At 37.7% G+C, this 230,686-nt stretch carries 214 protein-coding genes, 4 pseudogenes and 5 riboswitches (2 of these 223 only partly in view); of the genes and pseudogenes, 60 read left to right on the forward strand and 158 right to left on the reverse strand.

What is annotated here, in order from left to right:
- Window positions 1–187 carry the 3' portion of a PH domain-containing protein gene (locus RGU12_RS08980; RefSeq protein WP_309535765.1) on the forward strand. 428 nt of this gene lie to the left of the window's left edge, so 187 of the gene's 615 nt are visible here — the last part of the coding sequence; its start codon lies beyond the left edge, outside the window; it ends in the stop codon at window positions 185–187.
- Between the two features lie 438 nt (window positions 188–625).
- Here RGU12_RS08980 and RGU12_RS08985 read toward each other — a convergent pair whose 3' ends face one another.
- The gene (locus RGU12_RS08985; RefSeq protein ID WP_309535766.1) at window positions 626–1,162 is read right to left on the reverse strand and encodes a ribonuclease H-like YkuK family protein; all 537 of its coding nucleotides are present in this window, start codon (window positions 1,160–1,162) and stop codon (window positions 626–628) included.
- 220 nt (window positions 1,163–1,382) lie between these two features.
- On the opposite strand from RGU12_RS08985, the gene RGU12_RS08990 reads away from it, so the two are divergent.
- The 6 genes from RGU12_RS08990 (at window position 1,383) to RGU12_RS09015 (ending at window position 5,406) form a co-directional block, all read left to right on the forward strand.
- Complete coding sequence (locus RGU12_RS08990) at window positions 1,383–2,153, forward strand: enhanced serine sensitivity protein SseB C-terminal domain-containing protein (protein WP_309535767.1); 771 nt, start codon at window positions 1,383–1,385, stop codon at window positions 2,151–2,153.
- Window positions 2,154–2,177: 24 nt separating this feature from the next.
- Entirely contained in the window at window positions 2,178–3,404 is a 1,227-nt protein-coding gene (locus tag RGU12_RS08995) for a glycohydrolase toxin TNT-related protein (RefSeq protein ID WP_309535768.1), read from the forward strand.
- A 17-nt stretch (window positions 3,405–3,421) separates the two neighbouring features.
- Window positions 3,422–4,027 (forward strand): hypothetical protein, encoded by a 606-nt coding sequence (locus RGU12_RS09000; protein WP_309535769.1) that lies wholly within the window; start codon window positions 3,422–3,424, stop codon window positions 4,025–4,027.
- A gap of 62 nt (window positions 4,028–4,089) precedes the next feature.
- Window positions 4,090–4,338: a hypothetical protein gene (locus RGU12_RS09005; protein ID WP_309535770.1), complete on the forward strand. Its 249-nt coding sequence runs from the start codon at window positions 4,090–4,092 to the stop codon at window positions 4,336–4,338.
- 233 nt (window positions 4,339–4,571) lie between these two features.
- A complete protein-coding gene (locus tag RGU12_RS09010) occupies window positions 4,572–4,814 on the forward strand; it encodes an Imm59 family immunity protein (protein WP_309535771.1) in 243 nt (80 codons plus the stop codon).
- Between the two features lie 94 nt (window positions 4,815–4,908).
- On the forward strand, window positions 4,909–5,406 hold the full coding sequence (locus RGU12_RS09015; RefSeq protein ID WP_309535772.1) for a UCP033725 family protein: 498 nt from the start codon (window positions 4,909–4,911) through the stop codon (window positions 5,404–5,406).
- 244 nt (window positions 5,407–5,650) lie between these two features.
- Here the strand turns inward: RGU12_RS09015 and mnhG are convergent, their stop codons facing one another.
- From mnhG to RGU12_RS09050, 7 genes are all read right to left on the reverse strand, one after another.
- Complete coding sequence (gene mnhG, locus RGU12_RS09020) at window positions 5,651–6,034, reverse strand: monovalent cation/H(+) antiporter subunit G (RefSeq protein ID WP_309535773.1); 384 nt, start codon at window positions 6,032–6,034, stop codon at window positions 5,651–5,653.
- Complete coding sequence (locus RGU12_RS09025; protein ID WP_116352755.1) at window positions 6,009–6,296, reverse strand: Na(+)/H(+) antiporter subunit F1; 288 nt, start codon at window positions 6,294–6,296, stop codon at window positions 6,009–6,011. The genes mnhG and RGU12_RS09025 overlap by 26 nt, the downstream gene beginning before the upstream one ends.
- Window positions 6,296–6,772: a Na+/H+ antiporter subunit E gene (locus RGU12_RS09030; RefSeq protein ID WP_116352754.1), complete on the reverse strand. Its 477-nt coding sequence runs from the start codon at window positions 6,770–6,772 to the stop codon at window positions 6,296–6,298. Before RGU12_RS09030 ends, RGU12_RS09025 begins: the two co-directional genes overlap by 1 nt.
- A gap of 68 nt (window positions 6,773–6,840) precedes the next feature.
- Complete coding sequence (locus RGU12_RS09035; RefSeq protein ID WP_309535774.1) at window positions 6,841–8,331, reverse strand: Na+/H+ antiporter subunit D; 1,491 nt, start codon at window positions 8,329–8,331, stop codon at window positions 6,841–6,843.
- Window positions 8,324–8,662: a Na(+)/H(+) antiporter subunit C gene (locus tag RGU12_RS09040; RefSeq protein ID WP_116352752.1), complete on the reverse strand. Its 339-nt coding sequence runs from the start codon at window positions 8,660–8,662 to the stop codon at window positions 8,324–8,326. Before RGU12_RS09040 ends, RGU12_RS09035 begins: the two co-directional genes overlap by 8 nt.
- Window positions 8,662–9,087 carry a Na(+)/H(+) antiporter subunit B gene (locus tag RGU12_RS09045; RefSeq protein WP_116352751.1) on the reverse strand — a complete coding sequence of 142 codons (426 nt, stop codon included), beginning with the start codon at window positions 9,085–9,087 and terminating at the stop codon, window positions 8,662–8,664. The genes RGU12_RS09040 and RGU12_RS09045 overlap by 1 nt, the downstream gene beginning before the upstream one ends.
- Entirely contained in the window at window positions 9,071–11,488 is a 2,418-nt protein-coding gene (locus RGU12_RS09050) for a Na+/H+ antiporter subunit A (RefSeq protein ID WP_309535775.1), read from the reverse strand. Before RGU12_RS09050 ends, RGU12_RS09045 begins: the two co-directional genes overlap by 17 nt.
- A 254-nt stretch (window positions 11,489–11,742) precedes the next feature.
- On the opposite strand from RGU12_RS09050, the gene RGU12_RS09055 reads away from it, so the two are divergent.
- The gene (locus RGU12_RS09055; protein ID WP_309535776.1) at window positions 11,743–12,432 is read left to right on the forward strand and encodes a universal stress protein; all 690 of its coding nucleotides are present in this window, start codon (window positions 11,743–11,745) and stop codon (window positions 12,430–12,432) included.
- Between the two features lie 115 nt (window positions 12,433–12,547).
- On the opposite strand, the gene RGU12_RS09060 is transcribed toward RGU12_RS09055, so the two are convergent.
- Window positions 12,548–13,105, reverse strand: coding sequence for a tyrosine-type recombinase/integrase (locus tag RGU12_RS09060; protein WP_309535777.1), 558 nt, complete (start codon window positions 13,103–13,105; stop codon window positions 12,548–12,550).
- A 246-nt stretch (window positions 13,106–13,351) separates the two neighbouring features.
- Here RGU12_RS09060 and RGU12_RS09065 point away from each other — a divergent pair, with 246 nt between their 5' ends.
- From RGU12_RS09065 to menC, 6 genes are all read left to right on the forward strand, one after another.
- Window positions 13,352–15,568 carry an outer membrane protein assembly factor BamB family protein gene (locus tag RGU12_RS09065; protein ID WP_309535778.1) on the forward strand — a complete coding sequence of 739 codons (2,217 nt, stop codon included), beginning with the start codon at window positions 13,352–13,354 and terminating at the stop codon, window positions 15,566–15,568.
- Window positions 15,569–15,798: 230 nt separating this feature from the next.
- A complete protein-coding gene (locus RGU12_RS09070) occupies window positions 15,799–16,839 on the forward strand; it encodes a TRAP transporter substrate-binding protein (protein ID WP_309535779.1) in 1,041 nt (346 codons plus the stop codon).
- 261 nt (window positions 16,840–17,100) lie between these two features.
- Window positions 17,101–17,577 (forward strand): TRAP transporter small permease, encoded by a 477-nt coding sequence (locus RGU12_RS09075; protein WP_223254445.1) that lies wholly within the window; start codon window positions 17,101–17,103, stop codon window positions 17,575–17,577.
- Window positions 17,577–18,845 carry a TRAP transporter large permease gene (locus RGU12_RS09080; protein WP_309535780.1) on the forward strand — a complete coding sequence of 423 codons (1,269 nt, stop codon included), beginning with the start codon at window positions 17,577–17,579 and terminating at the stop codon, window positions 18,843–18,845. Before RGU12_RS09075 ends, RGU12_RS09080 begins: the two co-directional genes overlap by 1 nt.
- A 178-nt stretch (window positions 18,846–19,023) precedes the next feature.
- Entirely contained in the window at window positions 19,024–19,830 is an 807-nt protein-coding gene (locus RGU12_RS09085; protein WP_309535781.1) for a GNAT family N-acetyltransferase, read from the forward strand.
- Between the two features lie 21 nt (window positions 19,831–19,851).
- Window positions 19,852–20,967, forward strand: a complete 1,116-nt coding sequence (gene menC, locus RGU12_RS09090) for an o-succinylbenzoate synthase (RefSeq protein ID WP_309535782.1) — start codon at window positions 19,852–19,854, stop codon at window positions 20,965–20,967.
- Between the two features lie 83 nt (window positions 20,968–21,050).
- Here the strand turns inward: menC and RGU12_RS09095 are convergent, their stop codons facing one another.
- The 6 genes from RGU12_RS09095 to RGU12_RS09120 all read right to left on the reverse strand — a co-directional run bounded on the left by RGU12_RS09095 (window position 21,051) and on the right by RGU12_RS09120 (window position 26,004).
- On the reverse strand, window positions 21,051–21,578 hold the full coding sequence (locus RGU12_RS09095) for a cupin domain-containing protein (RefSeq protein ID WP_309535783.1): 528 nt from the start codon (window positions 21,576–21,578) through the stop codon (window positions 21,051–21,053).
- A gap of 99 nt (window positions 21,579–21,677) precedes the next feature.
- Window positions 21,678–22,061: a hypothetical protein gene (locus tag RGU12_RS09100; RefSeq protein ID WP_116352741.1), complete on the reverse strand. Its 384-nt coding sequence runs from the start codon at window positions 22,059–22,061 to the stop codon at window positions 21,678–21,680.
- Window positions 22,062–22,141: 80 nt separating this feature from the next.
- Window positions 22,142–23,521, reverse strand: a complete 1,380-nt coding sequence (locus tag RGU12_RS09105; protein WP_309535784.1) for a HAMP domain-containing sensor histidine kinase — start codon at window positions 23,519–23,521, stop codon at window positions 22,142–22,144.
- Window positions 23,518–24,198 carry a response regulator transcription factor gene (locus tag RGU12_RS09110; protein WP_309535785.1) on the reverse strand — a complete coding sequence of 227 codons (681 nt, stop codon included), beginning with the start codon at window positions 24,196–24,198 and terminating at the stop codon, window positions 23,518–23,520. Before RGU12_RS09110 ends, RGU12_RS09105 begins: the two co-directional genes overlap by 4 nt.
- Before the next feature lie 83 nt (window positions 24,199–24,281).
- Window positions 24,282–24,968, reverse strand: a complete 687-nt coding sequence (locus RGU12_RS09115) for an ABC transporter ATP-binding protein (RefSeq protein WP_309535786.1) — start codon at window positions 24,966–24,968, stop codon at window positions 24,282–24,284.
- Window position 24,969: 1 nt separating this feature from the next.
- Entirely contained in the window at window positions 24,970–26,004 is a 1,035-nt protein-coding gene (locus RGU12_RS09120; protein ID WP_309535787.1) for an ABC transporter permease, read from the reverse strand.
- 202 nt (window positions 26,005–26,206) lie between these two features.
- On the opposite strand from RGU12_RS09120, the gene RGU12_RS09125 reads away from it, so the two are divergent.
- The gene (locus RGU12_RS09125) at window positions 26,207–27,403 is read left to right on the forward strand and encodes a DUF4085 family protein (RefSeq protein WP_309535788.1); all 1,197 of its coding nucleotides are present in this window, start codon (window positions 26,207–26,209) and stop codon (window positions 27,401–27,403) included.
- Window positions 27,404–27,465: 62 nt separating this feature from the next.
- On the opposite strand, the gene RGU12_RS09130 is transcribed toward RGU12_RS09125, so the two are convergent.
- The 6 genes from RGU12_RS09130 to speE form a co-directional block, all read right to left on the reverse strand.
- A complete protein-coding gene (locus RGU12_RS09130) occupies window positions 27,466–28,731 on the reverse strand; it encodes a hypothetical protein (RefSeq protein WP_309535789.1) in 1,266 nt (421 codons plus the stop codon).
- Window positions 28,732–28,768: 37 nt separating this feature from the next.
- The gene (locus RGU12_RS09135; RefSeq protein ID WP_309535790.1) at window positions 28,769–29,344 is read right to left on the reverse strand and encodes a hypothetical protein; all 576 of its coding nucleotides are present in this window, start codon (window positions 29,342–29,344) and stop codon (window positions 28,769–28,771) included.
- Window positions 29,345–29,490: 146 nt separating this feature from the next.
- On the reverse strand, window positions 29,491–29,868 hold the full coding sequence (locus tag RGU12_RS09140) for a permease (RefSeq protein WP_309535791.1): 378 nt from the start codon (window positions 29,866–29,868) through the stop codon (window positions 29,491–29,493).
- A gap of 13 nt (window positions 29,869–29,881) precedes the next feature.
- Window positions 29,882–30,088: a helix-turn-helix transcriptional regulator gene (locus RGU12_RS09145; protein WP_309535792.1), complete on the reverse strand. Its 207-nt coding sequence runs from the start codon at window positions 30,086–30,088 to the stop codon at window positions 29,882–29,884.
- 132 nt (window positions 30,089–30,220) lie between these two features.
- A complete protein-coding gene (nagZ, locus tag RGU12_RS09150; protein WP_309535793.1) occupies window positions 30,221–31,933 on the reverse strand; it encodes a beta-N-acetylhexosaminidase in 1,713 nt (570 codons plus the stop codon).
- Window positions 31,934–32,078: 145 nt separating this feature from the next.
- Window positions 32,079–32,936 (reverse strand): polyamine aminopropyltransferase, encoded by an 858-nt coding sequence (gene speE / locus RGU12_RS09155; RefSeq protein WP_396232318.1) that lies wholly within the window; start codon window positions 32,934–32,936, stop codon window positions 32,079–32,081.
- 217 nt (window positions 32,937–33,153) lie between these two features.
- Here speE and RGU12_RS09160 point away from each other — a divergent pair, with 217 nt between their 5' ends.
- On the forward strand, window positions 33,154–33,342 hold the full coding sequence (locus RGU12_RS09160) for a DUF4177 domain-containing protein (RefSeq protein ID WP_309535795.1): 189 nt from the start codon (window positions 33,154–33,156) through the stop codon (window positions 33,340–33,342).
- A gap of 196 nt (window positions 33,343–33,538) precedes the next feature.
- Here the strand turns inward: RGU12_RS09160 and coaA are convergent, their stop codons facing one another.
- The 15 genes from coaA to RGU12_RS09235 all read right to left on the reverse strand — a co-directional run bounded on the left by coaA (window position 33,539) and on the right by RGU12_RS09235 (window position 53,336).
- On the reverse strand, window positions 33,539–34,462 hold the full coding sequence (gene coaA / locus RGU12_RS09165) for a type I pantothenate kinase (RefSeq protein ID WP_309535796.1): 924 nt from the start codon (window positions 34,460–34,462) through the stop codon (window positions 33,539–33,541).
- A gap of 60 nt (window positions 34,463–34,522) precedes the next feature.
- Window positions 34,523–35,140, reverse strand: coding sequence for a YczE/YyaS/YitT family protein (locus tag RGU12_RS09170; protein WP_309535797.1), 618 nt, complete (start codon window positions 35,138–35,140; stop codon window positions 34,523–34,525).
- Between the two features lie 149 nt (window positions 35,141–35,289).
- Window positions 35,290–36,447, reverse strand: coding sequence for an acetyl-CoA C-acyltransferase (locus RGU12_RS09175; protein WP_309535798.1), 1,158 nt, complete (start codon window positions 36,445–36,447; stop codon window positions 35,290–35,292).
- A 36-nt stretch (window positions 36,448–36,483) separates the two neighbouring features.
- Window positions 36,484–37,812, reverse strand: coding sequence for an MFS transporter (locus RGU12_RS09180; protein ID WP_309535799.1), 1,329 nt, complete (start codon window positions 37,810–37,812; stop codon window positions 36,484–36,486).
- A gap of 49 nt (window positions 37,813–37,861) precedes the next feature.
- Window positions 37,862–38,281, reverse strand: a complete 420-nt coding sequence (locus tag RGU12_RS09185) for a Zn-ribbon domain-containing OB-fold protein (RefSeq protein ID WP_309535800.1) — start codon at window positions 38,279–38,281, stop codon at window positions 37,862–37,864.
- Complete coding sequence (locus RGU12_RS09190; RefSeq protein ID WP_309535801.1) at window positions 38,278–39,444, reverse strand: thiolase family protein; 1,167 nt, start codon at window positions 39,442–39,444, stop codon at window positions 38,278–38,280. The genes RGU12_RS09185 and RGU12_RS09190 overlap by 4 nt, the downstream gene beginning before the upstream one ends.
- Window positions 39,445–41,409, reverse strand: a complete 1,965-nt coding sequence (locus RGU12_RS09195) for an acetoacetate--CoA ligase (RefSeq protein ID WP_309535802.1) — start codon at window positions 41,407–41,409, stop codon at window positions 39,445–39,447. It abuts the gene before it with no gap.
- A gap of 123 nt (window positions 41,410–41,532) precedes the next feature.
- On the reverse strand, window positions 41,533–43,332 hold the full coding sequence (locus tag RGU12_RS09200) for a PLP-dependent aspartate aminotransferase family protein (protein WP_309535803.1): 1,800 nt from the start codon (window positions 43,330–43,332) through the stop codon (window positions 41,533–41,535).
- A gap of 104 nt (window positions 43,333–43,436) precedes the next feature.
- Window positions 43,437–43,548: riboswitch (SAM riboswitch) on the reverse strand.
- A gap of 199 nt (window positions 43,549–43,747) precedes the next feature.
- A riboswitch (SAM riboswitch) is annotated at window positions 43,748–43,855 on the reverse strand.
- Window positions 43,856–43,991: 136 nt separating this feature from the next.
- A complete protein-coding gene (locus RGU12_RS09205; protein WP_309535804.1) occupies window positions 43,992–44,975 on the reverse strand; it encodes an aldo/keto reductase in 984 nt (327 codons plus the stop codon).
- A gap of 46 nt (window positions 44,976–45,021) precedes the next feature.
- On the reverse strand, window positions 45,022–46,521 hold the full coding sequence (gene xylB, locus RGU12_RS09210; RefSeq protein WP_309535805.1) for a xylulokinase: 1,500 nt from the start codon (window positions 46,519–46,521) through the stop codon (window positions 45,022–45,024).
- A gap of 68 nt (window positions 46,522–46,589) precedes the next feature.
- Window positions 46,590–47,906, reverse strand: coding sequence for a xylose isomerase (xylA, locus tag RGU12_RS09215; RefSeq protein WP_309535806.1), 1,317 nt, complete (start codon window positions 47,904–47,906; stop codon window positions 46,590–46,592).
- Between the two features lie 59 nt (window positions 47,907–47,965).
- Entirely contained in the window at window positions 47,966–50,287 is a 2,322-nt protein-coding gene (gene yicI / locus RGU12_RS09220; protein ID WP_309535807.1) for an alpha-xylosidase, read from the reverse strand.
- Between the two features lie 20 nt (window positions 50,288–50,307).
- Complete coding sequence (locus RGU12_RS09225; protein ID WP_309535808.1) at window positions 50,308–51,126, reverse strand: carbohydrate ABC transporter permease; 819 nt, start codon at window positions 51,124–51,126, stop codon at window positions 50,308–50,310.
- Window positions 51,126–52,010, reverse strand: coding sequence for a carbohydrate ABC transporter permease (locus RGU12_RS09230; protein WP_309535809.1), 885 nt, complete (start codon window positions 52,008–52,010; stop codon window positions 51,126–51,128). Before RGU12_RS09230 ends, RGU12_RS09225 begins: the two co-directional genes overlap by 1 nt.
- Before the next feature lie 63 nt (window positions 52,011–52,073).
- Window positions 52,074–53,336, reverse strand: coding sequence for an ABC transporter substrate-binding protein (locus RGU12_RS09235; RefSeq protein ID WP_309535810.1), 1,263 nt, complete (start codon window positions 53,334–53,336; stop codon window positions 52,074–52,076).
- Window positions 53,337–53,718: 382 nt separating this feature from the next.
- Between RGU12_RS09235 and RGU12_RS09240 the strand changes: the two genes are divergently transcribed.
- From RGU12_RS09240 to RGU12_RS09265, 6 genes and pseudogenes are all read left to right on the forward strand, one after another.
- Window positions 53,719–54,906, forward strand: a complete 1,188-nt coding sequence (locus RGU12_RS09240) for an ROK family transcriptional regulator (protein WP_309535811.1) — start codon at window positions 53,719–53,721, stop codon at window positions 54,904–54,906.
- Window positions 54,907–55,170: 264 nt separating this feature from the next.
- Window positions 55,171–55,251, forward strand: a pseudogene (locus RGU12_RS09245) (NAD(P)-binding protein); the annotation flags it as partial.
- 75 nt (window positions 55,252–55,326) lie between these two features.
- Window positions 55,327–55,782, forward strand: coding sequence for a DUF3231 family protein (locus RGU12_RS09250; protein ID WP_309536291.1), 456 nt, complete (start codon window positions 55,327–55,329; stop codon window positions 55,780–55,782).
- A 246-nt stretch (window positions 55,783–56,028) separates the two neighbouring features.
- Window positions 56,029–56,721, forward strand: a complete 693-nt coding sequence (locus tag RGU12_RS09255) for a response regulator transcription factor (RefSeq protein WP_309535812.1) — start codon at window positions 56,029–56,031, stop codon at window positions 56,719–56,721.
- A complete protein-coding gene (locus tag RGU12_RS09260; RefSeq protein WP_309535813.1) occupies window positions 56,699–58,939 on the forward strand; it encodes a sensor histidine kinase in 2,241 nt (746 codons plus the stop codon). The genes RGU12_RS09255 and RGU12_RS09260 overlap by 23 nt, the downstream gene beginning before the upstream one ends.
- An 81-nt stretch (window positions 58,940–59,020) precedes the next feature.
- Window positions 59,021–59,554 carry an RNA polymerase sigma factor gene (locus tag RGU12_RS09265; protein WP_309535814.1) on the forward strand — a complete coding sequence of 178 codons (534 nt, stop codon included), beginning with the start codon at window positions 59,021–59,023 and terminating at the stop codon, window positions 59,552–59,554.
- A gap of 53 nt (window positions 59,555–59,607) precedes the next feature.
- Here the strand turns inward: RGU12_RS09265 and RGU12_RS09270 are convergent, their stop codons facing one another.
- Window positions 59,608–60,780 (reverse strand): diflavin oxidoreductase, encoded by a 1,173-nt coding sequence (locus RGU12_RS09270; protein WP_309535815.1) that lies wholly within the window; start codon window positions 60,778–60,780, stop codon window positions 59,608–59,610.
- A 324-nt stretch (window positions 60,781–61,104) separates the two neighbouring features.
- Here RGU12_RS09270 and RGU12_RS09275 point away from each other — a divergent pair, with 324 nt between their 5' ends.
- Entirely contained in the window at window positions 61,105–61,884 is a 780-nt protein-coding gene (locus tag RGU12_RS09275) for an ABC transporter ATP-binding protein (protein ID WP_309535816.1), read from the forward strand.
- A gap of 1 nt (window position 61,885) precedes the next feature.
- Entirely contained in the window at window positions 61,886–63,532 is a 1,647-nt protein-coding gene (locus RGU12_RS09280) for a hypothetical protein (protein WP_309535817.1), read from the forward strand.
- A gap of 154 nt (window positions 63,533–63,686) precedes the next feature.
- Here RGU12_RS09280 and RGU12_RS09285 read toward each other — a convergent pair whose 3' ends face one another.
- Window positions 63,687–64,298 (reverse strand): Ltp family lipoprotein, encoded by a 612-nt coding sequence (locus RGU12_RS09285; RefSeq protein ID WP_309536292.1) that lies wholly within the window; start codon window positions 64,296–64,298, stop codon window positions 63,687–63,689.
- A 350-nt stretch (window positions 64,299–64,648) separates the two neighbouring features.
- Complete coding sequence (locus tag RGU12_RS09290) at window positions 64,649–65,227, reverse strand: hypothetical protein (RefSeq protein WP_309535818.1); 579 nt, start codon at window positions 65,225–65,227, stop codon at window positions 64,649–64,651.
- A 199-nt stretch (window positions 65,228–65,426) separates the two neighbouring features.
- Here RGU12_RS09290 and RGU12_RS09295 point away from each other — a divergent pair, with 199 nt between their 5' ends.
- Both RGU12_RS09295 and RGU12_RS09300 read left to right on the forward strand, forming a co-directional pair.
- Complete coding sequence (locus tag RGU12_RS09295) at window positions 65,427–66,476, forward strand: 2,3-butanediol dehydrogenase (protein ID WP_309535819.1); 1,050 nt, start codon at window positions 65,427–65,429, stop codon at window positions 66,474–66,476.
- Between the two features lie 207 nt (window positions 66,477–66,683).
- The gene (locus tag RGU12_RS09300; RefSeq protein ID WP_309535820.1) at window positions 66,684–67,277 is read left to right on the forward strand and encodes a DedA family protein; all 594 of its coding nucleotides are present in this window, start codon (window positions 66,684–66,686) and stop codon (window positions 67,275–67,277) included.
- A gap of 52 nt (window positions 67,278–67,329) precedes the next feature.
- On the opposite strand, the gene RGU12_RS09305 is transcribed toward RGU12_RS09300, so the two are convergent.
- The 12 genes from RGU12_RS09305 to RGU12_RS09360 form a co-directional block, all read right to left on the reverse strand.
- Window positions 67,330–68,148 (reverse strand): alpha/beta fold hydrolase, encoded by an 819-nt coding sequence (locus tag RGU12_RS09305; protein WP_309535821.1) that lies wholly within the window; start codon window positions 68,146–68,148, stop codon window positions 67,330–67,332.
- A gap of 119 nt (window positions 68,149–68,267) precedes the next feature.
- Window positions 68,268–69,653, reverse strand: a complete 1,386-nt coding sequence (locus tag RGU12_RS09310; protein WP_309535822.1) for an LLM class flavin-dependent oxidoreductase — start codon at window positions 69,651–69,653, stop codon at window positions 68,268–68,270.
- Window positions 69,654–69,673: 20 nt separating this feature from the next.
- Entirely contained in the window at window positions 69,674–70,225 is a 552-nt protein-coding gene (gene ssuE / locus RGU12_RS09315) for an NADPH-dependent FMN reductase (protein ID WP_309535823.1), read from the reverse strand.
- 165 nt (window positions 70,226–70,390) lie between these two features.
- Window positions 70,391–70,570, reverse strand: coding sequence for a YezD family protein (locus tag RGU12_RS09320; RefSeq protein WP_309535824.1), 180 nt, complete (start codon window positions 70,568–70,570; stop codon window positions 70,391–70,393).
- Window positions 70,571–70,703: 133 nt separating this feature from the next.
- Window positions 70,704–70,804: riboswitch (SAM riboswitch) on the reverse strand.
- A gap of 418 nt (window positions 70,805–71,222) precedes the next feature.
- Window positions 71,223–72,389, reverse strand: coding sequence for an SH3 domain-containing protein (locus RGU12_RS09325; RefSeq protein ID WP_309535825.1), 1,167 nt, complete (start codon window positions 72,387–72,389; stop codon window positions 71,223–71,225).
- A 163-nt stretch (window positions 72,390–72,552) separates the two neighbouring features.
- A complete protein-coding gene (gene wrbA, locus RGU12_RS09330) occupies window positions 72,553–73,164 on the reverse strand; it encodes an NAD(P)H:quinone oxidoreductase (protein ID WP_309535826.1) in 612 nt (203 codons plus the stop codon).
- Between the two features lie 172 nt (window positions 73,165–73,336).
- On the reverse strand, window positions 73,337–74,191 hold the full coding sequence (locus RGU12_RS09335; protein WP_309535827.1) for a glycerophosphodiester phosphodiesterase: 855 nt from the start codon (window positions 74,189–74,191) through the stop codon (window positions 73,337–73,339).
- Between the two features lie 61 nt (window positions 74,192–74,252).
- A complete protein-coding gene (locus RGU12_RS09340) occupies window positions 74,253–75,620 on the reverse strand; it encodes an ABC transporter substrate-binding protein (RefSeq protein WP_309535828.1) in 1,368 nt (455 codons plus the stop codon).
- Window positions 75,621–75,658: 38 nt separating this feature from the next.
- Window positions 75,659–76,474: a carbohydrate ABC transporter permease gene (locus RGU12_RS09345; protein ID WP_309535829.1), complete on the reverse strand. Its 816-nt coding sequence runs from the start codon at window positions 76,472–76,474 to the stop codon at window positions 75,659–75,661.
- Window positions 76,471–77,409, reverse strand: a complete 939-nt coding sequence (locus RGU12_RS09350; RefSeq protein WP_309536293.1) for a carbohydrate ABC transporter permease — start codon at window positions 77,407–77,409, stop codon at window positions 76,471–76,473. The genes RGU12_RS09345 and RGU12_RS09350 overlap by 4 nt, the downstream gene beginning before the upstream one ends.
- 2 nt (window positions 77,410–77,411) lie before the next feature.
- Window positions 77,412–78,533 carry an ABC transporter ATP-binding protein gene (locus RGU12_RS09355; RefSeq protein WP_309535830.1) on the reverse strand — a complete coding sequence of 374 codons (1,122 nt, stop codon included), beginning with the start codon at window positions 78,531–78,533 and terminating at the stop codon, window positions 77,412–77,414.
- A gap of 320 nt (window positions 78,534–78,853) precedes the next feature.
- Entirely contained in the window at window positions 78,854–79,051 is a 198-nt protein-coding gene (locus RGU12_RS09360; RefSeq protein WP_309535831.1) for a hypothetical protein, read from the reverse strand.
- A gap of 338 nt (window positions 79,052–79,389) precedes the next feature.
- On the opposite strand from RGU12_RS09360, the gene RGU12_RS09365 reads away from it, so the two are divergent.
- Both RGU12_RS09365 and RGU12_RS09370 read left to right on the forward strand, forming a co-directional pair.
- On the forward strand, window positions 79,390–80,145 hold the full coding sequence (locus tag RGU12_RS09365; protein ID WP_309535832.1) for a DUF2087 domain-containing protein: 756 nt from the start codon (window positions 79,390–79,392) through the stop codon (window positions 80,143–80,145).
- A 57-nt stretch (window positions 80,146–80,202) separates the two neighbouring features.
- Window positions 80,203–80,565, forward strand: a complete 363-nt coding sequence (locus tag RGU12_RS09370) for a GIY-YIG nuclease family protein (RefSeq protein WP_309535833.1) — start codon at window positions 80,203–80,205, stop codon at window positions 80,563–80,565.
- Window positions 80,566–80,663: 98 nt separating this feature from the next.
- Here RGU12_RS09370 and opuFB read toward each other — a convergent pair.
- A pseudogene (gene opuFB / locus RGU12_RS09375) lies at window positions 80,664–82,177 on the reverse strand (osmoprotectant update ABC transporter permease/substrate-binding subunit OpuFB).
- A gap of 3 nt (window positions 82,178–82,180) precedes the next feature.
- On the reverse strand, window positions 82,181–83,137 hold the full coding sequence (locus RGU12_RS09380) for an ABC transporter ATP-binding protein (protein WP_309535834.1): 957 nt from the start codon (window positions 83,135–83,137) through the stop codon (window positions 82,181–82,183).
- A 550-nt stretch (window positions 83,138–83,687) separates the two neighbouring features.
- Here RGU12_RS09380 and RGU12_RS09385 point away from each other — a divergent pair.
- A complete protein-coding gene (locus RGU12_RS09385) occupies window positions 83,688–85,622 on the forward strand; it encodes an endonuclease MutS2 (protein ID WP_309535835.1) in 1,935 nt (644 codons plus the stop codon).
- 98 nt (window positions 85,623–85,720) lie between these two features.
- Here the strand turns inward: RGU12_RS09385 and RGU12_RS09390 are convergent, their stop codons facing one another.
- Together RGU12_RS09390 and nhaC are read right to left on the reverse strand one after the other, a co-directional pair.
- Window positions 85,721–86,584, reverse strand: a complete 864-nt coding sequence (locus RGU12_RS09390; RefSeq protein WP_309535836.1) for an MBL fold metallo-hydrolase — start codon at window positions 86,582–86,584, stop codon at window positions 85,721–85,723.
- On the reverse strand, window positions 86,584–88,002 hold the full coding sequence (gene nhaC, locus RGU12_RS09395) for a Na+/H+ antiporter NhaC (RefSeq protein ID WP_309535837.1): 1,419 nt from the start codon (window positions 88,000–88,002) through the stop codon (window positions 86,584–86,586). The genes RGU12_RS09390 and nhaC overlap by 1 nt, the downstream gene beginning before the upstream one ends.
- A 541-nt stretch (window positions 88,003–88,543) precedes the next feature.
- Here nhaC and RGU12_RS09400 point away from each other — a divergent pair.
- Entirely contained in the window at window positions 88,544–89,287 is a 744-nt protein-coding gene (locus RGU12_RS09400) for an SGNH/GDSL hydrolase family protein (protein WP_309535838.1), read from the forward strand.
- 22 nt (window positions 89,288–89,309) lie between these two features.
- Here the strand turns inward: RGU12_RS09400 and RGU12_RS09405 are convergent, their stop codons facing one another.
- Window positions 89,310–90,287, reverse strand: coding sequence for a phosphotransferase (locus tag RGU12_RS09405; RefSeq protein WP_309535839.1), 978 nt, complete (start codon window positions 90,285–90,287; stop codon window positions 89,310–89,312).
- 13 nt (window positions 90,288–90,300) lie between these two features.
- A complete protein-coding gene (locus tag RGU12_RS09410) occupies window positions 90,301–90,711 on the reverse strand; it encodes a GNAT family N-acetyltransferase (RefSeq protein WP_309535840.1) in 411 nt (136 codons plus the stop codon).
- A gap of 150 nt (window positions 90,712–90,861) precedes the next feature.
- On the opposite strand from RGU12_RS09410, the gene RGU12_RS09415 reads away from it, so the two are divergent.
- On the forward strand, window positions 90,862–91,182 hold the full coding sequence (locus RGU12_RS09415) for a hypothetical protein (RefSeq protein WP_309535841.1): 321 nt from the start codon (window positions 90,862–90,864) through the stop codon (window positions 91,180–91,182).
- Window positions 91,183–91,567: 385 nt separating this feature from the next.
- Complete coding sequence (locus RGU12_RS09420) at window positions 91,568–92,296, forward strand: CAP domain-containing protein (RefSeq protein ID WP_309535842.1); 729 nt, start codon at window positions 91,568–91,570, stop codon at window positions 92,294–92,296.
- 95 nt (window positions 92,297–92,391) lie between these two features.
- On the opposite strand, the gene aroQ is transcribed toward RGU12_RS09420, so the two are convergent.
- Window positions 92,392–92,835: a type II 3-dehydroquinate dehydratase gene (gene aroQ / locus RGU12_RS09425; RefSeq protein ID WP_309535843.1), complete on the reverse strand. Its 444-nt coding sequence runs from the start codon at window positions 92,833–92,835 to the stop codon at window positions 92,392–92,394.
- 274 nt (window positions 92,836–93,109) lie between these two features.
- Between aroQ and RGU12_RS09430 the strand changes: the two genes are divergently transcribed.
- Window positions 93,110–93,604 (forward strand): shikimate kinase, encoded by a 495-nt coding sequence (locus RGU12_RS09430; RefSeq protein WP_396232338.1) that lies wholly within the window; start codon window positions 93,110–93,112, stop codon window positions 93,602–93,604.
- A 96-nt stretch (window positions 93,605–93,700) separates the two neighbouring features.
- Here RGU12_RS09430 and RGU12_RS09435 read toward each other — a convergent pair whose 3' ends face one another.
- From RGU12_RS09435 to RGU12_RS09450, 4 genes are read right to left on the reverse strand one after another with little or no spacing between them, the layout of a single operon-like run.
- Complete coding sequence (locus RGU12_RS09435; protein WP_309535845.1) at window positions 93,701–94,804, reverse strand: D-TA family PLP-dependent enzyme; 1,104 nt, start codon at window positions 94,802–94,804, stop codon at window positions 93,701–93,703.
- 42 nt (window positions 94,805–94,846) lie between these two features.
- Window positions 94,847–95,953 (reverse strand): threonine synthase, encoded by a 1,107-nt coding sequence (locus RGU12_RS09440; RefSeq protein WP_309535846.1) that lies wholly within the window; start codon window positions 95,951–95,953, stop codon window positions 94,847–94,849.
- A 17-nt stretch (window positions 95,954–95,970) separates the two neighbouring features.
- Window positions 95,971–96,348 (reverse strand): RidA family protein, encoded by a 378-nt coding sequence (locus tag RGU12_RS09445; protein ID WP_309535847.1) that lies wholly within the window; start codon window positions 96,346–96,348, stop codon window positions 95,971–95,973.
- Between the two features lie 55 nt (window positions 96,349–96,403).
- On the reverse strand, window positions 96,404–97,060 hold the full coding sequence (locus RGU12_RS09450) for a helix-turn-helix transcriptional regulator (RefSeq protein WP_309535848.1): 657 nt from the start codon (window positions 97,058–97,060) through the stop codon (window positions 96,404–96,406).
- Between the two features lie 269 nt (window positions 97,061–97,329).
- On the opposite strand from RGU12_RS09450, the gene RGU12_RS09455 reads away from it, so the two are divergent.
- The gene (locus RGU12_RS09455) at window positions 97,330–98,550 is read left to right on the forward strand and encodes a dicarboxylate/amino acid:cation symporter (RefSeq protein ID WP_309535849.1); all 1,221 of its coding nucleotides are present in this window, start codon (window positions 97,330–97,332) and stop codon (window positions 98,548–98,550) included.
- An 85-nt stretch (window positions 98,551–98,635) separates the two neighbouring features.
- Window positions 98,636–99,316 carry a cysteate racemase gene (cuyB, locus tag RGU12_RS09460; protein WP_309535850.1) on the forward strand — a complete coding sequence of 227 codons (681 nt, stop codon included), beginning with the start codon at window positions 98,636–98,638 and terminating at the stop codon, window positions 99,314–99,316.
- A gap of 90 nt (window positions 99,317–99,406) precedes the next feature.
- Here the strand turns inward: cuyB and RGU12_RS09465 are convergent, their stop codons facing one another.
- On the reverse strand, window positions 99,407–100,891 hold the full coding sequence (locus RGU12_RS09465) for a PAS domain-containing sensor histidine kinase (protein ID WP_309535851.1): 1,485 nt from the start codon (window positions 100,889–100,891) through the stop codon (window positions 99,407–99,409).
- A gap of 325 nt (window positions 100,892–101,216) precedes the next feature.
- On the opposite strand from RGU12_RS09465, the gene RGU12_RS09470 reads away from it, so the two are divergent.
- A complete protein-coding gene (locus RGU12_RS09470; RefSeq protein ID WP_309535852.1) occupies window positions 101,217–101,576 on the forward strand; it encodes a Lin0512 family protein in 360 nt (119 codons plus the stop codon).
- Between the two features lie 76 nt (window positions 101,577–101,652).
- Here the strand turns inward: RGU12_RS09470 and RGU12_RS09475 are convergent, their stop codons facing one another.
- From RGU12_RS09475 to RGU12_RS09510, 8 genes and pseudogenes are all read right to left on the reverse strand, one after another.
- Window positions 101,653–102,711, reverse strand: coding sequence for an LLM class flavin-dependent oxidoreductase (locus RGU12_RS09475; RefSeq protein WP_309535853.1), 1,059 nt, complete (start codon window positions 102,709–102,711; stop codon window positions 101,653–101,655).
- 241 nt (window positions 102,712–102,952) lie between these two features.
- Complete coding sequence (locus tag RGU12_RS09480) at window positions 102,953–103,483, reverse strand: CueP family metal-binding protein (protein WP_309535854.1); 531 nt, start codon at window positions 103,481–103,483, stop codon at window positions 102,953–102,955.
- A gap of 159 nt (window positions 103,484–103,642) precedes the next feature.
- Window positions 103,643–104,203, reverse strand: a complete 561-nt coding sequence (locus RGU12_RS09485; RefSeq protein WP_309535855.1) for a TVP38/TMEM64 family protein — start codon at window positions 104,201–104,203, stop codon at window positions 103,643–103,645.
- Between the two features lie 31 nt (window positions 104,204–104,234).
- A complete protein-coding gene (locus RGU12_RS09490; RefSeq protein ID WP_396232319.1) occupies window positions 104,235–104,867 on the reverse strand; it encodes a nitrite reductase in 633 nt (210 codons plus the stop codon).
- A 73-nt stretch (window positions 104,868–104,940) separates the two neighbouring features.
- Window positions 104,941–107,376 (reverse strand): heavy metal translocating P-type ATPase, encoded by a 2,436-nt coding sequence (locus tag RGU12_RS09495; protein WP_309535856.1) that lies wholly within the window; start codon window positions 107,374–107,376, stop codon window positions 104,941–104,943.
- A gap of 73 nt (window positions 107,377–107,449) precedes the next feature.
- Complete coding sequence (copZ, locus tag RGU12_RS09500) at window positions 107,450–107,656, reverse strand: copper chaperone CopZ (RefSeq protein ID WP_309535857.1); 207 nt, start codon at window positions 107,654–107,656, stop codon at window positions 107,450–107,452.
- 72 nt (window positions 107,657–107,728) lie between these two features.
- Entirely contained in the window at window positions 107,729–108,061 is a 333-nt protein-coding gene (locus RGU12_RS09505; RefSeq protein WP_116352653.1) for a metal-sensitive transcriptional regulator, read from the reverse strand.
- A 111-nt stretch (window positions 108,062–108,172) separates the two neighbouring features.
- Window positions 108,173–108,285, reverse strand: a pseudogene (locus tag RGU12_RS09510) (response regulator transcription factor); the annotation flags it as partial.
- Between the two features lie 158 nt (window positions 108,286–108,443).
- On the opposite strand from RGU12_RS09510, the gene RGU12_RS09515 reads away from it, so the two are divergent.
- Window positions 108,444–109,409 (forward strand): arsenic resistance protein, encoded by a 966-nt coding sequence (locus RGU12_RS09515; RefSeq protein WP_309535858.1) that lies wholly within the window; start codon window positions 108,444–108,446, stop codon window positions 109,407–109,409.
- Window positions 109,410–109,582: 173 nt separating this feature from the next.
- Here the strand turns inward: RGU12_RS09515 and RGU12_RS09520 are convergent, their stop codons facing one another.
- Entirely contained in the window at window positions 109,583–110,200 is a 618-nt protein-coding gene (locus RGU12_RS09520) for a YdhK family protein (RefSeq protein WP_309535859.1), read from the reverse strand.
- Between the two features lie 117 nt (window positions 110,201–110,317).
- The gene (locus RGU12_RS09525) at window positions 110,318–111,613 is read right to left on the reverse strand and encodes a bifunctional DedA family/phosphatase PAP2 family protein (protein WP_309535860.1); all 1,296 of its coding nucleotides are present in this window, start codon (window positions 111,611–111,613) and stop codon (window positions 110,318–110,320) included.
- Between the two features lie 169 nt (window positions 111,614–111,782).
- Between RGU12_RS09525 and RGU12_RS09530 the strand changes: the two genes are divergently transcribed.
- Both RGU12_RS09530 and RGU12_RS09535 read left to right on the forward strand, forming a co-directional pair.
- Window positions 111,783–112,463, forward strand: coding sequence for a response regulator transcription factor (locus RGU12_RS09530; RefSeq protein WP_309535861.1), 681 nt, complete (start codon window positions 111,783–111,785; stop codon window positions 112,461–112,463).
- Window positions 112,453–113,724, forward strand: a complete 1,272-nt coding sequence (locus RGU12_RS09535; protein ID WP_309535862.1) for a sensor histidine kinase — start codon at window positions 112,453–112,455, stop codon at window positions 113,722–113,724. The genes RGU12_RS09530 and RGU12_RS09535 overlap by 11 nt, the downstream gene beginning before the upstream one ends.
- 13 nt (window positions 113,725–113,737) lie before the next feature.
- Here the strand turns inward: RGU12_RS09535 and RGU12_RS09540 are convergent, their stop codons facing one another.
- The 4 genes from RGU12_RS09540 to RGU12_RS09555 are packed head-to-tail and all read right to left on the reverse strand — an operon-like array spanning window position 113,738 to window position 116,107.
- Window positions 113,738–114,313 (reverse strand): ferric reductase-like transmembrane domain-containing protein, encoded by a 576-nt coding sequence (locus RGU12_RS09540; RefSeq protein ID WP_309535863.1) that lies wholly within the window; start codon window positions 114,311–114,313, stop codon window positions 113,738–113,740.
- Window positions 114,303–115,238 carry an FAD:protein FMN transferase gene (locus tag RGU12_RS09545; protein ID WP_309535864.1) on the reverse strand — a complete coding sequence of 312 codons (936 nt, stop codon included), beginning with the start codon at window positions 115,236–115,238 and terminating at the stop codon, window positions 114,303–114,305. The genes RGU12_RS09540 and RGU12_RS09545 overlap by 11 nt, the downstream gene beginning before the upstream one ends.
- Window positions 115,213–115,461, reverse strand: a complete 249-nt coding sequence (locus tag RGU12_RS09550) for a hypothetical protein (protein WP_309535865.1) — start codon at window positions 115,459–115,461, stop codon at window positions 115,213–115,215. The genes RGU12_RS09545 and RGU12_RS09550 overlap by 26 nt, the downstream gene beginning before the upstream one ends.
- 13 nt (window positions 115,462–115,474) lie before the next feature.
- The gene (locus tag RGU12_RS09555; RefSeq protein ID WP_309535866.1) at window positions 115,475–116,107 is read right to left on the reverse strand and encodes a stalk domain-containing protein; all 633 of its coding nucleotides are present in this window, start codon (window positions 116,105–116,107) and stop codon (window positions 115,475–115,477) included.
- A gap of 161 nt (window positions 116,108–116,268) precedes the next feature.
- Here RGU12_RS09555 and RGU12_RS09560 point away from each other — a divergent pair, with 161 nt between their 5' ends.
- Window positions 116,269–116,808 (forward strand): hypothetical protein, encoded by a 540-nt coding sequence (locus tag RGU12_RS09560; RefSeq protein WP_309535867.1) that lies wholly within the window; start codon window positions 116,269–116,271, stop codon window positions 116,806–116,808.
- A gap of 217 nt (window positions 116,809–117,025) precedes the next feature.
- On the opposite strand, the gene RGU12_RS09565 is transcribed toward RGU12_RS09560, so the two are convergent.
- Window positions 117,026–117,664, reverse strand: a complete 639-nt coding sequence (locus tag RGU12_RS09565) for a pyridoxamine 5'-phosphate oxidase family protein (protein WP_309535868.1) — start codon at window positions 117,662–117,664, stop codon at window positions 117,026–117,028.
- Window positions 117,665–117,830: 166 nt separating this feature from the next.
- Here RGU12_RS09565 and RGU12_RS09570 point away from each other — a divergent pair, with 166 nt between their 5' ends.
- The 4 genes from RGU12_RS09570 to RGU12_RS09585 are packed head-to-tail and all read left to right on the forward strand — an operon-like array spanning window position 117,831 to window position 122,078.
- Complete coding sequence (locus RGU12_RS09570; protein ID WP_309535869.1) at window positions 117,831–118,967, forward strand: ABC transporter ATP-binding protein; 1,137 nt, start codon at window positions 117,831–117,833, stop codon at window positions 118,965–118,967.
- Window positions 118,964–119,890 carry a carbohydrate ABC transporter permease gene (locus tag RGU12_RS09575; protein WP_309535870.1) on the forward strand — a complete coding sequence of 309 codons (927 nt, stop codon included), beginning with the start codon at window positions 118,964–118,966 and terminating at the stop codon, window positions 119,888–119,890. Before RGU12_RS09570 ends, RGU12_RS09575 begins: the two co-directional genes overlap by 4 nt.
- A complete protein-coding gene (locus RGU12_RS09580; protein ID WP_309535871.1) occupies window positions 119,887–120,699 on the forward strand; it encodes a carbohydrate ABC transporter permease in 813 nt (270 codons plus the stop codon). The genes RGU12_RS09575 and RGU12_RS09580 overlap by 4 nt, the downstream gene beginning before the upstream one ends.
- 17 nt (window positions 120,700–120,716) lie before the next feature.
- On the forward strand, window positions 120,717–122,078 hold the full coding sequence (locus RGU12_RS09585; protein WP_396232320.1) for an ABC transporter substrate-binding protein: 1,362 nt from the start codon (window positions 120,717–120,719) through the stop codon (window positions 122,076–122,078).
- Between the two features lie 92 nt (window positions 122,079–122,170).
- On the opposite strand, the gene RGU12_RS09590 is transcribed toward RGU12_RS09585, so the two are convergent.
- The 4 genes from RGU12_RS09590 to RGU12_RS09605 form a co-directional block, all read right to left on the reverse strand.
- Window positions 122,171–122,803: an FMN-dependent NADH-azoreductase gene (locus RGU12_RS09590; protein WP_309535872.1), complete on the reverse strand. Its 633-nt coding sequence runs from the start codon at window positions 122,801–122,803 to the stop codon at window positions 122,171–122,173.
- 220 nt (window positions 122,804–123,023) lie between these two features.
- Window positions 123,024–123,320, reverse strand: a complete 297-nt coding sequence (locus RGU12_RS09595; protein ID WP_309535873.1) for a rhodanese-like domain-containing protein — start codon at window positions 123,318–123,320, stop codon at window positions 123,024–123,026.
- 55 nt (window positions 123,321–123,375) lie between these two features.
- Window positions 123,376–125,070, reverse strand: coding sequence for an FAD-dependent oxidoreductase (locus RGU12_RS09600; RefSeq protein ID WP_309535874.1), 1,695 nt, complete (start codon window positions 125,068–125,070; stop codon window positions 123,376–123,378).
- 150 nt (window positions 125,071–125,220) lie between these two features.
- Window positions 125,221–125,616 carry a DsrE/DsrF/DrsH-like family protein gene (locus RGU12_RS09605; RefSeq protein WP_309535875.1) on the reverse strand — a complete coding sequence of 132 codons (396 nt, stop codon included), beginning with the start codon at window positions 125,614–125,616 and terminating at the stop codon, window positions 125,221–125,223.
- A 359-nt stretch (window positions 125,617–125,975) separates the two neighbouring features.
- Window positions 125,976–126,077, forward strand: a riboswitch (purine riboswitch).
- 117 nt (window positions 126,078–126,194) lie between these two features.
- Between RGU12_RS09605 and RGU12_RS09610 the strand changes: the two genes are divergently transcribed.
- On the forward strand, window positions 126,195–127,388 hold the full coding sequence (locus RGU12_RS09610) for a NupC/NupG family nucleoside CNT transporter (protein WP_309535876.1): 1,194 nt from the start codon (window positions 126,195–126,197) through the stop codon (window positions 127,386–127,388).
- A 62-nt stretch (window positions 127,389–127,450) separates the two neighbouring features.
- Here the strand turns inward: RGU12_RS09610 and RGU12_RS09615 are convergent, their stop codons facing one another.
- The 10 genes from RGU12_RS09615 to RGU12_RS09660 all read right to left on the reverse strand — a co-directional run bounded on the left by RGU12_RS09615 (window position 127,451) and on the right by RGU12_RS09660 (window position 141,166).
- Window positions 127,451–127,912, reverse strand: a complete 462-nt coding sequence (locus RGU12_RS09615; RefSeq protein ID WP_309535877.1) for a DUF1259 domain-containing protein — start codon at window positions 127,910–127,912, stop codon at window positions 127,451–127,453.
- A gap of 176 nt (window positions 127,913–128,088) precedes the next feature.
- Window positions 128,089–130,422: an ABC transporter permease gene (locus tag RGU12_RS09620; protein ID WP_309536296.1), complete on the reverse strand. Its 2,334-nt coding sequence runs from the start codon at window positions 130,420–130,422 to the stop codon at window positions 128,089–128,091.
- A 10-nt stretch (window positions 130,423–130,432) separates the two neighbouring features.
- The gene (locus RGU12_RS09625; protein ID WP_309535878.1) at window positions 130,433–131,194 is read right to left on the reverse strand and encodes an ABC transporter ATP-binding protein; all 762 of its coding nucleotides are present in this window, start codon (window positions 131,192–131,194) and stop codon (window positions 130,433–130,435) included.
- A 133-nt stretch (window positions 131,195–131,327) separates the two neighbouring features.
- The gene (locus RGU12_RS09630; RefSeq protein WP_309535879.1) at window positions 131,328–132,593 is read right to left on the reverse strand and encodes a HAMP domain-containing sensor histidine kinase; all 1,266 of its coding nucleotides are present in this window, start codon (window positions 132,591–132,593) and stop codon (window positions 131,328–131,330) included.
- Window positions 132,590–133,279, reverse strand: a complete 690-nt coding sequence (locus RGU12_RS09635; protein WP_309535880.1) for a response regulator transcription factor — start codon at window positions 133,277–133,279, stop codon at window positions 132,590–132,592. Before RGU12_RS09635 ends, RGU12_RS09630 begins: the two co-directional genes overlap by 4 nt.
- A 220-nt stretch (window positions 133,280–133,499) precedes the next feature.
- The gene (locus RGU12_RS09640; protein ID WP_309535881.1) at window positions 133,500–134,270 is read right to left on the reverse strand and encodes an SDR family NAD(P)-dependent oxidoreductase; all 771 of its coding nucleotides are present in this window, start codon (window positions 134,268–134,270) and stop codon (window positions 133,500–133,502) included.
- A 218-nt stretch (window positions 134,271–134,488) separates the two neighbouring features.
- The gene (locus RGU12_RS09645; protein ID WP_309535882.1) at window positions 134,489–135,676 is read right to left on the reverse strand and encodes an amidohydrolase; all 1,188 of its coding nucleotides are present in this window, start codon (window positions 135,674–135,676) and stop codon (window positions 134,489–134,491) included.
- An 86-nt stretch (window positions 135,677–135,762) separates the two neighbouring features.
- Window positions 135,763–137,166, reverse strand: coding sequence for an MFS transporter (locus RGU12_RS09650; RefSeq protein ID WP_309535883.1), 1,404 nt, complete (start codon window positions 137,164–137,166; stop codon window positions 135,763–135,765).
- Between the two features lie 239 nt (window positions 137,167–137,405).
- Window positions 137,406–139,742, reverse strand: a complete 2,337-nt coding sequence (locus RGU12_RS09655; RefSeq protein ID WP_309535884.1) for a helix-turn-helix domain-containing protein — start codon at window positions 139,740–139,742, stop codon at window positions 137,406–137,408.
- Window positions 139,743–139,954: 212 nt separating this feature from the next.
- Window positions 139,955–141,166 (reverse strand): MFS transporter, encoded by a 1,212-nt coding sequence (locus RGU12_RS09660; protein WP_309535885.1) that lies wholly within the window; start codon window positions 141,164–141,166, stop codon window positions 139,955–139,957.
- Between the two features lie 155 nt (window positions 141,167–141,321).
- Between RGU12_RS09660 and RGU12_RS09665 the strand changes: the two genes are divergently transcribed.
- Window positions 141,322–142,194, forward strand: coding sequence for a LysR family transcriptional regulator (locus RGU12_RS09665; RefSeq protein WP_309535886.1), 873 nt, complete (start codon window positions 141,322–141,324; stop codon window positions 142,192–142,194).
- Window positions 142,195–142,361: 167 nt separating this feature from the next.
- On the opposite strand, the gene RGU12_RS09670 is transcribed toward RGU12_RS09665, so the two are convergent.
- The 12 genes from RGU12_RS09670 to RGU12_RS09725 all read right to left on the reverse strand — a co-directional run bounded on the left by RGU12_RS09670 (window position 142,362) and on the right by RGU12_RS09725 (window position 150,712).
- Complete coding sequence (locus RGU12_RS09670) at window positions 142,362–142,679, reverse strand: hypothetical protein (protein WP_309535887.1); 318 nt, start codon at window positions 142,677–142,679, stop codon at window positions 142,362–142,364.
- On the reverse strand, window positions 142,670–143,689 hold the full coding sequence (locus RGU12_RS09675; RefSeq protein WP_309535888.1) for an anti-sigma factor: 1,020 nt from the start codon (window positions 143,687–143,689) through the stop codon (window positions 142,670–142,672). The genes RGU12_RS09670 and RGU12_RS09675 overlap by 10 nt, the downstream gene beginning before the upstream one ends.
- On the reverse strand, window positions 143,682–144,173 hold the full coding sequence (locus RGU12_RS09680) for a sigma-70 family RNA polymerase sigma factor (RefSeq protein WP_309535889.1): 492 nt from the start codon (window positions 144,171–144,173) through the stop codon (window positions 143,682–143,684). The genes RGU12_RS09675 and RGU12_RS09680 overlap by 8 nt, the downstream gene beginning before the upstream one ends.
- A gap of 186 nt (window positions 144,174–144,359) precedes the next feature.
- Window positions 144,360–144,872, reverse strand: coding sequence for a DinB family protein (locus tag RGU12_RS09685; protein ID WP_309535890.1), 513 nt, complete (start codon window positions 144,870–144,872; stop codon window positions 144,360–144,362).
- 104 nt (window positions 144,873–144,976) lie between these two features.
- Entirely contained in the window at window positions 144,977–145,669 is a 693-nt protein-coding gene (locus RGU12_RS09690) for a HoxN/HupN/NixA family nickel/cobalt transporter (protein WP_309535891.1), read from the reverse strand.
- 69 nt (window positions 145,670–145,738) lie between these two features.
- Entirely contained in the window at window positions 145,739–146,563 is an 825-nt protein-coding gene (locus RGU12_RS09695; protein WP_309535892.1) for an urease accessory protein UreD, read from the reverse strand.
- 2 nt (window positions 146,564–146,565) lie between these two features.
- A complete protein-coding gene (ureG, locus tag RGU12_RS09700; protein ID WP_309535893.1) occupies window positions 146,566–147,177 on the reverse strand; it encodes an urease accessory protein UreG in 612 nt (203 codons plus the stop codon).
- A 32-nt stretch (window positions 147,178–147,209) separates the two neighbouring features.
- Entirely contained in the window at window positions 147,210–147,896 is a 687-nt protein-coding gene (locus RGU12_RS09705; RefSeq protein WP_309535894.1) for an urease accessory protein UreF, read from the reverse strand.
- Window positions 147,889–148,344 carry an urease accessory protein UreE gene (gene ureE / locus RGU12_RS09710; RefSeq protein WP_309535895.1) on the reverse strand — a complete coding sequence of 152 codons (456 nt, stop codon included), beginning with the start codon at window positions 148,342–148,344 and terminating at the stop codon, window positions 147,889–147,891. The genes RGU12_RS09705 and ureE overlap by 8 nt, the downstream gene beginning before the upstream one ends.
- A gap of 10 nt (window positions 148,345–148,354) precedes the next feature.
- Window positions 148,355–150,067 (reverse strand): urease subunit alpha, encoded by a 1,713-nt coding sequence (gene ureC / locus RGU12_RS09715; protein ID WP_309535896.1) that lies wholly within the window; start codon window positions 150,065–150,067, stop codon window positions 148,355–148,357.
- Window positions 150,064–150,387 carry an urease subunit beta gene (locus RGU12_RS09720; protein ID WP_309535897.1) on the reverse strand — a complete coding sequence of 108 codons (324 nt, stop codon included), beginning with the start codon at window positions 150,385–150,387 and terminating at the stop codon, window positions 150,064–150,066. The genes ureC and RGU12_RS09720 overlap by 4 nt, the downstream gene beginning before the upstream one ends.
- 22 nt (window positions 150,388–150,409) lie before the next feature.
- Complete coding sequence (locus tag RGU12_RS09725) at window positions 150,410–150,712, reverse strand: urease subunit gamma (RefSeq protein WP_010677712.1); 303 nt, start codon at window positions 150,710–150,712, stop codon at window positions 150,410–150,412.
- A gap of 282 nt (window positions 150,713–150,994) precedes the next feature.
- Between RGU12_RS09725 and RGU12_RS09730 the strand changes: the two genes are divergently transcribed.
- Window positions 150,995–151,939, forward strand: a complete 945-nt coding sequence (locus tag RGU12_RS09730) for an urea transporter (RefSeq protein WP_309535898.1) — start codon at window positions 150,995–150,997, stop codon at window positions 151,937–151,939.
- A gap of 127 nt (window positions 151,940–152,066) precedes the next feature.
- Complete coding sequence (locus tag RGU12_RS09735; RefSeq protein ID WP_309535899.1) at window positions 152,067–152,294, forward strand: hypothetical protein; 228 nt, start codon at window positions 152,067–152,069, stop codon at window positions 152,292–152,294.
- A 273-nt stretch (window positions 152,295–152,567) separates the two neighbouring features.
- On the opposite strand, the gene RGU12_RS09740 is transcribed toward RGU12_RS09735, so the two are convergent.
- The 4 genes from RGU12_RS09740 to RGU12_RS09755 all read right to left on the reverse strand — a co-directional run bounded on the left by RGU12_RS09740 (window position 152,568) and on the right by RGU12_RS09755 (window position 156,581).
- Complete coding sequence (locus tag RGU12_RS09740; protein WP_309535900.1) at window positions 152,568–153,308, reverse strand: amino acid ABC transporter ATP-binding protein; 741 nt, start codon at window positions 153,306–153,308, stop codon at window positions 152,568–152,570.
- A gap of 18 nt (window positions 153,309–153,326) precedes the next feature.
- Window positions 153,327–154,073, reverse strand: a complete 747-nt coding sequence (locus tag RGU12_RS09745; RefSeq protein WP_309535901.1) for an amino acid ABC transporter permease — start codon at window positions 154,071–154,073, stop codon at window positions 153,327–153,329.
- A gap of 64 nt (window positions 154,074–154,137) precedes the next feature.
- Window positions 154,138–154,977 (reverse strand): transporter substrate-binding domain-containing protein, encoded by an 840-nt coding sequence (locus RGU12_RS09750; protein ID WP_309535902.1) that lies wholly within the window; start codon window positions 154,975–154,977, stop codon window positions 154,138–154,140.
- Between the two features lie 101 nt (window positions 154,978–155,078).
- Window positions 155,079–155,260: riboswitch (Lysine riboswitch) on the reverse strand.
- Between the two features lie 121 nt (window positions 155,261–155,381).
- On the reverse strand, window positions 155,382–156,581 hold the full coding sequence (locus RGU12_RS09755) for an MFS transporter (RefSeq protein ID WP_309535903.1): 1,200 nt from the start codon (window positions 156,579–156,581) through the stop codon (window positions 155,382–155,384).
- Between the two features lie 302 nt (window positions 156,582–156,883).
- Here RGU12_RS09755 and RGU12_RS09760 point away from each other — a divergent pair, with 302 nt between their 5' ends.
- From RGU12_RS09760 to yidC, 3 genes are all read left to right on the forward strand, one after another.
- Complete coding sequence (locus RGU12_RS09760) at window positions 156,884–157,477, forward strand: DUF421 domain-containing protein (protein ID WP_309535904.1); 594 nt, start codon at window positions 156,884–156,886, stop codon at window positions 157,475–157,477.
- A 173-nt stretch (window positions 157,478–157,650) separates the two neighbouring features.
- Window positions 157,651–157,947, forward strand: a complete 297-nt coding sequence (locus tag RGU12_RS09765) for a hypothetical protein (RefSeq protein WP_309535905.1) — start codon at window positions 157,651–157,653, stop codon at window positions 157,945–157,947.
- Between the two features lie 22 nt (window positions 157,948–157,969).
- Window positions 157,970–158,761 carry a membrane protein insertase YidC gene (gene yidC, locus RGU12_RS09770; protein WP_309535906.1) on the forward strand — a complete coding sequence of 264 codons (792 nt, stop codon included), beginning with the start codon at window positions 157,970–157,972 and terminating at the stop codon, window positions 158,759–158,761.
- Window positions 158,762–158,834: 73 nt separating this feature from the next.
- Here the strand turns inward: yidC and RGU12_RS09775 are convergent, their stop codons facing one another.
- From RGU12_RS09775 to RGU12_RS09795, 5 genes and pseudogenes are all read right to left on the reverse strand, one after another.
- On the reverse strand, window positions 158,835–159,332 hold the full coding sequence (locus RGU12_RS09775; protein WP_309535907.1) for a hypothetical protein: 498 nt from the start codon (window positions 159,330–159,332) through the stop codon (window positions 158,835–158,837).
- A gap of 1,165 nt (window positions 159,333–160,497) precedes the next feature.
- Window positions 160,498–161,397, reverse strand: a pseudogene (locus tag RGU12_RS09780) (sensor histidine kinase); the annotation flags it as partial.
- Window positions 161,398–161,573: 176 nt separating this feature from the next.
- On the reverse strand, window positions 161,574–162,260 hold the full coding sequence (locus RGU12_RS09785; RefSeq protein ID WP_309535909.1) for a response regulator transcription factor: 687 nt from the start codon (window positions 162,258–162,260) through the stop codon (window positions 161,574–161,576).
- The gene (locus tag RGU12_RS09790; protein WP_309535910.1) at window positions 162,235–162,840 is read right to left on the reverse strand and encodes a class I SAM-dependent methyltransferase; all 606 of its coding nucleotides are present in this window, start codon (window positions 162,838–162,840) and stop codon (window positions 162,235–162,237) included. The genes RGU12_RS09785 and RGU12_RS09790 overlap by 26 nt, the downstream gene beginning before the upstream one ends.
- A gap of 263 nt (window positions 162,841–163,103) precedes the next feature.
- On the reverse strand, window positions 163,104–163,442 hold the full coding sequence (locus RGU12_RS09795; protein WP_309536297.1) for a YmaF family protein: 339 nt from the start codon (window positions 163,440–163,442) through the stop codon (window positions 163,104–163,106).
- Window positions 163,443–163,784: 342 nt separating this feature from the next.
- Here RGU12_RS09795 and RGU12_RS09800 point away from each other — a divergent pair, with 342 nt between their 5' ends.
- Complete coding sequence (locus tag RGU12_RS09800; RefSeq protein WP_309535911.1) at window positions 163,785–164,669, forward strand: cation diffusion facilitator family transporter; 885 nt, start codon at window positions 163,785–163,787, stop codon at window positions 164,667–164,669.
- Between the two features lie 286 nt (window positions 164,670–164,955).
- On the opposite strand, the gene RGU12_RS09805 is transcribed toward RGU12_RS09800, so the two are convergent.
- From RGU12_RS09805 to RGU12_RS09830, 6 genes are all read right to left on the reverse strand, one after another.
- Complete coding sequence (locus RGU12_RS09805) at window positions 164,956–166,716, reverse strand: putative bifunctional diguanylate cyclase/phosphodiesterase (protein ID WP_309535912.1); 1,761 nt, start codon at window positions 166,714–166,716, stop codon at window positions 164,956–164,958.
- Window positions 166,717–166,936: 220 nt separating this feature from the next.
- Window positions 166,937–167,764 (reverse strand): methyl-accepting chemotaxis protein, encoded by an 828-nt coding sequence (locus tag RGU12_RS09810; RefSeq protein WP_309535913.1) that lies wholly within the window; start codon window positions 167,762–167,764, stop codon window positions 166,937–166,939.
- Entirely contained in the window at window positions 167,754–168,770 is a 1,017-nt protein-coding gene (locus RGU12_RS09815) for an EAL domain-containing protein (RefSeq protein WP_309535914.1), read from the reverse strand. The genes RGU12_RS09810 and RGU12_RS09815 overlap by 11 nt, the downstream gene beginning before the upstream one ends.
- Window positions 168,771–169,418: 648 nt before the next feature.
- Window positions 169,419–169,649 (reverse strand): glutaredoxin family protein, encoded by a 231-nt coding sequence (locus RGU12_RS09820; RefSeq protein ID WP_309535915.1) that lies wholly within the window; start codon window positions 169,647–169,649, stop codon window positions 169,419–169,421.
- 474 nt (window positions 169,650–170,123) lie between these two features.
- Entirely contained in the window at window positions 170,124–170,585 is a 462-nt protein-coding gene (locus tag RGU12_RS09825; RefSeq protein ID WP_309535916.1) for a YhfM domain-containing protein, read from the reverse strand.
- 211 nt (window positions 170,586–170,796) lie between these two features.
- Window positions 170,797–171,780, reverse strand: a complete 984-nt coding sequence (locus RGU12_RS09830; RefSeq protein WP_309535917.1) for a tRNA dihydrouridine synthase — start codon at window positions 171,778–171,780, stop codon at window positions 170,797–170,799.
- A 339-nt stretch (window positions 171,781–172,119) separates the two neighbouring features.
- Between RGU12_RS09830 and RGU12_RS09835 the strand changes: the two genes are divergently transcribed.
- Genes RGU12_RS09835 through RGU12_RS09850 form a run of 4 tightly spaced genes read left to right on the forward strand, consistent with a single transcriptional unit; the run spans window position 172,120 to window position 176,244 of the window.
- A complete protein-coding gene (locus RGU12_RS09835) occupies window positions 172,120–173,697 on the forward strand; it encodes a spore germination protein (RefSeq protein ID WP_309535918.1) in 1,578 nt (525 codons plus the stop codon).
- Window positions 173,694–174,893: a Ger(x)C family spore germination protein gene (locus RGU12_RS09840; protein WP_309535919.1), complete on the forward strand. Its 1,200-nt coding sequence runs from the start codon at window positions 173,694–173,696 to the stop codon at window positions 174,891–174,893. Before RGU12_RS09835 ends, RGU12_RS09840 begins: the two co-directional genes overlap by 4 nt.
- The gene (locus RGU12_RS09845) at window positions 174,890–175,111 is read left to right on the forward strand and encodes a M48 family metalloprotease (RefSeq protein ID WP_309535920.1); all 222 of its coding nucleotides are present in this window, start codon (window positions 174,890–174,892) and stop codon (window positions 175,109–175,111) included. The genes RGU12_RS09840 and RGU12_RS09845 overlap by 4 nt, the downstream gene beginning before the upstream one ends.
- A 32-nt stretch (window positions 175,112–175,143) precedes the next feature.
- A complete protein-coding gene (locus RGU12_RS09850; protein ID WP_309535921.1) occupies window positions 175,144–176,244 on the forward strand; it encodes a GerAB/ArcD/ProY family transporter in 1,101 nt (366 codons plus the stop codon).
- 206 nt (window positions 176,245–176,450) lie between these two features.
- On the opposite strand, the gene nadX is transcribed toward RGU12_RS09850, so the two are convergent.
- From nadX to RGU12_RS09980, 26 genes are all read right to left on the reverse strand, one after another.
- Window positions 176,451–177,230 (reverse strand): aspartate dehydrogenase, encoded by a 780-nt coding sequence (gene nadX, locus RGU12_RS09855; RefSeq protein ID WP_309535922.1) that lies wholly within the window; start codon window positions 177,228–177,230, stop codon window positions 176,451–176,453.
- A gap of 15 nt (window positions 177,231–177,245) precedes the next feature.
- Window positions 177,246–179,519: an ATP-binding cassette domain-containing protein gene (locus RGU12_RS09860; protein ID WP_309535923.1), complete on the reverse strand. Its 2,274-nt coding sequence runs from the start codon at window positions 179,517–179,519 to the stop codon at window positions 177,246–177,248.
- A 274-nt stretch (window positions 179,520–179,793) separates the two neighbouring features.
- Window positions 179,794–182,022: an FIMAH domain-containing protein gene (locus RGU12_RS09865; RefSeq protein ID WP_309535924.1), complete on the reverse strand. Its 2,229-nt coding sequence runs from the start codon at window positions 182,020–182,022 to the stop codon at window positions 179,794–179,796.
- A 509-nt stretch (window positions 182,023–182,531) separates the two neighbouring features.
- A complete protein-coding gene (locus RGU12_RS09870; RefSeq protein ID WP_309535925.1) occupies window positions 182,532–183,497 on the reverse strand; it encodes a sensor domain-containing diguanylate cyclase in 966 nt (321 codons plus the stop codon).
- Window positions 183,498–183,754: 257 nt separating this feature from the next.
- A complete protein-coding gene (locus tag RGU12_RS09875) occupies window positions 183,755–185,455 on the reverse strand; it encodes a methyl-accepting chemotaxis protein (protein WP_309535926.1) in 1,701 nt (566 codons plus the stop codon).
- 315 nt (window positions 185,456–185,770) lie between these two features.
- Entirely contained in the window at window positions 185,771–186,682 is a 912-nt protein-coding gene (locus RGU12_RS09880; protein ID WP_309535927.1) for a Gfo/Idh/MocA family protein, read from the reverse strand.
- Between the two features lie 35 nt (window positions 186,683–186,717).
- Window positions 186,718–187,287 (reverse strand): HAD-IA family hydrolase, encoded by a 570-nt coding sequence (locus tag RGU12_RS09885; protein ID WP_309535928.1) that lies wholly within the window; start codon window positions 187,285–187,287, stop codon window positions 186,718–186,720.
- Between the two features lie 207 nt (window positions 187,288–187,494).
- Entirely contained in the window at window positions 187,495–189,909 is a 2,415-nt protein-coding gene (locus RGU12_RS09890) for a beta-glucosidase (protein ID WP_309535929.1), read from the reverse strand.
- 720 nt (window positions 189,910–190,629) lie between these two features.
- On the reverse strand, window positions 190,630–191,475 hold the full coding sequence (locus RGU12_RS09895; RefSeq protein WP_309535930.1) for a creatininase family protein: 846 nt from the start codon (window positions 191,473–191,475) through the stop codon (window positions 190,630–190,632).
- A gap of 72 nt (window positions 191,476–191,547) precedes the next feature.
- Window positions 191,548–192,930: an MFS transporter gene (locus RGU12_RS09900; RefSeq protein WP_309535931.1), complete on the reverse strand. Its 1,383-nt coding sequence runs from the start codon at window positions 192,928–192,930 to the stop codon at window positions 191,548–191,550.
- 322 nt (window positions 192,931–193,252) lie between these two features.
- Window positions 193,253–194,005 carry an AraC family transcriptional regulator gene (locus RGU12_RS09905; protein WP_309535932.1) on the reverse strand — a complete coding sequence of 251 codons (753 nt, stop codon included), beginning with the start codon at window positions 194,003–194,005 and terminating at the stop codon, window positions 193,253–193,255.
- Window positions 194,006–194,062: 57 nt separating this feature from the next.
- A complete protein-coding gene (gene speG, locus RGU12_RS09910) occupies window positions 194,063–194,578 on the reverse strand; it encodes a spermidine N1-acetyltransferase (RefSeq protein ID WP_309535933.1) in 516 nt (171 codons plus the stop codon).
- Window positions 194,579–194,902: 324 nt separating this feature from the next.
- On the reverse strand, window positions 194,903–195,757 hold the full coding sequence (locus RGU12_RS09915; RefSeq protein WP_309535934.1) for a malate synthase: 855 nt from the start codon (window positions 195,755–195,757) through the stop codon (window positions 194,903–194,905).
- A gap of 274 nt (window positions 195,758–196,031) precedes the next feature.
- Entirely contained in the window at window positions 196,032–196,397 is a 366-nt protein-coding gene (locus tag RGU12_RS09920; protein WP_309535935.1) for a hypothetical protein, read from the reverse strand.
- Window positions 196,398–196,599: 202 nt separating this feature from the next.
- A complete protein-coding gene (locus RGU12_RS09925) occupies window positions 196,600–198,225 on the reverse strand; it encodes an amidohydrolase (protein WP_309535936.1) in 1,626 nt (541 codons plus the stop codon).
- Between the two features lie 108 nt (window positions 198,226–198,333).
- A complete protein-coding gene (locus RGU12_RS09930) occupies window positions 198,334–199,800 on the reverse strand; it encodes a sodium:solute symporter family protein (protein WP_309535937.1) in 1,467 nt (488 codons plus the stop codon).
- Window positions 199,800–200,018, reverse strand: coding sequence for a DUF3311 domain-containing protein (locus RGU12_RS09935; protein WP_136378974.1), 219 nt, complete (start codon window positions 200,016–200,018; stop codon window positions 199,800–199,802). The genes RGU12_RS09930 and RGU12_RS09935 overlap by 1 nt, the downstream gene beginning before the upstream one ends.
- A 1,026-nt stretch (window positions 200,019–201,044) precedes the next feature.
- A complete protein-coding gene (locus tag RGU12_RS09940; protein WP_309535938.1) occupies window positions 201,045–201,749 on the reverse strand; it encodes a nucleotidyltransferase domain-containing protein in 705 nt (234 codons plus the stop codon).
- 241 nt (window positions 201,750–201,990) lie between these two features.
- Entirely contained in the window at window positions 201,991–202,686 is a 696-nt protein-coding gene (locus RGU12_RS09945; protein WP_309535939.1) for an ABC transporter ATP-binding protein, read from the reverse strand.
- A complete protein-coding gene (locus tag RGU12_RS09950; protein WP_309535940.1) occupies window positions 202,686–203,807 on the reverse strand; it encodes an ABC transporter permease in 1,122 nt (373 codons plus the stop codon). Before RGU12_RS09950 ends, RGU12_RS09945 begins: the two co-directional genes overlap by 1 nt.
- Before the next feature lie 137 nt (window positions 203,808–203,944).
- Window positions 203,945–204,520, reverse strand: coding sequence for a TetR/AcrR family transcriptional regulator (locus RGU12_RS09955; RefSeq protein ID WP_309535941.1), 576 nt, complete (start codon window positions 204,518–204,520; stop codon window positions 203,945–203,947).
- 258 nt (window positions 204,521–204,778) lie between these two features.
- On the reverse strand, window positions 204,779–205,279 hold the full coding sequence (locus RGU12_RS09960) for a YehS family protein (protein WP_309535942.1): 501 nt from the start codon (window positions 205,277–205,279) through the stop codon (window positions 204,779–204,781).
- A gap of 56 nt (window positions 205,280–205,335) precedes the next feature.
- Complete coding sequence (locus tag RGU12_RS09965) at window positions 205,336–206,199, reverse strand: DMT family transporter (protein WP_396232339.1); 864 nt, start codon at window positions 206,197–206,199, stop codon at window positions 205,336–205,338.
- Window positions 206,200–206,626: 427 nt separating this feature from the next.
- On the reverse strand, window positions 206,627–207,934 hold the full coding sequence (brnQ, locus tag RGU12_RS09970) for a branched-chain amino acid transport system II carrier protein (protein ID WP_309535944.1): 1,308 nt from the start codon (window positions 207,932–207,934) through the stop codon (window positions 206,627–206,629).
- 411 nt (window positions 207,935–208,345) lie between these two features.
- The gene (gene truA, locus RGU12_RS09975; protein WP_309535945.1) at window positions 208,346–209,083 is read right to left on the reverse strand and encodes a tRNA pseudouridine(38-40) synthase TruA; all 738 of its coding nucleotides are present in this window, start codon (window positions 209,081–209,083) and stop codon (window positions 208,346–208,348) included.
- 42 nt (window positions 209,084–209,125) lie between these two features.
- Window positions 209,126–209,887, reverse strand: a complete 762-nt coding sequence (locus RGU12_RS09980; protein WP_309535946.1) for a Nif3-like dinuclear metal center hexameric protein — start codon at window positions 209,885–209,887, stop codon at window positions 209,126–209,128.
- A 682-nt stretch (window positions 209,888–210,569) separates the two neighbouring features.
- Between RGU12_RS09980 and RGU12_RS09985 the strand changes: the two genes are divergently transcribed.
- Entirely contained in the window at window positions 210,570–214,091 is a 3,522-nt protein-coding gene (locus tag RGU12_RS09985; RefSeq protein ID WP_309535947.1) for a bifunctional 2',3'-cyclic-nucleotide 2'-phosphodiesterase/3'-nucleotidase, read from the forward strand.
- 398 nt (window positions 214,092–214,489) lie between these two features.
- On the opposite strand, the gene RGU12_RS09990 is transcribed toward RGU12_RS09985, so the two are convergent.
- Window positions 214,490–215,185 (reverse strand): DUF4386 domain-containing protein, encoded by a 696-nt coding sequence (locus RGU12_RS09990; protein WP_309535948.1) that lies wholly within the window; start codon window positions 215,183–215,185, stop codon window positions 214,490–214,492.
- Between the two features lie 102 nt (window positions 215,186–215,287).
- On the opposite strand from RGU12_RS09990, the gene RGU12_RS09995 reads away from it, so the two are divergent.
- Window positions 215,288–216,157 (forward strand): helix-turn-helix transcriptional regulator, encoded by an 870-nt coding sequence (locus tag RGU12_RS09995; RefSeq protein WP_309535949.1) that lies wholly within the window; start codon window positions 215,288–215,290, stop codon window positions 216,155–216,157.
- 252 nt (window positions 216,158–216,409) lie between these two features.
- Here RGU12_RS09995 and RGU12_RS10000 read toward each other — a convergent pair whose 3' ends face one another.
- The gene (locus RGU12_RS10000; protein WP_309535950.1) at window positions 216,410–217,363 is read right to left on the reverse strand and encodes a zinc-binding dehydrogenase; all 954 of its coding nucleotides are present in this window, start codon (window positions 217,361–217,363) and stop codon (window positions 216,410–216,412) included.
- A 158-nt stretch (window positions 217,364–217,521) separates the two neighbouring features.
- Between RGU12_RS10000 and RGU12_RS10005 the strand changes: the two genes are divergently transcribed.
- Window positions 217,522–218,115 carry a TetR/AcrR family transcriptional regulator gene (locus RGU12_RS10005; protein WP_309535951.1) on the forward strand — a complete coding sequence of 198 codons (594 nt, stop codon included), beginning with the start codon at window positions 217,522–217,524 and terminating at the stop codon, window positions 218,113–218,115.
- A gap of 548 nt (window positions 218,116–218,663) precedes the next feature.
- Here RGU12_RS10005 and RGU12_RS10010 read toward each other — a convergent pair.
- The 5 genes from RGU12_RS10010 to RGU12_RS10030 all read right to left on the reverse strand — a co-directional run bounded on the left by RGU12_RS10010 (window position 218,664) and on the right by RGU12_RS10030 (window position 223,613).
- Window positions 218,664–219,068: a DUF6223 family protein gene (locus RGU12_RS10010; RefSeq protein ID WP_309535952.1), complete on the reverse strand. Its 405-nt coding sequence runs from the start codon at window positions 219,066–219,068 to the stop codon at window positions 218,664–218,666.
- A 125-nt stretch (window positions 219,069–219,193) separates the two neighbouring features.
- Entirely contained in the window at window positions 219,194–219,595 is a 402-nt protein-coding gene (locus RGU12_RS10015; protein WP_309535953.1) for a DUF4064 domain-containing protein, read from the reverse strand.
- A 290-nt stretch (window positions 219,596–219,885) separates the two neighbouring features.
- On the reverse strand, window positions 219,886–220,470 hold the full coding sequence (locus RGU12_RS10020; protein ID WP_309535954.1) for a TetR/AcrR family transcriptional regulator: 585 nt from the start codon (window positions 220,468–220,470) through the stop codon (window positions 219,886–219,888).
- A gap of 689 nt (window positions 220,471–221,159) precedes the next feature.
- Window positions 221,160–222,425: an amidohydrolase gene (locus RGU12_RS10025; RefSeq protein ID WP_309535955.1), complete on the reverse strand. Its 1,266-nt coding sequence runs from the start codon at window positions 222,423–222,425 to the stop codon at window positions 221,160–221,162.
- A gap of 24 nt (window positions 222,426–222,449) precedes the next feature.
- Window positions 222,450–223,613 carry an ankyrin repeat domain-containing protein gene (locus tag RGU12_RS10030; protein ID WP_309535956.1) on the reverse strand — a complete coding sequence of 388 codons (1,164 nt, stop codon included), beginning with the start codon at window positions 223,611–223,613 and terminating at the stop codon, window positions 222,450–222,452.
- A 958-nt stretch (window positions 223,614–224,571) separates the two neighbouring features.
- On the opposite strand from RGU12_RS10030, the gene RGU12_RS10035 reads away from it, so the two are divergent.
- Complete coding sequence (locus RGU12_RS10035; protein ID WP_309535957.1) at window positions 224,572–225,129, forward strand: DoxX family membrane protein; 558 nt, start codon at window positions 224,572–224,574, stop codon at window positions 225,127–225,129.
- Between the two features lie 268 nt (window positions 225,130–225,397).
- On the opposite strand, the gene RGU12_RS10040 is transcribed toward RGU12_RS10035, so the two are convergent.
- The 6 genes from RGU12_RS10040 to RGU12_RS10065 all read right to left on the reverse strand — a co-directional run.
- Window positions 225,398–226,264: a hypothetical protein gene (locus RGU12_RS10040; protein ID WP_309535958.1), complete on the reverse strand. Its 867-nt coding sequence runs from the start codon at window positions 226,262–226,264 to the stop codon at window positions 225,398–225,400.
- Between the two features lie 169 nt (window positions 226,265–226,433).
- Window positions 226,434–226,862, reverse strand: coding sequence for a cupin domain-containing protein (locus RGU12_RS10045; protein WP_309535959.1), 429 nt, complete (start codon window positions 226,860–226,862; stop codon window positions 226,434–226,436).
- A 130-nt stretch (window positions 226,863–226,992) separates the two neighbouring features.
- The gene (locus RGU12_RS10050) at window positions 226,993–227,823 is read right to left on the reverse strand and encodes a phosphoenolpyruvate hydrolase family protein (protein WP_309535960.1); all 831 of its coding nucleotides are present in this window, start codon (window positions 227,821–227,823) and stop codon (window positions 226,993–226,995) included.
- 15 nt (window positions 227,824–227,838) lie between these two features.
- On the reverse strand, window positions 227,839–229,053 hold the full coding sequence (locus RGU12_RS10055; protein WP_309535961.1) for a Tm-1-like ATP-binding domain-containing protein: 1,215 nt from the start codon (window positions 229,051–229,053) through the stop codon (window positions 227,839–227,841).
- A 194-nt stretch (window positions 229,054–229,247) separates the two neighbouring features.
- A complete protein-coding gene (locus RGU12_RS10060; protein ID WP_309535962.1) occupies window positions 229,248–230,444 on the reverse strand; it encodes a phosphoenolpyruvate hydrolase family protein in 1,197 nt (398 codons plus the stop codon).
- 161 nt (window positions 230,445–230,605) lie between these two features.
- Window positions 230,606–230,686, reverse strand: the end of a protein-coding gene (locus RGU12_RS10065) for a hypothetical protein (protein WP_309535963.1). Its footprint extends 918 nt past the window's final position; the window shows 81 of its 999 coding nt (coding positions 919–999); its start codon lies off the right edge, out of view; it ends in the stop codon at window positions 230,606–230,608.

Raw genomic sequence — 230,686 nt, forward strand, 5'->3', positions numbered from 1 at the left:
CGATATGGCGATCAATAGCTTGGATAAAGCCGTTTCGGTACTGCATAATTCAAGAACTACAGATGTCGGTCTGGCTGAGGAATATAAGCAATTGACAGAATACGGCTTCTCCTGGATGTCCTCAGCACGTGATCAATACCACAGAAAAGACTTTGGCGAAGTATTCGAAAAGTATATTAATAACTAATAAGTTGTATGTTTTGACGGCGTTCGAAAAGTTGATTTAAGTTGGCTTTTGAATGCCGTTTTGTCATTTTTATTGGGTGTGGGGCTAGAGGGAGTTTGAAGGAAATTCTGGTTTGGATTTAGATTAGTTTTGTGGATCGGTTAGTGTATGAAAGGGATTTTGCTCACGATTCGGTTTGCTTTTCCCCTTCATCTCACGTATGAAGGGGATTCTCCTCTAGGTTTCGATTTCTTTTCCTTTTCATCCCACGTATGAAGGAGATTCCGCTCCAGTTTTCGATTCCTTTTCCTCTTCATCCACCTATCCCCCAGCAGGTTAAATCCAAAGCAAAAAATCAGTGCCTGATGCCCAGCGAAGGTGCAAGATTTCAAATTCGCTGGGTGCCAGGCACTGATTCCGTTTTAGCGTGCAAGGTGTGAATCCACCCCAATTTCAGCCCTATTTAGTGTAACGGTTTGCGTAGCTAGAAGCCACAAATGCATTTGGTTTTATTTTAGGTTCCACGCCAATCGCTTCCATTCGTGTAACCATCTCCTTTACAAATTCACGAGTTTTGTTCCTCTTTCCTGCCCCAATATCGATATGCCCTTCCATTGTAAATGAAGCGCCATCGTATACATGTGGCAGTACAATATCGATTAGTTGATTTTTCTTTTCCTCAGTAAATAATGAAACAATTTCCTCCGATAAGGATAATTCATAGGAAATTCGCTCATGCAGATGATCCATTTTTCTTGGAACAACCACTTTTCGAATACATGCCCACACACCTTTTCCTTCATTAAGTATCACAACACCGGTTATAAAGGTGGTTTGCCTTGGATGCACTTGGGAATCTGTACCAATGATGAGTCTATATTTCCCACCAGGTTCAGATCGCATGAACTCTTTTATATGCTCAAAAACTCGCTCAAATGACATTCGTTTTTCCTTTAGATTTTTAAATAAGAAGTGATCGTTTGAATTGTTTTTCATAAATTCATATCACAACTTTCCAGTCTTTTGTCGACCTGCTTTTATACATTTTATGACCGGAAACAGGTTAATGTGTGTTAATTGATGCTATGGTACAAAAATTGGATGTCCACGACGCAAAAATATGTCATTTTACCTAGTACTTTATTACCTATTTTTACCTTTAATCAAATTGTATAATATTACCATAAACCTAAATTGGAGCGTGTATGTTTAAAAAATGAAAAAACAATCCATTGACCAATTTGATACCCTTCTGTCAGAAGCCATAACGAATCCGATGAAGCGTTATTATTTCTATAAAGCCTTTATGGATTTAGAAATTGTTGTGATTGGCACAGTGTCCTCAGATAAAAAAACTTCAGAGCCTATTCTCCAGTTGAAACATATCGAAATGAATAATGAACTTGTCCTACCTGTTTACTCCAGTATCGAGAAGTTCAACCAGATTTATAGAGGAAAATATAAGTATATAAAAATTACAACACGTCATCTCTTACAGTTGATTGAACCTGAGATACCCTGGGTACTCAATCCTGGATTTGATATCAGTAAAAAGATTATCCAAGAGGAACTAGATACGTTACGTGACGGAAGAATTCTTCATTACTTTTTTGAGGAGTTAGACCTTGAAGAAAAACAGAATTTCCTAACTAACCAGATGACAGAAATCCCACAACAATTCCTTGAGGTTATTTCCAGCAAACTTAAAAATTTCCCAACTATCAAAAATGCTTATTTTACACATATTTATAATCCCTCTAGATCAAGTAATCCAATCCCTTTGATTGGACTTACCCTAGAACAAGAAGAGGAAGGTGCCGAGGAACTATTATTACAAGTATATAAAGTTGCTAATGAAAATTCTCAGCAACGAATTGAAATTCTTATCCTGGTTGAGGATCTTCCACTAACAAAATCTATCATTAACGGGACCGAGCCCTTTTATATTCGAACAACCATAGATGATTTAAACTCCATGTTCCGATAAAAATTCACGAAAGGAGGTAAAGAAATGGCTCAAATAGACATTAAAGTGAATAGTGTCCGTTCCTCAAACAGTCGGCTAAAAGGAATCACTTCCGATTTGACTGATACACAGAGTCGTCTTTCTAGTCTACGCCATGCGATTGACAGTCAAATCACAAGTAGGCAAGGGATTGGTGCAAATTTAAGTTCTATGGCATCCTCCATCCATGCTCTAGAAAAACGTCTCAACCAACTACATAGTTTCGTGGATACTAGTGTAGCTCGTTATGAACAAGCGGATAAACAAGTAAACTCTAATTCACAAAAATTAACCGCGCCCCCTAAAAAATCATTTTGGGAATCGGTTGGGGATTTCTTTGGGGTCGTGGGCAACTCCGTAAAAGGATTTGCAACTGGTCTTTGGGACGTCGGTGTAGACACAGTTAAAGGCATTTGGAACATTATCACCCACCCTGTTGAAACCTTTAAAGGGCTCGTACATGTCATCCAACACCCGGTCGAAACCGCAAAAGGAATATGGGATGCAATCAAAACATCATGGAACGAAGATGTGATCAACGGTGATGCCGAAAGCCGAGGAAATTGGTTTGGGCGTGCTTTTGGAGAAATTGCCCTCGCAATTGTGGGTACAAAAGGTGTAGATAAAGCGGTAAAATTGACTAAAGGTGCAAAAGTTGTTGATGAGGTCGGTGGGGTTAGGGTGGTAGATGATTTTGGGGGCTCTTCAAAACCTGATTATCACGAAAAACCACGTACTCCAGATACAATTAATCCAGCAGAACGTGCAAAATTAGATGGCTGGACACATCGCCCTGATGATGATTTATATTTAAAGTATAAAGACGTTTATGATAACCCTAAATATTATAATCAGGAAACCGGTGCAATAAACTGGCCAGGTACAAAGGGAGACCCAAATATTGATGGATTTAAAAATGGTGAATATCAGATTGAGACGTTAAAACCTGGGACAGAAATTGACCGATATGGTAGTAATGGCAGTGGTCAATACTTCTCCCCTGCAGGATCTAGCTATGAAAGCAGAGCCTTACCACCGCATATGACGCAACAGCCTTATCAACAATACACGATTATCAGGGAATTTGACGTGCGTGCAGGAGAAATAGCTCCTTGGTTTGATGAAGTTGGTGGAGGCACTCAATACTATTCAAAAATCGAAATCTTTGATGACTTCGGAAACAAAGTACCTGCAACAGTAGAAAACCTAATCAAATATGGATATATCAAATAATAAAAGGAATGAAGCAAATGAACAAAAACCAATTGATCCAAATATGCAAATATGTAGGTATTGAAGTAAGCTTTGATAATCATATTTTAAAAGAAGTAAAATCACCTTACGTAAATTACGCTCAGCTTGAATTCGGAAATACGATTGAGTATTCTGAGATGAACTTTGAAAGACGGCCCGGTCCTGAAAAAGAGGGTATTGTTACATTTAATAATGAAGCAAAAGCGACCAAATATTTCTTACTCAACTTATTAAAAAAGTTCTATTTCAATGATATTTTTCCATGGGATAATCCTGTTCATGATTTTAGCAATATAAATGAGCTTATTTCCTATTTTCAAAAACTTGGAGTACCAAACAGTCTTTATACATTCAACACCAAAAATCCACAGACTATATATAGTGAAATGGATACTAATAATACTATGCTAATCAGTTATATGAATCGCAATAATCAAAAAAGCTTCACCACTATGCCGTTGAGTATCGATCGAGGCATTTTTGTCATGTATCGTTTGACTTACTCTTTGCATCTAATTAAGGAACTTGAACAAAAACTAATCCAGCAGGGTCTTCTTCATGAAAAATTTGACGATGAAGATATCGGGTTATTTATAAAATAGTTGAACCTATTATTCTAGCCCTGAACTCCTTATTAGTCATTCTTAGAGGAGATGTGTTCATAATGACGAAAGAAGAGGCAATGCAAATAATTAAAAACGAGAATCTACAATTCTTTAACTGGTTTAACGATCATGATATTAGTCCGAACGAAGTGCTAATCAGTCAACAAGGAAATATCTGGAGGGTTTCAACAACAGACGAACGCACCAATGCCATTTCTGAAAAAGAGTTCGATTCCGAGGAAAAAGCACTAGAAAATTTTATTAAAAGAGTAAGAGGATTAAACAAGTTTCAAAATCTATCTATATAGAGAAAATTTCATTGAAGTTGCACTCGATGATATCCAGCGGGATTAGTTGAAATTAAAAAGCAGATTTTAAAATGGGAGAACCAGCCGGAATCAAGGGAAATCATTCCCAGTAACATGATTCGAGAGTATTTAAGTCAGATATAAAAAAATTGCCTAACCCCTAAATTGTGTTGGGCAATTTTTTATAACCCTACTTTCAATTGAATGACTAAATGACAAATAAAGGTGAAAAAATGACTAGAGAAGAAGCCTTGAAAATGATTAAATCCGAAAATCTTCAGAATTTTAATTGGTTTTCCATGCGAAATTCTTACCCGAATGAAGTTGGAATTATTATAAAAGATAATACATGGATAGTTTACTCAACGGACGAACGTGCCAGCATAAGAAATCAAGTCAAATTTCAAAGCGAAAGTGATGCTCTGACCGAATTTATTGAACGTTTAAGGGCTGATAAGATTTTAAGGAGTCTATAAAAACCTCTTTCATTAATCATTTTGTTAAATAGCCCGTTCACCAATAAAACCTTACTTTTTATTCTTTTCTAACAACATATAGGGGACAATTTGGATGATTGAATATTGTATTTACAAAGGCATAGTTTACGAGGTTACAATAAACGGTGATCTGTTAAACTTAACTAGTTATGATGTAAACGACAAACAAACGAATGGATTTAAGGAATACGTGGACGTCTTAGGAAGACCACATAAAGATATTTTTGAAAAAGATATAGCAATCTCAGATGTTGATTTAGTTTACCTAAAAAAAATAAACGCAATTTACAAAGGCAAGGAATTTGAAACTTATGGAATTAACTCTAGTACATTAGAAAACAATTACATTCTACTTTTTAGTAAAAATTACGAAGATGTAAATAACTACGGTTTCATTAAACACGAGCAATTTGTATACCAAAAAGAGGTTACACTGGAGGACATCGATGCATTGGTTGAAATAAAAAAGCCAATCTTAAAGTGGGAGGATCAGCTCGAGTCAAGGAAATTAATTCCCAACAACATGATTCGAGAATATTTAAGTTATTATCAAAAGTTGCCTACCCCTTAATCTATTGGTTGGGCAATTTTTAAATACTGGGAATTTCATCCGTGACCCTCTAACATTTTTTTAATGATCGGGTTATGAAAGACATTTCGGCAGTGATTTCGATTCGTTTAGTCCTTCATCAAACCCAGCCCCGAAACATTATCACTGAAACCACAAGAACCGTCCCTCCGGTCCCGATACAACCCACCGGGACCACAAGAACCGTCCCCTTGGCCCCGTGTTCCACTTAACCACCACTAATCTCCTACTGTTCCCTCTCCCTCTCCCCTTCGATTTCGATGACTCCTTTGAGGTCGTCCTGGACGCTTTGTGGAGCGAGGGGGACTTTAGAGCGGTAGGCGGAGCGGACGATGACATGTGCAGCGACGGGAGCGGTAAGGAATACAAAGAAGATTCCTAGAAATAAGCGAATGCTGAATGTCCCTTCCATGATAAAAAACAGAAACGTCCCGACTAAGGTAAATAGAACCCCCATCGTCGAGCTCTTTGAGGCTGCATGGGCACGTGAGTATAAATCTGGTAACCGAATCAGCCCAACTGCACTAAAAAAACTAAAGATTGTCCCAACTAAAATAGATATTGCCGCTATGACTTCTAATACCTCAATCGGATTGTTTACGTCGCTCAATGACAACACCTCTTTCAATAAATCTCGCAAAGGCAATTGTTCCAATGAAAGAAAGGATCCCGATTAATAAAATCACTTCAAAAAATCCGGTATTCCTTAAAAACACTGAAAAAATGGCAACTCCTGAAATGATATTTATTCCTAACACATCAAGAGCCTGAATTCGGTCAGAGGCAGACGGCCCTTTTACTAAGCGGTAAATCGTAACAAAAATAGCAAATGTCAAAAATGCCATTGAAATAATTAAAATTGTTTTGATCATTAGCGCGTCACCCTCTTTATTGCCTCTTCGAATTTTGCTGTTGAACGTATCACAGCATCACTTGATTCCGGGATATCCATTGCATGAATATAAAACTTTTTCTCATCGTGTGAAACTTCCACAACGACTGAACCTGGAGTTAAGGTTAATAACATTGCGAGCAAGGTTATTTCCAAGTCCCCTTCCAATTCTGTCTCTAGGGTAAAAATGCCCGGAGTAATATTTATCTTTGGCCGCATAACCTGCTTTATCACTAACACGCTTGAAGTGAATAACTCATGAATAAAGACGAGAAATAACTTAACAATGGCAAGTAAAGTCACCAAATAAAATTGATGAGGAAAATATCTCCTTAAGATAAAAAGTACGATTAAACCAAACAAATAACCACTAAAAAAGGTGAGAATGGTCCAACTATCCTGGAGAAACATCCAAATAAAACCGATAAGCAAATTGATTAGTACTTGCATGGGCATTGATACCACCCCTTCCTATAAAGAAATACCGCATGATTTTTAAAAAACACATCTGCTGCTTCCATGCTCTATTCCACAAAAGCTCCACCCAATACCGCGTCAATATAGATGTTTGGATTCATAATGACTTTCACCGCAAGATCAACATACTCACTAATCCCTTCCGCCCCTACGCCAAGCGCAATCGTTAAAGCTGTAAGAATGCCCATTGGTAGTAGCATACCTTTTAAGGATTTAGTTTCACTTTCTTCAGGTACGTCCGTATATCCCCAAAATCCAACCATAAAAATTTTCATAATGGAGTATAGAACCATTAAACTACTGAGCAATCCAATTCCACCTAGCCAAAAATAACCGGACGCAAATGTTCCCTCTGTGATAAAGATTTTTCCTAAAAAACCACTAAGGGGTGGTATACCTGAAAGAGATAATGCTGCGATAAAAAACATCCAGCCGAATTTCGGTTGTAGCCGCATGATTCCGCTAAATTCTTTTAAATTACTAGTCCCAGTGAAATAAATAATCGTTCCGCCTAATAAAAAGATTAGTGCCTTCACAATCATATCGTGGATTAAATAATAAATTGAACCCGTAATTCCTTCTGCTGTAAGCGAAGCGACCCCAGCTAAAATAAAGCCAACACCCACGACTACATTGTAGGTAATAATCCTTTTCACATCCCAATAGGCGACTGCCCCAAATGCTCCGAGTAGCATCGTAATGGCCGCTAAAATTCCAATTAATAAATGAGTCACCTCTGGCTCATGGTAGAACACAAGGGTGAACACCCTCATGATCGAATAAATTCCTACCTTTGTTAATAGTGCTGCAAAGATAGCTGCAATCGCCGTTGGTGGGGCACTGTATGAACCTGGTAGCCAAAAGAATAAAAACAGACCTGCTTTTAGACTAAATACGATTAAAAATAATATCGCTACCGTGGTCATGACGCCATCCTGACCAACCTCAGCAATGCGAACAGATAAATGAGCCATATTCAATGTCCCTGTCATCGCATATAAATAGGCAACTGCCACTAGAAATAAAAATGACGATATCAAGTTCACTAAAATATACTTGATGGATTCGCGTAGCTGAATTTTCGTGCCACCTAAGGAAATCAAGACATATGAAGAAACAAGCATGACTTCAAAGCAAACGAATAAGTTAAAAATATCCCCCGTCAAAAAGGATCCATTTACACCAGTAATCAAAAACAAAAAGAGTGGATAAAAATAAAATAACTCCCTTTTCTCCCCGATTGTTTTAAACGCATAGATTAGACAACAGAACGCCACAATACTTGTGACCATGACAAGGATTACAGCTAACATGTCGGCAACCATACTTACCCCAAACGGGGCTTCCCAACCGCCTAATTGGAGAACCTGAATTCCGTCTATTTTAATCCGATTCATGAGCACCAGAGAAATGATGAAAATACTGATTACTGAAACAAGACTCAGCACCCTGTGCAGCCTTATATTTTTTCGAAATATAACCATGATCATCCCAACAATTATTGGAATGATGATTGGAAAAATAACTAAATTACCCATCGTTTTTACCTCTCAATTGCTCGGTATCGTCCGTGCCTAAGACTCTGTACGCACGGTAACTTAGCACTAAAAATAATGCTGTTGTTGCAAAGTTGATAACTATTGCTGTTAAAAGAAGTGCCTGCGGCAATGAATCAACATAGGATAATCCCTTTATTCCCAGCAAAGGAGGTCCACCTTTTTCTAGCCCTCCCATTGTAATAATGAGTAAATTCACACTATGACCGAGTATAGAGGTTCCTAAAATGATTCGTAATAGAGTTTTCGTTAAGATAAGATAAATCCCGATTGCAAATAAGATTCCTACTAGAATTGACATTAAAGTTTCCATTACCTGTCATCACCTATACTCATAATAATTGTGAGCGATGTTCCTATAACTGCCAAGGCGACACCTACATCAAATAAAACGGCTGAAGCGATTTCCGTCTTTCCGAAAACAGGAAGTTCAAAATATCCAAAGGTTTGTGTTAAAAATGGAGCATCAAACAGGATACTGCCAACTCCTGTACCAACCGCGATTAAGACCCCAATCGCTGCAACCACTTTAAAATCGAGAGGCAGATTTTTTCGAACCGTTTCAATATCATAGGTGAGGAACAGAAGAACCAATCCCGCCGAAAATGTTAAACCTCCAATGAATCCACCGCCAGGATGGTGGTGGCCCGAAATAAACAAGTTGATGGCAAATGTAAAAATGATAATTACCGCAACCTTCGTTACACTGCGTATAATGACATCATTCGGCTCTTTCATCTGATCCCTCCTTCGCTAAACGTAGTTTAATTAATGAATAAACACCAAGACCTGCAATACTCAAAACAAGAATCTCTAACATCGTATCAATCCCACGGAAATCAACAAGGATTGCATTGACAATATTCTTTGCACCTGCAAGCTCGTATGCATTTTCATAGTAGCTTGAAATAGAATCAAAAAGTCGATTTCCGTTCACAGATAAAGCCACGATTGTCACAACCGCTCCAGCTCCAATAGAAATAATGGCATTTGTTAACTTAAATGGAATTCGACTAATTTCCTTACGTAATTGCGGTAAGTGATAAAAACATAATAGAAACAGTGCTGTTGTCACGGTTTCCACAACTAGTTGAGTCAACGCCAGATCAGGTGCACGGAATAATACAAAGAATAACGATACAAAAAATCCAAGTGCTCCTACCGCAACAATTGACGTAATTCTTGATTTTGAGAATAACACTGTACCTGCTGAAACAACCGCAACAATCATGACTGCTATTTCGAAAAACGTAGCCGGTGCGTCATTTGAGGAATCAAAGGATACTCCATCTAATAACCAAATAGATCCCCCGACGACTAAAATCAAAAAGCCAATGATATAAACCAGATAGTCCCGAATATAACCTGTCATATAAAAGTTTGTGATTGAACCAGAAATCTGCTCCATTTTTTCTAAAACAAGATTATAAAGATTATTGAACGTTAGGGACTGTGGATAAGAGTTATAAACTTTGTACCACTTTCTAAGGTTGAGATAGAGAATCGCCCCCAATACAACAACCCCGATTGTCATCCATAACTCTGGGCTCAAAAAACCATGCCAAGCTTTTATTTTATGCTCCACTACTTCTGCCTCTGAAAGCACAGGTAATACGGAAGTTAATGCTGGCTTTAATAAATATTTTGAAAGTAGATTCGGGAAAAAGAAGCCAACAATCACAAGCGAACCTAAAATAATCGGTGAAATCAACATGCCCAGTGGTGCTTCATGAACAACACGATCATTGTCGAGTTTATATTTCCCTCTAAATGTTTTAAATACCAGGATCATACAATAGATGAACGTAAAGACACTTGCTATCCATGCGATAATCGGAATAAGTACCCCAATTGTCCCCATATGGAAAAAATCCATTTTTGCTGCATTATTAACCGCTGCAAAGAACATTTCCTTACTTAAAAAACCATTAAATGGAGGTAATCCTGCCATTGAAAAGCCACCTATTACGGTGAGTGTAAACGAAATTGGCATAAGATGGATGAGCCCACCAAGTCTTCGAATGTCACGAGTCCCCGTTTCATGGTCAATAATCCCCACTACCATAAAGAGACTACCCTTAAAGGTTGAGTGATTTACTAAATGGAAAATGGCTGCAAAGATCGCCGTACCATAAATGACTGTCTCGTCTCCTAATCCGAAATACATGGCAGCTGAACCAAGTCCTAAAAGGCTCATAATTAAACCTAATTGACTGATGGTCGAATAGGCTAATAGTGCTTTTAAATCTGTCTGCCTCACCGCATTGACAGATCCATAAAGCAACGTGACTAACCCGACACCTGTAACCAGCCAAAACCAAACAGTAGAGCCACCAAAAATAGGTGTTAGTCGTGCGACTAAATAGATCCCTGCCTTTACCATTGTGGCTGAGTGCAAATACGCACTGATAGGTGTTGGAGCTTCCATCGCATCTGGTAGCCAAATACTAAACGGAAACTGAGCTGATTTTGTAAACGCACCGAGAAGGATTAACACCATTGCCGGAATGAATAAATTACTTGTTGTAATAGCATCAACATTTTGTAGCATTTCGCGGATACTGTATGTTCCAGAGCTTCTCGCAATCATAACAAGACCAGCAAGCATGGCTAAACCGCCAAAAATCGTAATCAACATTGATTTTTGTGCACCATAGCGTGACTTTTCACGCTCATACCAGTATGCAATTAATAAGAAGGAAGACACACTTGTCATTTCCCAAAAAACATATAACACAAAAACATTATCGGAGAATACTAAACCGAGCATCGCCCCCATAAACATCAGTAAATATACATAAAAGTTATGGAGTTCTTCACGTTCCTTCGATAAATAAAAAATGGAATATAAAATGACCAATGCCCCTATACCGGTTATTAACAAACCAAAAATCAAACCTAAACCATCGATATAGGTTGTAAAATTGATGTCATAGGACGGCATCCAAGGAATGCTTGAGATGATGGTATTCCCGTTTGCAATAGTGGGAATAAATGTTATAAGATAAGAAAATATCAAAAGTGGCACGAGGAGAACGAACCAGCCTGTATGAATCCTTGGGGTAAATGTTTTATATAATATAGGAACAAACACGGCAAAAATAAATGGTAACATGATTAAAAACTGGAACCAATGCAATGGAATCCCCTCCTTAAATACGGATATTTTTTACAAATCACGTTAATGGATTGACTCATTTTGTAGCATGCGATATAGTCATACATAGTTTATAAATATAAAGACATTTTTTTATTTTTTTTAGGTGGTGTGTTAAATGTAAGCCCAGCTAAATTAAGGGGCTGTTCTCTTTAAGGGTTCCTTATTTTCTAGGTATTTATGAAACGGAAATTGGCTAGGCCAATGATTTCACATCAACTCTGAGGTGAGTACAAATGAAATTGATAAAAGAAAGAATGGACGAGAGTATTCTTGTCTGTGTATATTATGGACCTAATGGTGAACGTCTCATCCAACGTGGTTGCAAGATTGCAAATATGCTAGATTGTCCACTCTATATCCTAACCGTAGATCCAAAGCCTTTTGATGACCTCGATCCTGAAAAAGTAAGCTACATTGAAAGATGGAAAGAACTAGCTGACCAACATAGTGCGGATGCGTTTATTATTAAAGACAATGAAAAAAGACCCATTTCAAAAGTGATTGCAGATGTTGCTAGAGAAAAAAATGTTACTCAAATCATACTTGGCCAAACTGCGCAAAGTCGCTGGGAGCAAATCGCAAAAGGGTCTATTATTAACTCGCTATTAAAAGAAATTCCTTTTGTTGACCTCCATATTATTTCAGTTGCACGTTATCTAAAAAATACGGAAGGTCAATTTGAAAAAGGAGTTCGTGCATATTTAGTCAAAGAAGATGAGCAATATCGTCTTATCTTTAAACATACAAAAGATGTAATCTATGAAGGAATCTTCTTCAAGGAATCTGGCACTGACTTTAATAATGGAATTTTTAAATTTATGAAGGATCAGAAGACTTTACAGGTCCAAGTTAACGATGATATCGTAACCGATTTTACAAATGTTGATATGAATACAAATATAGATGACGATAACTTTTTATAAATTTAATAAAACCTTCACCTCTTTGGTGGAGGTTTTTTTAGGCCCAAACGATGTGGGTCACATAGACGAAGACATCAGGCCGCGGCGCCCTTAGTCTTTGATCCTCCGAATAAGTTTATAGATTTACATCCACTTTCACTAAATTCTTCTCTTCCTTATTGATTCCGATATACTTGAATGTCTCTGATGGGGAATGATGATTATAAATATCCATTAAGATGGATATCGCAATGCCTTTTAGGTAGGCATGATAACCAAATGTTTTCCGAAGTGTATGTGTTCCAATCTTTCCAGGTATCCCAACCTCTCTAGCAGCATGGTTTATGATCCGATAAGCCTGTTGCCTAGAAATTGGCTGATTGTCCTTCTTTGATTTAAATAAAAAATCACTGCCTTTACACTCAATCGTGCGTAAATACTCACTCAGATCATTCTTTATCATATTGTTTAAATAGTAGGCTTTAACTTCCTCACTATCTTTCACATATAGAAATTCCTTCATTCCTGAATCATCCCATACGTCCTCGATACGTAAAAAGAGCAAATCACTTATCTTAATTCCTGTATTTATCCCGAATACAAAAAGCAAAAGGTCTCTTTGCGACTGCTTTTTTAATACAGCTTTGATTTCATTAATTTTGTTTACATCCCGAATTGGATCGACAAACTCCATCCGTTTATCCTCCCGCTAATGTTACATAACTTAAAATTAACATAGCTTAAGTAACATGACAAGATAATTGCTTACAAATTCGTTCAAGAAAGTTTTCCCTGTTTGGTTTGAAATATTAATAAAGCAGTAAAAATCCCCCGTCAAAATCTATCTCAAAAAAGGATTATTTTATTTAAAGCCGGGCAAATTATTAAAAGTTATTTTAGCAATTATCACCATTATCACAATGGAAAGGAGTTTTTAAGCATGAAAAAGTTTGGATGGATCATCATCGCCATACTTCTTGTTATTGCCATTGGAGCCGGTGTGATTATTTCAAATAATATTGGCGACGAAGAGCAAGCGGAACAAGGTGTTGAAAACCAAGAGAAAGAAAATCAAAAGGTAGACAAGAGCAAACATTTTTCAGTACAGCATAAGGATTATCCAGGGAAATTAGCTCCTAAATTTTCGGCTGATGATTTAACAGCTGCACCAGCAGGTGACTGGATCACTAACGGTGGAAGTATCTTTAATGGAAGGTACTCTCCACTAGATAAAATCAATAAATCAAATGTAAAAGGGTTAAAAGCTGAATGGGTGACAAGTTTAGGTTCCGGTTATGAATTTAAGTACTCTGGTGAAGCTACGCCAATCGTTTATGATGGAGTCATGTTCACCATTACCGGAGCAGATGACGTTCAAGCAATTGACGCAAAAACGGGTGAATTAATTTGGGAATACCGTCCAGAATTAGCAGCAAATCTAGATACTGTCTGCTGTGGTTGGACAAGTAGAGGTGTTGGTTTAGGAGATGGAAAGGTTTATGTTAGCCTGTTAGATGCTAGGTTAATTGCCTTGGATCAAAAAACAGGTGAAATTATCTGGGAAACAAAAGTAGAGGATTGGGAAAAAGGATATAACATTACAAGTGCTCCACTTTATTATAACGGAATGGTATATACGGGAGTTGCTGGTGGTGAATATGGGATTCGCGGATTTGTTGCTGCCTTCGATGCCGAGAAGGGAAAACAAGTTTGGAAGACCCATACCGTCCCAGGACCTGATGAAGTTGGACATGACACTTGGCCACAGGATAATGATTCCTGGAAAAGAGGTGGAGCAGCTGTATGGCAAACACCTGCTATCGATCCGGAGCTAGGTCTTCTCTATCTCTCTACTGGTAATCCATCCCCAGACCTTGATGGAACCCAACGTGAAGGAGACAATTTATTTGCTGATTCTGTGCTCGCATTAGATGCAAAAACCGGTGAATACAAATGGCACTTCCAGGAAGTTCACCATGATATATGGGATATGGATGCGCCAAACCCAGTTGTTCTATTTGATGTAGAAATGGATGGAAAGAAGAGAAAAGGAATTGCACAAGCTGGGAAAACGGGCTGGCTTTACATATTAGACCGAACAAATGGAAAGCCGCTTGTCGGAATAGAAGAAAAGCCCGTTCCACAGGATGAAAGACAAAAAACAGCTGCAACTCAGCCGTTCCCTGTCGGGGATGCTTTTATTCCTCAGGGAGTAACAGAGGAAGATGTCAAAAAGGATTTTCCTAGCGATTGGAAAGGAAAAATTGGAAACATCTTCACACCTTTCTGGGACGAATTCGTCACCCTAAAACCGTCTCCACAAGGTGGAGCAAACTGGCCACCGTCAGCATATAATCCTAATACTGAGCTTTTCTATTTATTAGCAAACGATACGTATTTCTCATTCTCACATCGTGAAGAGGATGAGGCGAACAATTACAAAGAAGGCGAAGTATGGCTTGGAAGTGTATGGCAGCCAGTAAATGGTGCCCCAGGCCGTGGTGTCGTAACAGCCATGGATATTAAAACAAATAAAATTGTATGGCAAAAACATTGGGATCAAATTGCCTATAGTGGACTATTGACTACAAAAGGGGATCTTCTTTTTGCAGGACACAACGACGGAAGAATCATTGCATTCGATGCCACTAATGGGGATGAATTATGGGAATTTAAAATGGATGCAGGAGCAAACGCCCCTCCTATCACCTATGAAATTGATGGAAAGCAATATATCTCGATCTTTGCCGCAGGTAACTCACTTGCAGGAACTACACATGGTGACAAGATTTACACCTTCTCACTAGAAGGCGCTTATGCATCCCTAGAAGATATACCTGAAGATAAAATCAACATTTCACCAACCGCCAACGACCCTGCTGCTACCGATAAGAAGCAGGATGCAGAAGAAGGAGACAAATCATCTGTACATGAGGGCGCGGATGTGTATAAAAACAACTGTTTAGCATGTCACGGTGACAATGGTGAAGGCGGTCATAATGGACCAAATTTACAGAAGAGCGATATGTTGAAAGATAGGGATCAACTGATCAATCAAATTAAAAATGGTAGCGGGGGGATGCCTCCATTTAAGGATCAACTCGATGATAATCAAATTAATGTGTTAGTTGAGTATCTACAAAGCCTTGGTAAATAATAGGAAAAGGGAATCGTCATTGAACGATTCCCTTTTTCCTTTTTATTAAGACCCTACGTCCAAAATATTATATAAATATAATAAATTAACACTCCGATAAAAAATTCTCCTACTTTAACGCTTTCACGAAAAAAATTATCAAAAAACATAAAATATTGTAGAAAAATGAAAAAAAGGTGTTATAATGTTCAATATCATATAAAATTTTCTGACAATAAGGGGGCTTTATCGTGAAAGGTAGAAAACTTTCATGGATGGTACTTTTTCTAGTGTTTGCTTTAGTTTTAGCAGCATGTGGAGGTACTGAATCCAGCAAAGAAAGCGACTCATCAGCATCTGAGGGCGCTAAAGACGATGGAAAAACATACACATTTAAGGCGGGGCATTCTCAAACAGAAGAACACCCTTATCACCTTGCATTACTTGATCTAGCGAAAAACGTGAAAGAACGTACAGATGGAAAAGTGAACATCGAAATTTTCCCACTCAACCAATTAGGTGCAGAGAGAGAATTAACAGAAGCACTTACACTTGGAACTGCTGATATGTCCATTTCTTCAACAGCACCAATCGCAAACTTCTATCCTCAAATCGGAATTGTTGATTTACCATTCTTATTTGAATCAAGAGAGCATGCATACAAAGTTCTTGATGGACAAGTTGGTCAAGATCTTTTAACTGGTATGGAAGATGTAGGACTTGTAGGTCTTGCTTGGGCTGAAAATGGTTTCCGTCATATCACAAACAGCAAGCATCCTATTACAAAACCTGAAGATTTAAAAGGTTTAAAAATCCGTACTCAAGAAAACCAAATTCACCTTGATGCATTTAATGCACTTGGCGCACAACCAACTCCAATGGCTTGGAACGAAGCATTAACTGCCCTTCAACAAGGCGTAGTTGACGCACAAGAAAATCCATTAATCATTGCTGATACGTATAAGCTTTATGATTCAAACCAAAAATACATGACGTTAACAGGACATATTTATTCACCTGCCGTTGTGATGTTTAGTAAATCTGTTTGGGATACACTTCCTGCTGAATACCAAGACATTCTTAAAGAAGAAGCAAAAATTGCTGGTGACAAAGTTCGTGAACTAAGTACACAAGCCGATACAGATTCTTTACAGGTTGTTAAAGACGCGGGCATGGAAGTAATCGAAGATGTTGATGTACAACCATTCCGTGATGCCATTCAGTCAGTATATGAAAAATACGAAAAAGACTTTGGTAAAGAAAACATCGAAGCTATTTTAAACGGAAATTAATCTAAATAAAAAAACTTGGTGAGTGCCTCGCACAATCCAAGTTTTTAACTTTATTCAGGCGGGGTTTGAACCCCGGCTGAATAAAGTTAAAAGCCTCCGGCGGATGCCACAGATTTTTAAAGGAAGTTTTTAGCAGAAGATCAAAGACTAAGTACGCCACTTCCTGTGGCAACGTCTTTGTGACCCACTTCGTGTGGGCCTAAAAAATCTGGGCGCAAATACGCCAAGGCGCATTTGATTAGAATATAAGGGGAAATACAGGTGATTAAAAAGATAGTAGATTTTATAAATGGAATTTTCAAGTGGATACTAATCGTTCTCTTTTTTGTTTTAGTCGTAGTTGTTTTTTTACAGGTTATCTTCCGATTCGTCCTAGAGCAACCACTTGCATGGACAGAGGAATTAGGACGTTATTTACTCGTGTGGACTACGTTCCTCGGGGCTGGCTATGGAATGAGTGTAAAGGCACACCCCGGAGTCGAAATTCTTTATGAAGCATTTGGGCCAACTGTAAAGAAAGTTCTAAATGTGGTTATTTCTATTCTTGTTATCTTTTTCTTTTGGCAGGTTATCGTTCACAGCTTTGACTTTATCGGACGTAGCATGATTCAGAAGTCTCCTGTCCTCCAGATACCAATGGGATATATCTATACAGTCATTCCGATATCTAGCATCTTGTTCATTATCAATCTGCTTTATGTCGTCATTTCTGAATGGAATAAGGAGGCGAAGAACTAATGGCTTGGTTACTTTTTGGGATCTTAATCGTTCTTTTCTTTATTAATATACCAATCGCAGTTGCTCTTGGTCTCGCTTCTATGATTGTATTGATGATTCAAGATAACGTACCATTAATGGTTATCGTCCAAAAAATGTTCACAGCAACAGACTCTTTTACATTAATGGCCGTCCCTTTCTTCATCCTAGCTGGTAAGCTTATGGAGGTTGGCGGAATTTCAAAAAGGCTAGTTGATTTTGCGATGACGATTGTGGGTAGAATGCATGGTGGTCTAGCAATTGTTTCCGTTGTAACATGTATGTTCTTTGCTGCTATTTCTGGATCTGGTGCGGCAACAACAGCAGCCGTTGGGGCAATCATGATTCCAGCCATGGTTCAAAAAGGCTATGATAAGAGCTTCTCCACTGCTATACAAGCAGCTGGTGGTACAATCGGTGTTATGATTCCACCAAGTGTTCCCATGATTTTATTTGGTGTAATCGCTGGTGCATCGATTAGTGATTTATTTATCGCTGGTATTCTACCTGGTATTTTTGTTGGGCTCTCATTAATTTTGGTTGCTTATTTTATTTCTCGAAAACGTGGTTATGGGAAAGAAGAAAAAAGTTCTACGGGCGATATCATCACATCTTTTTATCGAGCAATCCTTGCGATCCTAATGCCTGTTATCATTCTTGGAGGAATCTACGGCGGGGTCTTTACTCCGACCGAGGCTTCTGTTGTAGCTGTCGTTTATGGTTTAATTGTTGGTCTATTTATCTATCGTGAGATTAAGTGGAAGGATTTACCTGAGATTTTCATCCAATCAGCCGTTACATCGGCAGTTATTATGTTTATTATTGCCTGTGCATCGATTTTTGGATTTATATTAACAAGGGAACAAATTCCACTCCAAATTACCAATACACTACTTGAAATTTCATCAAACCCAATTATCGTACTGATTATTATTAACATCATTCTATTAATTGTAGGTACCTTTTTAGAAACATCCGCTGCGATTATCATTATGGCACCAATCTTGCTTCCAGTAACAACAGCCGTTGGTATTGACCCTGTTCACTTTGGGGTTATCATGGTTGTAAACCTTGCAATTGGTTTCATCACACCACCAGTTGGGATTAACTTATTCGTAGCATCCAATATCGCCAACCTACGATTGGAAAAAGTGGTTCGGGCGATCATTCCGTTCCTTCTTATGTTAATTGTAGACATCATCATTATTAGTTTTGTGCCGGAAATTAGTTTGTTTTTCTTAGATAAATAAAGGATGTAACAAATGAAAAGTGCTTCTTCCATAAGATCTATGGAATAGAAGCACTTTTTTACGCCTATTTTTCATATCTATCCCCTCCCACTTCCAAAAAATTCGATAATTGATATTTATCCTTTATAATAATATGTATGAATTTAAGACTTCGAATCCGAACACTAGGAGGAAAACGATGCAACAAGATATTTTATCAACCATGATCATTAAAAATGTAAAATCCATTGCAGAATTGCAGCAGGTTCACAAATTAGAATCGATGGTTTGGAGCCCTGAGGACACGGTTCCAATCAGTCATACAGCCGCTACCATAAAAAACGGTGGTTTTATTTTAGGTGCTTTCTACAAGGATCAATTGATTGGCTTTCAATATAGTTTCCCAGGTTTTGATGGGGTAAGGCCTTACCTAGTTTCTCATAGTCTAGGGATTCACCCTGATTATCGAAAGCAAGGAATCGGTGAAAAATTAAAACATGAACAAAGGAAATTGGCTGCCGAAAAAGGTTATGATTTAATTTCGTGGACCTATGACCCTCTTGAAACGGTGAACGGTAATTTGAACCTACATAAATTAGGCGCAGTCTGTACCGCTTATATAGAAAATGCCTATGGAGAAATGACAGATGGCATGAACGAAGGGATTTCCACAGATCGTTTCGTAGTAGAATGGTCTGTTAATGAAAAGAAACGCGAGAACAGAAATCGTGATATAAGTAAGGCTGCAGTCTTAATCCAAACAGGATTTGCAGATGGATGTTTAACGCCTGGTGAAATAAATTTGGAAAAATCCAGTGAGGCTTTGTTCGTTCCGGTGCCAGGTAATTTTCAAGAAATAAAGAAAACGAACTTTGATATTGCCTTAAAGTGGAGAGAGAAGACAAAAAAAGTGTTTACTCATTATCTACAACAGGGATGGGTAGTCACAGATTTAGTGAAGAACCCTGAAATGAATGGGCAATACCTGTATCTTCTAGAAAAATAATATGTACGAGGAGATTCAAGAATGGAAATTAAAAGTATTATTTTGCGATATATGAGAATGCGATTGCTTCATCCTTTTAAAACAAGTGTTGGAACATTAACAGATAAAGATTTTATTCTAGTAGAAGTGAAATCGAAAAGTGGCCTCTCTGGTTGGGCGGAAACCGTCTCTGACGCAATCCCGATTTTTCATGAAGAAACGGTCAAAACCAATTGGCATATGCTAAAGGATATTCTAATACCAAAGCTAATGGAAACAGAAATTCAACATCCTAACGATGTGTCGACAGCCTTCCAGGATTTACGCGGAAACTATAATGCGAAGGCTGCTCTAGATGGCGCTTTTTGGGACCTCTACGCAAAGGAACAGGGAATCTCATTGGCTAAAGCGATTGGCGGTGTAAAAGATAAAATTGAAGTTGGTGTAAGTGTTGGCATCCAAAAGTCTGAAAAAGAGCTCCTACAAAAAATTGATGGGTTTGTATCTAATGGCTACAAGCGCATTAAAGTCAAAATTATGCCTGGTTGGGATATGAATATTTTGAAAGCCATTCGCCAGAAGTTTCCTGCTATTCCGCTTATGGCGGATGCAAATTGCGCGTATACCATAGATGATATTCCCTACCTTAAACAATTGGACGAGTTCAATCTGATGATGGTCGAGCAACCATTTGGCTTTGATGACTTGATTGATCATGCAAGACTGCAAAAAGAATTGACTACCCCTATCTGCCTAGATGAATCGATCCATACGGCAGAGGATGTTCGAAAAGCGATTGAAATTGGAAGTGGAAAAATCATTAATCTTAAAATCGGCCGAGTTGGCGGCATCACTGAATCCTTAAAGATTCATGAACTATGTTCGAAAAACAATATTCCGATGTGGTGTGGTGGAATGCTTGAAGCAGGAATCGGGCGAGCACATAATATCGCCATTACGAGTCTAGCAAACTTCACTTTACCTGGAGATACTGCCCCTTCTGCCCATTATTGGAAAGAAGATATTATTACCCCAGAAGTCACGATGGAGAATGGGTATATTGAGGTTCCAAACGGCCCTGGTATTGGCTTTGAACCGAACATGGATAGAATTGAGGATTTTATGTTGTATAGTGAGACGTTTCATAATCACAGTTGATGGTAACAGAAAAGGGAAGGTTCACTTCTGAAATATGAAGGTACCTTCCCTTTCGTTTTTGAGCATGTCGCAAAACATCATTATTAATGGTGCTCTTGTTGTTCAGCTTCCATTTTCGTTCTATGAACTGTGCCGAATGGATGATTTGGTGGTGCATAGATGGAATACAATTTTAATGGAATGTTTCCGGTATTGGTTACATTATGCCACGTACCTGCTGGAACGAAGATGGCTGAGTCCTCATTGACTTCACGTACAAAGTTCAAATGATCTTTTCGATTCCCCATTTGAACAATGCCATGCCCTTGTTCAAGACGCAAGAATTGGTCAACATGTGGATGCACCTCCAGACCAATATCCTCGCCAACTTGAAGACTCATTAAAGTCACCTGCAAGTGTTTCCCTGTCCAAATCGCAGTACGATACGTATTGTTTTGTTTTGAAGCTTCATTTATATTGACTACATATGGCTTTTTCCCATGATCCTTGAAATCAATTGGTTCCCTATACATCGGTGTTTGATGATATCCCCAATGGTGCCAGTAATGCATCGGTACATTCATATAGTACGGATGATAATGGTGATGATACATATTAGGTACATAATACATTTTTTATCCCCCTACAGATTGATAAAATATCCTATGCATATACAATCGTGAAGGTAACCTATTTTTTAGTTGGTATGGATGCTCGTCCCACTATCCTCTCTACTTTTTTGTAAATAAAGTAATTAAGAAGAACGCAATAAAGCTTACGAGAAGGGCAACACCACCACCAATGTAAACAATGAGGGTTACACCTTCTGGTAGCGGAAATGGTTTTACCATGTATAACCACATACCTACTGTTAATCCAGTTGAACCAATGATGGCAGTCCAGACGTGAATTTTTGTTAAAATCGATTGCTCGACCTGGAATACTTTGTAGAAAACGGCCCAAGCAAACAAGCTCAACCAACCTACGACTAAAATATGTGCATGCACGGGACGAAACGCATATGAACCAGCCCCTGCCATATGTGCTCCGAGTATTGCGCCAATCAGTCCAAATATACTTGCGAATCTTACCAATACTAAACTATTGTTATTCATTCTCCATTCCCTCCGTTAATCTCATTTTTTAAAACTTTACTAAATGAATATGAACGGACGATGAATAGAAGATTAGATTTCTACTTGACCGGCAATTCTACGATAAAGGTCGTGCCTATCCCTTCTTTACTAGAAATGGAAATTCTGCCACCATGCAGGTCAACAATCATTTTAACAATCGATAAACCGAGTCCTGTCCCTTCAATCGAACGCGTACGTGATTGATCCGCACGATAAAAGCGATCAAAGGCTCTCTCCACCTCTGAATCTTTCATCCCGATTCCTGAATCCTCAAATCTGATTAATACAGATTCTCCTTTTTCCTCAGCTGAAATTTCAATAGTGCCATCGGGCTTATTGTATTTAATGGCATTGGATAAAAGATTATCCCACACCGTATTTAGTAATGACGGGTCACCGACCATCTCAATATCCGGTAATGTATAGCTCAGCATTATCCCTTTTTCGCCAATCAACCATTGATAATTTTGGATTAACTCCTTGATTTGCTGCCCAAGATTAAATGATTTTTTCTTCACAATATCCTCATTTCGATCAAGTGAGGCGAGCAGTAACAGTTGTTTCGTTAAGCTTGAAAGCCTCTCAATCTCACCATTGATAATCGAAACATATTGTTTCTTTTCCTCCGTTGTAATGGATTCCTTCTCAAGCAAGCTTGTGTATCCTTTTATATTGGAAAGGGGTGATTGAATATCATGTGAAATATTGGAGATGAATTCCTTCCTGATTTCATCCGTCTGCTCTAATTTCCGAGCCATTTGTAAAAAGCTTTTCGAGAGCAAGCCTAGTTCATCATGACGATTTGTATCCACCTTTACATTAAAATCACCGGATTCCAAGGATTTCGTAGCCTTTGTTAAATCAGAAATCGGCTTTACCAAATATCTTGTATTGATCAAAACCATCACAACACTAAGTAAAATCGTTAATCCAACAATCCAGCCAAATAACACATGCATTTCGTTAAAAAGAAACTTAATATCTGGCCTCATAAAAAGAGCAAAACGGCTCCCATTGTGGTTCAACGGAACACCAATTGTATTTTTTAATTCATTCGCAAAAAAACCGGTCACAAAGGTTTCCTGTGGGAACTGAAGAATGCCGTGAAAAACTTCCCCATTTAGAACCTTTTGTTCTATAGTGGGAGCAAGTGTTTGATCCCGAAATGGCTCCCCATAAAACGTTTTGTTTCCAGCTTCGTCAATCAGATAAAATTGATAACCTGTGGCAGCAAGGCTCTCCAAATACTCCTTTAGTGCAATCTCAGGATGTGCTTCGGTAAAACGAGCAATATCGAGTGCAACTTGAGTATTTTTTTGATCATTAATTGGCTTCAGCTTTTGTTGATAATAACTATTCGAAACGATGAAAGCTAAAATAAAGCTTATGAACATCATGCCAATCGTGATGACAATGAATTTTAAATAGAGTGTTTTCATGATTGCTGAACCTCTATCATATAACCAATCCCACGCACTGTTTTGATTTGGAAGTCATCCGTTACTTTTGAAAAACGTTCCCTCAGTCTTTTGATATGTACATCAACGGTTCGCTCGTCCCCTTGGAAATCGAGCCCCCAAATTTGCTCAATTAAGTAGTCTCTCGAAAATACCTGTCTTGGATTGGAAGCGAGATAAGATAGAAGCTCAAATTCTTTTAATGGTAATAGGAAAGTCCTACTGCCAATTTGGACTTCGTAACTTTTTTTATTGATAATGGTCTCTCCAAAGCGGAGAATCTCCTCATCACTTTGAGAATCGTATCGTCTTAGCAGAGCCTTAATTCGAAAGCTCAATTCTTTTGGCTCAAACGGCTTCACAAGGTAATCGTCCGTTCCCGCTTGAAACCCCTGTTCCTTATCTTCGATTTGACTCTTCGCCGTTAAAAGGATAATGGGAATATCATAATGCTCACGAATCTCCTTCGTCAGTGTGTAGCCATCCATGTAGGGCATCATCACATCGACAACTGCTAAATCACATGGTTCCTTTTTTAAAATATCCAGGGCTGCCATTCCATCTTTCGCCTGGAGAACGCGGTAGCCTTGTTCCGCTAAATGAATTCGAACAAGCTGTAAAATATTCGGATCATCATCTACAAGTAAAATCGTCGCCATAATTATTCCCCCTATACGGGACACAGGGACAGGTACTTCGTCCTAGTTGGGCCAATGAACCTGTCCCCTTGTCCCCGAACAAATTAAATCGCATTTTGAATGATCTGACCATCGCTCATTTTGATAATTAGATCGGCAAATGATAGCATTTCCTCATCATGCGTCACCATTAAGGTTGTGATGTTCAAGGTTTTCGTAATGTTTCGGATGAGCATCATTACATCCTTCGACCGTTTGGAATCAAGACTTGCGGTTGGCTCATCTGCAAAAAGAATCTTTGGTTTATGAATAATAGCGCGTGCAATCGCTACCCGCTGCTTTTCCCCGCCCGATAATGAAGATGGATAGGCCTTCCTACGATGGTCCATCCCCACTACTTTTAGTATGGCATCTATTTCCTTTTTTTGCTCATGTTTCGGTAATCCCGTTTCAGATACTTCGAGCATCAGCTCTAATTGTTCCTCCACTGTAAGAAAAGGCACCAGATGGGCAAATTGAAAGACAAAGCCAAATTTTGTTGCCCGAATTTTTCGGACTTCCTCCGCGCGTAAATTTGCAATATTTTTACCATCAAATACGACCTGTCCATTTGAGGCAGGTTGGAGTCCCGCTGCAATTGTCAACAGTGTACTTTTCCCAGATCCCGATGCCCCAACTAATGCGGTAACTTCCCCTTCTTTAAGGGTTAGGTTAACCCCTTTTAGAATTTCTTCCTTGACCTCACCATTTGTAAACGTTTTTCGGACATCATCAATTGTAAATATGGTCATCCTACATCTCTCCTTGTTGGATTGCTTGTAATGGTTCAATTTTTTTGATTTGGACTCCTGAAAGTGTTGCCCCAGCAAAGCCAATGAGTATAAAAATGAACGACAATTGGACAGTTGTTGCTGTTGGTAAATGAAACGGCATGCTAGTTGGTGCAAGGAGATTAAAGGTTTGACTGAGCACCACTGATAGTATTAAGGCAATGAATGTGATGACAGCCATTTGAGTCCACATCATTTTAAATAACGAACTTGTTTTTACACCAATCGCCTTTAGAATTCCGTACAGTCCCATTTTTTGAATGTTCATCATGTAGAAAAAAATCGCAAACAACATACCACTAATGACGACTAAAAACCAAACAATCATATTTAAGGACATTTGCTCTGCTTTATAGCTTGAAATTGTATTTAGGAATTCCTTTTTAGAAAAGGCCTTTAGATTACTAAAGTGTTGCGTTGTATCGGAACCCGGTATAAAAATCAATTGCATTTCTTCGATACGATAGATTTCTTTAAAATCCTCGGGGTTGATATACACAACAGGTGCATGACTGTATTTACTTTGTTCAACAAAGCCTTTTACAGTGAACTCACCGTTATGTTGATTGTTTGTTAAGATGTCGCCCGTCTTTATTCCAGCATCCTTCAGTGATTGATCAAGAATGATTTCACCGGGATTCACCTTTTCAAACAATGGGGAATCTGTGGATGTAACAAACGCTACACTTCGTTGCTTTCCATTTTCCTCATTTAGAAACCCCATTTGAATCGAAAAGGCAACCGCCTCCTGATGTTTGTCTAATATTTCATTTTGAGTGTTGAGATCAATTTTTGATAGATTATACGTTTGGTCTGCATCATTTGCCATGTAAAATTGACCATCCGGCAAGTTTTTAATTAAGGCAGCATTATCCTGAGACAATCCGTTCGCTAAGCCAGAAATGATAAAAGTTAGGAAACTCACAAGAAACACAATCGAACCTAAAATTAGAAACCGCACTCTATTCTTCTTCATTTCCTTCAATGCCATCTTCATCTTTATTCCTCCTATCATACTGGGACAAGGGGAAAGTTAATCGTCCTAGATGGAGATTGAATGTACCCTGTGTCCTCTCTAGATATCCTAAGTTTATATTGGGTATGTGAATAGAAGATGAACAGGCGATTACAATTCTGTCGTATCTCTGAATGGATAAATCCTGTTATACTAATCTCATAAACTACATTGGGGTGAAGCTATGTGGAATCTAACCAAACAAGCGAAAGAGAAGTTTTCAACATGTAATACTCTACCGATTCACGAATCTGAAGAAGAATGGGAATTCTCATTAAGAGATGCCAAAGAAGAAGGCGAAGACCTTATTTCTCGTCTAAAAGAAGAACTTGAGGAAGTTAAAGGGGTACTCCTACAGACTTTGCCAGACCGCTTCCTTCCATATGTAAAAAATGGAACTTTAAATCAGCCAACATTGCCGAAATCTGTTCGCGATGATTACCTACAATGGATGCATGAAGCAGACAAAGAATTTGAACATATTTTGGATGCTGCCCATGAGCAAACAGCAAATGCTGTTACATTTTTATCAAAGGAAGTCCAGGATGTCTTTGAGGAAAGTTTGCATGATTCGACCATTGAGCGAATCGAACGTGAAGGCGATACACTTCACCTGTACATCAATACGGATGGTGGTTTTTCATCAAAAGCACTTATTCAGTTTACTTTTGAAAATGTGATGGCCGAAGAATTTGAGGTACCATTAGAGGTTGGGCATTGGATTGTCTATTACGAGTTACAGAAAACAAATGATGGATTTGCCTTTCGTGTGTTATTCGAATGTCCAGATAGCGAATGGACGATTTCCATGAGGAATTTGGAAGCTTGCTATTATTATCGTCCGGCCCTTTATACTTTATTACATCATGAAGAAAAACTAGAAGAGACACCTTTTGAGGAGTATATAGCACAATTAAATCCGGATGATCACCATTGGCTACATACTCCACATGTGACATGCGCCTTCCAATCCATCGCTGAACCTATCACATTAGAAAACGGAAAGCTTGAGGTTACACAAAATGAAATGATTGTGACAGTCGAGAATAAGTCCTTTACTTACGATTTAGAAGAGGTCAATCCAATTCAGTTTATTTATACGGATGTATATGAGGATCCCTATGCACATTTGGATGAACCATTACCAATGGATGAAATCGAAGAAGCTGCACTATGCGATAATTTAGAGCTGCAAGTACGAGCATGGAATACGATGTATGCTAACCCACTTGAATTGGCGGAAATAATCAATCGTGTTTTGACTAAAATGACGATTACCGAAGAAAATGAAATGATGGCAAGTGTTTATGCAAATCATTTTTATAACGAAGGAATCTTAACAAAAGATGTGATTGAAAAATATCGTTCATTGATTGATTAGTTCGGAGGGGAGATCTGGTCCCAGATGAATGATTCTGGGACACAGACAACCTCGTCTTCTATTTATATATCTTCCAATCCAACAACATCACCTGTTGCTGCGTTTACTCCAAACTGGCAATCTATTTTTCCGCAAAGCACATATTGCTTTTGGTCAAAATCATAAACATAACAAGGAGTTAGCTCGTACTTTCCTTTTAGTTTTTCAAAGGCTTCATCCTTACTAATTACGACTTTCTCAGGTATTTCAAATTCTTCGAACATCTTTAACATCATCAAGTTATCCATATAATTGATAACTTGATGGTTCTTGGAATCAATCATTATATTCACTTTCCGTTGAAATACGCGACTATCCTGCTCGGTTGCTCTTAATATGGCATGAATATAGCCATTTTCACGATGAAGGGTTCTTATAATCCAGATTCCTGAATCGTTGGGATATTCCTGACGAAGGAAATCTCGAACCACCCTAACACATTTCTCTTGCTCAGCCTCCGTGATTGGCAGGGAATCTGGAGAAGGCTCATTTGAAGAGGCCTGCTCAGCCGTAACCTCCTCATGCCACTTCATTTCTTTTCGTTCAAACATAGTCCTAAGAGGCTCATCCCAAGACAAAGGTTTATCTACTTTCAAATATCCCTTCACATCCACAATTGGCTCAAAAGGGATTGTAGAAATTTGATCATTTCGAACATAGATTTCTTCGACAGCATATGCGGCCACTAATCGTTGTTGATCAAATAATGGAAATTCAAGTAACTTCAATTGCTCCTTTGCTATGTCCTCAATTTTTTCGAAGGGTAATGTATAGGATTCTAACTCAACCCTTTCTTTAGATGGAAAATGACCATGAACTGAAAACAACGTAAGATTTCCCTCTTGATTATAGTTGACCTCAATCATTCCTGAAGGAGAAACATCAACACCGCCAATGCATTCAGTAAAGTGCAACTCCCCCTCCTCTTCCTTGCGAAGCTGAAATTGCTGTTCATATCTTAATCCTGTTTCCTGCTCAATCCAATTGATGATGTCATTTTTACTAGCAAAGGTTACCCCATTCTTTGCGAATGTCTGACCCATTACGAAAATAGCACTCTGAAACTTCCGGCTGTGAATATCAATTTCAATTACTGCTGTACCGTCTGGATTCTCGTCTTCATCAACTGGTTCCAGAACATGGTTAGGAAACCATTCCATTGATAATGTGTAAACAGTCTCATTGAAGATATTTACACTACGATTATAACTAGACCTTTTTAGGGAATAATCCCACAGGCCAAATTTGTTCTTTGTTAATTCAATTAATTCCTGAGTTCTTTCATCCATCCTTGTCACCCCATTCTTATTTCCTATTAATGGTCTATCAAATTCTTGAAATAACATAATAAATGATAATAATAAACATCGCCAAACCGAATGCAACACCACCAACAGCAGCGCCAATGTTCGATTTCAAAGTATACCCCTTCATATCCGATTCAGATGTTGAACGATCAACCTTTCTAAAGTGCATTAACATTCCTATGTTAAGTAAAACTAAAATCGATACGGTCATAATGAGCATAATAATCGAATCGAATTGAAAACGATAATCCCCAAAATCCAGACTCATATATAGTTGGAGAAACATGATGGCACTCAGCACAAGACTCCATCCATTGCCTACTTTTCGAGATTTTGTCCACTCTTCACCCATTTTTTGTTTTTCATAAATTGCTACTTTTTCAAGAATAGGAATGAATGATTTCGTAGAATCTCCTTTAATAAATCCATAGATAGCTTGAATGAGAATCAAAACGCCGATTGTAAAGAAAAAATGGGTTGATTTAATGGAAAAAATGCTAATGAGAGTGTAAAAGATGACGATTGCTATCAATATCGTTCCATTGGCCAACATAATCTGATTCATCCGCATTTTACGAATCCCATGTGGTTCCACTTGCACCCCTCCTTCCTTGTACGTATTCTAAACACCTTCTTAATACTACGAGTGGTGTTATCGTTTGGTTTCAAAAGTTACCAAATTGCACGTATTCTGAGTAAAAAACTGCACCAAAACAAGTGCAGTTTTTTACTATTTATGTTTTAGTAGATTTTTGAATAGATAACGAAGGAAATAAATACGGTACAGATTAATAGGGCTGTTAGGATATTGATAAGCTGAGCTGTGGAAACTACGAAGAGTTCGAATTGAAGTCCTATATTAAATACAATTAGATAGAAAATCATCGCAACGAATGAAGCGAACATTCCTTTTTCCCGAATGAGTTTCATGCGCTCATCCTTTTGCTTAAACTGAGGATACAAATAAGCCAAGCAAAAGCTCATCACCGCCATCGCTAGTGTCATATAAGCCATTGGCGCAGGTGTCGATTTCGCCATGATTCCAACAATCACCACAAATCCAGTCATCACAGAAAACAAAATTCCTAATACAAGATATGAAATTCTTAAATTGCCCATAATTTTTTCCTCCTTATTTATAATCCTCTTCCTCTAAAATGAAAATGTTCTCCACCTTGGTCTCAAAAACTTCAGCCATTATCAATGCCAAAGGAAGAGAAGGGTTGTATTTACCCTTTTCAATCGAAATAATCGTTTGTCTTGAAACACCCAATTTTTCAGCTAAGCGATCCTGGGAGTAACCATGTTTCTTTCTAAACTCTGCAACTTTATTTTGCAACCCATTCACCACCTCTTCTATTTTCAGAGTAATGTAAAGTTTCCTTTACGTCAAGTTCCCTTTACATTTTTACATAAAAATAGAGTTAGCTCCATTCTAAAATAGAACTAACTCCACATCATCACACACCCACTACCTTGATAGCACCCGTTCAATTTCTTGGTTCAAGATATCAATTTTCACTGGTCCTACTGGTGAGTCATTCAATTTATATTTCTCTTTTAGTTGTAGAATTCTGCCTACGCTCTCGTCAATCCTCTGCTCAGAAATCTGTCCGTTAATAACTGCCTGTTTGATTGCATTTCGTACAGCGACTACATGCTGGTAATTATGTGCCACCATGACAATGTCACTGCCGGCTTTTATAGACTGAACAGCCGCAACACCAATATCATATTCATTGGTGATTGCTTTCATCGTCAAATCATCAGTAATAATAACCCCCTTAAAGCCAAGGTCATTTCGTAAAAGATCCGTCATAATCTTTTTAGACATTGTGGATGGGAAGGTTTGATCGAGACTCGGTACTAAAATATGAGCAATCATCACCATGTCCGCTCCTTCTTTTATTGCCTGACGAAATGGAATAAGCTCAAGACTCTCAAGCTCAGCACGCGTTTTATTCACCGTAGGTAACTCAAGATGGGAATCAGCACGCGTATCCCCGTGCCCAGGAAAATGCTTGACTGCAGACACAATCGACTGTGATTGCAGCCCTTTCATCGTTTGAATGCCAAGACTGCTCACTATCTCTGGATTGCTGCTAAAAGAACGGTTCCCAATTACCGGGTTATCCGGATTACTATTCACATCAAGCACCGGGGCAAAATCCACATTAAAACCAAATGCCTGTAGCTCTTTACCTAGTAGTGTGCCAATTTCATAAGACAGCGACGGATTATTTCTTTTTCCAATTTCTAAATTGGTTGGAAAATCAAGTAATCCTCCTGGTAGCTTCGAAATTCGTCCACCTTCCTGGTCAACACCAAAAAACAATGGGATGTCGCCTTCATTCGCCTTCTTGATTTGATTTACATAGGTAACGGTTTGATTTGGACTTACCAAATTGTCACCATTAAAAATGATACCCCCGACATGGTATTTCGAAATTAATTCGTTCATATCCGAATTCATTTTTGTTCCGGTAATTCCTGCAAAAATCATTTGCCCAATTTTTTCATCTAAACTGAGGCTCACATCCTCATTATCAACTGTTTGAACTTCTGTTACGACAGAAATATGATGAACAGGCGGATTAGGTTCCCGTTCAGTCGGTTTGGGTAAAATCCACTTCAACTGAAATGTGGAGTTCACGTGATAAATTAAAATAATTTGGTTCACATTCTCATCCTGAAAATACTTCATTTCATCAGGTTCACCAAATGCATTTTTTATATCTTCAAAATGAATATCGCTCAAACCAGGTTCGTAAGAGCGTATATCAAATGCAAGTTGATCCTTAATCCCGATTGTCACATCATGGTCCTGATAAGCCGCAAAATTTCCGATTGCCGTTTCATCTATTGTTTGTGGTTCACCCCATTGTTCCTGAATATCCTTAAATTTCGTCTGACCCGCTATAAAAGGTGTATGTGGAACTTTCCCTGTTTCCGATAAAGAAAAAACCTGATTAACCTGCTCAAGGATATCCTGATCTTCCTCGGGTTTCTCTTCTGGTTCCTTCTCAATTTGATCACTGCCTTCTGGATGAGTTAACTCCTCTTCTGGAACAGTCTGTTCATTTTTTTCACTTTGATCTTTATAAAAAATGAAATATCCTAACCCGATTACTAAGACAACGGAAAGTAAACCAATCAACCCTAATTGTAATCTCTTATTGTACATAGGCTACCTCCCTAGTTTTTTTCTATATAAAAATAGACTTCGTTTTTCCTTAAAATGTTACATCAGTAAGTTCTTATTGGAATAGTTTGCGATCTTGTAAGGAATAAAAACATCTCCATTATTCCCTTGGAGATGTTTTTTAAAATTAAATTATTTCTACTAAAAATTGCGGCAATGAAAAACAGCTATCTACAATTTGCTCGTTCACATATTTCGTATTTTTATCGCTAACCTTGCTTGGGTTTGGCTGAATATGCTGCTTGGACCCAATGGTGAAGCTCCAAAGTCCGCCAGGATAAGTAGGTACTACGGCCGTATACATTTTAACCTCATCGAAAAGCTCAGAAATACGCGTATACGACTGTTTCATAGCATCCGCATGAAAAATGGGAGATTGGCTTTGGCAAACCATGATTCCATCCTCTTTCAGTGCATCATGCAAACTTTGATAAAAGTCTTTCTCAAATAATACCTTTGCAGGTCCAATTGGATCAGATGAGTCTACGATGATTAGGTCATACTCATTTTTCTTGCCAGCAGCAAATTTTACTCCATCATCAAAAACAAAGTGAACACGCGGATCTGCCAGGCGACCTGATACATCAGGTAAATGCTCGATACTTGCTTTTACAACGAGTTCATCAATTTCGACCATATCAATGTGCTCGACTCCATCGTACTTGCATATTTCCTTCGCGACTCCACAGTCCCCGCCACCAATGATTAACACTTTTTTTGGATCCGGGTGAATCGACATGGGCACATGCGAGATCATTTCATTATAAATATGTCCATCAACCGAAGTCGTTTGGACAATACCATCTAACACAAGCATTCTACCAAAATGATAGGAATCCAGAATCATTACATCCTGGAAAGATGATTGTTGTTCAAAAATAACATCTTTAATCCGGTAGCTGACTTTTAGGTTATCGTATTCATCTTCGGTGAGCCATAAATCACCATTTTTTCTTGATAAATAAGGTTTATTAATTTCCATCATCATCCCCCATTCTGTTTTCTATCTTCCATTATAAGAATAAAAAAGAACGGGGTGCCTGTCCAGTGAAGAGGGTCAGAGGGACAGGTCCGTCGTCCCACTAGTGGTACGTTGAGGAGGGGTATCAATTCGTGATTTATTCTATCAGCCTAAAGAAGTGAATCTTTTTGTATATTAAATCGTAATAGTAGTATAGTTTCTTTTTTGGGAGGCGCTTCATATGTATGAGTACAAATTTATAAAGATAGAATTAAAGGGGATCATAGAATTGAAGCCTGAGCAAGATTATCATGAGATTGTTCACGAACATGCAAGGGATGGATGGAGACTTGTACAAGTGTTAACCCCACCTACTGGCCCTTCTGGTGCGGCAACATATTTTGAATTGATATTTGAAAAACTAGTTTAAAAGCATGGTGATACCATGCTTTTTTGCTAATAGCCATAAACGTATTTTATTAGCCGTATTTTTCTATTATTGACCATAAAATTTCTGGAATAGCCGTATTTCCAATTTAATAGCCCTAAAACAAAAAAAGCCGCAAGTCTAATGATTGCGGCGGTAATATAGAAGCAAAGTCTTGGAACAGAGAACCTGTCCCATCCTAAAATTTCTTCAGATAGACTTTCTCCATTAAGTGATCCTCACCTTTTTTCAAGACGATTTTGGCACGGCGGCGAGTTGGTAGGATATTTTCCCGTAAGTTTTTTGCGTTGATTTCTTCCCAAATGTCGGTCGCTTTTTGGACAGCTTCTTCCTTCGATAAGGTCGTGTAACGATGGAAATACGACATTGGATTCTGAAATGCTGTTTTTTGTAGCATCAAAAATCGTTCAATGTACCATTTTTTGATATTCTTTACATCCGCATCAATATAAATAGAGAAATCAAAAAAGTCACTAACGAACACAGAATGGGATTTGCTCACTTGCAGTACATTAATCCCTTCTACGATTAAAATATCTGGTCGATCAATCACTTCAACCTTATCTTTCAGCACATCATACGTTAAATGGGAGTACAGTGGTGCTTCTACGTTCGGTTTGCCAGATTTCACTTTCATCATAAACTGAATTAATTTTTGAGTATCATAGCTTTCTGGAAACCCCTTACGACTCATAAGTCCCTTTCTTTCTAGAGTCGCGTTTGGGTATAGGAATCCATCCGTTGTAACTAACCCTACTTTTTTATGGCTATCCCAACGTGATAATAGCGTTTGAAGTACTCTCGCTGCGGTACTTTTACCTACCGCAACGCTTCCCGCAATCCCAATAATATATGGAATTTTTTTAGCTTTATAGTCTAAAAAGGAGTTGGTTACCCCTTCTAGCTTTTGCGAAGCTTCCACTTTTAAATTGATTAAACGTGTCAATGGTAGGTAGATTTCTTCTACTTCTCGAAGTGAAATTTCTTCGTTTATCCCTTTAATACTTTCAAGCTCTTCTTCTGATAGTAACAAAGGAGTTTTATTGCGCAGTGTCGCCCACTTTTCTCTATTAAATTCAATATAGTTTGTTAACGGATACATAACATTACCTCAAATTTAGATTCTTGTTCATTTTATCATTTTGTAGCTAGTTTGAGTACACTAAAAAGAAACAGTTGTGTTCGATACCTTCATGATTCTCTTCATTCTATTATTGACAACCTGAATGATTTTACCTAATAATAATGCGATAACTAACGTTCCGAGCCCTACCGGTCCTCCTAAAATAAATCCGATGACAGCACCTGTGCCTTCAATACCCATTCTAACAATGTTAAAGCTCCAACCAAACCTATTGGATATCGCTACCATCATCCCATCAATTGGTGTTTTTGGTAAATTTGCCTCCATATAAATTCCGATTCCTACGCCTGCAAAAATCAGCCCTGCAACAAAACTCCCCCACTGCAACTCCCATGAGGAAGAAAAGTCGACATTCCTTAGGACAAAATAAAACCAAATATCAAGAAAAACACTTCGAATAAGAATGGGAATGACTGACTCAATACGTAATCTCGTTTTTTCAATTATCCAGGTAATCACGGTAAAAATCACCTGCGTGATAATTGACCACGTTCCTATGGTTAATCCTGCATGCATGTTTAATCCAACCGCTACTGTATCCCAAGGCCCTGCCCCAATAAGTGATAGAATAATAATCGCAATTCCTAAAGCGGTGAGAGCTAGTCCTCCTAGATAAATGCCTATACGTTTTGACATGATGCACCTCTATATGTAAAATTCAAAATAATTATTCAATTATAACACTTTTGTGAATAAAAATATGAAAAAAATAAGCATCTGCCCCTCAAGGGCAGACGCCTACAATTCGAAAGTCAACTCTAGACTTTTTAATTACATAACTATTTTTAGTCTACTTCTATCAATATGGCTGCTCCTTGACCTCCACCGCCGCACATGGATGCAATCCCTCTTCCTCCACCACGTCGTTTAAGTTCACGAGCAAGTGTTAACACAAGCCGGAATCCGCTAGCACCTAGAGGATGACCAAGAGGGATTGCTCCTCCGTTCACGTTAACGACATCTGAAGGAAGACCGAGCTCTTGCTGACTTGCAATCACAACACTTGCAAAAGCTTCGTTAATTTCAAACAAATCAATATCTGAAAGGCGTAAATTTCTACGATCCAGTAAAGCACGTATAGCATTTGCTGGCTGGAGATGCAATGATGGGTCTGGCCCTGCCACAAATGACCAATCAACAATCGTTGCTAGCGGTGACTTCCCTATCTTTTCACATGTATCTAAACTAGAAATTAGACCCGCACTCGCACCATCCGACATCGGACTAGCGTTCCCAGGAGTAATCGTTCCCCCTTCTTCAAATGCTGGGGAAAGCTTTTGTAACTTGTCAATAGAGGTTTGAGGTCGAATACATTCATCCTCGGTTATATGCTGACCGGAAACATGAACTCCTACTATTTCATCCTTAAAAAGTCCATTACTTTGTGCCCTAGCTGCCCGTAGTTGTGAGTGTAGAGCAAATTCGTCTTGTTCTTCTCGGCTAATATGTAATTCACGATTTGTACGTTCAGATAACCCGCCCATTGATTGATCAGAAAGTGCACACCACAAACCGTCATTCAACGTATCATAGAATTCGACAGCACCCATCTTAACTTCTCTTCTAAGGTTAGATACATGAGGTGCATTTGTCATGGATTCAAATCCTCCAACAACAAACAGATCCCCTTCTCCTCTTTCTACACGGCGAGCAGCATCAGATACTGCTGCTAAACTAGCAATACAGACGCTGTTTAATGTTAAGGCAGGGGTGTGAATTCCAACACCAGCTTGATAAGCAACTTGACGCGCAGGGTTTTGACCTTGCCCAGCCTGTATGACTTGACCTAGTATAACGCCATCTGCATTAGCCGTTTCAGGAACACGGCGAACGAGCTCCGAAACTGCCGCAACACCTAGCTCAGTTGCTGTATTCTTGCTTAAACTTCCCTTGAACCGACCAATAGGAGTACGAACTCCATCAATTAATACAGTTTTTTTCAACGAAATCACTCATCCTTTTAGTAGATTAATTGAAAATTACTGGGTTAGTGAATCACGGTACGTTTCCCGTGCGAATAATGTAGCAACAATGCTTATTACACCTAGTGCGACTAAATATATAATGATTGGTAAGCTATGCCCATCATATTTTGCTAATAACCAAGTCGCAATTAGAGGGGAAAATCCACCTGCTAGGATAGCTCCTATTTGGTAACCAATGGATGCACCACTTAAACGAACCTTCGAGCCAAAAAGCTCAGAGTAGTATACTGCTTGAGGGCCATAGACAGAGTCATGTATGACATTCAATCCAAGCACGATTCCTATTGTGATCCAAAGTACCGATCCTGTGTCCATCAGCGCGAAAAACGGAAAAATGAACAACGTCGTCGCTATTGTTCCACCCAAATAGACTGGTTTACGGCCAATCTTATCAGACAAGTAGGACCATAATGGCATGGTTACTAAACCAACTACTGAGGAGATCATGACTGCATTTAGACCAATGGAGCGATCGACATTAACTGTACCTACCAGATACGTTAGTACAAATACAGAATAGATATAAAATGTTGCGTTTTGAACTAATTTCATTCCAATCGTTAAGAATAATGGTTTTTTTTGGCTGCGTAGAACGGTGAGTACAGGCTTTTCCTCTATCTGCTTTTTTTCAGCCAGTTCCTCAAATACAGGAGATTCACTTACTCTTAAACGAATCCAAAGTCCAATGATGACAAGTATAGCACTTAGTAAAAACGGAATACGCCAACCCCAAGCAAGGAAAGCTTCATTTGACATATTGTTATTTACCATTGAGAACACGAAGGTGGATAATAAAAGTCCTGCCGGAACTCCCATCTGTGGAAAGCTGCCGTATAACCCCCGTTTTCCTTTCGGTGCATGTTCAACCGCCATTACTACCGCTGAACCCCACTCACCACCAACAGCAAATCCCTGTACAATGCGTAGAAGACTTATTAATAGTGGAGCCATCAAACCGATTGTTTGATAGGACGGAATCAGACCCATTAAGAATGTTGCGATTCCCATTAATAATAATGAAAGTGTAAGCATTTTTTTTCGACCAATTTTATCACCAAAATGTCCAAATACCGCGCTTCCTAACGGACGAGCAATAAATCCTGCCGCATATGACCCAAAGGCTGCTAGTGTACCATATAGAGGGTCGAAAGTTGGAAAAAATAATGCTGGAAATACTAAAGCAGCAGCTGTACCGTATAAGTAGAAATCATACCATTCAATTGTTGTACCTATAAAGCTAGCCAAACCGACCTTGCGATGTTCTTTAGAAAAACCTTTTTTCTCGGTATTTATATCCTCCTGAATTACTGGAGCTGTAGACATCGACTTTCCTCCCTTTTTACGATGGTGTAATATGTCTTAAGGTCATTTTTCATTCCTTACTTTCGAAAAATGGCAACCATACCTCATTGCATTTTATATATTTGACTTTCAGTGGCTGCCCAATTTTTAATTCTTGATCAGAATCAACTAATAGATGTGTCAGCATTGATGGGCCTTCTTCTAATTCAACAACCCCTAATACATAAGGTGTAACTGCTGCCCACCCTGGATGACCAGGTCTATGTACAATGCTCCACGTCTTTAACGTTCCTTCTCCTGAAGCTGGTTTCCATTCTAACTGGTTACTCCAGCAGTGCGGGCAATGGGAACGAGGATAAAATACCCATTCACCACAATCACAGCATTTCTGTAAAATAAATTCCTTACGAGCCACTGCATCCCAGAACGGCTTAGTGATCGGTGTTATCGTCGGACCTGGGACCGATACATTTTCAAATTTCTCTATCATGATTCCACCCCCAAGATCAGAGCAGCAGCTTCACTCAATGTAGCTCCATTCCCTGTTATTAAAGCATGACGTGCATTTGGAATTTGTCGCAAATCTGCTTCATGACGCAATTGATGAACCGCTTCAATAATATGTGACATTCCTCCAGCAAGATCGGCCTGACCAAATCCTAATTGTCCTCCGTGCGTGTTAAGTGGCCAATCACCATCATGACTGAAAGAATGCTCCTTCATCCAGGAACCAAATCTTCCTGGTGCACAAAGACCTGCATTTTCCAAAGTTTGTGCAACTACACTTGTATAGCAATCATATAGAGATAGTAAATCCATATCTTGCACGGAAAGTCCTGCCTGCTCCAACGCTCTTCGGATCGCATAGCTTAGCGGTGCGTTTTCCAATGAAGGAGCTTGGCTAACAGCTCGATGAGTGACCTTCTCACCTGCCCCGAGTAAATAAACAGGCGGATGTCCTCCCCTTGAGGCATTTTTAACGGAGGTAACAATGACCGCTGCCCCACCTGCTACAGGCATCACAATTTCAAACAAATGCAAGGGATCCACAATTAGCGGAGAATTCAACACGTCCTCAACTGAGGCTGGTTTTCCGTATGTAATGGCTTTTGGGTTTAACTGCGCATTTTTTCGTGCCCAGTGAGCAATAAGTGCAAATTCTTCTTGAGTCGATCCATACTCTGCCATGTGCCGACGCTTTAATAGCGCATAAGAGGTGTTTGCACCAGAAGCACCAAATGGAACGTCAAATTCACGAATTGGGTTACGGTTTGGTGAACGTAAGGTTTTACCTTTTTCATTGATATTTGCAAGTACACATACAACTGTTTCACACATTCCCGCTTCGATCGCAGCTACAGCTCTCCATATCATCCCCGCACCAGTTGCGCCTCCTAGATCGACTACATTTGACATTGTCGGTTGAAGACCCAGGTATTCTGCGACAGTAGCTGGAACATGCTGAGGAGTCTCGCCTACTTGGGGACCAATTAATAAACCATCGATCTCGTCTTTTTCAATTCCGGCATCCTGCATGGCCAACCTTACTGACTCGGCAATTAATCCAAGTGTCGTCGCACCCTCGCTATAGCGGACTGGAGTAAGCTCTCCAATCCCTATAATTGCACCTTTTGGAACTCGACGTTTAACCATTTATAAGAAACTCCTTTCAGACAAGCTGCTAAATTCTTCTAGGCATTCTGGATTGGCAAGTGAGCCCTTGTTCTTAATTGGCTGTCCAAGTACCGTTGAACGAACTGCCCCCTCTACCTTTTTTCCGTTAATTGTATATGGAATTTCCTTCACACAGTAAATACGTCTTGGCACATGTCGTGGTGAAGCCTTTTTCCTTACTTCCTTACGAATATGATCTACTAACGTACGATCAAGCTGCCCATCCTCAGTAACGACACATAGCACGATTTCCTCATCATTATCAACGGGAAAGCCAAAAACGATTGAGTCCTGTACTTGTGGAAGTTGCTCAACAACACGATAAATCTCCGCAGTTCCAATCCGTACACCTCCAGGATTAAGCGTGGTATCAGCTCTTCCGTAAATGATCAACGATTGCTCTATTGTCTGTTCAGCAAAGTCACCATGTGACCATATTCCAGGACGTTGTGCAAAATAGGCGGAATAGTAGCGCTTATCTCCGTCTTCTCCCCAAAATGTAATTGGCATACTTGGAAAAGCTTTCGTACACACTAGCTCCCCTTTTTCCTGGATGACTGATACACCTCGTTCATCGAGGACATCCACTGCCATTCCAAGTGCTTTACAGGTAATTTCCCCGCGCCTTACTGGATGTACAGGGGAACCCATCACAAAGCATCCGATGATCTCTGTACCACCTGAAATCGAAGCCAACATGATATCCTGCTTGATTTCGTTATATATCCAGTCATATTGTTCTGCTGCTAACGGTGCTCCACAAGAAAGGACACTGCGCAAACGGGACAGATTATGGCTCTGCCCTACCTGATACCCCGACTTCATTAAGGTATCTAAATACTTAGGACTTGTTCCAAAATGCGTGAGCCCGATTTCTTCAGCAATCTCCCAAAGTATCCCCACATTCGCTTTAGGTATGGGTGACCCATCATAGAGAAGAATCGCGGCACCACTGGCTAATCCAGAAAGTAGCCAAGGGTACATCATCCATGCAGTATTTGTGTACCAGAACATGATATCTCCCGCTTTTACATCACAATGCAGCTGATGTTCCTTCACGTGTTGAATTAATGTACCACCAACTGAATGAACAATCGCCTTTGGTAGTCCAGTAGTCCCCGACGTATAAAGGATGTAGAGAGGATGATTGAAGGGAACTCGGGTAAACTCTAAATCAGAGGATCCATTTTGACATAGCTCCTGCCAGCTTATTACGTTCCTTGTTTGATTTATGGATAAATTTGAGTCTTCAGATAGGGTTACGATAGTGGAAACATCATTCAGCACCTTACTTACAGAAGAGATGTTCTTTCGAATATCATAAAACTTTCCATTATATTGATAATCCAAAGTTGCAATTAATACTTTTGGATGAACTTGCCCAATCCGATCAATAATCCCCTTTGGACCAAAATCAGGGGAGCAAGATGTCCAAACAGCACCTAACGAGGTGGTTGCCAATAAGGCTACGAAACTTTCAATTCCATTTGTTACAACTCCAGCAACACGGTCTCCAGCACCTATTCCTAAACTCTTCAACCCGTACTGGGCCCTTGCCACCATATTTCGCATCTCTCCCATTGTAATCGTTTGAGAGACACCGTTTTCGTTGGCTTCAATAACTGCTGTCTGCCCGTCATCACCACGTAAAATATTTTCCGCAAAGTTTAATCTAGAATCAGGAAACCATTGTGTGCCAAGCATTCCACCATCACTTGGAGGAACTACGACTCTTTCTCCTTTATCTCCAATTAGATTCGCAAAGTCCCATACTGCTGACCAGAATGATTCGGGTTGAACGACCGACCAGTGGTGAAAGCGTTCATAGGGCAGGAGCGGAATACCCACCTTTTGTGAAAATTTCATCAAATTTGACTGTGAAATCCATGTTTCACTTGGCTCCCATAGAACCTTGGATTCTAGTATATTATGTTGAGTTGTCATTTCTCTTCCTCCCTCATACTAAGAGAAGCTTTATTCTCACTGCACCTATCCCTTAGTCATCATTCAATAGACACCTTTACATTCATCCCCTACCCATAGAGGTAGGGGATTTGCAAATTAAAGTTAAATTTCACAGGCATACGTTACAATTGCACCTCTAAGACGTTGTGCTTCCTTATAGGTACATCTGTTTTGAACAACCTCAAGACCCGCTTCCTTCGCAACCTCAACTGCCCTTGGAGAAATGACTCCTTCTTGGAGCCAGAAGACCTTAGGCTGTATTTTTGCTGCTTCTACCGCAACGCCAATTGCCGCTTCAGGGCTGCGGAATACTTGAACGATATCAACCTTAACCGGAATAGATGTTAAATCTGGATAGGCCTGTTCACCGAGTACTTCTGTTTCCCTTGGATTAACCGGGATAATTTTATAACCTAAACGCTGCATTTTCCTTGCAAGTCTGTAGCTTGGGCGAGCTGGATTACCACTTAGACCAACAACCGCAATCGTTTTTGCACGCTGAACTTCCTTTCCATCAACTTCTTCACGGATAAATGTTGATTGAAGTGCCCAGCGAATGACTCCCTCATCGTTAACTGCTGTTTCACCTTTTTGTTCACCTTTTGATGAAATGCCTGTCGCTTCATAAAATGCCTGATCCAAGTCATTAACTAAATCACGGTATGATTCAATACCAACCGATAAACGGATTAATTCTTCACTTACTCCTGTTTTTACTAACTCTTCCGCACTTAACTGCTGATGAGTTGTTGATGCTGGGTGAATAATAAGAGACTTGGCATCTCCAACATTGGCCACATGTGACCATAACGCAATGTTATTAATTACTTTCTTACCAGTTTCTCTACCACCCTTAATGCCAAAGTTCACGATAGAACCATATCCAGAACGCAAATATTTAGTAGCTAGTTCATGTGCTGAATGCTCTTCTAGACCAGGGTATGAAACCCATTCAACCGCAGGATGGTCTTTTAAGAATTTTGCAACTTTCAATGCATTTTCATTATGCTTTTCGATTCTTAAGTGTAATGTTTCAAGCCCCTGTATCAATAGGAATGCACTATGCGGACTTAAAGATGAACCAAAGTCCCTTAATAGCTGCACTCTAAGCTTTGTACTAAATGCTAACGTTCCAAATTCATTCGCATACTTAATTCCGTTATAGCTTTGATCTGGCTCAGTAAATCCTGGGAACTTTTCACTGTTCCAATTAAAACGACCTCCATCAACGACTAACCCACCAATTGTCGTTCCATGACCACCTATCCACTTTGTTGCGGAGTGAACCACTATATCAGCACCAAATTGGATTGGTTTACAAACATATGGAGAAGCAAATGTATTATCAATAATGAGCGGTACTCCATTTTCATGTGCAATAGCTGATACTGCTTCAATATCTAAAACATGCAAGCTTGGATTTCCAATCGTTTCAGCAAATACGGCCTTTGTTTTCGGCGTAATCGCTTTTCTAAAATTCTCAGGATCTGTTGGATCAACAAAATGAGTCTTAATTCCATATTTTGGAAGGGTAACGGCGAAAAGATTATAAGTTCCGCCATATAAATTTGAAGCTGCTACAATTTCGTCTCCTGCTTGTGCGACGTTCATAATGGATAGAGCAATTGCAGCCATTCCTGAAGATGTGGCTACAGCTGCGACACCATCTTCCAACAATGCAATCCGTTTCTCAAGCACATCAACAGTCGGGTTACCAATTCGAGAATAAATATTACCTGACTCATCAAGACTAAATAGACTTTGAGCATGATCTGTATTATGAAATACGAAAGAACTAGTTTGATAAATAGGCACTGCACGTGAACCAGTTGTCGGATCTGGAGATTGACCTCCATGTAAAAGTATCGTTTCATCATCATAAGTTTCATATTGTTTTGTCATTGTTTAAACCTCCAAGTTCAATTTTTACGAGTTTTTTTGATTAGTTGATACCCTTTTACTTTATGTAAATAAAAAACCCCCTCAACATAAGAAGAGGGGGCCTCATCTTATCTTTCAGATGCTTTTGCATCTGCAGGAATTAGCACCTTTTCAAGCTTTCACTTGAAGGTTGCTGGACTTCTACGGGCCTGTTCCCTCAGTCACTCTGGATAAGAATTCTTTATTAATTTGACGTGATAACACGTTAACACTTCAACCATACAAAGTATTATAGAATACATCATTTTTACAGTCAATGTATTTTTTGAAAAATTCATGTTTTCTTATAATTACCTCTAGTCTTTGTTAAAAATAAAAACCCCTTCTATAAAAGAAGGGGTACAAGAACATACATCAACATATTCGTTCGTCCACCTTCTCATCTTGGGAATAGAAATACTTTCTCTGAACTTGGCACCGGGCATTCATTATGCTGGTCGCCGAGGTTTCGCAGGGTCAGTCCCTCCACCTCTCTTGATAAGAAGAATCGCATTATTAAAGTATTTAATAAGAATGTTAAAACAATTTATACTACTTAGTCAATACCTTTTTTAATAACGATAACTGGAGTTTCGTTTTTACTTCAATTAATTACAAGAGAAATAGAATATACCATTCTCTTAATAAGCACCTCTGATATAATCTTTTACATTTTCATGGTAAAAGCGCTGAACCTTTTCCTTTTCTTCAAATGAAAAAGGTTTTGTTTCCAAAGTAGTTAAATTATCTTGAACCTGTTTAACATTTTTGAATCCAGGAATAATACATGTAATCTCTTCGTGATCTAAAATCCAACGAAGTGCTGCACTTGCCATTGATTTCCTTCCTTCTGCAATCCATTTTAATTGCCCAGCAAGTTCCACACCCTTTTTAAAACCAAGACCGGCAAACGTTTCACCTACATTGAATGCCTCGCCATTTTCGTTGAAGCGACGGTGATCATCTTCTTCAAAAACATGATTTGCTGTAAATTTACCAGTAAGTAAACCGCTCGCAAGTGGCAATCTGACAAGTAGGCCAACACCTTTTTTATAGGCCTCTGGAATCAGAGCTTCCAACGGCTTTTGGCGGAACATATTAAAAATAATCTGCAGGCTTTTCACGTTTGGATTTTCCAAGCAAATTAACCCTTCCTCAACAGTCTCGACACTTACCCCATAGTGACGGATTTTCCCTTCACTTTGCAAGCGATCAAGAACTTCAAACACACTGCCATCCCTTAAAATTTCGGTAGCCGGACAATGAATTTGATACAAATCGATTGCCTCTCGGTTCAATCTACGAAGGCTATCTTCGCAGTAACGACTTACTTGTTCGTAGCTATAATTTTTCGGGTCAAAAATATCTCCTTGACGACAGAACTTTGTCGCGATATGTATTCGATTTTCCTTGCCCTTTGTTGCTTTGGCTAACAGTTCTTCACTATGACCATCGCCATATACGTCTGCCGTATCAAAAAAGTTAACCCCTTGGTCAATTGCATATTCCAAAGATTTCAGCGCTTCTTCATCATTTGTCTTTCCCCACGCACCGCCAATTGCCCATGTTCCAAAGCTAACTTCACTAATCTCTAACCCAGTATTCCCTAGTTTACGATAGTTCACAGTTATCTCTCCTTCAAAGAAACCCCACAGTGCTGTGAGGTTCATTTTATTTTCGAAACTCTCTCAATTGCTCATTCATCACCTTGGTTTGTGCATAGACCTGTTGATAGATTGCAAATACCTTCTGATACGTCTCCACATTATTCGGATTTGGTTCATATGTTTTGGAGGTTTGTAGGAATGCATCGGCACACTCTTTTAATGTAGCGAACCAGCCACAGCCATATGCAGCAAGCATCGCAGCCCCCATTCCAGGACCTTGTTCAGATGTTAGTTTTTGAATTCTTGCGTTAAAAATATCAGCCTGCATTTGTAACCAAGTTTCATTTTTTGCACCGCCACCGATTGAAATAATCGTATCAATCGTTTTGCCACTGTTTCTAAATATCTCGATCGACTCATTTAACGAAAATGTGATACCTTCAAGGACTGCCCGTGCAAAATGCTTGCGTTCATGGGCTGCATCAATGCCTATGAAACTGCCACGAATAGTTGAATCTGCATGTGGAGTCCGCTCGCCAACAATGTAAGGAGTGAATATTAATCCGTTACTACCGGCTGGCACTTCATCGATACCTTCTAAAAATTGATCAAAGGCTTCTTCTTTTGCAAAAGTATCCTTGAACCAGCTTAAGCTATAACCCGCGGCAAGTGTCACACCCATCGTATAATACGTATTTTCTTCCCCATGGTTAAAATAGTGAACCTTTCCTTTAAAATCAAGGTCATTACGTTCTTCATAAGATAGCACAACACCAGATGTTCCAATGCTGCAAAGCGTTTTTCCTTCTGATAAAATCCCTGAACCAATCGCACCACAAGCATTATCCGCTCCGCCAGCAAAGACCTTTGTTTCACTAGAAAGACCAGTTGCCTCGGCAAATTCAGTTGTAATCGTACCTACAAATGCATGTGATTCAACTAATGGAGGACAGAATTCAGGTGAAAGACCAAAAGTCTCTAACACTTCCTGACTCCATTTGCGTTTTGCAACGTTCAACATCAATGTTCCAGCTGCATCAGAATACTCCATATTTACGGCACCCGTAGTCCGGTAGCGTAAATAATCCTTAGGTAGCATGAACACGCTAGAGCGTTCAAAAATTCCAGGTTCATTCTCTTTTACCCACAGAATTTTCGGTAGCGTAAACCCTTCTAGGGCTGGATTCTTTGTTACCTCTAATAACCTTTCTTTTCCAAAAGTTTCATAGATTTCGTTACATTGCTTTGTTGTTCTTGTATCATTCCAAAGAATAGCATTTCGCAATACTTGGTTTTCTTCGTCTAGTAGAACAAGTCCGTGCATCTGTCCGGAAAAACTAATACCTTCAATATCCTTGATATCTCCATCAAATTGCTCAACAAGTTCCTTAAGACCCGCTGTTGTTTTTTCAACCCACTCTTCTGGATTTTGTTCACTATAACCAGATTTTTCAATAATGAGTGGATATGATTTCGATACCTCGCCTGCCACGTCTCCAGCTTGATTCACAAGTAATATCTTAACCGCACTTGTTCCAAGGTCCACACCGATTACATATTTCATCCGAATCATCCTTTTCTATGAAAATGTGCTGGAGCAACATACATCCAGCACATTTTTAAGTCTATGAATTAAAGAGTCTCTAATAGATATTGATTTATTAATGCTTTTAAGCGTTCTGTTCTACCTGATGTATTTTTGATTTTTGTTAATCCAAGTGCATATGCCTCAAGTTCACGGAAGTTTGTTTTTCCTTCAACGATATCTAAGCCGATACCCTTAGTATAACTGCTATAGCGCTCATCAACAAAGCTATCAAGAACTTTATCCTCAATTAATTTATTAGCCACTTTTAATCCGATTGCAAATGCATCCATACCTGCGATATGCGCATGGAATAGGTCGTCAGTATCAAATGAACCTCTTCTTACCTTCGCATCGAAGTTTAAACCACCCTTACCAAGTCCACCATTTTTCAAAATTTCATACATGGCTAATGTGTTCGTGTAAAGGTCTGTTGGGAATTCATCCGTATCCCATCCAAGTAATGTATCCCCTTGGTTTGCGTCAACTGAACCAAGCATACCGTTGATGCGTGCTGTTCTTAACTCATGTTCAAATGTATGGCCAGCAAGTGTTGCGTGGTTTGCTTCAATATTAAACTTGAAGTAGTCTGTTAGGTGATATTTTTGCAAGAATGCTAGACCAGTTGCTACGTCAAAATCATATTGATGTTTTGTTGGCTCTTTTGGTTTAGGCTCGATTAAGAAAGGTACATTTAAGCCGATTTCCTTCGCATAGTCAACTGCCATGTGGAAGAAACGAGCTAAGTTGTCCATCTCAAGCTTCATATCTGTATTTAATAATGTTTCGTAGCCTTCACGTCCACCCCAGAACACATAGTTTTCTGCGCCAAGTTCTTTTGCTACTTCTAAACCTTTTTTCACTTTCGCTGCAGAGTAGGCAAACACATCTGCATTAGGAGAAGTTGCAGCACCGTGTGTATAACGTGGATTTGTGAACATGTTTGCTGTATTCCAAAGTAATTTAACCTTGCTAGTTTTCATGTAATCTTTAATCATCGCTACAATGACATCAAGATTTTCATTTGTTTCCTTCAATGTGCTTCCTTCTGGCGAAATATCTACGTCATGGAACGCAAAGAATGGAACATCTAATTTCTCAAAAAGTTCAAAAGATGCTTCAACGCGGGCCTTTGCTAAGTCTAATCCTTTTAAGTGATCCCATGGACGGATTGCAGTTCCGACTCCAAATGGATCAGAGCCGTTTGCAGTAAATGTGTGCCAATACGCTACTGAGAAACGAAGAAGTTCCTCCATTGTCTGACCATTGATTTTTTCTTCTGGATTGTAATATTTAAATGCAAAAGGATTTGTTGATTTTGGTCCCTCGTATTGTATTTTGTTAACTGATTCGAAATAAGCCATCTGGGTGTTCCTCCTAGTATTAGTTTCATAAAAAATAGATGAATAAATTAAATCCTTGATTACAAACCGATTACTACTTTTTGAACTGGTTCACTTAGACGGATACGAATGCCATCCTCTTCTTTTTCCCACTCACCTGCAGAAACAGAAGTAATGGAGTTATAGCCATTAAGTAGAATAGAGTATGGTTTAGCTTCTTTCATATTTGTTGTAAATGTAATGGTATTGTTGTTTTTCACAACGGAAACAGCAGCTTCGATATTACCATCTATGTCCCGTACTGTTGTCTTTACTTCTTTTCCTTCTTGCAACTCATATAAAGCGAATGTCACGTTATTTACATAGTCATAATCAGGGCGAATGTCATTTTCACCAAGGGCAAGAATTGTATTTTCTCTTACAAACAATGGTAGGCTCATGTAATCATATGTTTCGTTTCTCCATTCGCCGCCCTCTACAACTTCTCCTGTTAATAAATGTGTCCATTTTCCTTGTGGAAGGTAATAGGAACTAATACCCTCTTCGTTAAATATTGGTGCTACTAAGATTGATTCTCCTAACATGTATTGAGTATCAAGTACATGAGAAGTTAAATCATTTGGAAACTCCATTACCATTGGGCGCATTACCGGAATGCCTGTCTCATGATTATCGTTTGCAGCATTAAACAAGTATGGCATTAATTTATTTTTAAGCTTTGTAAAATGTCTTGTTACATCTACGGATTCTTCATCATATCCCCAAGGCACTCGGTATGTGTTACTGCCATGGAATCTGCTGTGACTTGACAGTAGTCCGAATGCTACCCAGCGCTTGAATAGATCCGGAGTTGCAAGTGTTTCAAATCCACCAATATCATGACTCCAATATCCAAATCCTGACATCATCAAGGACAATCCACCACGTAAGCTTTCAGCCATGGATTCATAGGTTCCTTCACAGTCACCACCCCAGTGTACTGGAAATTGCTGACCACCCGCTGTTGCAGAACGTGCAAAGACGATCGCTTCTTTTTCTCCTTTTTCCTGCTTCAATAGATTAAACACGATTTCGTTATATTTGAAAGTATAATAGTTACGCATACGTTTTGGATCAGATCCATCCGCAAATACAACATCTCTTGTAGGGATTCTTTCGCCGAAATCCGTTTTGAACGTATCTACTCCCATATCTATCAATCTTTTTAATTTTGATGCATACCATTCACATGCATCTGGATTTGTAAAGTCAACAATTCCCATTCCAGATTGCCAGAAGTCCCATTGCCATACATCGCCATTGGTTCGCTGAATGAGATAGCCTTTTTCCATTGCTTCGTCAAATAATGGAGATTTCTGTGCGATATATGGATTTATCCACACGCATATCTTGAGGCCCTTTTCCTTCAATCTTCTTAACATGCCTTCCGGGTCTGGGAAAACCTTTTTATCCCATTCAAAATTAGACCATTCGAACTCTTCCATCCAGAAGCAGTCAAAATGGAAGACACTTAATGGAATTCCTCTGTTTGCCATTTCATCGACAAAATGAGTTACTGTCTCTTCATTGTAATTGGTTGTAAATGATGTAGATAACCAAAGACCGAATGACCATGCAGGTGGAAGCGCAGGCTTTCCTGTTAACTCCGTATAATTTCGAATAATTTCTTTAGGGGTTGGTCCGTTAATAAGATAGTAATCTAGCATCTCACCTTCAACACTAAATTGTGTTTTTGAAACAGCTTCAGATGCGACCTCAAAGCTTACCCCTTCAGGATGATTTACAAATACACCATAGCCTTTGTTTGTCACGTAAAACGGAATATTTTTATATGCTTGCTCTGAGCTTGTTCCACCATCACGATTCCAAATATCAACAGTTTGTCCATTTTTAACAAATGGAGTAAAACGTTCTCCAAGACCATATACATACTCGCCGACGTTAAGGTTCAACTGTGCTCTCATAAATGTATCTTTATTTGGTCCAGTAATCCAAGCAAGTCCTTTGTTCTCAGTATGAGTTAACTTTTGGTTACCGTTGTAATACACCATGCCAAAATCATCTTTGGTAATTTTTACTTTTAACGATCCGCTTGTAAAATAAATCTCGTTCTCGTTTTCTTCAACAGTAAAAGGTGCTTTATCACGTTTGATTTCAAAATTAGGTGTTTTTGGTTTTACACCACGATGGTGCCATGTTTGAACACGAATTACATTCTCCATTGGAGATGAAAGTTTAATAGTAAGAAGAGCTATATTTAATGTATCTCCACGGTGTCTGATATCCTTACACGGTGCATATAAAATTAATCCGTCCTCTACCTCTTGAACATCACGGACACTGCGAGGATAGTGAACCTCATAGCCCTCTTTTGTTAGCCAATAACCATTTGAAAATTTCATTTTATACAACATCCTTTCTTTTATTTTACTGAGCCGCTTACTAAGCCTTTTACAATTTGTTTTTGTAAAATTACAAAGATCGCAATAACCGGTAAAATTGATACAGTCGCAAACGCCATTAAGTTATTCCACTCGATACCGTAACGTCCGATTGAATTGTAAATACCTGCTGTTAATGGCCATAAACCTTGGTCACGGTTAAATGTCATACTGAAAATCAAGTCTCCCCAAGCGAAGAAGAAAGATACCGCACCACAAACAACGATACTCGGAAGCGCGACTGGTACGATGATTTTTAGGAAGGAACCAATACGGCTACACCCGTCGATTTTTGCCGCTTCCTCTAGCTCTTTTGGAAGCCCCATAAAGAATGTTCGTAGTATTAGAATTGAGAACGGAATTCCAAGTGTCGCACAAGAAAATACAGGTCCCCAATACGTATTCAATAAACTAAAATTATTAAACATAATAAATAATGGTGTTAAAACAACTGTTGCTGGAAGCATTTGAGTTGTTAAAAAAAATAAGATGATCGGTCCTTTTCCCTTAATTTCAAATCTTGCCAAACCATACGCAGATGGAACTGCTAATAAAAGCACAATAATTGTTGCTAGTCCTGAGATTGCAACACTATTTAGGAAGTATTGACCAACATTGTCCTTAAAGATTTCTACAAAACTATCAAGCTGGAAATCATGTGGCCAAAATGTCGGTGGTGATTGGAAGATTTCAGCCTGCGATTTAAACGCTGTTACAATCATCCAAAATACAGGAAATAAGAAGGCAAGAACGATAAGTACTCCTACTATGTTATATGTCATTTCTCTACTTTTACTCATCATGCCACCTCATCATCTTTAATGAATTTTAGGTATATTAAACTGACTACGAATAGAATCAGGAACAAAATATTCGCTGCAGCCGCACCCAAACTAAATTTGAATTCATCAAATGAGAATCTATATGCAACCGTTGATAGAACCTCCGTAGAGTTGATTGGACCTCCGCCAGTCATAACATATACTAAATCAAAAACTTTGAATGTGTAGATGAAACCTAGCATTAGCACAACTAGAATAACTGGTTTTAAAAGTGGAAGTGTAATATGGATAAGTCTTTGGAACCAGTTTGCTCCGTCAAGGCTTGCAGCTTCATAGACATCATCTGGCAAACTACTTAAGCCAGTTGATAGTAATAACATATTAAATGGAATACCTACCCAAATATTCGCAATTATGACACTCCATAATGCAATTTTGGGATCTGATAACCACTGAACAGGGTTATTTGTAATGCCCCATGTGATGAGTAATTCGTTAAAGATTCCACCACTTTCACCCATCATAAATTTAAATAATAGAGCCGTAATTGTAAGTGGAATGAGCCAAGCAACCATCATCACGCCACGTAAGAATGGAGCTAAGCGGAATTTCATACTGAAGAATAAAGCAAGAAAGAATCCGAGAGCAACCTGGAAGACAACACTACCTAATGTATAGACGATTGTATTTTTGACAGAGATTCCGAATACTTCCATGCTGAATAATTGTTTATAATTATCAAAGCCTACGAAGGACTTGTTACCTGAAGTTAATGCTGCTAAATCTACATTTTGAAAACTCAAGATAATATTGTAGATTAGTGGATATCCAATGAAGATCACCATAAAGATGACTGCTGGGAGAACGAATAGATAGCCTCCGTTACGTTTGCTTTTAATCATGGAGTTTCCCTCCTTAGTTGGTTGAATAAGAAAGACCCCCCTGAAACCAGAGGGATCTTATTTTTACTTGTTGATAATCCCTTCAACTGTTTCTGCTGCATTTTTCAGAGCGTCTTCAGCTGATTTAGTATTTGTTAATGTTTCTTGTACTGCAATTTGAATTGCTTCAGAAATGGCTGGCCATTCTGGATGTGGACCACGTGGTTCAGCACCATCCATAATTGGAACAAATCCATTTAGGTGCTTATCATTTTTCCAGAAATCAGATGTTTCAAGAACTTCTTGGATGACTGGAAATACACCTGTTTCAGCAGAGAACGTCTCAAGGCGCTCAGGCTCTAGTAACCAAGTGATGAAGTCAAATGCACCATCTACATTTTTGTCCTTGATAATGGCAATATTTTCTCCTCCAAGTACAGAAGCAAACTCACCGTTTGGAGCCATTGGGATTTGAGTAGTGCCAAAGTTCAAGTCTGGATTTTCACCTTTAATTCTTTCAATATTCCATGGACCGTTTACCATCATTGCCAGTTGCCCATTCGAAAATTGTCTTGCTAAATCGTCTTGCGTTGCATTTACTACTTCTGATCCCATAGAACCATTGTCAACTAATGTTTTGTATAATTCCAATGCTGCAATTGCTTCTTCAGAATCTAAGCTATCATAATCAGCTCCTGCAGAGCGTAAGAATGGATAGAATTGGAATGCTGCTTCTTCCGTTTTAACAGCTGATACTGCAAAACCTTTCACACCGTCTTTTGTTAACTTTTGCGCAACCTCAACTAGCTCTTCCCATGTAGCTGGAGGTGCTTCAATGCCAGCTTTTTTCAATAGATCTTCGTTATAAAATAGACCTAGCGCGTTACTTCCTACAGGTAAACCGTAATATTTATCTTCGTACATTGCAGATTTAAGTGGACCTTCATATAAAGTATCCGCTTTCCCCCACTCGTTTACCTTATCGGTTATGTCAGCTAAAACACCTTGTGCTGCAAAAGCCGCATTATCAACAACGTCCATGATGACTAAGTCAGGTAAAGTACCACCCGCAGCTCCTATTGATAGTTGTTTCTTCGTATCTGCAAACGGAACATATTCACCTTCAAGAACATATTGATCTTGTGATTCGTTGTATTGTTTAATTAAATCAGCAAAAAGTTCCTGTTGTTTCCCAGAATAATAATACCAAATATTTACTGTTTCTTTACCAGAAGCGTCTGTTTTTTCTCCACCTTGTGCTGATTTGTCGGTAATAGAATTCCCGCCTCCACAAGCTGCTAAAAGGAACATTAGCATCGCAATTACTAAAACGCTTACTTTTTTCATATTAAATCAGCTCCTATTTTATATTTATTACTTTCAGTAGTTCATCGCATGGATTGTTTGTCCATTTATTAAACGTATAAATTGAAACATGATTTCCCTTCATCAACTCCCTATAGTTTGTTTCTAGTTGAATGTTTGGTTGAACTTTGTTTAACCTTTAAACTTAGTATAATTCGGCAATAAAGCGTTGTCAACTATTTAAAATAAACGATTGAAAACGTCAACATATGGTGATATCCTTAGTTTGTTACTAAATCTTTTGGGTAGTGTGTTCTTCAGGTCCCCCATGTAAATTTGTATAATTTATGAAAGTTTTATATAATGGTTAAACAAAGTATACCTATTTTTGGAAAAATAATCTAGTGGTGTAGGAGGGGTTAATATGGAACGGCCACTGACCGGGGATCAATCACTGGTTAAACAAATAAACAAATCAATCGTCTTTACAACAATTGTAGGCAAAGGACCGATTTCTCGTGCCCAAATATCGAAAAATACTGGTCTTAATAAAGCAACAGTTTCAACTATGGTCGCGGAACTAATTGATGAACAGATGATTTATGAAATTGGATCGAGTCAATCAAGTGGTGGTCGAAAGCCAGTCATGCTTTATTTTAATAGTCATGCAGGTTATGCGGTTGGTGTTGATTTAGGGGTTAATTATATATTAGGTGTTTTGACAGATTTAAGTGGGAATAAGATGGAGGAAGTTCACATCCCAATTGAAAAGCGTGAATTTAATGAAGTAGTAGAAAGTCTTAAATCCGTCATTCAAACACTTCTTATAAAAGCACCCGAAAGTGTATACGGAGTTGTCGGCATCGGGATTGGTGTACCTGGGATTGTTGACAAGGAAAAGAAGATACTTTTTGCACCAAACCTGAATTGGAACAACATCAACCTTAAAGAAATTATTGAGAAGGAATATAACATTCCAACGATTATTGAAAATGAGGCAAATTCAGGGGCTCACGGTGAGCAATTATACGGGGCTGGAAAGCATATATCCAATTTGATATATGTAAGTATTGGTATCGGCATAGGAACAGGCATCATCATCGACAATAAACTTTATACTGGTGTAAGTGGTATCTCAGGTGAGATGGGGCATATAACGATAGAAGCAAATGGTCGAAAATGTTCTTGTGGAAACCGCGGTTGCTGGGAATTATACGCATCTGAACAAGTAATCCTTAATGATGCAAAAAACTCAATTCATGAAAATTCAGTACTAGATTTTAACGGATTGGTTAATGAAGCTTTTAAAGGCAATCCTTTAATTCTCCAATTATTAAATACACTCGGTGAAAATATCGGAATTGGACTCACAAATATTATTAATACATTTAACCCAGAAGTGATTATTATCGGTAATCGCATTTCACAATTTAAAAATTGGATTTCAAATCCAATTGAACATATCCTTTCAGAACGGTTGTTACCCTATCATAAGGACAAAACAGAAATCCGCTTCTCCGAACTAGGCAAACACTCTTGCGCCCTAGGTGCCGCTTCCTTTGCTATCTCAGGATTTCTAGCAGAAAAAAAAGTTTCTGAGCAGTATAAATAACTGAGATAAACCGGGGTTTATCCTGTCTTTTCGCTAACCATTATGACAATTCCCTATTATCCCCCTGCTTTTTAAAACGAGCAGGGGGCTCTATTTTTTGATTTTTTTCCATTGTTTTGTCCACTTAAATTCAATATAACATAAAGGTTTACTCCCCTAAAAAATTTCCAGTTATTTGGAAATTATGGACGCATTTATCATGTATGGGAATGCTCGTACTGTAGCCATTTTGGGAGGAAGTTTTTTTAAATAGAAATTGCTATTATGGGGGCTGGACTTTCGGGTTTGGCGTGTGCCATCACCCTTGAAAAGAACGGGATAACTCCAACCATTTTTGAGAAAAGAAGCAAAGTGGGAGACAGATTTATTAATGGAGAAGTCTTATTAGACATCTTTACCCGACCCGTCCAGGATTGCATAATGAATAGTATGGAAATTGCCAATTTATATTCAACCATTGACTTACTCAACATCACGGAATCTCTCTGTACAGGTTTTGCTCAAACCACGGATTCAGAAGAAACGTTTGAACTTCTTTCGAATGGAGTCACGGTTGTTAAAAAACAAAGTCATGCATTAACTGACTTATTGCAGGAAGATCACTTACCAAACCCACCTGTTTATTCTGCAGAAGTAACGGGTTCTAAGAAAAGAGTTTTCTCTGACCAAATCATTGTTTCCCATATGGCTGGGTTATTTGGAAGTCTATTATCCCTTTACGGATATTCACTTGGATCGGTCATGAAGCATGATTTACTTGCAGCCTATATAGCACATATCGCCAAAGCTGGCGCATTTTCAGAAAAGGTTACGAAATTCCTCATTAAAAAGGAATGGTTGGAAAAAGTACATGGAGCCATTCAGCGAGAACTATAATATAACCTTCTATCAAAGAGCCCAATTCAATTTGGGCCTATTTTTTTACATTTGATCTTATTGAACCTCTACTATTAAAATACTTTTCAACCCCCCCTCGTTTTGTAGTATAAAATGATGAATAAACATAGAGTTCATGTAGGTTTAAATAATGTTAAGAAATTCTTAAGATTTTTTGATATGGAATGTTAAGATTTACCGGTTATGATAGAAACAATGAAAGCGGATTAGAAGGTTGGGTGAACAATGGATTATTATTTTGTACTAGTTGTTGATGATGAAAAAGAGATTCGGGATGCGATTGAAATTTACTTAAAAAATGAAGGAATCACGGTGTTGAAAGCAAAAGATGGAATCGAGGCATTGGAGATATTACATGAAAACCAGGTTCATCTGATTATTTTAGACGTGATGATGCCTAAACTGGATGGAATTTCGGCAACTTTTAAAATCCGGGAGACACAAAATATTCCCATTATCATTTTAAGTGCAAAAAGTGAAGATACGGATAAAATTTTAGGACTACAGGTTGGCGCTGATGATTATGTCACAAAGCCGTTCAACCCTATGGAACTAGTCGCACGTGTAAAATCACAGCTGAGAAGATATGTCACGTTTGGTACTTATGAAGGTGCCAACAAAGTGATTGACCTTCATGGTTTGACACTCGACAAGAATGCGAAAGAAGTAGCGGTTCACGGCGAGCCTGTAAAACTCACCCCAATCGAATATAAAATCGTTGAATTGCTTATGACCAACGCTGGTCGAGTGTTCTCAATCACTGAAATCTATGAACGGGTATGGAAAGAACCAAGCTATAATGCGGAAAATACGGTAGCCGTTCACATTCGGAAAATCCGTGAAAAAATTGAAATTGACGCAAAAAATCCTAGATATTTAAAGGTGGTATGGGGCATTGGCTACAAAATGGAAAGGTAAAATTACAATTGGTTTGATAGCTCTATTGTATACATTTGGTCTATGTGGTCTCTTGTCCGTAATCGCAAATGGCAATGATTATATCTATCAAGATTACTTCCACACTCCATACTTTCAAGATGAACTAGGTCAGTTCGCCGGTTATGTTAGCATGTATGAGCTTTATGATATGACCGTAGAGGAAGCCAAAGAATCAATAATCGTGACGGAAGAAGAGATTAACGAGCATCGCTACCGCTATGGCGACCTTCCCGAACAAATTGAGAACATTAACTTACAATACGAAGGGCGAATTCAAGATGCCTTGAACGCGAACTACCAAGACATAGCTGATACATACATAGCTGAACGAGATCAAAAGATTGAAGACATTACAAAGAATTTCAAAAGCGATGACTATGTAAAAAACAAGATTATAAAGGAAAAAGAAAAAAGCATCGAGGAATTTTACAAAGCAAGGGAAGGTTACAAATCGCAATATGAAACATATAAAAAGAAGTTCATCTATTATTTTACTAATCCTACAACAGGAAAAATTTATACCAATATTAAACGAACAAATGATGATTCCATCGAAACCGCTATGAGTGAGGAAAATACCTATTTTCTTAAGGATTACCCCATTACGAGGGAGCATTTTATTCATTTTAATCCCTATCATGATTTCGAATTGCTCGAGTCGATTATTCCTTCTGATATTGGAATCCTTGAAGGTAATATAGCAGTACCAGTAACGCTTTCTGCCTCAAACCCATTGATGATTCAATATGACACCTATAAACAAAGTCAATTGATTATACTCGTGACTGCAATAGCAAGCATCCTATCGTTCCTTATTTGCTATGTCCTTGGTAAAAAGGTACAAGCTGTTCGAGTTGAAATCGAAAAATGGAGACCCTATTACAATAAGCTCCCCATTGATTCACGTGTAATCTTTTTTACTCTTACGGGCCTAATCTCGATTTTCTGTGTATTTTTTGCTTTTACCGACTTCTATTATGTACTAGAGAATCTTTACAATGCAATCGAGCCCGGTGTCGTTCTCTTAATAGGTTCGCTTTTTGTTGGCCTGACTTACCTTCAAGGAAAATACCTTTTTACAGAATTAAAGGATTGGCAAAACGTAAAGTCTGAATGGGAAAATGGCCTTGTCAGCAAAGCAAAAAAAGGGATTGTCGTCCTTTTTAAAAAAGGAAAACAAAGCCTTAAGGACGCATTTTTAAATCAAAGTACTGGGACACAGTTTTTTGTCGTACTCGTCATTGTCTTTAGTTTAGGTTTTGGAGTTGTTTTCATTTTTTTAAACCCCGTTTTTATCCTTTTTTATATGCTGTTTCTTGGGGTTGTAGGAATTCCACTTCTCATAACCTTAGTAAAAAAGGTGGGATATTTTAATAAAATTGTCGAGAAGACTAATGAACTAGCCGCAGGAAAATTAGGCGAGGACCTACCTGTCAATGGGAAATCCGTGTTTGAAACGCTAGCAGGTAATATTAATCTGTTAAAACATGGTGTCAAAACGTCTCAAAATGAACAAGCAAAGAGTGAACGGTTAAAGACGGAACTCATTACGAATGTAAGTCATGACCTCCGAACCCCGTTGACATCGATTATTACGTATACGGAGTTAATGAAAACTCAAAATCTATCGGATGATGACCGCGCCGCCTATCTTGAAATCATTGACCGTAAGTCAAAACGCTTAAAGGTGCTCATTGATGATTTATTCGAAGTATCAAAAATGGCTAGTGGAAATATTGAATTAAACTTGGAAAAGGTTGATCTCGTTCAGCTTTTACAACAAGCACTAGCTGAACATGATGATACGATAAACACATCCAACCTACAATTCCGTGTGACAAACAGTGAGAAACCACTCTACGCACTTGTGGATGGACAAAAAATGTGGCGTGTATTTGATAACTTACTAGGAAACATCTTTAAATATTCACTTGAACATTCACGTGTCTATATTTCGGCAGACAGAATTGCAGAACAAGCTATCATTACGTTTAAAAATGTATCAAAATACGAACTCAGTGAAAATAGCGACGAGCTTTTCGAACGTTTTAAACGTGGTGACACCTCACGACACACGGACGGTTCTGGTCTGGGGCTCGCCATCGCCCAATCCATCGTCCACCTTCACCACGGAAATCTCGAAATCGAAACAGACGGCGACCTTTTCAAAGTCAAAATCACATTGGCGCTCATGTAATGGGACAGAGGGACAGGTTCATTGATCCACACCAATCAGTGAATCTCCCCCTCTATCCCGTACCAAAGGGGGTGTATTTCTATGGAATTTTCAAAGATTTATCACGAATACAATTCTAGGCTGTTTCGAATTAGTTATTCGATCACGAGGGATATCCATACAGCAGAAGATGTCGTTCACGAGACATTCATTAAAGCGATCAATAAAATGGATACACTCGAAGACGAAAATAAAATGGGAGCCTGGTTGTCCTCCATTGCAACAAGAACAGCAATTGATTTTGTTAGGATGGAGAGAAATAAGAAAGGGACCCCAATGGACCACGAATTAATCGAATGCCTAGGGAAAACAATGAAGCAAAATGTGGAGGAAGAAGTTGAAACGAACATGGTTATGGAGCAAATCTATCAAGCTACCCGTAAGCTGAAACAAGAATACCAGGACGTTCTCACTCTTAAAATATGGCATGGTTTACAAGAAAACCAAATTGCCCATATCCTCAACCTTAAGCCATGCACCGTTAAAACAAGAATCTACCGGGCTCGGAAGGAATTGAGGGGATTTCTGGTTAAGTGGGAATTGTCTAATGACCCTGCCCGCCTTATAAACGTATAGCAGAAAAGAAAATGCCCCTCACACATGGTGAAGGGCTTTTTTCAAACTATATATTAATATACGTCACGTAGGTAACGTCCTTGTGTTTTCATGTCTTTTAAATAAGCTTCTGCCGCTTCTCTGTCCATGCCGCCTTCTTGTTCAATGATGGTAAGAAGAGCTTCGTTTACGTCTTTTGCCATATGGTCTTTATCTCCACATACATAGAAATAAGCACCATTGTCAATCCATTCGAATAATTCTTTGCTGTGCTTAAGCATCTTATGCTGCACATATACTTTTTGATCTGAATCACGAGAGAATGCAACATCAAGTTTGGTTAAAATGCCATCTAGTTGGTATTTTTCCAATTCATTTTGATATAAGAAGTCAGTCGCCTCATGCTGATCTCCGAAGAATAACCATGAACGTCCTGTTGCTTTATTGATAGCAAGTTCTTCGATAAACGAACGGAATGGCGCAATACCTGTACCAGGCCCAACCATTATCACATCTTTATCAAGAGTCTCAGGTAAATGGAAGTGTTTATTCACTTGAACAAATACTGGAAGAGTATCACCTTCTTGAACACGTTCCGCACATTGAACGGAGCAAACTCCTTTGCGTTCACGTCCATGCGCTGTATAACGAACAGCACCGATTGTTAAATGGACCTCATTTGGATGTGCAGCTAAACTACTTGCAATGGAATAAAGTCTTGGTATCATTTTTCGTGATAAAGCTACGATTTCTTGAGCAGGAACCTTCCATGGACCAAAATCACGTAACATATCAAGTAGGTCACGACCATCGCAATATTCTTTAACCGCTACTGCGTCTTCCACAAGCTTTTGGAGTTTCTCGTTGTCTGTGAAGTCTGCTGCGGTTTGTAAAATCTTTCTAGAAAGTAACGTAATATCAAGGTACGTTTCCAGCGCTTCTTTCAATGGCATGGACTCTCCTTGACGACCAACGGTTACAATCTCTTCTGCATCCCACTTCATTTCTTCAAGTATGGCTGCAACTAATTCTGGATCATTGGTAGGCGCAATTCCAAGGGTATCGCCAGGAATGTATGAAAATCCTGATCCTTCTAATGATAATTCAATATGTCTGGTTTCTTTATTTGAACCTTCTCCATTTAAGTTTATGTTCTTAAGAACCTTTGCAGGAAATGGATTTGTTCTTGAATATGTTGCAGGAACAGGCTTTTTCGGATTTTTTTCATCATCTATAGTTCGTTGCATTTTTAAAAAACCTCCAACAATGATATATATATTAAGAATAACACATGTACAAGTTATCTAGCGTGTATTTTAGCACACTATTGGCATTTATTTATATTTAAAAATTACATCGCACGACTTTTTTCATTACCCAATATATGTTACAACAAAAAAAGAACGAAATCCATTTGTAGGGCCACAGGAACCATCCCTCTGGTTCCATACAGTACCTGCTTTTTTCCTTAACTACCTTAATCAGGATGATAGGGTAGTTTTTTAATATCTAAATCTAATTCTCTAAATATGGTAAAATAGGAAAAAACTAATAGTTATGGAGCTGATGGAATGACTGAAGCCATTGTGGAGATTGATAATTTACAAAAAAGGTATGGCAGCAAGTCTGTTCTTCAAGGGGTTTCCTTTACAGTAAATAAGGGCGAAATCATCGGATATATCGGACCAAACGGGGCTGGAAAAAGCACGACAGTAAAAATCATATTAGGAATTGAAGAAGACTTTCAGGGTGAAGTAAAGATTTTCGGCCAAAGTATTTTAGACGGCAATATGGAATACAAACAGAAGATTGGGTATGTGCCAGAAATTGCCGATGTCTATGACAGTCTAACCGGGCAAGAGTACCTCACTTTTATTGGTGAATTATATGGTCTTGACTATGATCTAGCTGACTATAAAGCCAAAAACCTAATGGAGTTGTTTGGAATTGGGGAGGTATATCATTCGAGAATCGCTTCCTATTCAAAAGGAATGCGACAAAAGCTCCTGATTATTTCAAGCTTATTACATAATCCCGAACTCCTCTTTTTTGATGAACCGATAAACGGACTTGATGCAAACAGTGTCATGGTTTTTAAAGAAATTATGGCGCAGCTGGCACAGCAGGGAAAAACCATTTTTTATTCTTCACATATCATGGATGTCGTTGAAAAAATAAGCAGTCGGATCATTCTTCTCCATGACGGAAAAATTGCGGCTGACGGAACATTTGAGGAATTAAAGGTGCAAAATAAGGAAGGTTCTTTAGAAGGGATTTTCAACCAATTGACGGGATTCAACGAGCATACTGAACTTGCTTCACGTTTTGTATCCATTGTTGGTGAGGTGTGATATGCAGGACTTTCCTTCTTTAAAGCTACTGGATCGTTTTGAAAAAGCCTTCACCCGTTTTGGTATTGATTACCGAGTGATGCGGAAAATTCTGCAGGCGAAACTCGTGATGGACCGACGTCGTGTGCCAACCATTTTCTCACAAAATAATAAAAAGGATAAAAAAGATAAAAATCATTATATGTTATCCTTATGGATCTATGTTTTGTTCGGGCTCTTTTTAATTCCTTTTACCATTATGGGAGACAATTATCTTTTTCAAATGAGCCTTGTTTTTGGAATGATTATCTTTTTCTTAATGACCTCCATGATTTCTGATTTTTCGTCAGTGCTCCTTGATATTCGTGACAGAAATATTCTTTACCCTAAGCCAATTGATCGAAAGACTATCAGTGCTGCAAAACTCACTCATATCGTGATTTATCTATCTTTGATGACGATTGCCTTGGCGGGTCCTTCGATTATTGCAGGACTTTTTAGACATGGTATTGTGTTTTTTCTTATTGCGCTTTTAAATGTCATTTTAATAGATTTATTGATTATTGCATTGACGGCGTTGATTTATTTAATTATCCTTCATTTTTTTGATGGAGAAAAACTAAAGGATCTTATCAATTATGTCCAAATTGGCTTGTCCTTTTCGATAATGATTGGCTACCAGCTTCTCATCAGGTCCTTTGAAATTGTCGACCTATCGATTAGCCTTGAACCAGCATGGTGGCATATCCTTGTTTTCCCTATTTGGTACGGTGTTATTATGGAGCTTGCCTTGAACGGAGGCTCTCAACCTTTTTATTTTTTACTAGCAGGGTTAGGTATCGTAGTTCCATTTGTTTCGATTTGGATTTATGCAAAGTTTACTCCTACATTTGAGAGAAATCTTCAAAAGCTTTCTCAACATAATAAAGGGAGAATAAAAAAACGTCTTAAGTTGGGAGAATCTTTTAGAAAATTTATTTGTCCAACAAAAGAGGAAAGGGTTTTCTATCAGTTTTCTAGTCTCATGCTTAAAAATGAAAGAGAGTTTAAATTAAGGGTCTATCCTTCTTTAGGATTTTCTATCGTAATCCCTTTTATTTTTTTATTCACATTTATGGATGATTTCAGTTGGCAGTCTTTTAACCTGATCAGAGAAGGCAAATCTTATTTGAATATCTATTTTAGCTTGTTGATGATGCCAACCGTCATCATCACGCTTAAGTACTCAGGAACTCATAAAGGAGCTTGGGTTTATAAGCTCACACCTTTAAAAAACCTAAAACCTATTTTTAGTGGAACGATGAAGGCTTTTATTGTAAATCTATATGTGCCTATTTATTTCATACTCTGTATTGTGTTTATTCCTATTTACGGAGTAAGGATTATTCCTGACCTGATACTTGTCTTTGTTAGTGCGATGATCTATGCAGTGATTTGCTTTGCCATTTTGGAAAAATCCCTTCCTTTTTCCAGGTCGTTTGAAACCTATAGTTCAGGAAATGGAGCCATTATCTTTATGCTAATGCTAGTAGCTGGTCTCTTTGCTGGACTGCATATAATTAGCAAGCTTTTTCCATATGGACTCTATATTTATTTCGCCCTAGCCGTGCTGACTTTGTTTTTATTATGGAGAAAAGTTTTCAACGTTTCGTGGGAAAAGGTAGAGTAAAGGTCTAAAGCGACTTTTATGTGATAAAAAGAATACGATAAAGCAGAGGCAATGTTCCTCTGCTTTACTATTTATTACATCATTTTTAAAACCAAAGAGCGAACTACTCAGAATAGTTATATCGCTTTTTAAAATATCCCATTTCCTTCACTTTTTATAGCCCTATTTGTTCAACTGCATATGTCGAATCCTCTTTGCTGTGCCCTTCATACATTAATTGGTCAATTAAACCTTGCCTAGACATTGGCATTGTGTCATTGTAATTTTTGGCATGTCTCACCGCTTGTTCTCTCCAATCTACTTCAATATGATCAACTGCAAAAGTGGCATCCTCTGTGGAATATCCTTCATATTCTAATTGTTCAATAAGACCAGTCTTTGAGAATGGCATTGTTGAAATATAGTTTTCAGCATGGCGAATAGCATTTTGTTGTGAAACCGTTAATTGAGGTTCTTCTTTCACTTCTTCTTTAGGTTGTTCCGGTTCTTCTTTTACTGGTTCTTCTTTCTTTTCAACTTCAGGTACTACTTCCTCTTCCGTTGGTTCTTCTTGCTCAACTTCGTCTTTTTCTTCTGTTATTGGGGATTCTGCTTGATCAGTTTCAGATGGCTCACCACTAAATGATAGGGCTGCGATTAACAATACAAAAAATACACCTGTTATAATAAAGTTCCTCTTAGTTTTCTTAGACTTCCTAATCGCTCCAACAATACCTAAGATAAGAAATACAATCATTCCTACAAAACTGATTAAGCCGATAAACATAGCCAAAACAATCATCTCCATTTGTATAGTTTATTTAAAAAGTGGAACACTTATGGATTCCTGTAACTAATTACAGTGGGTATCCCTCCTGCATTAGAATGTTCCTTTTTAATTTGAAATACTCACTTTTCACAATCAGGAGAACTCAATACCATTATTATTTGGAACTTTTTCGTAATTAACCACTCCAATAAATGAATTGTTTCCAAACAAAAAACGCTTAGAAAAAATCTAAACGTTTGTTTGCTAATTACTAAGGTATTTCATCCACTAAAGGATGGTAAAAATATGTACTTTGATTTGTTATTTTCCATTAACCAAACCCGTTACTTTTCAATATGAGGGGATGATTATTGGATAGATTTTCTCTTGTTCAGGTATAGTAGAATGAATAGAATGCCAAAAGCGGCTACAATTAAAAATAAGGGAAAGTATAGCTTATCATTATGTTTGACATTTGTTATTTCAAATGTCTTTGAAGGGGTTTCTTTAAGAAATTCTTCGAAAAAAGCATTTCTTTCATCATCCCGCTCCTCAACCTTCCCGTCCAACACTTGAATCATGCCATTCGGTCCACCTACTGGAAGAAGTAATTTACCATTCTCACTTTCTTCTAAAAATAAAAGAAACATGCCACCCCTATCTTGGAATTCCTCTGCCCAACCTACATCATAAGGATCAATACCTACCGTTAACGGGCTCGTAACATCCCCTTTATACAAACTGCCAACCTTGAATACTCTCCCTCGAAAAACGGACTCACCGCGTTTCGGCTTACTGGAAAAGTCATATTGCCCCATCACAATAACTTCTGCACGATCGAGTACCTCTTGTAGCTCTAATTCCGCCCAACTTGTGGCCGAAACGCTAGTTACTACTAAAAATAAAAATGAACAGGTTAACAAAACGCCGCGAGCTAAATTACGCATGAAGCACCCCTTTTTCTTTTTTAGACGTGTTTTCATCATAAGAAGTTTCATTCATAACGGAACCACAAGAACCGTCCCTTTGGTCACTTTGTGAAAATGTTCACAAAGATTTAATACTCTTTTTATTTTTTTCGTAAAATGAATGTTACACTGAAATTGTATTGAGAATCTACTATTCTATCTTGAAAGGTTGAGGATCATGAAAGCACTTAGATGGTACAAGGCAAAAGATTTACGTTTAGAAGACATCGAAGAACCGATTGTAAAACAAGGTGAGGTAAAACTCAAAGTAGAGTGGTGTGGAATCTGTGGAAGTGATTTACACGAATATACAGTAGGACCTATCTTTATTCCAGCTGAAACTCCGCATCCGCTAACCAGTGATAAAGCGCCAATTGTAATGGGACACGAGTTCTCAGGTCAAGTTGTTGAAATTGGTGAAGGTGTTACAAGGGTACAGGTTGGTGACCGTGTTGCAGTTGAGCCAATCTATTCTTGCGGTGAATGTGAGGCTTGTAAACAAGGGAAATATAACCTTTGCGATAAAATGGGATTCTATGGCCTTTCTGGGGGCGGTGGAGGATTTTCTGAATTTGCTTCTGTTCCTGAACATATGTTACATAAGCTTCCTGAAACAGTATCCTATGAACAAGGAGCACTTGTTGAACCAGCTGCTGTTGCACTTCATGCGGTGAAACAAAGCAAGCTTCAAGTAGGTGATAAAGCTGCCGTATTCGGAACAGGTCCAATCGGTTTATTAGTAATCGAGGCTCTCAAGGCTGCTGGGGCAACCGAAATCTACGCGGTAGAGCTTTCTGAGCAACGAAGACAAAAGGCAGAAGAACTAGGGGCAATTGGAATTAATCCTAATAACGGTGATGTGGTAGAGCAAATTCAACAGCTTTCAAACGGTGGAGTTGACGTTGCTTATGAAGTTACCGGGGTACCGGCTGTCTTGGTACAAGCTATAAACTCAACAAAATACAATGGTGAGACCATGATTGTCAGCATTTTTGAAACAGAGGCCACTATCCACCCACAAAATATCGTAATGAAAGAACGTACAATAACAGGTATTATCGGATATCGAGATGTATTCCCTGCCGTTATTAGTTTAATGGCTAAAGGATATTTTCCAGCAGAAAAACTGGTAACAAAACGCATTACACTTGATGACGTCGTTACTCAAGGATTCGAAGGTCTTCTTAAAGAAAGAAATCACATTAAAATCCTAGTAAAAGCTGAATAACGTTATGAATGGGCCAATAGATCATGAACCACTGACTATTGGCTCATTCTTTTAGTCCTTATGAAGAATAAAACTTGTTACGTTTACATCCCTCTTTTTAATAGGGTATGATAGGCTTAGGAATTATGATACGATGTTGTCATTCAATAGTACTAGCGGCACCAGTTAACTGCCCGTGTACAACGCATTTGGAAAGGGATTTTTAATATGGGAGAGCAATTTTATTATTTATTGGAGCATTATGGGTATTTTGGCTTAATTATTGTGTTGGCGGCAGGGATCATTGGATTGCCACTCCCTGATGAAATTCTACTTACATATGTGGGATACACTGTTTATCAAGGTAAAATGTCATATTCCCTCTCTTTAGTAAGCGCTTCGATTGGATCAATTATTGGTATCACTATCAGCTATTTTTTAGGAATCAAGTTAGGCATTCCGTTTCTGCGGAAATTTGGGCCTAAACTTCATCTAACCGAAAAAAGAATTCAAACAACGAGCATGCTTTTTAATAAATTCGGACCGTATTTATTATTTATCGGTTATTTTATACCTGGTGTTCGTCATATAACAGCTTACCTTGCAGGATTAAATTATTTAAACTTTAAAAGGTTTGCCATATTCGCCTACTCCGGGGCTATCTTTTGGGGCTTTACATTTATTACATTAGGACATGAGTTAGGTAAGAATTGGATGAAGGTTGAAATGATGATGAATCACTACATCATTTACGTAATCGGGTTTGCACTCATTATTGTTCTTGGTGTTGTCTTTTTAAACCGAAGGAAATTGGTAAGATAAAAAGGGACAGATTCCTTGGTCAAAGGGACCACAGGAACCGTCCCTGTGGTCCCTAATTTTCATCCAAAAAGTCTTGGACAATCTCATTAAATTTTTCTTCATGCTCCCAAAACATCATATGGCCTCCCAGTACTTTTACTTGAGATTCAGGCGTTAGTTGGTTTGTGTACTTTTCTGCAATATCCGCCCAGTGCTCAGCGACAATCGTTAAAGTAGGGACAGCTTTACTAGCCTTTTTTGCTTCCTCTCGATAATCAGAAAACATACCTGATGCAAATAAATTACCCGCGATGTAGTATGGCGTTTTCAATGATTGCTCTACTAGCCAGGTTAACTCTTCTTTCTCAAGTTCTCTTTGCACCATAACTTGAGTGATATAGCTTGTTATGAACTCACGATGCCCCGCTGAATTACGTAAATAAGGATTGTAAATGGCTGCAATATCATCTAGCTTTCCTTCCACCCAATCATCATTGACAGATAAGGATTTAGGCGGCATATCTACAAATACTAAAGATTTAATATGATCAAAGCCATTTTTCTTTACATACTCCCAAACCGTAAAACAACCAAACGACCAGCCCACAAGTGTTGCAGTTTTCACATTTAATGCTTGGAGAACCGCAGTTAAATCAGCTCCGTGTGTGACATAATCATTTCCATGAAGAGAGATAGTCGATCTTCCGTGACTTCTTGGATCAATCACAATTACTCGGTTCGTTTTTGAAAAATATTCAATTTGCTTTGAAAAAACCTCCGTTGTGAATGTGAAGCCAGGGATGAAAACAAGGGGTTCTCCTTCCCCTACATCTTGAACGAATAGTTCGACCCCTGAATCGACTTCAATATATATCCCATCAATAAAACCCATCAATATCCCCCCCTATATTAAACTGTTAAACACTATATTCACCAATTTATTTATTAATTCCTCATAAAAGAGACATTTAGAAAAGCCTTCGGTGATGGTGAAGGCTTTTCTAGTTTGTATTACTTTACTGCTAAGGCTGTAGTTTTTGAGTATTGTTTTCCAGGATGATGCGGTGGCAACTGGCTTCCTTTACCAAATAGGCTATCCCTTAAGGTGTCACCTTCATATTCTTTTCGCACCAGACCCCTTTCTTGTAATACTGGCACAACGAATTCTATGAAATCTTTAAATGTACCAGGAGTAATCGCGTACGCAATGTTAAATCCATCTACTCCAGTATCTTTTACCCAACTTTCCAAATCATCTGCAACCTGTTCTGGACTTCCAACCGTGACCGGACCTAATCCACCAATTCCCGTGTATTTTTTTATTTCATCGATCGTCCAATTTTTACCCGAATCAATTCTAGTAAAGTTTTCAACTGTCGATTGAATCGCATCATTTTTGACAAACTTAAGATTTTCATGGGGACCATACTCTGAAAAATCAATTCCAGTCCATCCCCCAAGTAGTGCGAGTGCCCCTTCATAGCTCACATGTTTTTGATATTCATTGAACTTATTATGTGCTTCCTCTTCAGTTCGACCCACGATCGGAGTAATACAAGTAAGAATTTTTATTTCCTCTGGTGTCCTACCTGCCTTTATTGCCTCTTCACGGAGTTTTTTTACAGAATGCCTAGCAGCGTTTTTAGTCGGTGCCCCAATAAAGATAAGCTCAGCATTTTGACCAGCAAAAGCGCGGCCTTTTGTGGAAGTTCCTGCCTGATAGAGTACCGGCGTTCTTTGTGGAGAAGGCTCACATAGGTGTGCTCCTGGGACTTTAAAATATTTGCCTTCATGGTTGATATCATGGACCTTACTTGGGTCTGCAAAAATTTGATTCTGTTTGTCTACTAAAACTGCATTATCCTCCCAGCTACCTTCCCATAACTTATAGCAAACTTGTAAATATTCTTCAGCAATATCGTACCGCTCATCATGTTTAATTTGGTCTTCCAATCCCATATTCACAGCGGCGCTTTTTAAGTAAGAAGTGACAATATTCCAGCCGACACGCCCCTTTGTAATATGATCCAGCGTCGACATCCTGCGAGCAAATGTATAAGGATGCTCATGCGTGACAGATGCCGTAACTCCGAATCCTAAATGCTTTGTCACCGCTGACATTAATGGCACAACAAGGGATGGGTCATTTACAGGTGTTTGGGTACCCTGACGGATAGCGGCATCTCTAGAGCCTTGATACACATCATAAGGCCCCAGTACATCTGCTAGAAATATTGCATCGAATCGACCCTTCTCTAAAAGCTTTGCTAGTTCAATCCAATATTCACTATCTTTATAGCGGTGTGATTGATCCTCTGGATGTGTCCACAGACCTGGAGATTGATGCCCCACACAGTTCATATCAAATGCATTTAAATAAATTCTTTTCTTTGTCATTGTTATTAGCTCCTTTTTTATTAATGTTTTAAAGCAAAAGCTTTATTCTGTTTGACTGCTTCAACAAAGTAATAAAGCTCTTTTTTCAGTCTTTCTAACACATTTACATCGGTAATAGGGGTAATCACTTGTGTTTTATCGATTTGGCAATCTTGGAAGTAAACTCCTTGCATGCTTTGCCCCTTTAATGCGGCCAATAATGGTTTGAGGCTGAAGTCAATTGCTAGTAAATGTGCTGGGCTTCCGCCTGTCATAATTGGCAAAACGGTTTTTCTTGCTAACACATCTTGTGGCAGCAAATCTAGTACAGCTTTCAGCACTCCTGTGTACGCTGCCTTGTAAACGGGCGATCCTACAATCACACCTTCTGCCCCTTGGATTAATGAAGTTAGATCCTTAATGGCTGGACTATCAAACTTCAGATTAAATATGTCATCAGAAGGAATATCTCTCACGGATACATGTGTGATTGTAAAACCTTCCTGTTTAAGCTTTTTCCCTACAAACTGTAGAACCAAATCCGTTCTAGAACTTTCTGAAGGACTTCCCGATAAAATAACGATTTCGCTCATTTTGATCATCCTTTCTCCTTTTTATTGAAATCTTTTCTTATGAGTTATTGAACCATCAACCTCCCCCTTCCAAAGAAAAAAGGAAATAAAAAAGACATCTTTATTCAAAACGTCAATCGTGGACGCTTTGAAAATAAAGATGCCTTTAGTGGTCTAATCGGCAAATTATTTTTTCGTGGTTTGTTTTTGGGATGATGTGGATTTTTGTAATGAAAAACGCTTCTTTTCCGTCGCATCAATTTGGGTGATTTCCCCATTATGGACAGTAATTACAATTGATCCAAATTCTAGATTCTCCAAGGTTGATAAAATATGTTTCACCTTTTGTTCCTCAAGTTTTGCCATGTCACTCCTCCTTGTACAAGATGTATATCATTTCATTGCCCTGGTTGACCAGTATGGCAGATGTTCATTTTGGCCAAAATAAAAACCCTCTTCTAACAAGAAGAGGGCATACATGCATAGTTCGAATACGCTCTTCTTATCTTTCAAGCAAAATGCTTGCTGGAATTGGCACAGTACATAATGTCTGTTGCCGAGGCTTCGTCGGGCCAGTCCCTCCGCCTCTCTGGATAAGAATCAATAGGTAATTAAGTTGTTGTTTGTTGATATAAAATTACATGGAATTTTACATTCTGTCAATCACTTTATCCAAAAATTTTTAAAAGAGGGAACTTTTAGTTATTTAGTCATAGTTGCGTTCATGAGTTTGGGTATGATGATAGAACTCTTGGGACATAAACACTTTTTTGGGTTTGGAGATTATTGATAAAACTAACAGCTTATACACTATTTATATGCGGACTATTGGAGATTACTGGTAATATCCATAACTTAAACACTTTTTATGCTAAGACTTCTGGAGATTACTGGCGATACTTATAACTTAAATACTCTTTATGCTTAGGCTTCTGGAAATAACCGGTAATACTTATAGCTTAAATACACTTTATGCCAAGACTTCTGGATATTACTGGTAATACTTATCTTTAGAAGTTTAGTATTTGTTCAGCTCTTGTACAGGCGTCTGAAGAATAACAGGATTTTTTGCGGGATCTAACCACTTCAAAAGTTTAATTACATTTGCTTCCGATGTTGCAGTACACCCCAATGTATAACCACTGCCAACATGGAAGAATATCGCACTTCCTTTATAGGGAGTTCGCTCTGTATTGTAGTTGATCACAAATCCATAGGTATATAGACGATGCATCATATTCTCTGCGCTTTTCCACTGACCTTGGGTTTCATTTCTTGACTGCCATGAGTTGTAAAGTGGGGACTCTGGATCATCTACCCATACATCATCATTTGTAATGTTTCGGAAAGGTAATTTTGTACCCGGATTTCCTTTTTGTCCAAAAGCTGTTCCGATTGTATATTTTCCTACAGGTGATTTACCATCTCCTTCTTTTTTGTTGGATGCAAAGCCATTTTTTCCGATATAGCCAGTAGTGTTCAAAATCGGATTCCATTTTCCATTTGCATCCTTCTCAAACGCTTGAATCGTTGCGTGATTGGTGTTGTATCCATCTGTAGTTACAAGAATAAGCTGGTGGTTTCCATTAACCGTTTTTAATGTATCAGCGATATTCCCACTTTTTTCAGGTTTCGTTCCAGTAGTTGTAGATGGGGCCGGTGTAGCACCCACAACGCTTTTTTCAACAATAGGTTTTGTATCGGATAAGTATTCACTATACACCCAGCCTGTTTTATCATTCATTTTTACTTTGCTCCAAGAATCGGTAACCTCACTAACAATAAGGGCTTGTCCTTGCGTAACAGCTATAACAACTGGATAATTCGTACCTGCCCCGCTACGCATGTTTAAAGAACCAACATTAACATATTGGGTGACAGGCTTTTCTAAAATAGAAGAAGTGACAATAGTCTCATCCTCTGTATTTTGAGTATCAACTTTTACCTCATTTTCTTTTTGAATTTCCTCGTTTACCGATTCCTCACTTTTTTTGGTAACCGTTTTGTCGTCTTTCAAATCCATATCTGCATCGATTGTCATTGTAGCAGTTGTTGCTGTTTCTTCTTTTACCTTCTTAGTGGTTGCAACTGTATCGTTGCTCCCTATCTCAAATGTAATTGCAATTATTATTCCAGCAATTATCAATGCTGTTATAATTCCGATTAGCTGTTTTTTCTTTATCATGCTGTTTCTATCCCCCTATTGAAAAACCACACAAATAATTATATTACGATAATAGCACCTAGAGGAATTGTCAATATTTTTCCAACTAAACATAATAAACCCCACAAAAAAAGAGACCCGAATAAACTGCAATTCAAGGTCTCAAATTCATGTTTTTAGATGTTTATTGATTTGCTTTTTTTACCCATTCCGCTACAGTAACAGTACGTTTTGCTTGATGTTTCACTGCCGCTTGTACGTCATCAATCATTTTTCCATCTTCACCGACAGTAACACTTGTTCCGTACGGATTTCCACCCGCTCCAAATAATACTGGATCAGTATAACCAGGAGCAGCAATAATCGCTCCCCAGTGCATCATACTTGTGTATAACGAAAGGATTGTCGCTTCTTGTCCACCATGCGGGTTTTGAGCAGACGTCATCGCACTTACAACTTTATTAACCGTTTTTCCAGTAGCCCAAAGTCCACCTTGAGTATCAAGAAATTGTTTCATTTGTGAAGGCATATTTCCAAAGCGCGTTGGAACACTGAAGATAATTGCGTCTGCCCATTCAATATCATCCGATGTGACCACTGGAACGTCCTTTGTTGCTTCAACGGTTGCTTTCCATACTTCATTTCCCTGGATGACAGACTCAGGAGCTAATTCCTGAACCTTTAATACTTTAACTTCAGCCCCAGCTTCTTTAGCTCCTTCTTCAGCCCATTTAGATAACTGATAATTTGTTCCACCCATACTATAAAAAATGACTGCTAATTTTACATTTGACAATTTTACATTCTCCTTTTTCGATGATTTTTAGTGGTAAAGGAACATCGCATAACTTACCCATCCTATTATTTCTTATAATTCGCTTTAATATGCGGGATAGTGGGACAGGTTCGTTGTCCCAAAAGGCATAAAACGGGACGCAGTACCTGTCCCTGCGCCCCCTCTATCTTCTTTATACATACTTCATTTGTTGATTTCTTATCCGAATTGCCCTTTCAGGATAATCGGTAATGATTGCTTCGACTTGCAATCTTAGTAATTTTTCTATTTCATTTGGATCATTGACAGTCCAAACTCTTACTTTATCGTAAAGCCCTTGCAAGCATGATCCGTAGTCCTCATTTGCCCGATTGTTAAGATAATGAATGACTTCAATTGGTAGATGTACTGGAAATTGTTTGCTTAATTGTAGTAGCTGTTGGAAAATTTCAGTCTTAGGTAAAAGAATGGACTTGTTTAAATGCAGTGCTTCCAGTTCTAACGTATTGATATAATCGTACGGAAGGGAAATACTATTATTGAGTAACCATGCTATTTTGGAACTTGGATTAAGCTGCTTCATTCTTAAAATGGTCGGCAAATGGAACGAAGAATAAATCACCTTCCGATTTTTTGCATATTGTTCAACGACATTTTGAACTTTTTCTTCAATTCCTTCATAAGACACTGAACTTGTTTTTAATTCGATATTAAGCTCAGTATCATAAGGTACCAATAGTTCTAGAACCTCTTTTAATGTCGGAACCCGCTCTTTGTCCCAAGCTTCTTCATATTCACCAAAGTGAGTAAACGGTCTACCAGCACTATATTTTTTGATTTCAGCTAAGGTTAAATCTTTAATCCAACCTACTCCACTTGTTGTCCGGTCCAGTGTTTCATCATGGATCACTACAACTTCCCCGTCTTGTGTCAAATGGACATCTAATTCCAACCCATCAACACCTTGCTCAATCGCTTTTTTAAAACTTAGTAACGTATTTTCTGGATAAATCCCCTTTGCTCCACGGTGGCCATAAATTTTCGTCATGATAAACCTCCTCTTTCATAAAAATAGTGGGACACGGTACCTGTCACCGTGTCCCATTTAATTACTTTGCTCTTGCTTTATTTGCTTGTTCGATTGCTTTATTAAATTGGTCTACCGCTGTTTTATAGGCTTCATCGACAGATCCGCCATTATATACGGATTCAAGTGCAGTTTCCATTACTTTTCTGCCTTGTGGAAGCATATCCATTAATGCACCTTGCGTCGCAAATGATGATTTCGTTGCTTGTAATTGTTCGACTGTTACACGTAATTGTGGCTTTTCCTCATGTGCATCCTTTACGAGTTGTTCCTCGTATGCATCTGGATTGATGGCAAAATAGCCTGTACCAACATGCCATTTAGCCTGAACTTCAGGAGTTTGTAAATATTTCATAAATTCCCATGCTGCGTTTGTTTCTGCTTCTGGTTTTCCATCGATCATCCAAAGACTAGCTCCACCAATAACGACCCCTTCACGGTCCTTATTTTCAGGGTGTGGAAGGAAGGCAATCCCTACTTCAAAAGGAGCATTATCGATAACATCTCTTGCACTTGCTGAAGATTGTAAGAACATAGCAACATCTCCGGCTAAAAATCCAGCAACCATGTTATCTCCATTTGTTCCATAATTCGCAAATGTACCGTCATCTACCATTCGTTTAACCCATTCAAAAATGGACTTTCCTTCTTCTTCTGTCCATCCAATTTCAGTCGGTGTGTCAGAACGGCCATTGTCATTGTTCAGTAGTAATGCACCTTGGTTTGCTAATAATTGCTCCCATAACCACCCATAAGCTTGTAAAGCGAAACCTTTCATTTCAGGATTCGATTTAACAATTGCTTTACCTGCTGCTTCTACTTCTTCATAAGTTGCTGGAGGTGTTTCAGGGTCTAAACCAGCCGCAGTAAATGCATCCTTGTTGTAATACATAACGGGTGTAGACGAGTTAAACGGCATTGAATAAAACTTTCCATCTAATGAATAGTAATTAATAATGTTTTCTTCTAAACCGCTCATATCGTACCCATCAGCATCTACCAATTCCTGAATCGGTTTGATATTTCCACTATTAATCATAGACATTGTTCCAATTTCGAACGTTTGAATCATAGTCGGTGCACTATCAGTACCCGCAACAGCATTGAACTTTGTTAATGATTCATCGTAGGTACCTTGGTATTCCGCATTTACTTGAATCTCGTCCTGTGAGCTATTGAAGTCCTCTACAATACTATTTAATGCTTCTTGACCTGCTCCACCCATGGAATGCCAGAATGTAACGGTCTGTTTTCCACCTTTTTCTTCAGATTTCGAGCCATTACCTGAGCCAGTGTTTGAGTCACCCTCTCCTGCTGTGGATTCACCGCCTGCACAAGCTGCTAATAGTAAAACGAAACCTAATGCAAGGATCATCATGAATTTTTTCATTTTTCTTCATCTCCTTAATTATATGTTCGAGGAATCTGCTATTTTACAGCGCCCTCTGTTAAACCTGTTTGAAGCTTTTTTTGTCCTAGGAAAAGCAAAATTAATGTCGGGATGATCACGATAACGGCACCTGCCATGATGACGCCCCAATCATTTAATTGTTCCTGCGTCTGCAATTGCTTCAAGCCAATTTGTACCGTACGAACCGTATCATTGGTGGTCGCCAATAGTGGCCATAGATACATATTCCATGAAGTTAAAAATCCATAAATCCCTAATGTAACTAAGCTTGTCTTTGTTACAGGCAATACAACTGTTAAGTAAAATTTGAAATCACCAATTCCAGCAATTTGACTTGCTTCCCTTAATTCTTTAGGAATTTGTTTAAAGTTCTGCCTAAGCAAAAAAGTTCCAAAGGTTGTTGCAAAAAATGGCACAGTTAGTCCTGCATAATGATCAAGCCAACCTAAATCACGGATGATATGAAAGTTTGGGATAATCGATGCCTCAAAAGGAACCATCATCGTCGCAATAAAAAGATAAAATAAAACATCTCTTCCCTTAAACTCTAAAAATACAAAGGCATAGGCAGCTAGACTGGATAATGCCAATTGTCCTAGCATAATCACAATCGACACTACAAAACTATTAATCAAGTATTGAACTAAAGGAAATCGTTCAAAAGCTGCAACATAATTATCAACTGTTAGTGTGGTCGGCAAACTTGCCGTTAAGATATCTTGGTTCGTCATAAAACTCATAATAATCGCCATTACAGCTGGACCAGCAATTAGAATCGCTGAAACAATCAATAATAGATAGAAGATTACTTTTCTTCCGATTGGCATCATCATTGATAGTGAACCCTCCTCTCCCCCAGCTTAAATTGCAGTGCCGTCATCAATAAAATAAGAATGAATAACACGATTGCCTGCGCACTAGCTGAGCCGAACTGATAATTCACAAATGCCTCACGGTAAATGGAATACACAATCAAATTCGTTTCATTTGCTGGTCCACCTTGGGTTAAAATATCAATTTGCCCAAATGTTTGGAACGAATTAATAATCGATACGGTAATCACAAAAAATAAGGTCGGTGAAAGCATTGGAACTGTTATTCTTCTAAACTTATAAAAATAACCAGACCCTTCAATATCAGCACTTTCATATAAAGAGGTGTCGATGGATTGTAATCCACCTAACAAAATTAAAAATGTAAACCCAATATTCATCCAAATCGTAGTAATCGCAATTGCAATCATTGCCCATTTCGGGTCCGTCAGCCAGCCAATTGATTCGGCTCCAAAAACGGTAAGGATTTGATTTAATAACCCCATTGTCGGGTTGAATAAGTACAGCCAGAATACAGATGCTGCCGCAACCGATACACCCATTGTTGAGGTAAAAATGGTTCTAAAAAAGCCAATCCCTTTTAATTTCTCATTGGAAATGACGGCTAAAAACAAACTAATCACAACCGTTACAGGTACCGTATAGAGCACAAACAAAAACGTATTTTTAAAGCTTTTTAGAAAAATTGGATCTGAAAACATATACAAATAGTTTTCCAAACCAACAAATACCGTTGTCGCACCCTTCGCATCTGTCAAAAAGAAACTTAAATACATGGTCTTAAACAAGGGGTAAAACACAAAAACACTAAATAAAACAATCGATGGTAATAAGAATAAAATTCCTTTAAGCAAACTAGAAATCCGTTTTTGCTTTTTTGCTTTCTCAATTTGAACAGTAAAGGATTCTTTATTTTCAATGATTGGACTGATCATACTCATATCGCTACAACCTCTTGTTTCTTCCCAAGTTCAGCAGATTTAAGTAACGTGCCTGAATCTCCATCAAAGAATAGTAGGTATTGGGGCATAATTTGCACAGGAACCATTTGTCCAAAATGGATGTTCCACTGTCCTGGCCATTTTGCCGTCCATAATTCCGAACCAACATCAAAAGAAACCGATGTTTCATTCCCTAATTGTTCAACATTTACTGCTTCCAAGTATGTAAGACAATCTTCTTTTTCAAGACCTGAAAATAAATGCTCTGCTCGGATTCCGACCACTAGATCTTGATTTTTCGGTATATCCTTTACCATCATTGGATCTATAGGTATATGTAATTGATTTTCAATGATGAGTTTTGTACGGTCCTCTGAAAGAACAGCTTTTCCTAGATTCATTTTTGGGGAGCCGATAAAAGATGCAACAAATAAATTTTCTGGTTCATTATATAAGGTAATTGGTTTGCCCAATTGTTGAATCTTCCCCTCATTTAAGACCATAATTCTGTCACCCATCGTCATTGCTTCGACTTGGTCATGAGTAACATAAATCATCGTTAGCCCCAAACGTTTTTGCAACCTTCGAATTTGAACCCGCATATTCGCACGAAGCTTTGCATCCAAATTAGATAGTGGCTCGTCCATTAAACATAAAGGAGCATGGCTTACAACTGAACGTCCAAGTGCGACCCGTTGTCTTTGGCCTCCGGAAAGCTCCCTTGGTTTCCGCTTTAATAATTCGCTTAAGCCTAACATTTCCGCTGCTTCGGTAAGCCTTCTTTGCTGCTCGTGTTTATCCACTTTTCTTGCTTTTAAACCGAACAAAATATTTTGCTCAACTGTTAAATGTGGATATAAGGCGTAATTTTGAAAAACCATTGATAAATCCCGGTCTTTTGGTGGGAGATGGTTCACGACTTCATTGTTAATCTTTAGGATCCCCCCAGAAATATCTTCAAGTCCTGCTATCATCCGGAGCAATGTACTCTTTCCAGAACCAGAAGGACCAACAAGAACGAAGAATTCACCTTTCTCAATCGAGACATTGATTCCATTCAAGACATCCTTTTGTTTATCGTATGATTTCGAGATGTCATTCAACTCAACCTGACTCATGCCCAGCCTCCTTTCCAATTTACAAGACCATTTAACCACAATTTCTTCTTAAAAAAAGCGCATTTACTGTTTTTTGACAAACCTTAACATTGGATTGAATAATCAAAATCTATCTTCACAAACTAAACAAATTTTTCACAATAAATAAGGACAATGCACTATTTACTTTGGGACAGAGGGACAGGTTCATTGTCCGGAATGTTATTAATAAAAAAAGGCTGGGACGTAGTACCTGTCCCCGCGTTCTCCTACATCTAAGGCTTATAATAGAAAAGACTCCCATTTGGGAGCCTTTTTGCAAATTAAGTATAGTGAAACTTCTATTTTTCCTCTTGGTCCGCAGCATCATTGGCACCCTCGCCAGCCTTGTTGCCCAGTGCACCGCCAGCAATAGCACCCGCAACTGTTCCAAGTGGCCCTAACACTGATCCAACGACAGCACCCGCAGTGGCACCAGCACCAGTTCCTACTGCTTCAGCAGTATTGATATCATCGCGATTTCGTTTGTTATCAGCCAATTATTCCACCTCCTCGTTTAGGAAATGCTTTTGATTATCACACTTCCCTCAAACATAGTTTGCTCAAAGTAGTTACATATTTATCGTGTGTTTATTTCCTCATTTGCCCAATTCATCATTAACGTTTACGTTTACTCTTACTCTATTCCTGTATCAACAAAGTAGGTATAGTTGGTGTGTTTCATTGCCTTTTTATACTTCATTCTATTTCATGAAGTATTTTAGTAACTCATCCACATTTCAAAAATTTAAACTTCGGATAGGTATGTTTGTTGATTAACAAACAAAAATATTATATATTTGTTTTATAATAAACTTTCAATGGATGTGTTTAGACTATGGATATTTCAGATATTTTTTGGAGTGCGACGTTGGAAGAACTTAAACAGGGATATATGGAAGAGTCAGATTCTTTTTATTGTCTTTTGTGTGGTGAGAAAATTGAAAAAGGGATCATTTACCCTCATGAAGGAATTTTTTATGAAGCGGAAAGGTATATGCGTGTTCATATCGAAAATTCTCACCAATCCGTATTTGATTATTTAATTGGGCTTGATAAAAAACTGACAGGGCTAACCGATCATCAAAATCAGTTGATTCGTCTTTTTTATCAGGGCAAAAGTGATAAAGATGTTCAGTCTGAGATGGGGATAGGCAGCACTTCTACTATTAGGCACCATCGGTTTGCATTGAAAGAGAAAGAACGTCAAGCAAAGACCTTTTTAGCCATAATGGAACTTTTAAAAGAGAAAGATCAGCATGCACCTGCATTTGTTCCACCTCATAAAACAGCGACAATGGTTGATGATCGCTATGCCGTTACGGATGAGGAACAAAAAGAAATCACCAAAAAGTTTCTACCTGAAGGGAAAAATGGGCGGTTAAAGAAATTTCCACCAAAAGAGAAACAAAGACTGATTATCCTTCGGGAAATCTCAGGGCGATTTGAAAAAGATATGATCTATACAGAAAAAGAAATCAATCAGATTTTAGAAGACATTTATGATGAATATGTCCTAATTCGAAGATACTTAATTAGTTATGGATTTTTAGAAAGAAAGACGGATGGAAGTCAATACTGGCTGAAAAAATAGTGGAATACAGCAATAGACGCATACTCGTAAAATACCCATTGAAAGGGAGAATTTAAAATGGATCGAAAGAAAGAATTGAAACAACAATACAAAGAAACACCCATTGAGGCCGGTGTTTATCAGATAAAAAACACTCAAACTGGAAAAGTGTTTATCGGTAGCACCAGAAATTTTAAAACGTTAAACGGATTAAAATTCAGTTTAGAGGCAGGCACAGCTTCACCTATGAACAGGGAGCTACAAGAAGACTGGAGGCATTACGGAGCAAGTGCATTCAGTATTGAAATTTTAGAAACACTCAAAAAGAAAGATGACCCATATTTTAATGAAAAAGAAGCCTTATCAGAACTTGAGAATAAATGGCTTGACCAGCTTCAACCATATGAAGAGCGGGGATACAACAAGAAAAAGACCCGTTAATATAGAGGAAAAGGGACAGATCGTGCACCTCCTGTCCCTCTCTGCCTAATAATTTTGTTATCTATTATTTGCACAACTTTTTACATCTTGCTTGATGATCAATTTATTAAACCATGTGTTTTCAAATATTCCTTAGCAACTTCAAAAGGCCTTTTTCCCTCTACATTCACTTGATAATTCATTTCTCTCATTTCATCATCTGTTATCTTCCCTGATAATTTGTTCAAAGCTTTTTTAATTTCAGGATACTCTTGGACTGTTTCTTTACGTAATAATGGCGCCCCTTGGTAGGGAGGAAATAACTGTTGATCATCCTCCAACACTTTAAGCTGGTATTGTCGAAGCTCACTATCAGTTGAATAGGCATCAACTAAATTAATCTCACTTGATTCGACTGCCACATAGCGTAATTTCGGCTCCATCGTGACAAGATTCGGAAACTGAATACCGTAAAGTGACTGGATGCCTTGATAACCGTCTTCACGGTCGGAAAATTCCAATGTAAAGCCAGCATGTATTTTATCTTCGATACCCTTCAAATTGGAAATCGTTTCTAGCCCATATTGATCTGCAAACTCGTTCGGTACTGCCAATGCATATGTATTGTTATACTGCATTGGTTTCAGCATAACCATCTTATATTGATCTAACAATCCATCTTTTGCTTGTTGATAAACCTTTTCACGATCTGTACTGTTGGCCGTTTCTTTTAAAAACTCTGAAATGGCAGTGCCCGTAAACTCCGGATAAATATCAATGTCCCCCGATTTAAGTGCATTGAAGACAAAAGAGGTTTTTCCCAGACCTGGTTTCAATTCAACTTGCGGTCTGTTTCATCCTCGATTAAGATTTTATACATATTAATTAAAATTTCTGGTTCAGACCCGAGTTTTCCAGCAATCACCACTTTTTGATCTTGATATCCAAAAAAAGGAGCTACGATAATAGCGAAAGCCAATAACCCAATTGTTCCAAGTGTTATCATAACTTTCTTATATGATAGATTCTCAAACTTTTTTAGTAAATAATCAAATAAGATCGCAAGGAGTGCAGCTGGTATTGCTCCAAGCAAAATCAGATTTGTATTATTTCGATCAATACCTAGTAGAATAATATCCCCTAGCCCCCCAGCACCAATTAATGCCGCAAGTGTGGCTGTCCCTACGATTAACACCATTGCGGTCCGGATTCCCGCCATGATAACAGGCATTGCAAGTGGGAATTCCACCCTGATTAATCTTTTTCTTGAGTTCATTCCCATTGCACGTGCTGCTTCGATTAATGATGAATCGACTTCTTTAATTCCTGTATAGGTGTTTCTCAATATAGGTAGTAATGCATAGGCAACTAAAGCGATGACCGCTGGGACTTTTCCAATACCGAATAAAGGAATTAGGATCCCCAACAGAGCTAAAGAAGGAATGGTTTGAATGACGGATGTTATGCCGATTACTCCTTCTGCTACCTTTTTATGCCTTGATACATAAATTCCAAGTGGAATAGCAATGATTACTGCAAAGAAAAGGGTGATAAAAGAAATCTGGACATGTTCTACTAAAGAACTGACTAATTCATCTTTTCTTTCCAGAAATATTTTAGTAAAATCGTTCATTTGTTAGCCCCCTTTCTCTAGTATAGTAGATAGATGTTTCATAACAGTCTTACGATCAATATATCCGATTAGATCCCCATCTTTTTCTATGGCTAGTTGTTCATGTTGGGATAGGTTTTCCATAATCTCCTGCATTGGGGTTGAGACAGATACTTTAGCAGAAGAAGTTTTCTCTACTTCATTTCCTTTTACTGGTTGAAGTAAATCTTCCAATTTAATATCAATGACCGATTTTTCACTATTTCCTCCTACAAATTCTTTTACAAAATCATTGGCAGGACTTGTAATCAGTTGATGCGGTGTTCCGATTTGAACAATTTTCCCATCCTTCATGATGCAGATTCGATCTGCTAATTTTAATGCCTCTTGCATATCATGGGTGACAAAAACAGTCGTCTTTCTGAGACTTTTCTTTAAACTTAATAGTTCATCTTGCAGTTTTTCACGGCTTATTGGATCCAGGGCACTAAATGGCTCATCCATTAGTATAATCCCTGGATCGGCAGCAAGTGCCCGAATAACACCAACTCGTTGTTGTTGTCCCCCAGACAGTTCACTTGGTTTTCTGGTAGCGTATGTTTCATAGTCTAATCCAACCATTTCCATAAGTTCTGAAATACGTTGTTTAATTTTATCTCTTCCCCATTTTTTCAGTTCAGGAACAATCGCAATATTTTCCTCAATTGTCATATGTGGAAAAAGAGCAATTTGTTGAAGTACATATCCGATATTCCACCTTAATTCATGAATGTCATATTCGCTTATTTTTTTCCCATCTAAAAAAATAGTGCCATCTGTTAGAGGAATTAACCGATTAATCATTTTTAAGGTCGTTGTTTTACCACAACCACTTGGACCGATAAGGACTACAAACTCACCTTGTTGAATTTCAAATGTTAATGAATCAACAGCAACTGTTCCATCTGGGTATTTTTTAGATACATTTTCAAATTTAATCATTGAAATAAATCTCCTTGTCATAGGATTACTTTTTAACAACTCTCACCACTAGACTTTGGCAAATGAACATATCACAACTTCTAGTTTAAACGAATACTCCATAACATTAGCATGTATATCACGTTTATCATAAGAACATGCTTCTTTATTTCAATGTAACTTGCACTTGACTTCTTGAATGTACATAAGATATAAAGAAAGAGTAAGTAAAAAAATTCCTTACCTAAAGGAGTATGAGTTTATGTTATCGGTGGTTCTTAACTAATCCATAATTGGATAGCTGGAAGAAGCAATAACGTAGCAAACGCTATGTTTATTTCACTATGGCTTCTTTTAGAAAGTTAAGAACACGCATCATAGCTATGAAAAATAGATCCTGCTATGGCATGTTTGTCATGGTTTTTTTTGTGTCTAAAAACCAGTCAAACATTTCAAGCACAAGGTCTATCTTCTGCCGTCATGAGCGCTTTGTTCATGACGGCTTTTTGTATATGGCCTCGTGAACAAGTCCTCATGAAATTTTTCACACATAAAAAAGGAGGATTTACCATTGAATACTCAAACAATGGAAGCACTAGGTTATTACCAAGTTTTAAATGATATCTCACAATTCGCTAGAACAATCAGAGGAAAAGAAACACTTCTCTCGTTAAGACCAACACAAGACAAAAAGAAAATCGAGAATTCATTACATGAAATTTTAGAAGCGATGAACATCCTAGCAATCAGTGGAAGTATACCTATTCATTCGTTGGATCAAATCGGTCATTTCATCGCACAAGCGAAAAAAGCCATGGCTCTAAAAGTAGACCAATTCACGCAAATTGTCTCATTCTTAGACCACTGTCAAAAGCTAAAACAATTTATGAAAGATAAGGAATATGCTGGTCCGATGGTAAGCATGTACGCTTCATCGATTGGCGATGTATCAGAATTAGAATCGGAAATTAGCCGTTGTTTACGAAATGGCCAAGTAGATGATTATGCATCTAGTGACCTTAACTATTTACGGAGACACCTTGCAACTCTACAGGAAAAACTAAAGGAGAAAGCACAGTCATTAGTGAAAAGCGGAAGAATTTCTCCGTACTTGCAAGAAACAAATGTCTTTGAACGGTCTGGTCGCTATGTACTTGCCGTGAAAAAAGAATATCGGAAGAAAATTCAAGGCTCGGTATTAGATACCTCAGCTTCTGGCTCCACCCTCTTTATCGAGCCTGTTGAATTAAGCTCCCTTCAGGAGGATATCGAACTTATAAAAATTGCGGAAGAAACCGAGGTAGAGCGGATTTTATATGAACTGACTCAGTTGTTTCTTTCATATGAACAAATTATCCAGATTGCTATTGAGACGATGCATCATTATGATGTTCTTTTCGCAAAGGCGAAATACAGTCAAATGATTCACGCAGAAATACCCACAATCAACGAAGAGTTCCGGATTGATTTAGTAGAAGCGCGTCATCCAATGCTTGGAAACAAAGCGATTCCGCTGACGATTCCGATCGGAGAAAAAGAACGAGCTCTCGTGATAACTGGTCCAAACACTGGGGGAAAAACAGTTACAATAAAAACGGTTGGACTCTTAACATTGATGGCGCAATCCGGTCTCCCTATTCCAGCTGAAAAGGGGAGTGAAATTGCCATCTTCCAACATATCTTTGTTGATATTGGAGATGGTCAAAGCATTGAGCAAAACTTAAGCACGTTTAGCTCCCGCATGGTTAATATTATAGACATTTTACAAAATACAAACGATGCCTCACTCGTCTTGATCGATGAACTTGGATCGGGTACTGACCCGAGGGAAGGTATGGCTCTTGCCATTGTTATCTTAGAGCAGCTATATGAAAAAGGCGCTACCTTATTTGCAACTACCCATTATAGTGAAATGAAGAAGTTTGCCGATGAAACGGAAGGTTTTTTAAATGGTTCGATGGAGTTTGATATCGATACATTACAACCAACGTATCGATTATTACTTGGAAAGAGCGGACAAAGTCAAGCGTTCGATATCGCAGCAAAACTTGGGATGCATCCTTCACTGCTCGAACGCGCACATCAAAAAGCATACCAAGAGCAAAAGGATTTTCACCAAAACATGTCACAAGAAACATTACTATCTCCTTCCTATCAAAAGCAGATCATTGTAAATAGATATGCGCGAAGGAATGTAGGAAAGAAGAAACAAGAGCAACCTGTGGCTAAGGTAACTCTCTATGATCAAGGAGATAACGTCCTCCTCCCTGCAACAGGTGAAACAGGCATTGTGTACAAAGGACCAAACGATCATGGGGATTACATTGTCCAAATCAAAGGAGAAAAAAGAACGATTAATTATAAAAGAATGGAGCTGAAAATTGCAGCAAAGGAGCTCTATCCACCTGATTATGACTTTGACATCATCTTCAAAAGCAAAGAATACCGTAAACTAAAAAAAGACATGAACCGGAAATACGTTGAAGGTCAATGGCTGGAGGAGTAAGGCATGGGTGGGACACAGGGACAGGTATCGTGTCCCACCATTTTAAACGAAAAAAAGATGTTCATGAAAGAGATCCTTCTCCTTGAACATCTTTTTTATCATATTCTAAATTCCATCTCTTCATCAGCAATATAAAAGCCTTTTGCCTCAATTTCTTTCCTTAATCTATCTTTTTGCAATACCGGGTTTGAATGGTTAAGATGTGTAAAATAAATCTTTGTTTCCCCTACTAAGTCTTGAAGCCGTTCCATTGTCTCTGTCATTACTGGATGGGGGATTTGGCGATAATCGCGACCAATCTTTTCTAGGTCTTGTGGAGAATGAAATGTGCCATCAAGAAAACAAATGTCCGCCTCTTTCGCTGCTTCACGAATATCGATATCCCATTCATCCCAACGGTCAATGTCTGGAATAAATAAAACCTTTTTATTCGGACCTTTGATCCAGAATGCAAAAGTCTCGGAAAACTCGTTTCGATGCGGAACGATAATCGGGGTAACCGTTACTTCCGAAGAAATGCTTACAGGCTGTCGATCAAAGATTTCTTGAACGTTGATGTTTTCAAGCACCGTTAACTGATTCCATGGCGCATTATTTTCCAATACCTTTATCATTTTTGTTCCTGCCATAACGGGCAATTGATGCGAATTAATTGATTCTTTTCCTAAAAACATCAAACCTGGATAATGACCGATATGAGCATGTGATAGAAAAATACTACTCATCAGCTTTGATTCCATCCCATACCTCATTTGTAATCGTGCCATTTGTTCCCGCAAATCAGGGGTAGCCTCAATTAAATGCCATTTATTCTCTTCTGGTAGAACAATCGCTAATGAGGCGGCCGTTCTTTTAAACCTCGGATCTGCTAGCGCCCTTTTACAGTTTTCACAGAAACAATTTGCTTGTGGCAATCCTCCATCTTGAGCGGTACCAACCACACTTAAGATAACTTCACTCACTATACAACTTCCCCTTCTACATGTGCCTGTTGTATTTCTTGGCTGTAATCCTTTTTAGCAATTGTCCAGCCTGTAAAACCAAACAACAGATTTACGAGCGGAACAAGATAAATAAAGAACGCATATGGAATAAACTCCCATGCACTAACGCCTAAAATGCTCGTTGCAAACACGGCAGGAACGCTCCATGGGATTAGATTAATTCCGACAGTTCCCATCGACTCAACTGTTCTTGAAAGATTTTTCGTATCAATATTCATATCTTTATATTTTTGTACAAAGGTTCTTGCTGGTAAAATGATCGCCAAAAACTGAGCACCACTTGCTAATGCAACAACAAATGTCGTTAAAAGAGTAGAACCGATAAGCGATCCAGTCGTTTTCACTTTCTTCAACATTTTGCCTGTTAAGACATCAAATGCACCCGTTTCTTCTAAAATCCCACCGAGGGCAGTTGCAATCATTAGCATTCCAACAGTTCCAAGCATCGAAGCAAGTCCACCACGATTTAACAATGAATCAATTTCACCTACTCCAGTTTCGATACTAAAACCACTCGTCATAAATTGTACAATTGAACTGACCGAGGTTCCTTGAACCACAACAGCTATAACCGCCCCTAGCAACCCTACACCCATTAATGCGGGTAACGCTGGAGCCCGCTTTAGCATTAAAAAGATCGTAAAAACCGGTAGCAATAACAATAATGGATGAATAACAAAAGCATCATCTAAACCTGACATAATGGTTTCGATGGTTCCTGAACTAAAACTCGCGCTAGACTCTTCAAAACTACCAAACACCCAAAACAATAGAAGTGATAGCAAAAATGCAGGGATCGTGTCCCAAAGCATGTGCTTTATGTGACTAAATAAATCCGTATCGACTAGTGCAGCAGCGATATTGGTCGTATCTGATAATGGAGAAAGCTTATCTCCTAAATAGGCACCTGATATAACTGCCCCCGCAACAAGAGCTGGTGAAAATCCTAACCCCTCACCAATAACCATGAATGCCAGACCTACAGTTGCAATCGATGTGAAAGATGTTCCTAGTGTAATTGAAACAATTCCCGTTACAAGTGCAACAATTGGAACAAACCAGGATGGATCGAGAATTGAAATACCATAATAAATCATGGTTGGAATAACACCACTCGCAATCCAAGATCCGATAATCGTCCCAATGACCAATAAAATAAACACAGCTGGTAAAGCCCTCGTTACTCCATTGACCATCATTTGTTGAATATCATTCCAACTCCATCCACAGCTAATTGCAACGATGGAAGCTAAAATCACACCAACCATTAACGGAAAGTTCATTCCTGCTTTCCATATAAAGATAGAACATGCCGCAGCTATAATTAATCCCAATAATGGAATGATAGATTTCCAAATTGTTAGTTTTGTCTTCACCATTTTCCCCACCAGTCAAATAAAATCAACCTACGATTACTTTACCACTTTAAAGCTTTTATGCTTTTAAGTAAATAATCATGCACTAATAATAATTTATATTGTTTCATTAGTCAATGGGAGAGAGGGACAGGTTCATTGTCTCAGGTTTTATTAACTTTTAAAAAATAGGACGCGTTACCTGTCCGCGTCCCTAAAAAATCATTTGAACCAAAATCATATATACGATTGTTCCTCTGCAGTGGAGAGGAGCATATTTTTTTCCAAAAATGGAGCATGGAAACGACTGCCACTGAAATGAAGGAAAAGCCGTAAGAAATGCACGTAATACTTGATTTCTTTTTTCCATGATGTTCACTTCCTAAATTATCTATGTTGTCTAATTTTATATCAAAAAATCCACATAATATAAAGAGAATTATTCTGAAATACATATTCCCTTATGGGGCAAATCTCTTGTATTTGTTAAAATAGTAATAATGGAGAGCTATCATCCGCCATTTAGAAAGAGGAACCTGTCCTAAATGAGAAGGAGATTCATATGAAAAATCCCTCAAAAGTTTATCTGTTTTATTTTATATCTGCACTCTTATGTGTATTTGTGCTGCTAACCATTCAACAAAAAGGCAAAGCTGCTAGACCAGTATCCATTTCAGAACACAAGTATACAATTATCGAAAAGCTTAATCATAAACGACCTGTAACTATTGTGGCCTATGGTGATTCCATTACATGGGGTTATGATCGAGATACAAGAGGCATAGTAAGTCAGGTTCAACATCCATATCCAAAAGTTCTAGAAAAACAGCTCAGGAAAAAGTACGGCTATAATAAAATAAACGTGATCAATAAAGGGCATCCTGGCTGGACCTCTATTCAAGCTCTCGAAAATCTTGAAGAAGAAGTTCTTAGCTATCATCCAGACTTAGTCATCTCTATGTTCGGCATAAATGATGCAAGAGGTCATATGAAATATAGCCCACATGCACTCCCCGTCCCTGTTGATCACTATAAAGAAAACAACCGACAAATACTGCAAAAGCTCAAAGAAAATGGAATTGAAGTGGTCGTCATCTCCCCAACAACCATAACGAACAACAAAAATAACGGAAAGAAAACACAAGTGTACTACATAACGGCGATTAAATCCTTAGCCCAAGAAGAAAAGATCCAATATGTAAATGGTGGGGACATTTCAATCCATGGGAATCTTTATGACGGAATTCATTTTAAAAAAGAAAAATATCGATTAATTGCGGAAAAATTAATGAGTGCCATATTTTAAGGGACAGGTTCACTGTCCCATTTTAAATGGGTGGGACACGGTACCTGTCCCCTTGTCTCTTTAACAAGTATTCTGTTTTTTCTTTTTCAAATTGGAGTAATGATTTAATTTGCTGTGGGGATTCGGTTTGAGTAACATCTTTTAGTAGAAGCGTTAAGGCATTATGTGGAAATGTGAGATACAAAATAATAAGTGATACCAGTTGATCGCTTATTGGATTTTCATGGATATATGCTTCTAGAATGGATTCGAAAACCGTGTTGTCCCAATTCCCTGTTACCATCCCCATTATTTTGATTAATCCATTCAGATCCTTAGCTGGAATATCATATTTTGCTAAATCCCAATCAATGATAAAGAGCCCCGATTCACTTTTTAATAGATTACCCATGTGAAGGTCATTATGGCACAAAAATTGTTCTCCTAGAGGAAGGTTCTTCAAAAACGGAAACAAGGCTGATTTGTCCAATTCACTTACAACCCAGTTCCCAGCATCTAAAAAGAAATCAATCTCCTCCCTGTTAGGTTTCACCAAACGCAACCATTCTAGAAGTAAAAGAGCTCGCTTCATATTATGTTCCCAGTTGATTTCCTTAAAGAAAAGGTGGGCGTTGGAAGAACGATTGTTTAACGTCAACTTGTGAACCCTTCCAATTTGTTTTGATAGCCCCACCAAGTCTTCTACTGAAACGACTGGTGTTGAAATCGACGGTATCCATTCTTGAAGATAATAGATGTTTCCTTCCCAAGTAACATAATCGTTTCGATGTATCGTTTTAATTGTTTTGGGAATTAGGACGCCTGCTCCCCTTACATACTCCGTTGCTTGCAAAAGAAATTGTAGCCTCTCAAAACTCATAAATACTTGTTTCAAAAGGAAAAGACCTTGATTGGTCCTGCACTTTATCACTAATGAACGTTTTGTGTTACGTATGATTTCATAGCTTCTTAAAGATAGATTATAGTGCTCCTTGAGCATCTTGGAAAAATCAATATTCATGACTTCCCTCCTGCTAGATGACCTTTTCTATATAGACGGTATCAACATAATATCTCTTGATGCGAAAACCCCAATACTTGAATAATTTCAACACACGCTCATTCTTTTTATAAACCATTCCTCCAATTGATATAGCCCCTTTGTCTTTCGCATAATCAAGTAAGGTTGGCAAAAAAGACTGTGCGATCCCTCTACCTTGATAGAATGGGTCGATAGCCACCATATCTATGAAAAACTCATTTTTTTCTTTTAAGCGATAGCTTAAAAAGCCTACTATTTTATCCTGATCATCACAAACGAGTAACACTTCCTCCGCAAGGTTCAACCTTTTTTCCATCAACCCGGCATCAACCCCAAAAATATCAGAACCCATCGCAATGATACGTGAATCATCCTTTTCAGCTATACGAGTACGAACTTTCACACTTTTCCCTCCTATTCTATTTTTGTTTTCACTATATGAATGGAAAAGCTTTTTGTTAAAAAAATGTGCTTTTGCAGTATGGTAAATGGCGTGTACAGTCATTGAAAGGCAACGTAAGATAGAGTAATACATTTGAAGGGAGGGAATATTGTGGAGAAAAAAATTAATAGAGAACAAGTTAAAAACTTGGTTGAAGCTTCCGTTTCTTCCTTTGTAACAGCATTTGCTGAAGCTTTTTCAAATTCCTTTGCAGAAGGCATTAAAAAAGCAGCAGCAACAGAAAAAAATAATCCAGCATTAGCGCAATTAAATGTGCTTGCACCAGTCATTGCTGAATCCTTTGCACAAGCTTTTTCAACCGGATTTTCAGAAAGCCTAACGACGCTTTCTCAACAATCTGGTTCTGACAAATTCTCTGATAAATTCTCAGACAAGTTCTCTGACAAATTCTCAGAAGATTCATCTAACTAGTAACAAAACATTCATAGAAGCAGTAGATTGTGTTAAGCTGACTACTGCTTCTTACCTTTAAGGACAAGCTCGTTTTCCTGTACCCAACACTGGTGGGACGCCGTACCTGTCCCCTTGTCCCAAAAAGTCATATTCGTCATTTTTCAGTAATATACGTCATAAAACATCATCGGCTTCAATCCTGTCAATAGGTATATCCGATTAGTTTTTTCCTATATTGACAAAAAAGAACAACAAACTCATTTCATCAAATCTATTTATTTTCAACTCTTAATTGCTGTTAAAATAGTAGGATTGTTACAGAAGGAAAAGTCCTCCTCTAATATTACAAAAATCACATGCTATGATGTTGTTGTAACTTGGCACACAACAAGGAGGACTAAATATGAAGAAAACAGTACTATCTTTAGCAGTAGCAGGTGCGTTATTGGTTACTGGACCATTAGCAAGTTCTGCGGAACAAATAGATGGCTCCAATAAAAATGTTTATGAAGGCCGTTACGTCGTATCTGTTAACAACTCTACGAATTGGAATGACCTCATTCAAAACTTACTAAAAAAATATTATTCTCAATACGGACAAACTCAGCCAAAAGTAGAGCAACCTACGCAACTAGCTAAGGAGCCAACAGAACAAAAGGCAGAAGAGCCTGTTCAGGAAAGGCCTGTTGTTCAGCAGCCTGTGCAACAACAACCTGTAGATCAAACAAAGGAAACAACAAATCAAGCTACTTATTCATTAAGCCAGTTTGAGCAAGAAGTTGTTACATTAACAAATAAAGAACGTGCAAAAAACGGCCTACAGCCCCTCAAAATTGATTTGAAATTAAGTGAGGTGGCAAGAACAAAATCTTCTGATATGAAGAAGAATGGCTATTTTTCTCATACTAGCCCAACCTACGGATCTCCATTTGATATGATGAAACAATTTGGTATTCAATACCGTGCAGCTGGTGAAAATATTGCGAAGGGGCAACGTTCACCACAAGAGGTTGTCAATGCTTGGATGAATAGTGAAGGACATCGTAAGAACATTTTAAGCTCAAACTTTACTCACATTGGCGTAGGTCATGTAGAGGGTAACTATTGGACACAGATGTTCATTGGCAAATAAGTCCATTACACATTGAATACTTTAATTAAAATGGCACTCAGCGAAGAATCGTTGAGTGCCGTTTTTGGTTTTCATTCAGTTCTATTAAACACTACTTATTTATCTTTAATCATTGATACAGCCGCACGTAAACCAAGATAGTAGCTGTCGATACCAAATCCACAAATTTGACCTTTTGCAATTTCGGCAAAAACAGAATGATGCCTGAATTCTTCTCGAGCATGAATATTCGACATATGGATTTCAATGATTGGTACTTCGAGAATCTCTAGTGCATCCCTCAATCCGTAACTATAATGAGTCCATGCTCCTGCATTTATGATCACAGCGTCTTTTTTTTCAAAATAAGCCCTGTGGATTCTTTCGCACATCTCACCTTCATGATTAGTCTGAAAGCTTTCAATCTCGACCCCAAGTTCGTTAGCTAATTCGTTAAGTCCTGCATCAATTTCCTCTAACGTCACCGTACCATATTGAACAGGGTTTCTTTTTCCGAACATGTTATGATTAATTCCATGTAGCATAAGAATTTTTTTCACTTTTTTTCTTCCCCTAACCTTTAAATTTAGAGTTCTTGTATACCATTTAAGTATAACTTGTATTAGAATTTTCAGGCAAATAATAAAAGAATTATCTATGTTCATTCTATTATTTCATGTTTGAACGGAAATATTTCTTTTTGAAAAGTAAAAGACATATGATAGTATTTATTAAAATAAACCATTAAAGTATATCAAACTTACAATAGGAAGTGCCGAAGTGACTAATCAAAACATTTCATTAAGAGAAAAGAGTATCGTTTTCATCGGTTTTATGGGCGTTGGAAAAACAACGATTGGTAAACTTGTTGCAAAAAAATTATTTAGAAGTTTTGTAGATATTGATCAAGTGATTGAAAAAGAATTCAACATGCCAACATCACAAATTTTTAAGCAAATTGGAGAAAAGGCTTTTCGAGAAAAGGAAAAAGAAGTTATTTCTAACTATTGCACGCAAAAGTTAAAAATTATTTCTCTCGGTGGTGGTGCCTTTTTACAAAAGGAGATCAGAGATATTTGTTTAAAAAACTGTATTGTCTTTTACTTAGACGTTTCCTGGGATTCTTGGAAGGAAAGAATAGATATCTTAATTGATAGTCGACCAGTTTTACAAGGCCGCTCTTTAGAAGAAATTGAGAAACTTTTTATAGAAAGACAAGATATCTATTCATTACACCATTCCAAATTAAATACTGACAACCATGATGTTGAGGAGATTGCAGATTATATTATCGAATCATTAAAGTTAGCTTGGGAATTATACGATTAAAACGGAAAGAGGGGAGCCCCATCAGGCTCACCCTCTTTCCCCCTATTCCCAGGAATAACAGCAATGGTTTAAGCTATCTCCCCTAACTTTATTTCTTTACTGCAGTTTCCCTCTACATAAGATCGGAATTTCTTCTACTACCTCATCTCCAGAAACTAAATAGGCGTGATCATAGAGGTTGCAGACTGGACAAATATGATTTGGAATAACTTCAACCTTTTCACCAATTGCAACTTGATTTCTAAATTCCTCATTATAAATAATCGCATGTTCATCATACACTTGGTCAATATGAACACCGTAGTTTCTAATATAGCCTAAACCTGTAGTAGCACATATTCCTTGACTCCGTGACTGCATCGTAATTCCTTTTGCCCCAACATCAGTAATGACTCGTTCATTTGTTGGTTTGCTGATGACAGTTGTTAGGACACTCGCTGCACATCTATCATATGTACCAATTGCATTTCCTTGTGAGACATCCATGAGGATATACGTTCCGATACGAAGTTCGGTAATTCCTTCCATGACGCCAAAATCATGCATGAGCGGTGGTGTAGAACCAATGCTTACCGTTTCCAATGTACAGCCTAATTCTTGCGCTACTTTTGCAAAATGAAGAGTGCGTTTTTGCGCTGCGTTGTAAAGCTCGCGACATTCCTCTAGGTCTTTTGCTTTGTATGTGTGGCCATCATGCGAAAAGATTCCTTTTAAATGCACATGGGAGCAATTTTTAATATACTCTACTAACTTAATATAATCGCTTTCTTCAATTACTCCAGAGCGGTTTTCCCCCACTTCAATTTCAATCAGAACTTGCGCTGGTTTTTGGCTGTCACTGAACACCTTTTCTATCGTTTCACATTGTTCAATACTGTCCACGCCAAAGGAAATATCAATGGTTTCTGCAAGCTTCTTTATGCGATTTAGTTTGACCTCACCGACGATTTCATTTGCAATAAAAATATCGTTTAATCCATTTTCAGCCATGACCTCTGCTTCGCCAACCTTTGCAACGGTAATTCCTTTGGCACCTGCATCTACTTGTAGTTTCGCAAGAGCAGGCATTTTATGCGTCTTTGTATGCGGACGAAGGGTAACACCATATTTATTAGCGTAGGATTGCATTCGTTCAATGTTATCCATCATGATTTCACGGTCAATAAGTAAGGATGGCGTATCTAATTGATTCTTTTTCATCATTATCTCTCCTTAAAAAATCGATTCTCTCAATTTTAAAGTCTAGTTACTTTTAAGACCTGCTCCACATAAAGGAAAAACGATTTGTTGGTCTTTTAATTCAGGGTATTTCTCAATATAGTGTAGGTAGCCAGCGTAATTAGCCGCGGAAGTGATTTCAACATAAATTCCTTTTAATGCAAGCTGCTTTCTTGCTTCTATGATACTTTCCTCGGACACACCGATTATATCTCCTTCTGTTGCACGTATTGCTTGTAGGATTTCTGTTCCCCTTGCCGGTGCAGCAATGGCAATGCCCTCAGCCAAGGTCCCTGAATGTTTAATTGGTTCAACCGTATCGCTACCTTCCGCAAAGGCTTTCATTATTGGAGCACAAGCTTCTGCCTGGACGGCAAGGATTCTAGGCATTTTTTCAATTTGCCCATTTGCCACTAACTCTTGGAAAGCAATATACGCTCCCATTAACAAGGTTCCATTTCCTACCGGAATAATGAACGCATCAGGCATTTTGTGATTCATTTGTTCAAATACTTCATACACATACGTTTTTGTACCTTCCCAAAAAATCGGGTTATAAATATGACTTGCGTAAAATGAATCTGTGCCTTCAACCATGGCAATCGCTGCGTTCGCTGTATCTTCTCTCGTTCCAGGAACCTTGTGAATGACCGCACCATGTGCTTCAATCTGTGCTATTTTTTTACTTGAAGTAGATTCAGGAACGAAAATATCACATTGGATTCCTGCCCTTGCTCCATAGGCTGCAATGGCTGTACCAGCATTACCGCTACTATCTGCAACAACCCTCTTAATGCCCATTTTTTTCGCCATGGCAATGAGAAGAACAGCACCACGATCTTTGAATGATAGCGTAGGCATATAATAGTCAGCCTTTGCGTAGACATGATCAGCTATTTTGATTAGTGGGGTATCCCCTTCTCCAAGCGTAATCTCCTGCCATACATCTTCCTTTTCAAAGGGGAGTGCATCGATATATTTCCAAAGAGAGTGATTTCGAGAAGTGGCTGTTTCAGTAAAATCAACTGCCTTTTTCTCATATTCAAGGTTTAGTAGACCTCCACAATCACATTTCCATTTATTACTTTCCAACGGATATGTTGAATGACATTCTTTACAAATATAGTTCATCTTCACTCTTCCTTTTCTTAATCAATATAGGCAACGGCCTCAAGCTCAATTGAATATCCATAGTGTAGTTGATTAGTAGGAACAACAGCCCGTGCTGGCTTGTGGTCACCAAAGTACTGCTTATATATAGAATTGACAGTATCCCATAATGAAATATCTGAAATATAAATGGTGACCTTCATGATATCTTCTTTCTTTGCACCTGCAGCTTCTAGAACATGGTCTAAGTTTGACAACACTTGGTTTGTTTCAGCAGTAATATCACCACTTGACCCTTTACCAGTAAAAGGATCAACCGGAAGCTGTCCTGAAATAAAGAGGAAATTGCCTTTTTGTGTTGCAGCGGAATAATGACCAGGGTTAGGCTTTGCACCCTTAATTGAAATAAATTTCATACGAATACCTCCTTGGGCTTAGAATTTTTTATATAAATAAGTGGAAAGGGCCAATCTATCCTTTATTATTTTTTTCTTTAATTTCCTCTATATAGCTGTAAACTGTAACTTTTGAGATATTTAACTTCTCCGCAACTCTGTCGATCGTTCCACGAATTAAGAAGATTCCTTTTTGCTCCATGAATCGAACCATCTCCACCTTTTCATCACGCCTTAGCTTTTCTACCGGCTTAGTGCCAATAATTTTATCAATTAAATCATGAGCAATTTCTTGTATATGCTCAGTTTCATTCGTTCGATCTTGCTGATAGTTTGGATTTAGAGGCAAATCAGGATTCTGAGGTATGAAGCTACTTAGCCAATTAATATTTTCTGTAATTCTAGTCGTATCAATGTTTATACATAGTGCACCAATCACTTTTTTGTCAGGATTCCTAATTAATAGGGTAGAAGATTTTATTAATCTACCATCATCAGTATGAAAATAGTAATTTGCTGAATAATCATTCGTAAAGTTTTGAGAGAGCAACACATCTGTAATGAGATGGTTAAAACTTTGTCCCACTTGCCTTCCAGTTACATGATTGTTGACAGTGTATACAACAGAGCTCTGGGGAACGGTTAAATCATGCAAAACAACTTCGCAATCGTGCCCAAATGTCTTGGCAATCACCTCTGCAACTGGAATGTATTGTTCATGTATCGAATTCATTAAAAGATTCCTCTCCATAGTAGATTTAATTAAAATATATATAATATTTTATATATAATCAATAACTTTTTATAGAACGAATCCTTTATACCCTAGTTTTTCATTTATTTCACAAAAGGCTATTGACTATTTCTGTTAATTTATATATAAAAAGATTAAGAAATTTATAAATTTTTATATTTTTTTGCCTCTATCTTTCTGAATCTTTACAAATTTCTATGTTATGGGAAAGATATGTCTTTTCCCGAATAATTTAAAAGGAGGTTCTTATGAAAAAAATTGGTTTGCTTTCACAGATTTTAATTGCATTTATTCTTGCTATTATTGTTGGGGCTATCGTTGGACCTAGTGTTGAGGTTGTTAAACCTCTTGGTGATTTATTTTTACGTATGATTAAGTTCATTATCGTTCCTTTAGTTCTAGCTTCCCTTGTTGTGGGTGTTGCAGGTACGGGGGATATTAAAAAGATTGGACGAATGGGCGGAATTACATTTTTCTATTATTTATTAACTACAGCTTTTGCTGTAACCATCGGATTAATTCTTGCAAATATCTTCTCACCAGGGAAAGGCTTGGATATTGTCGCCACTACGGAAAAGGCAGATCCAGCAGAGGCCCCAGGAGTAATTGATACCCTATTAAATATCATTCCTACAAATCCAATTGCTTCATTAGTAAATGGGGATATGTTGCAAATCATCTTCTTTGCCATCTTCCTCGGACTAGGTATTACGATTTTAGGCGATAAGGCAAAGACAGTTTATAATTTCTTTGATGAACTTGCTGAAATCATGTATAAAATAACTGCCATTGTGATGAAGCTTGCACCAATCGGGGTCTTCGGTTTAATCGCACCTACTGTTGGAGAATACGGTGTTTCTGTACTTCTACCACTTTTAAAGGTAATATTAGTCGTCTATCTCGGATGTATACTTCACGCTGTATTAACATATTCAGTCTCCGTCAAGGTTTTCGCAAAGATGAATCCACTGAAATTTTTCAAAGGAATTGCACCTGCTAGCTTGGTAGCATTCAGCACAACAAGTAGCTCAGGAACTTTGCCAATAACCATTAAAAATTCTGAAGAGAACCTTGGAGTTTCTAGAAAAGTAAGTAGTTTCGTCCTTCCGTTGGGTGCTACCATCAATATGGATGGAACCGCATTATATCAGGGTGTATGTGTTTTATTCATTGCACAATTTTTTGGATATGATCTTTCTTTTGCACAACAGTTAACCATCGTATTAACGGCAACTCTTGCTTCCATTGGTACAGCAGGTGTACCAGGAGCTGGATTGATTATGCTTACGATGGTCGTTACTTCAGTCGGACTTCCAGTAGAAGGTATTGCTCTTATTGCTGGTATCGATAGAATCTTGGATATGATTCGTACATCTGTAAACGTCACAGGCGATGCTTCTGCAGCAGTTGTAGTGAATGCTATAGAAGAGAAACGAGAATTAAAATTATCGAATGAAGTAAGCGTATAAACCTCTCTGGTAAAAAAAATAAAACGGTTGTTGGAGATTTGAAAGTAAATCTTCAACAACCTGTTTTTATAAGGCGGAGTATAACATGACTAAAACACTAGGTATAATGGGTGGAATGGGACCACTTGCAACAGTCGATTTGATGACAAAAATCATTCGATTAACACCTGCCCAGAATGACCAAGCTCATATTCATATGATTGTTGATAATTACCCACAAATACCGGACCGTACTTCGGCGATATTAGGAAAAGGAATGAACCCTCTTCCTTTTATGATCGAATCTGCAAAAAGATTAGAAACGGCTGGAGCAGATTGGATTGCGATAGCCTGTAATACTGCTCATTATTATTTCGATGAAATCCAAGCTTCGGTCAAGATCCCGCTTCTGAATATGCCAAAAGAAACTGTCAGATTTATAGACAAAGTAGGCTTAAAAACAATAGCTTTGTTAGCCACTGATGGCACATTGTCTACGAATCTATACCAAGAGTCTCTTCACGAACGAGGAATTGTTGTTGTAGAGCCTGACAAAATGACACAAGAAGATGTTATGGAGGGAATTTATGCAGTAAAAAGTGGGAATCTCGAAAAAGGAAAGAAGTTATTGCTACAAGCCTCAAAAACAGTGATCGCTCAAGGAGCAGAGGCAATTATCGCGGCATGTACTGAAATTCCACTTGTTTTAAGTGAAGTAGATGGGTTTAAAGTGATTGATCCCACAGAAATAGTTGCGAAAAAAATTGTAGATATGTGTTATGAATAGTAACATGTTTTCGTAAGAAAAAAGGTACCTAATCCCTTTAATTAAAGGGGGCAGGTGCCTCATTTTAGATTTTACACCCTCCCCTACCTTTTAAACTGGTAATCTAATTTTTACTGTTGTTCCTAGGTTTTCTTTGCTATCGAAGGTTATAGTTCCTTTGTGCTCTTTTATTATTCGAAAACATAGCATAAGTCCTAAACCAGTTCCCTTTTCTTTATTACTATAGAAAGGTTCCCCTAGTCTTTTGAGGCGTTCTTCGCTTATCCCTATCCCGTTATCAATTACCTGAATGCATAATTGATTTTTATCCTCTATATGAGCAGAGATTTTTAGTAATCCTCTTTTGTATCCGTCGGTAGCTTCAATGCTATTTTTACAAAGATTCAATAAGACTTGTTTGATTTGATTCGCATCACACATTACAAGAGGAATACTCACATCACAATCAATAATGATTTCAACATTTTTTAGATAGGCTTCAGGTTTCATCAAGGTGTCAATCTCTTTTAACAGAGAGGGAATACTTACTGACTTAAGCTGAATTTCCTGCGGCTTTGCAAGGGAAAGAAACTCCTTTATGATATCTTCAATTCGATTAAACTCTGAAAGAACCACATCAAAATATTCTTCGTTCCTTACTCCTTGCTGAAATAGCTGAATGAACCCTTTTATTGAAGTAAGGGGATTCCGTATTTCATGTGCAACACCCGCTGCTAACTCCCCAACTAATGATAACTTCTCAGACTTCCATAAAAGTTCTTCCGCTCTTCTTTTCTCAGTAATATCTTTTGCTACGACCATAATATGCTCAACTTCACCGTCGTCATCCAATACAGGGGTAGCCGTACAATCAAATAATTTCCAACCATGTTCAGCGTGTAAAAGGCGAAACTCGACCCTTAAAGGAATCTTCGTATTATTTACCTCTTCAAACCCATTGATGATGAGTGAAATGTCATTTGGATGAATAAGATGCAATGTATTTTGGCTCAAAAAATATTCAGGTGGATAGCCTAATACAGTTTCATGAGAAGGTGATGCATAAATACACTTTCCTTGTCTATCAAATAAAATGATTAAATCGGTCATGTTTTCAGCAATCAAACGGTATTTATTTTCACTTTCAAGTAAAGCCTTTTCGACCTTCTTTCTGTCGGTAATATCCATACATGAACCAATTACCTCAATAACTTCCCCATTTCGTATAACTGGCCGTAACGCAGCAAAATAATGAATTCCATTTAATTCTGCTTCATAGGTAACGTGGTCTTCCCCATTCCATGCTCTTTCATATAATAAGTGCTTTCTTTTTGTAATCTGTTCCGGAAGAAAGCCTATTAACTGTTTTCCTACTACATGACTTGGCGTAAGACCAAAACGATATACTAACTCACCATCACATAAAGTATGGATAAATTGCCCAGCTATTTCTTTGAATTTGAAAATCATGCCCTGATGCAAACGAATTGTTTCATTTAATTCCTTTCGATCAATACTCACTAATTCATCAGAGCATAATTCTTCATCTAGTAGGCTGATATCTTTGGCTTTTTCTGTAATCGTATATTGTTTCATAAGACGAATTTCCTTTCAATGAAAGTAGAAAAATTTTTTTCGAGAAAGTCGAAAAGAAATAATTTAAATCAGGAACCTTTTTCAACAATTTTAGTAGTAGGCACTTGACATCTAAATACTCGAAATTTTTTGACCATTTAACTAATTTTGTTACTATTATACTATTTTTTAGGATTAAATTTAATTATTTTCATTAGTTTGGTTGTTTAAAAGTGCTATTTTGATGGAGATTTTATACACATGCACTTTAACAGGTTTAAAACATATCAAAAACCCTATTTTAAGGTAAAATAGTAATATCATTTAATAACGAGGTGTCTATCTGATGGAAAAATTGATGTTTATTGAAACCGGCATGGGGATTGATGTTCACGGTCAAAATATTACGAAAGCAGCCATTCGCGCTGTAAAGAATGCGATCCATTTTAATTCAATGCCTGGAATTCGCTCGGTTCTACCAGGAAATAGCTTAGACAATATGGTAGTGAATGTGAAACTAGCGGTCCCTTGTGATAAAGAACAGCTGGATATCAATGCGGTTAAAGGAGCGATACCATTCGGTAAAGTCTCTGTAGAGGTTATGGACGGAGGTATGCTAACAACAAGTGGAATCATCCTTGAAGAAAAAGGCGATCAAAATGATTTAATGTACATCGTTGTAGCATCTGTTGAGGTTGGATACTAAAAGGGAGGAAGTTTATTATCCAAAGGTTGTGGGACACATGCCCGTGTCCCACTTAAGCTCTAAAAATTCTCCTAATTTATTTACTTGTTTCTCTTCGAACAATTGGAGCAACCTCTGTTGCTAATAATTCAATTCCTTTTGCAACGTTTTTAAATGGTTGACCTCCTATATCTAACTGTGCAAGGAAACGCTGGTGTCCAAAGAGTTCGTATTGTTGAAGAATTTTTTCGACGACCTGCTGTGTACTTCCCACGAACAAAGCAGTATCCGGACTAGCCATATGCTCAAAGTCAGCCCTTGACATCCTTGTCCCCATTCCGCGCTGACGGTTCACATATTCCCAGTAATTCGAGTAGTAAGGGTAAAACTCATCTTTTGCTTGTTGCGTTGTTTCAGCTAGATAGGCATGACCGGTTACACCAACCTTCAAGCTTTGAGGTGCATGTCCAGCCTCTACTCCCGCTTGACGATAAAGATCAATAAGTGGCTTAAAACGTCTTGGATGACCACCCAAAATAGCTAAAGCCATTCCTACCCCAAATGTTCCAGCACGAACGGCACTCTCAGGTGTCCCTCCAACTCCAATCCAAACAGGTAATTTTTCCTGTACCGGTCTTGGTGCAATTTGAGCATTACTTAAAGAAGAACGGAATTTTCCTGACCATGTAACCCTTTCATGTTCGGTCAATTGCAAGAGAAGATCCATATGCTCTTCAAACAATTCATCATAATCATTTGTACTATAACCAAACAAAGGAAATGATTCGATAAAAGCTCCTCTTCCAGCTAGTATTTCGGCACGGCCATCCGAAAGTAAGTCTAATGTGGCAAAATCTTCAAACAGGCGAACAGGATCAAGCGTACTTAAAACACTTGTTGTACTTGTTAATCGAATCTGTTTTGTTGCTTGTGCAATCGCTGCTAGTAGAACTGCAGGAGATGAAGAAGCATAATCCAGACGATGATGTTCTCCTACCCCAAATACATCTAGCCCTGCTTCGTCGGCAAGCTTTGCGGCTTGAATCATTTCTTTTATTCTTTCTTTTGCGGTTATTGTCTTTCCTGTAAGAGGGTCCGGACCAATATCTGCAAGTGTGTATATCCCAATTTCAAATCCACTCTTCTTATTATTCATAAAGGTTACCACCTTTTCTTAGTTACTTTATGTAAGTAAGTATATTTTTATAATAAATTTATGTCAAGTAAGTAAATTCCCCTGACCCTTTGGAAAAGACGTTTGTAACTAATCCACATAAAAAGGGCTGCTCAAAAGTCAATTTAGTGATCTTGAGAACAACCCTTATTTTTATCAGTTTTTACTTAAAATATCATTTTTAACGTTTGATTCCTTCGCGAAGTAACTATTTCTTCCCCCATTACATTAACTGCATGGTTGTAATACAAGTATTGTCGCCTTTAAATGTGGAAATTTGGGATTCTGCTGTTTTTCCATCATATTCGATTTTTACTTGGTACGTTTTATCCCGTGGTAACCATAAATCAATAAATCCATTTTCGAAGGATGTCATCGTTTCATCAACAATTACATTACCTACCTCGTCTTCAATATGAACATCAAATTCTTTTTCTACTAATTCACCCTGACATCCTGTTAAACTATGAATGGCACATTCGTGTGTTTCTTTTACAAATGGTGCAATCGAAACAATAAATTCATCCTCAGGAAGGTCATATGCCGTTTCCTTTTTATTACTATCCGTTATAATCAGTTCATGCGATGTAATTGAAGCTGACACATCTTCAAAACTTCCAATACTATAATCGTGGACTAATTCTTTTATATCTTTTACCTCTGTTGCTTCCTTCTCGTTTGAAATGCTATTGTTACAAGCCGCTAATAGAAGGATTAGCAATAATCCAGCTATTCCTATTAACCCTTTTTTCATTCTATGTCCCACTCCTTTTTAAATGCAGGCGACATTTCTAATCCTATTAAATGGGTGTTCTATTTACCCCACTCTACTTATTCAATTTCTAACTTTCGTATGAATACTTAATAAGTGTAACAATAAATTATGGAGAAACTTGTGCAATAGATTTCTATTCTATTTTTCCTTTTGATTTTTACTGATATTGCTAATGACGTAGATTAGCCCTACTATAGAAAGGATTGATAGGATGAGTTTTCCTTCTGTTGTCCAATTGGTTACTTGGTCCACTGAATATGCTTCTATAAGCATGGCTGGTATCTTTCCGATTGAACTTGCAAATAGAAATACGATTAGACTAACTGTCCCTACTGCCGAGGCAAAGGTGACTAAACCAGATGGAATAAACGGTAATAATCGCAAAGAAAGAATGAGAAAAAAGGCATCTTTCCCCTTAATGTTCAAAAGTCTAGATACAAGTGGATATTTATTCAGCTTTTTCCCCACTACCCTTTTAAAACCCTTTCGGTATAACCAAAAAGAGAGAATTGCACCTATTGATTCTCCAAGGAAAGACAGGAAGGTTCCCTTCCAAAAACCAAAGACTAGTAAGTTTGCAGCTGTAATAAAAACACTGGGAATGACACCAATAATACTGATCAGAATATTAACCAGCAAACTGATTACAACGGCAATCTCTTTATAGTTAACTAGAACCTCCACTAGCCAATCTTGCATACTCTTCCTCCGTGAACATGTGCCCAAAAATTTATATAACTAATTCTTTTATATTTTCTAAACCGTACCTGGTTATAAACTTAGCAAATTGTTCCCTTTTCTTGCCCTGTTCAGCATAGATTGTAATTATTTTTTCAACAACCTCATAAAGTTGTTCTGGTGTTAGCTGCTCCATCAATAAAGTACCTGTTCGAGCATCTTTTCCTTTCGCTTTTCCACCAATATATAAATCATATCCGTCTTTTACCTTCATGACGCCAATATCATTTACTAACGGTTCCCCACATCCAACCGGACATCCGGTGTAAGCTGGACGAAGTGTAAAAGGAACTTGTTTTCCTGCAATTCGTTTATTGAGTTCTACAGCAACAGGCATCCCTTCTTCTTCCGCGCCTTTACAAAAGTTACAGGTTCTTAAGCTTTTTACAAAATTCCCTACTGAATAACAAGCTAACCCGACTTCCGCAAATTTTTCTTTAACCAATTCAACTTCTCTTTCAAGTACTTCAATGTATAGTTGTTGGAAAGTCGTTAACTCCAATTCATCACCATCATTCATGTACTCAGCAATGACAACCAGTTGTTTGGCATTTAATTTGGCACCGAATGAAATCCCACCATTTACGGCCAATTTAACCTTCTTTTCTGTTTGCTCCACAACCATTTTCACACCTCACGGGACTCAAGGGACAAGTTTATTGTCCTAGACGGGTCAAGGTACCTGTCCTGTGTGTCCCTTATTTATTTAACTTTACTCGTTGTAAACGTAATGCGTTTAAGACAACCGACACGGAACTAAATGCCATCGCGGCACCTGCTACCCACGGCGCAAGGAATCCTGCTGCAGCAATTGGAATCCCAATTGTGTTATACGCGAATGCCCAGAATAAGTTTTGCTTAATATTACGCATTGTTTTGCGACTCATTAAGATCGCATCTGCAATGCTATTAAGGTCACCACGAATCAGTGTAATGTCGGCAGCTTCCATTGCAACATCGGTACCTGTTCCAATAGCCATCCCTATATCAGCAGTTGCTAGTGCTGGTGCGTCATTTATACCATCACCAACCATCGCCACTTTTTTACCCTGCTGTTGTAGCTTTTTCACTTCTTCTGCTTTACCTTCAGGTAGTACTTCAGCAATAACTGAATCAACACCAACCTCTTTTCCAATGGATTGTGCTGTTCGTTCGTTATCACCCGTCATCATAATGACTTCAATGCCCATATCATGTAAGCGACGAATCGCTTCTTTAGAAGTTTCTTTAATGGTATCCGCTACGGCAACTAACCCTGCGTACTGTCCGTTAATTCCAGCTAGCATCGCTGTCTTTCCGTTCGTCTCCAATTTCTCCATCTCTGGTAAAATCGTTTGTATATCAATTCCGTATTGTTGCATAAGCTTCCGTGTACCAATAACGATACCTTGACCTGAAACCGTTGCAATAACACCATGACCTGGAATTGCTTCAAAGAACTGAACATTTCCAAGTTCGATGCCTTTTTCTTGAATACCTTCAACAATCGCTTGTGCGAGTGGATGCTCAGATTGCTTTTCTGCTGCCCCGATCAGTGATAAAAATTTCTCTTCATCTTGAGCATCTGCTACTAATACATCTGTTAAAACAGGTTTACCATGTGTTACCGTACCAGTTTTGTCGACTACAACTGTATTAATACCTTGGGTTTGTTCTAAATGCTCGCCACCTTTAAACAAAATCCCAAATTCTGCTGCACGACCGCTTCCGGCCATAATGGAGGTTGGAGTTGCTAAACCAAGGGCACATGGACATGCAATCACAAGGATGGCGATTAACACCTCAAGTGCCGGTGTAAATTCTCCCGGGCTTACCCAAATGACCCACACTAAGAATGTAAGGATGGCAATTCCCACTACAATCGGAACAAAAATGCCCGAGATTTGGTCCGCCAAACGCTGGATCGGCGCTTTTGAACCTTGTGCATCCTCAACTACTTTAATGATTTGAGCCAATGCTGTGTCGCGACCCACTTTTGTTGCTTTCATTTTAATGAAACCATTTTTGTTAATCGTTGAGCCATATAAGACGTCACCTGATGTTTTATCAACTGGTAAACTTTCGCCCGTTAACATGGATTCATCAACAGCTGTTGTTCCTTCGACAACTTCACCATCAACCGGAATTTTTTCACCTGGCTTCACTAAAATGGTGTCGCCGATTACAACTTCCTCTATTGGAACTTCTTTTTCAACTCCATCGCGAACGACGATGGCTGTTTTTGCCTGAAGCCCCATCAATTTTTTAATCGCTTCAGATGAACGCCCTTTTGCTCTAGCTTCAAATAATTTTCCTAATAGAATGAGCGTGATAAGCACTGCACTTGTTTCAAAGTATAGATGTGGCATGTGGTGTGTTCCGGCTGTAACAATTGCTTGATATACGCTATAAAAATAAGCTGCTGATGTACCCATGGCGACGAGAACATCCATGTTTGCACTTCCATTGCGAAGCGCTTTATAAGCCCCTACATAAAACTGTTTCCCGATAATAAATTGTACCGGTGTTGCCAAGATCAGTTGAATCCAAGGATTCATTAGGAAGTCTGGGACATATAAAAACGACGTAAATGAAAAGTGCCCGACCATCGTCCATAAAAGTGGTAACGATAAAATGGCTGAAAAGATGAATTTTCGCTGTTGATCTTTAATATATTTTTCGCGGTAATCTACCTGTTCTTTATCCTCTTGCTTTTGGTGTGCCCCATAACCCAATTTTTCAACCTTCGCAATGATATCTGCAATCGCTACTTCAGAAGGATTAAATTCAATCGTTGCTTTTTCGAGAGCTAAATTGACATTTGCTGTTGCAATACCATCCATCCGATTTAACCCTTTTTCAATGCGCGTTGCACATGCTGCACAGGTCATTCCAGTAATATCAAACTCTGCTTTTTGTTTCACAACACCGTAGCCTAATGCTTCAATTTTCTTTTCAAAATCTGCTTCACTCAATTTTGATGGGTCATATTTAATGGCTGACTTTTCAAGTGCTAAGTTAACGGATGCCTGCTCGACACCTTCCATTTTATTTAGCCCTTTTTCAATACGTGTCGCACACGCAGCACAAGTCATACCGGATATTTGAATACTCGCTTCTTTCAACTTACTAGCTTCTGATGCTTCGGTACTCATGATCTGTCTTACCTCCCTCATACCTTATAGGGGTATATTTTTATGAAAATGAGAGAGTGCTATGGAAGCACTCTTACTCTACGTCATATCCTTGGTCTTCAATGGTTTCTTTAATTGTATCAAGAGAAACTTGTGATTCATTAAATGATACTTCAACTAAAGCTTCATCTAATTTTACGTTTACTTGATCAACACCTTCTAATTTACCAACGCTACCTTCTACAGCCTTTACACAATGGCCACATGACATTCCTTGTACGTTTAATGTTACTTTTTGCATATTTTTTCTCTCCTTTTAATGTTTAATGTATTGTTCCATACTCCACTGGGGTATATACGACCTAAAAAAATTTTACTTTTTCATTAATTTTTGGATGGTTACAACTAATTCATCTAAAACCTCGTTGTCACCCTCCGAAAGACGGTCTACGACACATCCTTTTAAATGACCTTCTAAAAGAATCTTAGCTACGCTATTTAATGCGGATTGTGTTGCAGAAATCTGCGTAATCACGTCATCACAGTAAACATCCTTATCGATCATTCCCTTAATGCCTCGAATTTGACCTTCGATACGATTTAAGCGATTTGTTAGATCCTTTTTGACACGCTCAGGATGATGGCTTTTACGACCGGACGTTTCACACTCTGTGTGACATGCTACTTCTTCAGCTTTATTTTCCATAGCACAACCTCCTAACTTGATTTCATCTTACCATACCCCTGTTAGGTATGTAAAATAAAAAGTTGGAATTTTTTTCAACAATATACAATTAAAACAATCGTTATTTGATTCCTATTTATACCCAATACCCCAAACTGTTTTTAAATGGTTTTCAATCGGAAACCCCGTTTTCTAAATTTATCAAGTATACTTCGAACATGAGAGTTTACTGTTCGATCCTCAGTTAGAATGATACTTTCTTCATAAAAAAATACATCTAGTGGTTATATTCATAGCTCATACAAGACCAAACTGCTTTTAACATTTCCCTAAATATATGATAATAATAGTTAGCGACAAATTCACCCAGTAAGTGTTTTTTTAATAAAGGATGATTTAAAACATGAATATAACTAGAGAAAAGATAGAAAATAGACAAATTTGGATATATGGGATATCTCTTCTGCTTGGAGGAGTTTTAGGTAACACAAACGAGGATTTTGGAAAAAGCTTAGGTTGGGCTATTTCGCCACTCATCGCCATTCTTATGTATGGAATGTTTACACAAATTCCATTCTTAAAACTGCGTGAGGCCATTTCAAATTTCAGATTTATGGTGGCATTGTTGGTTGGAAATTTTATAGCTGTTCCCATCATTGTATGGATATTAACTAAGATATTTCCACAATCACCACCCGTTTTATTAGGGGTTTGTTTGGTTTTACTTACTCCATGTATTGACTACGTAATAGTCTTTACTCAACTTGGAAAGGGAAATGAGAATTTAATGCTAGCTTCCACGCCTATTTTATTTGTAGTTCAAATGATACTACTCCCATTGTATCTATGGCTATTTATTGGTGAAGAAATGGTTGGAGTTGTTCATATTGCGCCTTTCCTAGAAGCTTTTTTATTACTAATAGTTGTGCCTTTACTAGTAGCCATCATCACTCAATTGTGGGTTAAGCAGAAAGCACTAGGTGAGAAGGTATTAGATATGACAGCTTGGCTCCCAGTACCATTTATGGCTTTAGTATTAATTGTGGTAGTGGCTTCTCAAATTGGTAAGGTATACAGTGATTTTGCGTTGATTGTGCGTGTGATTCCGATCTATATTATGTTTTTAATCATTACACCACTTGTGTCGCGCTTAATCGCATTTGCGTACAAATTAGATCTCGGTGCAGGAAGAGCATTAATCTTTAGTACCGGAACAAGGAACTCCCTTGTCGTACTCCCTTTAGCATTAGCTTTACCCAATTCTTGGGGGACTTTAGCTGCGGCTGTAGTCGTTACTCAGACAATTGTCGAATTAGTAGGAGAATTATTTTATATAAGAGTTATTCCAAACATCATCATGAAAGACTAGGTATAATTTTTCTATTATAAAACGAATCATTTTTCAAATTGAACTACATCCCAATCAAACTAACAATTAGGAATGTAGTTTTTTGTTGTAAAAAGAAGGGGCGTCCTAAACAAGTTTTTAAAGAGTTGAACACTTGCTTGTCCAACTCTTCTTTATAAAACAAGTCATTGTAATCATTCAACCGGTGAAAGTTCGTCTTCGGTTACCCACTTATGATTCGTGATCTTTTCTCCTGTTTTTGTATCCGTGAAAACCACCATATAAACTGTCGTTTGTTTAGCTGTATCGATTGTTGCAGTAGCACCCTTCATCCCTTCCATATGATCAGCTGTTAATATAACTTCATCACCCGGTTTATACGGTTGGGCACCGGCATTTTCAATTTCTTCATGAATCACCCATTTGTGGTTTTTCACAGGTTCTCCACCAGTTGTTGGAGTATATGTAACGGAATAGACTGTTGTATTAAAAGCTCCAGAAACGGTTGCTTCAGCTCCATTCATACCAGGCATATGATCAGCATGCATAATCACTTTACTACCAACTGGATAGGTTGGATTTTCTGCCTCAGCTAAGCCTTCTGGAACCTCGCCCGAACCTGAGTGTTGCATGCCTGGGTGATCCATCCCCTCCTTCGTACCAGATTCTTCTTCATTCATATCTATATTCTCCTGAGCGCCTGAATCAGTATCTGCATTTTCATGAGATGTTTCATCATTACCACCACATGCTGCCAAAATAAATACCAACAATAAGGTAGCTAGGCTTAACCATATTTTTTTATTTTTCACTATTAACAACCTCCCAAACTTGTTTAAGTCCATATTAAATTATCAATAAAATATGCAGATTTTATGCAATAACGCTGGGACTTTTTCCTAATTTTAAAAAGACCCAAACACGACTTTTTACCTTTTTGCAACAACTCGCATTAAACGAAAACTTTCCAATAATAGAATGCTCATACTTAGCCATAGTCCTCCAAAAACGTAGCCCGCAACAATATCACTCGGTAGTTGAATCTCAAAATAAACTCTACTAATTGCCATAAGAAGAAAAAGGATAACAGCACCAATGGCTACTCCTGTTTGAACCCGAACACGATTTATGTGACGTACGAGAATATATATAAAGAACCCATAAATAACAAACGCCATTAAGGACTGTTCACTAGGAAAGGAATAAGAAATGGGTTCTGTTTGTTTAACATGATTTGGGCTGATTTGATGAAAAAAACGTCGTAAGATCTCTTCATACAACTCACCACCCACAATAGTGATCAATAGAAATAAACTTTCAAGCAATTTATTTCTTCCTTTCCACAGGATAAAAAGAAATGTCACGATTGTTATGGCAATGAGAACTTTCTGCATACCTACATTGAAAAGGATTACCATTAATGGCTCCCAATTTTCATCAAAAATGAGAGGTACTAATAAAACAACGATTTCATTGAAATCAACAAACTCATTTGCTAGAAAGTCTTGTATCATACCAATCATCAATAAAACAAATCCTAAAGTAATCACCAGAATTCCTACTATAAATACTCCAGTACGTCTTTGTGTGTGAAACAAATGGATTCCTTTATTGATCCACACCATCGTACTTTCTTTGATTTGAGTTTTGTATTTTTTTATCACATAAATAATACCTATCACTATTGCAGCAATTATCCCTGCGATCACTAGATATTTCTTAACAGCCCCATGAAACTGCTCCCACTGTGGTCCTAATATTTTGCCTAATGAAATAAAAATACTAACCCAAATAAATGCGCCTCCATACGCAAAAAGCACATAGCTTCGGAATGGTATTTGTGTGATTCCTGAAAAATAACCCGTAATGTGCCGAACCCCAGGAATATAATAGGCAATCATAATCACTTTATTTCCATAGGTTGTAAACCACTGCGATACTTTTTGTAATCTTTCCGGACCTAGATGGATTCGGTGGCCATGTTTTTCAAAAAAAGGTGACCCTAATTTAAAGCCAATCCAATATGAAATTGTCATCCCAATCGAACTTCCAAGTCCTGCAACTAAAATACTTAAGAACCAATTAAGACGTCCTTGATATACTAGATATCCTGCATAACCCATTACAACCTCACCAGGTATAGGCAGTGCCAAAAGCTCTAATAATAATGCAAAAAACAATACCAAATAACCATGTTGATCAAGGTATGTCGTTATAAAGTCCATTTTGTTTTTTGGTCTCCTTTTAAGAGATTATTAACCCATGTCATAGGTTTCCCCTTTTTAAATGAAAGTATATGAATACGTCCACTAAATGTCCTAAAATTTTTCAATCTTTTTTCAGATTCAGTTGATATTATTAGAGTTAAAAGACGTTATTAAAGAAGGTGTAGAAATGAATATCTTATTTGCAGAGGATGATGAAAGTCTAGGAAAATTGATTTTTCATTTACTGCAGAAGGAATTTCACAGGGTCGATTGGGTTAAAGACGGCCAAAGTGCTTATGAATACGCCATGTTGACTGATTATGATGTGATTATACTGGATTGGATGATGCCAAAATTAAATGGAGTTGAAGCCTGTGAAAAACTTAGAAAAAAAGGATATAAAGGTGGTATTTTATTTCTGACTGCCAAGGATTCATTGGAGGATGTCATCACAGGATTGGACTCCGGAGCAGATGATTACCTAGTTAAACCGTTTAAATTTGAGGAACTTGCAGCAAGGCTTCGGGCACTATCTCGTCGGACAGAGAAGCCTTTTGAAGAGATACTGTCTTTGGATGATCTGCAATTGAATCTGAATACACATGTTGTGCAACGTAATGGACAGGTGATTGAGCTATCAAAAAAAGAATTTTTACTGCTAGAATTATTGCTTCGCAACAAACATCAACTTCTAACAAGGGAAATCTTGATTGAAAGAATTTGGGGATTTGACGTGGATATAACAGAAAACGCTTTGGACGCATTAGTTAAGTTAGTTCGAAAAAAAGTGGACCTACCTAGCAAGCCTTCTATCATCAAAAATGTAAGAGGCGTTGGCTATAAATTGAGGGGTAATCATGGAATTTAATCCCGTAAAATCAAAACTCAACCTCATTTATACAGGTTCACTCCTGATAATTTTAATTATTTTTATCGTGGTATTATATCTTTTTATTTCTGGTGCGATAAAAAATGAGGAAATCGAACAATTAAATCGATTTTTTGAAAAGGAAAAACACGATTTTGTAAAAGAGATTTATGAACACGGTTATGAGAAAAATAAAGACCATGAACATGAGCACGAACGTTTAGAATATCAACCGGGTAAGAATGTCTTTTACTATATATTTGATAACAGTGCTAGTCTTGTAGAGGGTGAAGAGACTGTAGAAGGATTAGCTCAGTATCTTAATAAAAATGATCTCGATTCATTACCTTTGAAGTTTACGAAAGAAATGGAATTGAAGGAGACACACGTGCTTTTAATCCGTTTCCCTCTCCAGGTTCAAGAAAAAAGTCTTGGAAGTGTAATCATTGGGATGGATATTACGGATGAAAAGCACTTAATTCAACGTATTATTTGGATACTTCTGTTGCTAACCCTATTGTTCAGTATCCTTTTTGCTTGGGCGGGTAATTTTTTTGCAGGGCAAGCAATGAAGCCTATACAAACAGCTTTTCAAACACAACGAAAATTTGTCTCAGATGCTTCACACGAACTAAGGACTCCGCTGAGTATCTTTTATAGCTCAATAGATGTTCTTGCCAGAGAGGAACGGGAAAATTTAAGTCCATTTGGCAGAGAGATTTTAGAGGATGTCAAAAATGAATCTGAAATGATGAAAAAACTGCTTAATGATCTATTGTTTTTGGCACGAAATGATCAGAAGAATTTTGAATTAGATTTAGAAGAGATAGATCTATCCCATCTACTTCACTCTTTATCAAAAAGATTTAGAAGGATTGTCCCAGCCCATCTATCGCTTGAAGAGTATATTCAAAATGGTATATCTATGAAGGCAGACAAGGTTAGGATAGAGCAATTAATCTATATCCTTTTAGACAATGCTATTCGATATACAACAGAAGGCAAGATTACGTGTTCGTTAGTATCAGATGGCACAGAAATTGTGATACGTATTAAAGACACTGGACCTGGTATACCTCTGGCTGATTTAAATCACATTTTCGACCGTTTTTATCGAGGGGATTCATCAAGAAAAAGAGATGGTTCAGGTCTTGGACTCGCGATTGCAAAAGCCATCGTAGATGCTCACAGAGGAAAAATTGAAGTTAAAAGTGAAATCGATAAAGGAACTGAATTTGTCATAAGCTTTCAAGTAAAATAAACGCCGTTATGTATTACGGCGTTTTTTTCAGGACCTTTCTATTGTTGTTACCCGTTGACTCAAGGAGACTTTCCACATAACGAAAGACCAGTAAAAATATGACCAGTATGGTCCCGCACCCATATATAAAAGCAGCCCATGGTTGGGCAGAATCTGTCCCGATGATGATGCCATGAAGGACCATTAGAAACCATGCGGGTATGACAAGAAAGTGAATTTTTTTCCACAAAGAACGTCCTAACGCTTTGATGAAAAAATCTGAAGTCCCAAAGGTCACCAAAAATAAATAAAAGGATATTGTTCCAAGTCCTGAAAAGACTGGGTCATTATCAGCTAAAAACGGAATCAATATTTCAAAGATATTGTATGGCATATATGAATCTACCAAAAGTAATGTTGCATGAAATACAACCGTCAGCATTCCTATCCATCCACTTAATTTATGCAACTCTAACATTAGCGGCTTTTGCTTCTTGAAAAGAGATAGACGGTTCATCAAGCCGGCTGCAATCGAGAGTGTAAAAAGAAAGTATGCTAAGAAACCGGATATACGAATTAAACTCCAAGTGTTTAGCCAATCAATGTCCATTTTCTCGACTTCCCCCAATCTCTATTTTTCCATTAGCTTTAACAAGAACATAACTACATTTCCGATTGATTTTAGAGAGCACTGATTTTACAGATGTCACATCGTCCATAAAAAATAGTTTTGCACTGATTTCGGCATCTAGACAATGTTCCGTTACAACCGTTGCCTGGACGATTTCTGATACTGCAGGCATTCCGGTTCTTCCGTCCAAAATATGGTGTTTCTTGGTTTCCCCCTGCAGCCAGCTTCTATAGATGGTATTGGAAGTCGCAACGCCTCCATTACGAATTGAGAAAGACCCGATTTCCTTTCCTTCGTCGAAAGGGTTCATAATCCCAATCGTCCATGCTTTTTCACCTTTTGACCACATCGCCATATCACCGCCACCGTCCACAATTCCATACGTGCTACGGGTGTGATTCTGCAACCATTTTGAGACAGCTTCCACGGCATAGCCTTTCGCAATTCCACCAAGGTCTACTTTTTGATCCGTCTTTTTCATTACCTGAAAATCTTCCTTAAAAATAAGTGGCTGGTCTTCACTTTTATATCTCGGAATCGTCTCTTCGTGATGTGCAACCTCAAAGGGGAATGATTGCTTATATCCATGAACCTCTAGCTGTGTCAGCAGATAGGGCGAAAAACGTCCCTCTGTTTTAAACCGATATTCTTCTGCCTTTTTTAAAAGGTCAAAAAGAATTGGCGAAACAACAATGATTGAGTCCCTTTTGACTTCATTCAAGGAGCTTAGTTCATTGTTGCGAAGAAATCTTGAAAATTCCCGTTCCATGTATTGAAGAAAAGAAAGAATGGTCTCTTTCCAATTTGTGTTGTATTCATTCGAAATTGCAATATAGAATGAAGTGTTCATCACATTTACTTCTACAGAATCGATCTCATTAAGATCTTCTGGTGGTACGATCACGTTCAACCACCCCTTGATTGTCATTTACTTGAATGGAAAAGTCACTCCAGTCCAGCTGGATTAACTCTTTTTCCCGTTCACTCATAGAATCATTTATTTCTACAGCCATTGCAGTTGAATTCTTTGTATCTGCATTGAAATCATTTATTTGACCAATTACGATTGCAGAAAATGCCGCCCCTGTGATACCAACAATCCATTTTGCTTTATTGTTCGCTTTCATCCATCATCACCTCTTACATCATTTTAGTCATCGTAATGTTACCGTTAGCCTCGTCCCAGTTCACTCTGTATCCGAAAGCATTTGCCATTACCGAAACTGGCAAAAAGACAGACTTCTCGAAATACTGAGCCTTTGTTGGCATCGGTGTTTTCACCATATTCTCATAGACTACATTGGAACCTGCACGGACAATCAGCTCCACCTGATTAGTTGAAGCTTCGAAAATTCTACTTTCTTGATAAAATGTGTATTCCGCACCAAAAAACTTAGCCATTTTCTCACCAGAAATGAGCAATTGACCTTCCATAGGTACGATATAAAAACGTCCACTTTTTCCATTCAGTTCAACTGTGACTTCTTTTGGCTCTTGAAAAGGAAGAGTATCAGTTAGAGAAGCAATGGTGTCTCTCGTCCAAATATTCCAATAAGATGGTTGAATCTGATTTTCCTGTATATAGTAACGATTTTCATACTCCTCCTCTTCCTCCCATTCTTCATGATCATCATCATCCTTTTCGTATCTTTCATACCTTCCATGTTCGTCTCGTTCATAGTCGTCATCATCGGCTTTTACTATATTGACAGATTGAAAAATGAACAAGAGCAAAACTACCGATAAGATCCATGTAAATTTTCTTGTTTTCACACTTTTCGCCTCCTTGTAACATATTAATCAGCATTTCTGAAAAAATAATGAAAGTCAGATTCATTTTTTATATAAAAAGCTTTCAAACTGTTTTTCAGTTATTTTTCATTTTCCATGTTTAGACTAGTAAGCATAAATCTTAATTTAAGAAGGAGATTTTTATGAAATATATTAAAATGTTACTACTCCCATTTTTTATTGTTTTTACACTTAGTTTCATAATCGTAGGAAACACCCCTGTTTCAGCAGACCATGGTTTTGATGAAACATATGAACAACATGATGACGAGGATGGAATATATGAAGATGTAGGTAAAGCAGTTGGCTGGGGTACGGCCATTACACTAGGTGCTGCTGGGTTCATTTTTCCGATTAGACGATCCATGAAATGGTTAATCAGTAATTATCCAAAATCCAAAAAGACGTTTATTTCTACTTCCAAGTTTTTTGGAAAATATCATATCTTAATCGGGATCCTTGCCTTGGCTTTAAGTATTATTCATGGAGTAACCATGTATGTAAGTGAAGGGGAATTGGAAAGTGATGGGATTATTGGATTGGTAGCTGTTGTATTAATGATAGTTGCTAGCCTGTTTGGATTGATTTTATCGAAGAATAAAAAAGAAAAAAAACTTCGAAATACACATATGACATTGATTGCTTTTACTCTATTTATTGTCTTTGTCCATATCATACTGTAATAGAAAGGACCTGCTCCCAAGTACAGTTACGTATTAGTACAATGGGGTCAGGCCCTTTTCTCTTTTTTTCTTTAATTCAAGACTGCTTCGACCTAGCTTAATATTTTACGAAAAGTATATACAGCATCTGCATGGATTGTTGTTCGTTTAATATATGAAGAAGGCTCAGATGCCAACCATTTCCTTGCTTGATCATTTGTTGTATGCACATCTTTATCTAGTAAAGTCTTTTTGTATAACTTTCATGTAGTCTTTCTTGAATGGATTCAACAGTGCTATTAGGGAGATTAGCATGTTCAAATAGTATTTTGGATGCGGATGGTAATGTGGCTTTATCAGTCCAAGTATTTGGATTCCATAGCCCTGATCGTTTAAAAGCTTTTGCACAATGAATGAAACATTCTTCTACCTCTACACCGATACCCAAAAGAGGAGGTTTATCCTTTACAGCCATTTTCTCAAGCAATTCTTCATCTTTTATTATTGTTGCATTGCCATTCATTCTTAGCGTCTCTCCAAGCCCCGGGATTAAAAAGAGAAGACCTATCTTGGGATTTGACAAGATATTCCGCAAAGAATCTATTCTTTTATTGCCTGGTCTTTCTGGTATGATTAACTGTTTTTCATTTAACACAAGAACAGATCCTGGCTGGTCTCCCCTTGGCGAAACATCACAAAATCCAAATTTATCAGACGTAGATAAAACGACAAACGGTGATTTAGAAATAAACTCTTTACAGTGATGATCAATATATGTAATACCCTTATTTTCTACTAACTCACTTGGAAAACCTATTATCGTACGTAATTCTTCCTCTGTTTCAACTGAATTTTTAAATGCCCCACTTTTTATCAATGAGCTCACTCCTCATATACGGATTCCTAAACCCCATTGTACCATCAGAGTTCACAATTCTCTTTATATTCGCATTTTTACATGTTGTAATGAATATTTTATAAGTAATTAATACATAACCCTAAAATTTCCAAATTAGGTTCTTGTAAAGGAAAGGATTGATCGAATGAAAAAAGTCGAACTCATTAATATTTCGAAATCCTATGATAAGACAACAGAAGTCATTTCAAATATCAATGTCACCATAAACCCTGGAGAGTTTTTTGTATTAGTAGGTCCTTCAGGGTGTGGGAAAAGTACGATGCTTCGAATGATCGCTGGATTGGAGGATATAACAGGAGGCGTGTTAAAAATAGGTGATAAAGAAGCAAATCTTTTGCCACCAAGTAAAAGAGATATTTCGATGGTATTTCAGAACTATGCCCTGTACCCTCATCTCTCCGTCGAGGAAAATATCGTGTTTGGTTTACATGTTAAAAAGGTTTCAAAGGATGAACGGAAAAAACGCTGTACGGAAGTAGCAGACATGCTCGGTCTATCAGAATTACTAAAGCGGAAGCCACGAGAACTCTCTGGAGGTCAAAGACAAAGGGTAGCATTAGCAAGGGCGATAGTGAATCAGGCACCGATATGTTTGATGGATGAGCCTTTATCTAACCTAGATGCAAAATTACGTGCACATATGAGATCTGAAATTCGACAGATTCAGCGAAAGCTTGGTATTACGATGATTTACGTAACACATGACCAAGTTGAAGCTATGACAATGGGTGACAGGATTATGATTTTACACAACGGAAAGATCCAACAAATTGGAGAGCCGATTGAAATCTATAACGAGCCTGCAAATCCTTTTGTAGCAACCTTTATTGGATCTCCCCCAATGAATTTAGCAAAGGGAATGGTACATAAGGAAAAAAGAGAAATTTCGTTTGGAGACAATGTGACCATCAAAGTTCCAGAAAAAGATACACATTTATTAAACTCTGACCAAATCATTGTTGGAATTCGACCAGAACATTTAAAGCCTGCCGTTAATGAGGGAACAAATATAAATCATATTTTTGCAGAAGTAAAAAATGTAGAGGTCTTAGGAAATGAAACAATCCTTGCTTTTGCTTTGGAGGACAAGGATTGGTTGGCAAAATGGAATGGGCAATGGAAAGTTCAATTAAATCAGGTCATACGGATAGCAGTAGACTATGACTCTATTTGTTTGTTTGATGGTGAAACTCATGAATTACTCAAGTCACCTTCAAACATTGAAAATTATGTGATCGATCGTGAGGTGATCATCGAATGAGTTCTGCTTTAAACAGCAAAGAATACAAACCTCCAAAAATCAGTTTTTGGAGACGGTCACTAAATGCGCGAACTGCACTTTTGTACTTATTACCATCTATTGTCTTATTCAGTGTGTTTGTTTTCTATCCGATGTTTCGAACGATATACTTAAGTTTTTTTCTTACCGATCAACAAGGTCATGCAGCCCTTTTTGTTGGACTAGAAAACTACACCTATTTATTTGAGTCAGATAGCTTTAAACAAAGTACAAAAGCAACCATATTATTTGTTCTTTACACGGTACCAGCAACCATAATTCTTGCATTGTTTCTAGCATTATTAGCCAATGAAAAACTGAAAGGGATTGGTTTTTTCAGAACGATTTTCTCATCGACGATGGGGATTTCAGTTGCAGCTTCTTCCGTTGTTTGGTTGTTTCTTTTTCATCCTAGTATTGGAATGTTTAATCGCTTCTTAGGAATCTTTGGTTTAAAGGACATTCAATGGTTATTAGACCCCGAATGGGCCTTACTATCTGTCTCTATATCAACCATTTGGCTTAATCTTGGATTCTCGTTCTTAATTATTCTTGGGGGATTGCAAAACATCGATGAACACTTGTACGAGAGTTCAAAAATTGATGGTGCTGGTTATTTTTATCGGTTAAGAAGAATAACAATCCCTATGCTCTCTCCTACTTTGTTTTTTATCATCACCATCACGATGATTAATGCCTTCCAAACGTTTGGACAAATTGACATCTTAACAAAAGGTGGTCCTTCAGAATCTACGAATCTTATTGTTTATTCCATCTATAAGGAGGCTTTTATCAACTACCAATTTGGAACAGCTAGTGCACAAGCAGTCTTTTTATTCATTACGATTTTAATCGTCACAATTCTTCAGTTTAAGTTTGGTGAAAAGAAGGTGCACTATCAATGAACAAGCCCACAAAAGTTTTATTTTATGTCCTTTTAGTATTGGCCGCTTTCTTAGTGTTTTTTCCTATTTTATATGCTCTCATGATCAGTTTTATGGGCAGTAAGGAAATCTTACAAGGAAGCTTCTTCCCCGAGTCTATTTACTTTGATAACTATGCCAAGGCATTTGACCGATTACCATTGATGAAATATTTATTAAATAGTTTTATCGTCTCTACAACTGTTATGTTAGGCCAATTAATCGTATCGAGTATGGCAGCCTATGCCTTTGTGTTCATTCCATTCAAAGGTAGAAATTTCGTTTTTTTCCTATTCATTTCTACCATGATGATTCCATGGGAAGCAACGATGATTCCAAACTTTTTAACGATTCAAAAGTTGGACTGGATTAACACGTATCAGGGATTAAATGTCCCCTTCTTCGCCCTTGCATTTGGGACTTTCTTACTTCGTCAGCATTTCAAGACCATTCCAAAGGAATTGCATGAAGCTGCACAGGTTGCTGGATTAAGTAGATTCCAATTTTTTATAAGGGTTATCCTTCCTGTTTCTCGAACTAGTTTGGTTACGTTGGGAGCATATGGTTTTTTGACAACATGGAATATGTATCTATGGCCACTTTTGGTCACAAACAATGATTCTGTAAGAACTGTACAAATAGGCTTAAAGCAATTACAAACACAAGAAATGGCAACAGATTGGGGGGTGGTCATGGCAGGAGTTATGGTAGTAATTATCCCAACGTTAATTTTATTATTCTTAGGACAAAAGCAGTTACAGAAAGGTTTATCACAAGGGGCATTAAAATAAGAGGGAGGTTTACAAGAGTGAAGAAATCTACAAAGTTTTTTGCTGTGTTATTCATCATTGGCTTACTTTTTACCACTGCTTGCACAAATAGCGCAAATAAAGATAATGAGCCTAAGGATGAAGGAGCGGAATCAACAGGACCAACGGAAATCGTTTTTTGGCATGCAATGTCTGGTGCTGGCCAAGAAGCGCTTGACGAAATTGTGAATGACTTCAATACATCTCAAGATAAAGTAAAGGTGAACGCTGAATTCCAAGGTACGTACGAAGAATCGTTAACAAAATTCCGAGCTGTTGGAGGCACGAATGATGCACCAGCTATTATTCAAACATTTGAAGTTGGAACAAAATATATGATTGACAGTGGTTTCATTGAACCGATGCAATCATTTATTGACAAAGATAAATATGATCTTTCACAGCTTGAAAAAAACATCTTAAACTACTATACGGTTGATGATAAATTGTATTCAATGCCGTTTAACTCATCTACACCGATTTTGCTGTATAATAAAGATGCTTTTAAAGAAGCAGGTCTAGATCCTGAAAACCCACCAAAAACCTTCAGCGAAGTAAAAGCTGCGGCAGAAAAATTAACAAAAAAGAATGGCGATAATACAGAGCAATACGGTTTTTCTATGTTAACGTATGGCTGGTTCTTTGAAGAACTTGTCGCTACACAAGGCGGTTTATATGTAAATAATGATAATGGTCGTTCAGATGATGCGACAAAAGCCGTTTTTAATGGGGAAGAAGGATTACGTGTTTTTAAGTTTTTAGATGAGATGAATAAGGCTGGTACATTTGGTAATTTCGGAACAAATTGGGATGACATTCGTGCTGCTTTCCAAACTGGAAAAGTAGCCATGTATATGGACTCCTCTGCTGGAACGACAAACGCCGTTAAAACAGCACCATTTGAAGTAGGTGCAGCTTTTATTCCACATGCGGATGAAGTTGAGAGCAATGGGGTAATCATTGGCGGGGCTTCATTATGGATGTCAAAAGGAATTGATGAAGCGAAGCAAGATGCGGCATGGGAGTTTATGAAGTATTTGGCAACTCCAGAAGCACAAGCGAAATGGCATGTGAAGACAGGATATTTCGCAATCAACCCTGCAGCATATGAAGAACAAATCGTAAAAGATCAATGGGAAGAGCTACCACAATTAAAAGTAACGGTCGAACAGCTTCAAGCAACGAAGCCATCTGTTGCCACACAAGGTGCGTTGATTTCCGTATTCCCTGAATCAAGACAACAAGTTGTAACGGCATTAGAAAACTTATATCAAGGTCAGGATCCTCAAGAAGTACTCGATAAAGCAGCTGCAGAAACCGACCGTGCGATTGAAGTAGCAAACAAAACCAAAAAGAAATAAAAAGGAGGCCATCCCCTCAGTTCTGTAGGGGGCTGGCCTCTTCATATTCATTTTCCAAAAAAGGGACCAGGAGAACCGTCCCTTTGGTTCCTTTAAACCAATACGCCTGATAATTTTTTAGCTACAGCTTCAACTTTTTCTAGTCCTTCTGCAATGATCTTTTCCGCTTGATCTGGTGCTGCAGCATGACCTTCAATAATGACTTCATCTGTGATTTCCATACCGAATACGCCGCCAGCAACGTTTTTAATATAAGTTGCAGCCATTTCCATTGGCGCTGTTTCAGGTGTTGAGTAAATACCACCACGCGCACTTAGAATAACAGCTTTTTTATCAGTCAATAATTGCACTAATTGACCATTTTCATCATATTTGAATGAGTAACCCGCTTGGTACACATAGTCGATGAATGTTTGTAATTTAGCCGGGATTGTTAAATTCCATAATGGGAATACAAAAACAACTACGTCTGCTGCTGTTACGGCATCCATTGCTTTTTGCTTTGCCGCTAAAATACGTTTCTCTATGTCTGTCATATCTTCGCCTGATTGAATTTTACCAAAAGCGCTGAATAAATCTTGACCTAGGTAAGGCATATCTTCTGCAAAGACATCGTAAGTTGTTACATTAACCCCATCAATGTTCTTCATAAAAGTTTCATACATTTTACTTGAAACAGCTTGAGAAGCTGGACGATTATTAGCTTTTACTACTAAAACGTTCATATATTAATTCCTCCATTTATCTTGGACTTAATTATCTTGAGAGTATTATATTAATATAATATGGAGGTGCATTCAATACAACTTTCCTACCAATTTTTCCTGTTTTTTTCTACTAACAGTGACTTACTCCAGTGCAGAAACACCTACGCCGCTGGAGTAAACACTTTCATTGAATATCGATCTTTTGCTGTTTTTTCAAAATGTTACCAAGTAGAAATACTTATTCTACTGATCCTTCCCATGCAAGCATTCCGCCCTCCATGTTAATTACCTTGAACCCTTGATTTTCAAGGAATTGAGACGCTCTCCCACTTCTACCGCCGGAACGACAAACCATTACATATTCCTTTGATTTATCTAGTTCGTGCATTCGAAATTCAATTAAACTTAACGGAATATTGACTGCTCCAGGAATTTTACCTGCTGCAACTTCATCTACTTCACGAACATCAATAATATTTAATGTTTTTCCCTCTGCTAATAATTCTTCAACTTCTTTTGCAGTATATTTTTTCATGTTCCTACCTCCTAAAACGTTTATCTTCTCTATGCACTGATAGTATCCTCTATACTTATTTAAAGTTATATTCAGTTACGATTTTATCTCTACCTGTTACTAGGTCATTAAAGTATTCATATAGATTAACACCTAAATAAGACCCAGAAATATTGTATACATTGTCATAGCCTAAATGTTGCAATGCCATTACCATATTATAGCTTCTTTGTCCTGAACGACAGTGAACATATACAGGTTGATCTTTTGGAATTTCATCAAGTCTATTCCTAAATTCACTTAAAGGAATGTTTACAGCGTTTTTAAAATGGCCAGCCTTATATTCCCCTTTTTCACGAGCATCGATAATAAATGCATTGTTTTCTACTAATTCTCGAACTTGTGATACTTTCACCTCTTTATATCTACCTTGAAGTAGGTTCAGTCCCACCAATGCCGCATGATTTACGACATCTTTAGCTGTCCCTAACATTGGGGAATAGCTTAATTCAAGGTCTTTTAAGTCTTCTAATGTGCCGTTCATCGTAATCAACGTTGCGATGACATCGATTCGTTTATCGACATTTCCTTTTCCAATTGCCTGTGCACCTAAAATTCGACCTGTTGGGTATTCATAAATCAATTTAAAATGCATTGGATTACTATTTGGCATAAGTCCCACTTTATCTCCTGGCATTAGATAAACAAAATCATGCTGAATTCCAGCTTGCTCAGCTGTTCTTGCATTTAGACCAGTAGAGGCTGCATTTAGTTCAAACAGATGGATGGAAGATGATCCTATTACCCCTAAATTTCTACTTGGAATTCCATATATATGGTCAGCGACCGCTCTTGCTTGTTTTTGGGCAGGTCCTGCTAATGCTAGTCTCGTTGGCTTGTGTAATAATCGATGATACACTTCAATGGCATCTCCAACCGCATAAACATCCTTGTCATTTGTTAAATAATTGTGGTCCACCTTAATGGCACCAGTTTCACCAATTTCAAGACCTGCTTCTTTTGCTAGACTCATTTCAGGTCGTACTCCAATGGCCAATACGACAGCCTGCGCATCTATTTTCTTACCTGAGTTTGTTGTAATATGTCCTTCACCAATTTGGGCTAATCCATCATCTAGAACAAGGTTTACACCACGGTCCACCATTTCTTTATGAAGGATTTGTGCCATATCATAATCAAAAGGTGCCATGACTTGCTTAGCAAACTCAACTAAAGTTACCTGATAACCAGCTAACTTCAGGTTTTCCGCAACTTCAACTCCGATAAAGCCACCACCAATAACGGCTATATCTTGAATGTTGCTTTGTTTAATATATGAATTGATTCTCTCAATATCGACTACATTACGTACCGTGAAAACATTAGAATTGTTAATCCCCTCTATTTTTGGACGAATAGGTGTCGCCCCTGGGGAAAGGACTAATTTATCATATTTTTCATCATAGGTTTTATTAGTTAAAACATCTTTAACAGTGATTGTTTTATTATCGCGGTTAATTCGAATGACTTCTTGATGGACCCTTGCTTCAATATTGTAACGATTTTTAAACACTTCAGGAGACATTAAAACAAGTTTCTCACTATCTTCAACAATCCCACTTAGGTGATAAGGTAAAGAACAATTCGAAAAAGAAACATGAGGTCCTTTTTCAAACATGATGACCTCCGCACTTTCATCCAATCTTCTTACCCTTGCAGCAACTGATGCCCCACCAGCTACCCCGCCAACAACTAATACTCGTTTTGACATAGATATCCCTCCCTAAAATAAATGTCCTACCTATATCATTCCTAAAAATAATACATCTCCACCCACCTACACCCACGGGGTATGTTTTATATATTTTTTTACAGCGAGGGGAATCCCTCACTGCATGTAACATCTATCTATTAAAAAAGCTTAGAAAGTTAGTGTTGGTGATGCATCTTTTGCATATTCTAAGAATGTTACGGCTCCCCCAACCTCAATACCATCAACAAAATCTTCTTTGGTAAGTCCCATCACATCCATTGTCATTTGACATGCAATAAACTTCACACCTAAATCTTGTGCCATTTCAACTAATTCCGGAATACTAGGTACATTCGCTTTAGCAAAACCTTCAGCAAAATGTTCCTTTCCAGCTGGCATTTCCAATGCATGCATTCCATGTTTATGGATAAGATTTAAACCTTCAAACGTGAAGAAGATCGCAACTTCTTTATCTGAAGCTGCTGCTGCGGTAGCGATATTAAATACTTTGTAAGCATCAAACATTCCACCATTTGCTGCAATAATTGCTACTTTATTTGACATATTAAATTCCTCCAATACCTATTTTTTATTTTATTTCTACTCAACCCAGTTGAGCTAGGTAGAACATTGTTCTTATTAGTAATGCCAACCAATACCCATATAGGTATAATTTTAACTAAAATTTTTTCGTAGTGAAATTCACTACACGACTAATAATATACCCCTACGGGTAGGGTGTCAATGTATTTATCCTCTTTATTTTTATTGGTACTTTATGGTGTTGTTTCTTTTACATTAAATAGACCAGTTCTTTAAATGTGAGGATATATAGGTTTGAAAAAATGTAATTCAGTAAGTTCAGTATTTTATTACTTTTTATTGACCTATTGTTTGTTTAAAAAACGTCTGTTAAAATTCAAAAATCAACTTCATACGACCCTTATATATCTATGGAAATATGGTCCATAAGTCTCTACCTGGCAGCCGTAAATTGCCGGACTATAAGGAAAGTTAGAGCGCGGGTGCATTCTCTTCTTTCTTTATAGATTGAGAGGATGCACTTTTTTTATTCGCACATAAGAATTCATGCTTATACCGATAATAAAGGTCGTATAAGAAGCTATTATAGGAGGTTATTCATGGATATTTTATTCGGTTTATTATCCCTAGTGGGTTTACTATTTATAGCTTGGCTTTTAAGTAAAAATAAAAAGGCCATCAAATGGCGTACGATTATAGTAGGTGTAGTGTTAGAAGGGATTTTTGTATACTTTATGCTTAATGTTCCTCTTGGTCGTTGGGTTCTTACAAATGCTGCCCAAGGTGTGCAACACGTCCTTAACTATAGCCAAGAAGGCATTAATTTCTTATTTGGTGGTTTTTTTGCAGAAGGTACCAATATCGGATTTATTTTCGCAATTCAGGTTTTATCTGTTATTATTTTTATCTCTGCACTTGTCTCCGCTCTATACTATCTACGAATCATCCCAATTGTCGTACGTGGACTCGGTTGGGTTGTCGGTAAAGTATTTGGTACCACTCGTGTCGAATCTTTTAATACAGTTGCAAATACAATGTTAGGTGTAGTGGAATCCCCGTTACTGATCAAGCCTTATCTTGCAAAATTGACACGTTCAGAATTATTCACCGTTATGGTTGGGGGCACAGCTTCAGCAAGTGGTGCGATTCTCTTATCCTATGCTCAAATGGGGATTGATATTAGGTTTTTACTGATTTCCGTATTCTCCGTGCCATTTGTATCTATTGTTATGTCTAAAATGATGGAACCTGAAACAGAAAAGTCTGAAACAAGCGAAGATGTCAAAATGGAACAGGCAGGATACACAAATATTTTTGAAGCTATATCTGAAGGGGCTGTGAGTGGAGTTAAGCTTGCTGCAAGTATTGGTGGTTTGCTTATTGCATTTATCAGTATATTGGCTTTAGCAGATGGCATCTTAGGCATCTTCGGAATGGATTTAGCTACGATATTTGGTTATGTATTCTATCCTTTCGCTTTACTTGTTGGGATACCTGTTGAAGATGCTTTCCGTGCGGCTTCCATTATCGGAACAAAGATTACAGCGAATGAACTGATTGCCTATCAGGACCTACTCAAATTACAAGGCGAACTAAAACCACAAACGATTGCGATTTTAACCGTTGCATTATGTAACTTCGCGAACCTCTCATCTATTGGACAGTTAATTGTAGGTCTTGGTTCATTAGCACCATCAAAGAAAAAACAAATTGCCTCGATGAGTTTTAAGGCCATCATTGCCGGAACGTTAGCAAGCTTTATTACAGCTATTTTTGTAAATATGTTTATATAAGCACAAAAATAGAGACCTGCTCCCATGTAACGCAATAGTGTTAACGGTGGCAGGTCTTTTCCTTATTTTTGTTGGACTACATCTATAGCCGACTTCACCGTTTGAGCAAGTGTTTCGGGGTCACCTTTACCTTGGAAATGGAGATAAAGGACCATTGGTTTCTCAAACCAATGATTATGCAATGCTGAAATTTGTATATCCCCTTTTCGAAGTGCATCAATAACAGGATTTACTTCTTGAGGAAGCAATGCAAACTCCCCTAGGACGATTGTTGTATTTTGAGTACTTTCAAAATCAGCATTAAGTGAAAGCCCCGCCAGTTCCGGAGAAACTTTTTCTCCCTCTATCGAGACGTTCAGGTTTTTACGACCAACCTCCACTTTACAAATTTTCCCCGTCTGCTTTACGTGATCTGCAAACAGATTCTCAAACAAACGACATTCAGAGTCTCCTGCTCCATAAGTTGTATCAACTGGATACCATAAGGACAAGCACAGAACGAGAATTGGAATTATTGTTTTCAAAATCAAACCTCCTATTTTTTTCTTTATTATGTGCTTAACCTGACAATCCATAGCTCTTTTTTTAAAGATTTTTCTTCTTTTTGGTGTTATTAATGATTGAGCAGTCAATCTACAAGAGTAAAACAGAACCTACCCCCTATACAATTTCAGGGGCAGGCTCCTTCATTTGATTCATTCTATTCAGTTATTAAACCATAAGCAGAAATTTTCTTTATTCTTCGAGACACAAGCATTGAGACCAAGTAGGCTAAAATAAGGATTCCCACACACAGCATGAGAATAGTTGGCAAATGAACGATAAAATCCAAACGTTTAACCCCCGCACTAGATAACAATAACGAAAGCATAGGATTCGTAAAAAAGTACCCAAGTACACCACCGATTGCAACACCCGTAATGATCACCGGGAGAAAGCTAATCGATATTTGATTCATTAGTTGTATCGTGGTATAACCTATTGCTTTCATGACACCGAACTCTTTCTTTCTCTTAATAATCATCGTTTTGATAACCAGGTACAAAATCATCACAACAACTAGAACGGTAATTGCCAAAACCATTACCATAACAGCAAACACTGCAGCCGTATACATACCTGTTTGTGTCTCTATATTTTCATCGATATCTAACGTATCTGCTATATTGTCCCCATACTGTCCCTCGACCCTTTTGATAAAGTCTTTATTCGAGATTCCATCTAGATAGGCATAAAGGGTCGTACCTTGATAATCAGTTTGTAATTGCTGCATTCCTTCCATTGTTAATGCAGCTACCTGTCCTAAATTACCAATTGATTGACTTAGACCCGTTACTAAATATTTTTTTGTTTCAGCTCCGTACTCTACCTCAACTGTATCACCAATTCCTTTATTAATTTGATTGGATACAACCCAGGAAATAGATATTTCATTTTCATATTTTGGTTGACGCCCTTCATAGACGATATTATTCTCTAACCGGTCATAACGATCCGTAATATTTGTATATACGGTTTGACCATCTATTTTTGTTGTCATTAAATCGAATATGTTTACTTTCCTTACATGGTTCATTTGTTCAATATCTCTCAACAATTCACTTGTATCTATATCTGGCTTAACTGCAATCAATACATTCGCAGGTTCTGAGCCAAACAAGTTAACAAATGCAGTCTTATCTGAAGCGATGTTGTAATAAAGGACCATGGAAAAGAGAGAAGCAAACGTTAATGCAATAATAATGACAAGAATCATCATATTTTGTTTCGCATTTGCTAACATCGATTTAATGGCAAGTAAAACGTGCAGACCACCCTTTGCTTTATCCAAAGGGAAGTGATTTTTTCTAAAACTGTGAGTTTGAATCCCCCCACGAAGTGCCGCAACAGGTGAAATTTTTCGAACACGGAAGGCGGATAGTATTGTAACAACTACACTTAACATAACAAGGAAAATACTGATTAAATTCATGATGCCATCAAAGCTTTGAACCCACACCAAACCAGATAACGACGAAAGAATTCCTCCAATAAAAGGCATTAGTCCATATGACAAGGCAACCCCTACTATACTTGCAATAAGAGCAATTAAGCTAAACTGGAGTATAATAGACGAAAGAATTTGTCCACTTGTATAGCCGATTGCTTTCAGGGTTCCGATATTTGTCATCCCATCTTCAATACTATTCGAAATACGGAAGCGGATGACAATTAACGATACAAGTACGATAATTGCAGCAAAAATAACTAATATGGTCGCTATGATGTTAATCGTCAATGTACTTACGTTTTTTACTAATTCGATATCTAATCCCCATATATAGGAAGTAGATTCTCCTACAATCGATTGCGGGAATTCGTTTGAGAAGTCACTTAGTACCTTCGACGATTGAGTTTTATCCTTCATTAGCGCGGATATAATCATCCCTTTTGCTTGGTCGTCTAGATTGTCTGTTAATGTATGATAGGATGCCTCTGGTAGCATAAACTTCATGATCCCGATGTTGGTTGTACCCATGATCGTGGTTTCTAAAAATCCAGCAATTCGATAATCGTAGTCCTTATTTTGATAGGTAATGGTAAAGATATCACCTAATTCATATCCCCCGTTTGTTTTAAAACTAAAAGGTAGATAAATATCATTTTCACTTGATGTATTTAGCTTTTCAATTAGCTTGAGCGGTCCAATAGTGCGATTGTTCTCAGCATTAAAAATAGCGACAGTACTCGTTAATTCACTGTTACCAAAATGAAAGGTAGCAATGTTCATCATGACGATTTCTTCTGTCTCAGTCTCAGTTACTCCAGAATAGTCCGCTAAAAATTCTTCATAAGTCGGATTAAAACCAGCTTCATTCATTATAATCGTTACATGAGGATCATTTAATTGTTCAACTTTATGATCAAAAAACGGATTGATTTGAGTGATAACCATAAGACCAATATTAAGTAGTAACGCAGCAACCAAAATAAAAATAAATAAAGAGATATGGGCAGATTTGCTTTTTCTAATATTCGCCAAAGCTAGATTCATAATGTTCACCTTACCACCCCATTTCAGCAAGGAAGGTCTTCAGCTTTTCATGGCGCTCTACATTCTCATTTTCACGATATGCGCCTAGCTGCAGGTCACCGCAAATCACGCCATCTCGTAAATATAGAATTCGATTTCCACGTAATGCCGTTTTCAAATCATGAGTTACCAAGACAATACTTTGACCACTCCGATTCACATCTGTAAATACATCTAATACACGATCGCTAGATGCCGAATTTAATGCACCAGTTGGTTCATCTGCAAATAATATTTTCGGGCTATTAATGATTGCTCTCACAATCCCTACTCGTTGAGCCTCACCGCCAGAAAGCTGACTCGGAAATTTAGACCAAGAATTTTCAGTGATTCCTACTTGTATTAATCGTTCTTTCGCTCTTTTTACAAGTTCACGCTTATTCTTATTTACTAAAAATCCACTTGCTAGTACATTATCAAGTACACTCATATTGTCGAGTAAATAAATTTGTTGGAATACAAAACCACAATTATTTCTTCTAAACACCGCTAGTTGGTCATTATTCAATGTAGCTAAATTTTTTCCAGCAAAATTAATTTCACCTAATGTCGGCTTATCCATACCACTAATCGCATAAAGTAGGGTAGACTTTCCCGATCCAGAACTGCCCATTATAATCGTGAAATCCCCTTCTCCTAAACTGATATCTAAATTCTTTAAAACATGCTGCTGAATACCACCGCTCGAAAAGGTTTTACACAGCTTCTCCGTTCGAATAATTGTTTTTGTCATGATTGATTGGCATCTCCCTTTATATCATTCATTTTTTTCAACCAAAAAAAAAGACCGCAATAAAGATTACAGTCTTATCATACAAAATGAATTCTTATTAAATCTTTGTGCAATTCTTAACTAATTCTTAAATCTACGCAAGTTTGATTTTCAAGACGACTGTAAACCCATCTTTTCGGTTGTAACAGCTAATATGACCATCCATATTTTCCATGAAGTATTTTGAAATATACAGACCCAGTCCTGAACCATTTTTGCCTTCGATATTTTCACCTCTAAAATATTTATTAAAAAGTAAACGTACTTCATCCTCGCTAATTCCCGGTCCGAAATCCTGAATATCTAGTTCGAGATAACCTTGATTAATGTGTGATTTAATCATGACTTTTGTTCCCGCATATTTATAAGAATTACTGATAATATTGTCTATTACTTGCTGCATACGCAAGCGATCCATTAAAAGAATACATGGTGGTATTGGATCATAGACAATTTGCTGATCATAATTGACATTTTCAATCATATCAACCAGTACCTTACTCGACTCTTCGGTTACTGTTAATTTTAATTGTTGCAGTTCTTCTAAAGTGGCATGAAACATATCTGTAATAAGGAAATTAATTTGCTCTGCTTTTGAATAAATCGTATTCACTTGCTTAATTACCTTATCATCGGTTGCCCGTAAAAGCATTAACTCGCTTACCGCTTTAATTGAAGCGACTGGCGTCTTAATATCATGACTTAATGTAGCTACAAGCTCTTTCTTACTACGGTTGGATTCATATTCCCTTTGGCGTGCAGCCTCAAGTTCTTCACGTAGGATATCAAAACTTTCCGTGAACGCACCAAAATAATTGTTCTTCTCCATATTTAAAGGGATATCTAGATGACCTCTAGCCACATTCGCTGCGAATTGTTGAAGCTGCTGAAATGGTTTCAAGAACGTTCTGTAAATATAAAAGATATAAAAAATAAGCACGATCATTAATAGTCCGAATATCAAACTTAAAAGTGTGACTAGTTCACTTTTTTGTTGTTGTACCATTTCTTTTTCATTATTTTGAATAACTATTTTCCCAACAATCTCGTTATTTTGCTTCAAATCTATCAATATATCTCCATTTTTAATAGCATTGTATAAATCGACAAAATGACCTCCTTGTGTTTGATAAATCACACTTCCTGAGTCATCAATGATGGAAAATGGTTGTTTTAGATCGATATTATGAAAGGTATCTTTACTAATTTGCCCCCATTGTTTTTCAGTAGTTTTAACTACATCATTGATGGCCACGAGATCCACTTCTGAAATATTATTATTTTTAATCACTATAATGGAAAAGACAATGCCCACACTAAAAATAACTAAAATCGAGCCAATAAGTAATTTGATTCTCATTGATTAGTATCCTCTAGAACATATCCTGTTCCCCATACCGTTTTAATAAATTTCGGGTCCTTTGGATTCCTTTCAATTTTTTCACGTAAATGACGAATATGTACATTTAGGGTTCCATCCCCTACAAAAGAATCTCCCCATACGTTTTGAAACAATTCATCCTTCGTGATGATTCGATTTTTATTCTTTGCCATATAAGATAAAAGTTTATATTCCATCGTTTTTAGTTGAATCTCTATACCATTTACGCGGACTCGTTGCAGATTTGTATCAATTTGTATGTTTCCAAAATCAAAAACTTCTTGTTGATTACCAGAACCATTGCCATGTCTTTTGAGTACTGCTTTTACTTTTGCGAGCAAGATACTGAGTGTATATGGCTTCTGAATGTAATCGTCTCCACCTATGTTTAGCGCAATAAGTATATCATCATCGCTAGAACGGGCACTGATAAATAAAATCGGAATTTGTGTTGTTTTGCGTAATTTTTTGCATAAATCAAAGCCTGAAGAATCCCCAAGATTAATATCAAGAAGTATCAATGACGATTCATTCTCTTGCAAAAAACGCTCACACTCCTCCGCACTTGTCACAAATGCCGTTTTGACTTCAAACATATTAAAATATTCACTAGTTGTTTCGGCTAAAGCAATCTCATCATCAACGATCAAACAATCTACTTTCATCACAAATCTCCTAAAAAATTTTTTCCTCAAATTGTTAATGGATATTTACAGTATATAGTAGATTTTGTTAAGGAGGTGTAAATATTTGGTGGTTGCCTATTTACTAAGAGGATGTTCCTATACGTGGTGCTGACACTTTTGAGGTAACACATATGGGCAATTCAAAAAAAACAACCAGAGAAAACTTTACGTTTTCCACTGGCTGCTTTGCTATTTTGGATTAAACGTTATATAAAGCACCGTCGACAGTGAATGAAGATGAGCTTACATAAGAAGCTTCGTCTGAAAGAAGGAATGTAATGACGTTAGCTACTTCTTCAGGTTCACCATAGCGTTTCATTGGTACTGCATCATTATAAGCGGCTTGAGCTGCTTCTGCTGCACCTGGTGCCACATTTGCTTCGATTTTACGCATCATTTGTGTGTTAATAACACCTGGGTTTACGGTGTTTACACGAACATTAAATGGTGCTGCTTCTAAAGCTGCAACTTTATTAATACCCATTACAGCATGTTTAGATGAGTTATATAAAATCATGCTTGGTGAGCCAATTAAACCGGCAACTGATGACGTATTAACGATTGCACCAGACTTTTGTTCTTTCATGATTGGCAATACATATTTAAGACCAAAAAGTACACCTTTTACGTTAATTCCATATACGAAGTCAAAATCTTTTTCTGTCACTTCTTCAAGTGGCTTAGCTGGACCTTCAACCCCTGCATTATTTACGAAGCCATCAATGCGACCAAATTTTGAAACAGTTTGTTCTACATAATTTTTAACATTTTCTTCATTCGACACATCTGCTTTTACTACTAAGCTATTTTCTTCATTTAAACCAAGCTCAGCTTGTACAGCTTTGATTGCGTCTTCATTTAAATCAACTAACACGACATTCGCTTTTTCGTTTGCTAATTTACGTACTACCTCTTTACCAATACCGCCTGCTGCACCTGTTACGATAACTACTTTACCTTCAAAACTCATTTCTTAACCTCTCCTTATTTATTCGGATTAGTTGTAAAATAATCTCGAATTTATTTATCTTGATTTCAAGATATTAAATTTATTATATTCCTAAAATAAATCCAAATCAAGAAATTAGACTTCACGTTAAATTTTGTTGAATTCCCCCCTGGTTTTTATACAAAAAAACCATATGACATATCCAAAAAGGAATGTCATATGGTTTCTTCATCATTTTATTAGTCTAATTCATAATAACTGCAAACAACTTGTCCAACAGCTTTAGCCGCTACGAGAAGCGCATCCTCATCGATATCAAATTTTGGATGGTGATTAAAGTATGGATTTTCTACTCCTTTTGGTGTACAAGCAATGTAGAAGAAGCAAGCCGGGAATTTTTCAGCATAATAAGCAAAGTCCTCAGATGGAGACATTGCCGGAAATTCTTTTACTTCTTTTATGTCCTTATCGTCCATGCTTCGTAAGCTTTCCGCAACCTTTGCCGTTAGCTCAGGATTGTTGTATAAAGGCGGATAATCTGGAGTGTAAGTAAGTTCACAGGTTACGCCGAACTCTTCTTCTATTCCTCTTACAATCCGTTTCACTTCTTTTTCAATCGTTTCTTTTGTTTCTACTGTCATATAGCGAATATCACCTTCAAGCTCAACACTATCCTTGATAACATTGAAGGTGCCTTTACCATCAAAAGAGCCAATTGTGATTACACCGATGTCGAATGGGCTTAATCTCCGACTAACAATGGTTTGTGCAGCTGTAACAAAATGAGCAGCAGCCACGATCGCATCGTTGGCTAGATGTGGCGAGGAACCATGTCCACCTCTTCCTTGCACTTTCAACTTCATATAGGCACGTCCATTAAAAGAATATCCAGCATGATATCCGACTGTTCCTGCAGGTCCCATAGGTAATAAATGTATGCCATAGATCGCGTCTAAATCATCAATCAAACCAGATTCTACGATACTTTTCGCTCCACCTGGCGGAACCTCTTCAGCATGTTGATGAATGATTTTTATGGTTCCAGGAATGGAATCCTTTAATTGAATTAAACAGTCCGCTAAAACTAATAAGTAGGCAGTATGTCCATCATGACCACATGCATGCATAACGCCCTCATTCTTTGATTTAAAGGGTACATCCGTTTCTTCTGTAATTGGAAGAGCATCAAAATCTGCGCGGAGACCAATTGTTTTTCCAGGCTTTCCACCTTTAATCGTTACAATAATCCCATAACCATTTCCAACATTCGTTTGAACCTCAACGTCTTTTCCCTTGTAAAAATCCGCAATAAATTGTGCCGTTTTCTCCTCTTTAAATGAAACCTCAGGATTTTCATGTAAATAACGACGGATATTAATGATTTCCTCTTTACGTGATTCTAGCATGCTCATTAATTCACTTTTCATCATGTTCGTCTCCTTTTGGCGGTACAGAATGAAGGAGTTCTCCATTCTGTACCAAATTATTAAAATGAGCTGAATCCGACTTCTATTTATGCTGTTTTTTCTAATGACACGTCTGAAGTTTTACCAGCATTTTTTGGTACCATGAATGTAATTGATAGAATGGACAGGATACCAAAGATTACATTTACGATAATTCCTACAGAGGCTGCTAGCTCAACACTTCCAGCTGCTGCTACTGAACTATAAACCGTTGCGGAAATGGCTACACCAATCGCACTTCCTAGTGAACTTGCCATTTTGTAAACCCCTGCAGCTTCCCCCACTTTATCTGATGGAGCATTTGAAACAGATGTATCAGTAGATGGTGTTGCATATACTCCAAGTCCAAGACCGAATAAAACAAATCCAATAAATACAACAACTGTATATGCAAGATCAGGTAAGAAGGTTAGGCCCATCATCGCTACACCAACTGTTGTGATAATTGCGCCCCAGACCATTGGTGATTTCGCTCCTACTTTTTGCAGGATCTTTTCTCCAACACGAATCATTGCAAGAACAACAATTAAATAACCAATTGATAGCATACCTGATTGAAATGCAGTGAATCCACGACCCACTTGAACATACGTATTCGCAACAACAAGAGTCCCAGCAATTGCATTTAGTAAAAAGTTTGAATAAGTTGCACCTGCATATGGTTTATTCTTAAATAATGAGAAGTCAATAAGGGCGATTGCTTTTCCTTTTTCAACATTGAAGAAGACAATGGCTCCGACAATCGTTACGACAGCAAGAAGAATCGTGATAGGACTTGTCCAACCTAAATCTGCACCAAATGTAATAAATACGTTTAAGGCAATCATTGTAACAATAAAGATTGCTAAACCACTATAATCAAATTTAAAAGTACCATTTCCTTTTACCTTGCTTTCAGGTGTATCTTTAATTAGCCACATCGCTAGTAGGGCAAAAATAATGGAAAAGATGAAAATCCATCTCCATCCCATATACGTTGCGATGGCACCACCTGCGAATGAACAAACACCTGAACCGCCCCAAGATCCGATTGACCAGTAACTAAGAGCGCGCTGTCTATCTTTTCCATCAAAGTAAGCTTTCATTAATGCAATTGTTGCTGGCATAATACACGCTGCGGAAATACCTTGAATAATACGTCCGACAATTAATAAAACCGGACCCTGCGCTAATACAAGACATAAAGAACCAATAACACTTAAAATTAACCCAACATACGTAATTTTTTTTCGACCCATTTTATCTGCGAGACCACCAGCTGCTACGATAAACATTCCTGAGAATAAAGCTGTTAAACTGATGGCAATATTAAGCGTTCCATATGAAACCCCTAAATCCGATTGGACAGACGGAACGACATTGACCATTGCTTGTGCAAAAAGCCAAAACGTGATAACCCCGAATACAATCCCTGTAATTAACTTATCTGTACCTTTATATGCCGTCTCCATTGTATGACCCCCATATTTCACCTAGATTTTTGTTTCGTTTCTATACTATAAGTATAAAAATTTAGGCCTTTTTGAGAGAGTCAATAATTATGCAAATCACTATACAAATGAGTGAAAATATTAACCAATGATTTTATCGAGGAAATAATATGGGGTAAATTATTGACATTCACCTACTCAAAAAGGGACCTTAACACATAATCGTGCTGGTCCCATGATTGGATATGTGAACATTCGTTTTAGTACACTTTTCGAATTTCAAAAAAGTGAACGGCATTGCTTGTTAAAAAGGAATAAAATGACCAATGATCTTCAATTGACTCATCAAAAATTTCTAAGGATGGTCTACTAGAATTAATAATATAGTCAATGATTTCAGCATCCATGCCATATTTACTATTTAAACGCCACCACTTTGTGTACAGTGCTCCATGATTTCTATCAAACACAAGCTTACGTATTTGATAGTCTCCTCTCGGAATTCCAGAAATCATGACATGAATTTCTTTATTAAGTTTCTGCAGAAACGTCTCTTCAATCGAAAGATAAGGATTGATAATATTGCAGTTCATCAGGATCAACTGATATCCTCGGTCATTCTTTGTCATCACATAATCCTTATCCTGTGCAACAATTTCACCACGTAGACGTTTCAAAAACATTAATGCAAAATAGGCTGGACGTTTTCCCTTTAAATAATGAAATAACTCAACCGCATCCATTCGATAACGCAAATCTTTTCCCGCATCCTCATGTGCAATGGTGTTAATCCAGAGAGCAACTGATTGCACCTCATTGGAGATATCCAATACATTTTTCAATAGAAGTGCTCCGCGAAAAAACGTGCCATTTGTATACCGCGTATTGCCTGATAAGGTGTTCCATGAAACGAGATGAAGTGGTTTTTCTAGTTGGTGTTTCTTTAAATAGAGCTTAAGCTTATTTGTTTTTTCTTTGATGTAATCTTCTGCTAAGTCCATTTTCATACCCACCATATCTTTAAAATCAATGACCTCATTTTGATTCGCATTATACCCGATAAAATCAATAAACTCGCCATGCACTAGCTGCCATTCGTGTTGAACTCCCGTTTTTTCTTTCCGGAAAGAAAAGGGCATATATACGCCGACCTGAATCGAAGGGAGTAACGCTTTTAACACCTTATGTAATTTCAAATAAACTCTTTGTAATTCACTTGCTTGCACACCTGTATAATATGGCTCGTGAAAGATCACATGCCAGTGCTTAACAAATGATTCACCATAAAGCTGCAAACAATGTCTGGTGAATTGAACGAGTTTTGTAAAATATCGTTCTTCATTTCTTGAAATATCTAGATAATCTGAACGAATAAATAAAGATAAATCATGCTTCTTCATAAATTCCAGCGCACTATCAATATTAAAGTAAGGGGATGTCGTCGGAATCTCTTCATCAGTCTCTACCTCAGGTGGAATAACTGTATTACTCATGAGATGATTCACTCCGATATACGTTAATTGCAAATCCTTTTTGACTTCTACTATTTGAGAGCGAACATCTTCTTTTAACAGCTCAAAAATTTCTCCAACAATTAATGTATGTTCAGGATGTTGCAAGTCCACTGGCTTAGCTTCATTCATCGTTATAGACAGCTTTTCATATCTTGTCTCTGTTTGGTTATAAGGTTTTTGATCATCTTCATTCATTCTGCTTAGTCTTGCAATAATCTCTGAAGATTGGATTAGATTTGAAGCATCTTCTTTCGAATAGCTATGAACCGAATCTTCTTTTTCGACAGAATGGCTCTCTCGATATGCATGGGGTGTCATTCCGTATTCTTCTTTAAAAAAGGTTGTGAACGATTTTGTGTTTGGAAAGCCATTATTCATGGCAATTTGTGAAATAGAGTCCGTGGTATAAAGTAAATCCTTCATACAATGCTTTAGCCTGATTCCCGTTAAATAACGACTAAATCCCATTCCCATTTTCTGTTTAAAATAGCGAGAAAGATAGCTTTTTGACAAAAAGTATTTCTGTGCAACTTCATCTAACGTGATCATTTGATCATAATTTCTTTCCATAAAGTCAATGATTTGCAAGAGGCGTTGATCATCCGTATCTATTTTCTGAATGACACTTCCTTCTTCCTTAAAACTTCGAATCAAGATCAGCAGCATTTGACAGATATAGCTTTTTACCTCTATTCGGTAGCATTCATCTTGTCTGTAATAACTAATCATCACATTAGCCAGCAGTTTGCGAATGGCATGAATCATCTCTTCTCTTCCAAGATCAATTTCTCTTGAATAACATTCAAACTGCTGATTCCGATAGTCCGCATAATGATGGTCCATGAAACCGTCAGAGATGGATAAGATCATGACCCGATTCCCATCATCTCCTTGAACCTGGTAAAGCTGATTTCGATTCATGACCAGTAAATCGTTTTCTTCCAAATGATAAAAGCGACTCGATGTCTCTATTTTTAATTTTCCACTCATGACCAGAATAAATTGAATCCCTTTATTTATTCGTGGAACGAGTGACTTAATATGTTGAAAGGATAGTTGAAAATCTGACAATGGATCGTTCAATCTACTCACCCCTAACTAGTGCGTTCAAATCATGTCCATTAACATTCCTAGTATGAATATATTTTCAAGAAATTAGGTATTGTTAACCAATCATGATGGTAATTACTCATTCTACCCTGTAATTCGAAAAAACACGCTGAAATTCCTCAGCGTGTTTCCTTTAATCATATAATCATACACCTTGATTATTAGGCTGTCATGTTTAGACAGCATTATTCGACCACTTTTTGTTCGAGTTGTACACTCTTTTGCAGAAGCATAACTTTTTTTCCGTGTACAAGGAAGTAGTAAATGATACAAATTAAAACAACAACAGCCATGCTCACATACATTCCTTTAAATCCTAATGATGGAAGGATAGATCCTAAAACGAACGGTCCTACTCCCATACCTAAATCAAAAGAAACGAAGAAGGTTGAATTCGCTAACCCAACACGGTGAGGTGGTGCTTTTTTAACCATAATCGTTTGAATACAAGACATCGTTGTTCCATATCCAATCCCAATCAAAGCACCTGCTAGTAAAAGAATGAAGCCATGTTGTGCTTGACTAAGAATATACAATCCGACTAAAAATAAAACCATACACGGATAAACTACTGAATTTTCACCTTTTAGATCAAATCTTCTTCCAGTTATCGGTCTAGATGCCAATAGGAACACCGCATATACGAGAAAGAAGAAACTTGCGGCTTCCGTTAAGTTCACTTCATTGGCATATGAAGAAATGAACGTCATCACACTTGAATAGGCAAAACCTAGTATGACCATTAATATAGCCATGGAAAGCCCACTAAACTCAAAGAAATCACTAAGTTTAAATCCTTTTAAGCTCTCTGCTTGCTCTTTTGAAATTTTTACATCTTCCACCTTCAAAGCTAAAGCAAGCACCATTCCAATGAATCCAAAAATAACACACATTAAAAAGGCCATATTGTAGCCAGCGTGCTGAACAATGAGCAAAGCAATAAATGGCCCAATCGCTGTCGCAATGGTTACACTCATTGAAAAATAACCAATTCCTTCTCCGCTTCGTTCACGAGGGATCGAACTTGTCATCACAGTCGCGATAACTGTAGCGGCAATACCTAAAGCTGCACCATGAATAAAACGATCAATTAAAAGCAGCGCTAAATTATTGATGACCAAGTAAAGAAAAGTCGTTACGATGAACACAATAATAGATGAGTATAATAATTTTTTTCTGCCGATGACATCAAGATATTTCCCAGCTAACGGGCGGGAACAGAGGGTTCCGAGAATAAAGATACTTGAGGCAAGTCCAGCCAGACTTTGAGGCGCATCAAACTTTTTTACGGCATATTCAGAAAAAATAACCATGAGTAAGAAAAAGTTCAAACTAAGAAATAAGTTTGTTATACAAACCATAATAAAGTCTTTTGTCCATAACTTCGGTCTAGTCAATTTACCAATCTCTCCTTTTATATTTTTCTCCATCGGATAGGGATGGTCTTAGGGCTTAGCTATTGATTTTGTAAGCTAAGCATAATGTATATGGTACAATACAAATATTGATAAATAAAATGAATGTTATTTATAAAGGAGATAAGTAGTTACTCATGCCAACGTTTACACAATTTGAAATCCTTGTTAAGGTTATTGATGAGGGAAGCTTTACAAAAGCTGCTCAAAAACTGCATATGTCGCAGCCTGCAGTCAGCCACGCAATCTCTACTTTAGAATCGGAGTTAGGTGTTACTTTATTAGTACGAGAGCGAGGAAAAAATTTAATTGTAACAGATATAGGGAAACGGGTTCTCTTCCAAATAAGAAATATTCTTAATGGCTTAGAAAAAATTGACCAAGAAGTCTCATTAGAAAAAGGATTAATCACTGGAACAATCCGTATTGGTACTTTTCCTAGTGTAACGGCTCACTTTTTACCAAAAATTATTCGAACGTTTCAACAAAAGCGACCGAATGTATCACTTACATTTAAAGAGGGAGCGCAAGAGGAAATCAAAGAATGGTTGGCCTCACGGGAAATTGATATCGGATTTGTCGTTCTTCCATGTCGTGAATTAGATACAATCCCGCTTGTAAAGGATCGATATCTTGTGATGCTCCCTAACGGTCATCTTTTGCTACAGAAGGAAAGGGTACGTCTAGAAGATTTGGAAAACGAGCCTTTCATTGTTTCTAATGGTGGATATGAAGCACCTATTATCGATCTCATGAGGAAACAAAAAATATCAATAGTAGAGAAATACAATACATCAAACCTAAATACATCTTTAGGGTTGATCAAAGAAGGGCTAGGAGTCCTTATTCTACCTGAGCTCTCATTGAAAAATCTTTCTTTTCCTAAAGCAAACATCCGACCATTAGAAACAAACAATCACAGACATATCGCCCTGGGCTTACCTTCAATCAATGGAGCATCCCCTGCCGTCAAATTATTTATTGATATAACAAAAGAACTGTTTGATTAGGTAGCTTGAAAACTGTCGGTAAAAATGGGTGCTTGCATAAAAGCAATTAGGACCTTTCTAAAAGGAAAGGTCCTTGTTCGTAAGTAATGTTGCTATGAAATTGAATAAACTCTCCTGCTTTACTTTTCATGTCCCGATATGCGATTCTTTTTTCCATAATGGACAAATCAAGGCTTAGGATTAATACCAACCCATGATAAGCCAATCATTAAAAATGTAAAAAGTAAAATAAACAAACTAATCCCAATTCCCCATGCTGCATATAGTCTTGATCTTTTAGATGTAATCAAACCCAACAACCCTAGGACAAGCCCAACAACGGGTAAGTTGATAAGAACCATTTGAGGAAAGTCATCAAAATCCATCAATAACGCAATATTAACCCCTGCTAATGCGATTAGCGCGACCAGAAAGGAAAGGAAACCCGAAATGGTGGGTAGCTTTCTATGTTTTCCTTTGTTCTTTTTGTTCATTTCTAGTTCCATAGCTTCACTTCCCCCACCTTCATGACACTAATTCGTTTATTTTCCTTTAGTTTTCTTAATTCGGGAGTTGGTCCAGTGACCACTGCTCCATAAACTTGGATCCCATTTTCTTCAATAAAAGGGATTCTTTCTTTTAAAACTAAAGATCGTGCCTGCGATATTCTTTCAGCTGTTTTTTCATCCTTGGCTAGGAAATATAAAATATCTAAAAATAGCTCTTCATTTGACGTTTGTCGACCATTAAATGGTGACCATGTGGTTGTGTCAACCTGTAGCGGATAGCCAATTGGCGCAACCGAGTATCCCGAATCATATAAACTCTTGTCTTCAATACCTGTATAAACGGCTACCCATCTTACTTCAACATTTTCCCCAAGCTGCTTTTCAATTTCCCTAGGCTTCATTAATTGGTTCAAAGAAAGATAAATCTCCCCCACTGTTCCATCTGGAAGGTGATCAAGAATATCCCAGTCTGAGCCAACTGTTTTGCCAAATGGTCCGCCCGGATGAAAAAGCTTGTTAGTCTCCATGTCTCCCCTAATTGGAAGAGGCCTCTCAAGCTTCATATCCCGCTCAGGAAAATTTGGCTTATCCAATGCAAAACTAACCGAATACTCGCCCGCTTTATAGTCCTCTTTCCCAATCCGCTTAAACACATCAAAATAAAGTTCCATTGTAAAGAATCCGATATTCTCTTCTACTTCCATTTCTTCTAAACTCATATTCGGTTCCGTAACATAAATCGTTTTTGTGGCGATATCAATTAGATGGTTCGCTTTTCCGCCAATCGCGTAATACAAATAACTGCTTAATGTAAGGATTGGCACAATTAATAATAAGACTGCCAGGCTAATCATTATATTTGTCTGTAATGCGTGATTTCTACCCGCTTTAAGCAGTCTTTTTTGTTTTGTTTCTGGTACCTTGTGGCTTTTTTCATAGTCTTGCATCGATTCATTTAAAAAAGATTGATAAAGTTCCTCATCATGATGATTTTGCTCTTTATCCATCGTACCTCTTCCTTTCCTTAACCCTTTCAACCACCTTTTTCCTTCCCCTTGATAAATGGCTCTTTAGCGTATTTATATTTAATTGAAGAATGTCAGCCGCTTCTTTTAAGCTTAACTGGTGCAAATCGCAAAGAACCAGTGCATGCATTTCCGTTTCCTTTAACGAATGAATATCGTTCATGAGAGCGGTAAAACCTTCTTTCTCTAAAAGATAACTTTCAGGTGTTTTGATACTGATTTGATTATGTACTTCATCGGTTATGACCACCCGACTGTGTTTTCTAGTAAAATCGATAAAAGCATGATAGGCCACTTTAAACAGCCATGGTTTAATAGTTTGGATGTCATCTTCCGACAGCTGTAAATACGCTCGGTAAAACGTCTCTTGAACCAAATCCTCCGCCGTATGGTGATTTTTTGAAAGGGAAAATAAGTATCGATATAGATCATTTACATATGCTTGAAACACTTCATCTAAATCCACCGCTTTCCCCCCTTCACCCTATCCACGAAACAGCTATAAAAAAAGTTGCAAAATCTGAAAAGTTATTTACGGTCTTTATAAAAAAATATCAAATCATAGTGTTGCCCCAAAAAACAAAACGAGGGCCTGCCCCCAGTACGGCAATATTTTCGCCGGGGAACAGACCCTTTCATTATAACCAAACGTTTACTGGCTCACATCTACATGTAATTTTATCTCTTTTATTTGTTCGATGTGTCGTTGTTCATGTAAATAGATTTGTTCAATCCATTGGTCAAGCGGTAATTCTCCCAGGGCAGGATGATTTGTTGATTTTAAAGCTAATATCGACTTATCCTCAATTGAACTAAGGAAAGTGAGCAGTTTTTTTCTCGAATCAGCCAACATGTCGATGATTGATTCAACTTCAAACGGTTCTACACCTGGTTCGACGATTTTGGGAGCTTTAATCTTTTTCGTTCGATCTAATATCAGATGTACGTTTTTACGTGTTTTTCGAGTATTGTCAACCTCTTTTAATCCCCACTCTATCGCCATTATTGTTGCCTGTTCCACTAATACTAAGTGATGACAAACTTGTGCTATACTCCATTGGTTAAGAATAGGTCTATCATTAAATTGCGTGAAATTTAATGAAGAGATCTCCTTTACTACATTATTTCTTGCTTCATACAGATTTTCATATACTGCGTTACTCATGGAAGTACCACCCTTCACGTGAAGATAAATACCTAGATTCCTATTTAAGGATATATTCTTCAAGATGAAAAGTATTCTAGAGGTCACGACTGGTATCCAAATTCTTAAACCCAGAGGTTCAATAATCCTTCATTGATTCCTAAATTATACATATAGTAGACACCAAAAACAGTACTGATTGCCCCCGTTATTAAACCGAATGTCCCACTTACAGTCCTACGTTTCTTGCTTAACACAAACGGAATGCCAATGATGGTGGTAAATAAAAGCATGCCAATGACCGTTCCTACACCAAAAATAAGGATAAAGATTGCTGCTTCATCAACATTTTTTACAGTACCCATCGTCAATAGAACCATGGCTCCGCTTCCTGCCAGTCCATGGACAAAGCCTACAAACATGGATCCCAAATACGAAGTGCTTTTATGCTTGTTATGATGCTCATGTTCCCTATTATTTGGGTGGTGATGGACATGTGTGTGTTTATGTATAAATGTATTTTTGAAAGAAAGAATTGTTTTCACACCAAGGTAAACTAACATGATTCCAACTAAAAATTCTAAAGACATGGCCCATTTTTCAGGTATTTCGTTTTTCATAAGGATAACGACAAGACCAACTAGAAAAAGTGTTACAGTATGTCCAACTCCCCAAAATACCCCCGCCAAAGACGCGTTCCACAACTTTTTACTTTGACTCGCGATTGTTGATACTGCAATAACGTGATCAGGCTCAATCGCATGCCTTATTCCTAAAATGAAACCCAAGGCTAAAACTGAAAAAAAAGTAACCTCCATCTGATCTCTCCTCCATTTTCTTTACTTGTTAATAACCCAGCAATTATACGAATTGCTGGGTTATCAACATTAATATTTTCTTAGCAAGCTAGGGGTTTTGTTAAACCACTCTTGGCTAATTATATGATGAAATTCAGAAAATATATTTTCAATCGTCTGTGTTTTATTTGCTAACACCCGTACCGTGAATCCTGGGATTGGTAAAGTTGACAGTCCCACTTTATATTCCTTTGTATTTGTATCGATAGCCTGATATAAACGGTCAAGGAGAGTATGATTGGCTTTTTCGTCAATCACAAGTAAAGACCCCAAATGTGAATAGCCTTCCATAAGGCCCATTTCCTCCATGTTCCGCATCGCAGGATTTAGTTTGATATGATCATATACCACCAATTCATTTTCCATATAAACTTCATTGATTAACTGAAGTATATCATAACTAAACTTTTCCCCGTCCGGAGACCATCCTGGGGTAATAATATCTGAGTAAAGAAGAGTGGTTCCTTTTTCCATACGGATTACATTTTTTTGTTTATATCGTGCATCCTGGTAACCTATGAGCGGATCGGGAATATACTCGAGGCAGCTTCCTTCTTTAAGGTTAATTTCTGTTTCTTGGTAAGCATGGGTCTTTGGTGTCTTGTAAATTTTTGTGGCTGACTGTGTGGTTAATGTTAGCTTTGCTTGTTTTTCTAACGAAATCTTGAGTTGATAGCGGTCCCCATCCAGATAGCCACCACCTGGATTTAAAATATAATAACAGACTTGTCCAGAATCATCATGATAGATGGGACGCATAACTTTATACGCCCCTTGAAAGTATACATTCTTTGCGACGGTCTTTCCATTCCGCTCTTCTGCATCTAAACGCAAAACTCCTGTCCAGTCCTGCATTTTTATGCCAACCCTTTTAATAGTGCATTCTTCTTGAGCCAATCTATAACCTGATCAAGACCTTCGTTGGTTTTTAAATTGGTGAAAATAAAGGGCTTGTCACCACGGAACACTTTTGTATCGGATGCCATAACATCCAGATTCGCCCCAACAAGTGGTGCCAAATCCGTTTTATTGATGATAAATAGGTCAGATTTAATCATCCCTTGTCCACCTTTACGCGGGATTTTTTCACCCTGAGCCACATCAATAATATAGATGGAAAAATCGACAAGTTCTGGGCTGAATGTAGCGGCCAAATTGTCCCCGCCACTTTCTACAAAAATGAGTTCAACATCGGGATGTCTCTTAATCAATTCTTCGATTGCTGCGGAATTCATGGAGGTATCCTCCCGTATGGCCGTATGCGGACATCCGCCTGTTTCTACACCAATAATTCGATCCTCCGGAAGCACGCCGTTATTCATCAGGAATTTCGCATCTTCTTTTGTATAGATGTCGTTTGTAATAGCGGCCATACTGATTTCACCTTGCAAATGACGAGTTAGCTTTTCAACCAACGCAGTTTTTCCTGCTCCTACTGGTCCCCCTACTCCAATTTTAATAGGTTCCATAATAACACTTCCTTTTATCTATTAATCAACATTTAAGATGCGAAGATTCGAACATTCACACGTTCATGCTGCATTTGCGATAGTTCCAGACCGGGAGAGACAATGCCAAAGTCGTCTTCATCTATTTCCTCAACCTTTGCAACGGCCGCTGTTAAAACATCTTGAAACTCTTGAATCGTTTTCTGACCTGCCGTTTGGCCCAAAGGTATAGCCCGAACTGCATTTTGCACAAGGCTTGAAACAGCCGAATATAAATAATACAAAATAGTAGTGAATGCGGGCATACCAAGATGGTGACCCACAATCGTAAATACAATCGCTGGATGACCGAAAGATTTGTTTTGTTTGATGCGCTCGCCATACTCAGACAGGACCGGAATGTCGTATAGGGATTTTACGAGTATGAGCATCCGGTCACCTACCCTTTGGGTACCCTCTCTCGTTTCCCGTGGCAAGTTTTGTGCGTTCAACATCCGGTCTACTTTCCAAACTTTTTGGAAGTCTCCCTTTTCTAATGCTTCGTATACAAGACGGCAGGCAAGACCATCTGAATAAATGAGCTGCTCATTAACATACACATGCAACCAACTATTGAATGTTTCTCGATTATGTACTTTGTCTGCTTGAATATAAGTCTCCAACCCATATGAATGACTAAACGCTCCTGTAGGGAAATTGGAATCACATAACTGAAATAAGGAAAGAGTATTTTTATCCATGGCTATGCCCGATATGGCGAAAGGCCTTTTTCACTTTCCGCTTTTCACATTGATAAGGAATCTGAAGCTCTTTCAGTAATTCTTCAACAAGGTAATCATACTGAACAAGCATCTCGTCCCCTTCAAATTGGGCGGGTAGATGACGATTCCCCAACTGATGGGCAATTGTCCCCATCTCCTTCATGCTTCGTGGTTTTATCACAATTAACTCATCTGAGAGGACATCTATGATGATTATGTTCTTCTCATCCATATAGAGAACATCACCAGCAACGAAGTCACGCGGTTCTTTTAATCGAATTCCAATTTCCTTGCCATGGTCGGTCGTCACCCTCTGAATCCGTTTCATTAAATGATCGCTTTCAAGGTACACCTTTTCAATATGGCGCTTTTCAATCTCTTCTTTTTCCATATCATCAATATTTGTTACAATTCTTTCTACTAACAAGATCTTCACCTCAAAATAGGAAATATCGTTGTCCCATCGGTACCTGGTCAACCGGCTCACACATAATTAATTCTCCATTTACTTTTACTTCATATGTTTGCGGATCGACCGTTATTTCAGGGGTTTCGGAATTCAACTTCATGTCTTTCTTCGTCAGTGTCCGAATACCGCGAACCGGAAGGATCATTTTTTGCAATCCAAGCTTTTCATGCACTTTCTCATCAAAAGCAGCTTGAGAAATGAACGTAATGGATGAGCTATATAACGCTTTGCCATATTGGGCATACATCGGACGATAAATAACCGGCTGTGGTGTCGGGATAGACGCGTTCGCATCGCCCATCAAGCCCTCGACAACAAATCCATTTTTCAGAATCATTTCTGGTTTTACCCCGAAGAAGGCAGGATTCCAAATCACAAGGTCAGCAATTTTCCCGACTTCGATGGATCCCACATACTCAGAAATTCCATGGGTGATCGCAGGGTTAATTGTATATTTAGCGACATAACGCTTTGCACGATTATTATCAGAAAGCTCAGTGTCGCCCTCCAAACTTCCCCTTTGCTTTTTCATTTTGTCAGCCACTTGCCATGTCCGCAAAATAACTTCGGCTATCCGCCCCATCGCCTGTGCATCCGAGCTAGTCATACTGAATACCCCCATATCTTGGAGAATATCCTCAGCAGCAATAGTTTCACGTCTAATACGGGAATCGGCGAATGCAAGATCCTCTGGAATGGAAGGATTTAAGTGGTGACAAACCATGAGCATGTCCATATGCTCATCCACTGTGTTTATTGTATAAGGAAGGGTCGGGTTTGTTGAAGATGGAAGAATGTTCATATAGCTTGCGGATTTGATAAGATCCGGTGCATGCCCGCCTCCTGCTCCTTCTGTGTGGTACATATGAAGGACACGGTCTTTAATCGCAGCCATCGTATTTTCCATAAATCCGCCTTCATTTAACGTATCGGCATGAAGAGCGACCTGCACATCATATTTGTCAGCAACCCTTAATGCATAGTCAATGGCAGAAGGAGTCGCTCCCCAGTCTTCATGAACTTTCAGACCTATAGCACCAGCACGCACTTGCTCTGCCAGTGGCTCTTCAGCAGTCGCTTGTCCTTTTGAAGTGAATCCAACGTTAATTGGCAATCCTTCAGCTGCTTGGAGCATTTTGTGCATATGCCATGCGCCAGGAGTAACCGTTGTAGCTTTTGAGCCGGCAGCTGGGCCAGTCCCGCCCCCAATCAATGTTGTAAGTCCTGAAGCTAAAGCTGTTCGAATCTGTGTTGGATTGATAAAATGAACATGGGTATCGATTCCACCTGCTGTTACAATCATTCCTTCACCAGCAATGATTTCTGTTCCTGCCCCAATCACTATATCCACATTGTCCATAATCAACGGGTTTCCAGCTTTTCCGATTCCGGCAATTTTCCCATCACGGATTCCAATATCCGCTTTGTAGATGCCGGTATAGTCTAAAATAACAGCGTTTGTAATGACCAAATCGGCAATTCCATCACCACGTGTTACTAGGGGGTGTTGCCCCATTCCATCACGAATGACCTTCCCTCCACCGAATACCACTTCTTCTCCATAGGTGGTATGATCCTTCTCAATTTGAATCAGTATATCAGTATCTGCTAAACGAATAGAATCACCTGTAGTCGGTCCATACATTTGGGCATAGTGCTTTCTAGACATTTTGAAACTCATTTGTTGTCCCTCTTTTCTAGTGAGCCGTCTACTTTATTTTGAAATCCAAAGACACGGCGCTCTCCGGCATAATCAATCAGCTCGATTTCCTTTTCATCCCCTGGTTCAAAACGTACAGCTGCTCCAGCTGGGATGTTTAGACGTTTTCCGTATGCTTGATCTTTATCAAATTGGAGTGCTTCATTGACTTCATAAAAATGATAATGGGACCCCACCTGAACAGGTCGGTCTCCTGTATTTGTCACAGTCAATTTGGAAGCTTCCCTCCCGGCATTGCAAATAATGTCTTCTTCTTTTAAAAATAATTGGCCTGGCTGCATGTAAATAGCCTCCTGTCACTTTTTATTTAATCGGACTATGTACGGTCACAAGCTTTGTTCCATCTGGAAACGTAGCTTCTACCTGGATATCATCAAGCATCTCTGGGATGCCTTCCATCACATCATCACTTGTCAAAATCGTGGCTCCATATTCCATCAATTCTGCAACTGTTTTTCCATCACGTGCACCCTCTAACACTTCATGGGTGAGCAGTGCAACCGCTTCCGGATAATTTAATTTCAAACCTCTTTCTCTCCGGCGCCTAGCTAAGTCTGCCGCAACAACGATCATGAGCTTGTCTATCTCACGCGGTGATAATTGCATCGTAAATCCTCCTCTTTCATAAGAAAGTACTCTAAACCTTTATGTATGATATCCAGTTTTTACCTTAAATAAACCATCGTTTGTTTAGTTTTCAAAATCACCAACAACAACTATATTTTTTACGTTATGCTCCCTTCTAAAATGAAGTTCTTTTTATGTAATCCTTAGTAACAGGAGATACTACCGAAGAGGGAATAAAATAAAGAATTGAATTGTTGCTGCATGGAAATAGCAGCTTCTATTTTATGAGATGGCGATTCATTTTTGAAAGGAAGGATTTCCGTGAAAAACACCAATCACAAGCCAAGGGCAGAAGGAGGACTTTTTTTCTTTTTGACGGCGGCTTTAAAAGGCATTTCTCAAGTTATGCTCATTGAAAATGCCCTTTCTGGAATTATCATACTCATAGCTATAACACTCTTTTCCTATTCATTAGGGATCATCGCCTTGTTATCAGCCTTGATTGCTACCATGATGGGGAAAATAGGAGGTGTAGAGGAAGAAACGACCAATCAGGGGCTTTTAGGTTACAACTCCGTGTTGACAGGAATAGCGCTGACCTTATTCCTAACAGGACCTTACGACTGGATATTTGCCCTTATTGGAGCCGCAGTTACGGCAATATTTACAGCCACCATGATTCATGTAATGAAGAATACGGGGATCCCCGTTCTTACTTTTCCCTTTATCATCACGACATGGTTTACTTTACTTGCTTCATACCAGTTAAAGGATATTCACTTAACCTCAAAGTTGGTCCCTGAAGATATCGCCTATTGGGGATTGGATACGTCTGGGAAAATAAACTGGTCAGAAGCGGCATTTAACGGAATTGGACAGATCTTCTTCATTCATAGCACTCTATCAGGTATTCTGCTTATTGTTGCGGTGTTTTTGGCTGGATGGAAGCTTGGTCTTTATGCTGTTTTAGGAAACGTGCTAGCTTTGTTGACATCGTTTTTACTTGGAGGAGAAGACAATCCGATTTATATGGGGCTTTATGGATACAATGCTATATTAACTATTTTAGCTGTATCTGTCGTATTTAAGACGAATCAAAACCGTTTAGCGTTATTCTCCGGCATAGTTGCTACTTGTGTAACTGTCCCGTTAATGGCAAGTATAACGACTTGGCTTCAGCCTTTTGGACTTCCAGCTTTAACCATGCCTTTCGTTCTTAGTACATGGCTTTTCTTGGGTGCAAGAAAGGTCATGCCGAACCTTTAAATCAAATAACCCCATACCCTTTAGATATAGCTTATTCCAACTTTCACTGCTGTATTGTAAATAGAAGGCATACACCATTCTGTTTGGGGAAAACTTGAAAGAAATTACTATCAAGGAGGAATTCATTATGTTTAAAGATCTAGAAGTACGACCAATGTTTGATGATCAGGTGCATGAGCGTCATCAATTCACTATCACTGTTGATGGATCAGATTATCAAGGACTTTTACACGAAGGAGAGATTCATTGGTTTCATCCACATCCTAAAAACACCTTCGAGGAAAGTCATGTAGAAGCGATAGAAGCCCAAGTCCACGAGAAGATTTCGCAACACTTGGAGCAACAACAACAATGAAAAAGTAGCTGATTTAATTTATAAAATCTGTTGGTTTTTTGTTGGAATATTCTTCCTCGGTGAAGTACTTTTAAGCGTGGGTTCTTCGTCGGAATGTCCTTCATAACCTCGATGAAGGACTTTTTTGAACGGTTTCTTCGCCGAAATGTTCTTCATAACCTCGATGAACGAATTTTAAGCGTGGGTTCTTGTCGGAATGTCCTTCATCCAAATTTGGTCATATAAAAAAACCGTGCAAACGCCCGGTCCTTCAGTAAACAAATACATTTTTTATTATGCATGAACTAAAGTGCGTTTTAGGAATTCCCTCGTACGCTCTTGTGTTGGGTTATTGAAGATGTGATCTGGTCTTCCTTCTTCTGCAATAACTCCCTTGTCCATAAATACGACTCGATCCGATACTTCTTTTGCAAATTCCATTTCGTGCGTTACGATTAACATCGTTAGACCAGATTCAGCGAGTTCCTTCATGACTTTAAGAACCTCTCCTACCATTTCAGGATCAAGAGCTGATGTTGGTTCATCAAACAACATGACATCTGGTTCCATCGAAAGTGCCCTTGCAATCGCCACGCGTTGCTTTTGTCCACCTGATAATTGCTTTGGCTTGGCGTTAATATATTGATCCATGCCCACAACTTTCAAGTATTTCATTGCTACTCTCTCGGCTTCTTCCTTGGAGCGTTTCAATACTTTCACTTGTCCTACTAGACAGTTACTAAGGACATTATGATTATTAAATAAGTTGAATTGTTGGAAAACCATCCCTAAATGTCTCCGATAGGTAGCCACATCATGATTGTTATCCAATATATTTTTACCATGGTAGATAATTTGCCCACCACTTGGTCTTTCTAATAGATTAATACAACGAAGAAGAGTTGATTTACCAGATCCAGAGGAACCGATGATGGAGACAACTTCTCCTTTATTCACCGAGAAATCAATATCTTTCAATACTTCATGAGTGCCAAAGGATTTGCTTAAATGTTGAATATCAATAATCTTTTCCATATTCTCTCCTCCTTCTTCCTAATGTTGTTGATTGACTTGTACTGGTCGATCGTTCCCAATCATGGTATAGGTATCAGAGCCATCTAATTTTTTTTCAAAGTATAGTAGTATTCTAGTGACAATAAACGTCATCACAAAATAAATCATACATGCTACGAAAAATGATTCAAAATATCTAAAATTATTCCCCGAAATCGACTTTGTAACGAAATATAATTCTGTAACTGAAATCACATTTAAAACAGATGTATCTTTAATATTAATCACAAATTGATTGCCTGTTGCAGGTAAAATATTACGTATAACCTGTGGTAATACAACGTTCCACATCGTTTGGAAATGATTCATTCCGATTGCATGTGCTGCTTCAAACTGTCCCTTATCGATCGATACAATCCCACCACGAACATACTCAGCCATATAAGCGCCTGTATTGATCGATACAACAATAATCGCTGCTACAAAAACATTCATATCTATACCAAATGCTAACGCAGAACCATAATAAATAACCATCGCTTGAACAATCATCGGTGTTCCACGGAAGAATTCAATATAGATGGAGAGGATGGCATTAATGACTTTTAAAAATAGCTTGTTCACTCTACGTTCAGGCATCGGAATGGTACGAATCACCCCTGCGAATAATCCAATCACTGCCCCAAAGATTGTTCCAATAAGAGCAATTAATAGTGTTACACCCGCACCACGAAGGAACATTGGCCAGTTTTCTGTGATAATTCGTATGACCCACTCAAAACTCATCTTTCTTCCTCCTTTACTTTTTAAAACCGACTGTAATTGAGGTACAGCCGGTTTCTAGCATTTTTTATTGTGCTGCTGGTTGATTTTTAATTGCTGAATCCATAATGCTTGTACGTTCTTCTTCAGAGATACCTGCTAAAATTTCATTGATTTTATCTGTTAAGTCACTGCCCTTTTGAAGTCCAACAGCGATTGCCGTATCATCTGGTGATGTTTTAAATCCATCTTCAAACTCTACCATCACAAAGTTCTCATTTGCAGATGAAGCACTAACACCTTCTGGACGCTCTGAAACGTATCCATCAATCATTCCTGATTCAAGAGCTACTCTCATTGCTGGGAAGTTGTCCATCGCTGTTTTCTTCTCAACGCCTTCAATTTGATCGATCACTGAATAATGGAACGTATTTAATTGAGCTGTAATTTTTGCTCCCGTGAAATCTTGGATTGAAGTAGCATTTTCATACTTGCCGCCTTTCTTCACAACCATTACTAGATTTGAAGTATAGTAATTATCCGAAAAGTCGATTGCTTCTTTACGTTCTGCTGTGGGTGACATACCTGCAATAATCGCATCAATTTTCCCTGATGTTAGAGCCGGTACAAGTCCATCCCACTCTGTTTTGACAATCACTAATTCTTTTCCTAATCCTTCAGCCACTTTTTTCGCGATTTCTACATCATATCCGCCTGCATATTCTTGAGACCCTTTAATTTTAACTGCACCGTTAGAATCATCGTTTTGAGTCCAGTTAAATGGCGCATATCCAGCTTCAAGACCAACCCTAAATGTATTCTCCTCTGAAGTTGATCCAGAATCAGAACTACTGCTTGTCCCACACCCTGCTAATAAAAGAATAGTAGAAGCCAATAAAACTGCGAATAATAATAGTTTGTTTCTCATGATGTATTTCCTCCTTTATTGTGAAAAATTTCGACAAAAAAAACGACCTGAGATATACCCAGGTCGCTGTATCGTTTCCCTAAAGTCCTCTCTTTTATCCCAAATGAGATAGCACAACTCAATAAACGGAGGGTTTATTGAGACAGTCCTGCAGCTCTTAACTGCAGACCCAGCATGTAATGACTGAGAATATTACACACTTCGGCGACATTTCCTTCTCCTTAGTATCACTGCTTCTCAAACTCCACTAAAGACTGTTAAATATCGCGCCTCTACCTCACTATGAAAAAGTGAGGCCTTATTCGATTGTTTTTTTATACTACAATAATATCTGTAAATCCGTCAACCCTTAATTACTAGAAATATCTTGCAAACTATGTCGATTGTCTTTTAATAACTCTTTTTTAGGTTAATTCAATCTGCTTTGTTTCTTTCCCAAAAAAGGCAAGTGTAATGACACCAATCACAATACTTATGCAAAACAGTGTAAAAATGAAACTAATGGATTGACCTGAAGAAACAAGTGAGCCTACGAGGAGTGGTCCAAGAATTCCACCGACTCGCCCAATTGCTGCGGCCATACCAGCACCTGTCCCACGAATAACGGCCGGGTATTGTTCTGGCGTGTACGCATATAAAGCCCCCCATGCACCGAGGTTGAAAAATGATAAAAAGATACCTGAAACAATGAGAACTGCAGTCGTTTCTGCCTGCCCGAAAACAAGGGCAGACCCTGCTGTTCCTAGCAAATAAGTAACAAGCACAAACTTTCTCCCCACCCTTTCAATCAGCCAGGCAGCTGTAAAATAACCCGGTAGCTGAGCGAGGGTCATGATTAATACATATTCGAAACTTTGAATCATACTAAATCCTTTCATTACCATAACACTTGGTAACCAAAGGAACATTCCATAGTAAGAAAAAACAACTGTAAACCAGACCATCCAAAGGACGAATGTGGAGCGTGCATATTTCTTCGACCACACATCTTGGACGTTTTGGAAAACCGTACGTTTCTCCACTTTCTTTGGTGAAAACGCTGGAGAGTCTGGAAGATTAAGTCGTAAATAAATCGCATAAAGAGCAGGTACCGCACTAATAATAAGGGCAAGTCGCCAGCCGTATGACGGAATAACAAAATATGAAATAAGTGCTGCAAGGAGCCAACCAAATGCCCAAAAGCTTTCTAGTAGAACAACTACTCTTCCACGCTCTTTCGCCTCCACACTCTCTGATACAAGTGTTGAAGCAACAGGTAATTCTCCACCAAGCCCCATCCCAACAAAAAAGCGAAGTACTAAAAATAAAAAGAGGGAAGTTGTTAATGCGGAAAATCCACTCGCAAGTGAAAACAATAATAAAGTGATAATAAATATATTCTTCCTACCAATCTTATCCGCCCAAAGGCCGAATAGAAGAGCGCCGACAGCCATCCCGATTGAATTTACACTTCCGATCCATCCCATCTGTTCCGGTGTCAAACCCCAATCTGTGTGCAGTGCTGCAATAATAAAAGAAAGCATCCCGACATCCATGGCATCAAACATCCAGCCGAGCCCTGCAATACCAAGGAGCCTCCTCTTTGAAATTGTTTTTTCTGTCATGATTTTTCCTCCTAGTGTCTTGACAGTTGTCATTACCACTTTACTATAATCCGCTTGAATCAAATTGACAAGGGATTTTTTTCTCTCTAGATTTAGTATGAACTTTTTAATTCAAATATATTTTTCACAATAAAATTGATCGTTCGACAAAAATGGTTGACCTATTTTCAAATAGTCATGTTCCTCAACATTTGAATAAATCTAATACATATCCGAGAATTTTCAAGAGATACTAAGGTTAACTATCTATTACATAACTTGAAAGCAGTTATTAAGATTATACATAGGAAAGGAGAATGGACTTGGATATAAGTTTAATTTGGCAGACAATTCTTATTTTTGCTGTGGCAACTATTATTTTAAGAATTGGTGGTAGAAAGTCGATTTCACAGATGACTATTCCCCAAACCGTTATTATGATTGCAATCGGTACACTTCTTATTCAGCCTGTCACCGGAAAAGGACTTTGGACAACGTTTGGTGTAGCAATAATCCTAGTACTAAGTCTAATCATTACTGAATACATTCAATTAAAATTTGATGGTGCCGAAACCGCCATTTCTGGAAAGGCAATCCCTGTAATCGAGAATGGTACCTTACAAGAAAAGAATCTAAGAAAACTCCGACTAACCGTAGATAAGTTAGAAGAACGGCTCAGACAATTAGGAATAAAAGCAATTAATGATGTTGAATTTGCTACACTTGAAACAAGTGGACAATTGGGATATACATTAAAAAAGGAAAAACAACCTGCGACAAAAGAAGATATTCAAAACCTTATTCAATTGATTGAAAAAGGCCATCTAATGGTCGCAAACACCCAAACATCTCAAGACAATATCTTCACTGAAACCATTAATAAAAACCCTTCTAATATACCAAAACAATTACAATAATCAATTGATAATATATGAAAAAAGTCATGAATCTCCATATCATGACTTTTCTTATTTTTATTTTTCCTCCGAAGGAATTTCCTTTTCTTTACTTCCATATTTTTATTTTGTGGGATGATTAGAATTCATGTATAGTAAAAGTATTCGTAAATGAAATTGGAGGTGAAAATCCTTTGTTGATAGATTTTCTTTTATTAGATCCGGAAGTTTATACTCAAATGGCACTTAACGTTAGTGTCTGTATTGGATTAATGTTACTGTTGTTTTCTACACAAAGGGTTCAGTTTGGTTTTAATTCACCTTTATCCAATTTTACAGACACGAAAATAAGTGAATGTAAGAAGTTTGATGGTAATCGAAGTCTTTTAATTCAATACTTTATCACAAGAAGAATTACCAAATCGATTCGAAATAAACGATATACAAGTGATGATTCTGAGAGTTTTGTTTCCTTTTATCTTAACAGTTAAATCTAACTTTTAAGGAGGAAACATGAAAAAGTCTCGTTTTTATACTAAACTAATCATTCTTTTATCCGTACTCACAGCACTTCTTTCTGGATGCGGAATAAATTCAAGTGACAATAATGAAGGTTTTTTTAACAGTGTCTTAGTAAACCCTATCACACAGTTCATAAATTTTATCGCAAATACATTCGATGGTAGTTACGGAGTTGCTATTATTGTTGTAACCATATGCATACGTTTGGTTATGATGCCATCCATGTTAAAACAGTATAAAAATCAATCCGTAATGAAAGAAAAGATGGATATCGTAAAGCCTGAAATGGAAAAAATTCAGAAGAAAATTTCAGCTGAAACTGATCCGAAAAAGAAACAAGAACTTCAACGGGAAATGATGGGCCTTTATCGACAACATGGAATTAACCCACTTAATATGGGGTGTTTGCCATTACTCATTCAAATGCCTATTTTAACTGGACTATATTATGCGATTCGTGGTTCAGCAGAAATCTCGCAACACACCTTTTTATGGTTTAATCTAGGACATCCTGATTTAGTGTTAACGATTATTGCGGGGGTTATTTATTACATTCAATTTAGAATCTCGCAGTTAAATATGTCCCAAAGCCAACAACAACAAATGAAATTTATGGGGTTATTGTCACCGATTATGATTGTTATCATTTCATATAGAGCTCCAGCTGCACTACCACTTTATTGGGCAGTAGGCGGAATCTTCTTGACACTCCAAACACTGATTGGTCATCGGCTTTATCGAAACCAGAAGGTAGGAAAAGTCGTGGAAAATAAACAACTTTAAAAATGAAATAGGACCAGCCTCCTTAAGTAGCAACTTGGGGCTGGTCCTTTCTTGTTTTATAAATCAGTATAAATTAATGGATCTTAAAAAGTAACCTAAGAAAACGATAATACAAAATGGTTAATGACGTAACAAATAAATACACTGGAAAAGAATAAATAGATTTCCATTCCTTGAATGTGAAAACACCGAACACAACAGTAATCCATTCGTATGCCACACTAAATATCGAAAACGCTACTATAAATAAAAAAGTGTAGATGTGCTTTATTTTAAACTTTTCATATATATAAAGGTAAATATAAGCAAATGGACCGTATAGAAGATAGGAAAAAATATCAAACATCTCAAACTTACCACTATCCATTAAATCATATAAATCCAGTGGCGGGCCAGCTAATACATGGTCAGCAATTCTTGCTATTGTTGCAGAAAATAAAACAATTAAGATGATCATACTCAAAGAGAATTTTCTTTTGGGTAAAAAGAATACCGAATAAGAAGTTATGAGGGATATGATGACAAACCATTCATTTTTGCTAAATTCATCAGGTAGCGGAAATAAGTTCATGAAATAATTCCTTCCTTACGAAGTACCAATTTAAATCCTCGTTGAGCAAGTATTGTAATGAACAATATAAGAATCCAAACCATACCTAACATCACTAGATTCCAAGCATGAAATCGGTATACACCATAAAACCTTAATATATAATCACCTATGTACAAGAGAATGAAAAGACACACTAAAAGGGATCCACCTCTATAGAAATTACGTTTTGCTGCCTGCCAAAGGTCGATTAGCCATAAGATTGCTAGCGGAACATTTATTACTGCGTTTAGACGAAAGGCGATTAGATCCTGTAACCTCTTACTAACTTCCCACAATTCAAGGTTTACGCTAATGATCGAAACAAAACTGGTATAGATAAACACCAAAAGAAAAAATACAAATACCAGTTCTAAAATGTTCAAATGCTTCTTGGTAGAAAAAAACGCAATCACCAATAACATGGTCAAACAAAAAGTAAGTGTTAGGGACACAACAAATACCTCCAACCCAATTTTATAGCAAGGCTGTTTTCGTAAACTTTGTTGTTTTTTATATCAATGTATGAAGGGATTAGTAATTATTTTTCCTCCCAGTGATTTCAGCGGATGGTACGAGATCCTCGAAAATGCAGGCATTTTCTTCGTGCGGTGAAGTTTCAAGGAAGCAAACTCAACGTCCTGCGGGAGTAGCGAGCCAAGCAAGACCCCGCAGTGAGGTACGAGCGAGGAGGCTTGCGGATCGCCCGCGGAAAGCGAGTACCAGGAGCGGAAATCACCCTATGTTTTAAAAGCAACAATCTTTTAGAAATAAGCCTATAGCAAAAAACACAATCCTCTAACTATCACAAACTGAATCTTCATAATTGCTATTTCGATAACTTTTGTAATTCATAAACTTGGTTTGTGATTATGGTTCCCAATAACAAAGAAAATATTGTTAGTTACTATGGTTTTTGTAATAGAAACACTTAGTGATTATGTGTGTTATTAAATAAAGAAGATATAAAATGGGAAATTTAAGGGGTAAGTAGGAGGAGGTTCTATCAAGGATCTATTTGCCCCAAGGTATCCAAAATATTTACAGTAAAAAAAATAGCGGTACGGCGATACTCAACAAGTTTAAAGTATCGCCTTTGTATGTCTTGCACAACGAAGAGACAAATAATCTCTTCACTCTTCTCTTTCTATCTCAGGATAGAATGCTCAACAATAAAGGTTATCCATCCTTCCTTATAATCTGCATAAATGGAACCATTATGAAGTTCAACAGTTCTTTTTGAGATAGCTAGTCCAAGCCCCGTTCCTTGAGTATCCTTTCTTGCCTTGTCTCCCCTGAAAAACCGATCAAATAATTTATTTATATCACTAACAGGAGGCTTTTCCACTCTGTTTGATACTTTCAAAATGGCTTGGCTATCCTTTTTTTCAAGACTAATTTTTAGTTCCGATGGTTTTTTACTGTATTTAACGGCATTCATGAACAGATTTTCGTAAACACGAACCATTTTTTCTACATCCATAGAAATTGAGATTTCTTCATCTGGTATTGATTTTCGAACTGTAATTTGTTCATTTTCAAATACAGGAATGTATTCCCCTACTATTTGTTCCAGTAGTCTTGCTAAATCCATTTCTGTTAAATTTAACCTCACATCAGGGCTTGATAAACGGGTATATTCGAACAACTCATCAATAAGATATTTGAGTCTTCTTGTTTTTGAATGAATGGTCTCAATGTATTCTTCTAATTGATTGCTACTATATTGACCTCTCTTTAGCAAATCTATATACCCCAATATAGATGTCAAAGGTGTTCGCAAATCATGAGAAACATTGGTAATCAGTTCATTTTTTGCTACTTCTACTAGTCTTGCATGGTTAAATCTATTTTCCAATTCTCGGGACATCTCATTAATATTCTTGGCTAGTTGAGTCAATTCGTCATTACCCTCAATCCCAATCGTTAAACCAAGTTTTCCACTAGCAATATAATTAACACTCTCTGAGATGAGCCTCAAATACTTAATTTTTTTTCTTACCATTATTAAAAAAACAAGAATAAAAGTAAGGATTGCTACTGAAAACACTAAAAAAGTCATTACGTTATACTTTATTGTGCTGAATCCTGTAGGGTATGTCGTAACGTAAGGATTCAAGATAAATTGGATAGAAAGGAGAATCAAAGCAATCGAAGCAAATAAACTAATGGCAACTGCAACAAGGAGCTCACCAATAAGCCTATTTCTTATCCCAATCCCTTTCATATTTTATAACCTACTCCCCATACTGTTTTTATGTAAATAGGCCGTTTCGGATCCTCTTCAATTTTGTCCCTGATTTTTGTGATATGCACCATGACTGTATTATCGGATTTATAAAAACTCTCTTTCCAAACAGCCTCATAAATTTTTTCTACACTTAGGACAATTCCTTTGTTACGGGAAAGAATTTCAAGTATATCGAACTCTTTTGGAGTTAGCCTTACCTCATTCTTTCCTACCCATACCTGGCGTGTATCTGTATTGATAGTTAATTCGCCAATTTCGATGATGCTTTTATTGTTGCCCGTATGGCTATTATATTTTTTGAACCTTCTTAATTGAGATTTTACCCGTGCAGTCAATTCTAAGGGATTGAACGGTTTAGACAAATAATCATCAGCACCTGCAATCAGGCCTTGGATTTTATCCATATCTTCAGACCTTGCTGAGACCATAATAATTGGCAGATTACGTTCCTCCCTAATTTTCAGACACGCTTCAATTCCGTCCATTTTCGGCATCATAATATCCAAAATAATGAGATCGAAGTCCTTGTCTTCCAGCAGTTTTAAAGCCTCAATGGCATCTTCAGCTTTTTGCGCTTGCATACCTTCATTTTCTAAATAAATCGATATAAGATTTCTAATCTCTTTATCATCATCAACAATAAGAATTCTGGACTCCATGGTTTTCCTCCACACTTTTCTCTGACATACCACAACTAAAAACATAAGCTGGCGGGAAATTCCTATATTCCCTTTTAACCCTTATCTCTTGGAAATATTGCTCAATAAATGCCTTTTTACATTTAGTGTATTGGAAAGTAATAAATTGTCCATCTTTTTTTAAGATCCTTCTTGTATTTTTTAAAATGTTGCTAGAAACCTGTTTTGGTAAACTTGCAAAAGGGAGACCTGAAACAACGTAATCGGCATAGGGAATACCGTAGTCCTTTACATATTGCTCGATGTTTTCAGCTGAACCATTTACTATAAATAAATTTCTTTCCCCATGGAATTTTTCTGTCAACTCACCGTAAAATTCTTTATTGCTTTCTACTAATAAAACGATTACCTCAGGATTACGCTTTTCAAGTAACTTTTCAGTGAATACACCTGTACCTGGGCCATACTCAATAATGTATTTCGCTTTTTGAAAATTGATTCCTTCGACCATTCTATCTCCAAGAAACCTTGAGCTAGGGCTAATAGCTCCTATCGTCTTTGGATTACCTATATATTGAAATAAGAAAAGCAGGTGTTTCATACTTCATCACTCCAATGGCTTGAATTTATAATCTAACTTTAAAATTCAAACCTTAAGAAATAGGAGCAAAAATCCTTAAGAATTCTTAAGTTTTTTTAGTTAATGCTCGAGCTGAATTTACTTTTATAAATTTCCGTTATAAACCAAAAAAAATATCAGATTTGTCGTCTGATATTCTTGGCTATTTATATTTAGCTGTTTTTTAAAGGTAAGCTCTCCACACTTTTGATTAACTTATTTCAGAAGAAGACCTATAATGATTCCTATTTATTACCGGGTGCTGCTCGGTCCACACCCTTTACATGGTGCCTGTGTCCATCATTTTCGCTAGTGTAAAAGTCATAATAATGAACATGCATCCCATTACCTACCGGAATAGCCGGTCCTGAATAAGCCCGGTAATGATGGGAATGTCCATTTTCAAAGACAACATATCCTTCAGTATAATGTACATGGCTTCCATCCTGTGTAGGAATCGGTGGTGAAGTGACATCTAAACACTGGTGAACGTGGCCATCCTCCACAGAAGTATAATCAACCGAACCATGATTATGATGCGGAACAAAACCGTTTATGAAATCATCTTTCCCTACCTTTGCCATAAAACCTCTCCTTCCATTTAAATAATCCTTCAACTGCCCCATACTTACATGACCAGGGAGTTGAGGCTGGTTCTGCATGACATCCCACCTTTTCTCTGACTTTATTACTAAAGATATTTACTTAGTAATCCAATTATGTTCTGGACAAGAGCAAATATTTATCAGCTCAATAATGAATAAAAACTAGACCGCTACCTATGCCTTTCTACAAAAGTTTTTCCTTCAGTAAAAACTCTTTCCTTACTAGTTACTTTGTTGCTATTTCACAAAAACGTTGCCATAGACTAACACGAAACCCCTTTGTTACAATAAGATTCAATGTTAACTTTTGGAGGAAGAGAAATGGAGCAGAGGTATCAAGATTTGAAATTAGGGGAACGTGGTGCGATTTTAAGCATTGCCGTATATATCTTGTTATCTTTTTTGAAATTAATCATAGGATACATGGCCGATTCAGAAGCTCTAAAGGCCGATGGTTTAAATAACACAACTGATATCGTTGCTTCAGTTGCAGTTTTAATTGGTTTAAAGTTTTCTCAAAAACCCGCTGATGACGATCATCCTTATGGTCATTGGAAAGCCGAAACAGTTTCGTCCTTAATTGCTTCTTTAATCATGATGGTTGTCGGAGTTCAAGTTTTATATGGTGCAGCAACTTCTATTTTTAAAGGTAACCTTGAATCACCTGATATGATAGCAGCTTGGACAGGATTTGTTTCCGCTTTTATTATGTTATTGGTATACCGATATAATAAAAATCTAGCTGAAAAAGTAAAAAGTCATGCCGTTATGGCCGCTGCTAAAGATAATCTCTCCGATGCATGGGTTAGTATTGGTACCGCAATCGGTATTTTAGGTTCCCAACTCGGCATACCTTGGCTTGATCCAGTGACTGCATTTGTAGTAGGTTTATTAATCTGTAAAACCGGATGGGACATTTTCCGAGAATCTTCCCATTATTTAACGGATGGCTTTGATATAGAGGATTTAGCAGAATACAAACAGACCATTTTGAATATAAACGGGGTTCTAGAAGTAAAGGATATTAAGGGAAGAACATATGGAAATAGCAATGTTGTGGATGTTGTCATATCTGTTCCGAATCATTTAGATATTACCGAGGCACATGAAATATCAACAAAAGTAGAGGTCGTTTTAATGAAGGAACATAACGTTCAAGATGTTCACGTCCATGTTGAGCCAGTTGGAGATGAAAATATATTATGAGTTGATCAAAAGCAACGTCAAATGACGTTGCTCCGGAGTGTAGACAAAGTCAGTACTGACTTTGTCTACGTCATTTTCACAGGATATCTAGATATAAATTGCTTTCCTGACTGTCTTGAAAACGCTTGTCAGACAAGGCGCGCAGCCGATCGAAAACGCGAATAGAAGTTGCCTTCATGAGCGGACGAGAGAGGCAAGCAACGCAGTATGCGAGCGTTTGTCAACAGTCTGAAGCAACGTCAAATGACGTTGCTTCTTCTACTAATGACAGGAATTACGATTCCCCTCAAGCATTTACTTCTTTTAATAGATATTCTTCAAATGCTTGGCTATTCAATGGTTTGCTAAAATAGAAACCTTGTCCAAATAATAAACCATCTTTATTTAGTTCATTGACATGTTCTTGCGTTTCGATTCCTTCTGCAATGACATTTAAACCTAATGTCGCTGCTAGTGTTAAAACGGATTTTACAATGGCTTTGCTTTCTTCATTCTCATGAATATCTTTAATAAATGACGCATCGACCTTTAGGGTATCTATCGGAAGATGCTTAAGATAACTAAGCGAACTATATCCCGTTCCGAAATCATCAATTGAAATTTGAATTCCTAACTGTCGAATTTCCTCAAGAACGGATGCAGCATCATTCACATCCATAAAAACACTTTCTGTCACTTCAATTTCCAGCCATTTTGGGTCTAAATCTGTTTCTTTTAGGATCTTCTCAACTGTTTTGATGAAATTAGGATCCTCAAGCTGTCGGATGGATACATTAACCGAAATGACCAAAGATTGATTGCCAATTTCTTGCCATTTCTTCATTTGCTTACAGCTTTCCCGCAAAATCCATTCCCCTAATGGTACAATTAATCCCGTTTCTTCAGCTAATGATATAAATTTCCCTGGTGGAATGGTACCTAACTCAGGATGTCTCCATCTAACCAAAGCCTCCATACCAATTAGTTGCTTGGTAGATATATTTAGTTTGGGCTGGTATTCTAAATAAAATTGTTCTTCTTTTATTGCATTTCTCAATGCATTTTCTAGCAATCTACGTTCTAACGATTCATTTTTAATTTTATTATTAAAGATTAAATAATGATTTTTCCCTGTATTTTTGACGTTATATAGAGCATCATCAGCATTCTTAATCAGTTCTCTTGAAGAAATACCATCGTTAGGATAAGTAGCGATTCCAATACTGCATGTCAAGATATACTCCTGTCCAGAAATGGAAATCGGGGAGTTAAATTTCGTTATGATTTGATTCACATATTTTTTTAAATCCTCTTCATCTTTTATATCCTTTAATAAGGCTATAAATTCATCCCCACCTACGCGACCTACTAGATCGCTTGGGCGAATTGCGTTCTTTATTATTCTTGCGGCTTCGATTAAAACTTGATCGCCTACATCATGGCCCCACTGATCGTTGATCGATTTAAAATTATCAAGGTCAATAAAAAGAACCGACATTTTAGATGGCGTCTTCATTTTTTTTCTGTCGAGAATTTCCCTATTCAATTCATTCATAAAAGAACGTCGATTCGGGAGATTGGTTAATGTATCATGAAAAGCCAAATGATATATTTTTTGTTCAAAAATCTTTCTAAATCGAATATCACGCATAACAACCAGAATTAAATCATTTTTAGAAAATGATGATTTGTCAATGACACTAAAACTCGCCTCAATGTCTGTATAATCACCTTTGTTATCGCGGATACGAATCTCAATATGCCGGACCGTTTTCTTCCTCTTGCAAAAAATCCTTATTTCCTTGTTAACCATCGCCTGATCGTCTGGATGGATCATATCAAAAAAATTAAGATGTCGGATGGTAGATATGTCATAGTTTAATATAGCCTCAAATGAAGGTGAAGTATATTGGAATGAGCCGTCTACTTCAATGAGACTAATTAAATCTGTTGTATTTTCAGCTATCAATCGATATTTTTCGTTTTGTTCTTCTACTTGTTTTTGTTTCTCTCTATCAGAGCTTATGGATTTATCTACAAAATTTAGGGTACTATTCATGTTTTCCATTTCATTAAACTCCTTTTTGGTTACAATTACCTTGCTTTTGGATTATGAAATTGTGAGACTTCTAGATTGGTTTTATAGTAGCATTGAATGGTAATTTAGGTCAATTTCAAGACTCTTGAATTCGAGACGTTTTGATTGCGAATAAAAATGAACAAAAATACAGCACTGTATTACTGCGCCAAACAGCGTATTCTTGTTCATCACTTTGGGGGGGATTTTACTAATTAACAGCCACACCTTCAAATTCGCTAATTGTTTTTTCGAATCTACTTTTTGTTTCCTTAACACTTCTTTGTAAATTTTCTGTGATATTACCTACTTTTGTAACTTCAAAAATGATGTGATCTACATTATTATTTACTTGATTAATAGATTCTGAAACATTACCAGCTAATTTACGGACTTCATCAGCAACTACCTTAAATCCTCTTCCATGTACACCTGCGTGTGCCGCTTCAATTGCAGCATTTATTGCTAACATATTCGTTTGTGCCGAGATATTACGTATTAATTTTGAAACTTCTCTTATTAACTCCGTTTGGCTTTTTAATGATTGTAACGCATCTATTTGCTCAATCGAATTAGTGACCACCAAATCAACTAGTTTTTCAGGCATTTCTTTTAATTTTGCAATAATATCTCCGGTTCTGTTTTCTCGTTCTGTAATATCCGTAGCAATTTTTAATACACCCTCTACTTTCCCTTCTTCATTAAAAATAGGAATATAAGTTGCTTCAAGCCATAAAAGGTTTCCTCTTTTACCTACCCGTTGAATTTTCTCTTGAAACTTAAATCCTTTATGGAGGCTATCCCAAAATTCTTGATAACCTCTACTAAAGACGAATTCATTTGTACAAAATTGCTTATGTGACATATTAATCATTTCATCTACTGTATAGCCCAAGGTATTGGCAAAGTTATCATTTACCCAAATAACTTCTTTATTTAGATTGAATTCAATCATCGCTAAACTGGTTTCTAACGCAGACAAAACAGCATCACTGTTTAAAACCTGTCTATTATTTTTTATATTTATGTTATTTTCCATTGTTCTCCACCTTATGTAAATCGGTATGAATATGAGGAGATGGTTTTCCAAATAGATATCCTTGGAATAACTGATATCCCATATTCCTTAGCCAAAGAAAGTCTTCTTTTTCCTCAATCCCTTCAGCAAGTGGTATGGCACCTACTTGAATGGCTGCTTTTAAAAAGTGCTTTGCCGTTTCCTGTTTATCTTTATCCTTTGAAACCCCTTGTACATACCGCATATCCAACTTCATATAATTGGGAGCTAGTTCCCTAAGGACTTCTATTGAACTAAATCCTTCCCCAACATCATCCAAAGCATAGTTAAACCCCTTTTCTTTGTAGTACAACAATATTCTTTTTAGATGTTCTAAATCCTCGACTTGCTCTGTTTCAACTACTTCAAAAACAAAATTGGACGGATTAATACCAAGTTGTTGTGCAAGTTGGACCGTAGATTTTAGACAGTGTTCTGGTGAATAGATAGAAGTCGGCACAAAATTTATAAATACCTTCTTATTCAAAAGGCTAGATTGTTGTACGGCATTCATACGGCAAACCCGGTCCAATGAATACATTCTATTTCTACGTTTTGCAGCTTTATATGCTTCTAATGGTGGTATGGAGTTTCCTACTTCATCGAAAAATCTAGATAATGCTTCATACCCGTATACTTTTCCCTCTACATCAACTATAGGTTGATAATAACAAGTAACTTGTTGTTCACGTATAACCTTATCTATCCATTGCGATTGGATTAACTCTTCGACTTCATGAATAGGTCTCCATTTTTCTTTATCCACTCGAAAACGTATTGAACTTGTATCTAAATGATCTGTAAAAAAATCATATAACTCCACTATTCCTTCCTCTTTTATCAAGAAAGAAGTTTTTTCCTCATGAATGAGCATGTTATTTCTCTTTAGTTGTTTAATGATATCAGGAATATAAATTCGATTGCTCTCACCATCAATTACTATTTCATAGCAAATACTCGTTGGAAAGCAGTTCCTGCAATTAATCAAATGGATTTCCCCCCTTAGTTATAATCATATAATCATTTTTAGAATTGTACAATGTTTATTATATTATATTATACAAACATTGTACAAATAAACAACATTCTATCAACCATACTATTTTTGTTTTATGGAATAATACAAAGGCCTGTCCAATTGGATTCACACTTTACTCCAATTGGACAGGCCTAATAGTTTTTACTTATTCGGGCTAACATTTTTCAAAAGATCGGTATGAGGTCATTCGTACCTGACTGTTGAATTCTTACATACAGCGGATTTTCAAAGTCCCTACACGCGAAGCACCTTAAATTGTCCGCCACCAAATAATGCCTTGACGTAGTCAAGTTTTGTATTTTCAAAATACACTTTGTCTCTTTCGTTTACTAAAAATTGAATTCCATCTTGTTCAGTGATTTCATCACTATCTAAAGCCGACTCTTCCAGAGTCAGACGAAGCTGTGGTCCCCCTCAGCCAATACCCATTTCTAAGCGAATAAATGGCTTTTTACCTTCCTCAATAACATCCTTCACTTCATTCTTAATCACTGATATAGCAGCATGCGTAATTTGAAGCATACAGTCACCTCCTTCACCATGTAATGATAGAATTTACAATCCGATAGGGTTTATAACAAACGAAGTACTTTCTTATTACTTTACTAATTGCATAACCTTTTCGGGATCAAATCCTAATACCCACTGACCATTAATTTCAGTTTGAGGAACGCCCATCTGCCCTGTCGTTTTAACTAAACGATTTGCAGCAATCGGATCTTGTTGGACGTTTACCTCTTTAAAAGGAAGTCCATTCTCCTTTAAAAAGTTTTTCATCATCACACAATAAGGACATGTATTTGTTGTATAAACGGTAATTTGATTCATAATAAGATCTCCTTTTTAATCGTATTTTTGAAACGTAAAGCAAACATTAGCTGAATGCTTTATACATTAGGTAAAAGGCTCCTCCCAGGAGCCAGACTACTGTTCCTGGTCATATAGGAATCGGTTTTCTTACCGGTTTTCCTTCTTCAGAAACGTTAGGTCGACTAATTTCTCAGGAGCCGGTTGTGGCGCAATCCCTTTTTTGATTGGGTTTATCAGACACGTTAAATCCTCCCTACATCTATTCACTTTATTTAAAGAGTTTCTTTTGTACTTCTTTTCATACATTATATACCCAAGTGGGTATATAAGCAATACAAATGGATGGTAGGATCCGTCTAACAGAACGGTATATCCCCAACCGTATAGATGGCTTTAGTACGGTGAGGGATCAAACCATTTGTTGTTAATAAATCATTTGTTTTCAGTTTTTAAAATTTCATTTATTCCGGAAAGCCCCTCATACAAGAGGTTTCAATTGAAGGTATTTTTAATTAACTCACTTAACCTATCAGTTGTTTCAGGTGACACAGTGTAAATTGTGTTGGTGTCGTCCGCTTTCATAAAAGTACTTTTTTCTCCTTTTTCGCCAATCCATAAATACAAAATCAGTTGATTTTTCTTTTCGTAAACGACATCCATATAAAACTCAGGGTCTGCCATATTAACGATTCCGTCTTCCTTTACTGCACTTGAGAAGATGTCACCAAAGGCATTTAAGGTTTCCCTATCATCAAAATTTACTTTACTAGTTCCTTTTGGTTTGGAAAAGCTAACCCTTATAAAATTATTGTTTATCCCAAGTTGATTGTTTTTTTCTGATTTAGATGGTGAATGAATAGTTGTTTCAGTCGAGATATTTTCTTTCGGTTTACAACCAAAGAAGAGCACCTGTATTAAAACTAAAGATAATACCAGAATGACAACTTTTTTCAAATAGTAGTACCTCCATAGATTTAATTATTATTATTCTACTTAGACGTATAAAAACCTCTTTAAGTTTCTATTGATGAACTATAACGGAAGTCCCAGTCTTTTCGTCCATCCATATTATAATAGCAAGCGATCATACAAAAATCGGCGGGAATGAATTCGGTTCAATACCGTATTCACACCCGCCAATTCACTATTTACTATAAAGGTCCATCTACAATTCTAAAATCCCATCAACTGTCTCTAACTCAAAGTTATCGAGCAAAGCACGAACCTCATCTGTTGACTCTGTGCTCATCAATTGAACTCTTAATTCACTTGCCCCTCGAAATCCTTTGACATAGATTTTGAAAAAGCGATGAAGAGGCTTGAATGAACGTGGCTCTATTTTTGAATATTTATCATGGAGGTCAAGATGCAATCTTAAGAGATCAAGTAATTCCTGACTACTATGTTCTCTTGGCTCTTTTTCAAAGGCAAATGGATTTTTAAATATACCACGCCCTATCATAACCCCATCAACACCATATTGATTAGCAAGCTCCAGGCCCTTTTGACGGTCAGGAATATCCCCATTGATCGTTAAAAGAGTATTAGGTGCCACTTGATCACGAAGCTTCTTAATCTCCGGAATCAGCTCCCAATGCGCATCTACTTTACTCATTTCCTTTCTTGTCCTCAAATGAATAGATAGATTCGCAATGTCTTGTTTCAATACATGTGTTAGCCAGTCGCGCCATTCGTCTATATCCGTGTAACCAAGCCTTGTCTTTACACTTACAGGTAATCCTCCTGCTTTTGCTGCTTGGATTAATTCTGCTGCAACTTCCGAACGGAGGATCAGACCAGCACCCTTCCCTTTCGATGCCACATTAGGTACAGGGCAGCCCATATTGATATCAATACCCCGAAAGCCAAGTTCCGCCATCCCAATACTCATTTGCCGGAAATATTCGGGCTTATCTCCCCATATATGAGCCACAATAGGCTGTTCATCTTCTGTAAAAGTCAATCGGCCACGCACACTTTGGTTTCCCTCAGGGTGACAATAACTCACCGTGTTTGTAAACTCTGTGAAAAACACATCCGGTCTTGCTGCTTCACTCACAACATGTCGGAAAACAACATCTGTCACATCTTCCATTGGTGCTAGTATAAAAAATGGCCGTGGTAATTCACGCCAAAAATTATCTGTCATGTTCAAATACAAATCCTTTCATAATGGGATACTATTCCAACCTTGTCCCAAAATTAAAAAGCAAAAATGTTTTTTGCTTCTTTTACACTTATACCATGCTTAGGTACTTTTTATCAAATGTACGTTTTGGATGTCACAGAGAAGACCTGAATATTCTTGTTTCACCGATTGTTTCATTGAAAAACAAATTGAGTTGTATGCTACCTTTCAAGGGAGTTTTTTGAAAATCTGCACAAAAAATTGAGTCAAGCTTCTACAAATCCAAAAATTGGAACATTGGCATAACCTTTACACATTGTGCAAATAATACACTTAAAACATGCCAAGGAGAACCAATTAATGAAGTTGTTGGGATTATGGAAAAAGAAGGGCCATTTTCGAAATATACAACTGAATGAATCGATAGATACATTACCGGAAATGCCTCTACACTCGGAGTTAAATCAAAATATTGAAGTACTAAAAACAGTATATAAAGATTGCTCTGATGTGGTATTTCGTGAATTTAGTATCGGTGGCAGCATTCATGCGGTTCTTCTTTACATAGATGGGCTTTCAAATACTGAAGAGGTCGATCAGCATGTGCTTATGCCGCTTATTCAAATAAAAAACCATGAACAAGATGCCATATTTGAAAAAACAAAAAAGGAAATATCGGTTTCCGATATTAAGGACATTTACTCGATTAATGATATTTTCAAACAAATCTCAATGGGTAACTCGATTATTTTAATTGAAAAAGAAACAAAGGGAATTTCCATTGGGCTTCCGAAGTGGGAACAACGAAGTATTATGGAACCAGAAGCAGAATCAGTCATACGCGGACCAAGAGAAGGGTTTATTGAAACATTAAGAGTAAATACCTCCCTTTTACGCAGAAAAATTCGCCATCCATTATTAAAAATAAAACAAATAAATATTGGCCGTTACACAGATACACAAGTCATCGTTGCTTATATTGAAGGAATTGCCGATGCCACTTTAGTGGATGAAGTGACTAGCAGGCTAAAGCGAATTAAGATTGATGGCATATTAGAAAGTGGATATATTGAGGAAATGATTGTAGATCACCCGTATTCTCCTTTCCCACAAGTTTTAACAACGGAACGGCCGGATGTAGCAGGTGCCTGCCTTTTGGAAGGGCGTGTTGTTATCTTGATTGACGGTACCCCGATTACATTAATTGCTCCTAGTACGTTCGCAAGTCTGATGCAGGCACCGGAAGATTACTATAATCCGTTTTACATCAGTACCTTGATCCGTTGGCTGCGATATTTATTCTTTTTTATTGCTTTACTCGCACCATCAGCATATGTGGCGATCTTAACGTTTCATCAAGAAATGCTTCCAACCACATTGCTTTTAACCATTGCTCAAAGCCGCGAACAAATCCCTTTTCCTGCATTGATTGAGGCGTTTATCATGGAAGTCACTTTTGAGGCACTAAGGGAAGCAGGTGTAAGATTACCAAAACAGGTTGGCGCTGCTGTTAGTATTGTCGGAGCCCTGGTCATCGGACAAGCGGCGACGGCGTCAGGACTGGTTTCATCACCAATGGTCATGGTAGTTGCCATTACAGGTGTCGCATCGTTTTTAATGCCAAGATATGCGACCGGTATATCGATTCGTATTTTGCGCTTTCCCATCATGATTCTATCCGGAATGTTCGGTTTATTAGGTGTCATGCTCGGTATTACCGCAATTGTCGCCCATATGTGTACCATAAAGTCATTTGGTGTACCATATTTCAATTCGATAGCACCACTTAAGATTGAAAATATAAAGGATGTTTTAATTCGAGCACCGTGGTGGGCCATGGATACACGACCTGAGTTTTTTTCAAAGGATGCAAGTCACCTAGAGCGTCAGTCCAGTAACCTAAAGCCTGATCCAAGCAAAGGTGGCGACGAAAGTTGAGTTGTATAATCAGACCTATTAAGAAGGCTATAACTTTAATACTTCTGCTTTGCATGAACTCGATTTTCCTAACAGGATGTTGGGACCGTACTGAGGTGAATGATTTAGCTCTCATTTTGGCAGCAGGTGTAGATAAGGGCGAAAATAACAATATCGAATTATCCGCCCAAATATATATCCCTCAAGGATCACAAGGCGGACAACAATCCGGGATGTCCAGCGGTTCCAGCAGCAATCAGTCATTTGTTAGGTCGGCTGAAGGAGAAACCATTGCTGACGCGATGGCGCGACTTCAGGAAGAACTGACAAGGCAGGTTTTTTGGGGACAAAATGAGGTGCTCATTATTGGTGAACAATTAGCAAAGGCAGGGATAAGTAATGAAATTGATTTTTGGTTGCGGCACTCGGAACCTCGCATACGTGCCGATGTTTTTGTTTCAAAAGGAAGGGCAAAGACTGTCTTAGGGGCCATACCTGAATTGGAAAGAGACGCCGCAAAACAACTACGTAAAATCGTAAAAACACATGTAGGTGTAAAAGTAACAGTAAAGGATTTATCGCAGATGCTATCAGGTGAATCAGCTCCTGCCGTACTTCCTTGGGTCGAGGAACTTCCACCATCACTAATGGATTCAAAGAAAAAAGAAATCCCCATCATTAATGGAGTAGCCATTTTTAAGGAAGGAAAAATGGTAGGAAGATTAGATGACAAAGTAACAAGGGGGATTCTTTGGCCTAGAAATGAGATTAAATCAGGTGTGATTACGATTGCTTTTGATGACGAAAATGGTCACATCTCCTTACATTTATTGAGGAGCCATACTGAATTGACCCCCTCCATAAAAGATGGAAAATGGAGTATGCACATTAATACAAACGTTGATCTTGAGGTTATACAAAATACGACAAAAGTAAATTTATTCAATCCCAAGGTCATAAAAAAAGCTGAGCAAAAGGTTAAAGATGAGATTGAACAAAGAGAACGTTTAGCTTTCTCGGAGGTTCAGAAAAAGTTAAATGCTGATATTTTCGGTTTTGCGGATGAATTTCAGAGAAAATATCCACAAATATGGAAGAAAGAGAAAGACGAATGGAATGAAATATTTCCGGAAGTGGCCGTTTCTTTTGAAACGAAGGTAAAGATTGAAAGAACCGGTTTGGCAACTGGACAAGGTCAAAGGGGTGTTGAACATTGAGGATTGGAGGGATAGTCGGCGTAACAGTTATATTGGTGTTTATTTTCTTTTACCAATGGCCCCAGTTGAAGAAAAGTGGAAGAAAAGTAAGAAGGGTCTTTTTTTCGTTGATGCTGCTTAACTGGGTTCTTGCAGTTTTGCTTGTGATCTTTCCAGAAATGCCGGGACCCGGGCAATTAATTGATTTCATCTTTAAGCCATTTGAACCCTTTTGGTAAATAGACTCCTTTTAGAAAAGGAATGAACAAACATGATTGAAAAAGGTAGAATTGCCTATTTAGAGTTATCTCTCATTATGTATGCAACAATTGTAGCCACGTCCATACTTTACATTCCATATATCACAGCACAGCATGCAAAGCGTGATTTGTGGTTATCTCCCATATGGGGTTCTTTGACCGGCTTTCTCATCGTCATAATTATTGTAAAGCTTTCTAAGCTATATCCAGGGAAAACACTCATTGAATATTGTGAACTTATTCTTGGTCGGACTTTAGGCAAAATCATCGCGGTCATTTACTTGTTTTTCTTATTACACGATACCGCTATCGCATTTAGGGAATATGGTGAGTTCATAGAAAGTGCCTTTTTACATAAAACGCCAATTATTTTTGTAACTGGCAGTATAGCCCTTTCTTGCGCGATTGCGGTACACGGGGGCATTGAAACGATTGGAAGATGTGCCACTATCTTTATGCCGATTGTTTTAGCTCTTTATATCCTGATTTATATCTTATTAATTCCTGATTTGAATGTAAAAAATATGTTTCCAATTATGCAAGATGGGGTTATGCCCTCCATTAAAGGTTCCATTGCACCACATGCCTGGTTAAGTCAATTTTCATTGATGTCATTCCTGATTCCATTTTTAACGAATCAACAAAAGGTTTTGAAATGGGGAATGTTTTCTGTCATTGCCTGTGTCTTAACCATGGTATTTATTAATCTTGGGAATCTTTTATTATTTGGAGGAATTCTTTCTAACCTGCATTTCCCTGTGTTTGAGGCTGCAAGATATATAAGTATTGGTTCTTTTTTTGAACATATTGAGTCAATCGTCATCGCCTTTTGGGCTCTTGGCGGATTTGTACAACTTTCTGCCTTTTTTTATATGCTCGTGCTCGGTACTTCACAGTGGTTAACACTGCCTAGTTATAAACCGTTTATATTACCAATTGGTTTTTTAATTATTATCTTTTCATTCTGGTCAATTCCCTCATTTGAGGAAATGATACGAGGAATGGGCACAACCATGCCCTTTTATTTTTTAACCGTTCAGTTACTCATTCCGATTTTACTCTTAGCTGTTGCTGTCATACGTCAGAAGAAATCGAAAACGTCCCAACCGTAAGCTTTTGGGTTGCCAATAGCGTAGTTGTCTTTAATAACATGACAGTAACATCAGCTACGTGACTCATTTCATGCTACCCTCCAGAAAAAATAGAAAATTAAATCTAACGCACGTAATTGCGGTTTCATTACAACCTTCTATTATATCATTTAAAACTTTTAAAATAGTGAAGAAAGAGCGAACCTTTAAGGCTCGCTCATTTTAAGTTATCCACCGATTCGTATACTGTTATTCATTCTTTTTAATGTCCCTAAAATACTCATAGCCGCTAAATAGCTTGTCTTTGGATTATCCGGTAGTGGGAGATTCGTGATAGAAAATGTCGCTTCCCCAAACTCACCTTTTATGTCCACTTGGTGTATGTTTTTTTCAATATGTGGATCGGCCACTAGACACACAGTCGTCTTCTCTATGCCTACCCCAGCCAAAGCCAGGACAATGGAGACATTTACGTTTTTCGGAAATTGCTTAATGGCATCAATCGCGTTCCCCTCAAAAACAACCTTCGCTTCGTTGATGTCTTCATTAATGAGTGAGCTGGCAGGTTTCCGAGTTGTTAACGAAACGCTACTCACTTTACCGAGGGCATTTGCATTTTGTAATAAGTCCAAACCGCCAATTGCACCAGACGGCAGGTGTATGGCATTCTTATACTCTTTTACAAGGTTACTTAGTTCTGTCAACAGTGCTTCATCTGCTAAAGCACCTACACTTATTAACACTACATCCTTTTTCTTAATAACCGATGGCAACAAGGTTTTCACTGCATGTATATTCGCTGCCTCCACCACAATATCGATTTCTGAATCAAGAAATGCGTTGAGGTCCGTAAACAACTTCACCCCAAAGTTTGACTCCAACACCCCATACTTTTCCTTATTCCGTACCAAAATACTTTTAATCCGTAGATTTTCATGTTGGGATTGATTGATTTCTTTCAATAAAAAAGTAGCTATTGCTCCTGCACCAATTACACCGATATTCATAGTTGCCTCCCCATTTTAATATGCGATAACTCTACCCCTTAACCATTTCGCTGTTAATGTTTCGGCATTCACCATCTCTTTTGGTGTGCCTTCAAATATAACTTGTCCTCCCTGTTTACCTCCTGATGGACCCAATTCGATTATCCAATCGCTTGCCGCTATAAAGTTTAGATTGTGTTCGATGATAATAACAGAATTACCTCTGTTTACGAGATTTTGAAATACGTCTAAGAGTTTCTCATTATCTTCCGTGTGCAGTCCTAAGGATGGCTCGTCTAACAGGTAGATTTGCCCTTCTTTTTGCAGGTGGCTTGCAAGTTTTAGACGCTGGATTTCTCCTCCACTTAGAGAACTTGTCGTCTGCCCTAAGGTTAAATACCCTAATCCTACTTCTTTTAACGTATTCACTCTTTTTATGATTTTTGGTAGTTTAAAATAATGAATAGCCTCGTCTATTGTTAAATCTAAAATTTCTACTATATTTTTATCTTGATAGCGATAGACAAGCGCTTCGTCTGAATATCTCGTACCGCCACATGTCTCACAAGGGATTGTCACTGGATCTGCAAATGCTACATCAGGCTTTATGACTCCTTTTCCTTTGCAGACAGGACATGCTCCTAAGGAGTTAAAGCTGAACAAACCCGCTGGTTGTCCTGTTTCTTTTGAAAAAATGGTGCGTATATCATCCATTATCCCCATATATGTAGCTAGGGTCGAACGGTTAGAGATTCCGATACTGCCTTGTCCTACCCTGATCGTTTCAGGATATTTGTTCGCGAACGCTTCTAACATTAAAGAGCTTTTACCTGATCCTGAAACTCCACATACAGAAACTAAGACATTTTTGGGAATTTGTACGCTTATATGTTTTAAGTTATTGATACTTGCTTTATTTAGTATAAAATATTTTTTTGTCTCCCTTGGATTTTGATTAATTTTTAGCTTGTGGGATAGAGCAGTTGCAGTTGGGGAGTTTTTGAGCCCTTCTAATTTTCCTTGATAGACAACTTCTCCTCCATTTACTCCTGCTCCTGGTCCCATTTCTATGATTTGATCTGCTACTTTTACGACTGATAGATTATGTTCAATTACGATTACAGTATTATGCTGCTCTTTTAACCTTCTTAGCATCTGTATTAATAAATCAACTTCTTCTGGATGAAGTCCTGCACTTGGTTCGTCAAAAATGTATGTAATGTTATTTAGACTGCTCCCTAAATGACGAGCGATTTTTACCCTTTGTGCTTCGCCACTGGACAGCGTCCCCATTTTTCTTGATAGACTCAAATATCCGAGCCCCATATCAACTAGTTGTTTTACATGCGGGATTGCTTGTTGCGCTATCGATTCTCCCATCGGGTCTTTTATGTTCTTGATCTTCTCTAGTAATTCCGGAAGTTCTAACTGTTCATATTCTGCAATATTTAATCCATTTATTCTACATGCTAATACCTTTGGATTTAAACCAGAGCCTTGGCAGGTTGGGCATAAAGCCTGTGTTGATACTGCTAAAACGTCATCTTGAGATATTTCTTTTAGCTTTGAGACGTCTCTGTTAATATAAAGGCGCTTAAATCGAGGCAATAGCCCATCCCACTCATGATCCTGAGGTCCATTTTTTGTATGAAACGGCGCATAAACTTTTTTACCTTCCGGGGGACCATATAATAGCAGGCGGAGCTTTTCTTCTGTGTAGTCTTTTATCGATTTATCTGGATCGAATAATCCGCCCGTCATCATCCATCTGCCTTGCCAACCCGAAGGAGATAAAGGCTTAAATCTCACCGCATATTCTCGAAGTGACTTATTAAAATCGACCATCTTATTTACGTCTGGTGCAATGACCTCCCCAAATCCACCACATTCTGGACATCTACCAAAGGAACTTTGACTCGAAAAATCAGTAGCAGAACCGATTGATGGCTTTCCTATTCTTGAGAACAAAAGTCTAAGTAGTGGATCTATATCCATATAGGTACCAACTGTCGAACGGGAATTGCCCCCTATTTGCCGTTGTTCCACTACAACAACCGGGCTTAAGTTTTGCATAAGATCAGCGTGGGGTCTTTCGTACCTTGGCATTTGATTTCTAACATAGAGAGGATAATTCAATGTCATTTGTCTTCTACTTTCAGTTGCCAATGTATCAAAAACAACCGAGCTCTTACCTGAGCCTGAAAGACCAGTAAATACGATAATTTTTTCTTTAGGTATATTTAAATCAATATTTTTTAAATTATGTTCTTTAAGCCCTCTTAAAATAATTTCATCTTTTACTTTTGACATCTTATCACCCTTTCTGATTTTTATTTTTAGTTTCATAGATATATCTAGCTTACCCTATAGAACTCTACATAAGCCAATGTTAGAAAAGAAAAAAGAGCTCTCGAGCAAAACCCAAGGAACTCATTTGGTTTATTTTATTAAATTAAAAGGTAATCAGATCAATGTAAACAATAATAGACTGGAGCGGGCCTTTGCTTGTTACCCCCTATTATCAAAAGTAAAAAACTATCCTGGCGGCTATGTTTATGGCTTAAAGCAGTCAGGATAGTTCTGTTTATTTGATTTCGATTGATTCAAAGATTCTTTGTAATTTTAGATAGGAATCTTCTGCTATATCCGTTTCCTTGGCATTTTCAAGATGTTTTATTGCATCCTGGAAATGTTTTATGGCTTCCACATGTCTGCCCATATCCCGGTGATGAATAGCTGAAGACAGAGAATTAAACAGCTGCTTACTTAATGAATTTGTGATTTTCCCATCGCTTGTTTGCTTCGTGACAAATTTCAGTGCAGATTCTAATGTTTCTGCTACTTCAATTTTCATTAAATTGGCTTTATCTGCATAATAAATATTTCCATCGTCCCCAATGGTCATCAACTCTGTTTCAGCAAGTGCTTCATGCTCAAATGAATCAGGGTCGATTACTGTTAGTTTACCAGCAAGAGTCGTGTACAATAGTCCGTCTTCACTCCAGCGAATATGGATTGGTCTCCATCTACCGAAATCTTTTACTTCTGGATAAATGTTTTTGCTCTTCACAATTTCCAAGTTTTCTGGATCCATTGCAAAGATTGTTCCTCCCGCTGCTGACCATAACAAGCCGTCCGGCCCCAGTTTCATTCCACTAATCATCTTCGGCTGAACTGTAACACCTGGTATTTCTGGAACAAACTCAGTGATTTTTTCACCTTTTTCCATATCCCATACAAATATTTTGGCTGCCGGCTCTGTTGGGTCTATTCCCAAACCACCAGCAACAGTTGTTGAACCATAAAGTTTTCCATTCACTTCTGCTAATCCAGCAATGGCTTGATTATGAACAACGTCTTCATAAACAATTGGATCTTTTACACCGGTTGGATCAAGTACGGTTAATGAACCTCCCAAATGCCCGTAATCAGGGATCGTCCCAATATATAATTGATCGTTGGCTACAGTCATTATAAAAGGACGGTCCTGATTAGGAATATCGTAAATTTGTTTAGGTGAAAGTGATGGATTTGTAACATCCATTTCAAAAATAGTAGCACCTGGGTAAACCCCAAAATACATTTTGTTGCCAAAGGAGACCATACCTTCTGCTTGTCCCAAGGTGAAATTCTGGTATTCATTTGTTTCTGTGTTAAAAACCGACCCTTTCCCTCCTGGATATCCACTTAAATATAAATGACCTTGAGGGCCTTTCTCCAACGTTTGAATAGGAATTGGATTTCCGACAATTGGATATTGAATGGTTTTAACTTTTTTGGTTTGTAAGTTCATATAAGTGACTTGACCACCAAATTGGACGGTAACTAATGATTGACCAGGGAGGTCAGGGTCATTTTCTACTTCAACCCAAGTTGTATTTCGCAAAAAGGTTCCAAACACTACTCCCGTATCAACCGCTTCAAGCGTATCTAGATCCACTTCCTTCAATCTACTTCCTTGTAGAAAATAGACTTTGTTGCTTCCAGGAAGACCGTGAATGAGGCGTATCCCTTTATTGTTTGTATAGTACGTATCACTCCATTCCCCTGTTTCTGTATCATAAAACAAGAGTGTATTACTTCCACCACCAACACCAGCAATGATATATTTGCCTGCCGCGTCTAATTGCCATACACTGCTGCCAGGAACGACATGATCAGGCACATTAATTGCTTCATATTCACCTGTTTCTACATTTAGTTTCACAATACGATTATCAACACCGATACCTAAATATAGGAACCCATTATGATAAGCAGTAGATCTGGAGTAGCTTTGTCCCGGAGCAACACTACCATAATCCTTCATCTCTCCAGTATTCGGATCGTATCGTCCAGCTTTTGCATTCGGATATGAACCGAAATATACTCTCCCCTGTTCATCATAAGATAAACCGTACACCACAGTTTCCCCTATACCACCGAGATTTTTTACCTCCTTGGTTACTGGGGAATATTCATAAAGATATCCATTGCCCCCTATATAGACATTGCCATTCGGTACCGTAATATGTGTCCAAACTGCCCCTGTACCTTCTAAAGGATATGTCCTAACGACTTCCTGACTTTTAAGGTCGATAACCTGAAAGATAGCCGGGTCACCACTGGCAGTCGTGTACATCATATCCCTTCCATCTTCCGTACCATATGTAGAGTCATAGATTGCAATACTTTGAATAGTAGAGCCCAAATTTATTGGAGCTTTAAACCTTTTTTCTACTTCTGCATGAACTGGAAGACTATAGAGTAAAGAAGAAATAATTAATAGACATACAGCAAAAAGAATTCCAAATGTTTTTGTAAACGTTCTCATTTTTTCCGCTCCTTTCAATTCAAATTATTTTTTATAGGTCGATTACTGTGTTCCCTCCTCTTCTAGATATATTTTAAAAATAACAAATCTAAAAATGGATGAAAATGACGATAAATAGCCCATAAATAAGACAGGTATATAGTCATATAGAATATTAAAAGTTCTCTAATTTAATCAGTAAAAAGCGGTTCTAATGACCTACTCCCAAAAAACTATTTATAAAATGGAAAGAGTCTTCTAGGAGTAGTGAAAGATGATTGTAATAAAGTTTAAAGTCAGTTATCTTTTACTTCTGTCTGGAATACCTTTAATTTTCGATCGCATTACTGGCTGGATTAACTGGGTATTCCTATGTAAGTCAGTAATATTAAAAATAAAAAAGGTCTGACCCTCAGCACCGCAAGACGCTGGTACAATAGAGTTAGACCTTTTAAATACAAACTTATTACTCTTTATTTCATCAAATTAAACAATTAAAGAATATACCATTATTTTGGAGCTCAATTTTTTTAGTAAATAAGCAATTTCTTTTTGTCTTCCTTACTTTTGTACATATTTTTATCTGCCTGATTAAATATTTCTTCCATTTTCCCCTTGGAGCCATTTGAAAATCCATATCCCATCGACATTTTTACCCTTATAATTGAACCACTGGCATTGTGAGTTTCTACCTCTTTTAAAATATTATTTATGAGTTCCTCTACTTCTTCTACAGTTACTCCAGCAACTATCAATGCAAATTCGTCTCCTCCTAATCTCGCAACAGTTATCTTCTCAGAGGAAAATTGATTAAGTAGTTTTGCCGTTTCCTGTATTAATTCATCTCCTACTTTATGGCCATAATTATCGTTAAAAAGTTTTAGTTCATCTAAATCGCAAATAATGATCGCAATAGGTGTGTTCATCTGTTGATTGTATTTTTCAAAGACTCTCTCAAAATATCCACGATTATAGAGGTTCGTTAAGTTATCGTGATAAAGCCGATATTCTAATTGATTCTGTAATTCAACTTTTTCATCGATGTTTCTTAACACCCCCTGTAACGCTACTATTTTTCCATTTTCGTAGATAGGGGTAGTAAATTCCTCAAAACATCTGTAAATACCATCCTTATCCTTCCATCTTTGAACAATACCCTTCTTGTAATCAAGTTCACCGTTTATCTTTTTCATAAGAATATTGTAATCATCTGGATGAATGTCGGTAAAAGCCACATTAGGACTTAGATAAGCCTTTGCAATCGAGCCATTACCAAAAAAGTATTCGGCGGATGGACTTAAATACTTAAACTTGATTTCAGGGCTTATTTCGCAATAATAAATAAAATCCTTTGTATTTTCAACAACATGTATAAAACGGTCATACTTTTCTTTTAGAGCTTCTTCTTTTACCTTTAATGTTCTATATAAAATAACTACCAAAACTGCCCAAAGAATACTTGAGATTATGAGGCCAAAAATAAACTGTTCAATCATTGGAGGTTACCTTCTCTCATAAATTACCGTTTAAATTCCAGACATCCATCACAAGAGCATAGATCGTTTATTCCAACCTATATTGCTCTGCTTTAGCTTTATGTTATTACTTATTAGCAATTACCTTTATCACCTTTTATTAGGTCTTTACTCCTATATTATAACATAATTTGGAAATAATTCGTATTACTTTTTGGTATTTATTTACTCCACGAATCTAATGGTCTGACCTACAATAATAGTTATTTCAGATAAATTTAGTGTAATTTAAACCTGTTAATCATAGTTTGCAACTCTTCAGCCATTTTGGATAACATAGCAGCAGATGAAGAGATTTCTTCCATTGTTGCAGTCTGTTCTTCAGTAGATGCAGATACCTCTTGTACCCCAGATGCTGTTTCCTCTGAAACACCCGAGATAAACTGCATAGATTGTTCAACTTGTTTTGCGCCTACTGCTAGCTGATTAACGGCTGAAGAAACTCCTTGAATTTGAGCTGTCACTTCATTAATTGAACCTTCAATTTGTGCAAAAGATTCTCCGGCATTATTCACATAGCCGATTCCTGCATCTACTTCTCTTGTCATTTCTTCCATAAATTGAACAACTTTAATCGTTTCACTCTGAATCATTGAAACTAATTGAGAGATTTCCTTTGATGACTCAGCCGACTGTTCTGAAAGTTTACGCACCTCATCAGCAACTACTGCAAATCCTCGTCCATGTTCACCTGCTCTCGCCGCTTCAATAGCAGCATTTAAAGCAAGCAGATTTGTTTGCTCAGCAATTCCGGTAATAGCCACAATAATTTTACCTATCTCTTCGGACCGTACCCCTAATTCCCCTACTACTTCAGATAAACTAGTAAACTTATGATTAATAAAACTCATTTGTTGTTTAGCCGTATTAACTGATTGACTACCAGCTGAGGCTTTGTTTGAAGAATTGATTGCTAGATTAGATACACTTTCAGCATTATTTGAAATTTGTTGGACCCCTAATGCCATTTTATTGACAGTTTGCGATGCATCTTCGACGTTTTGAACTTGGTTGTCCACACCAATCGCTACTTCATTCATTGTTTCTGCAATTTGTTTTGAGACAGAACTAGACTGCTCAGAACTTGCCGTCAACTGTTCAGCGGATGCTGCTAGCTGATTCGTGGTCAAACTCACTTGCTTAATAAGTACACGAAGATTATTGGCCATTTCATTAAATGCAAAAGCTAAATCACCAATCTCATCTGTATTTTTTACGTTAATGTCCTTAACAGACAAATCCCCTTCAGCAACTTTTTTAGCATTATCAATTAGCGTTGTAAGAGGCTTTGTTTTTCTCCTAATGACCAGAATAGTAATCACACATGCGATTAACATTGGTAACAGACCAAGGATAAAACTATCTTTTACAGACTCCCATGTTCTTTCATTTACAATTTTTGCGTTAAAATCAATAGCATTTAAAGCTATTATTTCTTTGTTTGGGTCATGATCTTTAAATATAGGCGCATACCCGGTAATACGTTTCATACCACCAAATTCATAAATTTCCGAGTAATGGGGGTGCTTCGTTTCTTGTATAGTTTTGAGCACCGACTTATCAATATGAAATTTATCACCAGCCTTAAATCCTTGTTGCTCCATGTTACTATCTTGAGCCAAAATAGTCCCATCTAGTGATAATATGTATTGACCTTCAAAAATTGATTTATGATTTGTCGTCCAATTTAAAATTTCTTTCAAATCGTTAGGATCTTTATTTCCACTAATGATTTCTTCAACGTCATTTGGATCTACTAAACCTGTGGTAATGTTCGCACATCCAACTGCTTCAATTCCTGCTGCTTCATATGTTTTTTCATAACTAACTTTGTAATTAGTTATTGAAGAAATGATCATCGATAAAAATAGGACTACTACAATTATAATTCCTAGCTGTCCCGTGAGAGTTCTTTTCAATTTCTTATCCTCCTAAATTCACATGCATTTCCTAGATTAATATATTAGTATTCCACTATTATATAACGAATACTACTTTAGTACTATATAAATAGTGAGAACCGTCATAAAAAGTAGTACTTTAGAAAATATGCTGTAATGGTTTTCTATTTAGGCTGGTCAGAAAAGTTTTTGGAGTGAAATTTTTGAGGTGTTTTATTTGCTGTGTCTGTAAAAAGTGTGGAGTTAATTTCCTGCAGGTGCAAGCTTTCGTTGGAAAAAGCAGAGCCCACCCCTAGGAGAGGAAAGGCCCTTTAGTTTCAATTCTATATGCTATTATTTCTTATCCGCTAATTTATTGAGAATCTCTTCGCAAATTTCATGGGTCTTCAGTGCTTCCCAAGCTGAAATTTTAGGTTTTGAATTTGTGCTGACGGCGTAAATAAAATCTTTAACCATTTGCTCAAACCCTCTTTTAACCAAGGTTGGTTCCCAATCACTGCTCCGAACCTCAATATTTTCCATCCCTTTCGAAATGACTAAGTTCGATACGTTTGTAACCGTGCGCTTCTCCAACGGACCCATAACCTGGGCCATTTCCTCAGTGGTTCCATTATCCCTATTCATAATTCCAATTGCCGTGCCTCCTTTGGAAACAAATTGAATCACAACGTGGTATAAGGCACCATTTTCCATTCGACCGTTCACGATCATATCTTCAATCGGGTGTGGAAATAAATACTTCATCGTATCTACGACATGGATAAAATCATCAAAAATAAACGTCCTCGGCTCACCTGGAAGATTATGGCGGTTTTTCTGGACGACCACCATATTTGGCTGTGCAACTTCCTTCAAACATGCATAGGAAGGGGCAAATCTGCGATTAAATCCTGCCGTAAGAATAAGGCCTCGGTCCTCCGCCAGTTCAACAAGCCTTTTAGCACCTTCATAATTATCCGTAATGGGCTTGTCCACAAATACATTGATTCCGCGCTTTAGAAGCAACTCAACAATTTCTTCATGAGAGGATGTCGAGGAATGAACAAATGCACCCGTAATACCACTAGCAACCAGGGATTCGAAGTCGGAGTGAATCTGTTCAAACCGATACTGGCTAGCAATAGTTCGTAACTTTTCTTGGTTTCGTGTGTAAAAGTGAAACTCAATCTCTTTTAATCCGCTATAAACTGGGAGATACGCTTTTTGTGCAATGTCTCCAAGTCCAATAACTCCAATTTTAATCACTATAAATCCCCCACTCTACTATTCGTACTGTTATTTTATAAAAAAGGTAGAACTTTCGTCTTGAAATCAGCATAACTGTCGAGGTAAAAGTCCGCCTCAATATCCGGATTTTCAAAGGCAACAGTTTTGATCCCTAATTCTCTAGCTGGTATTAAGTCTAATTCGCGGTCGCCAATCACCAAATCAATTGGATAATCCTTAATCACATGTTGATATGACGCTGCATGCGGTTTTCGGGAAAATCCTTCTTCCTCGACCGAAACAATCACCTTAAAATAATGTAATAACTTGAATTTTCCCAAAAGAAACAAGGTCGACTCCTTGTCACGGTGCGTGACAATAAAATTGTCATCGGCCACTTGTAAAACCTCTTCTAAATGCTCAAATGGCTGGCTGTTAAAGGAATACTGATTATATAATTTGATATATTCCTTACGTTGACTTTCATCAATTCCATAATGCTGAAAGGCCACTTTCGAGTTAACCTTAAGCCACTTCAGAACTTCGTCTGGATCCAAATCCTTTCCGCTCAAATGGATAAACCCTTTGACAAGCGCTGGGTACGTGTTAAACAATGTTCCGTCAAAATCCCATAGAATATTCATGCAAATCCCTCTTCTCTCTTCCATAATACCTCTCATTATAGAAATGAAACTGATGAAAATAAAGTTTTTATGTTTAAGCGGTTGTCCAAATGTGATATAAAGTCAAAGCGACCACCCAAGAAACAAATAGTCCGTCTAAAAAGCAAAAAGCCCGCAGGACTCGACTTGGATTCGCCGAGCCTACAGGCTCTCTATCTTAATAATGGGCTACTTACGGGATTTTCCCTTACCCTTTTTGCTGAGTTTGAAGTTCAACGGTACGCTCTTCTCCAGTGGCGTATCTGCCGAGGAACCACCGACATGCACGATGTATTTTCCATCAGCGGTAGCCCACTCACCATCAGCCCAATTCGCCAGGTTGTTCGGTTCTTTCGGAATGAAATAGGAGAACGGGTGGTTAGAGTCAGCAAGGTTAATCCGTAAAGTCACTCGCTTGCTCTCACCAGGCTTAAGATCAACCTTTTCGAAGTTGACGAGCCGCTTGCTCGGCTCTCCCGCCTCGTTCGGCAGGGTCAGATAGACCTGTGCCGCTTCTTTGCCGGCAACTTTACCGGTATTTGTAACAGTAAAGGATACGTCAATACCAGACAACGAGCCTTTGCTGCCGCGGACCCTCATCACCTTGAGGTCGCCATACTTAAAGGTCGTGTACGACAGGCCATACCCGAATGGGAAGACAGGCTTTACCTTGTTAGCCTCATACCAGCGGTAGCCCATCTCTAGGCCCTCTGTGTACTGGGCAATTAACTGGTTGGAACCGTTACCGTATGGACCTGGGCCACCAGGTTTGCCAGTGTCTTGACGGGTTCCAGGATACTGCTTCTCGGTCGCGAAGGCAGCCTCACGCTCAGTGGCACCGAACGTCATAGGCAACTTGCCAGACGGATTAACCTTACCGTAGAGCAAATTGGCGACGGCATTGCCATCCTCCATGCCCGGATACCATGCTTCGAGGACTGCAGGGACCTGATCCAGCCACGGCATAAGCACCGTACCAGAAGTTTTCAGGACCACAACCGTGTTCTTTGCATTGGCCTTCATAACGGCTTCGATCATCGGCTCCTGATCCACCCAGTCCTCTCGGGGCGCGTTCTTGTCGAGGGGAATGGCCGGGAAGCCGAGAGTTTCGCGGTCTATGGTCTCACCCGGGGTGTCGCCGACCATGAGCAGCACGACGTCAGACTCGGCGGCTAGCTTAGCAGCAGCCTCCGGGTCAAGGCCATCGTTGTACGTCACTTTGGTGTTGTAGCCCAGCTCCTTGATGACGTTCTCCAGGCCCTGTTTTGGTGTGACCGTGTAAGGGGTCACGACGTTCTCGTTGTTTATCCCAATGGAGCGCGGGGACATCTTGGCCTTACCGGCGAACCACTCGACGCCAATCAGCGCGATTGACTTCGGCTTTCCGTCCAGCGGCAGGAAGCCGTCTTTGTTCTTCAATAGCACGGAACCTTCCTCTGCCATCTTCCGTGCGCTAGCGCCGTTGACATTCAGATCGACAATCTCTGGCATGAACTTATTGAAAGGCTTATCCATATGGCCGTACTCAATCATCTTGATATACCGTGGACGAAGTAGATTGTCAATGTCGGTCTCGGTCACCTGACCCGAGTCAAGGGCCTTCTTGATCTTTTCCTGGGTGTAGTACTGCGGTGCCCAGTCGAGCTCTACATTCGTACCCGCCTTGATGGCAGCGACCGTGTCGTGAATTGCGCGGCGGTCACTCATGACCCAACCTCCGAAGCCCCAGTTCCTCCTTAGTGCATCTTGCAGCAGCTCAGAGCTGTCACATGCATAGGTGCCGTTAACATCCGGGAACGAGCACATCACGGAGGCAGGGTTAGCATTCTTGACGGTCATCTCAAATGGCAGCATGTACAGCTCATTCATCGCCTTTGAGGGAACCTGGACACCCATCGTCCACCGCTCGGTTTCCTGCTCGTTTCCAGCAAGGTGCTTGAGTTGGGCCTGGACTCCCTGTTTTTGGATACCCTTGACCTGCTCGGTTGCCAGGGTACCCGTCAGGTATGGGTCCTCACTGAAGTACTCATAGTTCCTGCCACCGTAAGGGTGACGCACAAGATTCATGCCAGGTCCGAGCATCACGTGGTGCGCGAAGGCACGTGTCTCTTCACCGAGGATTCGACCTGCCTCATAGTTCAGCCCACGGTTGAAGGTCGCGGCCATAGCCACGGTAGAGGGCAGGCCTGTCGCCACCGGGTCATTGTGACACGATCCGCCCTTCACACCCGTACCACCGTTGGTCATGCGGACTGTGGGGATACCCAGTTCCTCGATTCCATGAATTTGCCTTCCGGTGTCCTGAAACTCACAGCCGGGCAGGGTACCCTCGGGCGGAAATACGCCGCTCTGGTACTTGTTAGTACCGCCCTTTTTGATGACGACCGGCTCACCTTTGTCGTTCTCATTGAAGCGCGAGATGGCGATTTGCTGAATCTTCTGTTCCAACGTCATCGCATTGAGAAGCAGCTCGGTTCGCTCCTTTGCAGATAGCTTGGTGTTCATCCAGGGCTTGGTTCCAACATTCTCCGCATTAGCAGGAATTTCTAACATAGACATGAAGATCATTGCTGCAAAAAAAATTGACATAGTTCGTCTTATCATTTTAATATCTCCCTTACTTTCTATGTAGTAGAATTAGTTTTGAAATCATTCGTTTAACATCTTAATCTCTCCTTTACTTTCTATGTTGTCTACTAGTTCGTTTAACAACTCAATCTCTCCCTCGCTCTTTATGTTGTCTATTCGTAATAGAAATCATTCGTTTAACCTCTTAAAGTCTTCCTTTCTAACTATTGTCTAGTAGTCTAAGGGAACGTTAATTAAAGAACCGTAAAAAAACATGCAATTAAGAAAAAACTTTTTTCTTAAAGATTGTTGCTATTGGATAAAACATTACTATTGATTGAAGCGGAAGGTGGCGACTCCAGCGGGAAAAGCGTGAGACTTGAGACCCCACAGGAGCGATTAGCGACGAGGAGGCTCAAGCCACGCCCGCGGAAAGCGTCCACCTGCAGCGGAAATCATTTGTGTCCAAAAACAACAAAGTTTGCGAAAACAGCCTAAGAAAAAGTAAAACCCTGAATTCACAGATATTTCTTTTGCGAATTCAGGGTCTTATTATTCTGATGATACAATTTAACCTTTGCGATTGATTCAACATGGCTTGAGTGGAGATTGGAGACTTATTGAAGTAGTAGTGTTTACCGATAACTAAAATAGGATCTCTAAGAAGAAATAAAATTAAGCTGCAGTTGGGATACAAAATACTCATATTTTTATCCACTAAAAAAACGAGAAAATTAATTCTCGTTTTTTTCAAAATTATAACCATTCCCCGTATTTTTGCAGACTATCGTTTTGTGTATACTCATCTGTTTTCCGTAAAAGCTCAACAATGGTCGGCATATCCATTTTTTCAATAAACTCTTCAATTGCAAGAACGCCTGATTGAGCTAATTCATCACGATGTTTTTCAGATGTAATGAGAGGCGTTGGTAGATGATCAGATGCTTTATCAAAGTATGAACCAATTGCCCCTGACTGCAATGCATATTTTCCAAGTGCATTGCCCGGGTTTTTACTCATTCCGTTTATCATACTTTGTACATCATAGGTCACTGAGTTAGATTCCGGAACATTCATTGGAACGTCTTCCAATCTACCAAGGATTTTGTAAGCCCCAATGCTAATATCATTGAATTTCTCCATAAACGAAAAACTTAAATCTTTAACGCTATCAGTTGCTTTAACCATGTCTATATAAAGAATGGGTACTTTTGTTTCATCAAAGAAATCACGAATCATTCCACTTACTGTTAGATAAGCAGGACCATGACATGTTACATATATCTGTCTTCGAAAACCTTGTTTTAAAAGTGACTTCGCGATTTTATCTAAATATCTCATACCTTCTTTGACACTTATATTAACAGTCCCGCGAGCCATCGCTGTCCCACCAGCGAAGAAATAAGGGAGGTTGTGAAGAACGAGACCATTTGTCACCTCTGCCATTTTTAACGCGAGCGCTTCAGCAATCACCGTTTCGGTGTCAAGCGGTAAGGCTCCGTGCGTTTCTGTTACACCAACAGGTACAAAAATCAAATCATTCTGTTGTAGGTATTCTTCAACCTCGCCGTTTGTGCATTTGGATAGGAACCGAGTTCTCATCAAATAACATCCCCTTTTCTTTTTTAAAAATTTTGCAATCAGTTACGAGATAGAATTTATTGTTAGATTTAATTAGTTTTGAGCTCTTCTTTCTTTTAATGTCGCATACATTTCTTGAGCTTTCGTACTATTTAGGTTGAAAATTAACGCAATCCCGATAATCATTAAGAGAAAAGATAAAATCGGTAATCCGTTATACATACGTAAAACACCTTCTGCCACTTCTTGGCTTTGAGAAGTTTGTCCAGAAACAAATCCTACCCAACCTAAAGCATAACTACCAAGTGCAGAACCAACACCCATACCCACTTTACGTGAGAAGGAATAAATGGAGTAAAGTGTTCCATCATATCGTTTACCAGTTTGAAGTTCTGTAAAATCTAAACAATCTGTAACGAGTGCCCAAACAATCATAACAAAGACCATATTTGCGATTGTTGCAATATTATAAGCTACTATATAAACATAAACATTCTCAATAATAAAAATGGTTAGAAGTGTAGAAGCAATTAAACTGAAAGTTGCAGTACTAATGACCATATTACGCTTACCAAACTTTTTAACGAGAGTAGGGACAAAAATGAATAAAACCAATGTAACTCCCATTTGTAAGAATGAGTTAATCGCAAAAGCACCAGGTTTTTTGTAGTATTCTGAGAACACAATTGCAGCTAATTGTGTCACACCATTGATCATAATTAATGAGCCAACACTTGCTACCATCATCCCTAATAACTGTCGATTCTTTAAGGCTGCTTTTAAAGCTTCTGTAAATTTATAATCAGGCTTAGTACCCACTGGTCGATCATCACGAATACGTTCTGTGGTTAATTTGACAAGTCCTGTATAAGCTAGAACAGACAGAATACTGAATACGATAGAAATGTAGAAAAACATCTCAGGTACTAGATTCCCAGATTTATCATAGATAAACATAGGGACAAAAGATAAAAATCCAATTCCAACAACCATTCCGCCAATAGAACGAGCACGAGATAATTTTGTACGTTCAATTGGATCATCTGTAATAACAGCTGCTAATGAACCGTAAGGAATTGAATCAGCCGTGTATGCGATTCCATAGAATAGATAAACAAATACAACCCATACATGAATAGCCGTTGATGACCAACTTGAGACATCAGCAAAGGAAATTAAGATGGATGCTGCAAGTAACCACTTAGAAATATTAATATATGGTAAAAATTTATCTCCACTCTTACCTAATCTCCATCTATCTGGAATACTTCCCATAATGACATCTGTGAATGCATCAAATATCCGTGCAACTAAAAACAACGTTCCCATGAAATAAGGACTTACTCCAAGTACGGAGGTGGTGAATAAAAGGAAAAACGCTCCAATGTAAAGGTTTGCAAATCCTCCACCAACATCCCCTAGCATGTATCCAAATTGATCACGGAAACCAAATTTTTTAACCTGTTTCTTTTCCATGTTGAAACCCCCAAATGTAAATAAAATAGATTTTGAATGACATCCAAATAACTAAACTTCCAAAGAGTGATTTATGAATTACACAAATTTTTCCATTATATTTGTTTACTATACAAACTAATAACTTAAATTTAATTTATACAGTATACCTTCTTTCGTCAGCCTCCTCCCCTTAGTTTTGAAAGCGTTTTATTGTTTATTTAATAAAATTTTAACTCAAAATTCCGAACTACTTTTGCAATAAAATAGCTTAATTTTGCACTAAAATTGCATGATAGTAAAAAAAGCTTTTAATCCAACTTTTTTAGGTTGATTAAAAGCTTTACTTACTATTATTTCGTTTATATTCCTTTGGGGTCATGCCTTCTTCCTCTTTAAAAACACGAGAAAAGTATTGTTGATTTTTAAAACCGACTATTAAGGTGATTTCGATTAAAGAAAGATTAGAATTGGTTAATAGATCCTTTGCTTCCTGAATCCTTATCAAATTTCGATAATGACTGATTGTCATCCCTTTTTCCTTTTTGAATGTACGCATTAGGTGGGAAGGATGAACATGTAACTTTCGTGATATTTCCTCAATAGATATTTCCTCTGAAAAGTTCATCATAATAAAATGCTCAACTTTTTCAGCAATTGTTGCTTTTTCAAGTGTTATTAAACGAATAGTAGGATCTGAGTACTCTTCTAACATTCTTTTATGTATTTCTTCTAGTTCCGATATTGATTTGGCATTCTCAACCATAATCGCGTATTTTTCAGAAAGGTAATGACATTGCCATGCACTCAATCCACCTTTTTCCGCTGAATAGCTGTAAAGCGTATTATGTGATAGTAATATGTTTTTTAATGCTCGTAATTCATTCCTAGGAACCCTTTTAATAATATCTAAAGTGTCTGTATCTCCTCTTAGAAACTCATTCATTACATTTATATAGTTGGCAACAAATTTCTGATCTCCTTTTCGAATGGATTGTAATAGTTCTTCCCGAAATTTGTGTGCTGATTCGATTAGTTCATGCTTTGTATTATTTTTCATTACATCACTTTTTATTTGAACTTCCTGACCTACCATATTTTTTTCCCGTCACCTCACTTCATATGGGTTAGTTGCTTGAACCATAATATATTCTCAAGAACCCCTATTAAAATGTTGATGTTGAAACATACACATTCTTATTGCATTATGATATTCACCGTCAACAAAAAACTCATCGATTAATTCTCCTTCAAATTGAAAACCTAACGTTTTATAAATATGAATGGCTTTTTCATTCGTTTTATCCACGATTAAATATAATTTGTACATATTTAATACAGAAAAGGCATAATCCATTGCGAGATATGTTGCAGACTTCGCATATCCATTTCCTTGATGATTCGGATCAATAATAATTTGAAATTCTGCCCTACGATGAATATAATCAATTTCGACTAATTCAACCAGGCCCACCATTTCATCGCCTTTTTGGACAATAAATCTTCTTTCACCTTGATCGTGAATATGTTTATCATACAAGTCCTGTAATTCAACAAATGACTCATATGGCTCCTCAAACCAATAGGACATGATGTTTGCATTAATATTTAATTTATGGACAAATCCTAAGTCAACTCGTTCTAACGGCCTTAATTTTACATCGTTCATTCCTTTTCATCCTCCGAATCCTGCGTACAACCTTCTTAAAAAAAGTCTTTCCTTTTCTCCCGCTTTTTGTCCACTTTTTCTAAAAAAATCTCGTGTTTTGAGCTTAGTGGCAATCTACCTTTTGCTGTTTGAATAAGATTTGCCGCAACGTCTAAAGCAAAAAAGCAACTACAAAAAAGCAGATGGTATAGATATTTTCTATAACAACTGCTTTTCTATTATACCAACTCCAAACGCACCACTAAAACAATAACCAGTTATTCTTCGCATTTAGTGATAGGTGGGGAAAATGTGTCAGTACTCTTATTATCTTTGGGCGAACATCTAAATACGCTTTAATGCACCATTAGGCTTTGGTAACTCTTGCTCGATTATTTGATTCATTTTACAAAAATGTTCAAAAAATTGTTGTGCACTCTCTCGTTCCGTTGGGTCGCTTTTCAATGAAACAATATCAAGCAAAATTTGAGCCATCCATGAATTATCAAAATAGCGGTATTTACCTGTATTCCATGTCATTTTGTGAGGGAATTTTTGATTCACATAATAGTCCCAGAAAAGCATTTGATCCGATTCCTGTTCTGTCAGTTGGAGTCTGTATTTTGAATGAGCAGGAATATATCCATCTTCACAAAGCTTACCGATAAAACCTTCATCCACCATATAAACACCTAAAATACGTCTGTCTTTTTCAGGCTTGCCAGATTCTACTGCTGTTAGCAGGACAGCGCTATTTTGGTGCAAGCGGATGGGTTTGTTTGGCTTCCCCTTGTTATTACCACTTTTGATTTCACCTGAAAATACCTTCCACTCTGAAAAAGAAGTATTCTGTTCCTCTTGATCACACCAAAAAACCATTTGTGATTCGGGATGAAGTTTATGATTTTTCATCAGTTTTTCATGTTCCAAGCGAAGTTCCAGTCTTTTTCGGTAAAGTATCTTTTCCTCTTCTTTCTTCCTTTCTTCCTGCTTTCGTTCCATTTCTTTTTCCTGTATCATTTTCTCAAGTGAATGAGCAATACTTTTATCATGCAGTTTTAAGTGCTTTCCAAATACATCGGGAAAAACAAACTTTTTATTTTCCGATTCAAAATGTACTTCAATACTAGAATCATTATGATTCACTATACTACCCATGCCAAAACGCTTGTGTGTAACTTTCTTATTAATTAGATTCATTTTCTAAGTCCTCCTTGTAGAATAAAAACCCGGCTACTATTAGATAGTAAAGGGATTATTTTATTCAATTAACTTACCCTTAAAGCTCACACGACTGTTTGAATTTCACCTCATTTTTTAAAAAAGGAGATTGAATTAATAATTGTAAAACTATTATAACATTTTTTTGAACATATCACAATTTTCTTATTGACAGCATATTTTATTGTGAGGTAAAATGAAGTTTTATTCTCTTGAACTACTAAAAATTTCTATAAAAAAAGCCCCCTAAAAGTCACAAAACTTTTGAAAAGCCTCTATACAAATTCACTTTCTCAATTCTATTCTTTAGATCATTTTCCTTGATATCGAAGTCAAATTTTGGGGTATTAAATGTGTTTAATGAACTGTTTACTTCATCAATTTCTTTTTGTGTCAAATCTACTTTTAAGAAATCGGGCGTATCCGAATTAAGAAGGTCTGCCTGATCCTCGATTTTAGTTAATTCTTTATGTAAATCCGATAAGCGATCTTCAGCCTTAACTATGTTTTGTTTGTAATTGTAATGGTCGTAAACAAACAATCCTCCAGAAATAACGAAAACAAAGATCATAATGGTTGCTACTGTTACAATTGGTTTTTTTAGTAGTTTTAAATGCATCTCTTATTTCCCCCTACAAAATTAAGTGCGTCTATGGCTTCTGTACTCATGGCCTTTCTCACTCTTACAATACCCACATGGGTATATATTAACAAAAAATGAGAGAGTGCTATAAAAGCACTCTTATTCTACATCATATCCTTGATCTTCAATTGTTTCCTTAATTTTATCGGGGATACTTGGGTTTCATTAAAGAAATTATCTACTTACTAACTAATTGCTTTGATTGGAATACAATGTCTCCATCAACCATGGTTAACTCAACCTTAATGTCTCTTAATTTTTCGGATTCCGCATGTAAGATACTTGAATCTAAAACAACAAGATCAGCTAGTTTGCCAACCTCAATGCTTCCTTTTTTATCTTCCTCGAAACTGGCATAGGCGCCATTATAGGTATATGCACGGATTGCTTCTATTACATCAATACGCTGGTTTTCCCCAACCACTTGATCTTTCCAAGACTTTCTGTTTACTGCAGCGTGAATCCCAAGTAGAGGATTAACAAATGTTACAGGTGCATCCGAACCGATTGCAGCAATGATTCCTTTGTCAATATAGTCGCGAAGCGGATACATAACATTCACCCGTTCAGCATAATATTCAAGATACTTATCTCCATTTACATACATAAAAACAGGGTTAGGGATTGGGATAACACCAAGTTTCTGCATCCTATTCTGCAAATCAGCGGATGAAATGCCTGCATGCTCGACCCGGTGACGGTGATCTATTCTCGGATGCTCCTCCAATGCTTTTTCAATGCAATCCAGTACCATTTCAACAGCACGGTCTCCCTGGGCATGTGCCGTGATTTGAAAACCTTTTTTATGGGCTTCTCCTAAAATTCGGTTCAACTCATCTTGACTATAATATGTAATACCATAATCATTTGAATTATGAGAGTATGGTTCACGCGTTGCAATTGTAGGCCCAACACTGCTTCCATCGGTAAACAATTTAGCAGGACCAATCTTAAAATAATCATCGCCAAGTCCTGAAATTGGACCCGCTTTCACCACTCTTTCGACGAAGTCATGAGAGTTCGTTAATGAACCAATAATTGCGTACACGCGTACTCGAATTTCCTGCTCTTTAATTGCCTGCTGCATAATTCGAAAGGATTCCGCCCCATCCCCATATGCTCCGGCATCATGTATACTTGTAACACCTGCTTGAATAAATTCATCTGATGCAAGCTTCATACCTTTACGTATTTCTTCATCCGTATAACTCGCATATTCAAAAAGCTGCATATGTGCATTTTCAATTAATGCCCCTGTTAGAGCACCATTTTCATCGCGTCCAATGATCCCACCTTCAGGGTTTACCGTGTCTTCTGTAATCCCCGCAATTTCTAATGCTCTACTGTTAGCAATCGAAGTATGATTACATGTACGAATAATTACAATTGGGTGATCAGTGGAAACCTTATCTAATTCCTGCCTTGTTGGAAAACGATTTTCTTTTAATTTTGATTCATTAAATCCCCATGCCCGTACCCACTGACCCTTTGGTGTCTCTTCCGCTTTTTTTTGTAAATCAATAAATATATCTTCCAATGATTGAATATGAGGTTCTATGCAACTTACGCCTAATAGGTTCGTTCCATAAATCGTCAGATGTAGATGGGCATCAATAAAACCAGGCAGCACCGATTTCCCATGGAGATCAATCACATTTGTTTCATAAGAAATATATTCTTGAATCTCTTGATTTGAACCAACTGCTATTAAATGATTCCCTTTCACAGCAACACTTTCTACAACACTATTATCATCGTCAACCGTAACAACTTCACCGTTCATAAAAACAATATCCGCCTTCATACATAGCCCCTTCCTTTCGTAACAGCTACAATATATTAGGAAGAACTCTCTATTTTTAACAAAGAATCGTCGGTCTCATTGGTTTGAGAAACCGACGATATCATTTTTTTATGCAGCATCTACATATTTCTTAACATCTTCTTCGTCTTGTGGTTTTGTTAAGTAGCATACAGTAAACATAACTACGATATTTGCGACTAATCCTAAAATACCTGCGTGGATCTCAAATGGTGTAGAGGTGGCAACAAGCTGATAATAATAGTTTACTAATGTTCCAACGACAAGACCTGAAATGACTCCCTTTGCATTGGCGCGCCTCCAATATAATGCACTATATATACCCGGTGCGAACTGGGCAATTGAACCATATGCACCTAGCAACAAGGCAATTAGACCCTGACCTCCAAAAACAGTGATATAATAAGCCAACGCACCAATAACAAAAACACCAATTCGCATGATTAATAATGTCTTTTTATCAGATAAATTCTTCCAAATATTTTTAATAATTCCGTCGGTAACCTCTAAAGATGCACTATGGGTAATTGCATCTGCGGTTGACATTGCTGCTGCAAGAGCTCCGGCACCAACCAGTCCATAAAGCCAACCAGGTAAATTCATAACAACTGTAATTAAGTATGGTAAAATTTGATCGGAGTTTGCAAGTTCACCTGAATCTACTACTCCTTTGGCTGCAAATCCCACCAGTAAGAGCGGAACAAGGAACAAGGCAAAAACAGGATAGGCAAGTACGGTCTTTTTAATTGTTCTTGAATTCGATGCGTACGATTTGGAAAATAAATGTGGCCACATTAAAAATCCGATTACAGAAATTAATATCGTGGTTGTATAAGCGATTGCCCCCATCGACGATCCTTCTTTACCAATTTGCAAAAACTCAGGCGTTTCCGCTACCATTTTTATAAACATATCTGTTGGCCCGCCATGTAATTGATAGACAATCGCCATACCAACGACCCAGGAAACGATAATCATTAATAATCCCTGGAAAACATCGGACCAGGCCGCAGCACGCAATCCACCTGTAGCCACATAAATAACCACAATTCCATAAGAAATTAGTGCACCTAACCAGATAGGAATTCGTCCTTCTGTCATGATATCAAAAATAATCGCCATACCCGACATTTGAGTAGCTAAATATTGAACAGAGGCAAATAATGCAATCAATCCTACAATAACAGCGATTGCAGGACTTTTAAATCTCCCTTTAAGAAATGCAGCAACCGTATAAAGATTATGCTTCTTCCCAATTTTCCCAATCTTAGGACCAATAATATACCACGGTAAAATAGCAAATGCCGTATACGTAATAATGTATAAGGCTGGAGCACCTTTTGAATATGCCCATCCTGGAGCTCCTAAAAAGGAAAATGCACTGAAAACGGCACCACCCATAAGAAACCACATTACAAACAGGCTTATTCCTCTGCCTGCCACCGCAAATTCATCAAGAGACCCGCTATCTCGCCCTCTTCCGGCCATTATTCCAACGATTAACGCAATAACTAAATAACCAATCATCATTATTAGAGCTATTTGATAACCGGGCATCAGGCATCTTCCTCCTCATTATCAGGATCCATTCTGTATAAAACTATTAGTGCTACGAACGTAATAACAATCCACAGAATGACCCAAAAAAAAGAAAATGGTAATCCCATTATGATAGGTGTTGCCCGATTTCCAATTTCAAATAGAGGAAAGACTAACATCAAAAAAGGAACTACACTAAATAATACATATAGTGTGGTAAATTTTTGTTTACTCATACTTCATCTCCTTTTCTTAAATAGTAGTAGAGGGCATCTATAAAGAATAATTCTATTACACCCCCTGTTTCACCAATCCTTCAAATCTGTGCAAGGTCATTAAACGTTACTCCAACCAACCAGAATTTATTGTCAGCGCTTGTAAAATTATTTCCCCTCCCTCTCTTAATTATTAGAATTTATAGAATCTTTCGTCTCTAAATTATATAAGAAAATATATGATTTATACATGTTACATAACATGTATAAAAGATTACTCGTATTTTTCCCAACCTGTCCATTAATGGACAAAATAATGGGCGTACCCTGACTTCAAAACAACAAGGAAAGATTCTTTATCCTGCTGTTAGTAACTGGGAAGCCCGGCAAATTGCCAAGGCATTAGTGGTCGTTATTGTGATTTTGGTTTTGATGATGAGAAGACCTAAAACCCAAAGGAATGACCGTAAGTATCACAGTCAAGATCCAAATGGAGCTTAACCCCTCCTCAAGATAGATAGAGGTCTTTGTAATATACTAGGCATAAAATCCGGATAGCTCACCAGCGAGGTATTAAATGAAAAGAAGTTGATTCTCTACACATAGTAGGGAATCAACCTCTTTTCTCTTTTAATTGGAATTTTCAGATGGATGGAAAATAGTAAAAGAACGTGAGAACCGTCCCTCTTCATTAATCAAAGCATTTTAGTTTCTTACCATAAAAGCTATTCGATTTGTAATCTATGGAGGGAGTTTATTACATACCACCATTAGCAGTAAACATTCTCACAGTTTTCAAAAGAAAAGTGACAACCATTAATAAAAGAATCGGCCACGGCGAAATCCACGACGAAAACGAAAGCGAGGACCAAAAAAAGGACCTCGACGGAAACGGAAACGAGGACCACCGAAACCACCTACGAAGAATGGCATAATAAAATTCCTCCTTTATCGAATGATAATATAGGTTATGCCACAAAGGGGCTCGGGGATTGAGACAAACATCTAGAAATTCTAAAAAACAAGTAAATTATTTCGTATTGAAATCTAAAAAAATCCTTTATAACCAACAAACAATTCTCCACCATACTGCTCAAGCGTAGATTGGATGAATGAAATGAGTTCAGTTTTATCATTTGTATTCATGTATGTTTTTGTAGATTCAACCAGTTGGTTACACATATCTTTATCAAATGATTTAAGGCTTCTAACCATCCACTTTCCTTCGCCAAGCCAATTGCCATTTGCCCTTAAAATCAATTCAGTTAACGTATTTACTAACTTATTTAAAATAAATAAACTTTCTGCAAAGTCTTCTGAACTTCTAAAGTCTGACAAAAAATCTGTAATTTCATACCTAGCTTCATTTATTTTGTCTTGATCCCAACGTTGTGGACCCTGTTTATAAAGGTTTTTTGCCTCTTTTTGGAGTCCCTTTCCATTCCCTTGTTTATCTTTTATAAGTAGACCCTCGGCGCACATTTTAATGATGGTAGGCATCCCTCTATATCTAGCTGTTTGAAATTCAAACTCTAAAGATAAAGCCGTATATATAAATGCTTCAATTTTCCACCCAAGAAAGTGATAACATTCAAGTCTTGGTGTTTCTGTTTCATCAATTATAATTAAGTCAATATCAGATTCTGTTGTCAAATTTCCAGAAACTGCACTTCCACCTACCCAGACGATATCTGATTCAGGATAGTGGGAAACGATAAACTGTTGAGCTATTCGCCTAATCGAGTCCCTCATATAAAACACCTCCCATACCAGGATATTCACCTAAAAGATTAGTGTTCTATAACGTAGGAGCTATCTGTAAAATAATTCACGATCATTTTTGATTTGCATTTGCGGCCCTTCCATATGCTTTGTAAGCAACATCCAATTTCCACTTCGACATTTTAGCCATACCATCAAAATTCCAAAATCAACTAAACGAATAAAGGTCAGTCCCTACTTTTTTTAAAAAAGTGAGGACTGACCTTTTTATTTAACGAATTGCAACAGGTTCTTCAAGTAGCTTCAAAGCTCCATCCATCATTTGGTAAACCTTGTCGCAATATTTTAATAAACGTTCATCATGGGTGACCATGATTGCGGCTTTGTTTCGTGATTTCACTCCCTTTGAAATTAGTTCGACAATTTCAAAGGCACGCTGTGTATCAAGACTTGCGGTAGGTTCGTCAGCAAGTATGATATTTGGATCATTCATGAAGGCACGAGCAATCGCTGTACGTTGCCGTTCTCCCCCTGACAGTTGATCAGGAAACTTTTTCAGTTTATCTCCTAATCCTACTTCCTCTAGCAGCTCTTTAGCAAAAAGCTTATCTTTATTTGTAACAGAGCCTTTCATTTTCTTTACAACCAAAAGTTGGTCAAGAACCGTCAAATATGGAACAAGATTAGAGGTTTGCAAAATAAAACCAATTTGCTCCAACCGTAATTTCGAAAGTTCCGTCGGCTTCAAATCGGATAAACGAAACCCGTTAATGGTGACGTTTCCTTCAGAAGGTTGTAGAAGGGCACCTGCAATTGAAAGGAATGTACTTTTTCCTGATCCTGATGGACCAATTACTGCTACGAATTCACCAGGGTTAACCGAGATAGAAACACTGTTTAAAGCTACAAACGTACTGTCTCCTTCTTTATAATACTTGGATACATTTTCAAACTGAATTCCATTCATTACTCAACCCTCCCAATCGCTTGAAGTGGATCTATCTTTGTTATTTTTCGAACAGAAAGAAGAGTACTCAATACAGACACGACTAATAGTACAAACGCATAGATGAAGACGAGCATTGGATCAAGCGCAAAAGGCATTGCTTCTGGTAAAATCGCTGCCGTTCCATAAGTGAGTAAAACTCCTAAACCAATACTTATAACAGCCAAAATGAATACTTGGGAAATGACAGCTCGTCCAAGAAATGAATTACTCGCACCGATCGCTTTCATAATTCCGAACTGATTCGATTTCTGCAACGTGATGACATAGAAGAAAACAGTTATGACAACAGCAGATATTGCCAGGAGAAAAGTAAGCATCATCATGATTGTCCCATTTTCAGCTGTGTAGCCAGGCAGTCCATTAATTGCTTCTTGTTTCGTTGTTGTTTCAATTCCATCCACTGATTGATCTATGTCTTCTGGAATAATATTTTCCCCTTGAAGCATAATCGCATTAACCGGGTTGTTAATCCCCATATCTGAACCTGGTGCAGCAAAATGAATCGAACGCCATAAGTCCATCGTCATAAAAATAGCGGGCAAATGGTTAAAAGATTGATCTTTAACAAAGCCAACAACTTTGATGACTTCAGTTGAACCTTCAATTTCAAGGGTATCACCTAGTTTAATGCCTTTATTCTGCAAAACATTGTTGACAATGACTTCTTTGTCTTTTCCTTTTGTAAGTGGGTTCCCCTCAATAACTTCAGGTTCTAAGAATGTTCCAGGATTGATTCCAAGTAGGGAGACATCGATTTTTTCATCATCAGATGTTGCATTCTCTTTAAGAACCACTGCTGTACGAGAACCCATTGGAGCTACATCATTTACATGTTTCTGATTTTTGAGTTCTTCGGATACATCTTCAGATATGACCGACCTTAGCATAGAATGGCGGGCACCCTCTTCAAAGACAACATAATTCGCATCCATATTTTTGAATGCTGAAGCACTTAGTGAAGAAAGGCCATTTCCTAGTCCCGATAAAATAAAAACAAGCCAAGAGATTAACACTAGAATCATACCAATCATAAAAAAACGTAATTTCGCATGTTTTAATTCTCTTAATGCAAGAAACATATTTTCACCTCTTTGTTTAATTTACTAGATTTTCTAAAATGTGCGCTGAAGTCAAAAGTTACAGATGTGTAACTTTTGATAACAGAAGGACAATTGTGCTACTTGTTCAGTTTAATTAAAAGTAACACAAGTGTCAATTATTTATTATTAAACATTCCACTACATAGAAATTCCATAACTAGATTTTTCCAATCTTGTTTGGGTAACTGAGAATGATTAGGGATATTAACCGTTTGAAAAATAAACCCTAAAATAAGGTGATTGGGAAATTCAGATTTTAAAAATTTGTCTCTTTTTCCCAATTGGACAAAATCATTTAAATAGGAGTACATTTTCTCATGTTGGGTCTCTAACAGTTCAAGAGCCTCATCCACTTTTGCATGATTGGACCTTTGAATTTGAAAGACCATCGAAAGTATTTGATGGATTCTACTATATTTAAAAATAACCCCAAGTAAATAATCCAATTGATCCTTGAAGAGAGGATACTCCTTAATTTTTTGAAGGTCCAGCAAGAATCGTTCCATTTCATCGACCATATATTCCGTAATCAATTCATCTTTATTATCAAAGTACTTATATATAGCTGCCCTTGTTACATTCAGTTGTTCAGCCAGCAAGCCAAAATGAAATCCATTATAGCCATATTGCAATAATAGTTGATTGGTCGCCTGATACAAATCACTTTTTGTAAATTTACTTTCACGTCCCATCCTATCACCCCTTTTATCATTATAAGCGAAATAAAAAGAATTTCCGATAAAGATCGTTAACAGAATTTGACCTATAGGGTACTTTTCTTAATTAACTAAATTTTGTTCGCACGCTTCAATAAAATTAGAGGCAACGTCCCATAAGGGTTAGTTGCCTCTTTTTTAAATCAGTTGCGAGATTATTCCACGTGTATAGAGTGTATGCTAAGGGTGTTGATGAGTTTTTTAGGCCCATTCAACATGACAATAGATATAGCCTTATCCCCTGTATTTGACAGCTAGCCCCTTTAAGAAGTTTCTGGCGAAATTATCTCCGCATTCTTTATAATTCTTATGCCCTTCTTTTCGTAATAATGCACCAAGTTCTCCTTTTGTTACCCTCAACCCGGCATGATCAAAAATATCAAGCATATCCTCAGTCGTTAAAGCCAGTGCAATTTTGACTTTCTTTAAAAGGAGATTATTCACGTTTCCACTTGTCTTTAGAGGTGGTTCTGGTGGATTAGGCTGTCCTGGTTTCGGCTCTTGTTTCCCCCTTTTGTAAATAATAAGCCCATTTAAAAATGAGTCTAACATACTGTGAGTACATTTTATTTGGTCTTCATTCTCAAAATCATCATCATCGTATGTCTTTGTAAGGATCTTTATCACCTCTGGTACGGTTACTTCCACATCACCAAGTTTAAAAATCTCTACCATTTCTTTATTTTTTATTTCTAATGCATATCTCAACCGAATTAATATATCGTTATTATCCATTCTTTGAGCTCCCTTTTTTAATTAGTAGTCATTTAACTCGAAACTGCCTTTATGGGTCATGATGCAATTCTTTCGGTTTTCTTAATAGCTTTATTCCCTTTTCCACGATAATTCAAAACAATAATACCGATCGCAACCATGGCAATAGCCACTAGAATATACAGATTTATTTTTTCACCCGGTATGAAAATAGCTGATAGAATTGTTCCAGAAACCGGTACAATGAACTTATAAATTGTAATTTCACCTGCATGATTATATTTTAACAACGAATACCAGAGACCAAAAGCAACAGCCGAGAGTACAGCAGAGTAGATTAATAGTCCCCATCCTAATGCTGTAAAAGTGATTGATCCTGTCTGCATCATCGGTAGACCAATAATAAGCATGATAAGTCCACCAAGACTCAACTGCCATCCCGTAATGGCAAATGGATCAATGCCAGTTGCCAGTTGCTTGGCCATAATGGTTGCAATCGCACCAGTGAGACCCGCTAAAATCATATATCCTTCTCCATCCCACTGAAAACTCATTTTAAGCTCTTGTCCCCAGTTTGCTACCACAATTCCAGTGAAACCAGCAAGTAGACCAATTGATTTCTTCCAATTTAATCGATCATTTTTATAATAGTAGTGAGCGAGTATAACAGTGAAAAAAGTTCCAACAGTCGATAAAATGGCCCCCTGCATACCTGATACTTTTGCTAATCCATTATAGAAGAAAAAGTATTGGAGGGCTGTTTGAATCACACCTAGTAAAAGGAGAATGAGAAAACTCCTTTTCGAAACCACTATTCTTTTCGGCTTTATGAATAATAAAAATCCTAAGACGAGCAAACCCGCAAGCAAAAAGCGTATTCCTGCAAATACAACCTTAGCGATTACATCATCGGGGGACATTTGCAGTTCTTCATAACTCACCTTGAGAACAGGAAATGCACTTCCCCACAAAAGCGAACAAAAAATGGCAATCCCTATAACTGACCATTTCTTTTGAAAAATCCATTTCATGGTGTCAACTCCTAAAAAATCATTCCACAAATAAGTATATCCTATTGCATTGTCAGGGTTTTGGCAATGTATGTTTATGGGAATACCGAGGAACATCGAATTGTAAGTGTGCTCGGCACTCCCCCATTTTTTGTTTCGCTGAAGCCACCACGAAAAAAAGATGCCTGGCAAACAGTAGCGTAACCTTTTAAACACTGTTTGTCAGGCATTTTCATGCGTAGGATATTAATGTTTATGCAATGCTAGTGTGATTGATTTTGATAAAACCTAAAACACACGTCACCTATTCCTTTGGGAAGAGGGACGTGTATTTATTTTAAAAATGCCAGGATGTCATTTAACTAGCAATCGACTGCCCTGTAGTTTTATCCTTCTCTATAAACCTTCCAATGATTGCACCACCGATGAATCCAATTATTGCTGGAATTAACCATGCGAACCCATTACTGCTCAATGGAATCATCCCAATTAAACGAGGTACAAATGGTATATTTATAGCTGCTGTCATAGCTTGAGCTACGCTAATAATCACTGTTAATAACACAGCACCTTGAAAGGAGGCAGCATTTGGTAAGTGCCTATGGAAAATCCCAACCAATATGACCACGATACAAATCGGATAGATTGCCTCATAAAGCGGTGTTGCTATAAATACGATTCGATCTACACCTAATAATGCAATGGCAATGCCAAGGACGCAAACGATGGCCGCCGTTGTTTTATAACTTAGCTTCCCATTTGTTACACTATCAAAAAATTGAGCAACAGCTGTAGTCAAGCCAATTGCAGTAGTCAGACATGCTAATGCCACCACGACCCCTAATCCGTAGAGCCCGCCTTTACCTAATATCGATTCTACAATCCCTAATAATAGTTCGGCCCTATCTATGTTTTGAGGATACACCCCACTAACTGAAGCCCCTAAATATAAAAGCCCAGAATAAATGATAACTAAAAAGATAAAGGCGATGAGCCCGGCAAATGCGGTCATTTTATTTCTTTCTTTTTCAGACCGGTATCCTTTGCCAACAATATGTGAAATAAACACACTTGCAACCATAAAACTTACTAATAAGTCTCCTGTTTGATATCCGCCAAGAAAGGCATTAACAAAACTACTTGAAATTTCTGTGTCCACTGGTTGTCCAACTGGCGTTATGACTCCACTTATGATGATAGCAATTAAAATGACAACTAATGCAGGTGTTAAAAAAGCTCCCACTTTATCGATAACATTGTTCCTGTCATTTACAAAATAATAAGTTAACGCGAAGAAAATGATAACAATAGGTGCTGCTGGAATCGATGGGAAAACTGCCTGAAAACCTAATTCGTGGGTAACAGCCCCCGTTCTCGGTATGGCGATGAAGCTTGAAAATAACATGATGCCTAGCAGTATCCATTGTGAAAATTTAGGATGTACTTTTTTAGTCAATTGATCTACAGTACCACCCGCATAAGCGATAATATAAATCGCCATTATAGGGAAAAAGACCCCTGTAATAATGAATCCGATGTTCCCACTAAGCCAGTCCGTCCCGGACTGTAGCCCTAAAAATGGTGGAAAAATTAAATTCCCGGCCCCAAAAAATGTGGCAAAAAGCGCAAGCCCAATAATACTACTATCTCTTATAGTTTTTTTCATATGTAAATCAGCCCTTCTCTTTTAATGTCTCAATTTGCTAGAATCCTTTTCTAAGTAGTACATATTTCACAAATAGTAGGTAATCGTATAAACTATCGCCTTCCAATAATCAATTTCACTATTCCACCTTTTCTGAAAAATTAGGATGCACTTCACCTGATCGTTGCCCTCACTAAACCCAAGGTAGGGTAGCCTCTTTGTGTTCCCAAGAGGTTTAATTAACCTATTATACGTTTTTACTTTTTGCATTCATAGAATCATATTATGTTAGACAAGTATTTTATAATATACCATATATTTTGAAATAGTGGAAATTTTGAGAACAAGAGAATCTAATGTGGGTCACGCTAGTAGATGTAGCAACGCCTGGGGTGCGGATGGTGACTATAGCTCCAAAAAAAAGAAGAAGGTTTAAAATCCAACCTTCTCCAAATACAATCCCTCAGCATCCGCCATACGACCTGTTTGAATTCTTTCTTTAGATTCAAGAATACTTGGTATAGTATCCGTGTCTTTTTCTCCTAATCCAACTTCAATTAAAGTTCCTACAATTTTTCTCACCATATTGTAAAGGAAGCCATTGCCTCGCACTTTGATTTCGATAAAGCCTGCATTTTCTTTTATCTCAAGTGAGTATATTTCACGCACCATCGACTTTTTCTTCGACTTGGCATTGGAATAAGAAGTAAAGTCATGCTCCCCTAGAAAATAGTGAGATGCTTTTCTCATTTTTTCGATATCGAGCTTTTCCTCTACATGCATACTGTACTTTCGCATGAAGGGATGTGTATATTGCTCGTTCCAAATCTTATATAAATAGGTTTTATCTTTAGCATTATAGCGTGCATGAAAACGATCATGAACTAACGTAACATCCACAACGCTAATGTCATTGGGAAGATATCTGTTTAAATAATGCATAACTTCCTCTTCCGTTGCATTTTTACGCATCTTAAAATTAGCAATCTGAGCAAGAGCATGAACACCAGCATCTGTTCTTCCGGATCCAATGATTTCAATCTTTTCTCCTGCCAGCTCTGTTAATACATTTTCAATTTTTCCTTGTATCGTATTGTCACCATTACCAAGTCGCTGCCACCCCTTGTAACGGCCACCATCATACTGAATGGTTAATTTATAATTGTTCATTGCTTTCTCCTTAAAAAATACGTATTTCTCTGTTATTATATCCTATCTTATATTCGCTTCATAATGCTCTTCATTAAGTCTCACTACTTCAAGTTCCTTTATATTCTCTTTCAATTTCAATGCTAAACTTTCAATTCCAAACAATTCCGTGAAAGTATGACTCCCAATGATCAAATTTATTCCTTTAAACTCAGCATATTGAATCGTATACAAATTACATTCACCTGTAATGTATACATCACACTCATTTTCAACTGCTTCCTTAAGGCAAACTGTTGGCGCTCCATTCCCACAGACTAAACCCACTCGCTTTATCTTTTTATCATTAAACTTCCAAGACTTAACTGGCTCTTCAAGTAGATTCTCCATAGTTTTTACTAATTCATTAAGTTCAATTTCTTGGTTATATTCTGCTACTCTACCAAAATATAACCCTTCCCATTCGTGGGTTCTTTTAACAATTTCCAAATTTAATTTCTTTACTAAACTATCATTTGTTCCAAAGGTACAGTCATCAAGTGGCAAGTGATTATAGTAGTGACTTATACCATACTCTGCTAGTTTTTCTATGCATGCCTCTCTCAATCCAAATATTTCATCCCATGCATCGTGGTGTGTCACCATCATATCCACTCCATGGATTCTTGCTTCCTCTACAGTTTCAAGCGTTAGGTTCACACAGTATCCTACTTTTTTTACTTTTCTATCTGCTTGGTATGTAATCCCTGATTCACTCGAATAGATTTCCTTATTTGTTACATTAAAAAGAGCATCAATTCGTTCAACAACATATGAAACATCCATGTAGGTACCTCCTTAATTTCTGATTTGCCTGTAGTCTTAAGGCTTCTATTCTTGATCTAATTTCTTGATTGTTAAAATTTTCTCTAAATACTTACCCCTACCCCCATATTATCATACCCATATATTTCCTATACTTATATATTCTATCTGCAAACTATATTTGTGAAAAACTATAAATCTATACGCAGAACTCTAATTTCTTTGTAAAAGCTAGACCTAATGCAAATTCCCCCAATTTTTAACCTGAGGGAACATAAATTTATATCGATATTCAACTAAAATACGTATAGCCCACTGATACTAAGATGGTTAAGGTACTTCCACAATTCCTCCCAATATACTCTCTAAATAAAATTTACATATCCTTTTAATCTTCCTCTTACTTCCTCTTATTAGAGGTCGATTACATGTAAATTTTTATTTACAATTATTCAACTCCCACTAAAAATTGAGGCTAGTTAGCATAAACGCGCTACTAAATACCTGTGTATTTATTCTCAAAACAATTAAATTTAGCAAATCGAAAAATAAGCACAATTAATCATTTAAAAGAGAAAACGCTAGAATCACTATTACCTTTTACCTAATGTTAAGAAAATTAACACTATATTAAAATTTATTTTGCTATATTAATCTTTGGGTCTATTAAACACAAAAATTTAGAAGAATGGATGAGTACTTTATGAAATTAAAAATTAGAAACAGTAGCAAGAAAATATTGTCCAGTACACTTGCAATCACCTTGTTAGCAGCTCCTTTCTTGCCTGGCAATGCAATGGCTGCAAATCCCTCCAAAGACAAGATTCAATCACAAGTTGAACTTCGCGTCATGGAGACGACTGATATTCATACAAATCTACTAAGCTTTGATTATTACAAGAATAGTTCGGCCCCTAAACTAGGATTGGCTAAAACTGCAACTCTTGTAAAAGAAGCTCGAAAAGAAGTAAAAAACTCTGTACTCGTGGATAATGGTGACCTTATTCAAGGGAATCCTCTTAGTACATACAAAGCAAAAATAGACCCTTTAGAGGATGGAGAAATACATCCAGCTATTAAAGCCATGAACTTAATGGGCTATGATATGGCGACACTTGGAAACCATGAGTTCAACTATGGCCTGGAGTATCTAGACGAAGTATATGATGATGCAAACTTCTCTTTTGTAAATGCAAATGTATATGTAGATGATCATGATAATGATCCAACTAATGATATTAATAAATATACCCCGTATAAAATTGTAAATAAAAAAGTCAAAGATGAATCTGGCAAAACAAATGTCATTAAAATCGGATATATCGGATTCGTTCCTCCTCAAATTAATGAGTGGGATAAATCGAATTTGGATGGGAAGGTCATAACAAAAGATATCGTAGAAACTGCTAAAAACTATATCCCTATTATGAAAGAAGAAGGAGCAGATGTAATAATCGCATTAGCTCACTCAGGTTTTAGTGGAAATGAAGCAAATACTGAAGATACAATATATGCTTTAAGTAAAGTACCCGGTATTGACGCCATTACATTTTCACATACTCATAAAACATTCCCAGCAAACAATGTATCAAGTTTAGATACATTGTTCAAAGGTGCCGACGGACAACCTCTGCCTGGAGTAGATAACGAAAAAGGAACGATTAACGGTGTAGCTGCTGTACAAGCTGGATTTGGTGGCGGAACATTAGGAATTATTGATCTTACCTTACAAAAAATAAAAGGTAAATGGACAATTTCTAATTCACAATCCTCAACAAGACAAGTGGATTCTGTTCAACCAGACCAAGCCATAGTCGATGCTGTTAAAGCCGATCACGAAGCTACCTTAGAATATGTGAATACACCGATTGGAACAACAACAGATGACATTTATAGCTATTTCGCACTCGTACAAGATGATCCATCTATTCAAGTAGTTACAAATGCACAAAAATGGTATGTCGAAAATTACATTGAGCTAAACAAGCCAGAATTAAAAGATCTTCCAATTTTATCAGCAGGAGCTCCTTTTAAAGCTGGTCGTAATGGTGTTGATGAATATACGGAAATCAAAAAAGGTGATTTGACGATTCGTAGTGCAGGTGACTTATATCTTTATGACAACACTTTAAAAGCTATTAAAGTAAAAGGTTCGGTTGTTAAAGAGTGGATTGAAATGTCTGCCGGTCAATACAACACCATTGATCCTTCAATTACAACTGAACAACCGTTACTAAATCCAGGATTTCAAGTATTTAATTTTGATGTAATTGATGGCGTAGAATATCAGATTGATGTTACAAAACCTGCTAAATACGCACCAAATGGGGCACTTTTAAACCCGAACTCCAGTCGTGTTGTGAATCTTAAGTATAATGGAGAACCTTTAAATCCAGAGCAAGAATTTATCGTGGTAACCAATAATTATCGTGCTGGTGGCGGAGGAAATTTCCCTGGATTAAAAGGAAGTGAAATAGTAGTCGATTCAGCCGATGAAAACCGTCAAGTGTTAATGGACTATATTTCTGAGATGAAAGAAATTACTCCAAATACTGATGGAAACTGGTCTATTGCTCCAATCTCAGGAAATGTAAATGTTACTTTTACGACTTCACCAAAAGCAGAGCAATATATCACGGATGAAAGCACATTTACTTATACTGGCAAAACCGAACCAAAAGGTTTTGGAATCTTTACTTTCAACTTTAATAGCGATTCAAATAGCGACCCATTAAAGGTTCAGCTTTTAGGAGTAAATGATTTACATGGACAGTTAGATACGGTTACAAAAGTCGGAGATTTACCAGCTGGGCAAATTGAATACTTAGCAACTGCATTAAAAGAAGAGGAAACAACAAATCCTAATACACTAATTTTACATTCAGGAGATATGATTGGGGGAAGCCCATTAATTTCTGCTCTTTTCCAAGATGAGCCTACCGTTGAAGTAATGGAAAATATCGGTTTTGATGCAGGTACTTTCGGGAATCACGAGTTTGATGAAGGGATTGATGAATTACACCGTATGATGAACGGTGGAGATCATCCAAACGGATCGGTTGGTTATGACGGAATGAACTTCCCTCTTGTTGCAGCAAATGCATATGATACAAGAGACGGAAATTTAATTACGGACCCTTACACCATCTTCACAATTGAAGGTGAAAAAATTGGTGTCATTGGAGTTGTAACTCAAGAAACGCCTTCCATGATTGTTAGAAAAGGAAACGAATCATTAAAGATTACAGACGAAGTCGAAGCCATTAACAAGTATACTGAAGAATTAAAAGGACAAGGAATTGAAGCAATTATCGTCCTTGCACATAACCCTGCTACCCAAACAGGTTATGCAGGTTCATTCGACGCTAGCAGAATTGCAGAACAAATTGATGATGAAGTGGATGTCATCTTTGCAGCACACAACCATGTAATGGTAAACCGAGTAGTGGATAACAAACTAATTGTTCAAGCTTATTCTTATGGATCCGCTTTTTCGGATGTAGAAGTTGAGATTGACCGCGTTACTGGAGATATCATTACTAAATCAGCGGAGATTAAAACTGTTTATCAAAAGGACTATACTCCAGATCCAGAAGTTGCATCGATTATGAAAAAATATACAGAGAAGGCTGAACCAATTAAAGCAAAAGTCGTTGGACAATCTTTATCAACCCTTGAAAAAAGTTATCCAACTGTAGCTAATGAATTTGGGGATTTTGCTCTTGGAAATCTGATTGCAGATGGTATGAAAGCTGCAATGGACGCAGACTTTGCCATGATGAATGGGGGCGGTGTCCGCTCACCACTAGAAGCAGGTGAAGTAACATTTGGTGATTTATTTGCCATTCAGCCGTTTGGTAATGTGTTAAATAAAGTAAAACTTAGCGGTGCAGATTTAGAGACAGTGTTAAATAACCAGATTACAGATAGAGGTCTTGACTTCCATATTGCTGGCTTTAAATACACGTATACTTATGACGACACTGCTAAAACAGGTAAGGTTATAGACATCTTCTTACCAGATGGAAGCAAGATTGATAAAACGAAAGAATACACTGTTGTGGTCAACAACTATATGACCGGAAACCTTAAATACGGTATTGGGGCTCTTTCTACTGATTTAGAAGTTGGACCAGTAGATGTTGACGCAACCGTTGATTTTGTAAAAACATTACCTTCTCCTTTTGAATATAAGTCTGAAGGAAGAATTCAAAGAGTAAATTAATTAACTGAGGACTGTATAGATTCTATGAACGAATCCATACAGTTCCAATGTTCTAACAAACGATTGTGTTGTTTCTAATTACTTAGTTCTGCTCCTCTTTATGTCTTTTAAAAAACTTACCTGATAAATTAATTTTACTTCTTCACTCTCTTCAAATGGCTTGAATAGTGATTGCAGAAAATTATAGATATAGTAATTGTAATTATTATAACCAAGTCCAGAATGTTGCCAATAACATGCTTAATTGAGCAGAGATTCCAGGCAAATGAGTGTATCGGGTAAAGCTTTGACAAAACATAGAGGTCTGCGCGGTTTACAAGGCTCTTACTCCATTTTCTACAATAAAAATTGCCTGACCCCAAGCACTTTACTGGGGAGCAGGCATTTGCATTTAATCACTAATTCACTTTTAGTTTTTCAAGATTTTGCTTATGAAATCCCTTTACAATTAACCAGACAGCTAAACTCATCTCATAAACGCCCACAGGTAGTGCAATTAGTCCTTTTGCTGTAGAGATAGGCTCTACTACACCAAACATGTCTAGTAAACCTGCAATGAATACCAAAATGGCAGTAATCATCCCAAATTGCGCTAACGGCTTTGGCACTAAACCTGTTCTGAAAAGCAAATAACTATACATGATAGTATTTAAACCTAACATCAAATTCGGACCTAACATAAAAGTCCAACGATGAAAAGATTGCAACATTAAACCTAAAGCATGAAGACTTTCACTATCTAAGTTGTCTGTTCCATAATACATACTAAGATGCAATAGACCTAATATGCTTACCAAGCCTATCACGATAAAAACAGCTTCCATAAATCGGAAACAAAGAAAACCTAATGCAATATGTTCATTCCAACGACGGAGATATGGAAACAGCATAACAGCAGTCCCAACAGCCGCCACTACAAGAAAAAGATCATTTAGTACTCCAATCAAAACCTTCGTTTCAAATCCATCTACCACAGACGTATACCATTGTTCTGACAATACTGGTTGATAATAGACAACAGCTATGACTGAAGTGACCGCAGCCACTATATATAAAATACCTATTGTAATCCCATTCATGCGATCTCGTGTCATCAACTTTACCTCCCTTGAAAAAAATAATATAGCTACTTAGTGATTGTCCTATGATATACTGATTTCAGAACATTCAAAAATCTATTAATATGAGGGGTTATTATGGACCATTATGAAGTAATTGAAGATGCTTTGATTTATATTGAAAAGAATCTTCAACAACCTTTATCATTAGACTCTGTTGCTAATGCCTCCAACACGTCCAAATACTATTTTCATAGACTTTTTTCAGCCATGATGGGTTATTCACTTAACAATTACATACTATCCAGAAGATTGAATGCATCACTACCATTAATACAAAACGATAGCTTATCTCTAACGGATATTGCGTATCAACTAAACTTTGGAACTCAATCATCATTCACCCGCGCTTTCAAACGTCAATACGGTATAACTCCAAGTTCACTAAGAGTAAAAGATAAGACCCTATCTCAAGTGCCAATACCTTCAGTGGTTAAAAGACACATCAAAAACATCAATGGGGATATTGTCACTGATTTCACCCTAACGGAATTCGATACAATTAGAGTGAGTGGCATTGTTTTTGAAGTGGACCTGGCAACTGATGATTACAAGGCGAAGATCCGCTCTCATTCAAAAATGCTACTAAATAACATTGATGAAACAATAAATGGATCATGTTATGTCATCTATTCAGACTGTCAACCAAATTCAACCCGTTTCAAGGTTCTGGTCGGAATCCCACATGATATACAAATAGATAAACCCTATTATTTTACCGTTGATATACCACAACTTTTCTGTGCGAAGTTCAAATATTTCGGTGATTTACTCGACATAGGTGATGTTTTAAAAACTGATTTTGCAAGATTTTTAAAAATCTCAAAGCAGGAATCTGAGAATTCACATATCGAACTCATTCAAGTTTTTGATAATATTCACAATCTTAATTCGGACTACCACATCTATACGCCTATCAAAAAACTGCCTATTGATTTAGATTTTTAATAGTGATTAATAATTAACCATACTTTCGTATATGCTCCTTTCAAATTAATAAAATTGATTTGATTAATAATAAGATACCAAAATTGGTTTAGTTAGACTTTCCAAATCTTGCTGTAATGAGTTAGGGGTGATCACAGAATATTCCGTGCTAAAAATATAAAAGCCTGTGAAATTTCACGACAAAATTTCACAGGCTTTTCATTTTAGAGGATTGTTTTATCCCAACCTCTACCTTTATAAGGAAACTTACATTTATTCAAATACAGCTACTAAGCGTCCTTTTACTTCATGATTTTTCAGTTTTTCTATACCTTTGTCGACTTCTTCAAACGGGATTGTGATAAGTGCTGGATTCATTTTTCCAGTAGCGAAGCAATCATATACACCTTTTAAGTCTTCTACGGATCCACCATTGCTTCCTAAAAGCTTAATTTCTTTTGTAATCATCAAGTAAGTATTGATATTAGATTCTAATTTACCCATACCAACAATGACAACTGTTCCTTGAACTTTTACAGCTTCTAATGCATCAGAAGTTGTTTGTCCAAAACCAGCAAAGTCAACAATGACATCGCATTCTGCTTCTTTCATATCTAGAACCGTGTCGTAAACTTTATTAGCCCCTAGTTCTTCAGCAAGTTTTCGAGCTTCTGGAGATACATCTGTAGCGTATACTTCGCAACCTTTAATTAATGCCATTTGTAGAGCAAATTGGCCAAGTCCACCGATACCGATAATTCCTAATTTTGTACCTTCTTTTGCTTGTCCAATACTGAAAAGAGCACGATACGCTGTGATTCCAGCATCTGTTGAAGCTGCCCCTTCTACAAAGGAAACGCCTTCAGGAATGATTACTAATTGATCTGCTGGAACACGCACTTTTTCTGCATACCCGCCGTCATAGTTATACCCAGCAGTTACTTTTGTTTCTCTATTCATTGGGTTAGCCCCAACACGATCTCCAACTTTAATACCTTCAACACCTTCACCCACTTCAATAACAACCCCAGCAAACTCATGCCCCATAATAACTGGACCATTTGGGAAAAGTGGCATCCAACCTGGATCTTGTAATGCTGCAACGTCTGAATGGCATAGACCAGCAGCTTTCACGTCTATCACAACGTGACCTGGAATCGCTTTCGGATCTTCTTTTTCAATCAATTCTAATGGTTTATTTGTACCTGAAAATAGCCAACCTCTCATACTATCTCCTCCAAGTTGTTCAAATCTTATTTTTTTAATAATTCTAGCTACACTTATAGTTTACTAGGTTTCGCTCCCTGTAAACCATCCTTAATATTTGCTATAATGTTGAAGAAACCAACATTTTCATCAAATCTGTCTAATAGGAGAGGAATATGATGAAATCCACTTCCCCCCAAGCGATGCGGACAAAGAATTTCTTAAAAAAGGCATTTATTGAAATGGTACATAAAAAGGGATTTAGTGCTGTTACGGTGAAGGACATCGTTGATTATGCGCAATATAATCGAACAACCTATTATGTGTATTATCAAAACATATACGAGCTTGTTGAAGAGTTAATGGATGAAATGTTTGAAGCCATTCAATATTACAGCATGTCTAAATACCAAAGCGAAAGTCGGGTAAAAGTAGAAGAGTTAACAACAAACTCCTTCGATTTGTTGTATTATATTTACGATCACCGTGATTACTTTACATTATTACTTTTAGAAGACACCTTGCCACACATTCACCATCAACTGCCTGAAGCGATATTTAATTTATTGAAAAATAAATTTGAATTTCAATACGATGTGTCTTCTGTTGATGATTACCACCAAAAGCGTTATATAGCATATGGTACGGCGGGGTTAATTACGGACTGGATTGCGCATGATTTTGATGTGACACCCGGTGAAATGACAGATCGTCTCATACGTATTTTAAATACCTTTGCAAGAGGGTTTGTTATCAAAGAAATCGACACTTAACAAACTTTAGAAATATGTATTTTCATGTGTTGCGTGAATAGATAATTATTAATAACCTTGTAAAATAAAGAAAATGACGTTTGCCAATTCATACGACATTTCTTATGTCATCATTTTAAATTAGTTGGGAGATACACTCTCGTTAACAAGCAAAAAAGAACGAATTCCACCAAAATCGGAACTCGTTCTTTTAATATAATTATGATAACCTCCAACAACGCGAACGCTTCGCAATGTCCAGAGTGTATGTGGCAACACAAAAGATGTTGGTGAGTTTAATTTATTATTTTAGTGGGATTAATAGATAAAAGATAATTGTAGAGATAAGAAAACGCACAAACAAAAAATCAATTATGGTAGTAATTTTGGGTATTATTTTCTACGATGGATGAGTCCACCTAATGTTGACGTTGTAACGACCATAATTCTTCTTTAGTCTATTTTTAAAATGAATAGCTACCTTAAATATAAATAGCCGAAAATAAATTTAGCTAGCTATTCTTTGCTTGACTTAGGCTTTGTTTTTATATCCAATGACATAGTCCGAGTCAGTCGGTTCGGCGGGCACGGATTAGAGTTAGCCCAGCGAGGACGATACCGATAAGTCCCACCAATATTGCCACTATGGCCCCTGCACGCCCATTACCTGTGCCAAAACCACCCGTGGAGTTGGCAAGATGCAGTCCAGCGAGGACTATACCAAACAGCCCCACCACAGCGGCAACGATTGCCCCGACTTTCCCATTGCCAGTTCCGAAATTACCCTTGGAGCGGGCCAGTGACAGCCCACCTATAACTACACTTATTAGTCCCACCACTGCAGCTACAATTGCCCTCAGTCGCATTGGGGTAAATCCGAATCCGATATTACCGTCAGTTACTTCAGCAGAGACAATTGTTGGCACAAGTAGAAGTGTACAAATTGTTATGAATGAAACTATCTTAATATTCATTAGTTAATTACTCCCTTCTGTTCTGTTCTATTTGCAAACTGGATTAATTCGGATATCATTGATTTCTATTCTCATCATCATGCTTAACCAAATGTAACGATAGTTCAAACGCTTTTGTGAATCTTTTATCTTTCCGCATTACTTTTTGGCTCTCTAACCAATGTCACAATCCCCGCAACTATAAAAAACAAGGCAGGAATAGCACCAAATAATGAAATGATGCTAATCAACACTGATACAATAATCAATCCCCATCCTACAATTTTCGGATTGCAATTTCCTTTCAATAACATTGCGGCACTTGCTCCAAGTACAATTCCAATAATTCCGGAGAAAATAAACATAGTTCCAGATTGGCTTAACTGATCCAGTGTGTAGGCATTTTGGCTTTCACTCCAACCAGAATCCAAGTATCCTAGAAAAGCCTCATTATTCTTAAGGTATAAAAAGACAGCACCAGTCCCAACCATGAGTAGGCTCATGAGCACTCCAATAACACTTAATACGATTTCTCCTATACGTTTCATATGAATAAACCTCCTTTCAAACAAACTAACTTTTCCGTATTCAGATACTTAAACTCAAACCTTATTCATCGATTTTAAAAGTCAATGACCAATCGGATCAGTCATGTTTTCCCGACTCTAATACAAAAAATAGAATTATAGACTTTCTATGGTTTCACCGAACCATTAATGCAAGTTATACTAATTGTGTTTTTTGGATACCGACATATTCGTATTCTCTCGTTGAATGAATATTTTTTTCATTCATTCACATTGATGTAAAAACATACGCCACTTTTATAAGTAGCGTTCTATGATTCTGCAGACAGCCCATCAACAATTATTTCTGCCAGTAATTTAATTACTTGTGGATAATTTTGGCTGTCTATTTCATCGTGATGGATATCAACAACAACCAGCGCCTTAAAAAGACTTATCATTGTATCTAAATCGATATCCTGACGGAATTGACCGGACTCCCGCCAGCGTTTAATACTGTCGATTAAAAAACTGTATACAAAGCTGTTTTGCCAATCGTCGCTATCTTGATTATGTTCCATAATGAGTTGGCTAATCTCGGTATTCTGATACCATTCAGCTAAAATTGCATTATGTTTACCTATTTGAAGGACCTTTTCAAAAAATTGTCTAACAACTTCCTTTGGCGATTGATCAGTGTCGATTTGCGAAATGATTTTGCGCTTGGCCTGTTCATTTTCAGCCAGATAAACTTCACAGAAAATCTGTTCTTTTGAAGTGTAGTATTTATAAAATGTACCGACTGCTACATTTGCTCGGTTTGTAATTGCTGCTATGTTAGTTTTCTTAAATCCTTGTTCCGAAAAAATAGCACGTGCTGCGTCAAAAAGGGTTTGTCGTTTATCTGGATGAATCAAGTTTCATCACCCTCCTCCATGATTTTTGAATGAATATATTTTCTATTCATTCACTATGATATGCAGTATAAAATGAATTGTCAATACAAATATACATCTTACACTAGTAGAAATAATAAATGTTAGGGCGGTTGTTGTTTTTTCCTTTATCAAAAGCTCCCAAAATCCTTTACATTTACCTTTTATTAATAAGTTTTTGTTCTCGTAATCAATGTATAAGAACTTACTTATTTATATTAAATAAGATTCTGAATTCATAGTGGCTTTTTACAAATTCAGGGTCTTTTTGACATTTTATTTTTTGGTTATAATTTCATCAATTTGATACCGCTTTGACTTGACTTGTATAGCAATTGTAAACTATTTCAACACTAATTGCGCGACCGTTTCTACATGGCTTGAGTGGTGATCGCAGATAAATATAGGTGTAGTGGTGTTTTCCTAAAAATGATTACATAATTTAACTTACTTATGATACGGTTTACCGTTGTTATTTGAGGGACAAAAAATGAGCATTGGGAACTGTAATTCTCAATGCTCATTTTGAGTTACTTGACATTCGGTAGTAATTGGGAATAGTATTCATTCTTGATTAACACACTGGCTCTCTCCATAGATCTCATTAATTAAGCTGTTCAATTCCGAAGCTTAGCCAGTAACTCATCCATCTATAACCAGAAGATGTGATATTACTTTTTTTCTAACGATCCTGAAGAAAAAACACCCTTATGTAATACGACAGCACGCTTTGGCAGCCGGGCAACGGTTTCAGCAGAACAGCTAGCTTGAACAAGGACCGCTGTTGCTTCGTCACCAATCTTTGGCCAAATTTGAACTCCGTTTTGATTTAAAGGTGTAATACCTCCTGTTGCGAGAGCCAACGATTGGGATAAATTATACTCATTGCTCCATCCGTATAATTGGGCTGCAAGATGTGCTTTCTGAAGTATATCCCCGATCCCAAACGGTGACCAATGGTCTATAATACTATCATTTCCAAGTAGAACTTCTACTCCTTGCTTTTGAAGTAGTGGGATTGGCATAACGTTTTTACCTATTGGAACAGTTGAAGCAATTGAGATACCTAATGAGGCTAAACGATTTGCAAGCTCAATTCCTTCTACTTCAGCTATGGAGGCAAGTGAAAATGCATGACTGATCGTTACTTTTCCCTCTAAACCAGCCTCTTCTGTAAAATCTGCCAATCTAGTAATAGCTTTTATTCCCGTATCCCCTCCTTCATGGAGATGTATATCAATGCCCACATTGTAGTCAACTGCGATTTGTACCATGGTTTCCAATGATTTTTCCATATTGCCATCAACAATTGTCGGATCAAGTCCACCAACATGAGTGACCCCAAGCTGCATCGCTTCACGCAACAGCCCTTCGACATTGGAACGAAGCAATCCATGTTGTGGGAAAGCCACGATTTCATATGAAACCTTATCTGAATAATTCTCTAAAGCACTCTTTAGTTTTTCGAGATTTTTTAAACCGATTGTTTGGTCAATATTACAGTGACTTCGAATATATGTTGAGCCATAGCTAAGGAGTCGCTTAATGAGTTTTTCAGCTCGTTCCTGAGCAGTTGGAAGTAACTCTGGAAGTAACTCTTCCTCTAAAGCAATCATGTCAAATATTGTTTTTCGGTTTGCACCCGCTCTCCATGGTCCTCCATAATAAGTTTTATCTAAGTGGATATGCATTTCCTTAAAGCTAGGGAGAAGAAGCATGCCTTTCGCATCATAAATATCAATATCTCTTTTATAAGGCTCATTTATCCCTTGAATTTTTGTTATTACACCATTCTCAATTTGGAGATTACGCAATTCTGTTTCCGTTCCAACAACCTCATCATTTTCAAATTGAAATCCACTTTCTAATCGAACATTTAAGAGTATGAACGAGTTCTTTTTATGAAGTTCTTCATTAAAAATATTTCTTTCTTCCATTTGGTTACTCTCCTTTGTTTGAATCTATTTTTTTCCTAGTAATTTAAGAGAATGTTCTTTGTGCAAATGGTACAAAGAATTAGTAGGATCATATTTAATTGCATTCTCAATTGCTTCTATTGCTTCTTCATGTTTTCCGAGTGACCTTAGGCTGTTAGCTTTGTGAAATGAGAAATCGTACCGATGTGGTTGAAGAGCCAAAAGCTTGTCCATCACACCAACGGCTTCCTCATGTCTACCAAGTTCTCTTAAATAATTTGATTTATGGTATCGGTAAAAGGTACCATTTGGGTCCAGTGCAAATGCCTTATCATATTCAGCAAGCGCTTCCTCCTGTTTTTTCATCAACCGGAAGCATTGGGCAGTATAGAAATAAAAGTCTAAGTCGTTTGAATCTATCGCTAAGGCCATCTCAAATTGCGTGAGTGCCTCTTTATACCTCTTTGCTTCTTGTAAAAAATACCCTTTATAAAAATATAAATCTACATTTTCAAAGTCACTTGCAAGGCCATGATTTATGGTAGCAATAGCTTCTTCGTACTTATCTTCCTTGTAGAGTGATTTAGCTTTTTCGATATTACAATTTTCTACATATTCCTTGTTTAAGATTTTAGCAACCTTTACTTGATTGAGTTTTACTGCATGCTGAATTGCAGACTTACCGTCTCTATCTGGTAAGTTTACATCCGCTCCCGCTTCAACAAGAAGTTGGATAACTTCAGAAAACAAACGGCCACCATTTCCTAAAATAACTGCTTCTAATAAAGCAGACCAACCCAAATCATTCACATGGTCGACTGGAACTCCGGCATCTAAACAAACTTGAACCGTCTTTAAATACCCTTTTTCACTAGAAGGCAGTAAAGCCGTACCACCAAATCGATTTACACTTTTGAGGTCTGCACCATATTTAAGCATCATGCTTAAAATTTCATGAAATCCGTTTGCACCCGCGCAAATAAACGGAGTTAACTGGGTAATATCTCTTGTATTAACATCACTTCCAGCTTCTAATAACAATTGAACAACATGAATTTTATTTTTTTGTGTAGCCGCCATTAAGGCGGTTCTACCACCCTGATCCTTATAATGAATGCTTGCTCCTTCTTGCAGAAGGCGCTTAACATCCTCCAATACTCCATTTTCACTTGCAATAATTAGGTCCTTATGTAAGGTTTTTATTTGCATCGGTAACTCCTTCAGTAACTTAATTTTACTCTCTATAATTAACTATATTTTGCCGCTGAACGTTAAAGTATTTTCACTATTTCTTTAAGTCAGCTAGCCCTTTCTAGCTTATTTAGCACAATGAAATTATAAATATTTTATGCAGATTTTATCCATTTACTATATGACTGTCTATGTAATTTTATAATAATCTTTGATATTTGATATTCAATGAAGACACCAAATTCAATAAATAAAATAATTAACCAATCCTTGCAACCCACAAGTTGATAGACTTATATTACCAAACCCCTGATAAAATAAGAAAGACCCCAAATTCGATAATGAATTCAGGGTCGGCTTTGCAATCATTTTCTTTGCTGAATTATTTAATTACCAACTAGGTTACCGCTTCAACACGGCTTGAGTGGTGATCGCAGACAAATTGATGTAGTAGTGTTTATCTTTTTCACTTGTATTTACTTATGATGAGGTTCTCCGTAATTAACCAAAATGATGTTATACAAAGAACCATAACACATACTTAGCATAAAAAATCATCCAATATCTTCCCTGCCGTTAGTGTGTCGAAGCAAAAGCAGTGGAGGTGGAAAGGAATGCTAGCAATGTCTGAAGTTAATTGTATCAAAATATTACAACTCATAACTCTCAACCTATAAATGAAATTTAAAAACATTTGGGATCAATTGGCGAACTGCAAAGAAATATGAATATGATATTCATTTTCTTCATATAATTAACAAGATTTTAACCCTACCGTAACTTGTATCAATGGAATATTTTGTACAATAAAACTAAAAAGTTTAGGAAAAAGGTAGGCGTTGTGATTAAAAGAGACTATTGATGATTTGGTGGGGATGTGGGAAAAAAGGCGTCTGATCCCAAACAAATTAAGAATGGCTCCCAATGGAGATATTTACCTGTTATAATCTATGTGATTAGGAAAGGAGGAAGTTTGATGGGAAGAAATAGCATTAAAGCAGGAAATGAAATTATTATTCCAGAAAATCCTGTATCCTCGTATTTATTTAACAACACACGTTCTGCTTGGATTTGGTTAATTATCCGTTTGTATGTTGGATACATTTGGTTGACTTCAGGCTTAGGTAAATTTGGAAACCCAGCTTGGACAGGAGAAAATGCCGGTGCAGCCATTAAAGGCTTTGTTGGTGGAGCGATTGAAAAATCAGAAACTAGCGGTGATGTTGCAGGCTGGTATGCAATGTTTTTAGAAAACATGGTACTGCCAAATGCAACTGTCTTTTCCTATATGGTTGTATTTGGAGAAATAGCAGTTGGCTTAGGATTAATCTTAGGACTGCTTACAGGAATTGCTGCTTTCTTCGGAAGTATTATGAATGCTACATTTTTATTTGCAGGTACATTAAGTGCAAACCCTGTACTCTTTATTCTTGCAACCTGGCTAGTTCTAGCTTGGAAGGTAGCAGGCTGGTATGGACTAGACCGCTGGGCATTACCTCGTTTAGGTACGCCGTGGACACGAAGCAAACAATAAATTTAGTCACTATCTTTTTTATCACCAGAAGCAGGATTTCCACTTAACAGGAACCTGCTTCTTCTTTTATAATCACTTCACATAACGATTTTCCATCAGCCCCTTTAAAGCCGTTATTCTTTTCCTACATTTGTTTCCAGTACCATTTCAATGAAATTGAAATATTACATTTTTTGATAGTCTAAGAGATGTTAGGATATTGACATTGTAGTCTCCATGGTGTCATCCGCTAGCACGATGACGTTGTATTGAAAAACTAGAGAAACGTCTAAGCAAGTGGCAATACCTCCTGAAGTAACGAAAATAACTCAGATTTTTTGGATGCTTCTTTTCGCTGCATGCTAATACTTTCCGCAAAATATTCCTCTTCTTCTTCTAATTCCTGATCGTATAACACTTCCAATTTTCTAGTTAACACTCCATAAAAATAGGAAAAAGGATTATGAACAGTATTTCTCTTTAGCTTGATAAGCATTTGTTTGAAGGCTTTTATCGATAACTCAATCATATCTATACATTCCCCGTCACGATTGTGTTTACTAGCTGCAATGATTGTCATTTTCCAATATTCCTCGATTATTTTTGATTCAGGAAAAAATGGTTTTATTGCTTCCACAAAGGAAACAGGAACTCGATCACTTGTAAATGTGAAATCGAGAGGAGCGTCTTTACGTTCTTTTATATTTTGTTTAGTTTTCAAAGGATTACTAGTTTCATTAGGGTGGTTCAAAATTTCCGTTTCAGGTGGTTCATGATGAGTTGAAGTCATTTCAGGGTAACGATTAAACACATAAAGATTGCTAGATTGTGAGCCATTCTTGCGCTCCGTTTCATAAACCGTAAAAATACCTAAAGCCACAGCTTTTTGAATCATCCGTTTAAAAGTAGAACGAGACACGCCATTGCCATTGTATTCCTCATGGATGGACTTCAGCATCGTACCTATCTTTGCATTGCAAACCCCTGGGATTTTTGCAGAATAACGAACAAGGCGTTTTAACCCAACAAGCTCACCTTTTGAAAAATCATCCTTGTATTGAAGCATCCACATCTCCATATGTCTGTTGAATTCCTGTAAACTACTAAAATTTGAATAGCCCTCAAACTGATCAATTGTGCCCGATTTTAAATTCATACGAATGCACCACCCTTTCATTGTTGTTATAGAAAGGTGGTGGTAAAAAAAGGGCATCCGTTATGAATTTTTTTGTGGTGAATTTGTGAACGAAAAAAGGAACTTCCCCCAGTGTGTACGATTCACACACTGAGGTAGGTTCCTTAATTGTCACCATTACAGAGAGATATTACTCCCCCGGTAGCTTTCCAGGCTCCAACACTGTGCAGTTAGGGTCAGCTCTAAGTACTGCTTCTGGACCATGCGGGCTGTATATTGCAACTAATTTAAGCGTTTCCCAGCCAGTATTAACTGTGGAATGGTATACTCCCGCAGGTATATGTACGCACATACCAGCTGTAATTTTTGTTGGAGGACCGTCGTTTACAGTTTGTTCACCTTCACCCGAAACTACATAAAGAACTTCCTCTTCCTCTGGATGGTTATGCCGACTATGCCCTTTTCCTGGATTTAAATTAACGATTCCCATACTAAATTTTTGTGCATCTGTTACGCGTGGCTCACTTAACCACTTTAAAGTTCCCCAGTCAAAAACTTGTGTTTCTACATCCTCCGGGTTTACGTATCTTAATCCTGCCATTTCAATTACATTGCACATCTTTCTTCCTCCCTAATTGTTTTTTGAGTTTTCTGTTCTGCTTTTCTCACATTATAATTTCTAGTTATTTGTGACATCGACCTATTAAAATACTGTAAATGATGGACCAAAACAGCTAATAATAGGTTTATTACACGGTTAAATCCTTAAACCTACGGGCTTGTGCCTCAATAGCTGGTTCAGTGGATAAGCGTTCAATGCTGCTAGCCCCAAAGAATCCAGCAATACCTTCAGTATGTTCAAATATATATTGTGCATCTTCCGGTTCGGCAATTGGACCCCCGTGACAAAGCACGATAATATCCGGGTTAACTTTTACAGCGGCATCACGCATTGCTTGAACACTTTTCGCTGCTTCTTCAAGTGTTAGTGTGCTTTTTGCTCCAATGCTACCTTTCGTAGTTAGGCCCATGTGAGGAACAAGTACATCCGCCCCTGCCTCCGCCATTTTTACTGCTTGTTCTGGTGTGAATACGTATGGACAAGTGAGCAGACCCAGTTCGTGGGCTTGACGAATCATCTCGACCTCTAAGTCATATCCCATATTGGTTTCTTCAAGATTGGCGCGGAATATTCCATCGATTAGACCAACAGTTGGAAAGTTTTGAACCCCGTCAAATCCCATATCTTTTATCTGACGTAAGAAGTTTGGCATCAATCTAAATGGGTCAGTTCCACAGACACCTGCTAAAACAGGTGTATTTTCTACCACTGGGAGTACTTCAGATCCCATTTCCATTACAATTGCATTGGCATCTCCATAAGGCAACATGCCTGCAAGACTCCCCCTCCCCGCCATCCGATAGCGACCTGAATTGTAAATAATAATGAGATCAACGCCACCTTTTTCGGCGAACTTTGCGGAAATCCCAGTTCCTGCACCAGAACCTATAATGGGTTTTCCATCATTAATTTGTTGTTTCAATCGTTTTACAACTTCTTCTCTCGTAAAATTAGCCATTTCAAAACCAGCTTTCTATTTGTTTTTTAACTTTTCAAGTAAATAATTCGCCATTGATTCAGCAAATTGCGGATCATTAATATGTAAATCCAGTTCTATTAAATCAACAACATCTTTATTTAAGTGAGTACGGATGGATTCGAACAATGCTGCATTAGCTTCAGGCAAGTAAAAAGGCTGACCTTTTTGATCAATTGCACTTACCCCTTTTAGTGGAAAAAATATCGACGTTGGACTTGTCGTTTGATTTAACTTTTCCGCAATGATTTGACCTAGTTCGGCACATTCTTCAGGCGTCGTTCTCATCAAAGTCACGTTAGCATTATGTTTATAGAAGGTACGATCTGCGAATTTTTGAGGTATAGTTTCCATCGCGCCAAAGTTCACCATATCAAGCGCTCCACAGGATACCACTTGAGGGATTTTTTTCTGTACCGCTGCTTCAAGACGATTCCGACCGGCAGACATAACTCCGCCGACTAGCTCATCACACCATTCCGTTGTTGAAATATCAGCTACACCTTCAATGAACCCATCATGTATAAGCGCTTCCATCGATTGGCCGCCATTGCCAGTTGCATGAAAAACGAGTACTTCATAACCAGCGTCTTCTAATTTATTTCGAACATTTTCCACACAAGGTGTTGTAACTCCAAACATAGTTGTTGCAATTAACGGTTTATCTTTCACTTCGAGTATCGTTTGTTCCACCATCCCACAAAGAGCCCCAGCAGCATTTGCCAGAATTCGTCGTGAAATTCGATTTAGACCTGCGATATCAACGACAGAATTCATCATTGTAATATCTTTATCGCCAACATAAGGACGTACATCTCCTGAAGCAACTGTTGAAACAACGAGCTTAGGAAAACCGACAGGCAGGGCACGCATCGCATGAGTGATTACAGCTGTACCGCCAGAGCCACCCATTCCCATCACACCATGAATTTCATTATTCTCGCACAATTGTATGGCTATATTAGCAGCACCTTCTGACATAATATTCATAGCAAAACCTCTATCTCCTTGTTCACGCAATGCCACTAAACTGCTGCCACCAGCTTTGGCAACCTCTTCAGCATTTATCGTAGGTGTGACAGTTGGTTCTCCTACAATACCCGCATTAAGTAAAATAACTTCATGCCCTCTTTCGGAAATTAAGTCTCGTACATAAGCGTATTCAGCCCCCTTTGTATCTAGAGTACCAATTAACAAAATCGTCTTCCCCATAAAAAGTCCTCCCTCCTTAACTATTGGTAGCGTTTACAAAAAAATAAGAAACATAGAAACTTAACTTTGTGTTAAAAATCACTGAAATAGTATGAACATTTCCTACCTTAAGAAAAGGATACTCTTATTTTTTATTTAAAGACATGTATAATGGTAATGGTTTATATGTGTTTTTGTAATATTTCTTTGTCGTTCTACACATTTTGGTTCCCTTTTTCTTGGAATTCCCTTGGTGATGTTCCGACACTTTTCTTAAATACTTTACTAAAGTGAGCATAGTCTTTATAGCCAACCATCTCAGCAACTTCCACTAAGCGGAATTTTTTTTGTTTAATGATTTCCTTCGCTTTATTCATGCGGAAATTTGTTAGATAATCTCTGAAAGAACAGCCGACTTCTTTACCAAATAATTGACTTAAATAAGGTCTTGAAATATGTGAGACTTGCGCTAAATCAAATAACGAAATGCTGTGCATATAATTTTTCTTTATGTATTCTTTTACAAAACCGACGTAATCGTAGTGCTTTTTAACACCCTCCAGCATTTTTATTAAAAATTCGTCCGATTCCTTTGAACCCGTGTTTTTAAACTCTTCGATAAGGGAGGGTATCGCATTTTCAATCGGAATCCTTTCAAACGCCGACCCGCCGATATATCCCATTGTGCTCGTGTTATCATACATATACTTTAGGTCAGTAGGTGTGTAAACAGATCCGCCGTAAATCATTTTTATAACTTCTCGATCACTTTCCTGGTCACATGCTTCAAAAATTTCCTTCGTAAGTTGAACGCCTTCAACTAAGGTTAACACCTTTTTTGCGCCAAGCAGTCCCCCTTTTGTAAAGCCAAAATGGACACAAATAACATCAGCTCCGACATTTAGCATTTGAATGGCTTGCTCTTTATTAAAGACGAAAGCAATTGTAAATAGTCCCTTCTCATTAGCAATTTTTATTGCTTCAACTTCACGAGAATAAGAAATGTTCTCCTCTTCCAGCGCTTCTCCGAAAAGTCCGTCAATCATCCCTACAGACGGATAATTATTAATTCCGGCAAAACCAGAGGATTTTATTTTATTAATGAAGTTCTCTAAATCTATTAAAGGATCAGTTGCGCACAACCCCAAAATGACAGGGACGCTTTTGGCAATCGGGAGTATTTCCCTTGAGCCAAATTCCATCACTAAACTATTACAATTGGAAACTGGCAAAAAACCTGCTAAAGAACTCACCCCCATTTGTCTAAAACGACCAGAATTTAACGCCAAAATAAAATCAACGCCCCCATTAACAGCATGTTTTGCGGAAACTCCTGTCCCGGTTGCAATAGCAATAATATATTCCTTCTTTTTATTTTTATTTATTAGCTTTTGTTTTAATAGCGCTTTCATTTTTTCACCACTTTGTTTACATACAATTTTTGGAAAATGAATTAAAAGGCATGGGACCTGCCCACAAGTGAGGTAACGCTTTAGTACACTGGGGGGGCAGACCATTTAATTCTGCTAACATTGACCTGGAATATCTTCACCCTAACGTTCAAAAATATCGCTTATGATTTACTCTCCTCGTTACCTGTCGTGACTGTACCAAACGCCCACTCCATCGCGTTCGAAGGATACTTCTCGTTTTT

The organism is Ferdinandcohnia sp. QZ13, from assembly GCF_031324165.1.
Classification (GTDB): domain Bacteria; phylum Bacillota; class Bacilli; order Bacillales; family Bacillaceae_L; genus Ferdinandcohnia.

Coding starts and splice junctions, on each gene's coding strand:
- RGU12_RS08985 (WP_309535766.1), bottom strand. CDS start 1,162: ATGAAAAACAATTCAAACGATCACTTCTTATTTAAAAATCTAAAGGAA.
- RGU12_RS08990 (WP_309535767.1), top strand. CDS start 1,383: ATGAAAAAACAATCCATTGACCAATTTGATACCCTTCTGTCAGAAGCC.
- RGU12_RS08995 (WP_309535768.1), top strand. CDS start 2,178: ATGGCTCAAATAGACATTAAAGTGAATAGTGTCCGTTCCTCAAACAGT.
- RGU12_RS09000 (WP_309535769.1), top strand. CDS start 3,422: ATGAACAAAAACCAATTGATCCAAATATGCAAATATGTAGGTATTGAA.
- RGU12_RS09005 (WP_309535770.1), top strand. CDS start 4,090: ATGACGAAAGAAGAGGCAATGCAAATAATTAAAAACGAGAATCTACAA.
- RGU12_RS09010 (WP_309535771.1), top strand. CDS start 4,572: ATGACTAGAGAAGAAGCCTTGAAAATGATTAAATCCGAAAATCTTCAG.
- RGU12_RS09015 (WP_309535772.1), top strand. CDS start 4,909: ATGATTGAATATTGTATTTACAAAGGCATAGTTTACGAGGTTACAATA.
- RGU12_RS09025 (WP_116352755.1), bottom strand. CDS start 6,296: ATGATCAAAACAATTTTAATTATTTCAATGGCATTTTTGACATTTGCT.
- RGU12_RS09030 (WP_116352754.1), bottom strand. CDS start 6,772: ATGCCCATGCAAGTACTAATCAATTTGCTTATCGGTTTTATTTGGATG.
- RGU12_RS09035 (WP_309535774.1), bottom strand. CDS start 8,331: ATGGGTAATTTAGTTATTTTTCCAATCATCATTCCAATAATTGTTGGG.
- RGU12_RS09040 (WP_116352752.1), bottom strand. CDS start 8,662: ATGGAAACTTTAATGTCAATTCTAGTAGGAATCTTATTTGCAATCGGG.
- RGU12_RS09045 (WP_116352751.1), bottom strand. CDS start 9,087: ATGAAAGAGCCGAATGATGTCATTATACGCAGTGTAACGAAGGTTGCG.
- RGU12_RS09055 (WP_309535776.1), top strand. CDS start 11,743: ATGAAATTGATAAAAGAAAGAATGGACGAGAGTATTCTTGTCTGTGTA.
- RGU12_RS09060 (WP_309535777.1), bottom strand. CDS start 13,105: ATGGAGTTTGTCGATCCAATTCGGGATGTAAACAAAATTAATGAAATC.
- RGU12_RS09065 (WP_309535778.1), top strand. CDS start 13,352: ATGAAAAAGTTTGGATGGATCATCATCGCCATACTTCTTGTTATTGCC.
- RGU12_RS09080 (WP_309535780.1), top strand. CDS start 17,577: ATGGCTTGGTTACTTTTTGGGATCTTAATCGTTCTTTTCTTTATTAAT.
- RGU12_RS09085 (WP_309535781.1), top strand. CDS start 19,024: ATGCAACAAGATATTTTATCAACCATGATCATTAAAAATGTAAAATCC.
- menC (WP_309535782.1), top strand. CDS start 19,852: ATGGAAATTAAAAGTATTATTTTGCGATATATGAGAATGCGATTGCTT.
- RGU12_RS09095 (WP_309535783.1), bottom strand. CDS start 21,578: ATGTATTATGTACCTAATATGTATCATCACCATTATCATCCGTACTAT.
- RGU12_RS09100 (WP_116352741.1), bottom strand. CDS start 22,061: ATGAATAACAATAGTTTAGTATTGGTAAGATTCGCAAGTATATTTGGA.
- RGU12_RS09105 (WP_309535784.1), bottom strand. CDS start 23,521: ATGAAAACACTCTATTTAAAATTCATTGTCATCACGATTGGCATGATG.
- RGU12_RS09110 (WP_309535785.1), bottom strand. CDS start 24,198: ATGGCGACGATTTTACTTGTAGATGATGATCCGAATATTTTACAGCTT.
- RGU12_RS09115 (WP_309535786.1), bottom strand. CDS start 24,968: ATGACCATATTTACAATTGATGATGTCCGAAAAACGTTTACAAATGGT.
- RGU12_RS09120 (WP_309535787.1), bottom strand. CDS start 26,004: ATGAAGATGGCATTGAAGGAAATGAAGAAGAATAGAGTGCGGTTTCTA.
- RGU12_RS09125 (WP_309535788.1), top strand. CDS start 26,207: ATGTGGAATCTAACCAAACAAGCGAAAGAGAAGTTTTCAACATGTAAT.
- RGU12_RS09130 (WP_309535789.1), bottom strand. CDS start 28,731: ATGGATGAAAGAACTCAGGAATTAATTGAATTAACAAAGAACAAATTT.
- RGU12_RS09140 (WP_309535791.1), bottom strand. CDS start 29,868: ATGGGCAATTTAAGAATTTCATATCTTGTATTAGGAATTTTGTTTTCT.
- nagZ (WP_309535793.1), bottom strand. CDS start 31,933: ATGTACAATAAGAGATTACAATTAGGGTTGATTGGTTTACTTTCCGTT.
- speE (WP_396232318.1), bottom strand. CDS start 32,936: ATGATGGAAATTAATAAACCTTATTTATCAAGAAAAAATGGTGATTTA.
- RGU12_RS09160 (WP_309535795.1), top strand. CDS start 33,154: ATGTATGAGTACAAATTTATAAAGATAGAATTAAAGGGGATCATAGAA.
- coaA (WP_309535796.1), bottom strand. CDS start 34,462: ATGTATCCGTTAACAAACTATATTGAATTTAATAGAGAAAAGTGGGCG.
- RGU12_RS09170 (WP_309535797.1), bottom strand. CDS start 35,140: ATGTCAAAACGTATAGGCATTTATCTAGGAGGACTAGCTCTCACCGCT.
- RGU12_RS09180 (WP_309535799.1), bottom strand. CDS start 37,812: ATGTCTACAGCTCCAGTAATTCAGGAGGATATAAATACCGAGAAAAAA.
- RGU12_RS09185 (WP_309535800.1), bottom strand. CDS start 38,281: ATGATAGAGAAATTTGAAAATGTATCGGTCCCAGGTCCGACGATAACA.
- RGU12_RS09190 (WP_309535801.1), bottom strand. CDS start 39,444: ATGGTTAAACGTCGAGTTCCAAAAGGTGCAATTATAGGGATTGGAGAG.
- RGU12_RS09195 (WP_309535802.1), bottom strand. CDS start 41,409: ATGACAACTCAACATAATATACTAGAATCCAAGGTTCTATGGGAGCCA.
- RGU12_RS09200 (WP_309535803.1), bottom strand. CDS start 43,332: ATGACAAAACAATATGAAACTTATGATGATGAAACGATACTTTTACAT.
- xylB (WP_309535805.1), bottom strand. CDS start 46,521: ATGAAATATGTAATCGGTGTGGACCTTGGAACAAGTGCGGTTAAGATA.
- xylA (WP_309535806.1), bottom strand. CDS start 47,906: ATGGCTTATTTCGAATCAGTTAACAAAATACAATACGAGGGACCAAAA.
- yicI (WP_309535807.1), bottom strand. CDS start 50,287: ATGAAATTTTCAAATGGTTATTGGCTAACAAAAGAGGGCTATGAGGTT.
- RGU12_RS09225 (WP_309535808.1), bottom strand. CDS start 51,126: ATGAGTAAAAGTAGAGAAATGACATATAACATAGTAGGAGTACTTATC.
- RGU12_RS09230 (WP_309535809.1), bottom strand. CDS start 52,010: ATGATTAAAAGCAAACGTAACGGAGGCTATCTATTCGTTCTCCCAGCA.
- RGU12_RS09235 (WP_309535810.1), bottom strand. CDS start 53,336: ATGAAAAAAGTAAGCGTTTTAGTAATTGCGATGCTAATGTTCCTTTTA.
- RGU12_RS09240 (WP_309535811.1), top strand. CDS start 53,719: ATGGAACGGCCACTGACCGGGGATCAATCACTGGTTAAACAAATAAAC.
- RGU12_RS09250 (WP_309536291.1), top strand. CDS start 55,327: ATGAATAGTATGGAAATTGCCAATTTATATTCAACCATTGACTTACTC.
- RGU12_RS09255 (WP_309535812.1), top strand. CDS start 56,029: ATGGATTATTATTTTGTACTAGTTGTTGATGATGAAAAAGAGATTCGG.
- RGU12_RS09265 (WP_309535814.1), top strand. CDS start 59,021: ATGGAATTTTCAAAGATTTATCACGAATACAATTCTAGGCTGTTTCGA.
- RGU12_RS09270 (WP_309535815.1), bottom strand. CDS start 60,780: ATGCAACGAACTATAGATGATGAAAAAAATCCGAAAAAGCCTGTTCCT.
- RGU12_RS09275 (WP_309535816.1), top strand. CDS start 61,105: ATGACTGAAGCCATTGTGGAGATTGATAATTTACAAAAAAGGTATGGC.
- RGU12_RS09280 (WP_309535817.1), top strand. CDS start 61,886: ATGCAGGACTTTCCTTCTTTAAAGCTACTGGATCGTTTTGAAAAAGCC.
- RGU12_RS09285 (WP_309536292.1), bottom strand. CDS start 64,298: ATGTTTATCGGCTTAATCAGTTTTGTAGGAATGATTGTATTTCTTATC.
- RGU12_RS09290 (WP_309535818.1), bottom strand. CDS start 65,227: ATGCGTAATTTAGCTCGCGGCGTTTTGTTAACCTGTTCATTTTTATTT.
- RGU12_RS09295 (WP_309535819.1), top strand. CDS start 65,427: ATGAAAGCACTTAGATGGTACAAGGCAAAAGATTTACGTTTAGAAGAC.
- RGU12_RS09300 (WP_309535820.1), top strand. CDS start 66,684: ATGGGAGAGCAATTTTATTATTTATTGGAGCATTATGGGTATTTTGGC.
- RGU12_RS09305 (WP_309535821.1), bottom strand. CDS start 68,148: ATGGGTTTTATTGATGGGATATATATTGAAGTCGATTCAGGGGTCGAA.
- RGU12_RS09310 (WP_309535822.1), bottom strand. CDS start 69,653: ATGACAAAGAAAAGAATTTATTTAAATGCATTTGATATGAACTGTGTG.
- ssuE (WP_309535823.1), bottom strand. CDS start 70,225: ATGAGCGAAATCGTTATTTTATCGGGAAGTCCTTCAGAAAGTTCTAGA.
- RGU12_RS09320 (WP_309535824.1), bottom strand. CDS start 70,570: ATGGCAAAACTTGAGGAACAAAAGGTGAAACATATTTTATCAACCTTG.
- RGU12_RS09325 (WP_309535825.1), bottom strand. CDS start 72,389: ATGATAAAGAAAAAACAGCTAATCGGAATTATAACAGCATTGATAATT.
- RGU12_RS09335 (WP_309535827.1), bottom strand. CDS start 74,191: ATGACGAAAATTTATGGCCACCGTGGAGCAAAGGGGATTTATCCAGAA.
- RGU12_RS09340 (WP_309535828.1), bottom strand. CDS start 75,620: ATGAAAAAATTCATGATGATCCTTGCATTAGGTTTCGTTTTACTATTA.
- RGU12_RS09345 (WP_309535829.1), bottom strand. CDS start 76,474: ATGATGATGCCAATCGGAAGAAAAGTAATCTTCTATCTATTATTGATT.
- RGU12_RS09350 (WP_309536293.1), bottom strand. CDS start 77,409: ATGATCAGTCCAATCATTGAAAATAAAGAATCCTTTACTGTTCAAATT.
- RGU12_RS09355 (WP_309535830.1), bottom strand. CDS start 78,533: ATGAGTCAGGTTGAGTTGAATGACATCTCGAAATCATACGATAAACAA.
- RGU12_RS09365 (WP_309535832.1), top strand. CDS start 79,390: ATGGATATTTCAGATATTTTTTGGAGTGCGACGTTGGAAGAACTTAAA.
- RGU12_RS09370 (WP_309535833.1), top strand. CDS start 80,203: ATGGATCGAAAGAAAGAATTGAAACAACAATACAAAGAAACACCCATT.
- RGU12_RS09380 (WP_309535834.1), bottom strand. CDS start 83,137: ATGATTAAATTTGAAAATGTATCTAAAAAATACCCAGATGGAACAGTT.
- RGU12_RS09400 (WP_309535838.1), top strand. CDS start 88,544: ATGAAAAATCCCTCAAAAGTTTATCTGTTTTATTTTATATCTGCACTC.
- RGU12_RS09405 (WP_309535839.1), bottom strand. CDS start 90,287: ATGAATATTGATTTTTCCAAGATGCTCAAGGAGCACTATAATCTATCT.
- RGU12_RS09420 (WP_309535842.1), top strand. CDS start 91,568: ATGAAGAAAACAGTACTATCTTTAGCAGTAGCAGGTGCGTTATTGGTT.
- RGU12_RS09430 (WP_396232338.1), top strand. CDS start 93,110: ATGGGCGTTGGAAAAACAACGATTGGTAAACTTGTTGCAAAAAAATTA.
- RGU12_RS09435 (WP_309535845.1), bottom strand. CDS start 94,804: ATGAAAAAGAATCAATTAGATACGCCATCCTTACTTATTGACCGTGAA.
- RGU12_RS09440 (WP_309535846.1), bottom strand. CDS start 95,953: ATGAACTATATTTGTAAAGAATGTCATTCAACATATCCGTTGGAAAGT.
- RGU12_RS09445 (WP_309535847.1), bottom strand. CDS start 96,348: ATGAAATTTATTTCAATTAAGGGTGCAAAGCCTAACCCTGGTCATTAT.
- RGU12_RS09450 (WP_309535848.1), bottom strand. CDS start 97,060: ATGAATTCGATACATGAACAATACATTCCAGTTGCAGAGGTGATTGCC.
- RGU12_RS09455 (WP_309535849.1), top strand. CDS start 97,330: ATGAAAAAAATTGGTTTGCTTTCACAGATTTTAATTGCATTTATTCTT.
- cuyB (WP_309535850.1), top strand. CDS start 98,636: ATGACTAAAACACTAGGTATAATGGGTGGAATGGGACCACTTGCAACA.
- RGU12_RS09465 (WP_309535851.1), bottom strand. CDS start 100,891: ATGAAACAATATACGATTACAGAAAAAGCCAAAGATATCAGCCTACTA.
- RGU12_RS09470 (WP_309535852.1), top strand. CDS start 101,217: ATGGAAAAATTGATGTTTATTGAAACCGGCATGGGGATTGATGTTCAC.
- RGU12_RS09475 (WP_309535853.1), bottom strand. CDS start 102,711: ATGAATAATAAGAAGAGTGGATTTGAAATTGGGATATACACACTTGCA.
- RGU12_RS09480 (WP_309535854.1), bottom strand. CDS start 103,483: ATGAAAAAAGGGTTAATAGGAATAGCTGGATTATTGCTAATCCTTCTA.
- RGU12_RS09485 (WP_309535855.1), bottom strand. CDS start 104,203: ATGCAAGATTGGCTAGTGGAGGTTCTAGTTAACTATAAAGAGATTGCC.
- RGU12_RS09490 (WP_396232319.1), bottom strand. CDS start 104,867: ATGGTTGTGGAGCAAACAGAAAAGAAGGTTAAATTGGCCGTAAATGGT.
- RGU12_RS09495 (WP_309535856.1), bottom strand. CDS start 107,376: ATGAGTACCGAAGCATCAGAAGCTAGTAAGTTGAAAGAAGCGAGTATT.
- copZ (WP_309535857.1), bottom strand. CDS start 107,656: ATGCAAAAAGTAACATTAAACGTACAAGGAATGTCATGTGGCCATTGT.
- RGU12_RS09505 (WP_116352653.1), bottom strand. CDS start 108,061: ATGGAAAATAAAGCTGAAGAAGTAGCATGTCACACAGAGTGTGAAACG.
- RGU12_RS09515 (WP_309535858.1), top strand. CDS start 108,444: ATGAATATAACTAGAGAAAAGATAGAAAATAGACAAATTTGGATATAT.
- RGU12_RS09525 (WP_309535860.1), bottom strand. CDS start 111,613: ATGGACTTTATAACGACATACCTTGATCAACATGGTTATTTGGTATTG.
- RGU12_RS09530 (WP_309535861.1), top strand. CDS start 111,783: ATGAATATCTTATTTGCAGAGGATGATGAAAGTCTAGGAAAATTGATT.
- RGU12_RS09535 (WP_309535862.1), top strand. CDS start 112,453: ATGGAATTTAATCCCGTAAAATCAAAACTCAACCTCATTTATACAGGT.
- RGU12_RS09540 (WP_309535863.1), bottom strand. CDS start 114,313: ATGGACATTGATTGGCTAAACACTTGGAGTTTAATTCGTATATCCGGT.
- RGU12_RS09550 (WP_309535865.1), bottom strand. CDS start 115,461: ATGAAAGCGAACAATAAAGCAAAATGGATTGTTGGTATCACAGGGGCG.
- RGU12_RS09560 (WP_309535867.1), top strand. CDS start 116,269: ATGAAATATATTAAAATGTTACTACTCCCATTTTTTATTGTTTTTACA.
- RGU12_RS09570 (WP_309535869.1), top strand. CDS start 117,831: ATGAAAAAAGTCGAACTCATTAATATTTCGAAATCCTATGATAAGACA.
- RGU12_RS09575 (WP_309535870.1), top strand. CDS start 118,964: ATGAGTTCTGCTTTAAACAGCAAAGAATACAAACCTCCAAAAATCAGT.
- RGU12_RS09580 (WP_309535871.1), top strand. CDS start 119,887: ATGAACAAGCCCACAAAAGTTTTATTTTATGTCCTTTTAGTATTGGCC.
- RGU12_RS09590 (WP_309535872.1), bottom strand. CDS start 122,803: ATGAACGTTTTAGTAGTAAAAGCTAATAATCGTCCAGCTTCTCAAGCT.
- RGU12_RS09595 (WP_309535873.1), bottom strand. CDS start 123,320: ATGAAAAAATATACTGCAAAAGAAGTTGAAGAATTATTAGCAGAGGGA.
- RGU12_RS09600 (WP_309535874.1), bottom strand. CDS start 125,070: ATGTCAAAACGAGTATTAGTTGTTGGCGGGGTAGCTGGTGGGGCATCA.
- RGU12_RS09605 (WP_309535875.1), bottom strand. CDS start 125,616: ATGTCAAATAAAGTAGCAATTATTGCAGCAAATGGTGGAATGTTTGAT.
- RGU12_RS09610 (WP_309535876.1), top strand. CDS start 126,195: ATGGATATTTTATTCGGTTTATTATCCCTAGTGGGTTTACTATTTATA.
- RGU12_RS09620 (WP_309536296.1), bottom strand. CDS start 130,422: ATGAATCTAGCTTTGGCGAATATTAGAAAAAGCAAATCTGCCCATATC.
- RGU12_RS09625 (WP_309535878.1), bottom strand. CDS start 131,194: ATGACAAAAACAATTATTCGAACGGAGAAGCTGTGTAAAACCTTTTCG.
- RGU12_RS09630 (WP_309535879.1), bottom strand. CDS start 132,593: ATGAGAATCAAATTACTTATTGGCTCGATTTTAGTTATTTTTAGTGTG.
- RGU12_RS09635 (WP_309535880.1), bottom strand. CDS start 133,279: ATGAAAGTAGATTGTTTGATCGTTGATGATGAGATTGCTTTAGCCGAA.
- RGU12_RS09640 (WP_309535881.1), bottom strand. CDS start 134,270: ATGAGTTTTGAAGGTAAAGTAGTTATCGTAACAGGTGCAGCAGGCGGT.
- RGU12_RS09645 (WP_309535882.1), bottom strand. CDS start 135,676: ATGAAAAGTGAATTAATGAGCATGCTAGAATCACGTAAAGAGGAAATC.
- RGU12_RS09650 (WP_309535883.1), bottom strand. CDS start 137,166: ATGGAGACGGCATATAAAGGTACAGATAAGTTAATTACAGGGATTGTA.
- RGU12_RS09665 (WP_309535886.1), top strand. CDS start 141,322: ATGCCAACGTTTACACAATTTGAAATCCTTGTTAAGGTTATTGATGAG.
- RGU12_RS09670 (WP_309535887.1), bottom strand. CDS start 142,679: ATGGAACTAGAAATGAACAAAAAGAACAAAGGAAAACATAGAAAGCTA.
- RGU12_RS09675 (WP_309535888.1), bottom strand. CDS start 143,689: ATGGATAAAGAGCAAAATCATCATGATGAGGAACTTTATCAATCTTTT.
- RGU12_RS09685 (WP_309535890.1), bottom strand. CDS start 144,872: ATGAGTAACGCAGTATATGAAAATCTGTATGAAGCAAGAAATAATGTA.
- RGU12_RS09690 (WP_309535891.1), bottom strand. CDS start 145,669: ATGGAGGTTACTTTTTTTTCAGTTTTAGCCTTGGGTTTCATTTTAGGA.
- RGU12_RS09695 (WP_309535892.1), bottom strand. CDS start 146,563: ATGCAGGACTGGACAGGAGTTTTGCGTTTAGATGCAGAAGAGCGGAAT.
- ureG (WP_309535893.1), bottom strand. CDS start 147,177: ATGGAACCTATTAAAATTGGAGTAGGGGGACCAGTAGGAGCAGGAAAA.
- RGU12_RS09705 (WP_309535894.1), bottom strand. CDS start 147,896: ATGGATAAAAATACTCTTTCCTTATTTCAGTTATGTGATTCCAATTTC.
- ureC (WP_309535896.1), bottom strand. CDS start 150,067: ATGAGTTTCAAAATGTCTAGAAAGCACTATGCCCAAATGTATGGACCG.
- RGU12_RS09720 (WP_309535897.1), bottom strand. CDS start 150,387: ATGCAGCCAGGCCAATTATTTTTAAAAGAAGAAGACATTATTTGCAAT.
- RGU12_RS09725 (WP_010677712.1), bottom strand. CDS start 150,712: ATGCAATTATCACCGCGTGAGATAGACAAGCTCATGATCGTTGTTGCG.
- RGU12_RS09735 (WP_309535899.1), top strand. CDS start 152,067: ATGTTTAAAGATCTAGAAGTACGACCAATGTTTGATGATCAGGTGCAT.
- RGU12_RS09740 (WP_309535900.1), bottom strand. CDS start 153,308: ATGGAAAAGATTATTGATATTCAACATTTAAGCAAATCCTTTGGCACT.
- RGU12_RS09745 (WP_309535901.1), bottom strand. CDS start 154,073: ATGAGTTTTGAGTGGGTCATACGAATTATCACAGAAAACTGGCCAATG.
- RGU12_RS09750 (WP_309535902.1), bottom strand. CDS start 154,977: ATGAGAAACAAACTATTATTATTCGCAGTTTTATTGGCTTCTACTATT.
- RGU12_RS09755 (WP_309535903.1), bottom strand. CDS start 156,581: ATGACAGAAAAAACAATTTCAAAGAGGAGGCTCCTTGGTATTGCAGGG.
- yidC (WP_309535906.1), top strand. CDS start 157,970: ATGAAAAAGTCTCGTTTTTATACTAAACTAATCATTCTTTTATCCGTA.
- RGU12_RS09775 (WP_309535907.1), bottom strand. CDS start 159,332: ATGAACTTATTTCCGCTACCTGATGAATTTAGCAAAAATGAATGGTTT.
- RGU12_RS09785 (WP_309535909.1), bottom strand. CDS start 162,260: ATGGAGTCCAGAATTCTTATTGTTGATGATGATAAAGAGATTAGAAAT.
- RGU12_RS09790 (WP_309535910.1), bottom strand. CDS start 162,840: ATGAAACACCTGCTTTTCTTATTTCAATATATAGGTAATCCAAAGACG.
- RGU12_RS09795 (WP_309536297.1), bottom strand. CDS start 163,442: ATGGCAAAGGTAGGGAAAGATGATTTCATAAACGGTTTTGTTCCGCAT.
- RGU12_RS09800 (WP_309535911.1), top strand. CDS start 163,785: ATGGAGCAGAGGTATCAAGATTTGAAATTAGGGGAACGTGGTGCGATT.
- RGU12_RS09805 (WP_309535912.1), bottom strand. CDS start 166,716: ATGGAAAACATGAATAGTACCCTAAATTTTGTAGATAAATCCATAAGC.
- RGU12_RS09810 (WP_309535913.1), bottom strand. CDS start 167,764: ATGGAAAATAACATAAATATAAAAAATAATAGACAGGTTTTAAACAGT.
- RGU12_RS09820 (WP_309535915.1), bottom strand. CDS start 169,649: ATGAATCAAATTACCGTTTATACAACAAATACATGTCCTTATTGTGTG.
- RGU12_RS09830 (WP_309535917.1), bottom strand. CDS start 171,780: ATGACAGATAATTTTTGGCGTGAATTACCACGGCCATTTTTTATACTA.
- RGU12_RS09835 (WP_309535918.1), top strand. CDS start 172,120: ATGAAGTTGTTGGGATTATGGAAAAAGAAGGGCCATTTTCGAAATATA.
- RGU12_RS09850 (WP_309535921.1), top strand. CDS start 175,144: ATGATTGAAAAAGGTAGAATTGCCTATTTAGAGTTATCTCTCATTATG.
- nadX (WP_309535922.1), bottom strand. CDS start 177,230: ATGAATATCGGTGTAATTGGTGCAGGAGCAATAGCTACTTTTTTATTG.
- RGU12_RS09860 (WP_309535923.1), bottom strand. CDS start 179,519: ATGTCAAAAGTAAAAGATGAAATTATTTTAAGAGGGCTTAAAGAACAT.
- RGU12_RS09865 (WP_309535924.1), bottom strand. CDS start 182,022: ATGAGAACGTTTACAAAAACATTTGGAATTCTTTTTGCTGTATGTCTA.
- RGU12_RS09870 (WP_309535925.1), bottom strand. CDS start 183,497: ATGATTGAACAGTTTATTTTTGGCCTCATAATCTCAAGTATTCTTTGG.
- RGU12_RS09885 (WP_309535928.1), bottom strand. CDS start 187,287: ATGAATATTCTATGGGATTTTGACGGAACATTGTTTAACACGTACCCA.
- RGU12_RS09890 (WP_309535929.1), bottom strand. CDS start 189,909: ATGATAAGACGAACTATGTCAATTTTTTTTGCAGCAATGATCTTCATG.
- RGU12_RS09895 (WP_309535930.1), bottom strand. CDS start 191,475: ATGAGAACTCGGTTCCTATCCAAATGCACAAACGGCGAGGTTGAAGAA.
- RGU12_RS09900 (WP_309535931.1), bottom strand. CDS start 192,930: ATGGAAAAGAAACAGGTTAAAAAATTTGGTTTCCGTGATCAATTTGGA.
- RGU12_RS09905 (WP_309535932.1), bottom strand. CDS start 194,005: ATGGTAGGTCAGGAAGTTCAAATAAAAAGTGATGTAATGAAAAATAAT.
- speG (WP_309535933.1), bottom strand. CDS start 194,578: ATGAACGATGTAAAATTAAGGCCGTTAGAACGAGTTGACTTAGGATTT.
- RGU12_RS09915 (WP_309535934.1), bottom strand. CDS start 195,757: ATGAATCTAATTAATAAGAAAGTTACACACAAGCGTTTTGGCATGGGT.
- RGU12_RS09920 (WP_309535935.1), bottom strand. CDS start 196,397: ATGCATTTAAAACTACTAAAAAAACCAATTGTAACAGTAGCAACCATT.
- RGU12_RS09925 (WP_309535936.1), bottom strand. CDS start 198,225: ATGAAGGCGGATATTGTTTTTATGAACGGTGAAGTTGTTACGGTTGAC.
- RGU12_RS09930 (WP_309535937.1), bottom strand. CDS start 199,800: ATGCCCGGTTATCAAATAGCTCTAATAATGATGATTGGTTATTTAGTT.
- RGU12_RS09935 (WP_136378974.1), bottom strand. CDS start 200,018: ATGAGTAAACAAAAATTTACCACACTATATGTATTATTTAGTGTAGTT.
- RGU12_RS09940 (WP_309535938.1), bottom strand. CDS start 201,749: ATGAGGGACTCGATTAGGCGAATAGCTCAACAGTTTATCGTTTCCCAC.
- RGU12_RS09945 (WP_309535939.1), bottom strand. CDS start 202,686: ATGAATGGAATTCAGTTTGAAAATGTATCCAAGTATTATAAAGAAGGA.
- RGU12_RS09950 (WP_309535940.1), bottom strand. CDS start 203,807: ATGTTTCTTGCATTAAGAGAATTAAAACATGCGAAATTACGTTTTTTT.
- RGU12_RS09955 (WP_309535941.1), bottom strand. CDS start 204,520: ATGGGACGTGAAAGTAAATTTACAAAAAGTGATTTGTATCAGGCGACC.
- RGU12_RS09960 (WP_309535942.1), bottom strand. CDS start 205,279: ATGGATAATAACGATATATTAATTCGGTTGAGATATGCATTAGAAATA.
- brnQ (WP_309535944.1), bottom strand. CDS start 207,934: ATGAAAAAAACTATAAGAGATAGTAGTATTATTGGGCTTGCGCTTTTT.
- truA (WP_309535945.1), bottom strand. CDS start 209,083: ATGAACAATTATAAATTAACCATTCAGTATGATGGTGGCCGTTACAAG.
- RGU12_RS09980 (WP_309535946.1), bottom strand. CDS start 209,887: ATGGATGTTTCATATGTTGTTGAACGAATTGATGCTCTTTTTAATGTA.
- RGU12_RS09985 (WP_309535947.1), top strand. CDS start 210,570: ATGAAATTAAAAATTAGAAACAGTAGCAAGAAAATATTGTCCAGTACA.
- RGU12_RS09990 (WP_309535948.1), bottom strand. CDS start 215,185: ATGACACGAGATCGCATGAATGGGATTACAATAGGTATTTTATATATA.
- RGU12_RS09995 (WP_309535949.1), top strand. CDS start 215,288: ATGGACCATTATGAAGTAATTGAAGATGCTTTGATTTATATTGAAAAG.
- RGU12_RS10000 (WP_309535950.1), bottom strand. CDS start 217,363: ATGAGAGGTTGGCTATTTTCAGGTACAAATAAACCATTAGAATTGATT.
- RGU12_RS10005 (WP_309535951.1), top strand. CDS start 217,522: ATGAAATCCACTTCCCCCCAAGCGATGCGGACAAAGAATTTCTTAAAA.
- RGU12_RS10010 (WP_309535952.1), bottom strand. CDS start 219,068: ATGAATATTAAGATAGTTTCATTCATAACAATTTGTACACTTCTACTT.
- RGU12_RS10015 (WP_309535953.1), bottom strand. CDS start 219,595: ATGAAACGTATAGGAGAAATCGTATTAAGTGTTATTGGAGTGCTCATG.
- RGU12_RS10025 (WP_309535955.1), bottom strand. CDS start 222,425: ATGGAAGAAAGAAATATTTTTAATGAAGAACTTCATAAAAAGAACTCG.
- RGU12_RS10030 (WP_309535956.1), bottom strand. CDS start 223,613: ATGCAAATAAAAACCTTACATAAGGACCTAATTATTGCAAGTGAAAAT.
- RGU12_RS10035 (WP_309535957.1), top strand. CDS start 224,572: ATGGGAAGAAATAGCATTAAAGCAGGAAATGAAATTATTATTCCAGAA.
- RGU12_RS10040 (WP_309535958.1), bottom strand. CDS start 226,264: ATGAATTTAAAATCGGGCACAATTGATCAGTTTGAGGGCTATTCAAAT.
- RGU12_RS10045 (WP_309535959.1), bottom strand. CDS start 226,862: ATGTGCAATGTAATTGAAATGGCAGGATTAAGATACGTAAACCCGGAG.
- RGU12_RS10050 (WP_309535960.1), bottom strand. CDS start 227,823: ATGGCTAATTTTACGAGAGAAGAAGTTGTAAAACGATTGAAACAACAA.
- RGU12_RS10055 (WP_309535961.1), bottom strand. CDS start 229,053: ATGGGGAAGACGATTTTGTTAATTGGTACTCTAGATACAAAGGGGGCT.
- RGU12_RS10060 (WP_309535962.1), bottom strand. CDS start 230,444: ATGAAAGCGCTATTAAAACAAAAGCTAATAAATAAAAATAAAAAGAAG.